General features: G+C 44.2%; 162 protein-coding genes, 2 tRNA genes, 2 other RNA genes, 4 pseudogenes and 1 other annotated feature. Of the genes and pseudogenes, 19 read left to right on the forward strand and 151 right to left on the reverse strand.

What is annotated here, in order from left to right; genetic code table 11:
• Positions 1-54: 54 nt before the first annotated feature.
• From M72_RS13325 to M72_RS13335, 3 genes are all read right to left on the reverse strand, one after another.
• On the reverse strand, positions 55-831 hold the full coding sequence (locus tag M72_RS13325; protein ID WP_055068571.1) for a hypothetical protein: 777 nt from the start codon (positions 829-831) through the stop codon (positions 55-57).
• Positions 818-1,357, reverse strand: a complete 540-nt coding sequence (locus M72_RS13330; RefSeq protein ID WP_005348545.1) for an RNA polymerase sigma factor — start codon at positions 1,355-1,357, stop codon at positions 818-820. Before M72_RS13330 ends, M72_RS13325 begins: the two co-directional genes overlap by 14 nt.
• Before the next feature lie 76 nt (positions 1,358-1,433).
• Positions 1,434-2,159 (reverse strand): M15 family metallopeptidase, encoded by a 726-nt coding sequence (locus M72_RS13335; protein ID WP_055068572.1) that lies wholly within the window; start codon positions 2,157-2,159, stop codon positions 1,434-1,436.
• A gap of 117 nt (positions 2,160-2,276) precedes the next feature.
• Between M72_RS13335 and mobQ the strand changes: the two are divergent.
• Positions 2,277-4,004: pseudogene (gene mobQ, locus M72_RS13340) on the forward strand (MobQ family relaxase).
• 131 nt (positions 4,005-4,135) lie between these two features.
• Here mobQ and M72_RS13345 read toward each other — a convergent pair.
• The 9 genes and pseudogenes from M72_RS13345 to pcrA all read right to left on the reverse strand — a co-directional run bounded on the left by M72_RS13345 (position 4,136) and on the right by pcrA (position 13,883).
• Positions 4,136-5,602, reverse strand: coding sequence for a caspase family protein (locus tag M72_RS13345; protein ID WP_006859000.1), 1,467 nt, complete (start codon positions 5,600-5,602; stop codon positions 4,136-4,138).
• A 168-nt stretch (positions 5,603-5,770) separates the two neighbouring features.
• Positions 5,771-5,839 (reverse strand): annotated as a pseudogene (locus M72_RS18275) (TnpV protein); the annotation flags it as partial.
• Positions 5,840-5,883: 44 nt separating this feature from the next.
• Positions 5,884-6,501 (reverse strand): GNAT family N-acetyltransferase, encoded by a 618-nt coding sequence (locus M72_RS13350; RefSeq protein WP_206541834.1) that lies wholly within the window; start codon positions 6,499-6,501, stop codon positions 5,884-5,886.
• The gene (locus M72_RS13355; protein ID WP_055068575.1) at positions 6,476-7,483 is read right to left on the reverse strand and encodes a phosphotransferase; all 1,008 of its coding nucleotides are present in this window, start codon (positions 7,481-7,483) and stop codon (positions 6,476-6,478) included. Before M72_RS13355 ends, M72_RS13350 begins: the two co-directional genes overlap by 26 nt.
• Positions 7,484-7,521: 38 nt before the next feature.
• Entirely contained in the window at positions 7,522-8,319 is a 798-nt protein-coding gene (locus M72_RS13360; RefSeq protein WP_055068576.1) for an APH(3') family aminoglycoside O-phosphotransferase, read from the reverse strand.
• Between the two features lie 17 nt (positions 8,320-8,336).
• A complete protein-coding gene (locus M72_RS13365) occupies positions 8,337-9,092 on the reverse strand; it encodes an endonuclease/exonuclease/phosphatase family protein (RefSeq protein WP_055068577.1) in 756 nt (251 codons plus the stop codon).
• A gap of 157 nt (positions 9,093-9,249) precedes the next feature.
• Positions 9,250-11,022 carry a 23S rRNA (uracil(1939)-C(5))-methyltransferase RlmD gene (gene rlmD / locus M72_RS13370; protein WP_055068578.1) on the reverse strand — a complete coding sequence of 591 codons (1,773 nt, stop codon included), beginning with the start codon at positions 11,020-11,022 and terminating at the stop codon, positions 9,250-9,252.
• A 145-nt stretch (positions 11,023-11,167) separates the two neighbouring features.
• Positions 11,168-11,485, reverse strand: coding sequence for a hypothetical protein (locus M72_RS13375; RefSeq protein ID WP_022046011.1), 318 nt, complete (start codon positions 11,483-11,485; stop codon positions 11,168-11,170).
• Between the two features lie 94 nt (positions 11,486-11,579).
• Positions 11,580-13,883: a DNA helicase PcrA gene (gene pcrA / locus M72_RS13380; RefSeq protein ID WP_022046010.1), complete on the reverse strand. Its 2,304-nt coding sequence runs from the start codon at positions 13,881-13,883 to the stop codon at positions 11,580-11,582.
• Positions 13,884-14,041: 158 nt separating this feature from the next.
• Between pcrA and M72_RS13385 the strand changes: the two genes are divergently transcribed.
• Positions 14,042-14,692 carry a DUF1836 domain-containing protein gene (locus M72_RS13385; protein WP_022046009.1) on the forward strand — a complete coding sequence of 217 codons (651 nt, stop codon included), beginning with the start codon at positions 14,042-14,044 and terminating at the stop codon, positions 14,690-14,692.
• A gap of 58 nt (positions 14,693-14,750) precedes the next feature.
• On the opposite strand, the gene M72_RS13390 is transcribed toward M72_RS13385, so the two are convergent.
• Entirely contained in the window at positions 14,751-15,056 is a 306-nt protein-coding gene (locus tag M72_RS13390; protein WP_022046008.1) for a YerC/YecD family TrpR-related protein, read from the reverse strand.
• Between the two features lie 147 nt (positions 15,057-15,203).
• On the opposite strand from M72_RS13390, the gene M72_RS13395 reads away from it, so the two are divergent.
• The gene (locus M72_RS13395; RefSeq protein ID WP_022046007.1) at positions 15,204-16,097 is read left to right on the forward strand and encodes a CPBP family intramembrane glutamic endopeptidase; all 894 of its coding nucleotides are present in this window, start codon (positions 15,204-15,206) and stop codon (positions 16,095-16,097) included.
• Here the strand turns inward: M72_RS13395 and M72_RS13400 are convergent.
• Positions 16,051-16,494, reverse strand: coding sequence for a hypothetical protein (locus M72_RS13400; protein ID WP_055068579.1), 444 nt, complete (start codon positions 16,492-16,494; stop codon positions 16,051-16,053). The genes M72_RS13395 and M72_RS13400 overlap by 47 nt on opposite strands.
• Positions 16,495-16,614: 120 nt before the next feature.
• Between M72_RS13400 and asnA the strand changes: the two genes are divergently transcribed.
• Positions 16,615-17,625, forward strand: a complete 1,011-nt coding sequence (gene asnA, locus M72_RS13405; RefSeq protein ID WP_022046005.1) for an aspartate--ammonia ligase — start codon at positions 16,615-16,617, stop codon at positions 17,623-17,625.
• Between the two features lie 101 nt (positions 17,626-17,726).
• On the opposite strand, the gene M72_RS13410 is transcribed toward asnA, so the two are convergent.
• From M72_RS13410 to M72_RS13430, 5 genes are all read right to left on the reverse strand, one after another.
• Positions 17,727-18,446, reverse strand: coding sequence for a response regulator transcription factor (locus M72_RS13410; RefSeq protein WP_055068580.1), 720 nt, complete (start codon positions 18,444-18,446; stop codon positions 17,727-17,729).
• Positions 18,443-19,504 (reverse strand): sensor histidine kinase, encoded by a 1,062-nt coding sequence (locus tag M72_RS13415; RefSeq protein WP_055068581.1) that lies wholly within the window; start codon positions 19,502-19,504, stop codon positions 18,443-18,445. The genes M72_RS13410 and M72_RS13415 overlap by 4 nt, the downstream gene beginning before the upstream one ends.
• An 87-nt stretch (positions 19,505-19,591) precedes the next feature.
• Positions 19,592-21,502: an NAD(+) synthase gene (locus tag M72_RS13420; protein ID WP_055068582.1), complete on the reverse strand. Its 1,911-nt coding sequence runs from the start codon at positions 21,500-21,502 to the stop codon at positions 19,592-19,594.
• A complete protein-coding gene (hslO, locus tag M72_RS13425; RefSeq protein ID WP_055068583.1) occupies positions 21,499-22,368 on the reverse strand; it encodes an Hsp33 family molecular chaperone HslO in 870 nt (289 codons plus the stop codon). Before hslO ends, M72_RS13420 begins: the two co-directional genes overlap by 4 nt.
• 14 nt (positions 22,369-22,382) lie before the next feature.
• A complete protein-coding gene (locus tag M72_RS13430; RefSeq protein WP_055068584.1) occupies positions 22,383-23,123 on the reverse strand; it encodes a class I SAM-dependent DNA methyltransferase in 741 nt (246 codons plus the stop codon).
• Positions 23,124-23,313: 190 nt separating this feature from the next.
• Here M72_RS13430 and M72_RS13435 point away from each other — a divergent pair, with 190 nt between their 5' ends.
• Positions 23,314-24,285 (forward strand): DUF6709 family protein, encoded by a 972-nt coding sequence (locus M72_RS13435; protein ID WP_243242746.1) that lies wholly within the window; start codon positions 23,314-23,316, stop codon positions 24,283-24,285.
• On the opposite strand, the gene M72_RS13440 is transcribed toward M72_RS13435, so the two are convergent.
• Genes M72_RS13440 through M72_RS13450 form a run of 3 tightly spaced genes read right to left on the reverse strand, consistent with a single transcriptional unit; the run spans position 24,282 to position 29,412 of the window.
• Positions 24,282-26,978, reverse strand: coding sequence for an ATP-binding response regulator (locus M72_RS13440; protein WP_055068586.1), 2,697 nt, complete (start codon positions 26,976-26,978; stop codon positions 24,282-24,284). The genes M72_RS13435 and M72_RS13440 overlap by 4 nt on opposite strands.
• Positions 26,979-26,985: 7 nt before the next feature.
• Positions 26,986-28,425, reverse strand: coding sequence for an HD domain-containing phosphohydrolase (locus M72_RS13445; protein ID WP_055068587.1), 1,440 nt, complete (start codon positions 28,423-28,425; stop codon positions 26,986-26,988).
• Between the two features lie 24 nt (positions 28,426-28,449).
• Positions 28,450-29,412 (reverse strand): MraY family glycosyltransferase, encoded by a 963-nt coding sequence (locus M72_RS13450; protein ID WP_055068588.1) that lies wholly within the window; start codon positions 29,410-29,412, stop codon positions 28,450-28,452.
• A gap of 160 nt (positions 29,413-29,572) precedes the next feature.
• Here M72_RS13450 and M72_RS13455 point away from each other — a divergent pair, with 160 nt between their 5' ends.
• On the forward strand, positions 29,573-30,544 hold the full coding sequence (locus M72_RS13455) for an aldolase catalytic domain-containing protein (protein WP_022045995.1): 972 nt from the start codon (positions 29,573-29,575) through the stop codon (positions 30,542-30,544).
• A gap of 63 nt (positions 30,545-30,607) precedes the next feature.
• On the opposite strand, the gene fliB is transcribed toward M72_RS13455, so the two are convergent.
• The 11 genes from fliB to hisC all read right to left on the reverse strand — a co-directional run bounded on the left by fliB (position 30,608) and on the right by hisC (position 41,257).
• On the reverse strand, positions 30,608-31,777 hold the full coding sequence (gene fliB / locus M72_RS13460; RefSeq protein ID WP_055068589.1) for a flagellin lysine-N-methylase: 1,170 nt from the start codon (positions 31,775-31,777) through the stop codon (positions 30,608-30,610).
• On the reverse strand, positions 31,774-32,094 hold the full coding sequence (locus M72_RS13465; protein ID WP_022045993.1) for a hypothetical protein: 321 nt from the start codon (positions 32,092-32,094) through the stop codon (positions 31,774-31,776). The genes fliB and M72_RS13465 overlap by 4 nt, the downstream gene beginning before the upstream one ends.
• 24 nt (positions 32,095-32,118) lie before the next feature.
• Positions 32,119-32,640: an anaerobic ribonucleoside-triphosphate reductase activating protein gene (nrdG, locus tag M72_RS13470; protein ID WP_022045992.1), complete on the reverse strand. Its 522-nt coding sequence runs from the start codon at positions 32,638-32,640 to the stop codon at positions 32,119-32,121.
• Between the two features lie 3 nt (positions 32,641-32,643).
• Positions 32,644-33,492 (reverse strand): cohesin domain-containing protein, encoded by an 849-nt coding sequence (locus M72_RS13475; protein ID WP_055068590.1) that lies wholly within the window; start codon positions 33,490-33,492, stop codon positions 32,644-32,646.
• Between the two features lie 8 nt (positions 33,493-33,500).
• A complete protein-coding gene (locus M72_RS13480) occupies positions 33,501-34,379 on the reverse strand; it encodes a class B sortase (protein WP_022045990.1) in 879 nt (292 codons plus the stop codon).
• A gap of 3 nt (positions 34,380-34,382) precedes the next feature.
• Positions 34,383-36,569, reverse strand: a complete 2,187-nt coding sequence (gene nrdD, locus M72_RS13485; protein WP_055068591.1) for an anaerobic ribonucleoside-triphosphate reductase — start codon at positions 36,567-36,569, stop codon at positions 34,383-34,385.
• A 239-nt stretch (positions 36,570-36,808) separates the two neighbouring features.
• Positions 36,809-37,738, reverse strand: coding sequence for an alpha/beta hydrolase (locus M72_RS13490; RefSeq protein WP_022045988.1), 930 nt, complete (start codon positions 37,736-37,738; stop codon positions 36,809-36,811).
• Positions 37,735-38,400: a DUF6320 domain-containing protein gene (locus M72_RS13495; RefSeq protein WP_055068592.1), complete on the reverse strand. Its 666-nt coding sequence runs from the start codon at positions 38,398-38,400 to the stop codon at positions 37,735-37,737. Before M72_RS13495 ends, M72_RS13490 begins: the two co-directional genes overlap by 4 nt.
• The gene (locus M72_RS13500) at positions 38,393-39,691 is read right to left on the reverse strand and encodes a hypothetical protein (protein ID WP_055068593.1); all 1,299 of its coding nucleotides are present in this window, start codon (positions 39,689-39,691) and stop codon (positions 38,393-38,395) included. Before M72_RS13500 ends, M72_RS13495 begins: the two co-directional genes overlap by 8 nt.
• A 19-nt stretch (positions 39,692-39,710) precedes the next feature.
• Positions 39,711-40,181, reverse strand: a complete 471-nt coding sequence (locus M72_RS13505; protein WP_022045985.1) for a COG2426 family protein — start codon at positions 40,179-40,181, stop codon at positions 39,711-39,713.
• A 14-nt stretch (positions 40,182-40,195) separates the two neighbouring features.
• Positions 40,196-41,257 (reverse strand): histidinol-phosphate transaminase, encoded by a 1,062-nt coding sequence (gene hisC / locus M72_RS13510; RefSeq protein WP_055068594.1) that lies wholly within the window; start codon positions 41,255-41,257, stop codon positions 40,196-40,198.
• A gap of 201 nt (positions 41,258-41,458) precedes the next feature.
• Between hisC and M72_RS13515 the strand changes: the two genes are divergently transcribed.
• Positions 41,459-42,823, forward strand: a complete 1,365-nt coding sequence (locus tag M72_RS13515; RefSeq protein WP_055068595.1) for an MATE family efflux transporter — start codon at positions 41,459-41,461, stop codon at positions 42,821-42,823.
• A 517-nt stretch (positions 42,824-43,340) separates the two neighbouring features.
• Here M72_RS13515 and galT read toward each other — a convergent pair.
• The 17 genes from galT to secG form a co-directional block, all read right to left on the reverse strand.
• Positions 43,341-44,870: a UDP-glucose--hexose-1-phosphate uridylyltransferase gene (gene galT / locus M72_RS13520; protein ID WP_055068675.1), complete on the reverse strand. Its 1,530-nt coding sequence runs from the start codon at positions 44,868-44,870 to the stop codon at positions 43,341-43,343.
• Between the two features lie 80 nt (positions 44,871-44,950).
• Positions 44,951-46,120: a galactokinase gene (locus M72_RS13525; protein WP_022045981.1), complete on the reverse strand. Its 1,170-nt coding sequence runs from the start codon at positions 46,118-46,120 to the stop codon at positions 44,951-44,953.
• 149 nt (positions 46,121-46,269) lie between these two features.
• Positions 46,270-47,379, reverse strand: a complete 1,110-nt coding sequence (locus M72_RS13530; protein ID WP_055068596.1) for a glycoside hydrolase family 53 protein — start codon at positions 47,377-47,379, stop codon at positions 46,270-46,272.
• A 25-nt stretch (positions 47,380-47,404) separates the two neighbouring features.
• The gene (locus M72_RS13535) at positions 47,405-48,343 is read right to left on the reverse strand and encodes an AraC family transcriptional regulator (protein ID WP_055068597.1); all 939 of its coding nucleotides are present in this window, start codon (positions 48,341-48,343) and stop codon (positions 47,405-47,407) included.
• 69 nt (positions 48,344-48,412) lie between these two features.
• Positions 48,413-48,631 carry a hypothetical protein gene (locus tag M72_RS13540; RefSeq protein WP_022045978.1) on the reverse strand — a complete coding sequence of 73 codons (219 nt, stop codon included), beginning with the start codon at positions 48,629-48,631 and terminating at the stop codon, positions 48,413-48,415.
• Positions 48,604-50,457, reverse strand: coding sequence for a hypothetical protein (locus M72_RS13545; protein WP_055068598.1), 1,854 nt, complete (start codon positions 50,455-50,457; stop codon positions 48,604-48,606). Before M72_RS13545 ends, M72_RS13540 begins: the two co-directional genes overlap by 28 nt.
• Positions 50,458-50,851: 394 nt before the next feature.
• The gene (locus M72_RS13555) at positions 50,852-52,033 is read right to left on the reverse strand and encodes a phosphoribosylaminoimidazolecarboxamide formyltransferase (protein ID WP_055068600.1); all 1,182 of its coding nucleotides are present in this window, start codon (positions 52,031-52,033) and stop codon (positions 50,852-50,854) included.
• Between the two features lie 38 nt (positions 52,034-52,071).
• The gene (locus tag M72_RS13560) at positions 52,072-52,785 is read right to left on the reverse strand and encodes an IMP cyclohydrolase (RefSeq protein WP_022045975.1); all 714 of its coding nucleotides are present in this window, start codon (positions 52,783-52,785) and stop codon (positions 52,072-52,074) included.
• A 64-nt stretch (positions 52,786-52,849) separates the two neighbouring features.
• Entirely contained in the window at positions 52,850-52,996 is a 147-nt protein-coding gene (locus M72_RS18320; protein ID WP_155177269.1) for a hypothetical protein, read from the reverse strand.
• Between the two features lie 174 nt (positions 52,997-53,170).
• Positions 53,171-54,184, reverse strand: coding sequence for a DnaJ C-terminal domain-containing protein (locus tag M72_RS13565; protein ID WP_055068601.1), 1,014 nt, complete (start codon positions 54,182-54,184; stop codon positions 53,171-53,173).
• A gap of 254 nt (positions 54,185-54,438) precedes the next feature.
• On the reverse strand, positions 54,439-55,059 hold the full coding sequence (locus tag M72_RS13570) for a methylated-DNA--[protein]-cysteine S-methyltransferase (protein WP_022045973.1): 621 nt from the start codon (positions 55,057-55,059) through the stop codon (positions 54,439-54,441).
• A gap of 31 nt (positions 55,060-55,090) precedes the next feature.
• Positions 55,091-55,771, reverse strand: a complete 681-nt coding sequence (locus M72_RS13575; protein ID WP_022045972.1) for a 3'-5' exonuclease — start codon at positions 55,769-55,771, stop codon at positions 55,091-55,093.
• Positions 55,772-55,790: 19 nt separating this feature from the next.
• Positions 55,791-56,339: a hypothetical protein gene (locus M72_RS13580; RefSeq protein WP_022045971.1), complete on the reverse strand. Its 549-nt coding sequence runs from the start codon at positions 56,337-56,339 to the stop codon at positions 55,791-55,793.
• Between the two features lie 244 nt (positions 56,340-56,583).
• Positions 56,584-56,923: a transfer-messenger RNA gene (ssrA, locus tag M72_RS16555) on the reverse strand.
• 23 nt (positions 56,924-56,946) lie between these two features.
• A complete protein-coding gene (gene smpB / locus M72_RS13585) occupies positions 56,947-57,414 on the reverse strand; it encodes an SsrA-binding protein SmpB (RefSeq protein ID WP_022045970.1) in 468 nt (155 codons plus the stop codon).
• Positions 57,415-57,513: 99 nt separating this feature from the next.
• On the reverse strand, positions 57,514-59,646 hold the full coding sequence (gene rnr, locus M72_RS13590) for a ribonuclease R (protein WP_055068602.1): 2,133 nt from the start codon (positions 59,644-59,646) through the stop codon (positions 57,514-57,516).
• A gap of 61 nt (positions 59,647-59,707) precedes the next feature.
• A complete protein-coding gene (gene secG / locus M72_RS13595) occupies positions 59,708-59,947 on the reverse strand; it encodes a preprotein translocase subunit SecG (protein ID WP_022045968.1) in 240 nt (79 codons plus the stop codon).
• Between the two features lie 226 nt (positions 59,948-60,173).
• Between secG and M72_RS13600 the strand changes: the two genes are divergently transcribed.
• The gene (locus tag M72_RS13600) at positions 60,174-60,500 is read left to right on the forward strand and encodes a transglutaminase-like domain-containing protein (protein WP_082413925.1); all 327 of its coding nucleotides are present in this window, start codon (positions 60,174-60,176) and stop codon (positions 60,498-60,500) included.
• Positions 60,501-60,550: 50 nt separating this feature from the next.
• The gene (locus tag M72_RS13605) at positions 60,551-61,132 is read left to right on the forward strand and encodes a type II secretion system F family protein (RefSeq protein WP_055068604.1); all 582 of its coding nucleotides are present in this window, start codon (positions 60,551-60,553) and stop codon (positions 61,130-61,132) included.
• Here M72_RS13605 and eno read toward each other — a convergent pair.
• The 9 genes from eno to gap all read right to left on the reverse strand — a co-directional run bounded on the left by eno (position 61,127) and on the right by gap (position 72,940).
• Positions 61,127-62,497, reverse strand: coding sequence for a phosphopyruvate hydratase (eno, locus tag M72_RS13610; RefSeq protein ID WP_055068605.1), 1,371 nt, complete (start codon positions 62,495-62,497; stop codon positions 61,127-61,129). The genes M72_RS13605 and eno overlap by 6 nt on opposite strands.
• 130 nt (positions 62,498-62,627) lie before the next feature.
• Positions 62,628-64,079 carry an adenylosuccinate lyase gene (purB, locus tag M72_RS13615; protein WP_022045964.1) on the reverse strand — a complete coding sequence of 484 codons (1,452 nt, stop codon included), beginning with the start codon at positions 64,077-64,079 and terminating at the stop codon, positions 62,628-62,630.
• A gap of 36 nt (positions 64,080-64,115) precedes the next feature.
• Positions 64,116-65,588: an amidophosphoribosyltransferase gene (gene purF / locus M72_RS13620; protein ID WP_055068606.1), complete on the reverse strand. Its 1,473-nt coding sequence runs from the start codon at positions 65,586-65,588 to the stop codon at positions 64,116-64,118.
• Between the two features lie 15 nt (positions 65,589-65,603).
• Positions 65,604-66,494, reverse strand: a complete 891-nt coding sequence (locus tag M72_RS13625; protein ID WP_261291840.1) for a phosphoribosylaminoimidazolesuccinocarboxamide synthase — start codon at positions 66,492-66,494, stop codon at positions 65,604-65,606.
• A 4-nt stretch (positions 66,495-66,498) separates the two neighbouring features.
• Entirely contained in the window at positions 66,499-68,040 is a 1,542-nt protein-coding gene (gpmI, locus tag M72_RS13630) for a 2,3-bisphosphoglycerate-independent phosphoglycerate mutase (RefSeq protein WP_055068607.1), read from the reverse strand.
• A 103-nt stretch (positions 68,041-68,143) separates the two neighbouring features.
• Positions 68,144-69,655 carry a CapA family protein gene (locus tag M72_RS13635; protein WP_055068608.1) on the reverse strand — a complete coding sequence of 504 codons (1,512 nt, stop codon included), beginning with the start codon at positions 69,653-69,655 and terminating at the stop codon, positions 68,144-68,146.
• 69 nt (positions 69,656-69,724) lie between these two features.
• A complete protein-coding gene (gene tpiA / locus M72_RS13640; RefSeq protein WP_022045959.1) occupies positions 69,725-70,471 on the reverse strand; it encodes a triose-phosphate isomerase in 747 nt (248 codons plus the stop codon).
• Positions 70,472-70,512: 41 nt separating this feature from the next.
• Entirely contained in the window at positions 70,513-71,736 is a 1,224-nt protein-coding gene (locus M72_RS13645) for a phosphoglycerate kinase (RefSeq protein ID WP_022045958.1), read from the reverse strand.
• A 187-nt stretch (positions 71,737-71,923) separates the two neighbouring features.
• Positions 71,924-72,940 carry a type I glyceraldehyde-3-phosphate dehydrogenase gene (gene gap / locus M72_RS13650; protein ID WP_055068609.1) on the reverse strand — a complete coding sequence of 339 codons (1,017 nt, stop codon included), beginning with the start codon at positions 72,938-72,940 and terminating at the stop codon, positions 71,924-71,926.
• Between the two features lie 210 nt (positions 72,941-73,150).
• Between gap and M72_RS13655 the strand changes: the two genes are divergently transcribed.
• Positions 73,151-73,957, forward strand: coding sequence for a histidinol-phosphatase HisJ family protein (locus M72_RS13655; protein ID WP_055068610.1), 807 nt, complete (start codon positions 73,151-73,153; stop codon positions 73,955-73,957).
• A gap of 248 nt (positions 73,958-74,205) precedes the next feature.
• On the opposite strand, the gene M72_RS13660 is transcribed toward M72_RS13655, so the two are convergent.
• From M72_RS13660 to M72_RS13750, 19 genes are all read right to left on the reverse strand, one after another.
• A complete protein-coding gene (locus M72_RS13660) occupies positions 74,206-75,735 on the reverse strand; it encodes a Na+/H+ antiporter NhaC family protein (RefSeq protein ID WP_022045955.1) in 1,530 nt (509 codons plus the stop codon).
• Positions 75,736-75,775: 40 nt separating this feature from the next.
• Positions 75,776-77,494 carry a HAMP domain-containing methyl-accepting chemotaxis protein gene (locus tag M72_RS13665; RefSeq protein WP_055068611.1) on the reverse strand — a complete coding sequence of 573 codons (1,719 nt, stop codon included), beginning with the start codon at positions 77,492-77,494 and terminating at the stop codon, positions 75,776-75,778.
• A gap of 25 nt (positions 77,495-77,519) precedes the next feature.
• On the reverse strand, positions 77,520-78,611 hold the full coding sequence (locus M72_RS13670; RefSeq protein ID WP_055068612.1) for an iron-containing alcohol dehydrogenase family protein: 1,092 nt from the start codon (positions 78,609-78,611) through the stop codon (positions 77,520-77,522).
• Positions 78,612-78,623: 12 nt separating this feature from the next.
• The gene (locus M72_RS13675; RefSeq protein ID WP_022044983.1) at positions 78,624-79,064 is read right to left on the reverse strand and encodes a GatB/YqeY domain-containing protein; all 441 of its coding nucleotides are present in this window, start codon (positions 79,062-79,064) and stop codon (positions 78,624-78,626) included.
• Positions 79,065-79,150: 86 nt separating this feature from the next.
• On the reverse strand, positions 79,151-80,545 hold the full coding sequence (locus M72_RS13680) for an alanine/glycine:cation symporter family protein (RefSeq protein WP_055068613.1): 1,395 nt from the start codon (positions 80,543-80,545) through the stop codon (positions 79,151-79,153).
• A 124-nt stretch (positions 80,546-80,669) separates the two neighbouring features.
• A complete protein-coding gene (locus M72_RS13685) occupies positions 80,670-80,963 on the reverse strand; it encodes a response regulator (protein ID WP_243248658.1) in 294 nt (97 codons plus the stop codon).
• Positions 80,920-82,029: a nitrogenase component 1 gene (locus M72_RS13690; protein ID WP_055068615.1), complete on the reverse strand. Its 1,110-nt coding sequence runs from the start codon at positions 82,027-82,029 to the stop codon at positions 80,920-80,922. The genes M72_RS13685 and M72_RS13690 overlap by 44 nt, the downstream gene beginning before the upstream one ends.
• Positions 82,026-83,363, reverse strand: a complete 1,338-nt coding sequence (locus M72_RS13695) for a nitrogenase component 1 (RefSeq protein ID WP_055068616.1) — start codon at positions 83,361-83,363, stop codon at positions 82,026-82,028. The genes M72_RS13690 and M72_RS13695 overlap by 4 nt, the downstream gene beginning before the upstream one ends.
• Positions 83,363-84,172, reverse strand: coding sequence for a nitrogenase iron protein NifH (locus M72_RS13700; protein ID WP_055068617.1), 810 nt, complete (start codon positions 84,170-84,172; stop codon positions 83,363-83,365). Before M72_RS13700 ends, M72_RS13695 begins: the two co-directional genes overlap by 1 nt.
• Entirely contained in the window at positions 84,169-84,444 is a 276-nt protein-coding gene (locus tag M72_RS13705) for a TM1266 family iron-only hydrogenase system putative regulator (protein WP_022044989.1), read from the reverse strand. The genes M72_RS13700 and M72_RS13705 overlap by 4 nt, the downstream gene beginning before the upstream one ends.
• A gap of 16 nt (positions 84,445-84,460) precedes the next feature.
• Positions 84,461-85,468, reverse strand: coding sequence for a hydrogenase expression/formation protein HypE (gene hypE / locus M72_RS13710; protein WP_055068618.1), 1,008 nt, complete (start codon positions 85,466-85,468; stop codon positions 84,461-84,463).
• Between the two features lie 19 nt (positions 85,469-85,487).
• On the reverse strand, positions 85,488-86,516 hold the full coding sequence (hypD, locus tag M72_RS13715) for a hydrogenase formation protein HypD (RefSeq protein ID WP_022044991.1): 1,029 nt from the start codon (positions 86,514-86,516) through the stop codon (positions 85,488-85,490).
• Positions 86,516-86,725: a HypC/HybG/HupF family hydrogenase formation chaperone gene (locus M72_RS13720; protein ID WP_055068619.1), complete on the reverse strand. Its 210-nt coding sequence runs from the start codon at positions 86,723-86,725 to the stop codon at positions 86,516-86,518. Before M72_RS13720 ends, hypD begins: the two co-directional genes overlap by 1 nt.
• A gap of 12 nt (positions 86,726-86,737) precedes the next feature.
• Positions 86,738-89,053 carry a carbamoyltransferase HypF gene (gene hypF / locus M72_RS13725; protein ID WP_055068676.1) on the reverse strand — a complete coding sequence of 772 codons (2,316 nt, stop codon included), beginning with the start codon at positions 89,051-89,053 and terminating at the stop codon, positions 86,738-86,740.
• Positions 89,054-89,130: 77 nt separating this feature from the next.
• Positions 89,131-90,177 carry a nitrogenase component 1 gene (locus M72_RS13730; protein WP_055068620.1) on the reverse strand — a complete coding sequence of 349 codons (1,047 nt, stop codon included), beginning with the start codon at positions 90,175-90,177 and terminating at the stop codon, positions 89,131-89,133.
• A 4-nt stretch (positions 90,178-90,181) separates the two neighbouring features.
• Complete coding sequence (locus tag M72_RS13735) at positions 90,182-91,462, reverse strand: nitrogenase component 1 (RefSeq protein WP_055068621.1); 1,281 nt, start codon at positions 91,460-91,462, stop codon at positions 90,182-90,184.
• Positions 91,459-92,220: a nucleotide-binding protein gene (locus M72_RS13740; RefSeq protein WP_055068622.1), complete on the reverse strand. Its 762-nt coding sequence runs from the start codon at positions 92,218-92,220 to the stop codon at positions 91,459-91,461. The genes M72_RS13735 and M72_RS13740 overlap by 4 nt, the downstream gene beginning before the upstream one ends.
• A 274-nt stretch (positions 92,221-92,494) precedes the next feature.
• Positions 92,495-92,974 (reverse strand): hypothetical protein, encoded by a 480-nt coding sequence (locus M72_RS13745; RefSeq protein WP_055068623.1) that lies wholly within the window; start codon positions 92,972-92,974, stop codon positions 92,495-92,497.
• A gap of 278 nt (positions 92,975-93,252) precedes the next feature.
• Entirely contained in the window at positions 93,253-94,032 is a 780-nt protein-coding gene (locus M72_RS13750) for an RsiV family protein (RefSeq protein WP_055068624.1), read from the reverse strand.
• 192 nt (positions 94,033-94,224) lie between these two features.
• On the opposite strand from M72_RS13750, the gene M72_RS13760 reads away from it, so the two are divergent.
• On the forward strand, positions 94,225-95,616 hold the full coding sequence (locus M72_RS13760) for an MATE family efflux transporter (RefSeq protein WP_055068626.1): 1,392 nt from the start codon (positions 94,225-94,227) through the stop codon (positions 95,614-95,616).
• 101 nt (positions 95,617-95,717) lie between these two features.
• Here the strand turns inward: M72_RS13760 and thrS are convergent, their stop codons facing one another.
• From thrS to M72_RS18135, 15 genes and pseudogenes are all read right to left on the reverse strand, one after another.
• Positions 95,718-97,496, reverse strand: coding sequence for a threonine--tRNA ligase (gene thrS, locus M72_RS13765; RefSeq protein WP_055068627.1), 1,779 nt, complete (start codon positions 97,494-97,496; stop codon positions 95,718-95,720).
• A 63-nt stretch (positions 97,497-97,559) separates the two neighbouring features.
• Positions 97,560-97,751: a binding site (T-box leader), on the reverse strand.
• A 53-nt stretch (positions 97,752-97,804) separates the two neighbouring features.
• The gene (locus M72_RS13770; protein ID WP_055068628.1) at positions 97,805-98,689 is read right to left on the reverse strand and encodes a hypothetical protein; all 885 of its coding nucleotides are present in this window, start codon (positions 98,687-98,689) and stop codon (positions 97,805-97,807) included.
• 75 nt (positions 98,690-98,764) lie between these two features.
• Positions 98,765-101,107: a ferrous iron transport protein B gene (gene feoB / locus M72_RS13775; RefSeq protein ID WP_022045001.1), complete on the reverse strand. Its 2,343-nt coding sequence runs from the start codon at positions 101,105-101,107 to the stop codon at positions 98,765-98,767.
• Between the two features lie 114 nt (positions 101,108-101,221).
• On the reverse strand, positions 101,222-104,356 hold the full coding sequence (locus M72_RS13780; RefSeq protein WP_055068677.1) for a 3'-5' exonuclease: 3,135 nt from the start codon (positions 104,354-104,356) through the stop codon (positions 101,222-101,224).
• A gap of 35 nt (positions 104,357-104,391) precedes the next feature.
• On the reverse strand, positions 104,392-104,580 hold the full coding sequence (locus M72_RS16945) for a hypothetical protein (RefSeq protein ID WP_138347576.1): 189 nt from the start codon (positions 104,578-104,580) through the stop codon (positions 104,392-104,394).
• A complete protein-coding gene (locus M72_RS13785; protein WP_176694793.1) occupies positions 104,570-105,193 on the reverse strand; it encodes a serine hydrolase domain-containing protein in 624 nt (207 codons plus the stop codon). The genes M72_RS16945 and M72_RS13785 overlap by 11 nt, the downstream gene beginning before the upstream one ends.
• Positions 105,194-105,938: 745 nt before the next feature.
• Positions 105,939-106,082 carry a hypothetical protein gene (locus tag M72_RS17990; protein WP_176694794.1) on the reverse strand — a complete coding sequence of 48 codons (144 nt, stop codon included), beginning with the start codon at positions 106,080-106,082 and terminating at the stop codon, positions 105,939-105,941.
• Positions 106,016-106,174 (reverse strand): annotated as a pseudogene (locus M72_RS18280) (hypothetical protein); the annotation flags it as partial. The pseudogene M72_RS18280 and the gene M72_RS17990, both read right to left, overlap by 67 nt.
• A 118-nt stretch (positions 106,175-106,292) precedes the next feature.
• Positions 106,293-107,189, reverse strand: a complete 897-nt coding sequence (locus M72_RS13790; protein ID WP_055068630.1) for a LysR family transcriptional regulator — start codon at positions 107,187-107,189, stop codon at positions 106,293-106,295.
• Positions 107,190-107,201: 12 nt separating this feature from the next.
• Entirely contained in the window at positions 107,202-108,803 is a 1,602-nt protein-coding gene (locus tag M72_RS13795; RefSeq protein ID WP_055068631.1) for a spermidine synthase, read from the reverse strand.
• Between the two features lie 14 nt (positions 108,804-108,817).
• Entirely contained in the window at positions 108,818-109,375 is a 558-nt protein-coding gene (locus tag M72_RS13800) for a DUF6033 family protein (RefSeq protein ID WP_055068632.1), read from the reverse strand.
• Positions 109,366-109,500: a hypothetical protein gene (locus M72_RS17740; RefSeq protein WP_261291838.1), complete on the reverse strand. Its 135-nt coding sequence runs from the start codon at positions 109,498-109,500 to the stop codon at positions 109,366-109,368. The genes M72_RS13800 and M72_RS17740 overlap by 10 nt, the downstream gene beginning before the upstream one ends.
• A gap of 235 nt (positions 109,501-109,735) precedes the next feature.
• Complete coding sequence (locus tag M72_RS13805; protein WP_055068633.1) at positions 109,736-110,014, reverse strand: DUF5688 family protein; 279 nt, start codon at positions 110,012-110,014, stop codon at positions 109,736-109,738.
• A gap of 1 nt (position 110,015) precedes the next feature.
• Entirely contained in the window at positions 110,016-110,189 is a 174-nt protein-coding gene (locus M72_RS17245) for a hypothetical protein (protein ID WP_156337585.1), read from the reverse strand.
• A 276-nt stretch (positions 110,190-110,465) separates the two neighbouring features.
• A complete protein-coding gene (locus M72_RS18135; protein ID WP_242853350.1) occupies positions 110,466-110,615 on the reverse strand; it encodes a transposon-encoded TnpW family protein in 150 nt (49 codons plus the stop codon).
• Between the two features lie 224 nt (positions 110,616-110,839).
• Between M72_RS18135 and M72_RS13810 the strand changes: the two genes are divergently transcribed.
• The 3 genes from M72_RS13810 to M72_RS13820 all read left to right on the forward strand — a co-directional run bounded on the left by M72_RS13810 (position 110,840) and on the right by M72_RS13820 (position 113,758).
• Positions 110,840-111,505, forward strand: a complete 666-nt coding sequence (locus M72_RS13810) for a hypothetical protein (protein ID WP_055068634.1) — start codon at positions 110,840-110,842, stop codon at positions 111,503-111,505.
• 213 nt (positions 111,506-111,718) lie between these two features.
• The gene (locus tag M72_RS13815; protein ID WP_055068635.1) at positions 111,719-112,627 is read left to right on the forward strand and encodes a hypothetical protein; all 909 of its coding nucleotides are present in this window, start codon (positions 111,719-111,721) and stop codon (positions 112,625-112,627) included.
• Positions 112,628-112,657: 30 nt separating this feature from the next.
• Entirely contained in the window at positions 112,658-113,758 is a 1,101-nt protein-coding gene (locus tag M72_RS13820; RefSeq protein WP_055068636.1) for a PDDEXK nuclease domain-containing protein, read from the forward strand.
• A gap of 59 nt (positions 113,759-113,817) precedes the next feature.
• On the opposite strand, the gene M72_RS13825 is transcribed toward M72_RS13820, so the two are convergent.
• From M72_RS13825 to M72_RS13835, 4 genes are all read right to left on the reverse strand, one after another.
• Positions 113,818-114,168, reverse strand: a complete 351-nt coding sequence (locus tag M72_RS13825) for a TnpV protein (RefSeq protein WP_055068637.1) — start codon at positions 114,166-114,168, stop codon at positions 113,818-113,820.
• A gap of 250 nt (positions 114,169-114,418) precedes the next feature.
• Complete coding sequence (locus M72_RS18140) at positions 114,419-114,514, reverse strand: hypothetical protein (RefSeq protein WP_334291990.1); 96 nt, start codon at positions 114,512-114,514, stop codon at positions 114,419-114,421.
• 130 nt (positions 114,515-114,644) lie between these two features.
• The gene (locus M72_RS13830; RefSeq protein ID WP_055068638.1) at positions 114,645-114,974 is read right to left on the reverse strand and encodes a carboxymuconolactone decarboxylase family protein; all 330 of its coding nucleotides are present in this window, start codon (positions 114,972-114,974) and stop codon (positions 114,645-114,647) included.
• Between the two features lie 3 nt (positions 114,975-114,977).
• The gene (locus tag M72_RS13835) at positions 114,978-115,427 is read right to left on the reverse strand and encodes a cupin domain-containing protein (protein WP_055068639.1); all 450 of its coding nucleotides are present in this window, start codon (positions 115,425-115,427) and stop codon (positions 114,978-114,980) included.
• 124 nt (positions 115,428-115,551) lie between these two features.
• Here M72_RS13835 and M72_RS13840 point away from each other — a divergent pair, with 124 nt between their 5' ends.
• Entirely contained in the window at positions 115,552-116,448 is an 897-nt protein-coding gene (locus M72_RS13840; protein ID WP_055068640.1) for a LysR family transcriptional regulator, read from the forward strand.
• A gap of 139 nt (positions 116,449-116,587) precedes the next feature.
• Entirely contained in the window at positions 116,588-118,192 is a 1,605-nt protein-coding gene (pckA, locus tag M72_RS13845; protein WP_055068641.1) for a phosphoenolpyruvate carboxykinase (ATP), read from the forward strand.
• Positions 118,193-118,299: 107 nt separating this feature from the next.
• On the opposite strand, the gene M72_RS13850 is transcribed toward pckA, so the two are convergent.
• The 19 genes from M72_RS13850 to M72_RS13940 all read right to left on the reverse strand — a co-directional run bounded on the left by M72_RS13850 (position 118,300) and on the right by M72_RS13940 (position 138,705).
• Complete coding sequence (locus M72_RS13850) at positions 118,300-118,647, reverse strand: P-II family nitrogen regulator (protein WP_022045760.1); 348 nt, start codon at positions 118,645-118,647, stop codon at positions 118,300-118,302.
• 107 nt (positions 118,648-118,754) lie between these two features.
• On the reverse strand, positions 118,755-119,999 hold the full coding sequence (locus M72_RS13855; RefSeq protein ID WP_055068642.1) for an ammonium transporter: 1,245 nt from the start codon (positions 119,997-119,999) through the stop codon (positions 118,755-118,757).
• Positions 120,000-120,189: 190 nt separating this feature from the next.
• A complete protein-coding gene (locus M72_RS13860) occupies positions 120,190-120,837 on the reverse strand; it encodes a thiamine diphosphokinase (protein WP_022045762.1) in 648 nt (215 codons plus the stop codon).
• A 3-nt stretch (positions 120,838-120,840) separates the two neighbouring features.
• Positions 120,841-121,500, reverse strand: coding sequence for a ribulose-phosphate 3-epimerase (rpe, locus tag M72_RS13865; RefSeq protein ID WP_055068643.1), 660 nt, complete (start codon positions 121,498-121,500; stop codon positions 120,841-120,843).
• 9 nt (positions 121,501-121,509) lie between these two features.
• Positions 121,510-122,388 (reverse strand): ribosome small subunit-dependent GTPase A, encoded by an 879-nt coding sequence (gene rsgA / locus M72_RS13870; RefSeq protein ID WP_022045764.1) that lies wholly within the window; start codon positions 122,386-122,388, stop codon positions 121,510-121,512.
• A gap of 7 nt (positions 122,389-122,395) precedes the next feature.
• Entirely contained in the window at positions 122,396-124,501 is a 2,106-nt protein-coding gene (gene pknB, locus M72_RS13875) for a Stk1 family PASTA domain-containing Ser/Thr kinase (protein ID WP_022045765.1), read from the reverse strand.
• 12 nt (positions 124,502-124,513) lie between these two features.
• On the reverse strand, positions 124,514-125,242 hold the full coding sequence (locus M72_RS13880; RefSeq protein ID WP_022045766.1) for a Stp1/IreP family PP2C-type Ser/Thr phosphatase: 729 nt from the start codon (positions 125,240-125,242) through the stop codon (positions 124,514-124,516).
• A 76-nt stretch (positions 125,243-125,318) separates the two neighbouring features.
• Complete coding sequence (rlmN, locus tag M72_RS13885; RefSeq protein WP_022045767.1) at positions 125,319-126,368, reverse strand: dual-specificity RNA methyltransferase RlmN; 1,050 nt, start codon at positions 126,366-126,368, stop codon at positions 125,319-125,321.
• Positions 126,369-126,372: 4 nt separating this feature from the next.
• A complete protein-coding gene (gene rsmB / locus M72_RS13890; RefSeq protein WP_055068644.1) occupies positions 126,373-127,656 on the reverse strand; it encodes a 16S rRNA (cytosine(967)-C(5))-methyltransferase RsmB in 1,284 nt (427 codons plus the stop codon).
• Positions 127,646-128,350 (reverse strand): zinc metallopeptidase, encoded by a 705-nt coding sequence (locus M72_RS13895; protein WP_022045769.1) that lies wholly within the window; start codon positions 128,348-128,350, stop codon positions 127,646-127,648. Before M72_RS13895 ends, rsmB begins: the two co-directional genes overlap by 11 nt.
• Positions 128,351-128,365: 15 nt before the next feature.
• Positions 128,366-129,298, reverse strand: a complete 933-nt coding sequence (gene fmt / locus M72_RS13900) for a methionyl-tRNA formyltransferase (protein ID WP_055068645.1) — start codon at positions 129,296-129,298, stop codon at positions 128,366-128,368.
• Position 129,299: 1 nt separating this feature from the next.
• Complete coding sequence (gene def, locus M72_RS13905; protein WP_022045771.1) at positions 129,300-129,785, reverse strand: peptide deformylase; 486 nt, start codon at positions 129,783-129,785, stop codon at positions 129,300-129,302.
• Between the two features lie 9 nt (positions 129,786-129,794).
• The gene (priA, locus tag M72_RS13910) at positions 129,795-132,026 is read right to left on the reverse strand and encodes a replication restart helicase PriA (RefSeq protein ID WP_055068646.1); all 2,232 of its coding nucleotides are present in this window, start codon (positions 132,024-132,026) and stop codon (positions 129,795-129,797) included.
• Positions 132,027-132,028: 2 nt separating this feature from the next.
• Positions 132,029-133,534, reverse strand: coding sequence for a uroporphyrinogen-III C-methyltransferase (gene cobA, locus M72_RS13915; RefSeq protein WP_070103642.1), 1,506 nt, complete (start codon positions 133,532-133,534; stop codon positions 132,029-132,031).
• 130 nt (positions 133,535-133,664) lie between these two features.
• A complete protein-coding gene (gene hemC / locus M72_RS13920; protein WP_055068647.1) occupies positions 133,665-134,549 on the reverse strand; it encodes a hydroxymethylbilane synthase in 885 nt (294 codons plus the stop codon).
• A gap of 11 nt (positions 134,550-134,560) precedes the next feature.
• Positions 134,561-135,811 carry a glutamyl-tRNA reductase gene (gene hemA, locus M72_RS13925; protein WP_055068648.1) on the reverse strand — a complete coding sequence of 417 codons (1,251 nt, stop codon included), beginning with the start codon at positions 135,809-135,811 and terminating at the stop codon, positions 134,561-134,563.
• Positions 135,808-137,082, reverse strand: a complete 1,275-nt coding sequence (gene hemL / locus M72_RS13930) for a glutamate-1-semialdehyde 2,1-aminomutase (RefSeq protein ID WP_055068649.1) — start codon at positions 137,080-137,082, stop codon at positions 135,808-135,810. The genes hemA and hemL overlap by 4 nt, the downstream gene beginning before the upstream one ends.
• A 1-nt stretch (position 137,083) precedes the next feature.
• Positions 137,084-138,055, reverse strand: coding sequence for a porphobilinogen synthase (gene hemB, locus M72_RS13935; protein ID WP_022045777.1), 972 nt, complete (start codon positions 138,053-138,055; stop codon positions 137,084-137,086).
• Positions 138,056-138,075: 20 nt separating this feature from the next.
• Positions 138,076-138,705: a precorrin-2 dehydrogenase/sirohydrochlorin ferrochelatase family protein gene (locus M72_RS13940; protein WP_055068650.1), complete on the reverse strand. Its 630-nt coding sequence runs from the start codon at positions 138,703-138,705 to the stop codon at positions 138,076-138,078.
• A gap of 99 nt (positions 138,706-138,804) precedes the next feature.
• Here M72_RS13940 and M72_RS13945 point away from each other — a divergent pair, with 99 nt between their 5' ends.
• The gene (locus M72_RS13945; RefSeq protein WP_055068651.1) at positions 138,805-139,209 is read left to right on the forward strand and encodes a putative ABC transporter permease; all 405 of its coding nucleotides are present in this window, start codon (positions 138,805-138,807) and stop codon (positions 139,207-139,209) included.
• Between the two features lie 13 nt (positions 139,210-139,222).
• On the opposite strand, the gene M72_RS13950 is transcribed toward M72_RS13945, so the two are convergent.
• From M72_RS13950 to M72_RS14010, 14 genes are all read right to left on the reverse strand, one after another.
• Positions 139,223-139,675 (reverse strand): aspartate carbamoyltransferase regulatory subunit, encoded by a 453-nt coding sequence (locus M72_RS13950; protein WP_022045780.1) that lies wholly within the window; start codon positions 139,673-139,675, stop codon positions 139,223-139,225.
• A gap of 2 nt (positions 139,676-139,677) precedes the next feature.
• On the reverse strand, positions 139,678-140,598 hold the full coding sequence (pyrB, locus tag M72_RS13955; protein WP_055068652.1) for an aspartate carbamoyltransferase: 921 nt from the start codon (positions 140,596-140,598) through the stop codon (positions 139,678-139,680).
• An 86-nt stretch (positions 140,599-140,684) separates the two neighbouring features.
• Positions 140,685-141,377, reverse strand: coding sequence for a DnaJ domain-containing protein (locus M72_RS13960; RefSeq protein WP_022045782.1), 693 nt, complete (start codon positions 141,375-141,377; stop codon positions 140,685-140,687).
• Positions 141,374-142,213 carry a DUF5685 family protein gene (locus tag M72_RS13965; RefSeq protein WP_055068653.1) on the reverse strand — a complete coding sequence of 280 codons (840 nt, stop codon included), beginning with the start codon at positions 142,211-142,213 and terminating at the stop codon, positions 141,374-141,376. The genes M72_RS13960 and M72_RS13965 overlap by 4 nt, the downstream gene beginning before the upstream one ends.
• Before the next feature lie 12 nt (positions 142,214-142,225).
• Positions 142,226-142,621, reverse strand: coding sequence for a hypothetical protein (locus tag M72_RS13970; RefSeq protein WP_022045784.1), 396 nt, complete (start codon positions 142,619-142,621; stop codon positions 142,226-142,228).
• A 201-nt stretch (positions 142,622-142,822) separates the two neighbouring features.
• Positions 142,823-143,190: RNase P RNA component class A (gene rnpB / locus M72_RS14125), an RNA gene on the reverse strand.
• 65 nt (positions 143,191-143,255) lie between these two features.
• Complete coding sequence (locus M72_RS13975; protein ID WP_082413927.1) at positions 143,256-144,920, reverse strand: nucleoside kinase; 1,665 nt, start codon at positions 144,918-144,920, stop codon at positions 143,256-143,258.
• On the reverse strand, positions 144,907-145,650 hold the full coding sequence (locus M72_RS13980) for a tRNA (adenine(22)-N(1))-methyltransferase (RefSeq protein WP_261291839.1): 744 nt from the start codon (positions 145,648-145,650) through the stop codon (positions 144,907-144,909). The genes M72_RS13975 and M72_RS13980 overlap by 14 nt, the downstream gene beginning before the upstream one ends.
• 1 nt (position 145,651) lies before the next feature.
• Positions 145,652-146,911 (reverse strand): RNA polymerase sigma factor RpoD, encoded by a 1,260-nt coding sequence (gene rpoD, locus M72_RS13985; protein WP_022045787.1) that lies wholly within the window; start codon positions 146,909-146,911, stop codon positions 145,652-145,654.
• A gap of 37 nt (positions 146,912-146,948) precedes the next feature.
• Entirely contained in the window at positions 146,949-148,733 is a 1,785-nt protein-coding gene (dnaG, locus tag M72_RS13990; RefSeq protein ID WP_055068655.1) for a DNA primase, read from the reverse strand.
• Between the two features lie 19 nt (positions 148,734-148,752).
• Positions 148,753-149,766: a deoxyguanosinetriphosphate triphosphohydrolase gene (locus M72_RS13995; protein WP_055068681.1), complete on the reverse strand. Its 1,014-nt coding sequence runs from the start codon at positions 149,764-149,766 to the stop codon at positions 148,753-148,755.
• 98 nt (positions 149,767-149,864) lie between these two features.
• Positions 149,865-151,370, reverse strand: coding sequence for a hypothetical protein (locus M72_RS14000; RefSeq protein ID WP_055068656.1), 1,506 nt, complete (start codon positions 151,368-151,370; stop codon positions 149,865-149,867).
• Positions 151,367-152,674: an MATE family efflux transporter gene (locus M72_RS14005; RefSeq protein ID WP_055068682.1), complete on the reverse strand. Its 1,308-nt coding sequence runs from the start codon at positions 152,672-152,674 to the stop codon at positions 151,367-151,369. The genes M72_RS14000 and M72_RS14005 overlap by 4 nt, the downstream gene beginning before the upstream one ends.
• Before the next feature lie 160 nt (positions 152,675-152,834).
• Positions 152,835-152,919, reverse strand: a tRNA-Leu gene (locus M72_RS14010).
• A gap of 156 nt (positions 152,920-153,075) precedes the next feature.
• On the opposite strand from M72_RS14010, the gene M72_RS14015 reads away from it, so the two are divergent.
• Positions 153,076-153,159, forward strand: a tRNA-Leu gene (locus M72_RS14015).
• Between the two features lie 68 nt (positions 153,160-153,227).
• Here the strand turns inward: M72_RS14015 and M72_RS14020 are convergent.
• The 8 genes from M72_RS14020 to M72_RS14055 form a co-directional block, all read right to left on the reverse strand.
• Positions 153,228-153,821 (reverse strand): hypothetical protein, encoded by a 594-nt coding sequence (locus M72_RS14020; protein ID WP_141652752.1) that lies wholly within the window; start codon positions 153,819-153,821, stop codon positions 153,228-153,230.
• 84 nt (positions 153,822-153,905) lie between these two features.
• Complete coding sequence (locus tag M72_RS14025; RefSeq protein ID WP_055068658.1) at positions 153,906-154,103, reverse strand: hypothetical protein; 198 nt, start codon at positions 154,101-154,103, stop codon at positions 153,906-153,908.
• 99 nt (positions 154,104-154,202) lie between these two features.
• The gene (locus tag M72_RS14030) at positions 154,203-155,057 is read right to left on the reverse strand and encodes a CPBP family intramembrane glutamic endopeptidase (protein ID WP_055068659.1); all 855 of its coding nucleotides are present in this window, start codon (positions 155,055-155,057) and stop codon (positions 154,203-154,205) included.
• A gap of 15 nt (positions 155,058-155,072) precedes the next feature.
• Positions 155,073-157,175 carry an ABC transporter permease gene (locus tag M72_RS14035; protein ID WP_055068660.1) on the reverse strand — a complete coding sequence of 701 codons (2,103 nt, stop codon included), beginning with the start codon at positions 157,173-157,175 and terminating at the stop codon, positions 155,073-155,075.
• Positions 157,165-157,932 (reverse strand): ABC transporter ATP-binding protein, encoded by a 768-nt coding sequence (locus M72_RS14040; protein ID WP_055068661.1) that lies wholly within the window; start codon positions 157,930-157,932, stop codon positions 157,165-157,167. The genes M72_RS14035 and M72_RS14040 overlap by 11 nt, the downstream gene beginning before the upstream one ends.
• A 147-nt stretch (positions 157,933-158,079) precedes the next feature.
• The gene (locus tag M72_RS14045) at positions 158,080-159,099 is read right to left on the reverse strand and encodes a sensor histidine kinase (protein WP_055068662.1); all 1,020 of its coding nucleotides are present in this window, start codon (positions 159,097-159,099) and stop codon (positions 158,080-158,082) included.
• Positions 159,096-159,758 (reverse strand): response regulator transcription factor, encoded by a 663-nt coding sequence (locus M72_RS14050; RefSeq protein WP_055068663.1) that lies wholly within the window; start codon positions 159,756-159,758, stop codon positions 159,096-159,098. Before M72_RS14050 ends, M72_RS14045 begins: the two co-directional genes overlap by 4 nt.
• Positions 159,733-160,146, reverse strand: coding sequence for a DapH/DapD/GlmU-related protein (locus M72_RS14055; protein ID WP_330378272.1), 414 nt, complete (start codon positions 160,144-160,146; stop codon positions 159,733-159,735). Before M72_RS14055 ends, M72_RS14050 begins: the two co-directional genes overlap by 26 nt.
• A 98-nt stretch (positions 160,147-160,244) precedes the next feature.
• Here M72_RS14055 and M72_RS14060 point away from each other — a divergent pair, with 98 nt between their 5' ends.
• Positions 160,245-160,508, forward strand: a complete 264-nt coding sequence (locus M72_RS14060) for a type II toxin-antitoxin system RelB/DinJ family antitoxin (RefSeq protein WP_226948328.1) — start codon at positions 160,245-160,247, stop codon at positions 160,506-160,508.
• Positions 160,509-160,545: 37 nt separating this feature from the next.
• Here M72_RS14060 and M72_RS14065 read toward each other — a convergent pair whose 3' ends face one another.
• The 13 genes and pseudogenes from M72_RS14065 to M72_RS14120 all read right to left on the reverse strand — a co-directional run.
• The gene (locus tag M72_RS14065) at positions 160,546-161,082 is read right to left on the reverse strand and encodes an RNA 2'-phosphotransferase (RefSeq protein ID WP_022045809.1); all 537 of its coding nucleotides are present in this window, start codon (positions 161,080-161,082) and stop codon (positions 160,546-160,548) included.
• 221 nt (positions 161,083-161,303) lie between these two features.
• A pseudogene (locus M72_RS14070) lies at positions 161,304-161,585 on the reverse strand (cytidylate kinase-like family protein); the annotation flags it as partial.
• Entirely contained in the window at positions 161,552-162,916 is a 1,365-nt protein-coding gene (locus M72_RS14075; RefSeq protein ID WP_055068665.1) for an MATE family efflux transporter, read from the reverse strand. The gene M72_RS14075 and the pseudogene M72_RS14070, both read right to left, overlap by 34 nt.
• A 233-nt stretch (positions 162,917-163,149) precedes the next feature.
• Positions 163,150-163,359, reverse strand: a complete 210-nt coding sequence (locus M72_RS14080; protein WP_055068666.1) for a hypothetical protein — start codon at positions 163,357-163,359, stop codon at positions 163,150-163,152.
• An 81-nt stretch (positions 163,360-163,440) separates the two neighbouring features.
• On the reverse strand, positions 163,441-164,037 hold the full coding sequence (locus M72_RS14085; RefSeq protein ID WP_055068667.1) for a hypothetical protein: 597 nt from the start codon (positions 164,035-164,037) through the stop codon (positions 163,441-163,443).
• A gap of 159 nt (positions 164,038-164,196) precedes the next feature.
• Positions 164,197-164,694, reverse strand: a complete 498-nt coding sequence (locus M72_RS14090) for an aminotransferase class I/II-fold pyridoxal phosphate-dependent enzyme (RefSeq protein ID WP_055068668.1) — start codon at positions 164,692-164,694, stop codon at positions 164,197-164,199.
• A gap of 527 nt (positions 164,695-165,221) precedes the next feature.
• Positions 165,222-165,863: an ABC transporter ATP-binding protein gene (locus tag M72_RS14095; protein ID WP_055068669.1), complete on the reverse strand. Its 642-nt coding sequence runs from the start codon at positions 165,861-165,863 to the stop codon at positions 165,222-165,224.
• Between the two features lie 32 nt (positions 165,864-165,895).
• On the reverse strand, positions 165,896-166,717 hold the full coding sequence (locus tag M72_RS14100; protein ID WP_055068670.1) for a hypothetical protein: 822 nt from the start codon (positions 166,715-166,717) through the stop codon (positions 165,896-165,898).
• A complete protein-coding gene (locus M72_RS14105) occupies positions 166,710-167,471 on the reverse strand; it encodes a hypothetical protein (protein ID WP_055068671.1) in 762 nt (253 codons plus the stop codon). The genes M72_RS14100 and M72_RS14105 overlap by 8 nt, the downstream gene beginning before the upstream one ends.
• 12 nt (positions 167,472-167,483) lie before the next feature.
• A complete protein-coding gene (locus M72_RS14110) occupies positions 167,484-168,677 on the reverse strand; it encodes a DUF6034 family protein (protein ID WP_055068672.1) in 1,194 nt (397 codons plus the stop codon).
• A gap of 60 nt (positions 168,678-168,737) precedes the next feature.
• Complete coding sequence (locus M72_RS14115) at positions 168,738-169,127, reverse strand: hypothetical protein (protein ID WP_141652753.1); 390 nt, start codon at positions 169,125-169,127, stop codon at positions 168,738-168,740.
• 57 nt (positions 169,128-169,184) lie between these two features.
• On the reverse strand, positions 169,185-169,337 hold the full coding sequence (locus M72_RS16570) for a cyclic lactone autoinducer peptide (protein ID WP_082413929.1): 153 nt from the start codon (positions 169,335-169,337) through the stop codon (positions 169,185-169,187).
• Positions 169,338-169,888: 551 nt separating this feature from the next.
• The coding region (locus M72_RS14120) for an IS110 family RNA-guided transposase (protein ID WP_055068674.1) at positions 169,889-170,908 on the reverse strand (1,020 nt) is incomplete at its 5' end.

The following is a 170,908-nucleotide window of genomic DNA, read 5'->3' on the forward strand; positions in this document are numbered from 1 at the left end:
AGGTCTATTAAAGTTACCCTTTTTCTGAAAAACATATCGAAATCTTTTCAAAAATCATCTTGACATATCACCAGATTGCTCCAAAATTTTTTCATCAAATAGCAATGACTTCTGAACACAAAAAATAAAATATACAAAAGTCAATATCAGCATAGCCACCCATACCGGAGTTACAATTTTCTGATAAATAACATCATTTGCAACAATCATCATCCATAAACCAACCCATACCAGACAAGAAAGCACTGCTATATATTCTGATTTTTCCCATCTGCTGTACAATACACGAAAACATATACAACATGAAACATTTACCGGAAGCAAAAAATTAACCACCAAATCACTTAACGAGAGTATTGTTGTTTGATATGTAATTGCCAAAAACACCATAATGATCACCAGATCCACTACTCCAAACATTAACATTCTTGCTGTACAAATCTGACGCAGTGTGTAATAAGACGCCTGCTCAATTTCAATCGCACCATTTCTTCTGTTTTTCCAAATTTCCGGGACAATCAGAACCACAAATATTGTGGCAGATATTCCCATAATCCTCATCATATCTTTTATGTCTGACGTATAATTACTCAACCATATCCATAGATACATAAGAACACAACCTTGTAAAATCCACCATCTTTTTTTTATGAATTTTGTCTGCTCATACAAAAATTCAAAATAAGATGTTCTATGCGATTGTTTCGATAAAACCGACTCTGACAAAATATTCTGACATGCTTTTACTGTTTTGTTCTCTGCTTCAGCCCTTACATACTTTTCTTCAATCTCCTCTTTATATTCCTTTATTTGTTGTTTATAATTCTTCATCTTTTTTCACCTCCAACTCTTTCATTAAAAGTTCTTTTGCTCTTCCGATTCGATATTTTACAAGAGAAAGTTTGATATGAAGTAATTCTGCAATTTCTCTTTGCTTCAATTCCTGAAAAAAATATAAAACTGCCGTTTCTCTAATTTCTTCCGGTAACTTTCTCACTGCCTGTTCAATAGTTAATCGGACTCCTAGCTCTTCTACATGATTTTTACTACAGTCCTCTGATTTTAGCAGTTCCTCTGATGGAATATCTTTTTTCTTTTTGTAATAATTTTTAACTGTATTTCCGGCAATTGTATAAAGATAATTCTTAACTTTTCCATATTCTTTATATCTATATAAATTGGAAAAGAAACGTGTAAACACTTCTTGTGTCAAATCCTCTGCCTCATAGGGATCATTGATATGTAGCAAACAATATTGATATATACTTGAGTAATATTTTTTGACCAGTTTTTCACACGCATCTTCATCTCCTGCTCTTGCTAGATGTACTAACAAAGAATCAGTTTTGTATTCCATTCGCAAATTTGCCTCCCTCTGTTTTCTAAATAATATAACAATCCTACTATAAAAAAAGTTAGATTTTCTTTTGTTTTTATTTATATTTTTCTAAATATTCTTCCAAACATAAATTTTCTTCTTTCATTATTTTAGCGACAGTCGTTCCAACATAACGGTAATGCCATGGTTCATTACTAATTCCTGTTATATCCGTTTTATCTTCCGGGTAACGTTTTACAAACCCATATTTATATGCATTTTCGTCTAACCATTGATATACTTTTTCAGAAGAACATTTGTCGGTATCCGCATTAATATCAACACTCAGTCCTAATTGGTGTTCGCTTGTATCGGGAATTGCAACATATTTCTCGGCTCTTTTTTTTGCTTCTTTCGCAGAATATCCTTGTTTTTCATATTCATTGATTTTCTCGTCCATAATTTTTTGTTGTTCTTCTGTTGTTCGATATCCTTCTCTAACAAACAGTGCCAGCCCCTCAGCTCTTGCATCATTAAACATTTGTTGTAATTCTGGATAAATCCGTGAATCTACTTTTTTACCATTCGATAATTCTGTCAATTCTACTTGATAATTATTTGGAATATAATGATTTCGATTGACCAAAATAAGATTCCATTCACCCGAAGTGTCTGCAAAGGACTTTTCTGACTGCAAAATTTTCGGTAATGTTAATTCTCCAACCTGCACATCGATTTTTATTGTTCTCCACATTACAACGGTTATTATGATAGTCATTAAAAGAATGAATACTCGTAAAATATTCTTTCTTCTACGATTGCTGTATCTTCTTTTGTTCATTTTCTCTCCCACACTTTCATTATCAAAATATTTCTACTTTTAATATAATTAACAACCAAAACGACAAAAGAGTTAGTATCTAAACTTATTTATCAATAAAAAGTTTATTTTTTCTCAATTCCAGCTCAATTTCCCCTCAATACCTTTTTCCTCCGATTTTCGTATGCTTATCCCACAGCAGAGCAGTCTGCTGTTGCTGCTTCTGCTTATATGAGCTGTAGCCGCATGTACAATGATTATGACGGCATCCAGCATGACTATACCAGAAAGCAGGGGCTGATCTATCAGGAGGTGATGCTTCCTCCAATGGCTCCATTGGAATGGAATGACCGGGAACAACTCTGGAATGCTGTGGAAGAAAACGAAAAGACCAAAGACAGCCGACTTGCAAGAGAATTTGTTGTCGCACTCCCCGTTGAGTTGGATAAAGACAGCAATATTTCTCTTCTTCAAGATTTTATTAAAAAGAATTTTGTAGATATGGGGATGTGTGCTGATTTTGCCATTCACGATACAGATGGTCACAATCCCCATGCACACATTCTTCTTACTGTCCGACCATTAAATGAAAATGGAACATGGCAGTATAAAACTGAAAAAGAATATCTCTGTATCAAAGATGGGGAAGAAAAAGGATTTACTGCTTCTGAATTTAAAACTGTTCAAAAGCAGGGATGGGAAAAGCAGTACCGCTATAAAGTCGGTAAAAAGAAAGAATATCTGACTCCATCTTCCGCACAGGAAAAAGGATATGAACGGATTGATAAGCACCCCAAGAGCAGCCGATATGGCAGACAGAATCCTATTTTCGAACGATGGAACAGTGATGAACAACTTTGTATCTGGCGGGCAAACTGGGCAGATGCCGTAAATGAAATGCTTGCACGTAATCAGATAAATGCTACCATTGATCACCGTAGCTTTGCAGATCAGGGAATCACCGAACAGCCAACCATCCATGAAGGCTACATTGCCCAGAATATGGAAAAGAAAGGCATGATAGCAGACCGCTGTGAAATCAACCGTCAGATTCGTGCAGATAACAAAATGCTCCGGGAATTAAAAGCCCAGGTAACAAAACTGGCACAGGCTGTAGAAAAATCTATTCCAATAATAGCAGAAACATTGGAAGCAATCCGCAATCACATGATTTTTACACAATATCATTTGCTCCACAATGAGATGCAAAAAGAAGTGATCCATGACTGGATGAATCATTTTAATCCAATACTGAATAAATACAACACCGTTAAAAAGAAACTCAAAGCTAAAGTTACAGAGCGGAAAGAACTGAATGTGAAAAAAGAGAAAGCCAGTATTTTTAATCCCATCCAGCATATAAAATTGAATCAGCAGCTTACCACTGTTACCGAAGAAATTGAAGAACTGAAATCAAGAAAAGAGCAGCTAATCTTCCAGGCAGAATGCTCTACCGATAAAGATATGACGAATCTATCCAAGAAATACGACCAGATGAATAACAATCTTGATATCCTGGATTCTCAGGACATCTCGCTCAAAAAACAGCTTGAAAAAGATGCCGCCGCTTTCCAGGAAGAAAAATTTCGTCCTGAACCAGAACAATACACCGAATTGCTGGATACCAGAATCCAGATACGTCCTGATTTCCGGGATAAGCTGATCGAGCAGCTCAAAGGTACTTTTGGTAAATATTATGACTATCACCGTCGTGATATTGCCGCCAATGAGGTAGATTATCTCAATGTGGAAGATCCTGATGTTTTTTCCCATCGTGCCTAGGAACTTGAATATCAGAGGAAACAGGAGATGCGGCGAAATCAGCCTGCCAGAGCTAAGAAAAGGTCATATGATATGGAATTATAATCATCATCGAGTAGATAATATGCTCTTACAACTCTCTTGTTTAAAAGGCGTATGGATTTAAAAATTCCATACGCCCAATTCACTTTAACCAGTTACAATCTGCCATGTTTTCTTGTATAAAACCACATTCATTATAATGCTGAGATTCTTTGTTGCATATCAATAACTTGAACTTTACTATTTTTAAGAACTAATCCATACGAAAAATGAATCGTATTTCCTCCCACTGGTTCAAATTTAACATATTGTCCACATATATTTCTATTACGTTCACCAAATATTTTCTTTATCTTTTCTGGCAATACACTATATATCGGACATGACACATCTATAGTATAAAATCCATTTTTCATAGGATTACCTCTGTCACTAAACCATTCACTTATTGAAATTCTATTACCTGCTACAGATTTACATTGAGCTGTATATTCTTTGCCACGTAATGTAAACATTAATGGGGTTTCCTCTGGAATATTAGAAGATACTTGAAATCTTATCTTTCCATCATTCATTTTCCAGCTCAATGAAGCTTCAATCTTCAATTCCTTTCCATTAATAGGTTGTTTAGGTTCTAATTCCTCGGGCAATGGCAATAAATCTCCCATCTCAACGTAATGATTTTTATAATACCATCTACCATATTTCTGTATAAATCCCCATGATGACAAATAATTGCTGTTTAACTGATCTATAGTAGCATCCGAAAACTGAAATCCTCTTTTTGAATAATCTACTCTTGAATATGCACGCAAAATTTTAATAATTGGTATATGATATTTATTATAGGCATCTATATATGGCAAACATTCAATATCATAAATATTATCCGAAGCATTCTCATAAGATTTTCGACGAGCACATATGAATTCATATATTTTCTCATCAGTAACCTGTTCATTGACTGGTTGTGGCGTAACAGAAAAATAAAAGTCTCCCACTAACGAAGAATATTCCCATGAAAGCTGTTCTTCTCCGTATTGGCTAATTGATATTTCTGACACTTTATTTCTAACAAATTTAAACATTTCTTCAATTTTCAAATTTGGAATAAGCATAGCATCTTTTAAAACTTGTGTATATAATCCATTACTACATTGTCCATCAAATGCACTACAGTCAGCGCTTGTAGAATAAGCAATCATAGTACCTTTAGGTGGATTATTAAATGGCGCAAAGCCTGTTAAAAATCCCCTCCCCATAGCAAAAGGATTATCTCGACATGCATCCAATATACATATTAATGTTTTTCCCTTATATGAAGATGCACCTTCTAACAGCGAATTTAAACAATAACAAGAGACCATTGTCTTGCTTTTATCACTTAACTTTAAATCAATAGGAACGATAAAATTTTTACCGTCGATTTGCATACCATGCCCTGCATAAAAAAATACCCCTACAGCATATTCATCTAATGCCTGTAAAAAATCATTAACAGATTTTTGAATATCTATTAAATTTGCATCCATTATTTTTGTAACATCAAAATTTAATTTATTCAAAATACTAGCAATATCGTCAGCATCATTCTTAGGATTATTCAATTTTCCTACATTTGAATAATCAGAATTACCGATTACTAATGCAATTCTATCCATTATTCTCACCTCTGAAATTATCTTACGTTTTATTTCATAATTAAAAATTTTAAATTCATTTCTTAATATAAATTTTAATCTGTTATTTTGATCATACCACCTTCTTAGCCCATTTTCTATATAAACTCTTACAAACACTGAAAAGCTCCCGAAGGAGCTTTCCACGCTTTAAATATACACTAATTCTTTCAACACAATCTCTTCTGCAGCATTCCGGACATTATTTACCGCTCTAACCCTATAGGTTTATAATGAAAAATGGTTGCTAACATTTACTCCTTTTACTGAACAGCTGTATTTTTTAACCTCTTATATGCTTCAGAATTCATAACTTCCTTCAATATTTCCATAGCATCCTCATATTCATTCACAGCATGTCCATAACTATCTTCTTGCGTAATATTAAAGCCAAAATCATTGTATAATTTTATGGCTTGATATGATTCAGGTTGCGTATGTAAGTACACTGCTTGATTTCCATATTTCTGCTCAAAATATTTTAATACATATGTAATCAACATACGAGCGCATCCCCTATTTCTATGCGTTGGAACAACTGCAAGCCAATGAAGTACCGGAACAATTCTTTTTCCTTTATTTGAAAACCATGCACAACATGTACCAATACACGCTTCTTCAACGTTATCTTTGAGGAAAAAGCATCTTTCATCAATTTCACTACTATCATACAAAAAAGTTTTTTCAAAATAATCAGCAATATCAGCATCTGAATAACCTTCAAATTGTCCTGCCGCTTTCTGTATCTCAATCCAGACAGATTTCATTCCCGGCTTGTACTTTACTATAGAAAAACATTCTTCTGCTTCAGAAAAAGCATTTCTGTTTATACTGTCACACCTCATGATAATGCTTTTATAGGGTATACTTTTCTCTAACAAATTCATCTAACCATACCTTAAGTTGTTCTATTTGATTCTCATATTTTTTTAATTCATAAATCGTTCCTTGGGTTTGCTGGATTCCTTCTTCTTGGTCATTTATACCGCTACCTTCCATTCCCAGCGCCCTCTTTAGATTATATTCCAGCCACCCAAGCATTCCATCAAAGCTACAACTCAATATAACATCCCAATTTACATTGTATATGTTATTGTTTTCTGTATATGCTTGCATCAAAGCATCAAACTTAGCTTTACCATATTTACCCGTTTCATCAGAGATCCAGTAATTTAGTACCTCAATCAATTCCTGAAAGGGATTAACATATCCGGCCGCTTCCCAATCAATAATGTATGGTGCATCATTTTTCCACATAACATTTTTAGGATCTAAATCCCGGTGACTAATCACTTGATTTTGAGATGCTTCATACAAACCAGTGACTACATTCCTATCCCATCGCATGATATCTGCAATATTTTCTTGTAATACTTCAAGGGCCTCTGAATTACAAAGTTTTGCTTTCTCCATAAACAGATTCCAATCATATGCTTCTCTAATATCACGATTCTCAACCATGGCATCAATCTTTACCTGAGTTGCGTGAATCTTACCTAACACTCGGCCAATCTGCTCACAATGATATTCTGATATATCCGGAGCAAAAATGGATTTTCCATCCAACCAATCAAATACTACAAAGAAAGAGCCATCCATCTCAATAATATTTTTTCCCTGAAATGTTTTAGCCGCAATAAGAGGAATAACATTTGCCAACGCATTTGATACCAATTCTGAATGAATCATATTAGTTAATGCCTCTGGTCTTTTCATGATGTCAGGGTTTAACAATTTTATAGCATATTCTCCTTGGTCTGTACTCACATGGTACATTTTATGCATCAAACCACCTGTTACTAACTTGGGTTCTTCTATTATTTTGCCTAAAGCATATTTTATACATAATTCAGTTATCTTCATAAATTCGTCTCCGTAACCAATTTGGGTTATATTCGAAATCAAAACAACTCATCCAACAAAATATAATACCTGAACTTGTCATAATCCATATCCAGTTCCAATTCCTCTAATAACATTTGATGTGTAAAATCAAAATATTTCTTTCCTCCGTTGTAATGTCCTGCAAAATTGTGATTCAAACTTCTTAACGCAATGGCAATATCCTGCCATCTATCTGCAGGTCCCATTTTGCCAAGATCGATAAATCCACTAATCCTATTGTTTTCAACAAACACATTTGGTAAGCAGAAATCTCCATGAGTAAAAACAATATCTTCTTTGGGGCGATTTACCTCCAGCCAACATATTAATTCTTCCGGATCTCTGAATCCGCCTTCTCCAAATGTTTCAGTTTCAACATTTTCCATATCAACAAGATTATTTTCTACATTCCATCTGGCCTGTTTCAATCGTTCCTCCAACCTGCTGGTTCGAAATGGACATTTCGTTACATCAACTTTCCATAACGTTCTTAAGCCTTCTGCAACACATCTGATTAACTGTTTGGGATTATTTAGATATTCTTCATCACATAGCATTTTTCCTGTTATTCGTGTCATTAGCGTATACGCTGTTCCATCTTCCACGTAATATACCGGAATACCAGGAACCGGAACCTGTCCATCCAGCCATGCAACAATATCTTTCTCATTTTTAGTTTCCTCAGATTCAGCTTGTATCTTTAATACATAATCTGGATAAATCAGCACTTCCGAATCAGACATTCCCACATTATTGCTATATGAAGATTGATTTCCGACTATTTCTAATATTTTGTCTGGAATTTTTCTATTCATCTTATACTCCCTTACAATCAAATAAAATAAAGATCCGCATACACTCCATAATGATCACTCGCAGCATATCCACTTTTTTCTGAAATAGTTCTCCCAAATGTCTCACATTTTTCTAATATAGGAAGATCCATCGGATATGTGTTTCTAACTAATATCCTGTCATATCGTCTACTTACTTCTATTGATTTTAATCCTTTCCATCTGGGATTAGATTTTATATCAAGTGTATTATCAGTCGCTATATTATGGCGTTCTGCATATGCCTCAGCTAAATCGTACCAATTTTTTCCGCAATCACGTCCTTTTAAGGTCAGTTCCCCTAATAAAAACTGGTTTACACCCGATCTTTCTGAACAATTAAAATCACCTAAAAAAATTACATAGTCAGATGAAATACCTTCAATCTTTTCCATTACATTTAAAACAACCAATTCTCGATTTACTGCACTATCCCAAGGTAAATGAGTATTAATTAAAAGTAAAGTCTTATTCTGAATTTCTATCTTAGCAAATATACAATTTTGATCATATTCAAAACTCTTAATTGAATACCTACTTAGAATACTTAATCCTTCTTCCTCGTTTGCATGTTCATGAAACACAGCAAATTGATACCTACATCTTTCCACTAAATCCTGATGCGCTGCTTTGTTAGGTACTTCTTGTAAGCAAATAATATCCGCACTGATTTTAATTATTTCTTCTATCAATTGCTGTTTTCGTTCTGGCATACCTATTGCGGAATTCCATATGTTATAAGTCGCTATTCTCACTATTATCCCTCCGACATATCATATACAATATCAGAAATCTATTCCTACTCTAATACACACTCGCTATCTAGAGACTTTATCATCTCTAAACAGCCTTTTTTACTCCTTTACAACAAAAGACACTCTATACAAAACAAAATGTAGATATTTCTCTTTTTTATTTCATCTGAAAATACCTCAACGCATCCTCAATCGCCTTTTCCTTATCCTTCGGACACTGTGGTTGAATCTCATCTTCTGATTTCGGTTTATTATAGTTCTCCCTCTCAATAATGCCGCACTTCTTCTTAACCTGTGCAATATAGAGATTCGTCACCTTCATCCCGTCATTATGCTCAGCCACATATTTCTTAATTTCCTCATATGTAGCCTTGCTCTCAGCAGAAGTAATATCCATCTCATCCATATCTACAGTCACATTCACATGATGCTTCGCTTCATGAAGTTTGGACAAAAGGCATACCGTTTCCACATGCACGGTATTCGGAAACATATCCACGCACTGCACCTTATCCACGACATACCCCCGCGCCAGCAGCACCTCCAGATCCCGCGCCAGACTCGTCGGCTTACACGAAATATAAATCATATGATCCACACCATAATTGATAATCTTTTCCAGCGCCTTCGGATGAATACCATCCCTTGGCGGATCAAGCACAATATAATCCGGCCGTTCCTCAATCGTATCGAGCACCTTTAAGACGTCACCCGCCAAAAATTCACAGTTGTCCAGATGATTGAGTGCCGCATTCTCTTTTGCCGCCTCTACCGCTTCCTCAATGATCTCCACGCCCACAACTTTTTTGCAGACCGGAGCGAGCATCTGTGCGATCGTACCGGTACCGCTGTACAGATCATAAACGGTCTTGTCTGCCAGCATGTCCGGATTATCCCCGAGGATAAATTCGCGGGCTGTGGAATAAAGCACTTCTGCTCCGAGAGAGTTTGTCTGGAAAAAAGAAAACGGTGAAATCTGAAAACGCAGTCCCAACAGCTCCTCATAAAAATAATCCTGTCCGAAAAGTACTTCCGTTCCTTCGTTTTTTACGACATCCGCCACGCTGTCATTTTTTGTGTGGAGTACTCCTTTTAAGGTTCCTTCCAGGGAAAGTGCCAGAAGTACATCTTTCCATCCGGCTAAAAGCTGCTTTTCTTTTTCTTCGTTTACCGTTCCGGCATGTGGACATCTGCCCTGCTTTTCCAGCAATGCAGCCTCTATCTTTGCACGCTCGTCCGGCTCCTGCTCCTGTACATTTCTCCAATCCTGCGTCGTAGTGATCAGATCAACTAAAATCTCTCCGGTCTTTACTGCCTTTCGCACAAGAAGATGGCGCAGATACCCGGTATGACGCAGTCTGTGATAGAAGAAGATTTCCTGCTCCCTGAAATAAGCGAGCGTTGCCATGAGAATCGCACGGAAATCGCCATCCACGATCCGGCAGTCCTCTACCGTTACAATATCGTAAAAACTGCCGCGCTTGTGCATTCCAAGTGCCAGCGGTCCGTCCTTGTATTCATCTCCAAATGAAAATTCCATTTTGTTACGGTAAGCAAGCACACGCGGACTGTGTCTGATTGGCAGAAACTCATAAGCACAGGCATCCCCGATCGCCTGCTCTATCATGCCGCGTACCTGTGTCTCCTTGATCTTTAACTGTTCTTCATAAGGCAGACTCTGATACGTACATCCTCCGCACTGTCCGAAATGCCGGCAGGTATCTGCGGTCTCCCGTGGCGATTTCTTCACGGTTTCCAGAAGCCGTCCTTCCGCTTTTCCTTTTCGTACCTTATTTACTGCAAAGGAAACACGCTGTCCCGGAATGGTATTCTTGACGATGACGCGTTCTCCCTCGTCTGTCATCACAATCCCTTTGTTCGGGAATTCTACGGTTGTTACGTTTCCTTCTGCAATCTGCCCTTTTTTCATTCTTTTACTCCTCATGCATCATTCTGAATCTTATTTTCTTACAGAAAAAGGGACTACACAACTGCAGTCCCTTCTTTCTTCGTTCGGTTTTCTTTTTCTGCGCACCGCTCAAACTGCCTGAAAGTTCTCACGCTTCCGACAATGATTAATCCTCTGTCTTGTCTGCGGAAGCATCCTTAGACTCTGCAGCCGGCTCATCATCCTCATCCTCGAAGAAGTCATTGTCGAACTCATCTTCAAAATCGTCCTCAAAATCATCCAGATAATCCGGTGTAAAGAAACGATAAATTCCATAGATTGCTGCTGCAACTGCGACAACGATTCCAATCACGGCGAATACAATCACGAATTTGGAAGGTTTCTTCTCCTCTTCTTCCTGTCTCTTCAAAAACTTATTAAGCTTTGCTGCATCCAAAACATCCCCCACTTTGGTAGATGCTAAAATATCTTCTACTTTACTCATGATGGCACTTCTCCTTCCTGCATTTTTAATTACATCCATTATAGCATATCTTTCCCTGTTTTCCTATGAAAAATTTGTGTTTATAAAAAATTTATCATATCTTTTTTAATTTTGCAAAGCTTGCAAACATCTTCTTTGTTCCGACTTTGTCGAAATCTACGGTCACTTCATAGTCCCTGCCCCCGGAAACAATTGCCATGACTTCTCCATCGCCAAATTTGATGTGGCGGACACGATCTCCCACCTGATAGGACAATGCTCCACCCGCGGAACCAAAATCACGCTGGTTTTCCACCTTTGTATATACCGGTTTTGTGGCTTTTGAGGAACGGAAGGTCGATCCATATCCCTCTCCCACTTCTTTTCCATATCCGCTTCCACCATAACTCGGCACCGTCCGGAATGCCTTACGCGCCTTCTGAAATGTGGACTGTTCGATGGGTTCTTCCTTTGTCTTTGGCTCATAAATCTTTCCGGAAAGAAGTTCCGGCGGAATTTCCCTGACAAAACGGGATACTTTTCCATACTGTGTCTGCCCCCGCACCATGCGCACACGCGCGGAAGTGATTGTCAGATTTTTCTTTGCACGGGTAATTCCCACATATGCCAGACGCCGTTCTTCCTCGATCTCGGCCTGGGAGTTATCACTCGTAATAGACATATAACTCGGAAACAGTCCGTCCTCAAGTCCTGCCAGATAGACATTCGGAAATTCAAGTCCTTTCGCACTATGTAAAGTCATAAGTACCACATAGTCACTGTTTTCGTCAAAACTGTCAATATCCGCAACCAGAGCGACATTTTCCAGAAAGCCGTTTAAGGTCGGAGCTTCTTCCCCCTCCGCATAATCCACAGCTTTGCTGATCAATTCGTCAATATTTTCGATTCTTGCCTCTGCCTCATCCGTTCCCTCTGCTTCGAGTTCTCTGACATAACCGGTCGTTTCAATAACTTCCTGCAGCAGATCTGTCACGGAAAGCAGCTTTGCCTTTGCTTTCATAGACTGGATAAACAACACAAACGGCCGGATCTTTGCTGCCGCTTTGCCCAGCCCCGGTACCTGTTCTGCCACACAGAGCGCATCATAAAAACTGATCTCCTGCTCCTGGGCATACAATGCCACTTTGTTGATCGATGCCGCACCAATTCCACGTTTTGGGATATTGATGATACGCCGCACCGCCAGATCATCCTGCCCATTGTCGATGGTCTTTAAATATGCCAGCAGATCCTTCACTTCCTTACGGGCGTAGAAATTTACGCCGCCAAAAATTTTATATGGAATATTTGCTGTAATAAAACGTTCCTCAAAGAGACGGGACTGTGCATTGGTACGATAGAGAATGGCACAGTCTTTATACTGATACTCTCCTTTGCGTACCCGCCGGGCAATATCCCTTGCCACAAAATCCGCTTCCTCTGCCGCCGTATCCAGCTGCTCAAAGGTGATCTTGTCCCCGGCTCCATTGTCCGTCCACAGACGTTTTTCCTTTCGCCCCTGATTGTTGGCAATCACAGCATTGGCTGCATCCAGAATATTTTGCGTGCTCCGGTAATTCTGCTCCAGTTTGATCACTGTGGCATCCGGAAAATGATGTTCAAAATTCAGAATATTGTAGATATTCGCTCCCCGGAACTTATAGATAGACTGATCATCATCACCTACAACACAAAGATTCTGGTATTTTAAAGCCAGCAGACGGATCAGTTCAAACTGTGCGGTATTGGTATCCTGATACTCATCCACCATAATATAGCGGAAACGATCCTGATACGAGGCAAGCACCTCTTTGTCCAGTTTGAACAGTTCCACGGTTTTCATGATCAGATCATCAAAATCCAATGCATTATTCTGCTTTAACGCCTGCTGATATTCCCGATAAACCTGGGCCTGTTTCCGTTTCACATAATCGCCTGCCGCGCGCGTCTCAAATTCGATCGGATCGATCAGCTCATCTTTTGCGGAGGAAATAGCAGAAAGAAACATTTTCTCTTTGTACATTTTCGTATCGATTTCCAGACGTTTGCAGATATCCTTCATCAGAGTCTTCTGATCATCGGAATCGTAGATGGTAAAATTGGTCCCAAACCCCAGCCTGTCAATATATCTGCGCAAAATACGCACACAGGTGGAATGGAATGTGCACACCCAGATACTTTCCGAACCATATCCCACCATCTGGTCAATACGCTCCCGCATCTCCCCTGCCGCTTTATTGGTAAACGTGATTGCCATGATATTGTAGGGATTAACCCCGCATTCCTCAATCAGATATGCCGTACGATGTGTCAGTACTCTGGTTTTTCCGGACCCGGCACCTGCCAGAATCAGAAGCGGTCCGTCGGTTGCCATCACAGCCTGCCGCTGTGGTTCGTTCAGTGCATCTAATAAGCTCATATCGTTTCTCCGTCTCTTTCCATAATTCATTATTCGTGTGTCTCATTATATCATAGATAGTCCGAATAGAACATACATTCTTTTGTTTTTTGAAAAAAGCATGAAAATGCCTTGTCATCTAGTTTTTATTACTATATAATGTGATATGAGGTGAAAATATGGACAACGAAGTAAAAGAATTTCTTGCTGCACTGCAGAAGAAACTGGTTTCAATCGATTACATCAAAACGGAAGACATTCCAAATATCGGTTTATATATGGATCAGGTCACGACCTTTATGGACGAGCAGTTAGAAGCCTGCAAACGCTATGAAGATGATAAAATTCTGACCAAAACAATGATCAACAATTATGCCAAAAACAATCTGCTCCCTGCCCCGGAGAAGAAAAAATATTCCAAGGAGCATGTGCTGACCCTGTTATTCATTTACTATTTTAAGAATCTGCTCAGCATCAACGACATCCAGTCCCTGTTAAATCCCCTGACGGAACATTATTTTGGCAACAAAGCCGGATTTAATATGGAAGATGTCTATAACGAGGTTTTTAATTTAGAGAGCACCGAGTCCGAGAAATTATTAAAAGATCTCGGAAAAAAATATGCACTCTCCCGTGAGACGTTCCGGAAATTTCCGGAAAATGATCAGGAATTTCTGCAGAATTTCAGTTTTATCTGTCTGCTCAGCTACGACGTATACATCAAAAAGATGATTATCGAAAGTGTTATCGACAATATCAACAGTCAAAACAGTAAAACAAATAAAAAAGAGAATTCCAAAAAGGAATCCTCCAAAAAAGACACCGTTTAATCCAAACGGATGATTGTATTTTCAGGCACAGATGCAGATACGCATCCGTGCCTTTTTTCTATTCCTGTTCCGGATGTTTCTGTGACAGACGGCTGAATACCATCTCATATCCGTCATTTCCATAGTTCAAAGAACGATTGACACGGCTGATCGTCGCTGTAGACGCCCCCGTCTTTTCCGCAATATCAAGGTATGTCTTCTGATCCCGCAGCATTCCCGCCACTTCAAATCGCTGTGATAAAGAAAGCAATTCATTGACCGTACACACATCCTCAAAAAATGTATAACATTCCTCTCTGTTCTGCAGACATAAAATTGCATCAAACAGATGATCTACTGCCTCTGTTTTAAGTTTCTTGCTCATTATGCTCCCTCTTTCCTTCCAAAAATCATGTCTGTATTTTATCATATTAAAGTTTTAAAGTAAACAGATTTCTTGCATTACCCCATTGTTATGCTATAATGTTTAGTACAGTTTACCAAACACGAAAACGAATGGAGAATCTATGATATGAAAAAGATCGGTTATTTTTTTTCCGGCTTTCTGCCAATTTTAACAACAACAGCTGCACAGATACTGGCCTCTTTTTTTATGTTCGGAATCGCAGCTCTGTTTCTGTGTCCGGCCTCCCAGAGCACAGGCTTTGATGCCGATACCATCGAAACACTTCTGACCAATACGGAGTTTAATGCATGCATCATGCTGATTTATACCGTAACCTGCATCGTATTCATGGGAATATGGTATTATCGCTCCTGTGGGGGCAATTATCTTCCAAAACCATCCCTCACGTTTCATCCTCTGCAGTTTTTATCCATCATTCTTCTGATTCCCGGCATGCAGTTCTTTTCCGGTTATCTGACTTCTGCGGTATCTCTTCTTTTCCCGAACTGGCTCAGCCAGTACGAAAAACTCATGGAAACCGCAGGCTTAGACTCCGACATCGGACTGTTCATGTTTATCTATGCCGTAATTCTCGGTCCTGTCTGTGAAGAACTAGTTTTCCGCGGCGTCACCATGCGTCTGGTCCGACGGGCACTTCCGTTCTGGGCTGCCAACCTGATGCAGGCGGTTCTCTTCGGAATCTTTCACATGAACTGGATTCAGGGAATTTATGCATTTGTTCTCGGTCTTGTACTGGGATGGATCTGTGAAAAAGGAGGAAGCATCTATTTCTCAATGTTCTTCCACATCCTGTTCAACTTCTGGGGAACCATCATCGGACCGCTACTGAACAATCTCAAAGAAACGGATCTTCTGGGAATTATCATCTTTCTCTTTACGATTGTTTCTCTCGTTTTGGGCTTTTCCTTATTCCGCCTGGGAACGAAATGGCGCGATCAGAAAGCGGCGCGCCTTATGGCTGCCCCTGATCATGATGATCATTTCGAAGCAGCTGAATGATCCGGTACTCATAAAACACGGTGATCACAAGGATAGCGGCAATCACCAGCAGACTGTACGCGTCCTTGAGTTCGATCCCGATCACATCTCCCACACACGGAACCATCAGACCGATGATAAACACCAGTTTTACCAGCCGGATCATCCGGATGGAATATTTACGCACCTTTCCCACACACACCTCTTTCGGAAGCCGGTTTATTTTTTCCGGCTGACAGCTTACCAGGCTGAGTCCCACATAGATCAGAACAACTCCTGCAATGTTACAGATAAATTTATATGGCGCAACTTTATAGACAATCCCATAATAGATCTGCAGTCCGATATAGACAATTCCAAGGATCATTCCTATCGCCTCCGCAAAAATTGCCGGAACGGTTAAATCTTCTTTTTTCATCTGCTTTTCTCCATTTCATTCTGTAAAATCATATCCTAATTCTAACACCTTTTTGACTTGAATTCCATAGTTCATGTGCTATAATGAAACACAGAGTAACAATATAACAAAGGAGATCTCATGGAAAATCTTATTTTACCAAAACAATACAAATCAGAACTGAATCTTCATGACACACAGCTTGCCATCAAGACAGTCAAAGATTTCTTTCAGGCACTGCTGGCGCAGAGACTGCATCTGACACGTGTTTCTGCTCCTCTTTTTGTAGACCCGGCAACCGGTCTTAATGATAACTTAAACGGTTATGAGCGCCCGGTTACTTTCGGTATTAAGGAGCAGGACGATAAAAATGCCGAAGTTGTCCATTCTCTCGCAAAATGGAAACGTTACGCCCTGAAAAAATACGGATTTCAGGTCGGAGAAGGCATCTACACGGATATGAATGCCATCCGCCGCGATGAAAGTACGGACAACATTCATTCTATTTTCGTAGATCAGTGGGACTGGGAAAAAATCATTCATAAAGAAGACCGTAATCTGGACTATTTAAAAGAGACCGTTCGTACCGTATATAAGTGTCTTCGCAAAACAGAACAGTATATGGCCATCCAGTATGATTACATTGATCTGATCCTTCCAAAGGAAATTTTCTTTATCACCTCCCAGGAACTGGAGGATCTGTTCCCGGACAACACACCGAAGGAACGTGAGTATTATATTACCAAGGCAAAAGGTGCTGTATGTATCATGCAGATCGGTGACACCTTAGAGTCCGGCGAACCGCACGACGGACGTGCTCCGGATTACGATGACTGGGCTTTAAATGCAGATATTCTTGTTTATTATCCGGTTCTTGATATTGCACTGGAATTATCTTCGATGGGTATCCGTGTAGACAAAACTGCACTGATTTCCCAGCTTGACAAAGCCGGCTGTCCGGAACGCAAGGATCTGCCATTCCAGAAATCCATCATCGATGGAACACTTCCTTATACCATCGGCGGAGGAATTGGTCAGTCCCGTATCTGTATGTTCTTCCTTCGCAAAGCTCATATCGGCGAAGTGCAGAGTTCTCTCTGGCCGGAAGAAACAATTGCAGCCTGCGAGGAACATGGTATTCAGCTCTTATAATTTATTTTACATAATAAAATAAACAAAGCAAAAAATCAAAGAGGAAAAACGAAAAAAACGTTTTTCCTCTTTTTGTATTATCTATCTCCTCTAAATTACAACTATAAGGTTTCCTCATCCGCCTCGCACATGCGATACCCTACGCCCAGTTCATTTACAATATAATTTTTTTCTCCCGGTCTGGCTCCCAGCTTCTTACGGATATTTACCATATTGACCTGCAGTTTTTTGATGCTGCCCTCATCGTTATACCCCCAGATCTCTTTGATAATGGCTGAGTATGTCATAACCTTTCCCGCATGTTCCGACAATGCTGCAATGATATTGTACTCTGTCTGTGTCAGCTTCACTTCTTTTTTATGCAAGAAAACTCTTCTTGCATCGTAATCAATGGTCAGACCGGAGGCCTTAAATTTTCCACCCGGAAACATTCCGTTTTGCATGCGATGTGTTGTCATGCGGAGCGTAGAACGTATCCGCGCAAGAAATTCATTGGAGCCAAATGGTTTTGTAACATAATCATTGGCTCCCATATCCAAAGCCTCCACTTTATCTTTTTCATCTGACCTGGCAGAAAGCACAATCACCGGCGTCAGGGAATCTTTCCGTAACCGCTTTAAAAAAGTCATTCCGTCCTGATCCGGAAGTCCCAGATCTAAAACAACGAGATCCGGTCTGTGAGAAGCATACATCATCATTCCGTCTTCGCAGGAATATGCCGATAATGTCTGATATCCGTTTGCCTCCAGAAGTGTAGCCACCAGATTGTTAATATGTTCATCATCCTCAATAATTAAAATCTTATATTTATTTCCGTTCATGCCTGTTCCTTCTCCTCCATATCCAGATAAAACCGGAAAAGTGCACCTCCATTTTTCTTATTTTCTGCCTTGATCTTTCCACCGTGCGCTTTGATAATTGTTGCGCACACTGCCAGTCCTATTCCTGCATTGCTCCGTTTGCAATCGGAAGATACCTCATATACCTCATGACTCCCGTAAAAAACGGATTTTAATTTTTCTTCCGGAATTCCACATCCATCATCCTGTACTTCAAATACGGCTTTGTCCGCCACAAGAAATACCTTCAGTCCCAGGTGCACCATTCCCTTTGCATGCTGCACCGCGTTTTCTAAAATATTGATCAACACCTGCTGGATCAGGATGGCATCCATGGGAATTACCACAAATTCATCTGGAATATCAATTTCAACCTCCTGATCCGGATATCTTTTATGAAACTTTAAAATCACCGAATCAATCAGCTCATCCAAAACCGTAGGTGTCTTAATGATTTTTACTTTTCCACTGTCAAGTTTTGTGATCGAAAGCAGGTTCTCAACCATCCGGAAAAGCCACTGTGCATCCTGCTGGATGTCCTGCAGCATCTTTGTCCGCTGTTCCTTCGTAAAATCATTATCCGGATCAAGCAGCGCCGAGCTGGAGCCATAGATCGTGGTAAGCGGAGTCCGAAGATCATGGGAAACCGCACGGAATATGTCTGCACGAATTTTTTCTTTTTCTCTCTCTGCTTCGAGAATTTTATTATACTTTATTTTGGTGGTAAACCCACAGGTAATCAAAGCCATCAGTATAATGATCACTGCCGATGCCATATTCTCCGGTATGGAAAAATTAAAGTGAAAAAATGGAAATGTGAAAGCAAAATTCACTTCAAGAACGCTGAGAATTGCAGCTGCCACACCATACAGATACCCCGGTGTGATCACAGAAGTCAGAAAGACTCCAAAAATAGATACTGCCGGGATCAGCGCATTTTCCACAGTACTGTTTTGTATCCACAAACAGACCATAAAACACACCAGCTGAATCCCGACGGTAATGGCTATATCTCTTATGATATACAATGTTTTTTTCATCCGAATCTTCTTTCTCCTTATCTCTTGCATCCATATGTTTCATTATAGCATAATGGCGGTTAAGATTCGAATAAAAAATGTATTTTTCTAAGAAAGCGTATTCAGTTCCTCCATCCACAATGTTGCACATGCATCACTCGGCATACGCAGATCTCCTCTCGGAGAAACAGCAACAGATCCGACTTTCGGGCCGTCCGGAAGGCAGGAACGTTTAAACTGCTGCGCAAAAAATCTGCGGCAGAACGTTTTCAGCCATTTTAAAATAAATGCAGCTTCATAGGTTCCAGCAAATGCGATTTTTGCCAGACGGTAAATTTTTGCAGGGGAGAATCCCTGACGCAGCATGTAATACAGGAAGAAATCATGCAGTTCATACGGTCCTACCAGATCCTCGGTCTTCTGTGAAATTTTTCCGTCTTCCGGTGGCAGAAGTTCCGGAGAAACCGGTGTATCCAATACATCATACAGTGTATCGGAAAGCTGCTTGTCCTCACAGGTATCCGCATAATAACGCACCAGATGCCGGACCAGTGTCTTTGGCACAGAAGCATTCACGGCATACATGGACATATGATCTCCGTTGTACGTTGCCCACCCCAGTGCAAGTTCCGACAGATCTCCGGTTCCGATCACAAGCGCATTTTTTTTGTTCGCAATGTCCATCAGAATCTGCGTGCGTTCCCGCGCCTGGGAATTTTCATATGTCACATCATGCACCGAAGGGTCCTGTCCGATATCCGAAAAATGCACATTTACCGCCTGACAGATATCCACTTCCACAAATTCTGCCCCAAGGCTTTGAATCAGTTTGACAGCATTGTCATATGTGCGGTCGGTTGTCCCGAATCCCGGCATGGTGACGGCCGTAATTCCCTTATGATCCCGCCCGCACAGATCAAAGGCACGCACGGTCACCAGCAGTGCCAGCGTCGAATCCAGTCCTCCGGAAATACCTACCACAGCATTGGCTCCGGTATGTTCCAGACGTTTTTTTAGTCCCATTGCCTGAATCATCAGAATTTCATCACAACGCTTTTCCCTGTTCTGTCTGTCTGTTGGCACAAACGGTGCCGGATCAATCAACCGCGTCAGTTTTGTTTCTTCTATTTTTAAAGAGAACAGAATCTCGGTATGTGTCTGATCCTCAGTGACAAAAGTTGTCATTCTGCGGCGCTGTGCACAGAGACGTTCCACATCAATCTCCGAATACAGGATGCCATGTCCAAAACGCTTGGATTCCGCAAGAATCTGTCCGTTTTCCGCAATGATGTTGTGCCCGGAGAACACCAGATCCTGTGTAGACTCTCCCTCTCCCGCTGACGCATAAATATATGCCGCAAGAAGACGTGCAGACTGGCCACTTACCAGTTCCCTGCGGTAACTGTCTTTGCCGGTCAGTTCATTCGAAGCCGACAAATTCACCAGAACAGACGCCCCCGCCAGTGCATGGGAGATACTCGGCGGATTCGGTGTCCACAGATCCTCACACAGTTCCACACCGATTCTGAGTTTCGGCATCTGCTCACAGACAAAAAGCAGATCCCGGTCCGCAGGAACACAGCTTCCGTCCGGCAGAACCACCTCTGTCGCAAGCTCTGCTCCGGATACGAAATGTCTCGCCTCATAAAATTCATTGTAATTCGGCAGATAACTCTTCGGTACAAGTCCAAGCACTTCTCCATGGGAAAACACTGCCGCCACATTGTATAATTTTCCAAGGATTTCAAAGGGAAGTCCCACGAAAAAAATGGCGTCCAGTGAAGCACTCTCTTTTACTAATTTCATCAGCGCATCCTTTGCGCCCTGCAGCAGACGTTCCTGCAAAAACAGATCCTGACAGGTATAGCCGGTCAGACAAAGTTCCGGAAAAACTACAATCTTTGCTCCCTGCCGGGTACTTTCTTTCATCATATCCAGAATCAGTTCTGCATTGTATTTTGTATCTGCCACTTTAATTTTCGGTGTGACTGCAGCTGCTTTTACAAATCCCTGTCTCACTTTCTCAACTCCTTTAATTCCTCTACGGAAAATTCATATGCCTTGTTACAGAACTGGCACTTTACCTCGATGCTCTCCCCATCATTGATGATGTCATCGAGATCTTTTTTGCTGAGCGTTGAAAGTGCACGCGATACCCGCTCCTTAGAACAGTCACAGACAAATGCTGCCGGAATTTTGTCGGTGATTTCCAACCCGAAATCTCCGAGAATTTCTTCGAGAATTCCTTCCGGTGTCAATCCTCGCTCCAGCATCATAGTCACAGAATCGATCTCTGCAATACGCTTTTCCAGTTTTTCAATGATCTCGTCACTCGTAAACGGCATAAGCTGAATAATAAATCCGCCGGCCTGACGCACCGTGTTGTTTTTGTTCATCAGCACACCCAATCCTACCGCAGACGGAATCTGCTCGGAAGTTGCAAAATAATAGGTTAAATCTTCTGCAATCTCTCCTGTCTGCAGCTGACACTGTCCCACATATGGCTCTTTTAGTCCCATATCTTTGATGACGCTCAAAATACCGAGATCCAGCGCGCCCCCTACATTTAAATGTCCGTCTTTGTTTGGCGGAAGTTCCACAATCGGATTATTGACAAATCCCTTGACATGTCCATTGGCGTCCGCAGTAACGGTAAGTCCCCTGGCCGGACCGCTGCACTGAATCTGCAGGGTCAGAAGATCCTTTTCCCCTTTTAACATTGTTCCCATCATCGCACCGCCGGACAACAGACGTCCCAGGGCTGCCGTCATGATCGGGGACGTATTGTGATCCTGTCTGGCGGTCTCCACCAGATCCCTCGATGTAATTGCAAATGCCCGGATTGCGGCACCTGCTGCGGTTGCTCTAACAATATAATCTGCCATGTATCATTTCTCCTTTATTCTTTTCTTGTAACAAATGTGATACGCTCACTGTCGGCTTTGACCCCGGCGTCGGTGTAATCATCATACATTCCTTCACAGACCAGTCCCGCCTGCTGCAGAAAATCCACTATCTGTTCCACCTTATAATTTCTCTGATAGTGTGTTTCCGCATATCGGCGGTACAGCTCTCCCGCTTCCGGGATAAACAGTGTCAGGTCATATTCATTGATTCTGGTCTCTTCGTCATAATAATTTTCCCAGATAAAACTTCCTTCCTGCCTGCTCTCCGCAAATGTGTGATCTCCAAGAAGCTGTTCGTATTTATAGGCGGTATTCATATCAAAGATAAATACTCCACCGCTTTCCAGACAGGCGGCAACCCGCCGGAATGCATCGGAAAGTTCCTGTGGCTCAAGCACATAATTGACACAGTCACAGGTACAGCAGACTGCCCGCACACATCCATCCAGTTCGAGTGTCTGCATCTCCTGCAGCAGATAAAGAATCGGCGGATCTGTCTGCTTTTCCATGGCTTTCTGCAGCATATCCACAGAAACATCCACACCGGTCATATCATACCCACAGGCAGCCAGTCTCCGGGTCAGTTCTCCGGTTCCGCATCCCAGATCCAGCACCGGTCCGTCTGCAATTCCATGCTTTTTTAATGTCTCACAAATATATGCACACCATTCATCATAGGGCACATTATCCATAAACAGGTCGTAAACCTGCGCAAAACTCGTATACGCGTCCATTCTTTTCCTCCTGCTTTGTATCATAGTTTAGCAAGTTTTTATGGCAAAAGCAAGGTTGATTATTCTTCCCGAAACCTTTATACTGAATGCATAAGTTGAAATACAGAAAGGATTTTCCATGCCTGACAACTACGAACATTATATTTCCAAAAATATTCAGGCCTTCTATCGCAGAAGACTTTTTTCTCCAATGATATATCTGGTTTTGCTTGCAGTTCTCTGGATCGTATTTCCACTGGGTGCCATGCTGCGGCCTGCACAGCTTTCCGACAATACCAAAATTGCGGACGCCTACAAGAACCATCACCGTTATGTACGCATGACCTTCACAGATCTGAAATTCAGCGGATATACCTGTGAAACCTATGGACAGACCCGCGGATATTATTATTACACCACACAGAAAAATAATTGCAGCATCATTCTCCTTACCCCGCATACATGTGAGGAAGGACTCCCTACGATCGACCGTCTGACCGTCACCGGCCGGATCGTCAAAGGAAAAGAATCTTATCTGGCACTTTTGTCCCAGCTTTCCTCTGACCTGAACTGGACCGAAACCGGTATCCGCAATCAGCTGTCTTCGTATTATTTCAGTGAGCCTGACTATCATTTAACCACGACGCGCATTTTATTCTTCGCGTATTTCGGTTCCATGATTTATACCGTCCTGTATCTTCTGATCTGTATGGTCTATATCCGGTTCCCGGTGCTTTCCCCACCGTGCCAGAACCTGATCGTCTTCGGACATCCGGGTCAGATTCTCGCCGAGGCCGAGGAAGAACTTGCAACACTTCCACAGCTGGCAACGGAGGATATGTTTATTACCGAACATTATTTTATCATGACATCACCATATGGAAATGCCATTGTGCCTATTCAGGAGATTCTGTGGATCTATAAACATTCGACGCTCCACAAAATGCTCTGGTATCATTTCAGCATCTCTTATACCATGCATATTACCGCAAACAAACATATGTATGTAAACTGTCCGAAAAATACCAAATCCGATATTGACGGTATTATGGATTACCTGGCAGAAGCCAATCACAACATTCTGGTAGGTTTCAATGAAGAAAACCGCCTGAAAGTCCAGGCGGTTCAGGGAAAACCTTTCCATATTGAAAAATTCTATGCGTTATTGCGCCGCCGTGTCTAAAACATACAGGCTTTGCTTCCGATTTCATAATCCAGATTTTCATAGGCTTCCCTTACCACGGGAAGCCTTTCTTTTTCTTCCGGCGGTAATTCATGTTCAGAAAGTATCTTTATATTCTCCTCAATCTGTGCAATATCATAGGTATCAAATCCATACTTTAACCCTTTCCAGCACAGTCGTCGCTGCTCTTCATCCATCATGGGGAGTTTTCCCTGCCGAAGTATGTGACCACTCTCCGGTAAATCTTTGGTCTCCTGTTTTATTTCTTTCACCGTCCCCCGCAGCTGCTCTAAGAAGATATGCAGATTCCGGTTTATAAAGGCACGGTTTTCGGTCTTTGCCGCCATCTCCATAATTTCTGCCTGCTGGGCAATCTCCTCTTTTCCAATCTGGCGGCTGATCCCTTTGATTCCATGAACTTTTGTCTGAAACATATGCAGATCCCGCTGGACATATTCCGGAAGTTTCGGAAGTAAACCCTCCACCTCTTTCCAATAAGATTCCAGCGTACGGATATCCGTAGCGTTCCTCTGCCCTGTGGCTTTCGCCTTCTTTGACGCATCGACCGGATTCGGAAGTTCCCTGTATCTTACCGGAATTCCGGTTTCTAAAACCTGCCTCATCCGCTGCAGCCGGATCGGTTTCGGCATAAAATCGGTAAATCCATGCCGGATGGAACGGCTTCTCACTTCGTCAGAAATATCCGCTGTCATAAGAACAAGCGGTGCATGACTGTATCTTTGTATCTGATCCGCCGTCTCAAATCCGGACATTCCCGGCATCATCTGATCCAGAATGATCATCTGGTATTCCCGTTCTTTTACCATCTGTACAGCTTCTTCTCCTGACACCGCCAGATCCAGTATAAACTTCCATGGAGCCGCAAGTTCCTGAAAAATCACCCTGTTTGCTTCCATATCATCCACCAGAAGGACACGTGCCCGCGGATAAACCCAGTTCGGCTGTATTTCTTCAACCTGCGGATCACTCTGTTCTTTTAAAATTTCCTGTCCGATGTTTCCCGGCTCTGATATCTCAGTCGGAACCTGTTTCTGATAAAATCCAAAAGATACGCGTGTCCCTTTTCCCGGATCACTCTCTGCTCTTACCCAGCCATGCATCATTTCTACGAGCTGTCTGACAATTGACAGACCCAGGCCAAAGCCCTCTACCCCCATATCCTCGGAAAACGAGACATATTCCGCAAATACCTGTGCAAGTTTTTCCTTTGTCATTCCCACACCGGTATCTTCCACACAGCCGTCAAACCATACCTGTCCTTCTTCCATTTTACAGTGAAGCGACAGCGTGATCGTTCCCTGTTCCGTAAACTTGCAGGCATTCGATAAAATATTCTGAAAAATCTGTGCCACACGTAAATAGTCCCCGCTTACCTGCTGCGGAAACCGGTCCAGAAACTTCACGGTAAATACAATATCTTTTTCCCGGATATTTAACAGACAAAAACGGGCCTGTTCCTCGATCATCTCATAAAAATTGTATGTTTTGTCTTTGAGCGTCAACATTCCTGCTTCCAGCTTCGAATATGCAAGGATCGTATCCACCTGTTCAAGCAGATTATTTCCCGCGACACGGATATATTCAAGAATGTTTTTGCTCTCATCCGGAAGATTCTGCCTTTTTAAAATATCCGAACCTCCGATAATCGCATGCAGCGGACTGCGCAGATCATGACTGACCGCTGCCAGAAAACGGCTTTTTAAAAACGACTGTTCTTCCGCTTTCTTTTTCAGATCCTCCATCAGAACCGTTTCCTTCTTTTGCTGTGTGATGTCGAGCAGAGTAAGAATATATCCTCTCACCACATTTTCACTGCAGACCGGATGCAGCTGACACCTGCAATAACTTTCTTTCCACTGAACCACATAATCCTGATCCGGGTCTTTGCTCCAACGCATCATTTTGGTATAAAAAGGGTACTCCTGCGGATCGTCCGTCAGTTCCCGCACAATTTCCGGAAACCATCGTCTGGCACTGGCATTGGCATCCCGGTAACGCATTCTGTTGTCAAACAAAAACGTAGGAATATCACTGATATTATAAAAGTTTTCCCGGATAATGTTCGTCACATTGGATAACCTGCCCGTCATCATCAGATAAAAGACAATCAGACAGGAAATTTCAAAAGCTCCCGGCACCAGAAATTCTTCCGCTTTCGGCGTAACTGCGCGAAACAACATTGCAACTCCCGGAAGTGCCATGCCAAGATACAACATATCATTTACATGTCCCTCCCAGACAGAAACCTCGCTTTTCACTCTCACATAAGTAGCCAGCCCCAGAAGAATTCCCGTATAACAAAGCAGCGCAATCCGAAACGCATCCTGATACGTCTCGCGCTGCGCAGCACGTATAATCAACATGGAATTAAACAGCACCAGACTGCAGAACAAAATCACTTCCGTCCTGAGTTTCAGCTGGAATTTCATAAAATCACCCACATAATGAATCATAAGATACAGCATGTGAATGGCCAGTAAATCTGTCAGTATACGAAGTGTCTTTGCCTCTCCCGTAACATAATAGGTAATGCGATAAAAACTGTTCAATGCAATCAGCCCTAAAACCAACGGCAGCAGCCGGTGTTCCCTTGCGTGAAACCCGCTGCTGACATAACTTTGTAATACAAACAGTGTAAAAAAAAGACAGATCAGATGGAAAACCAGTCCCATATCCGTTTTACCTCCAACCACTAAATATCCGCTCTACTTCGGATTTGATATAAATGGCTTTATATGGCCGCACAATATATCCTGCCGCATGCAGTCTCCGACAGGTCATTACCGTATGCGCATCACACATGGCCGTGACAAACAGAACCGGTATCCTGCCCCCTGTGAGCTTGTTTGCTCTCATGGTAGTCTCGATTCCGTTCATTTCCGGCATATCAACATCCATAATGATCAGATCCGGAAACTCATTGTGTTCCAGATAATGCAATGCCTGTTTTCCGCATTTACAGAGAATGACGGTATACTCATCCTCGAGAATTCCACGCATGGCATCCAGATTAGTCTTCATATCATCTACGATCATGATTTTTTTTCTGGCAGTTTCCTGAACCATCTTCTTTCTTCCCGGCTCTTCCGAATCTGGAGAAACCGTATCAAGATATTCCGGTGGAAGAATCGTAACATTTAAGTTTTTATTTTCCATCAGATCCAGTTTGGTTCCATCCGGCATATTCAGAACCGGACGCAGATTATGCGGTCCCTTGTTTTCATAGATCAGTCCCTTACGTCCGTCCGACAGGTTTACCTCCGTCCCTCTCGGAAACAGTGGGACACGTTCCATAAACACTTCCACAACGTTTTTGTCAAACATGATGCCACAGGCTCCCATGAGATACTCTACCGCCTCATAAGGGGAATATGGTTTCTTATACGGACGTCTCGATGTCAGTGCGTCGTATACATCCGCCACATGTACAATTCTTACGGAGAGTGACTGTTCATCTCCCATCAGCCCCTGTGGGTATCCGCTTCCATCTACATTTTCATGATGAAGAAGTACCGTCTGCTTGATATGCGCCGAAATATTCCAGCGCTTCGAAAGCAGCTGGTACGAACGGGTCGAATGGGTCTTCATCAGCTGGTATTCATCCGGTGTCAGCCTGCCCGGTTTGTTTAGTATTTCCTTTGGAATGGCAAGCTTTCCCAGATCATGCAAAAGAGCCGCTGTAACCAGATAATTCAGATCGCGTTCACTCATTCCCATCCCCATACCGATCACACAGCAGAGCACAGCAACATTCACCGAATGTGCATATGTGTAATCATCGTATGAGCGCAGATCCGTCATATCCAGACACACATTTTCCCTGGACAAAAGATTCTCCACAATCTGTTGTGCAATCTCGGCACAACGGTCAATATCATTCTCCTGCACACATTTAAACCCTTCCTGGCGCAGTTTTTCCGGTATTGTTGCTTCGATGTAGATATCTTTCGACTGTTCATCCTCGATATAGATACCGCTAAATCCGTATTCGTTTAGTTTATTGATATAGGAAGCCGTCAGTTCACAGCCGCTTCCCACCATGGTACGTCCCATGGAATCATATAAATCATACGCAAGACACATTCCCGGTCTGGCATCTTCAATGGAAACAAAACGCATAAAGCCTCCAATTATAACTACAACTTAAATCATAACCAGATAAATTGCTGCAAGTGAAATTACAATCTGAATGATAGCAAAGCGAAATACCACCTGGGCATTGGACCACCCACCCTTTTTTCTTACATGGTCGTGAATCGGTGTGATGGTATTCTTTAGAATATGTATCTTTAAAAACCGAAGCAGTGAAACCTTTACCAGACCAAGACCACCGTCTGCGATAAGTACCGCAGCAACCAGCAGGTACATAAACGGGCTGTGCATCTTCAATACCGCAATGGCAATAAAAATACCCATTGCACGTGATCCGGCATCTCCCATAAGAAGCTTGCTCGGTGTTGCGTTATACCACAGATATCCCAGCAGACATACCGCAAACAGTAAAATACAGTAATTGAAAGAATCATTGACTTTTAAAATATTGTCAAGAACAAACACACTCATCAACGTGATAATGGTCAATGTTCCCGACAATCCATCCACACCATCCGAACAGTTGGTAACATTGATGGAAACCCACACCAGAATAACGGTCAGAATGGCAAATACAACCGGTGGAATCACGATGGTCGTTCCCGTAATGGCAATGGTGATCTCACTGGAATTGTAATGCAGATAGGAAATGGCTACAACGACTGCCACTGCCAGATCCAGAATTCCCTTTAAATACTCTCCCCATGGTTTTTCTGCGGCATCATCAAAGAATCCGGTGAACATTTCGATGACGATCAGCACCAGATAAATGATAATTTCCTTATTCATTTTGCCAAACAACAATGCGGAAACAACAAAAGTCAACACAAAAATAATACCCGCACCTCTTGGTTTTCCTGCGGAAAGAGCTCCATCATGTGCATACTGTCTTCCCATGTCCTTCGGCAGATATCCGTTTAATTTTGCAATTGCAATACAGGTCGCTGCAAAAGCAAATAAAACACCGATAAAAGCAACCAGTGCGTGTTCATATGTTCCTAATAAGTATATCATTTTATCCTCCTTCGGGCTTTCACCCAATTTAATTATATTAGGAGACAGGAAAAAAGTAAAGTTTTTGCTTGCATTTTTATCGAATTGTGTTATTATATACTCACACGCGTCAAAGCGTTAAAGTGTAAAAGATTCAAAGAACCACAAGGAGGAAACAAAAATGGCTCAAAAAGGAGACTTAATGACAGCACGTTCCGATATTCGTGTATTGGACGCAACCATTCGTGACGGAGGACTCGTAAACAACTTTATGTTCTCCGATGACTTTATCAACGCACTCTACCGCACCAATGTAAAGGCCGGCGTTGACTATATGGAGTTTGGTTATAAAGCTTCCAAGGAGCTGTTTGACGTAAATAAATTCGGCAAGTGGAAGTTCTGTGATGAGGAATCCATCCGTGAGATCGTTGGTGACAACAACTCCGATATGAAGATTTCCGTCATGGCAGATGTCGGACGCTGCGATTACAAAAAAGATATCATTGACAAAAAAGACAGTGTAATTGACATGGTTCGTGTGGCAACTTACGTGCACCAGATGCCTGCTGCAATCGAAATGATTGAAGATGCCAAGGCAAAGGGCTACGAGGTAACCTGTAATATCATGGCAATCTCCAATGCCAAAGAATCCGATATTGACCAGGCACTTGAAATGGTCGGTCAAAGCAGCGCCGATGGCATTTATATCGTGGACAGTTACGGTGCTCTTTACCCGGAACAGATCCGTGCGATTGCAGATAAATACACCGAACTTGGAGAAAAATACGGCAAATACATCGGTATGCATGCACACAATAACCAGCAGCTTGCCTTTGCCAACACGATCGAAGCACTCTCCCACGGTGTCAGTCTTTTAGATGCTACCATGATGTCCATGGGGCGGGGTGCCGGAAACTGTGCCATGGAACTGCTTCTGAGTTTTCTGAAAAATCCGAAATACAATGTATTCCCGGTACTCCGGTTCTTAGAAGACTATATGCTGCCGCTCAAAGAAACCGGTGCCGTATGGGGATATGATATTCCGTATCTGCTGACCGGACGTCTGAACCAGCATCCATCTGCTGCCATTGATTTTTGCAAGGACAACCGCAAGGATTACGCAGATTTCTATACCGATCTGTTAGACAAATAAAGCATAATACAAAACAGGCATCCGGGGTTCGCCAGATGCCTGTTTTATCTCTGTTATAAACGTTTAAATCTGTCTGCAAAGTGCATCCACTTTCGCAATTTCTTCCATCATACACATTTCTTTCAGATCCTGTGCATTTCCTTCGGAATGTTCCACTTCCTTTGAGAAAATACGCGCTACATCAATACGGTCAGACATTGTGAATTTGCCACCGTTTCTGTAAAAACGTGCCGCATCCATATCTCGTACCACAAGGGTTGCCATCACGATCATTTTGGCATAGGATAAAATATCATAATCATATATCGAATTCATCAGATAACGATACACAAAATAAACCAGAAGATGTTCATAGCCAAGTTCCGAATAATCCGATGATCGCATATATTCTGTCAGAAATGCCTCATAGGTATCTTTGTGATACAGCTTTTCGAATTCTTCCTTGGTGTGAACCCATTCCTCATCCAGCTCTTCCATATCGGCAAAAACCGCAAAACGTTCCTCAAAATCTTCATAAGAAAGTGCACGAACCGGCTTCTCTTTTCCCTCAATATTTTTCTGCTCCCACTCCCGAAGTTCATGACCGGCATCTTCGTATCTCCAGTCTGCCAGTACCGACATATCCTCTTTTGCCTGTGCATAATTGATCACGGTCTGTACACGGTCACACCACGCCAGAAACTCTCTCATGCGCTCCGGAATATTATGGGTACGATTCTGCAGAATATTCACCGACTCCTGCTGCACCCATTCCATGAATGCAACATATGCCGGATCGTCCTCACCGTCATCGCAATTTCCGGGCAGCTCTATATCCACCAGCTTTTCCGGTTCTGTCCGCTCAAACAGAATCCGTCCGACTTCCTCGCAGGAAAGACTCAGTGCTTTCTGCTCCACATCTCCGTAAATCAGGGAAAAACGCGGATATTCTGTACACACTTCACACAGAGCCTCTTCCCCAAGTGCTGTATAAAGATCACAGAGATTATGGTCATTGAGCATGGCACAGCGTTTCTTCCCTTTCAGCTTAAAACGGTATCCACCGCCATCATCATCCGGATCGGCCTCATACATACTTTCTTTGAGTCTTTTGCCAAATTTACCTTCCACACTGTTGTAATATGCATAGGAATCCTCATCAATGTCAATTTCCCAGCCTGCACAGCAACTGTCCTTGCAGCGGGATGCAATGCAGGAAAATTTCTCATAATATTCCGGAACCCGTAAAATCACGATGCCTGCCTCTCTTTCTCTTCTTTTTCTGCCATGTACTCTTTCTCCATAGTTTCCCAGTCCGGATCCTGTGTGCCTTTAAAGTGATTATAGGCTATATAGCCAATGCACCAGATCAATCCTGCCATCGTTGTTGAAAAAAGTATTTTGACAACACATACCGCAAGCAGTGTGATATTCAGGTCCCCTGCCAGAAAAGAAACTGCCAGAGTATGAAGCGGAAGCACAAGCATCTTCCACAACCCGTAATATGCTGCTGCAATCACACCGATTGTATAACAGACAAATCCCAACAATGCATTAATATGCTTTTTCATATGTATCCATCCTCGTTTTCATAACTATTCCATCAACTTAACTATTTTGCCACTTTCCATGGTTTTTTTCAAGTCAAGAATGCGCTGATTGACCGATCCCCGGAACTTGAGCGTAATATCCTTCTGTTCCTCAATAAATGGACCGTCCACCAGTACATCGATCAGGGAAAGCAGGTCATCCGTGTCTTTCGTATGTTTTCTGCCTCCCAAAATCAGGTCTTTATCATATATATATCCGGTAAATGCCCAGACATTCTTATCCGGATACAAACTTTTTACTTTTTTCATAAAAGGAAGAAGAGCCTCCTGATTTTCTTCCTCAAACGGCTCTCCTCCCAACAGGGTCATTCCCTCTATATACTCCGGTTTCAGTGAATCAAGCACCTTTTGCTGTACCTGCTCATCGAAACATTCTCCATAGGTAAAATCCCATGTCTGTGGCTGAAAACAGCCCTTACACGCATTGCGGCATCCGGATACAAACAGTACCGTCCGACAGCCAAGACCGTTTGCGATGTCACAATACTTAATTCCTGCATAATTCATAATTTACTCTTTCTTTTTATTCAGAAAACGGATGCAGCCTGCAGCTACCAGTAAAAAGACAATTACTGCTGCTCCAAATACCATCCGCAGATCGACCGCACCGGTCTTTGGTGTTGCATCTGTCCGGTTCCCGTTTTTTGATGTATTTCCACTGTTATTCTTTTTGTTCGATGAAGTTTTGTGTGTATTCCCACTGCTGCGCTGGGAATCCTGCGTATCGTCTGTATCATCGTACGAATCGGTATCGTCCGTATCGTCTGTATCATCTGTATCATCTGTATACTCTGTGTCATCCTGACTGTCCGACTGACTCTGGGAAGTGCTCTGGGACTGTGACTGGCTCTGTGTCTGTCCTGCAGAAGCATCCACAACCGTTGTAACCGTAACCGGATTGTAACTTGCATCCGTCACTTCACGCACTGTCAGGGTAACCGGCATCGTTGTATATGCATTTTTCGCCTTAAAGGTAACCGTGGCAATGGTTTCATTCTGGGAATAAGTCTTATTTAAAATTGCCGAAAGATTAAGTGCCTGCTGATTATTTTCCGTAACCGGGGAAACCAGCTCAATATTTCCCGAATCCGAAGAAATCGTATTTGCCCATGTGGTTCCTACATATTCCAGATCAGAATCGTCATATGCCAGTCTTGCTGCAAATGTCGAAAGTCCCGGATTATTGCTTCCGACCAGACGTACCGTTACCGTATCTCCGGCTTTTGCATCATTGGTTGTTCCAACCGTCAGATTCATCTGGCTGTTCGCCGCCATAACCGGCTGCGGAACGGCTGCAAAAAGCAACGCCAGCGCACATCCCATCATCAGTATCGTTTTCATCATCCCTAATTTTTTCATCTTCTGCCCTATATCCTTTTTGCTATGACTACGAGTCTCCCATTGTTTACCGTGTATTCACAGGTAGAGAGCATGATTGTGGTATCTCCATAGATAAGATGCTCCCCTGTATCATACACACGGTTCTCTTCCACAAAATCCAGCAGATTCTGAAACTCTTTCCGGTTTTTATAATTCCGAAACCAGTAATAACGGAATCCGGATTCGTCTTTTTCCTTTACATGTGTCTTTACCACCGCAACAATCTGATATTGTCCAGTTTCATAAATCGTATCAAAAGTAATCACCGGATGCTTTTTGTAAAATTTCTTATCCAGATAGGCATCCAGATCTCCAAACTGGCTTCCATCACTTACGTTGTGCCCAAAGATCACAATATTCTGATCCATCGGATCAATGCTGGCATCTGCGGAAACAAACGGGTTTCCCTTATTATCATCTTTTCCTTCAAAATTGTGTTTCAGATAATATTCCCCGCCTGTATGATCCTGCATCACCGGATAATCGATTGGTGTCCCGTCAACTTTGATCCATCCAACCAGATCCGGATACATACTATATAATATATCATATTGGTCTAAGATTGCAAGCTGGTCCGTCTTTTCTGTCTCACGATTTTTCATTTGCTGCTTTTCTTTGCGGATATATTCCAAAACCGCTTCCTTTTTTGCCTCTTTGATCTGAAAATAATTCAATGCAAGTAACAGAACAACCGCCATGGCCAGGAAAGAAAAGGCGATGCGTCTGCATACCTTTTCCACCATCGGCCGATGGCGGTTTCTGCCACTCGGCCCGATGGGTTTTTCTTTCTCTTCCCGGGGTTGTGGATCTTCTACCTCATGGTGTTCATACAAATGGGCATATTGTTTCCGTTTGTTTTCTTCCATGTTTTATAAATGTAATACTCTTTCTTTGATTTCCTGTGTACGTCCCTGATTCCAGAACTGTGTTCCGATATACCCGCACGTACGACGTGCAACACTCATCTTATCCTGATCACGGTTTCCGCAGTTCGGACACTCCCAGACGAGTTTTCCGCTGTCCTTTTCCTCAACAATTTTGATCTCACCGTCATAGCCACATTCCATACAGTAATCACTCTTCGTGTTGAGCTCCGCGTACATAATATTATCGTAAATGTATTTCATGACGGCAATCACGGCATCAATATTATCCTGCATATTTGGTACTTCCACATAGCTGATTGCACCACCCGGAGACAGCTTCTGGAACTGTGACTCAAACTTCAGTTTATCAAAAGCATTGATATTTTCCGTCACATGCACATGATAACTGTTCGTAATATAATTTTTATCTGTTACGCCCTCTATGATACCGAAACGCTTCTGCAGACACTTTGCAAATTTATAGGTGGTGGATTCCAGCGGCGTACCGTACAGACTGAAATCCATATTTTCCTTTTCTTTCCACTCTGCACAGGCATCATTCAGACGCTGCATGACACGCAGTGCAAATGGTGTTCCGGTCTCCGGCTCCGTATGGGAAACACCTGTCATATAACGGGTACACTCGCACAATCCCGCATATCCCAAAGAGATGGTGGAATAACCGCCAAATAAAAGTTTGTCGATCGTCTCTCCCTTTTTCAGACGGGCAAGCGCTCCGTTCTGCCACAGAATCGGAGCCACATCACTCGGTGTGCCAAGAAGTCTCTTATGTCTGCACATCAGTGCCCGGTAGCACAGTTTTAGACGCTCATCGAGAATCTTCCAGAATTTTTTCTCATCTTTTCCGGAAGAACATGCCACATCCACCAGATTGATCGTCACAACTCCCTGGTTAAAACGTCCGTAATATTTCGGTTTTCCGGTTTCCGGGTCAATATACGGAGTAAGAAAACTGCGGCATCCCATACATGGATAGCAGTGTCCTTCCCCGTTCTTGTCCACTTTCAGTTCTTTCATCTTCTTTTCGGAAATATAATCCGGAACCATGCGCTTTGCCGTACACTGTGCAGCCATGCGTGTCAGATAAAAATACTTGGAATCCTCATGGATATTATCTTCTTCGAGTACATAAATCAGTTTCGGGAAAGCCGGGGTAATAAATACTCCTTTTTCGTTCTTTACTCCCTTGATTCTCTGATGCAGCATCTCCTCAATGATCGCTGCCAGGTCATCTCTGGTCTGTCCCTCCGGTACTTCGTCGAGATACATAAACACCGTGATAAACGGAGCCTGACCGTTTGTGGTCATAAGCGTGATCACCTGATACTGGATCATCTGCACACCACGGTTGATCTCTTCTCTTACACGCATCTCTGCTACTTTATTGATTTTCTCCTCATCCAGATCCAGCCCGATCTTTTCAAACTCTGTCCGGACCTGTATCCGGAATTTTTCACGGCTCACCTGTACGAACGGTGCCAGATGGGACAGTGAAATACTCTGTCCTCCATACTGCGAACTTGCAATCTGCGCAATCGCCTGTGTTGCTATATTGCAGGCCGTGGAAAAACTTCTCGGACGGTCAATTCCGGTCTCGCTGATTACAGTACCATTCTGCAGCATGTCCTCTAAGTTCACCAGACAGCAGTTATGCATGTGCTGCGCAAAATAATCTGCATCATGGAAATGAATCAGTCCTTTTTCATGTGCTTCCACAATATCTTCTGGCAACAGGAATCTCTTCGTGATATCCTTGCTGACTTCTCCCGCCATATAATCTCTCTGTACACTGTTTACAGTAGGATTTTTATTGGAATTTTCCTGTTTTACTTCCTCATTGTTACACTCTAAGAGGGACAGAATCTGTTCATCAGTAGAATTGGATTTACGCACAAGTGCTCTCTTATAACGGTATGTAATATAATTACGGGCAACCGTAAATGCATGCTGGTTCATCAGCTGGTTCTCTACCATATCCTGGATTTCCTCCACGCTGGCAGACCGTTTCATGTTTTCACATGCCACTTCCACATTATCGGCAATCTCCTGAATCTGCTCATCGCTGAGTTTTTCATAATCGATTACCGATGCATTCGCTTTCTGTACAGCCGCAACGATCTTATTCGAATCAAAAAATACCTCGACTCCGCTTCTCTTAATAATTTTCATGTTCCATCTTCCTCTCAAAGTCTATCTTTATAAACGATTGTTTACACAAAATATAAGATATAGAAATTACTCCCTATATCTTGTATATTTTCATTAACAAATACAAGACTACACTACATCTTGTGTTATTGTCAACCCACATTTCTACATCATGTGGAGGCTTACTCCATGGAAATGTAGACGTATCTAGGCGTTTATGCAATATGTGAAAAAATTCCGCGCCATTTTTGTAATAATTTTTACAGTCTGCTGTCCGTGCGCAGCACATCAATGAATTTGCCGGCTTCTGCCCATGCCTTCTTTGATTCCGGAATATTCAGATATGCCATCTGGAACACATGAAACATCCCTTCATAAACAGACAGGCGCACTTTTACCCCCTGCTCCCTTGCCTTTGCCGCTACCGAAACCGAATCACTCAGAAGCATCTCAATCGATCCAACCTGTATGAGCATTGGCGGAAATCCCCGGAAATCCCCAAACAGCGGAGAAATATACGGGTCCATCCGGTCATGTTCCCCCGGATAATCATTCTGGTAAATCAGACTCTCCTTCGTATTTCCAAACAGTGGATCTTTCTCATAATTGGTCTCATAAGACTCCCCGCTGGCCGTCAGATCCGTCCACGGAGACATGGCTATGATTCCTCCCGGTACCGGCATATTATGATCCCGCAAATACATACAGAGTGCCATCGCCAGTCCACCGCCTGCCGAATCTCCGGCAAGGATAATCTGTTCTCCATAATATCCCTTGGAAAGCAGCCAGCGGTATGATGCCAATGCATCTTCAAGTGCTGCCGGATATGGATTCTCCGGGGCCACACGATAATCCGGAGTAAGCACATTGCATCCATGGCTCAGCTCGTTATATAATCCTGCAAACACATAATACGCATTGCGCACAGCTCCCGTATAACCACCGCCGTGTAACTGCAGAATCACGTAATCCGTGTTTGGATTTTCCTTTAACGACAAAAGTTTCATCGTAAAATGATCCATATTGATTCCTGTCAGGTTAAACATTGCCGGTGGAATCCATGGCGGCTCTATCATCCGCTTGCGCAGCTCTCCGCTCTTTATTTTTTTTCCGATTTTCAAATCATTGGTAAAATGTGACAGCATTTCTGCCACCACACGTCCTTTTACACTCGCTTCGCTTTCTATCATATATGAAATCTCCGTTTCAGTTCGGTTCGTGCACGCTGATCACCAAGAATCAGTGTTCCAAGGAATAAAAATACCGATACCCCGAGGGACCCCCATGCCAGATATGGAAAATGAATGATTCTCATCTGCAGTAATACCACCGGTACAATGCTCAGCAATATCGTCAGCAGTTCCGACATCATATAACTCTGCCAGTTTCTCCGGTTTATCAGAATCAGGATAAACAACGCCAGATCAATGGCAATGATTCCCCCCGGAAACACATAGTCTAACGACCAGCGCCGGTATCCGGTCAGATAATCAATTCCAAGAAGCATTACAATGGCAAGAAGTACCAGACAGACGGTTTTGGCCAGATATCCGGATTTTCCCAGAATCGCCATGCGAAGCACCACATTTCCATATAAAAGAATGATACCAATTACAAGGCTCCATGCCACTTCCCTGTCCACCTGGAAATTGATGGCAATCAGCAGACACTCCGCCACAATGGAGATAAACAGTACCAGATTCTCCACAAACCGGAATTTACGCGCCGTTGCAATGGCATCCGGATACCGGCTCTCTCCCGGTATCCCGTCCGACTCCAGCACATGTTTACAGAGCGGACAGCGGTCCGTATCGTCCAATATGACAATATTACATTTTTTGCATTTATTCATAATATACTCCGTTCGTCTCCATCTCCACATCCACACCATCCGCCGCAATCTTGCGGAAAAATGCCTTCTGTACCAGAGCCTCGGAAAAGATGGAACTGAATGTAAATACCAGCGTATCCTGGTAAGAACAGATCGTTCCTTTCAGATACTGCCCTTTTGACATGGCTATAAAAGCCGAAAAACCTTCTATATAGGGCTGGTAAATATCTTTGATCTTGATATTACCGATGTTTGTGATCGTTGTCGTATTTGCCACTGCGGATTTTTCATATACGATACGCATGGCAATATTTTTCAAAAATAACGGCACCGGACGCATAAGCAGGTTCCTCTGATTGGATACACTGTAAGAAAACAGATCCTCTAAATGTTCCTTATTGATCTGGGAGTGCAGGCTGCTTTGTATGCATGCAAGTACTTCCTCAAACGTATAGGACTCTTTCTGTGGACGGAATTCTGCAGATACCATAACAAAAAAGTTTTTTGTCGTATCCGAATCAAAATACGGCCGCAGATTGACTGGCACTGCGATTCGGATCGGTTTTTTCCCCGGCATCCCGTGTAACAGTTCTTTATACACACTCCATACAAAGACTGCAACAAAATATTCATTCAAAGATGCATGATAGCCATGTGCTACCTTTTTCAGCTGTGAGACCGGCATCCGCCCATGCATGACACCAAATTCTCCGGCCGGAAGTTTATCTTCTTTGATCAGATATGCTTTTTCTTTATTAAATCCGCTTGGCTTGCTGCTGCGGTAATTGCGGACAAAGCTGTCCTCCCTGCTGAGAGAGGTATCTCCGCTCAGTTTGTTTCCTTCTTTTTCCGCCAGTTCCGGATGCACCAGACGCAGATACTGATACGTCAGCTCCCGGAGGAAATTAATGCCTCCCATGCCATCGGTCAGTACATGAAACACTTCCAGATTGATTCTTGACTTATAATAGGTCACACGGAACAGATAATTGCGGTTTTTGTTCTGCCGGATAAACCGGCATGGAAACATCGCCTCTTCCGTGACTTTCGGCGCCTTTTTTCCGTTCTCTTCAAAATAATACCAGAATACGCCTGTGCGCATCCGAAGATTAAACCCATCGAATTTCGGCAGAATCATGTCCAGCGCCTGCTGCAGAAATTCCACCTGAACCTCTTCTTTTAAGGTCACACTGATCCGGTACACGTTTGTCATACTCTCCCCCGCAATGGACGGGAAAAGATGTGCTGTATTATCAAGCTTATCCCAGCGCACCTGACGCGGAATCGTCTTGGTTTTTTTCTTGTCTTTCATTGATTAATTACTTCCTTGGTTATTTCAAAAACATGCCGAATCCTGCCACACTGAGCACCATCATAATAATTCCTGCAAGCAGAACCCCGAGCATGACGGCGATAATTGTTGATTTAAAATCCATGTCCAGAATACTGGCCGCCAGTGTTCCTGTCCATGCACCGGTTCCCGGAAGCGGAATTCCTACAAACAGGAGCAGTGCGATAAACAGCCCCCGGCCTGCTTTTTCCTGTAATTTCTTTCCGCCCTTTTCTCCCTTCTCCAGACACCAGGAAAAAAACTTTCCAATCACCGGTTTATCCGCTCCCCATACCAGAACTTTCCGTGCAAACAGATAAATCACCGGCACCGGCAGCATATTTCCGATAATTGCCACAATATAAGAAGAAAGTACCGGCAGCTGCAGTCCCTGCGAAATAATAATGGAACCGCGCAGTTCCACCAGTGGTACCATGGAAACCAAAAATACCCACAAGTATTTTGTCAACATAAAAAATCCTCGCTTTATTTATTTAAATATTTTTTCAGAAAATCGATCAGTTTATGCATCTGCTCATCCGTACCGATTGTGATACGCAGATATTCGTTGATCCGTGCCGGCTTGCCAAAATGCCGCACATAAATATCGTTTTTCTTCAGTGCTTCAAACAGTTCCACACCGGAAACATCCGGATGCATGGCAAAAATAAAGTTGCTTTTGGAATCACCAAATACGAACCCGAGTGCCCGAAGCTGCTCTTTGGTCCACTCTCTTGTCTTTATGATTTTCTCTGTCGTCTGCTCAAAATATGCCCGGTCACGGATAGATGCCGTTCCCAAAGCAATGGTGATACGATCCATCGTGTATGAATTGAAGGAATACTTCACATCATTTAAATATTTAATCAGTGTCGGATTACTGATGGCAAAGCCAATCCTCGACCCCGCCAGAGAACGTGACTTGGAAAATGTCTGTACCACAATTACATTATCGTATTTATCAATCAGAGGCAGGGCACTCTCTCCTCCAAAGTCAATATATGCCTCATCCACGATCACAATCACATCCGGATTTGCCTGAACGATCTCCTCAATGGCAGATACCGGAAGAAGTTCCCCGGTCGGCGCATTCGGATTTGGGAATACAATTCCACCATTTTCACATTTATAGTCTGAAGGATTCAGGCGGAATGCATCATCCAGCGGAATCTGTGTATACGGAATGCGAAGCATTTCTGCCCACACGTCATAAAAGGAATAGGTAATATCCGGAAACAGAATCGGCTTCTTTGAATTAAAGAAGGTCATAAACAGCATTGCAAGCACATCATCCGACCCGACACCGACAAAGACCTGCGAAGGGTCTACCTGATAGAATTGTGCAATCCCATCCACCAGATCCGTCACAACCGGATCCGGATACAGCCGCAGATCATCCGTATGAAAATGTGCCAATGCTTCCTTTACCCCCGGTGCCGGCGGATATGGATTTTCATTGGTATTTAACTTGATGATCTGTGATTTCTTTGGCTGCTCTCCCGGTGTATAGGGAACAACCTTACGTATATTTTTTTCCCAGTTTTTCAACTTTAATCTCCTTTATATGTACAATATTACAGTCACTTACCACTCTACCGCATTCTTCCTCAAATGTAAAGAATTGACGCGGCAAAAAAAACGCAAAAAAAATGAAATTTCAGCATTTTTTCCTCTTGTAGTTTTACACAATCGTGATAAAATATCCTAGCATTTGCAGTTTTGTTTAAAATATAAAAGGAGTAAATCATTATGGCAAGAAGTACAACAAAAGAATTGACCAGCGGTTCCCCTATGAAACTGATTCTCGGTTTCGCCGTACCGCTTCTGTTCGGTATGCTGTTTCAACAGTTTTACAGTCTCATGGACACCATCATCGTCGGCCGCTATCTCGGCGTAACGGCACTTGCTGCAGTTGGGGCAACCGGAAGTATCAATTTTCTGATCATAGGATTCTGTCAGGGAATCTGCAACGGTTTCGGTCTGCCGGTTGCCCAGCGGTTCGGTGCGCGCGACTATGACGGTGTGCGCAAATATGTCGGTAATTCCGCCATTCTGTCGGTTCTCATCGGCGGTGTTCTCACGGCACTGACCGTCATTTTCTGTCGGCAGATTCTGGTGCTGATGCAGACACCTTCCGATATTATCGACCTGTCCTACAATTATATTGTTGTTATTTTTGCCGGCATACCAGCCACCATCCTTTATAATATACTCTCCTCCTACCTGCGTTCTCTGGGGGACTCCATCACGCCGGTCATTTTTCTGATCGTTGCGGCTGTCTTAAATATCGGACTGGATCTGTTCTTTATCATCTGTCTGCACTGGGGAGTTTTTGGTGCCGCATTTGCTACCGTTTTATCGCAGGCGGTTTCCGGTGTGCTGTGTCTTTTCGTGATCATCCGGAAATTTGACATTCTGCACCTGAAGCGCTCCGACTGGGTACTGGATGCTTCCTATGTAAGAAATCTTCTGATTATGGGACTTCCTATGGGTCTGCAGTATTCCATTACCGCCATCGGAAGCGTCATTCTGCAGACTGCTGTCAACACCTTAGGTTCAGGCGCCGTGGCAGCCATGACGGCCGGCAGCCGTATTTCGATGTTTATGGTGTGCCCGTTTGACGCACTCGGTTCTACCATGGCAACTTACGGTGGACAAAACGTGGGTGCCGGAAAATATGATCGTCTGGCAAGCGGTATGAAATCCGCCATCATTCTTGCCGCAGTATACTCCGCAGCAATCCTTGTTGTCATCATTTTCCTTGCACGTCCACTGATCTATCTGTTTATAGCTCCTTCGGACAGTGCCAATATCACACAGGTTGTCGCACAGGCCAGACAATTTCTGATCACCAACACCTGCTTTTATATGCTTCTGTCGCTGGTCAATATTGTTCGTTTTCTTATCCAGGGAATGGGCTTTTCCGGCTTTGCTGTATTTGCCGGTGTATTTGAGATGATTGCCCGCGCATTGATCGGTCTGATCTTTGTACCGATCTTCGGATTTACGGCTGCATGTTTTGCCAGTCCGCTGGCATGGCTGTTTGCGGATTGTTTCCTGCTTCCGGCGTTCTTCCACTGTCGGAAGAAGCTTATGCGGAGGGTTTGCCAATAAATAACAAGTATAAATATAAATTTTCTCGATACGACGGGATCTATTGATAAAAAAATAGTGATTAAGGTGACACATTTCCTTATTTTCAATGCCTAAAATAAAGGAATGTCACCTGCAAGAGAAAAATTGCTTCTTCAGATACCGATTTTTTGAAAAAATGGTACCTAAAGAAGCAATTTTTGTTCCATAGAGACTTTGTGGTATCTAAATGTTACATTTTAAGTGTATAGATACCATAACGGTATCTTTTATGCAAATTTTCTTTGTATAGATACCAGCACATTTTCCAAATTATCTTTTCTCCAACCAACAGGAAGAAGGCGTATATTTCTTTCGGAAGAACAAATTTGCAACTTGCTCTGGCACTCACTGAATAAAGATAATTGCATAAAATGAAAACCCTTACACAAAGAACCTGAAATCAATGCCAGAGCTGCTTTGCAAATTTTTCTGTAGAAAGAGAATATACGCTTTCTTCCGTCACATTGAGAAAACTTATATCTGCCAGAGAACGCAATTAAACAGCTGCAATAAAACGTTCGAACGCCTTACGTCCCTCCGGTGTACATTTATACACGCCGGCATCCTGCAGCACTTCATTGAACACCAGACCGATTTCCTCATGCAGAATATCCATCACATTGTCTTTTGTGATCTTATCATACTTCGGAAGGAAACCTTCTGCCCATTCTGCATGGGAAGCAAGTGTTTCTGTTGCACGTAAGTCTGTACCATTTACCAGTGCATCGGCAAGCTCTGCCATCTCATCTTTCAGGCGGGCAGGCAGTACCGCAAGTCCCATAACCTCGATGAGACCGATGTTCTCTTTTTTGATATGATGCAGTTTTGCATGTGGATGATAAACACCCAGAGGATGCTCCCCGGTCGTGATGTTGTTGCGCAGTACCAGATCCAGTTCAAAATCATCTCCACGTCTGCGTGCAATCGGTGTGATCGTATTGTGTGGCTCTCCGTCTGTCTCGGCATAGATGAATGCATCCTCATCGGTATAGCCTCTCCAGGTTAAGAGAATCTTGTCTGCCAGTTCAATCAGACGCTCCTTGTCCGGTCCGCTGATACGGATGACAGACATCGGCCATTTCACGATTCCTGCTTTCACATCGGAAAATCCCTCAAACTGAAGTTCTTTTTCAATCGGTGCTTTTGCCATGGCAAATGTATAATGTCCACCCTGGAAATGATCATGACTTAAGATGGAACCTCCAACGATCGGCAGGTCTGCATTGGAACCCACAAAATAATGTGGAAACTGTGTCACAAAATCCAGAAGTTTTCCAAACGTTGCACGCTCGATTTTCATTGGCGTATGCTTGGAATTGAACACGATGCAGTGCTCATTGTAATATACATATGGAGAATACTGGAAAAACCAGTCACTGTTGTTAATCGTCAGTGGAATGATGCGGTGGTTCTGGCGTGCCGGATGGTTGACACGTCCTGCATATCCCTCATTTTCCTTACAGAGCTGGCACTTCGGATACGCGCTCTGCTTTGCATTTTTTGCTGCCGCAATAGCTTTTGGATCTTTCTCCGGTTTGGACAGATTGATGGTGATATCCAGTGTTCCAAACTCGGTGTCGGTTGTCCACTTGCGGTCTTTTTTGATACGCTGTCTTCTGATATAATTGCTGTCACAGCTTAATTTGTAAAAATAATCCGTTGCGGCAAGCGGTGAGGTATGCTCATACAGATCACGGAACGTCTTGCGGACACTGCTTGGTTCCGGTACCAGACATCCCATAATTTTTGTATCAAACAAATCTTTGTATACAATACTGTTTTCTGCCATGAGACCATTCTCATATGCATAATCCATCATTTCTGCAAGGATTCCCTCAAGTTTTCCTTCTGCCTCTTCCTGTGTCCATACCGGAAGATTTTCCACCTTTTCAAATACCGCATCCTCGATTTCGTCTACCTGAAAAAGCTCCAGCAGGCGGTTAATGGTATATACTTTGTCCTCCGGATCTACCAGTCCGGTGCTCAGACCATATTTTACTAACTCTAAAATGTTCTCCTGAATCATCTCGTACTCCTTTTTATAAAGCCTGTCGGCAAATGCGGTTCCAATCAGTTCCGCACACATTTACCCTATGTAATACGTTCTTAAATCAGACGGCTTGGGCCATCTCCGATGGAAACCACATAAAATTCCGGTGTCTTTCCGACTTTTTCCTCATATGCCTTTGTCAGCTTCTCCTTGAATTCGTCCACGGATGCATCCTTTACGATACTGACCGTGCATCCACCGAATCCGCCTCCGGTGATACGGGAACCGATCACACCAGGAATCTTCCATGCTTCATCCACAAGTACATCCACTTCCGGACAGGAGGTCTCATAATCGTCACGCAGGGAAACATGGGAAGCATTCATAAGTTTTCCGAATGTTTCAATATCGTTTTCCTTCAGAGCCCTGACTGCTGCGATTGTACGCTGATTCTCGTAAACCGCATGTTTGCCTCTCTTTCTGGCAACTTCATCCTTAATGGCTCCCTTGTACTGCTCAAACTGCTCATCCGTCAGATCTCCAAGCGTTTTGATATCCACAACGGTCTGCAGATCCTTCAGTGCCTGTGCACTCTCATTTCTGCGGTCATTGTATGCGGAAGTAACCAGGCTGTGTTTTACCATACTGTTGGTGACGACAATTTTTGCCCCGTCAAGTACGATTGGTGCATATTCAAAAGAAAGATCCGAAGTATCAAGGAAAATTGCATTGTCCTTTTTACCCATGGCAGATGCAAACTGATCCATAATTCCACAGTTGCAGCCATTGTAATTGTTCTCGGAATACTGTCCGATCAGAGCCAGATCCTGATTGGTCACATCAAAACCATACAGATCCTTTAACATATATCCGGTAACCACTTCTAAGGATGCGGAAGAAGAAAGTCCGGAACCGTTTGGAATATTTCCGAATAATGCAATATCCAGACCGGTTTCCAGTTTCATGCCACGTCCTTCAAATGCCCACATAACACCCATCGGATAGTTGGTCCACAATCCATCCGGGTCCGGAGTAAATGCATCCAGAGAACTTTCGATCACACCCAGCTCATCGAAGTTCATGGAATAAAAACACAGTTTCCGGTCGGTTCTCTTTCTTGCTGCCATGTATGTTCCAATAGTAAGTGCACATGGAAATACGTGTCCGCCATTGTAATCGGTATGCTCACCGATCAGATTCACACGTCCCGGTGCAAAATATACTCTGATGTCCCCCTCATCGCCAAAGATCTCTTTAAACTTTGCTAATACATCATTCTGAATCATTGTTCTCTCCCTTTCTGCATGTTCATCCGCTGCTTGGTGCAACGGTTCGTTTTCTTGATAATTCCATTATACATAAAGGGGAATTCTTTGCAATATGCTTTGCGCAACTTGCAACATTCCCCTTCCTTCATGCAACATTTTTACATATCTTATTTTCTAAAATCACGAATCACTTCCAGTGCCGGAAGGACATTTCCATCGTAGTCAAACAATGCCTGATTTGCCCACTCATTGCCACATGGTCCCGGATCATTCATATACTTTAAGGATGCCGGCGTTGCCCAGCCGCTTCCGTGTACCGGAATCCATGCAGGCTCCCACCAGAAAAATCCCAGACCTTTGTTGTCACGCACATGTGCCACGCGGTTTAAGAAGTCCTTCGTAAAATCTGCCTGTCCCTGTACCGTCATCGGATACTCGATCTTTGCCACAAGTTCCGGCTTTGTCGCATATCCCTTTCGCTCACTGTCCTTTAGTTTCTCATACGGCTTGTAATCTTCCATGGTATATCCCATAGAAACCTCTGCCACGATCAGTTCCTTCCCGTAACGGGCTGCCATATCGTTCATGTTGTCTTCAAGCATCTGCAGGGTGCCATGCCAGAACGGGTAATAGGAAAGTCCGATATAATCAAAATCTTCCCCACGCTCCATATAATGATCAAACCAGTCGCGGTACATCTCATTGTTTCCACCGTTGTCGAGATGAATCATCAGCGGGATCTCCGGCTTAACGGCACGGCATGCCCGGATACCGGAACTGATAAATCTTGCAATATTGTCATAATTCGGCTTTAATCCCTCCGGCCAGAGCAGTCCGTTGGTCACTTCGTTGCCCACCTGGATCATTGTCACATTGACACCGGCTTCCAGTACTTTGCGCAGAGAATCCTCGGTAAACTCATAAACTGCCTGTTCCAGCTGGTCCGCATCAAAATCTTTCCACGCCTTTGGCTTAATCTGTTTTCCCGGATCTGCCCAGAAATCACTGTAATGAAAATTTAATAATACGCCGAATCCCGCATCGGATACTTTCTTTCCGATGGCAATTGTCTCTGCCAGATCATTGCATCCGGCACCGTACGGTTCACCGGTTTCGGAATACGGGTCATTCCACAGACGCAGACGGATTGTGTCCACATCATAATCTCTCATGATGTCTAAAATATCCCGCTCTTTTCCATGGTCATAATATTTTGCCCCACAGCGCTCTAACTCAAGCAATGTGGAAAGGTCCATTCCTTTAATAAATCTGCTCATCTTTTCTCCTTTTCTTCGAAAACGTTTACCATCCCTTTAATGCGTTAATATGAAAGTTCTGTAATTTCCGCTCATACCGCTGTGGATTGATCTTCCACTGGTATGGCGACGTATTAAAAAATTTTTTAAAATTCCGGTTAAAGGTGGAAGTTGTGGAAAATCCTGCCTTTCTGGCAACCTCATCCATTGAATCATTGCCATGCTTCATCTGTTCACACGCGTATTGTACACGCACCAGATTCACATAATCCATCGGCAGCATATGCACATATTCTTCAAACACTTTCCGGAAAGATGTCTCACTCATCCCACAGACCTGCGCAAGGGTGCACACTTTTACCTCTTCCTGATAATGGTCATTGACAAACGTGAGTGCATCTGCGATCTGCCGCATTGTTCCGCTTCCTGCCGCCTCAAGTCTCGTCTGTGTCTGTACTTCATTCAGACGAAACATCTCATACACCAGCGCATGCAGATAACTTGTGATCACCTGACGATAATACGGACTCTGCTTTTTTTCTTCCCGGATGATGGCATTGACGATCTCTGCAATCTCCGGATACTCGCTTCCATGCAGCAAATGTGCCGATCTGCGTACCAGTTCAATGGCCTCATTTTTTTGTGCGATCCGGTCGCCATACAGTTCCTCCATGACATGGTTGACATCCACATATAAAAATTCCCAGGAATTCCGAACCATTCCATTACTGATCGTTGTATGTGGAATATTCGGAGGAATCAGAGTGACAGAATTTGTCTGGTAGGTATACGTGTGTTCATTTATAATAAGCTCCCCTTCGCCTTTTCTGCAAATTCCAATCTCCATAAGGTTATGGAAATGCAGATAAAAATTGTCATGTCCGTATACCCGGTTCCACTCCTCTCCCAACAAAGCAAGTACCGGTTCTCCCTGTGGAATTTCATAAAAACGCAGTTCCACGGTTTCTTTTTGTTTTCGTCCCATAGGCATATTATACTCCCTGAAAGTTATACCCTGATATTAAAAACGTGCGGCAGCTGCCGCACGTTCTTTTTAGTCGAAATCAAACTTATCGAATCTCTTATGCATTGCCCCATAACGGAATCGAACCATCTCATTTTTCGCTAAAACGTCTTCCTCCGTACCTCTGTACTGGCAGCGGATACAACTGTAAATCTTTGTATCTTTATTGTAGAACATATCGATGTCGAGGTCTCTCATAAAGCAGGACGGACATCTGTAATTTAATTTGCCTTTTCCAAGTTGAGCCATGTTGCAAATACCTCCTTGTCTGTAATAGTCTTCTTATATCCAAGTTTAAACATTGGTGAGAATGCATATCCTTCCTCAATGTATCCTTCTGCGTCTGTAGAAGAAGCAGTCAGGGAAACTTTGGTGTCGATTGGAGGCACTACAGCGCTGACTGCGGTTGCTCCTGCCAGGACTTCACTGCGGCACTTGTATGCATAGTGAATGGTCTTTTCATCTGCACCTTCGCATTTTAATACGACAGATGTCATATCTTCCGGATACTCTGTGGTTCCGTAGCATGCTACCATGTACTCATCAATGGTAACCTCGGCATCAGGATCACTCATCTCGAGAATATTTCTTTCGATCTTGATCTTAGAAGAACCTTCCTCAAAATATTCCTTTGTCTGTAATTTTACTGTCAGTCCGTTAAACTCGATGGTTACCGGGTCCAGTGTCAGGATTCTGGTATTGCCTTCCTGTGAGAAATGTGCATGTGTCGGGCAGAGGCACAGATCTACTTCCTCACCCTTGTAGCAGAGCTTCGCACTTCTGACTGTTCCTTCTCCTGCGTAATGTGTAAAGTATCCGGCACGGTACTTCTCCTGAATCAGGAATGGATAAGAAGCATCCTGTACATGAGGTGTTCCGATACCAACCGGCCAGTTTAATTTTGCAACATATGGACGAAGGTCAACAATCGCACCACCCTGATCCATATTAACACAGGCTCTCATAAACGGATCGCAATACCAGAACAGCTGCTTGTCAGATCCGTATAAAATATCTCTCCAAAGGGCACATTCCGGCTCTGTATAACGTTTCTCGTCGGTAATGCCTTTCTTCTTTCTGTAGTGATCTGCGAACTCGGACATGGTCATATCTACCAGCTTGCCCTCTTTCTTCAAATCTCCGTAATACTTACATCCGTCACTGTATGACTTTAACAGCAGATCATATGGAGCCTCCCAGCGGCCCATCTTGTTCATCCAGCCTGGTCCGACGAACATCATGTTGTAAGCATATCCATTGTTGTATTTTTCCAGATCACGATACTGATCGATCAGGTTATACAGATACGGATACTCCCAGGTCTTTGTATCATAAATCATACCGCGAAGCACGTTCTGTGGATGTGTACCGAAGTTTGATCCGTTTCCGTCATAACATGCAATCAGATCACGGGAAAGGTGTGGGATAGCTACGATTCCACTGTCCTCTGCCTGATTTGCTGCCGGCGCATGTGTATTCTGCTTGGATGGAATCCATGGTGCCCATGGGCCGCCATCGAAAAGTGTATACCAGGAGTTGTTACAGGTATGATATGCTTTCGGGCCTTCCTCCCAGCAGGTAGCTACCGCACACTTCACAGACGGGTAAGCTTCCTTCACATAATTGATCAGTTCTGCATCCATATAGTAGGAACCGGTTGACTCCGGATAAAAGCCGAAACGATCATGGAATTTCTCGAACACATCATTAACGATTGCCTTCTTGTCTTCCATGGAAAACATCCAGATACAGAAATCTTTTGTCTTATATTTCTCACGGAACTCTTCGCAAGGCAGTCCCAAAAGGGAAAGTGCGATTTCATCTCCATAGACTTCATGATCATGTTTTGCGATCTCAACCGCTTCATCGTTAAACAAAGAAGCGTATGTCATCTGAATGGTAACTTTCAGGCCATTCTCATGTGCCAGTCTCTGCTGTGTCTTGAAAATATCGAGAGACTCTGTAAGTAAAGCCTTATCTCCGATATCCTCTTCCTTTCCCTGTCCGGTCACGGTTGCAGAATACTCTGGAACCATCTCCGGGCGATGGATGATGTTTACAATAAATTTGTCCATCTCGTTCTCCCTCCGCTAGATGTATTTTATTTCTGGACTGCGCTTTTGCGCAATCGGTTGTTCTATGGTTCTAGTATAACAAGAGAGTCCCACAGTGTCAATGTATAATTTTGATATATTTCGCTTTCTTTTTTGCACACTTTTCACAATTCCAAGCATATTCTTTTTTATTTGCGCAATCGGTTGTTTCATGTAATTTTCAATATTTTTCGTATTTTTTAGTATATTTTTCATGCATATAGAACCCACATTTTGCGCAAATTCATTTATTTTTCATCATCCAAACACAAAAACAGCCATTTGGATATTTCCAAATGGCTGTTTTTGTGTTTGGATTTTAGAGTTTATGATCCTACGAACAGATTCCGCATGTCCGTATCCTGTCCCTTTGAAATTAGTGATGGAATAAACGGATTCCAGTAAAGCTCATAACCATACCGTATTTATTACATGTCTCGATCACATTGTCATCACGTACCGATCCGCCCGGCTCTGCCACATACTTTACGCCGCTTTTGTGTGCGCGCTCAATATTGTCGCCAAATGGGAAGAATGCATCCGATCCCAATGCCACATCGGTATTTTTATCCAGCCATGCACGCTTCTCTTCTGCGGTAAATACCGCCGGTTTTACCTTAAAAATCTTCTCCCATGCACCATCTGCAAGGACATCCATATAATCCTCACCCATGTACAGATCAATGGCATTGTCACGGTCCGCACGCTTGATACCGTCAACAAACTGCAGTCCTAAAACCTGTGGAGACTGGCGCAGCCACCAGTTATCTGCCTTCGAACCAGCCAGACGGGTACAATGGATACGGGACTGCTGTCCTGCCCCGATACCGATTGCCTGTCCGCCCTTGACATAACATACAGAGTTAGACTGTGTATACTTTAAAGTGATCATGGAAATTGCCAGATCAATCTTTGCCTGCTCCGGCAGTTCTTTGTTTTCTGTCACGATGTTGTCAAAGAAATCATCTCCGATATGAAGTTCATTTCTTCCCTGCTCGAATGTGATACCAAATACATCCTTATGCTCGATCGGAGCCGGCTCGTATGCCGGATCAATCTCGATTACACAGTAATTGCCCTTCTTTTTCTGCTTTAAAATTTCCAAAGCTTCCTCAGTATATCCCGGAGCAATCACACCATCGGAAACCTCGCGCTTGATGACCTTTGCTGTTGCTGCATCACAGATGTCTGACAGGGAAATAAAATCTCCGAATGAAGACATACGGTCTGCACCTCTGGCACGGATATAAGCATTTGCAAGCGGTGTAAACTCAATATCCATATCATCAACCCAATAAATTTTCTTTTCCACGTCAGACAGTGGAAGTCCTACCGCTGCACCAGCCGGGGAAACATGTTTGAAAGAAGTTGCTGCCGGAAGTCCGGTTGCCTTCTTTAATTCCTTTACCAGCTGCCATCCATTAAAAGCATCCAGAAAATTGATATATCCGGCTCTTCCGCAGAGCACCTTAATCGGCAGATCTTTGCCATCTGCCATATAGATTCTGGCCGGTTTCTGATTTGGGTTACATCCGTATTTTAATTCATATTCCTGCATGATTTTCTCCTTTTTCAACAATCCGCTCTTATTTATTTTTATTTATTCTTGTTTACAATTCTTGACTCATAGTTTCCGGTCTCAATGTCAATAAAACGTACAAACAGGGAAACTTTATTATCCTCATTTAAATTCTCCCATACCATTTTCGTAAACGTATCGATATCTCCATCAATATCAACCCAGGTTGGTTCACCCTCGAAACTTGGCAGTGGATTTCCGTCTCCCATATAAGTATGGATAAAATGTCCCTCTCCTGCAACCGGGTTGCTGTATGCAAACGTGTAACGGTTGCATGCATCCGGATTTCCGTTGTTGCTCTTTAAGATAGACATCGCATAATTGAACTCACCCTTATCAATGTGCATGATACCGGAAATACGTGGAGTATAATTTGGTGCGTCCGGCTCAAATTCTCTGGTGCGCAGCGCCTGCTCAAATGTCTGCTGCTTATCCATCAGCTCATAAATCGTATCGGTCTGATCTCCGTTTGTCACAATCGTCTTGTTGCCAAGTACTCGAACCGGTGCGTAAATGATCAGGCTCGGATCTTCCAGCTTTGACGGATCAAATGCCTGTGTACGGATACCTTCGCCATCCTCTACAAATACACGATTACGGCTGTTTGCGCTTCTTCCCATAATAAAATAAGCAGTTACCGCCTTCTTTCCATCCTTAGAACGTCCGATCACAATACCACGTCCCGGATATGTTGTTGCGCCTAATTCTTTACTGAGTGCTACCTTCTGCATTTGTTTCTCCTTTCGCAAATACGCCTAAAATAAATAAAAACCGACACATCCGGGAACCCACATTTCAATCAAATACATATTTCATGTATTTCCCTGCAATGTGCGGTGCCCAGACGGTCGGCCCCTGCGGTGCTTCTCTGAAGCATCGCCTTATCTGCGGTACATCTGTGATGTATCGCCCTATCTGCGGTGCAATTTTTGGATCTGTCACCTTTATATCTCTTGTTATACTCCACGTGGTTCTTCCACTTATCCGTCAGTCATATAACTAAATTTATTTAAGCATGGAAAGTTCCTCTTGTCAAGGGATCTTCTGTTATTTCATCGTTACTATTCACTCACATGTTACTGTTCACAGGTTACCCTGCGAACAGTAACTTCGCATTCAGCTGCATGCCCGTGCATATTCCTGTAATTTTTCTTTTGCAGTCTGCGACAAATGTGTCGGAACCTCTATCTGCACCTGGGCATATTCATCTCCGTGAACTGTCGGATTATTCATAGCTGCTACGCCCTTTCCTTTCAATCGGATTTTTGCCCCAGACTGTGTACCCGGTTTAATCTTACAGACAACATCTCCATACAACGTATGGATCTTTATCTCTCCTCCGAGCACAGCTGTTGTATACGGAATTTTCACCGTCGTATAAACATCCTGGCCTTTTCGCTCGTAACCAGATTTTTCTCCGACTTTGACTTTGATCAGCAGATCTCCGTCCTTTCCATTGTACCCTTTCTGTCCTTTCCCTTTCAGACGCACAGACTGCCCGTTTGCAATGCCTGCCGGAATATGCACTTCAAAGTTCTGGCTCTTTCCGTCACTGGAAGAAAGCGTAAACCTTTTATCACAGCCAAATACCGCTTCTTCAAAGCTGATCGGTACTTCCGTCTCGATATTTTGCCCTCTTTCCTCATGTACTCCGCCAAAACCACTGCCAAATTCTCCGGTACTTCCAAATCCGCTTCTTCCGCCAAAACCTCCGGTTCCGTGGAATCCACCTTTTTTTCCAAACAATTTGTCAAGAATATCATCCATATCGGAAGAACCATCAAAATGGAACTCCTGATATCCGCTGCCTGGTTCTCCGGAAGAATACGACTGATAAAATCCTCCATTTCCAAATGGATTCCCGTACTGTGCCTGTTTCATCTTCTCCGGATCAAAACCTGCCTCCAGCGAAATCGGACCATACTCATCATACAACTTCCGCTTCTTCGGATCTCCCAACACTTCGTAAGCTTCCGTTACTTCCTGAAAAATCTTTTCCGCATTTGGATTTCCTTTATTCATATCCGGATGATATTTTTTGGCAAGTTTTCGATATGCCTTTTTAATCGTTGCTTCGTCTGCATTTTTATCTATTCCCAAAACTTCGTAAAAATCTCTTTTTGCTGCCATAATTATCACCTCACCAATCACAAAAACAGGAACTGCTTTCTAAAATGCACTTCCTGTCATTCCATCTCAGTCAGAGCATTTTCCACTAAGACGTACTTATATCTTTGCTTCAGTTTTGTTATAGCATTGTTTTTAGCACTCGTCAAGCACGTCTGCTAACAATTTTCTTAATTTTTTCTAAATTGGTGATTCACGGCATGGTCTGAGGCTTTTGATTTTTGCAAGAGGAACGGAACACGCAGCAAAACAACGACTTATATACCATAGATTTTTAAATCAACACGTCCATCGACAACTGCAATTCCATCCGCCTGCAATAGCCTTGCCTGCGCACCTTCTCCACCAAACGCAAATTCTCCAGCTAATTCTCCCTTTGCGTTCACCACACGATAACAGGGAATCTTCTCCGGATCCGGATTTTTATGCAATGCATTTCCCACGGCGCGTGCCATCTTTTTATTTCCGGCCATCTCCGCAACCTGTCCATATGTTGCCACTTTTCCGCGCGGAATTTTTTTAACCGCTTCATAAATCCGTCTGGTCGGACTGTCCGTAACCAGATCATAGCTTTCCGCAATCATACGCTGGATTTCCTGCTCCGGAACGGTACCATCCAGAATAATGGTATTCCAATGATCTTTATTCTGATGCCATCCCGGAATGACAGATGCGTAGGTACTTCTCCAGAAATCACGCCACTGCGGATCCGCTTTCACATTTAAATTAATGTATCCTTCCCTCTCATAGGTCCATAAAAACACCTTTTTGCTTCCTTCTACCCTCACAAGCTGCCAGTTATTATCATGAAACGGTGCCTCCTGATAGGTTTTCGGAAAAGACAATGCATATGCCAGCGCCTCTTCCCTTGTTTTCATACACTCCTCCTTACGGTTTTTCCGTCATATATCATATATTTTCTGTATATCTGCATGTCGGAAATCCCATACATCCCCAAAACTCTCCGAACCTTCCGTTCCTTTTTTTCAGTGGCTGCCCACACACCGGACAATTTTTTATTTCAATATTCCGCCCGGTAGTACCATCCAGCTCCTTTGCCAGCTTTTCAAAAATCTGCTGGTTCATTCGGCAATCGTTTAATGCACGGTGAGCCCCGGCTGTGGAAATCCCGTAATATTGTGCCAGATCCCCCAGACGATGATGCGAAAGTTCCGGCAGACAGAGCCGTGCCAATTTCAGTGTGTCAATGTAATCGTTGGTTAGTGTCTGACCGAAATACCGTTCACAATCACGATACAAAAATTTCATATCAAAACGATTGATATTATGTCCTGCCAGCACATCATCTCCGATAAAAGCAAGAAATTGCTGCAATACGGAATCAAACATTGGTGCAAACGCCACCATATCATCCGTGATATGATTTACTGCACTTGCCGCGCTGGGAATCGGTCTGCCCGGATTCACAAGCTGACTGAACTCTTCTGTAACAACGCCGTTTTTTACTTTGACAGCCGAAATTTCAATAACCTCGTCATATTTACTCGAAGTACCGGTTGTCTCAAGATCATAGAGTACATAATCCGGCACATACTGATTAATCAATTTCCCTTTTGTATTTCCTAACATCTTTTGTTCCTTTGCCTTTTTAGGATTGTTTCAGGAAAAAACGCAGACTTCCAATCCGAAGTACCGCTCCCTGGGAAGCCGCACCGTTTTCAAAGTTTCTTGCAATTGTTTCCTTTTCCACGCTTAATGTCTTTACAATGTAAAATTCCTTCTTTGCCGCCGTCGGTGCATTGTGCATAAATTGCATCACTTCCTGCAGGTTTCCAGATCCGGCATAATCCTCGCCGAGCACCGTATGGGCATCCTTTTCCTGAAACACATGCGGAATGACCGAATCAATCGCTTTATCGTAATCCGCATTTCCCACATCGATCCGGATGCGCGCCAGACAGCTTCCGTCCCCCGGCTGTTCCACCTGATAATCCAAAAGCTGCAACTGCCCCCACTTCTGATTCACTGCCTCCTGCCATTTTGGAAGGAACTGACCTTTCTGCGCATTCAAAACACTGACAATCATGGAAATTTTTTGTTTATCCGAAAGCTTCATAAGCATACCCAGTCCCGGAATCTTCGGAAGTTTTACCTGATCAATATTTAATTCTGTAATATCTGCTACCAGTCGAAACATTTCTTCTCCTTCATCTTTGGTTATTTTCTATGCTATCATGCTATCACTTTTTTCGTAATTTTTCCACTAAAATAACACTCACAATATTATGCTATAATTTCATTTGGCACCGCCAAACCGGATTCACCAGAAAAGTCAGATCAATACCGTTTTGATGATGATATACAAGTATGTATTTATGATAATCTTGTAATCAATATCACGGAATTATTAAAATAAAAAGGTGCTTATTTAAGCACCTTTTTAGTGGACTAGACGGGAGTCGAACCCGTGTCCAAAAACCAATTCCCTGTCCTTCTACGAGTGTAGTTTATTCTTTGACATTCCCTCCGCCACACGAAAACAAACATCCTTGTGGTTTTAGTAGCTTCATGATACGCCCACAGGTGCAAAGCTTAGCCTGCGTCGTTTCTCACAGAGTCGAAGCCTGGATCCTAAAGTGTGAGTGCCCTAGGTCAGACTGCTGCCATTAGGCAGCGTATGCTAAATTATCTTCAGCGTTTAATTTTAATTGTGGAATTTAACGTATCCCGTACGACTCGCTTCTCCAGCTGCATGATCCCTGTCGAAACCATTACTAGCCCTTGCAATGTTTTTTGCGAAACACCTATCCAAGATTCCGCACTTTGAAATCCCGTTCGGCTTCCCGCCGCTGGTCTTTTTTGGCAATGTCCTGACGCTTATCGTAAAGCTTCTTTCCTTTTGCCAGAGCAACCTGCACTTTTACAAGACTTCCTTTGAAGTATACTTCCACTGGAACAATCGTGTATCCTTTCTGCGCGATCTTACCGACCATCTTCTGAATCTCTTTCTTGTGCATCAGAAGCTTGCGCGGCCGGAGCGGATCTTTGTTGAAAATATTTCCCTTTTCATATGGGCTGATATGCATACCATAGAGGATCACCTCCCCATTTTCAATATGGATAAAGGATTCCTTGATGCTGCACTTGCCCATGCGCATGGACTTTACTTCGGTTCCAGCAAGAGCGATACCGGCTTCAAAAGTCTCTTCGAGAAAATAATCGTGATAGACTTTTTTATTGTTGGCTATTAACTTCTTCGGTTGTTTCGCCATCCCGGCTCCCTCCTTTTTGTTCTGTAAACTCAGTGTATATGATTTTCCTGCAAAATGCAATAAACTGCTGCTTTTATTTTGAAAATTTTAAGAATTCCATCAATTTTCGTCAGAATCTGCGAGTGTAAAATCAATCGTCCGCATGATCCGGTCACAGTTATCCACCGTCACACGCACCTGCTGCCCCAGTTTAAACCTGCGGTTCGTTGCTTCTCCCACCAGTTCATAAGTTTCTTCATAATACTGATAAAAATCATCGGTGAGGGAAGTCACACGTACCAGACCCTCCACAGTATTTTCCAGCTCCACGAAAAATCCGTACTCTGCGACTCCGGAAATAACACCGGCAAAGGTTTCTCCGATATGGTTTTCCATATACTGCACTTTTTTCAGCTTAATTGTCTCCCGCTCGGCCTCATCTGCACGCCGTTCCATCTCACTGGCATGCTTTGCAACCTCCGGCAGTATCTGCGTATAGTGGCCAATGCGCTTTTCGCCCAGACGTCCCCGCAGACTGTCCTTGATAATCCGGTGGATCTGCAGATCCGGATACCGGCGGATCGGCGAAGTAAAATGGCAGTAACAATCCGCTGCCAGACCAAAATGCCCGGTATTTTCCACCGTATAGCGTGCCTGCTTCATCGAGCGAAGGGTCAGACGGCTGATCAGCGGTTCCTCCGAAGTTCCGTCGATTTTTTCCAGCAGCTTCTGCAGTTCTTTCGGATGCACCTCATCACTTCCTATGTGGAGAGAGTACCCGAAATTATTGATAAACGTGGATAGTTTCTGTATTTTTTCCGAATCTGGCTGCTCATGCGTACGATAGACAAACGGAAGTTCTCTCCAGTAATATTCGGCTGCCACCGTCTCGTTTGCAGCAAGCATAAAATCCTCGATCAGTTTCGTTGCCACATTGCGGTCATACGGACGGATATCTACCGGATTTCCATTCTTATCCAGAATCACCTTTGTTTCCGGAAAATCAAAGTCGATGGAACCACGTTTCATACGTTTTTTACGAAGAATTGCTGCCAGTTCTGCCATCTTTTCAAACATCGGAACCAGTGGCTCATATTCCGCCATCACCTCCGGATCATGGTCTGCCAGAATTTTTTTCACATTGGTATACGTCATACGCCGGTCCACGCAGATAACTGACTCTGTGATTGTGTGATCGATAATTTCGCCCTTAGGATTGACCGTCATGATGCAGCTGAGTGCCAGCCTCTCTTCCCCCTGGTTAAGGGAACAGATTCCGTTTGACAGGGCATGCGGCAGCATCGGAATCACCCGGTCCACCAGATATACAGAAGTTCCTCTCTTCAACGCTTCCGTGTCAAGAGCACTGTGCTCCTGCACATAATTGGACACATCCGCAATATGCACACCCAGAATATAATTTTCATGGTCCATGGTAAGTGACACCGCATCATCCAGATCCTTGGCATCTTCGCCATCGATGGTCACCATCTGCCAGTCGCGCAGATCCATGCGCCCTGCCATATCCGCTTCCGATACCGGCTTTGCCACATGCTCTACCTGCGTCATGACCTTCGGATCAAATTCCACCGGAAGACCGTACGCGCGCACAATAGAAAGGATATCCACCCCCGGATCATTGATATGCCCGAGAATCTCCACCACTTTTCCTTCCGGATTCTTTCCCTTTTTCCCGTACTGTGTGATTTCAACAACGACTTTATGACCGTTTACAGCTCCTTTCGAACGCTCCAGCGGAATAAAAATATCCGAACCAAACTTTGGATTATCCGGCACTGCAAAGCCAAAATTTTTATTCAGCTGATACGTGCACACCACCTGCTTCATGCCCCGTTCAAGCACATGCAGCACCTTTCCCTCCCTGCGGCGTCCGGTCACTGCCGGTGATACGGAAATCTCTACCGTATCCATATGCATCGCACCATTGGTCTCGGATTCCGGAATAAAGATATCTTCCTTTTCCCCCTCCACGCTGACAAATCCGAATCCTTTCGGATGTGCCTGGAACGTGCCTGTGATCTTTTTCTCTTCGGATTTGCTGAACTTTCCTCTCTTTGAACAGACAATGCGCCCTTCTGTCATCAGTTCATTTAATATCTGTTCCAGCTGTGGGCGCTGATCCTTCTTCACTCCGAGGACGATCGCCAGTTCCTTGATTTTCATCGGAACATACATATCATCACACATAAAGTCATATATCATTTTTTTCCGCTGTTCATACTTTGCGTCCATACCCAGATCTTCTCCTTATATAATGAAAAAAGCTGCCGATGTAATCGACAGCTTCCGGTTTCTACCAGATTCCCAAATTCAGAACCATTGCAATGACAAGGAACAGAATCACAAAAATTCTTGTAAGCTTTACAAGCATTCCTTCCATGGAACGTCCCTTATTTTTGCCCCAGTAAGTATCTGCTGCTCCGGCGATCGCGCCAAGACCTGCAGATTTACCCTCCTGCATTAAGATAATCACTGTAATTACAATACTCAGTATAATAAATACAATAGTTAAAATCGTATTTAAAACGGTCACGATTTCCACCTCCTAATTCTAAACTCACGACTAATTAATTATATCATAAAAGAAAAGTCTTTTCAACATTTTTTTATATTTCACAATTTTCCTTTTCATTTCCACTTTATAATATAACACAGATAATATAGAACTTACTGTATCATTAGGAGTATACCATGAAATCCTGTCAAATGTACAGATTTATTCCGATTATATTACTGTGTGTTTGTCTGTTCACTGGTGGATGTTCCCAAAGTACGTGAACTTCACCGCCGATTCCCTCCCTGTGGCCAAGGCCGAAGAACTTGCAGACGGTGCTTCCAGCGATCTGGACATCATCAGCAGTGTATATAATTATATCATTACACATTTTACCTATGATTATTCCAAAGCTTCCAGTGTAACAAGCGGATATCTTCCCGATACCGATGAGGTTTTCACCGCTGAGAAAGGAATCTGTTTTGATTACGCTGCAGTCATGGCCTTTCTGATGATCGCCGTGATTCTGGTTCTGATGCAAAAGTCGTACCTGTTTTTTCCAAAGTTTATGCCGAACTCGGAAGCGAGCTGACCGGGACCGCACGGACGCTTCTGCACATCAGTACCATTCTCAATCATTATATGCTTGGATTTATCATTGCCTTTCTGGTATTGCTTATCATCTGTATGATTTTATATCACACCGATCTCGGGCGCGTATTGTTCCTCGGACAGAAACTTGCCATGACGGTTGCCTCAGGACGCGTTGCAAACTGCCTGTATCTGGTTCTCTCCAGCGGACTCGACAGTAATATCGGTCTTACCCTGGCACGCGAACTTGTCAATAATCCGCATATGCAGGCACTTATCGACAAATGTCACGAGAATATCCGCCACGGGGAATCATTCGACAAAGCACTGCTGCTGTCCGGCATCTTTTCCCAGATGTACGCCAGCTGGATTGTAATCGGTTCCCGGACCGGCGAAATGGAAAGCATTGTTTCCCAGCGGGAGATCAATACCGATACCGCAAGCTATCTGACGGCACTTCGTGCTGCATTGCGCCAGATCAACGGTATTATCTACACTTCTGCCGCAGAAAATATGATCGCCATGGACAGTAGCATCTTACAGCTTTATAAAGACGGACGAATCGACAAACACACCGCCATCTCGGAAGCGGTCAATCCGGAGATCATGTCCAAACGTCTGAATCTCTTATAATGTTTCACTGATCCGCAGAAGCTGGTTATACTTGGCAGTGCGCTCTCCTCTGCACGGAGCGCCTGTCTTGATCCAGCCGGCATTTACTGCCACCGCGAGATCTGCAATAAAAGAATCTTCCGTTTCTCCAGAACGATGTGAAATAATTGCCTTATAGCCGTTCTTCTGTGCCAGTTCAATCGCATCCATGGCTTCCGTAAGCGTTCCGATCTGATTGACCTTAATCAGCACAGCATTTGCCACCTTAAGATCCATTCCGCACCGGATTCGTTTCACATTCGTGACAAACAGATCATCTCCCACCAGCATCACCTGTTCTTTCATGCGCTTTGTCAATTCCTGCCAGCCTTCCCAGTCGTCTTCATCCAGACCGTCCTCAATAGAAATCAGCGGATATTCCGTGGTAAGTTCTTCATACAACGAAATCATTTCCTGTGCACTGCGCAGGATTTCTTTTTTTTCGGTGGTTTCCTGCGTTTTCACATGTGCGTCAGATGTATAAGCACCGCCCTGCGTGTCCGGACGCCGCAGATTGACATCCACCTCTGCATGTGTCTGCGCTTCTCCCGGAAAATGATACATTCCGTCTTCCTCACTGTACAGCTCGGATGCTGCCGCATCCATGGCAAATGCAACATCGCTGCCCACCTTATATCCGGCTTCCTCCACGGCACGCTGCAGACATGCAAACACTTCTCCCGCATTGGAAAAATCCGGTGCAAATCCGCCTTCATCCCCCACTGCCGTCAGTTTGCCTTCTTTCTGCAAAATTTTTTTCAGAAAATGATAAATTTCCGCACCCATCCGGAGTGCATCCGGAAACGACTCGGCTCCGACCGGTACAATCATAAATTCCTGAAAATCCAGGTAATTCTTTGCGTGCGCTCCGCCATTTATGACATTCATCATCGGCATCGGCCATTTTTTTGCATTCGGTCCTCCCAGATAACGGTACAACGGCATATCCAGTGCTGCCGCTGCGCAGCGCGCACAGGCTAAAGAAACACCAAGTAAAGCATTGGCCCCCAGATTTCCTTTGTTGTCTGTCCCATCCAGTTCCACAAGTTTGCGGTCAATCTGTACCTGTTCCAGCACATTCATTCCCAACAGCTCCTTGCGGATCTTTGTGTTGATGTGATCCACAACGCGCTGTACTCCAAGCCCAAAATAACGTTCCTGTCCATCCCGCAGCTCAATCGCCTCAAATCTTCCGGTACTGGCTCCGGATGGCACAGATTCCCTGCCCGTAGTCTTCTTTCCCGTTGTCTCTGTCTGCGCGGTCACTTCCACCTCAACCGTAGGATTTCCTCTTGAATCCAGAATTTCCCTTCCATGAATTTCAATAATTTTGATCATCAGACCCATTCCTGTTGTCCTCCTTTTTTCATTATTGTGTGAAAAAGAAAGAAATTTATTCAAATCCAAAGAAAAAGAAAGACCTCCCATGTTATGGGAGGTCTCTTAGCATAACCGACCGGTCTGTTTATAGGTTCATTTATACGTTAATTTCTGCAGTAACGCCGAGTTCCTCTTTGTGTGCATCCAGCACTGGACGAACCACATCACGCAGGAATACTTCCACCTGACGCGGTGCACGACCCACATACAGCTCCGGTTTTAAGTTTGCCTCGATCTGTTCTTTTGTCAGACCAAAAGCCGGATCTGCTGCAATCAGATCTACCAGATTGTTATCCTTACCCTCTTCCTTGACGGTCTTTCCTGCCTGCATGGACAGCTGACGGATTTTCTCGTGCAGTTCCTGACGGTTTCCACCCTCTTTTACGGCATCCATCATAATATTTTCGGTTGCCATGAATGGAATCTCTGCCATAAAGTGCTTGTAAATTACCTTCGGATATACCACCAGGCCATCTACAACATTTAAGCACAGATCCAGGATACCATCGATTGCAAGGAATCCTTCCGGAACCGACAGACGCTTGTTGGCAGAATCATCAAGTGTACGTTCAAACCACTGTGTTGCAGAAGTAATGGCCGGATTTAATGCATCTACCATCACATAGCGGGACAGGGAAGCGATACGCTCACTCCGCATCGGGTTGCGCTTGTATGCCATCGCAGAAGATCCGATCTGGTTCTTTTCAAATGGCTCCTCTACTTCTTTTAAATGCTGCAGAAGACGGATATCGTTAGACATCTTATGCGCACTGGCAGCAATCCCTGCTAAAACATTTAAAACACGGGTATCCACTTTACGGGAATAGGTCTGTCCGGAAACCGGATAGCAGGACTTAAATCCCATTTTCTCTGCGATCATCGGATCAATCTTATCGATCGTCTCCTGATCCCCGTCAAAAAGTTCCAGGAAACTTGCCTGTGTACCGGTCGTTCCTTTCGATCCGAGCAGTTTTAACGTACTCTGTACATACTCCAGATCCTCCAGATCCATCAGAAACTCCTGTGTCCAGAGTGTTGCACGCTTTCCGACTGTTGTCGGCTGTGCCGGCTGGAAATGCGTAAATGCAAGGGTCGGCTGATCCTTATATTTTTCTGCAAAATTGGACAGCTCCGCAATCACGCTGACCAGTTTTTTATGTACGAGCTTTAATGCCTCATTCATAATGATGATGTCTGTATTATCTCCGACATAGCAGGAAGTAGCCCCCAGATGAATGATACCGGCTGCCTTCGGGCACTGCTGTCCATAAGCATACACATGACTCATGACATCATGACGCACCAGTTTTTCACGTGCAACTGCTACATCATAATTAATATCATTGACATGTTCTTTCATCTCATCAATCATATCCTGTGTGATGACCGGCTTTCCATTCTCGGAAAGTCCGAGTTCCATCTCTGTCTCAGCCAGTGCGATCCAGAGTTTTCTCCATGTGGAAAACTTCATATCCTGGGAAAAAATGTACTGCATTTCCTTGCTGGCATAACGCTCGGAAAGAGGGCTTGTATATCTGTCTGTGCTCATGTTCTTCTCCTTTTATTTGAATACATTGGTAACAACTTATCGGCTCATCTTGCGCTCAAGATCAATCTCTTTGTCATAATACTCTCCGCGAATGTCCTGTTTCGGCGGTTCCATCGGGTATTTGCCCGTAAAACAGCCGGTACAGATCGGAAGTCCTTCCGCCATTTCTTTCAGACGGTCGATTCCGAGATAACCAAGGGAATCTGCTCCGATAATCTGGCAGATCTCTTCAATCGTACGGTTGTAGGCAATCAACTGCTCACGCGCCGGAATATCGGTTCCGAAATAACAAGGCCATAAAAATGGCGGAGAACTGATGCGTACATGCACCTCGGTTGCTCCTGCATCCCTTAACATGCGCACAATACGATCCGATGTCGTACCTCTTACAATCGAATCATCGATCATAATGACACGTTTCCCTGCCACTGCCTCACGCAGCACATTCAGCTTCACCTGTACGCTGGATTCCCTGCTGCTCTGCTTTGGCTTGATAAACGTACGTCCCACATAGCTGTTCTTGACAAAGGCTGTACCATACGGAATCCCGGATGCCAGAGAATAGCCAAGTGCTGCAGCATTTCCGGACTCCGGCACACCTGTCACCAGATCTGCCTCTACCGGGGAATCCTGTGCCAGAAACTTTCCGGCCTTGATCCGGCTTGCATATACACTCACCCCGTCAATATGACTGTCCGGTCTTGCAAAATAGATGTACTCAAAAATACAGCGTGCTTCCTTTTCTTTCGGAAGTGCCATGGTCATATCGGACTCAATACCTTTTTCCGGAGAAATGGTCACAACTTCTCCCGGCAGCACATCACGCACAAATGTTGCACCAATGGTGTCAAGTGCACAGGTTTCCGATGTGATAATATAAGAATTGTCACGCTTTCCGATACAAAGCGGCTTAAAGCCGTATGGGTCACGCGCCCCGATCAATTTACGCGGACTTGTCACAACCAGTGCGTAAGCTCCCTTAAGACGCTGGCACGCACGGCGCACAGCTTCTTCTGCTGACTGGGAATTCAACCGTTCCCTCGCAATATAGTAGGCAATCACCTCAGAATCAATGGTGGTCTGGAAAATTGCTCCCGTATATTCCAGCTCCTTACGAAGCTGCGGTGCATTGATCAGATTGCCATTGTGGGCAAGTGCCAATGTACCTTTGACATAATTTAACACGAGTGGCTGGGCATTTTCACGGGTAGAAGAACCGGCCGTTGAGTAACGTACATGTCCGACTCCGATGTCCCCCTTCATCTGCTCAAGATTTTCCGGTGCGAACACTTCATTTACAAGTCCCATTCCCTTGTAGGAAAGGACCTTGCCCTTAGGACCGCTGGTATCGCTGACTGCAATACCGCAGCTCTCCTGGCCACGGTGCTGCAGGGCAAACAGTCCATAATATATTGTCGATGCTACATCTGCACCGTCAAAATCATACATTCCGAAGACGCCACACTCCTCATGAAGTGTATCCGCATCATAACTGTTATTCTGAATCATTGTGATCTCCTATATCTATCTTGTAAAAGGCTTACCTGTCAGAAGCTCATATGCTTCTTTGTACTTATCAACGGTCTTTGTAACAACTTCTTCCGGAAGAAGGAAATCATTGTCCGGATTTGCCTTGAGCCAGTCTCTGACATACTGCTTGTCGAAAGAAGGCTGTCCCTGTCCCGGCTTGTACCCTTCCAGTGGCCAGAATCTGGAGCTGTCCGGTGTAAGCATCTCATCACCGAGAACGACTTTACCGTTCTCGTCCAGACCGAACTCAAACTTGGTATCTGCAATGATAATTCCTTTGGAAAGTGCATACTCTGCACATTTCTTGTAGAGAGCGATGGTGCAATCCTTGATCTGTGTTGCGTAATCAAGTCCTTTTCCAGGATAAATTTTCTCCAACACATCTACAGACTGCTCGAAGGAAATATTCTCATCATGATCGCCCAGATCGGCCTTGGTACTCGGTGTATAAATCGGCTCCGGAAGCTTATCAGACTCTACCAGTCCTTCTGGAAGCTTAATGCCACACACCGTGCCGTTTTCTTTGTAGCTTGCCCAGCCGCTTCCTGTGATATAGCCACGAACGATACACTCGATTGGGAGCATCTCAAGCTTCTTGCACATCATGCTGTTTCCGTCAAAACGCTCCTGTTGGAAAAATTCCGGCATATCCCTGACATCTACAGAAATCATATGATTCGGAACAACATCCTTTGTAAAATCAAACCAGAACTTTGACATCTGGGTCAGAATTGCGCCCTTGTCCGTAATCCTGTTCTTTAAAATGTTGTCAAATGCGGAAATACGGTCAGTAGCTACAATGATCAGGCTGTCTCCGTTATCATAGACTTCTCTTACTTTTCCTTCTTTGAATGGTTTAAATTCCTTCATTTTCGCTCTCCTTATTCTTTTATTTTTCGATTAACAAACTCTTTCCGGTCATCTCTTTCGGCTGCTCTAATCCCATAATCTGAAGCAGGGTCGGGGCAATATCTGCCAGGCATCCGCCCTCACGCAGTGTATACTTCGGATCCGCATTTACGAGAATAAACGGTACCGGATTGGTTGTATGGGCAGTATGTGGCTCACCTGTTTCGTAGTCAATCATTTTCTCTGCATTTCCGTGATCTGCACAGATAAACAGAACACCATCCATATCCTTCACCGCCTGGACTGCATCTCCTACCAGTCCGTCCACACGCTCGACTGCCTTGATGGCTGCCGGAATCACACCGGTGTGTCCGACCATATCCGGGTTTGCAAAGTTGATAACGATCACATCATACTTGTCTGACTTAATAGCCTCAACAAGATCCATACCAACCTCCGGAGCACTCATTTCCGGCTTCAGATCATATGTTGCAACATCCTTCGGGGAATTTACCAGCAGACGTGCCTCATCAACGTTTGGCTCTTCCACTCCGCCATTAAAGAAGAATGTAACATGTGCATACTTCTCTGTCTCGGCCAGACGAAGCTGTGTCTTTCCGCACTTTGCCAGGTACTCACCGAATGTATTTACAATATGCTCTTTTTCAAATGCGATCAGCTTGTTCGGGATCGTCTCATCATAGTCCTTAAAGCAGACAAATGTTGTCTTAATGAACGGACGGTCAAATCCGGTAAACTTGTCATCACAGAATGCACGTGTCATTTCACGGGCACGGTCCGGACGGAAGTTAAAGAAGATCACGGAATCATTCTCTTTTACAACAGAGACCGGTTTTCCATTCTCTGTAATTACGGTAGGAAGTACGAACTCGTCTGTTACATCCTTTGCATAGGAATCTTCCATTGCCTTAACCGCATCTTCTGCCTGTACGCCCTCACCCTTTGTCAGGGAATCATAGGCTTTCTGTACACGATCCCAGTTATTATCACGATCCATTGCATAGTAACGTCCGGATAAAGAAGCAATCTTTCCAACACCGATCTCTTTCATCTTCTTTTCCAGTTCTTCGATAAATTCTTTTCCGGATGCAGGAGGTGTATCACGTCCGTCTAAGAATGCATGAACATATACCTTGCTCAGTCCCTGCTTCTTTGCCATCTCAAGCAGTCCGTAAAGATGTGTAATATGACTGTGCACACCACCATCGGAAAGAAGTCCCCACAGATGCAGGTCCGAATCATTTTTCTTACAATTATCCATGGCTGCAAGCAGTGCCTTATTCTTAAAAAAGTCACCGTCTTCGATTGCCTTGGTAATTCTGGTCAGATCCTGGTAAATAATGCGACCGGCACCGATATTCATATGTCCAACCTCAGAGTTACCCATCTGTCCGTCCGGAAGTCCTACTGCCAGACCGGAAGCCTGTCCTTTTACAAAAGGACATTCCTTCATTAATTTATCCATCACCGGGGTATTTGCCAGCGCAATGGCATTTCCCTCTGTACGGTCATTCAGACCATAACCGTCAAGAACCATTAAAACAACAGGTTTTTTGCTCATAATTCATCCTCTCTTTCCATTGTAACAATCCTATACTATGGTACTTCATTATTGTTACACAAACACTTATTATATTACATAATTTGAACGGGATTGCAAGTGTTCACTGCAAATTTCCCACGATATCTATCGATTTTAAATCCAGATCCACATCATCAAAATACTGTCCATAACGCCTTCCGGACGTATAGGCATAAGGAGAAACTCCCGGTTTTTCGACATTTTTATACGGATAAAAGAATCCGTCCTCATCAATTCCCACATGATTGGAGATGTCTGCCAGATAATGATAAAATGCTTTGATCTGTTTTTTTTCTGTCAGAATCGAAGGCGTAAGCGAATCCTGTATGCACGGAATCATCCGCAATTTCAGACTGCCGGAATCATCAATCTGAATCTGTGCAATCGTTGTGTAAAGTTTTCCGGTAGAAAACCAGAAATTTCCCACGCTGTATGCCACCGGCACATTTTTTATAAACTCAACGCCCTGCAGACGGTGCGGATGTCCACCAATCACGGCGTCTGCACCAGCTTTTACACAAAGGTCTGCAATCTCTGTCTGATCCTGCCCATAATGGATCTTTCCTTCTGTTCCCCAGTGAACATACGCGATCACATAATCACTGTTCTTCTTCGCACGCTTCAGTTCTTTCTTCCATACCTCTTCCTGCTGGGTCTTTAATACTCCCGGTTTCTCCTTCTGGGCTTTCTGTGTAAAATGATAAAACCTTTCGATTTCCGTTGCAGATACAATCGCAATCTTTCGTCCACCTGTGACCACATAACGCACAGCGCTTGCCTCTGTCAGATTTCTGCCACCACCACTGTACGAAATTCCCGCTGCATGCAATGCATCCAGCGTATCTAAAAATCCCTGCTCACCATAATCAAACACATGATTATTTGCCACAGAGACCATATCTATTCCCAGTGTGCGCAGGAATCCGGCATCTTTGGGATCTGCCCGAAAACAGTATGCTTTGCCAACCTGCCTCTGTCCCCGTGTTGTATAAGCAAACTCATTGTTTGCCATCGTAAAATCTGCCGAAATCAGTTCCTTTTTTACTTCATCGGAAAAATAATCCGCCATGTGATTCTTTGCCGTCTTCCCCGTACACCAATTCTCATCCAGACAGATATCCCCGACAAAATCCAGACGGATGCATGCCGGATCGGATGCTTCTTTCCAGATCACATCCTCATACGAATATGACATATACTGTTGCTGCCTGCAATACATAAGCCACAGAACATGCATACTGTTTCTGGTAAACCGATACCACAGATCCGGGTCCTGATTTCCGTTTTCCAGCTGTGTATACAGACTCTGCAGCACCCCGCTCCCATACTTCGTTTCAATCCATCCCATAAAGGCTTCATCCACCGGATATTTCTGAAAAAACTTTCCGGAGGCAGTCCTTAAAATCTGGTTTTCCAGATCCTGTACTTCCGGCTCGGTTTCCTGTGATTTCTCCGTGACCTGGGAGGTTTTTTCCTCATATTCAGTTTGTACTTCCTTAGTCTCTTTCAGCGGCTGTGTATTTTGGATGATGCCATGTGTCAAAGCAAAAATAAACAACAAGAGAACGACACATTCCAGACATTTTTTCTTCATGTGTAAAATTTCAAAGGCTATTCACCTGAAATTCAGATGAATAGCCCTATAACCATACAAAATCAGATTCTAGTAGTTTACAATCTTACCGAAATCAGCTTTCAGGGATGCTCCGCCAACCAGACCACCATCGATGTCCGGCTTTGCGAACAGCTCTGCTGCATTTCCTGCATTTACAGATCCGCCGTACTGGATACGAACAGAATCAGCAGTAGCCTGATCATAGATTTCAGCTACACATGCACGAATTGCGCCACAGACTTCCTGTGCCTGATCGGATGTAGCAGTCTTGCCTGTTCCGATTGCCCAGATTGGCTCATAAGCGATTACCATGTTTGCAACGTCTGCTGCTGCAACGCCTGCAAGATCAGATTTGATCTGAAGTCTGATCCAGTCAAGTGTTACACCCATCTCTCTCTGCTCTAAAGTCTCTCCACAGCAAAGGATTGGAGTAAGTCCTGCCTCGATTGCCTTCTTAACCTTCTTATTTAAGAGAACATCATCCTCTTTGAAGTAGTCACGTCTCTCGGAATGTCCGATTACAACGTACTTAACACCAGCGTCTACCAGCATCTCTGCGGAGATCTCACCTGTGTATGCACCCTTCTCTTCGAAGTACATGTTCTCGGCACCAACCTGTACGTTGGTTCCTTTCACAGCCTCTACAACCGGTACGATATCGATTGCAGGTACACAGTAAACAACATCTACGCTGTCAGATACTACTAATGGCTTTAACTCTTCTACTAACTTTACAGCCTGGCTTGGAGTCATGTTCATTTTCCAGTTGCCGGCTACGATTTTCTTTCTTGCCATGATTTTTATTTCTCCTAATCTGTAAATAATTTAACTGTCTTTTATTTATCGTCTGCTGCTACTACGCCTGGCAGTTCCTTACCCTCTAAGAATTCAAGGGAAGCTCCACCACCGGTAGAAATATGGCTCATCTTATCAGCATAACCCATCTGGTTAACAGCTGCAGCGGAATCTCCACCACCGATGATTGTTGTTGCATCGGTCTCTGCAAGAGCCTTAGCTACTGCAAGTGTACCAGCTGCAAGTGTCGGGTTCTCGAATACACCCATCGGTCCGTTCCATACTACAGTCTTAGCTGTCTTAACAGCATCTGCAAACATCTCTGCGGACTTAGGTCCGATATCGCATCCCTCACGGTCTGCCGGCATAGCTGTGATATCACATACTTCTGTCTCTACAGGTCCGTCGATTGGATCCGGGAAATCCTTGATGGTAACAGCATCTACAGGAAGAAGGATCTTCTTGCCCATCTTCTCAGCCTTAGCCATCATTTCCTTACAGTAATCAAGCTTCTCATCATCGCAGAGAGAAAGTCCGATCTCATATCCCTGAGCCTTGATGAATGTGTAAGCCATACCACCACCGATGATAAGAGTATCACACTTCTCAAGCAGGTTGTTAATAACGTTGAGTTTGTCTGCTACCTTAGCACCACCGAGGATTGCTACGAATGGACGTACCGGATTCTCAACAGCATTTCCTAAGAAGGCGATCTCCTTCTCCATCAGGTAACCAACAACATTCTGTCCACCCTTTGCAGTGATGAACTTTGTAACACCGGCTACAGAAGCGTGTGCTCTGTGGGAGGAACCGAATGCATCACATACATAGATGTCTGCAAGATCAGCAAGTTCCTTAGAGAACTGCTCACCGTTCTTTGTCTCCTCAGCGCCACGAAAACGGGTATTCTGAAGTAATACAACTTCTCCCTCTTTCATTTCCTCAACAGCCTTTGTAGCTGCCTCGCCTGTTACGTTGTAATCAGATACGAAGTTTACTTTCTGTCCGAGAAGCTCCTCAAGTCTCTTGGCAACCGGTGCAAGGGACTCTCCTTCGTTTGGTCCGTTCTTTACTTTTCCAAGATGGGAGCAAAGGATTACCTTTCCACCATCGTTTAATAACTTCTTAATTGTAGGAAGAGCAGCTTTGATACGGGTATCATCTGTGATTTCGCCAGCTTTCAGTGGTACATTGAAGTCACATCTTACAAGGACTCTCTTGCCCTTTGCGTTGATATCATCAACTGTTTTCTTATTTAATGCCATGTTTTTATTCTCCGTTCTGCCTTTTTGGCAATTTTAAACCCGAAGAAAAGGAAATGACTTTCCAGCCGGTTGTTTCATACTCCGCAGCTGCATAAAACAGCGGAACCCTTTCCTTTTCTTCTTATTTGTCATAATGAAAAAAGGTCCGGCCCTACAGGCCGGACCCTTTCACATAAACTAAGATAGATTATGCTAACTCAGAGAAGTACTTGATTGTACGAACCATCTGAGATGTGTAGCTGTTCTCGTTATCATACCAAGAAACAACCTGAACCTCATACAGATCATCACCGATTGGGTTAACCATTGTCTGAGTAGCATCGAATAAAGAACCGAATCTCATACCAACGATATCAGAAGATACGATCTCGTCCTCATTGTATCCGAAGGACTCATTAGCTGCTGCCTTCATAGCTGCGTTGATGTCTTCCTTAGTAACGCCAGCCTTCTTAACAACTGCTGTAAGAATTGTAGTAGATCCTGTAGGGGTTGGTACACGCTGTGCAGATCCGATTAACTTTCCGTTCAGCTCTGGGATTACAAGACCGATAGCCTTTGCAGCACCTGTGCTGTTTGGAACGATATTAACTGCAGCTGCACGGGATCTTCTTAAATCACCCTTACGCTGTGGTCCATCAAGAGTCATCTGATCACCAGTGTAAGCATGGATTGTTACCATGATACCAGACTGGATTGGAGCAAACTTGTTAAGAGCATCTGCCATTGGAGCTAAGCAGTTTGTTGTACAAGAAGCTGCAGAAATGATTGTGTCAGTTGCCTTTAATGTCTCGTGGTTTGTATTGTAAACGATTGTAGGAAGGTCGTTTCCTGCTGGTGCAGAGATAACTACCTTACGAGCTCCGGCATTGATATGAGCCTGAGCCTTCTCCTTGCTTGTATAGAATCCAGAGCACTCTAATACAACGTCAACCTTTAACTCACCCCATGGGCAATTGTTTGCATCTGGGAAAGCGTAGATCTTGATTTCCTTACCACATACTGTGATAGAATCATCGCTTGCAGAAACTTCATCTGCATGCTCGTACTTACCCTGTGAGCTATCATACTTTAATAAGTGTGCTAACATCTTTGGGCTTGTTAAGTCGTTGATTGCTACTACTTCGTATCCTTCTGCTCCGAACATCTGTCTGAAAGCAAGACGACCGATACGGCCGAATCCGTTGATTGCTACTCTTACTGCCATTCTTAATTCCTCCTAGAATTGTAAATAAATAGTCTCATGGGACTTGCGTCCCAAGCTTCCTTTATTTTACCCAATTATTTCCGAAAGTTCAAGTCTTTTCTCCGTCTTTGTTAATTTTTTCACTAAAGGTATCTATTTCCCCTGAAATATAGTATAATCTTACGAAAAGACTTTTTCCAAAATCAACCACACAGAAAAAAGGAGGCTCTTATGCTTTGGGATACACATATGCACACGCATCACAGCGGAGACAGTGACGCATTGATGCCTGACATGATCCAGGCCGCTGTACGGCAGAACCTGGATGGCATCTGTTTTACCGATCATTTTGATTATGATTACCCGGATGATCCCAATCTATTTCTTCTGGATTTTGATTCCTATATAAAAGAAGTCCGCAGTTTTCAGGACACCTGCCATGACCGTCTTTCCATTCGTCTTGGAATCGAAGTCGGTCTGCAGCCCCACATCACGGAAATCAACCGCAAAGCGGTGACCGGACATCCGTTTGATTTTGTCATCGGTTCCTCCCACGTTGTTCACGGAATCGATCCCTATTACCCGAAATACTATGAAGGACGCTCCGAAAAAACTGCTTACCGCGAGTACTTCGAATCCATTCTGGAAAACCTGAACACCTATTCCGACTTCGATGTATACGGTCATCTCGATTATGTTGTCCGCTACGGTCCGGACCGCAACCGTTTCTATACATATGAGGCCTATGCCGATATCATTGATGAGATTCTGCGTAAACTCATTTCCATGGGAAAAGGGATCGAAGTCAACACGGCAGGATTCAAATACGGGCTGGGACATCCAAACCCGACCGAAGCTGTTCTTTTACGCTATCACGAACTCGGGGGAGAGATTCTGACACTCGGAGCCGATGCCCATGCGCCGGAGCACGTTGCATATGCGTTTGACCGTCTTCCTCAGATTCTGCGGCATGCAGGCTTCCGGTACTTTACGGTCTTTACCGGCAGAAAGCCGGACTTCCTTCCGCTTCCGGAATAGCGAAAATAAAGGATTAATTCCAAAAATTTCAAAATAGGTATTGCAAAATCCGAATAACACGGTATAATGTAAGTATTGAATGGTGTTATTTAAATATAGCATGCACGTACGCAAATGAGTATGTAGTTCAATTTTATTAAACAATTATCTAATTAACTACTCAGTTACTCAATTTCCTTTAAGTAACTAAGAAGGAGCAGGTTTCCTCGCCTGCTCCTTTCTTTGTTTTTGGGCTTCTGTCCTGATTCTTATATACCTGCTGTCTTTTCGCGGTTGCTCCCCGACCTCTTTTTTATAAAGGTAAGAACAGCAAGCAGGAGCATGAGGCTGATGCCAAGTGCTACCCACCAGATCTGTACCAGTCCTGCAATGATATAGCCAATGATACATACCACAGCAACAACCGCTGCATACTGCATCTGCGTTGTCACATGGTTGATATGGTTACTCTGCGCGCCGGCCGAAGACATAACCGTTGTATCCGAAATCGGTGAAATATGATCCCCGCAGACGGCACCTGCCAGCACTGCGGAAACCGCAATGATCATCATTTCCAGATGATCTGCCCCCGGAAACATGGCAATTGCAATCGGAACAAGAATCGCAAATGTTCCCCAGCTTGTTCCGGTAGAAAACGCAAGGAACACTGCAACAACAAACAAAACAGCCGGAAGGAACAGGCTTGCAGAAGCACTCGTTCCTACGATGGATTCCACAAATGTACCAATCTGCAGAGCATCTCCCATTCCCTTTAAGGTCCAGGCAAATATCAGTATTCCGATCGCCGGGATCATCAGCTTAAAGCCTTCCACAAAACTCTCCATGAATCCTTTAAACGTAACCACCTTTCGCGGAAGATACAAAAACAGCATGACAAAGACCGTGACCATGGTTGCAAAAATCAGGCTGGTCTCCGCATCACATCCTGCAAATGCACTGACCACATCGGTCGCACCGCCCAGAAATCCGGTATAGATCATGGCACCAATTGCAGAACCGATCAGAACAATCACCGGAAGAAGCAGATCAATCACTTTTCCGTTGGAAGAAATATCTTCTTCCTTAACCTTTTCAAACTCTTCCCCGCCGCTGGTAAACAGATCTCCTTTTGCAGCATTCTCCTCATGTTTTTTCATGAGTCCGAAATCAAAACCTGCAATAATCACAAAAAATACCATGACAATCGTCAGAATCGCATAGAGATTGTACGGAATTGTTCGCAGAAACAGCTGAAATCCCGTAATCCCGGCATCTTTCGGAACATACGAATTGACGGCTGCCGCCCAGCTGGAAATCGGCGCAATGATGCAGACCGGCGCAGCGGTCGCATCAATGATATATGCCAGTTTTGCGCGGGATACTTTGTAGCGGTCAGTTACCGGACGCATCACAGATCCGACGGTCAGACAATTGAAATAATCATCCACAAAAATCAGCATTCCAAGTCCTGTGGTTGCCAGCATTGCGCTCTTTTTTGACCTGATCTTGCTGCCGGCCCATCTTCCATAAGCAGCTGAGCCTCCTGATTTTGACATCAATACAATAATCATTCCAAGCAGCACATCAAAAATCAGAATATTCAGATTCATGCTGTCTTTCATAATCGAAAACAGGGCATTGAATGCATTCCACGGATGAAATCCGGTATATAACAGTGCTCCGACCGCCACTCCAATAAACAGGGAACTGTATACTTCCTTGGTGACAAGTGCCAGTATGATTGCCAGAAGAGGCGGCACCAGTGACCACCATGTTCCGATAAAAATCGACGTATCCATTTTCCAGATTATTCCTCTCTTATGCCTTTATTTTGTATCACTATTTTAACTTAAACTGCTGCACCAGATCATTCAGAGAAGCAGACTCTGCAGAAAGCTCCTGACTGGTTGCGGAAGATTCCTCTGCGATTGCCGCGTTGCTCTGTACAACCTCGGATATCTGGTTTACACCGGACTCTGCCTGCTTGATCTGCTCTGCCTGTGTCTCGGAAAGCTGTGCCAGTTCCTGGGATTTCTTTGCCACTTCATTGATTCCCTCTACAAGAGAAATAATCGTCTGGAAAGTCACATCAACTGCCTGATTGCCGTTTTCGATTTCCTGAATAGAGTTCATAATCAGCTCACGGGTATTGACTGCAGACTGTGCACTCTCATCCGCAAGTTTTCCGATCTGGGATGCAACTACGGCAAAGCCCTTGCCGGCTTCTCCTGCACGTGCAGCCTCAATGGATGCGTTCAGGGCAAGCAGGTTCGTCTGCTCCGCGATCTCCTCGATCTGTCCGATGATTGTCTCAATCTGCTTGGACATATCGCTGATTCTCTTCATTGCTTCGGTAACTGCATTCATTTCCTTCTGTGTCTTATCTGCTTCCTGTGCATATTTTACAGATAATTCGTAAGAAGCCTGTGCACTCTCATGTGTGTGCTCAACCCCTTCTGTGATATTGGCAAAGGATGCCAGAAGTTCTTCCACTGCACCTGCCTGATCGGTAGATCCCTCTGCCAGTGTCTGTGATCCCTCTGCCAGATTGGTAGAACCTGCAGATACCTGGGAAGCAGCCTCCTCAATCCGGTGCATCGTCTCATTCATATCGGTGTTCATGACATGGATTGCATCATTCATTGCCGCAAACTCACCCATATATTTCTCCGGAATTTTGGAAACACCGGTATAATCATTGTGAGCCATCAGATCCATACGGTGGTTGACATCCTGAATAACAGCGGCCAGATTCTTTGCCATCTCGCGCGCAACAATTACCATCTCGGAAATTTCATCCTCTGATGTCATCTCCGGGAATTCGCTGGAGAGATCCCCCTTTGCAAATGTATCAAAACGGGCACCCAGCTGATCCAAAGGATCAACAATATTCTGTGCAAGCACTCTGCCGATCCGGCGGGCTACAAAAATTGCAAGTGCAATAACCGCAATAATTGCAATAAGTGTGATCAATTCTACCATTGTAAGAATTTTCTCTAACTTATCTCCATGCTCGGTATTTGCATCCATCAGTTTCACCATATCCTGATAAATCTCCTCATAGACCGGTGCCACCTGATCCTGTGCCATCTGCTGTGCTTCATGGCGCGCATCAATATCCTGTGTATTCTTTCCTTTTTCCAGTACTGCATCACAGATTTCATAATATTCCGTCAGTTTTTCTGTGATGCTGCTATAGATTTTCTCCTCATCCGAAGATGAAACCGTATTTTTTACCTCTTTGGTGTACTGCTGGCAGGATTCTTTCTTCTTCTCATAATTTTCTGCGCAGCTGTTCACAAGGTTTTCATCCTGATATCCGATCGCAGCACGCAGATAACTTCTCGTATCGGCAAACGTAATCATCATCTTGCCGATATCACCCTGTGAAAAACCATAATTTTTCAATGCATAATTATAGCGGTTGCTGACCACAATTCCGGATACGGCTCCCACAACACCGGAAATGCTAACAATCAGGGCCACCATCACAATTGCAGAAGAAATTCGTTCTTTTAATCTCTTCTTATTTAACTTTTCAATCAACTTTTGTATCATATAAGTTTCCTCCTCAAACGGGTTCTCATTTGTTTAGATATTTTTTCAGAATTTCTTCCGTCATCTCAAACGGATAGTTCTTTAACTTGGCAGGATTCTGCAACAGTTTCTGCACATCCTCCTCCCACAGTTCCTCCGGGATCTGTGGTTTGCCCAGCAGCTTGTCCAGATAGGCGATAAATTCAGCCCGGTTCTCAAATCCAAGCAGCTCAAGCACCTCTGCCACCCGCTTCTGATTATTGTAAAAACGCAAAAATCCCGGCAGGAAAAATCCGACTGCCTTTCCATGCGGAATGCCAAGCTCATATGTGACCGGATAACTTAATCCGTGCGGAATACTGGTACCGGTATGTGCAATCGCCATACCTGCCACAACCGATGCATGCATGAATGTTTCGTATCCTTCATCCGGAATCTTAATCCCGGAAGAAAGCAGGTATTCCTTTGCACTGCCCCAGATCCGAAGACCTTCCGCTGAATATATCCGGTTATATGCATTTGCATTAGTATTCAGATATGACTCAATCAGATGTGCCAGCGCATCCACACAGGTGCTGACCATATTCTCATAAGAAGAAGTCTTTAAATATCCGGCATCCACAAATGCCAGATCCGCAAACCATTTGTGTGCTATTGACTGCTTGGTATGTAAGTCGTGCCGTGTCAGAATCGCATAAGGCGTCACTTCCGATCCCGTACCGGATGTGGTCGGGACTGCTGCAACCGGATAGCCCTGCATCAGCTCCGGATGATAAAGACGCTCCTCTGCATGATCGATTGCCGATGGATTCGCTGCCAGAAGCGAAATCGCCTTGGACGCATCCATCGGAGAACCGCCTCCCACAGCCACAAAGAAATCCACCTGTTCTTTTACTGCAATGCCCGCTGCCACAGCCACGGTCTCCACAGAAGGATTCTCTTCGATCTCATCAAAAATCACATAGGTCTGCCCGTTTGCCTGCAATGCCTGTTCAACTGCTGCAAGCGAACCATTGATGCGGCTGGAATGTTTTCCCGTCACAATCATGGCTCTGCTTCCTAATGCTTTTAACTCTGCACCGTTTTCCGAAACACAACCGCTGCCAAAAAATACCTTCGTCGGCATATACAATCTCATGTTTCTTCTCCTTTATGCGTTGCACATCTCTGTAACAACTTCATTGATCACCTTTCCGTCTGCCTTTCCTTTCAGCTCCGGCATAATCGTCTTCATGATCTGTCCCTTGTTCTTCGTTGCAATCACATCTGCAAACTTTTCCTTAACAATCGCAGTCACTTCCTCTTTCGAAAGCATCTTCGGTGCATATTCTTTCATAATGTCATAACGTTTTCTGTACTCCTCCAGCAAATCGGTACGGTCTGCCGGGCAGGAATCGATCTGTTCCTGAACGGTCTTTAATTCCTTCATGATTGTGGCATTGACCATATCCTCCGGAATGTCATCTCTGCATCCGGCATCAATGGCATTTTTCTTCACTGCCGAAACCAGAGACGAAATTGCATCCTTCCGTTCCTTGTCGCGCGCTTTCATCGCTGCCATCATATCTTTGCGTAGCTGTTCCATCTGCATAATTTCCTAACCTCCATGTCTATAAAATTCAGATAACTACATTATACTACGCTTCGGGCTGATAGCAAAGAATAACCTTACATTTTTTAATTATATTTATGAATTTTTTTCTGAAACTCCCGAATATCCTTTGCAATTTCACCACTGAGCAGGAGCATACAGATCAGATTCGGGATTGCCATCAGCGCATTGGCAATATCCGAGAAACTCCATACCAGATTCAGTGTCTGTGTACATCCGAAATACACAACAAAGGAAAAAACAAGGCGGTATACCATATTAAACCGGTGCGTTCCCAGCAGATATTCAAATGCTTTTTCCCCGTGATACTCCCAGCCGAGTATTGTAGAAAACGCAAACAATGTAATCCCGATTGTCACAAGCCAGCCCCCGGCCGATCCCAGAACCGTCTCAAATGCCGCAATTGTAACATCCGAACCGGTCAGCATATTCCCGGCAGCATCGGTCATGCCAAGGACACCGGAAGAGGCAATCGCAAGTCCTGTAATCGTACAGACAACAATCGTATCCCAGAAGGTTCCCGTCATATTGATATATCCCTGACGCACCGGGTTATCCGTCGTTGCAGCCGCTGCCGTAATTGCCGCAGATCCCATACCGGCTTCGTTGGAAAATACACCTCTTGCCACACCATAACGCATTGCATTCATCATGGAAGCGACAATCGTTCCGCACAGACCGCCGCCTACCGCTTTTACCGAAAATGCCATCTGAAAAATCATCAAAATGCCTGCCGGCAGATTCGAAATATTTCCGATAATGACAATAACGCCACAGATCACATAAAAAATCGCCATCAGCGGAACGACCACCGAAGAAACCTTTGAAATGGATTTGATACCGCCGACAATGATCAGCAGGGCAAGCACCGTAATCACAATTCCGGTCAGATGGGTCGGCACATGAAATGTCGTATGTAATGCACCGGAAATCGAATTTCCCTGTGTCATATTGCCGATTCCAAACGAAGCAATCACAGCAAAGAGTGCAAATAACCACGCAAGAACCGCTCCAAATCTTTTATTCTTCAGTGCCTTTTTCATCGTGTACATCGGGCCGCCGCTCATCTCCCCTTTGGCATTGATCTCACGGTATTTGATCGCCAGCATACATTCACTGAACTTCGACGTCAGACCAAATGCAGCAGAGATCCACATCCAGACCAAAGCTCCCGGGCCACCGGAAACCATCGCCGTCGCAACCCCCACAATGTTGCCCGTTCCGATTGTGGCGGCAAGTGCTGTGGTCAGTGCCGAAAACGGAGACACATCGCCCTCGCCACGGCTTTTCGTCCGCGCCTCTTTGCTTAACGTACTTTTGAGTGCATAACCGAGATTTCTCCATGTCAGAAACCGCGTGCGGATCGTAAGGAAAATTCCGGTCCCCACAAGCAGAATCAGCATGACCGGTCCCCAGACAAAATCGTCAATTGCTGTAATCACATCATTTAACTTTTCCATAACCTCATCCCTCCTGTTTTCGAATAAAAAAAGGGGCAGTGTCTGAACAACATCGCCCTTTGTTTTTTATATCCTATGAAATTTGTCTTTATATTATACTTCCGAAAGGAATCTGTCAACTGGTTTATGCAGCAACGTCCACTTCGTCATCCTTCTGACGCAGAATCCTTGCCGTTTCCATCCCATTCTTTCCCGGCATCTGGATATCCAAAAAGAGCATATCCGGCTTACAACCACTTGCAATCAGTTCATCACCCGATAAATATGTTTCTATCACTGCATCCGGTAATAATTTCTTTATTTTTTCTTCTAATATCAAGCCTATAGATTTTTCATCATCGCAGATTGCAAATTGCATCCTAACAATAGTATTCTCAAAAATATATTCTCCCCGAAAATGCCACATGCGGTAATTCATAAAAAATACTGTCCCCCGGACAGATCGGACGATACAGAGGATCTGCCACAATGATCCCTGCACTTTTAAGTGCCTCTTCCATCGCTTCCTCTCCAAGCACCATTTTATCTTTTTCACCGAGCAAATCCGCACATTCCTTTAACGGACACAGGACGCGGGCGGCACGACCATATCTTTTTTCAATCCCTGCTGCTAATGATCCCATAGTGACAGGTTCTCCGACCAGCGTAATATCTGCCTCCTGCTGCATGCGGTTCTGCAAATATACAACCGCCGGCTCTGCCTGCCGTGTGGCTGCACGCTCCAGTGCATTTGAAATATCTTCTGCCAGCCAATCGTTTGGTGTTCCGATCACATATGGTATTTTGTACTTCTCCCAGAGTATCTTTGCCACACGGAGTCCTACTGCCGAAACAACCAGATTAACGTCTGCCTCCGCTGATCTTTGCAACGTTTTCAAATCATCGCCCATCGCCCACACAGACATAACCTGCCATCCGTATTTCTGCAGATTCTCTTTTAAGGTTTCTGCATTTTTCTGTGGTCCGAAATCAAGTGGTGTCACACCTAACAGATTTACCGTGCGCGAAGAGGGATCTCTATTCTCCTGCCTGTCCGGTTCTCTGACAAACCGCTTTGCGATTTCTTCGAGTGCAATGCCCGCTCCATACACATAATCATTCATCCCGTTCGTCGGCACGGAAAATGCCGGAATTCCGGTTTCTGTCTCAATCACACGCGCAATTGCAGGAAAATCCGTACCATTCATAAATGGAATAGGCGAACCTGCCAGCGCGATAAATTTGGGATGCAGTTCACGGGCTGCATACTCGATATCATCAATAAATTTTCTGTCATTTCCCATGATCGCGTCAATTTCTGTAAGTCCCGAGATAAAAATAAGACTGTCCTGATCGTACCAGCGGATTTCATCATGCGTATTGTAAGTAGAGTTGCATCCGGAAGGATCATGCATAACTGTCATTCCGCCAAGTTCATACAGTGCAGAACAGACCCCTGACACATCGGCCGTATAAACCGGTATCATTCGATAAGATTGTCTCATAGACAGCACTCACACCCCCATCCTTTTTGTACAACAAGTTTTTCTGTATCCTTTTCATTGAGATATGCATCCATCATCAGCTCTGCGGTTCTTCGAATACCGTCAAATCCATACAGACCTTCTCCCTGTACCAGATTGACAAAGTGACGGCTTCGGCCAAAATAGGCCGCTTTCTGTCCGATTGCCAGCACTTCCCCGCTTGCACCTCTTGGCAGTACACGCATCTTCACCTGAATCGTTGCGATCAGCTCAAGTTCCGGTGCATGCTCCTGCAGCCAGAAAAAATCTGCTTTTTCTTCCGGACTGATACTGTCCAGATAAACAGCTTTCACACAAAAGCCATGTGTCAGAAGCAGTTTTGCCAGTCCAAGTGGTCTTGGATGATACAGATAATCCAGAGTGACCGGCATATCCCCGATCAGATTTTTTGCTTTTGCCAGAGCCTCCTCACAGGACTCCTGCTCGCGGGCCAGCTCATCTTCTGTCAGTTCCGGCAGTCCGAGTGCATCGGTCAGCTGCTTTAACTGCTTTCTGATCTCATCATAGTCAAAACTGCCGGGCAGATACAGAGATTTTCGTCCCAGGCGGCCTGCCTGTGCCTCCATCCCGTATTTTCCAGCCGGATAGCAGTCGATAAACAGGCATCCCCTGCTCATATCCAACAGTTCCTGCCAGGTTTTACATCCGGGCAGTTCCAGCACCTTATAATCATATCGTTTTAACAGACGCTTAATATCACTGTTCTCATCCAGAACAAAATCACTGCCAAAGACAGATACTGTTTTAGCGTCCGGCTCACAGCCCAAAAGAGGATCATACATTGCTTTCCGCAGCTTCTGGTCCGGTGTCAGTCCATGTTTTTGCATAATCGGGTCCATATAACAGCGGATAAAGCAGATGTCAGGAAAACGATGCTCCAGTTCCCTGTAAATATAGTTCAGATTACTTCCCACAAAATGATGCAGACAAACGGTAAAAAGCAGAACCGCCTCAGGATGGTCCTTCCGTTTATTCAACACATCCGTCACACCCTCGATGGTAATATCCTCCAGATTGCCGCTTAGCAGATTCTGCTCCTCCACAAGAACAAAAGAAAAACGGTCTGCTGCATTCATTTCTGCCGCAGTCAGTACAACACCACGCATACAGTTATCCGCACAGACATAGATCTGGATAGATTCCGGAACCTGCATTCCCGTATGCACAATATTCCAGTTGCCATGCACCGGCGAATTATACTCCAGTGCCGAAACAAATGGTGTTGGAAATGAGGCATCTTTTATTTTTACCACAGCATCTTTCGAATCAACGGTTTCACCCACACGACGTAACATTACGCTTCCTCCTGTATATATCCGGACCTTACCTTATCGCTTTTCGCTTCCAGAATGCCACCGCATATGCGATACATCTGCATGGCAAGCGCACGGTATTCGTCTGCCATTTCACCTGTTGGATAACACTCCATCAATGTTTTTTTCTGCTCCTCTGCCAGTGCCACCTGCCCGCTGTGTGATAGTGTACCAATAACAGCTGTGTGAAAATCGTCTGCCAGTTCTGCCACTTTTTCCTCTTCCCGCGGGACATCCCTGCGATTTAAAATGAGTCCGCCAAGCCCGGCATATCCACGGTTTTTAAAATTTTCCACTGCCATGGCAATATTTGCAGCTGCATGAATTGCCATATTTTCCCCGGAGGTAATAATAAATATTTTGTCCGCATAACCGCCCCGCATCGGCATGGAAAATCCACCGCATACCACATCTCCGAGTACATCATATAAAACCACATCCGGTTTGTATACATCATATGCGCCAAGCTCTTTTAACTTTTCCAGTGCCGTGATGATACCACGGCCGGCACAGCCAAGTCCCGGTGTCGGTCCACCGGCCTCCACACAGATAACACCGTTATACCCAATGCGTATCATATCCTCCAGCTGCAACGCCTGCTTTTTCTCATTATATAAGTCGAGCACGGCCGGCACAGCCTCTCCATGACGGAGCAATATGGTAGAATCTGCTTTCGGATCGCATCCGATCTGCATCACCTTAAGCCCCATTTCTGCCAATGCAGCCGCTACATTTGAAACGGTAGTGGATTTTCCGATTCCGCCTTTTCCATATACTGCTATCCTGATCAATCCTGTGTTCCCCCTTCTGCCGGAGTAATGACATTCGAATATGCAGTCTTTGCGAATACACCTTTTAAATGTCCGATTTTTCCGGAAAGTGCACTGATCGTGTCCTGTGGTGCATCAATGACAATGCTTATGATGCTGATTCCTTTTGCGCGGTATGGTATGCCCATTCTGCCTACAATGTACTGACGTGCTTCATGAAGAAGGATATTTAATTCTTCAATGGCATCCTCCTGTTCTACAATAATTGAAATAACTGCCACTCTGGTTTCCATGCCCTGACTCCTCCTGTTAACAGATTCTTGGTAAAAGCTCTCCCCCCGGCTGTGGAAGCAGTGCCTGTGTGCCGATTTCCGTCTCCATTATAACTCTTCCCGGTTCCTCTGCGATCACTTCACCAATAATAGCTGCATCTGCGGAATATGGACATTTTTTCAATGTTTCTACAATGCCCTCTGCCTCTTCCTTTGGTGCCATGATGACAAGTCTTCCTTCGCATGCCAGATATAAAGGCTCAAGTCCAAGCATCCCGCAGACTCCTTTTACTTCCGGCCGTACCGGAACAGCCTCTGCATTTAAACGGATGCCTACGCTGCTCTGACCTGCGATCTCATACAGGACTGTTCCGACGCCGCCTCTGGTCGCATCACGTATCACATGCAGGTTGTGTGTGGTATCCATGACTGCCTTTACGGTCTTCCACAAAGGTGCACAGTCACTGGTCACATCCGCATCGATGCCAAAATCTTCCCGCTCTAACAGGATCGTACATCCGTGCCGTCCGATATCACCGGTTACGATGATTGCATCTCCGGGCTTTGCCAGTTCTCCGCCGACGGTCACTCCTTCTTCGATCTCCCCCATTCCGGTCGTGGTGATAAAAATTCCATCCACCTGTCCTTTTCCGGCAACCTTTGTATCTCCCGATACAATATGTACCCCGGCCTCTTTTGCTGTTTTTTCCATGGCAGCTGCGATTTCTTCGAGTTTGTCCATTGGAAATCCCTCTTCAATTACAAAAGCGCAGGTAAGATAAAGCGGTTTTGCACCCATACAGGCAAGATCATTTACCGTTCCGCAGATAGACAGTTTGCCGATATTTCCCCCCGGAAAAAATGCCGGAGATACAATAAACCCATCTGTAGATACTGCCATTCTTCCTGCCGGCGGAACTAATACCGCTGCATCATCTGCCGTCAGATCATTGTTTGCAAAATGTGCCTTAAACACCTGATCAATCAATTCGGATGTCTGCTTTCCACCGGCACCATGTGCCATCGTTACTGTTTTATTTTCCATGATGTTTTTTCCTTCTTTCTTATGAATACTGATAATATGCAGAGCAGGCTCCCTCACCGGACACCATGCAGGCGCCGATCGGATGCTGCGGTGTACAGCCTTTTCCGAATACTTTACAATCGGATGGTTTGCATTTCCCCTGAAGTACATCGCCACAGCGGCAGGCCGGATTTGGTTTTCCTTCAATTTTCGGCATCTGATATTTGAGACGTGCATCGAACTCCTGCCACTCCTGTCTTAATTTCATGCCGGATTTCGGAATAACACCCAGCCCTCTCCATTCGCAGTCACAGGCTTCCATCATCTCATCTACAAGCAGCTGTGCCTCCCTGCTTCCATCCTGTGTCACCACTCGCGGATAGCAGTTTACAAAAAATGGCTTTCCTTCCTGGAATTTTACCAGCGCAACCGCCAGTGCTGTCATCAGTTCTTTTGCCGTAAATCCTGCCACAACACCGCTGACCCCTTCTTCGGTCAGAGCTTCGCAAAGACGTGTTCCCGTAATGGCATTGACATGTCCCGGATATAAAAATACATCTGCACTGTCCTTTAGTGCCTCATACGCCTGAGGCATGGTTTTGTTTGCCACCAATATAGAGTAATTATCCAGTCCATCTTCTCTTGCCGCCTTTACGGAAAGACATCCTGCCGGTGTCGTTGTCTCAAATCCGACCGACAGAAATGTCACCTGCTCATCCGGATGTTCTCCGGCATATTTTTCGGCATCTGCCGGAGAATACACAACATGGATTTTCGCTCCCTGTTCTCTGGCTCCCGCAAGGCTCATATTGGTTCCCGGCACTCGCACCAGATCACCAAATGTACAGATTGTAACTCCTTTTTCCAATGCCAGATAAATAGCTTCATCTATAAAACTAACCGGTGTTACACATACCGGACATCCCGGTCCGGAAATCAATTCTACCTGTTTTGGCAGCAGTTTACGGATTCCCAGCCGGAAAATCTCATGTGTGTGCGTACCGCACACTTCCATGATACGCACATCCGGGCCATCATAATTTTCAATGATCTCTCTGGCTGTTTTCATTATAAAAATTCCTCCATGAGCTGCTCGGTTTCACTGTCGTCCTCATCGGTGATTTTTGCAATTGCTACACCTGCATGCACCATAACATAATCTCCCGGCTCCAGATCTTCCAGAAGCTGGGAAGAAACCTCTCTTTTGGCACCACCTGCATCAATGACCGCCGTGCCATTACTGATTTTTACTACCTTAGCTGATAAACCTACACACATCTTTTTATCCTCCTATTTCTGTAATTGATACATCCCATATGCTGCCTGTCCGATTGCAATTCCTCCGTCATTCGGCGGAATCATACGGTGCCGCAGCACTTCGAATCCTTCCTGTAACAGTCGTTCTTCTGTCAGACGCAGCAGTAACCGGTTTTGGAATACGCCACCGCTTAAGGCAACTTTATCCCTGCCACTGCTTTCTTTTGCTTTGATACAGGCAGCTGTAATCATTTCTGCCAGTACCTGATGAAACCGATATGCCAGCATCCCGGTGTCTTCGCCCCGCATTTTTGCTTCTGTAATCTGCTGCACCAACATCTGTGTATTTAAAACGAAACGCTCTTTTGTTTCATGTAGCAGTATATCCTTATTTTCCTTTTGCTCCTGTGAGATATTTGAGAGGTTCTGCTGCTCGTATGCCTCTGCTGCAAACTGCAATGCCGTCGATGCTTCCCCTTCAAATCCTGACCTGCGCCTGATCCCGAGTATCGCACTGACGGCATCAAAAAGCCGTCCTGCACTGGTTGAAGCCACCGCATTAATCTTCCGGTCTGCCATGGTGAACTGTACCCTGCTTTCCTGTTCGCTGCAAAGACCCAGTGTTTCCATGATCTCCCATGCCCTTTTGCGATCTTTCGTATATCCGTAAATCATAGAGACCGCAATACGCCAGCCCTCTTTTGCAGAAGCATCGCCCCCCATCTGTAAAAACGGGGTAATACTTCCGAATCTTGTAAAATTCCCATAATCCGCCAGCAGGATCTCTCCGCCCCAGATCGTGCCGTCCGTTCCATATCCGGTTCCGTCAAAAGCGACTCCGATGACCGGATCATGACAGTCATTTTCTGTCATACACGATAATATGTGTGCATAATGATGCTGCACTCTTATCACCGGATATCCAAGTTCTTCCGCTACAACCGTAGAATTGTATTTTGGGTGCAGATCACAGACCACAGCCTGTGGCTTTACTTCCAGCAATGTCTGAAACCGGTGTATTGTCTCCTGCAATGCCTTTACCGTTCTTAAGTCCTCCAGATCTCCCACATATGGTGACGGATAAAACCTGTTGTCCACACCTATGCAAAAGGTATTTTTCAATTCCCCGCCAACCGCGAGCACCTGTCCTTTCCAGTCTGCTTTTGTCATAAACGGCAGCGGTGCATAGCCTCTGGAACGCCGGATCATGTACGGTTCATTTCTGTAAAAATCCATCACCGTATCATCTGCCCGTATCCTGATTTTGCGGTTATGTGACAGCATCGCATCACACAAATGGGATAATTCGGCAACAGCTTCCTCATCCTCACGACAGATCGGTGCACCGGAAGTATTTCCACTGGTCATCACCAGAAGATCCGGCATCTCGATACCATCATCATACTGAAAAATCAATAACTGCACCGGTGCATATGGAAGCATCACACCAACTTTTGGATTGTTCGGTGCCACCGAAGATGCCAGCCCGCCATCGCTTCGTCTGTCCAGTAACAGAATCGGTTTCTGATGTCCGGTAAGAATCGCCTCCTGCTCCGGCGTCACCACACATTCCCGTTTTACAACCGATTCATCTTTTGCCATAACTGCAAAGGGCTTGGCCGGGCGGTTTTTTAATGTTCTAAGACGGCAGACCACTTCTTCATTTGTAGCATCACAGCACAGATGAAACCCTCCAATTCCCTTGATTGCTACAATTTTGCCTTCACGAATAAGCCGGCGTGTATATGTAATTGCGGCACGTCCCCGCTCGGGTCTGCCGATCAGATACACCTGTGGTCCACATTGGTTGCAGCACACCGGCTGCGCGTCATACCGCCTGGTTTTCTCATCCGTGTATTCTTTTGCACAGTCCGGGCACATCGGAAACTCTTTCATACTTGTGCGTTCCCTGTCATACGGCAGAGCATCCAGAATCGTAAGCCTTGGTCCACAGCAGGTGCAGTTGATAAACGGATGCAGATACCGTCTGTCTTTCGGGTCAAACATTTCTGCCTTGCACTCATCGCAGATTGCAATATCCGGGGAAATAAAGATTTCCCCTTTTGTTTTTTCACTTTCGATAATGTCAAAATGTTCAAACTGTTCTGTTGTATCTGCGGTGATATTCTCTGTATTTATCTTCAAAACAGCCGCACGCTTCGGTGGATGTTCTTTCAGACTGTTTAAAAATCCTTCGATCTGTTCTTTTGTCCCCTGTGCATAAATTTCCACATAGGGTCCTTTATTGCAAACAGTTCCGTAAATTCCATGGTTTGTCGCATGGCGGCTTACCGTTGGCCGGAAACCAACACCCTGAACGATACCGTATACCCGGATGCGCCAGGTCATCTCATTCTTATACACACTTTTCTCCAATCGTACACTCCCTTATTGCGGGTCACATCTTACAAGACAACCGGCAACTGTTATCTCATCTCTGCAAGATGCCCCGATACCGCAAAATGTATCGTATCCACAAAGATTCCGTCAAATTCCGGTGTCATACGCTTCATACATGGATCAGCGTAAATCACATCATATTCCATGTTTTCCACCAGCCTTATATAATCTTCTTCATCCCGCAGATGCAGATCTGTGTCACTGCAAAGCTCTGGCTTTATCATAAACCAGCTTGCAACTGTCACCTTTGCATCCTTTGCTTTTTTTTGTATCTCTTCCCGGATTGCAGATCCGATCACCTGCTGCTGTACAATAAGTACCTTTTTCCCATGATAATCCATATCGTAAACCAGTTCATCCACCAGCGGATAGCCTGTCTCGTACGGTGTTCCATATGTTCGTTCCAGATATTTCGCTGCCTCTAAAGCGGCCGGCGATACCACGATATTTTTTTCCACATTGGAAACCGATTTTACATCATCAAGTCCATTTCCCATTCCAAAGCAGACAGCAGTTTTTCCTTCTGCCGCAAAATGCTCCCGGATACGGTCTGCTGCACGCAGATCACTGATATCCTGTGGTGTCATGCCAAGTATCCCGATTCTGCCCAAAATCACGTCTTCTTTTTCACCTGCAAATACCAAAAACAGTTCCTTCCAGGCTTTTTCTTCCCCCTTGTCATACAATTCCATTCCATCCGTATCCACAGTCAGAATCGGCAGATCCACTTTTTTCTCCGTCATACGCTTTAAGGCATGGTAATCCGTTCCGATAACGGCCGGAACCGGCGTCCCGATAATTGCTGCAAACTTTGCATCCAGTTTTGTCACTGCATCTGCAAGCTTTGCCACCAGCCTGTCATCACGGCCGAGAATTGCATCCATATCGCGAAGCCCTGCACTAAACAGTGCGCTTTTGCTCTCAAACCACCGCGGCTCATCAAATCCACAGATATTTCCGGTACAACCACCGGCATCGCAAATGACGATAATACCGCCAAATTCATATAATACAGACACCGCACCTGACTGATCCGGTGCAAATGGTGTCAGATATTTTCTCAGTCCTCTCATTGTGTTATACCTCCGCCAATGCCTCAAACAGTCTGCGCACACCGGCATAACCGTATGGCTGCCGTTCTTCATTCCAGAGCACATTGGAACATTCTTTATGATAATAGCCGGCATCTTTTCCTATGGTCATATTGACGCCGGACTGACTTTTGTCATAATACAGCATGGTCGGTTCCAGATTGGAAAAAACTTTCGTATCCGGACTGATTTTTGCCAGTTGTTTTACATAGACAAAGTTTTCACCGGATAATGTTCCATAAATCTCCGACACACGAAATCCATAGTGTACCAATGCAAGTGCCAGTTCGAACGGATCTCCGTTCATCCATTCTCCGACGGCAAAGACTGCATCCGGATGTATTTCCCGGAATTTTTCTACCGCCTCCTCTGCTGCCTTACGCGGTATTTCATCCTCAAATTCCACACCCAGTGCAGCGGCAAAAGCACGATATTGACTGGCAATTTTATCGATCTGATATAATCTGCGCAGCTCGATATATGGAATTTTCAGCCGGTCATGAAAATCCTCTGCCGCAAAGCGCGCTTCCGGATGCAGTACCAGATTAAAATTTGCTTCCGACATGGTCTGATACTGTGCATAATCCTTGCACCTGGAAATCTCATGGATTGTTTTTACTCCTGCCCCATGAAGCAGATCATACAGCTCACAGTCATCCGTAAGCGGTGAAAAATATCCCAGTAAATTCACCACGTTTCCTTTTTTCTTTTTCGGTTCCAGCAACGAATAAACGGACTGCCGCACATGCACCATCGGTGGTTTTCTGCCCTCTCTGGTCAGTGCATACATATAACATGGCCTTACCGGAACCCCTGCATATTCCTCTGCCTTGTGACAGACACGCTCCATATCCGTGCCAAGCAGCGCATCCACACAGGTAATACATATCATCACAACAGACGGCTTTTTCTTAAGTCCTTCGCATATTTCCGCTACTGCCTTAGGGATCTTTTTCAGGTGCCTTCCGGTCACAATATCCGTCTCATCCATCAACAGATAATAAAAACGGTCCTGATAGGCCCGCATCGAACTAAGCACCGAGGTATTGCGGCCACAGCATCCCGGAGACACGATCAACATAACAGAATCCGGAACCGCCAGACCTGCACGTTTGACACCAAATCCTTCTGCTCCCGGAGAATTGAATGCCAGCGTTGCAGGGGAACTGTAGATCAGATGTGTATGGGAAATAAGCTGTCTGGGAATGTTATTTTTTCCAAGCTCATCCAGCTCTTTTACCGTACAAAAATATGCTTCCTGTCTCATGCGTTTTCCTCTTCTTTCCATAACAATGTGGCAAGATCAAAGAAACATCTGCTGATTTCAGAGGCCGGATCTCCTTCGATCACAGTCTTTCCCTGCTCTTCCCAGTGAATAATTTCATTACTTCGCGGCACTTCTCCCACAATCGGCACCCCGATCTTTTCTGAAAATGCCTGTACTTTTTCTTTCTCATTTTCCACATTTCTGTGATTTAACACGATGCCAAATACCCGGGCATAACTGCGATCCTCAAAATTTCTGACTGCACTGGAAATATTGTTGGCAGCATACAGTGCCATTTTTTCACCGGATGTAACGATCAGAACCTTATCCGCATATCCCTCACGAATCGGTGCTGCAAATCCACCGCACACAACATCACCTAATACATCATACAAAACCACATCGGGTTTATAATGTTCGAATAGTTCCATATCTTCAAGAAGCTGAAAAGTCGCAATAATTCCACGCCCCGCACAGCCAAGTCCCGGTGTCGGTCCGCCCGTCTCAATGCAGAGGATTCCTCCATAGCCTTCCTTTGAAATCTGCGCCAGCTCATCCGGCTCCTCGTCCTCTTCCCTCATATAATTCATTACCGGACGAAGTGGCTCACCACCAAGTAAATTAATGGTGGAATCCGCTTTCGGATCGCATCCGATCTGAATGACACGTTTTCCCATATTTGCAAAAGCTGCTGCAAGATTGGAAGTCACTGTGGATTTTCCAATACCGCCCTTTCCGTATACTGCTACCTTTAACATGCTATCCTCCTGTTATTTTCAACGCAAAAAACCATCTTTCGGGCAATCTGTCAGAAAGATGGTTCTGTAAATCCTTATTTCTTAACTATTCCTGCTCGGATCATCCTTGCCGTCAGAGTTTTTATTCATTTATATTAAAATTGTTCAACACAATTACCGTCGTATCTTTTTCACCAAATGCTCTGCAGATGAATGAATCAGATGCCGTAATTTTCCCAATCATTTTATCAGCTGTTATACAAATTAGTCAACACGAACTGCATGCTTCAATCCCCTACACCTGCATATCCACATGATCTCCCCGTGCCTTTATCCCGTCGGTTACCTTTAAATCCTTCTGGTACGGATTTGATTCATTGTAGTATTTGATCTGCGTATTGGTCACTCCGCCTGACACATACGACCTCCCGCACTCCGGACAGATCGAAGTATGAATCTGCACAGATGCCGAAATCACCCTGCCATTTTCCTCGGATGCCTTGCTGTAGGCATTGGATACATGCTGCCCCTCATGTGCACGGACTGCCGATGATGCAGCCTGCGGGGAAACATGCGCGGCACTCTTAAACGATACATTTGCTTCATCTGATCCGTCGACATATTTACGGTTTTTACAGGTCTGGCATTCCTTCTGTTTCCCGTTTTCATCTACGCTTCCGATGCCATTTTCTTTTCCTGTGACATTCTTTGTATCACTGTCTGAAATTCCATAACCATATAAATATGATGAACTTCCTACTCCCGTTATATCCATGGCAGACTCCTTTCTGTTTTAAAACATCCTGTTTTATAAATGTAAGACTTCTTCTAATGTGGTAAACAATGCATCGATGGTCATCGGTTTTGAAATATAACCGTCCATTCCGGAATCAAATGCTTTTGTCCTGTTTTTCATAGGTATACTCTCACGTCATTTTATTTTCTACAGACAGTATACCATAAAAATCAGAAATTGCATCCTCTTCCTTTGCACCAAATAGAAAAAATGACTCTGTGGGATTTGCCCACAGAGCCATTTTTTCTATATGCCTTTTATTTCAGATATCCGTTTGTAACCATATCTACAATCTCACCCGTCGGAATGGAAAATTCGACCATTCCCATATATCCCGGTGCTACTTCATACTTGTCAAATACAAGGGTAAGTTCTCCCTTCTCATTGACATAGAAATTCGTCTTATTGCTGATGGACTTGAAATTGAACTTATTGTTTTCATCGTCCACAAAATAGGTAACATCTGCATTCTCTTTCATCTGTGCCCGCATCTGTTCTTTGATATTGTCGGAAATCCGGTCAATATAGCCGCTTCCTTTTTTGAACAGATTTTTCAGAGTGATTTGTTTTCCGGATTTTTTATCCACACTGAAAATCTTTGCATAACTCTGGGAGCCGCCCATAGCAATTACCGTATCAATCCGCAGGCAAAACAGCTTGTCGTTGTCGGTTACAACCTTATATCCGGAAGTAAGGCTCTCATTTCCCTTCTCTCCCTTCTTTATGGCTGCCACATCTTTTTTATAATCTTTGATAAATTTATTCTGATAACTGGATATTGCAGCATTCAGTTTTTCACTTTCGCTTTTCATAACTTTTCCGTCTGTACCTGTAATTTTCACTTTCGGAATCTTTACACTGGCTTCCATCTGTTTGCCCTTCTGGTTGTTGGTATACTTCTTTGCCAGCGATACTTTATAAACCGGCAGACTTGTTTTTGCCTGTGTAACCACCGTTCCTGCTCCCATTGTCACCAGCATTGCCGCAGCAGCTACTGCAATACCTGTCTTTTTTAATACACTACTCAGTTTACTCATTTTATTTTCCTCCTTTTTTGTTTCTATCTATTAGACCATTCATCACACATAAAAGTTTCAGAAATACAAAAATTTCCATTTTATTTTTCTGCTGCCCGGCTTCATTGAAAAAAAACAGGAAAAAAGCTATAATAATATAAGTTTGCCATATAAAAGCAAATACAGATATTAACATAAGAAAGGGCGAAACATATGACTTCAGAACAACAAAATCCACTTGCCGTGGACAAAATTTCTTCGCTGATTCTGCGCTTTTCCGTACCGAGCATTATCGCCATGCTTGTCAGTGCGGTATACAACATTGCAGACCAGCTTTTTATCGGAAATGCGGTCGGCACACTCGGCAATGCCGCTACCAACATTGCATTCCCACTTGCCATGATGTGCACAGGACTTGGACTTCTGTTTGGAATCGGCGGTGCGGCAAGCTTCAACCTTCACATGGGTGCCGGCAAAAAAGAAAAAGCTCCCTATTTTGTCGGAAACGCCATCACAATGCTTCTTACCGTTGGCATCCTTCTTTTTGCCATAACCGAATTATTTTTGAATCCTCTGCTGGTCGGATTTGGTTCCCCTGCAGATGTTCTCCCGCTTGCCCGGCAATACGTCCGTGTGACGGCGATCGGTTTTCCTTTTTTAATTCTTACGATCGGAAGCGGACACTTAATCCGTGCAGACGGCAGCCCAAAGATGGCGATGTTTGTAAACATTTCCGGCGCCGTCATCAACATTGTATTGGATGCCGTGTTTGTTCTGGGATTCCACTGGGGCATGTACGGTGCTGCAGCGGCAACCGTGATCGGTCAGGTCATCTCTGCGATTATTGCGGTCTGCTATCTGTCACACTACCGCACAGTAACCCTGCACTCCAAGCATTTCCGGCCGAATGCTTCCCATCTGGCACAGATCTGCTCACTTGGCATGGCTTCTGCCATCAACCAGGTTGCCATGATGATCGTGCAGATTACGATGAACAACCTGCTAAAACATTACGGTGCACAGTCCGTTTACGGAGAGTCAATTCCGATTGCCTGTTCCGGAATTGTCATGAAAGTCAACCAGCTTTACTTTTCCGTGATTATCGGCCTGTCACAGGGCAGCCAGCCGATCCAGAGTTTTAACTACGGTGCAAAACAGTACAACCGGGTAAAGGAATCGTATCGTCTGGCGATTACGGTCGGTGCCATTGTATCCATTGTATCCTTTCTGCTGTTTCAGATTTTTCCGCGACAGATCCTCGGTCTGTTTGGCAGCGGAAGCAAAGAATATTTTGATTTCGGTGTAAACTATTTCCGGATTTTCCTGCTGTTTACATGGCTTAATTTTATGCAGCCGATTTCCTCGACGTTTTTCAGTTCGATCGGAAAAGCATATAAGGGAACGTTTCTTTCTCTGACAAGACAGATTTTATTCCTGCTTCCTCTGCTTTTGCTTTTCCCGCGTTTCTGGGGAATTAAGGGAATTCTTTATGCGAGTCCGGTTGCGGATGTGTTATCTTTTGCAGTTGGACTGGCAATGGTTATACATGAATTCCAGTTGATCCGGAAGTTGGAAGTTTCTGAACAGAATACAACGACTTTCTAACATGAAAGTAAAAATATATTTTCCTGCAAAAAAGCGCGCAGCAAAAGGGGGGCACCACTTTTTGCTGCGCGCATTTTTTACTGTTTCAAATCGGCTTTTATTTATTTTTCAGCCCCGATATGAGTTCTCAGCTTATTTTTGATCTCATTCTCAAGCTTCTCCACAAACTCATCCAGTGGAAGAACTGTGGTATCTTTTTCTCCATGCAGACGGAAGGATACGGTTCTGTCTTCTTTCTCATTGAAGCCGACAACCAGAAGATACGGCACCTTCTGCACCTGTCCTTCACGCATACGATAGCCAAGCTTCTCGGATCTGTCATCGAGTTCTACACGGACATCCTTTGCCTCTAATGCATCGCAGATTTCCTTTGCATAAGCAGTCAGTTCCTCGTTGTCTGTCTTAACCGGCATCACACGAACCTGAACCGGAGCCAGCCATGTCGGCAGATTTCCCTTGGTCTCCTCAAGAATATATGCCATGAAACGATCGAGGGAACCAAGGATTGCACGATGCAGAACAACCGGTGTCTTCTTCTCACCATCACGGTCTACATAAGACAGATTGAATTTTGCCGGGAGACAGAAATCAAGCTGGCAGGTAGAAAGTGTGATCTCATTGCCGACTGCAGGCTGTACGTTTACATCCAGCTTTGGTCCATAGAAAGCAGCCTCTCCAATTTCCTCTGTATAATCAATTTTCAGATCATTCAATACCGTGCGGAGTGCATCCTCTGCCTTGTTCCACATAGCATCATCATCATGATACTTTTCTTTGTTTGCCGGATCACGCAGAGACAGTACACAACGGTAATTGGTAATTCCGAAATCCTTGTAGGTACTAAAAATCAAGTCTACAACCTTGGTAAACTCATCCTCAATCTGCTCCGGTGTTACAAACAGATGCGCATCGTTCTGACAAAAATGTCTGCCTCGCTCGATACCCTTTAACGTTCCGCTGGATTCGTAACGGAAATCATGTGCGATCTCACCGATACGGATCGGCAGATCCTTATAGGAATGTCTTCTGTTTGCATAGATCATCATATGATGCGGGCAGTTCATCGGACGAAGAACGAAAGACTCTCCCTCCATCTCCATTGGTGGGAACATGTTTTCTTTGTAGTGATCCCAGTGACCGGATGTCTTGTACAGATTTACGGTACCGACACAAGGAGTCATAACATGCAGATAGCCCAGCTTTCTTTCCTTGTTCTTGATATAATTCTCCAGCTCCTGCCAGATCACATATCCCTTCGGAAGGAACATCGGAAGTCCACGGCCAACCAGATCATCAACCATAAACAGGTTCATGTCCTTTCCGATTTTTCTGTGATCTCTTTCCTTTGCTTCCTCTAAAAGCTTAAGGTGTGCCTCCAGCTCCTCTGCGGTCGGGAAACATACACCATAAATTCTCTGCAGCACTTTGTTTTTGCTGTCACCTTTCCAGTATGCACCAGAGTGACGGATCAGCTTGAAGTTTCTGCAAAGTTTTACATTGTCTACGTGCGGTCCACGGCACAGATCCGTAAAATCGCCCTGATCATATACGGTAATATTTCCATCTTCCAGATCGGAGATCAGATCCAGTTTATACTCATCATTCTGGAACATTTCCATAGCCTCTGCCTTAGAAACTTCACGTCGCATGATTTTCTTTCCGGATTTTGCAATCTTTTTCATCTCTTTTTCGATCTTTTCGATATCCTCATCACGGATTACATCTTCCCCAAGATCTACATCATAGTAAAATCCCTCTGCAACAACCGGTCCAACCCAGAATTTTGCCTGTGGGTACAGATGCTTGATTGCCTGTGCCATCAGATGTGCACAGGAATGATTCAGTGTTTTTAATTCTTCATTTTCCTTAAAGTTTACCATTTTACGTTAACTCTCCTTCTTTTGGTATGGAAATAAAAAAGCACCCCGGATATGCATGACATATCTAAGGGTGCTTTATACACGGTTCCACCTTAATTCTTTTACTCTTTGGCTTATAACGCAGCTACACGGTGACGCTTCTTTCGCGCACAGCTCAGGAGTGGTCTTCATGAAATCTTTCCATAAACGGCTCACACCATCTACCGTTCTCTCTGTATGTTTCAATTTCACTACTTGTTCCGTCAATGCTTTTTCTATTCTTATGCATTGTACCACGTTCTGATTTCTAATACAATAGGGTAATTTTGCTAATCTGCTTTTTCATCCATATAAGTAATTTTCAGATCGAACGACCATGGAATATCGGAAAGATACTGTTCCTTATAATAATTGTTTCCGTTTGTTATTTTTTTCCGGAAGCGGAAGGAATCCGGCGTAAAAATTACAAGCAGATATGTATTTCCTTTCTTTAAGCGATACGTATTTTTTTCAGATTCCATACTGTATCTGGAAATACTGTCTTTTTTCTTCTGCAGTTCCCTCTGGATAGCGCTTGTATACCCTGCCGAATTTTTTATTGCACGCTTCGCACTTCTCGTAAGTTTTTTCGATGCGTTGACATCATACCATACTTTGCCATAACCACTTGCAAAAGTTCTGGAAAGAAACTGATAGTAGGTACTGTTCCATGGGTCATAAATCTCATACCCGCTTTTTAACTCTTTTGGCAGAAACATGAGATAATTGTTATCATTATAGATCACTTCATTCTTGGATTTTCCCTTAAAATCACTTTCCGTAAACTGGTATTTACCGCTCTTTCTACATTGAAATTTTACAAACGAGACATTTTCACCAACACCATCATCATCCACATAACTGGTATTTGCTTTTCCGGTCATACCGGACACATTAATGACGTTCCTGCCCTCATACAATGCCGGGACCTGCTGCATCGTGTAATTATACACACTTTTTGAAATCAGTTTTCTCTCATAGGCGCTTGTCTCCAGCTGTCTGTAAGTCAGCTTGTCCGCATTGGACTTGTTTACCAGATTTCCCGTCATCAATGCTGTTACCGAATGTACCATTGCTGCATCTGTGTGCTCCATTTCCATTGGTGTCACAGCAATTACTGCCAGAATCACAGCCAGAACAAAACAAACCCTCTTTTTCCACATTTGTCTGAGCATAAATAAATAATCCTTTTTTGTTATTATTTTATTCTATCTTTCCGATTCCTTCAAGTACTTTCTGCTCTATTTTCATTATCTCATAAATAAAACCATCAGCCACCTTACCGCAAATGCTGCCACCCAGGCGATCATACACTGCCAGATCACCATGCCAACTGCCCATTTTCGTCCAAGTTCCCGGCGAATGGAAGCAATTGCTGCAATACACGGCGTGTACAACAGACTAAATACCAGAAGTGAAGCTGCCGCTACCGGTGTCAATGCATCCTTTACTGCTCCTCCAAATAAAATTTCCAGAGTTGAGATCACGCTCTCCTTTGCCATAACGCCGCTGATCAATGAAGTACAGATCCTCCAGTCTCCCAGTCCAAGCGGTGCAAAAATTGGAACCAGGCAGTTTGAAATCATCGCAAGAATACTGTCTTTAGAATCCGCCACCAGATTAAAATGCAAATCAAATTTCTGTAAGAACCAGATACAGATCGTTGCTACAAAAATAACGGTAAATGCTTTCTGCAGGAAATCTTTTGCTTTCTCCCACAAAAGCTGCATAACATTTTTCAGCCCCGGCAGACGATAATTTGGCAGCTCCATGACAAACGGAACCGCATCTCCACGGAACAGTGTTTTCCGATACAACAACGCAACCAGGATCCCAATCACAATTCCGGTCAGATACAAAGCACACATCACGAGTGCTCCATACTCCGGGAAAAATGCGCTGGTAAAAAATGCATAAATCGGCAGTTTTGCCGAACAGCTCATAAACGGAGTCAGCAAAATCGTCATCTTCCGGTCTCTCTCACTCGGCAGCGTGCGGGTCGACATCACCGCCGGAACTGTACATCCAAATCCGATGAGCATCGGTACAATGCTTCGTCCGGAAAGTCCGATTTTTCGCAGAAGTTTATCCATAAAAAATGCAACTCGCGCAATGTAACCACTGTCTTCCATCAATGACAGAAAGAAAAATAATGTTACGATAATTGGCAGGAAACTCAGTACACTTCCGACTCCGGCAAAAATACCGTCAATGATCAGTCCGTGAAGCACTTCATTGACTCCCGCTGCCGTCAGCGCACGGTCTGTCACATTAGACAGTGCGTCAATCCCCATGGCAAGCAGGTTCTGTAAAAAAGCGCCGATCACATGGAACGTAAGGAAGAACACCAACAGCATAATACCGATAAAACATGGAATTGCTGTATATTTTCCGGTCAGAATCCGATCAATTTTCTCACTGCGGATGCGCTCCCGGCTTGCCTTCGGCTTTACTACCGTTTTCTCGCACACCTTTTCGATGAAATTAAAACGCATATCCGCAATCGCCGCACTGCGATCGAGCCCACGCTCTTTTTCCATCTGTACAATCAGATGTTCAATTGCTTCGTGCTCATTCTCGTCCAGTTCCAGTTTCTGCAGAATCAGATGATCCCCTTCAATGATCTTAGAAGCTGCAAAACGCAGAGGAATTCCCGCATGCTCTGCGTGATCCTCGATCAGATGGCTGACTGCATGAATACAGCGGTGCACGGCTCCACCAAACTCATTTTCACTACAGAAATCCTGTCGTCCCGGCCGCTCCTGATATTTTGCGATATGCAGTGCATGCCTTACCAGTTCATCCACTCCCTCATTTTTTGCAGCAGAAATCGGGACCACCGGCACACCCAGCATCGCTTCCATCCCGTTTACATCCACCGATCCTGAATTTCCGGTCATCTCATCCATCATATTGAGTGCCACAACCATCGGGATATCCATTTCCAGCAGCTGCATCGTCAGATACAGATTCCGCTCGATATTGGTTGCATCAATAATATTGATGATCGCCTTTGGTTTATCCTCCAGCACAAAATTTCTTGAAACAATCTCCTCACTGCTGTAAGGGGACATCGAATAGATTCCCGGCAGATCTGTCACCAAAGTGTCTGGGTATCCTTTGATCGGTCCATCCTTGCGGTCAACCGTAACCCCCGGAAAGTTTCCGATATGCTGGTTTGAACCGGTCAGCTGGTTAAACAGCGTCGTCTTTCCACAATTCTGATTTCCCACCAGCGCATATGTAAGCCTCGTCTTTTCCGGCAAAGGGTTTCCATCCCCTTTTACATGATACTTTCCTTCTTCGCCCAGTCCCGGATGAACCGACTGATTAATGTTTCTGGCTCCTTCATGCTTTCTGGTACGGGAAGAAATCTGCTCAATTGTAATCTGATCTGCATCTGCCAACCGAAGAGTCAGCTCATACCCATGGATCTGCAGTTCCATCGGGTCGCCCATTGGAGCAAACTTAATCACCGTCACTTCCGCTCCCGGAATCACTCCCATATCCAGGAAATGCTGGCGTAACGCACCCTCACCGCCTACGGTTTTAATGACTGCACTTTTCCCGATTTCCAATTCTTTTAATGTCATATTGTCTTATCCTTTGCATTCTTTCTTTTGTGTTATTGATAATTTTTCTTAATTATACACGTAAATTACTAAAAGAGAAAGTTTTTCAATAAGAAAATATGGAAAAGAACAAGTCTATAAAGTTAGTTTTTTGTACATGGAAATTGTTTCTTCATTCGTCTCCCCGTAAATAAAATAATAGTCGATCTGATCCTCGCCCAGTGTACTAATGTAAGGCCCATAGGTTTTGATATTACAGAGCAAAACGGTTTCTTTAGCCGCTATCCCAAGCCCATACCCCTTCCCGGATAAAACAAGAGGCATCCGCATAGGCTTTCCTCCAAAAGAAATATACTTTGCCTTTGCACGCAGCACGAGCAGATCCGTAGAAAGAATTCCCTTTGCATTAATCTTTTCCGAAGAATCCCATTCAAAAAATTCCCAGGTCTGCTGATCCATAATCAGGCGCGGTTCCACGGAGCGTTCCTTTAACAGTACCGTCCCATCTGCTGTTTCAAATTGTATGGCACCTGTTTTTTTATCAATCACAGCACTGACTTTTTCCGTGGAAACTTTTAATGCCGTCTTTGACTCTCTGACACTCCACGAAAAAACATCCGTTGCCTCCGGTTTCCAGTAGGTATCCTTGATTTCTGTCGTCACACCTTTGACGAAACTTACCCTTATCACCTCGGGTGTCATCGGTGTCAGCCGAAGAATTCCTGCCATACTTGCAATGTCTATATGCTTTTTCGTTTTTTTGGCCCATTTCACCGTATAATTCATGCGGGAATGTCCACGTACCGGTAGCAACCGGTTATCCGGCAGATCCCCAAATGCATAAGGAGACGGATTGATCTGCGCAATCTCCGGGGCCTTCGACACCTTTGAAACCGGATGGATGACAGATTTCTCTTTCTCGGGTACTGACTTCTCCGAACCCGGATGGATGACAGGTTTCTCTTTCTTGGGTACTGACTTCTCTGAAACCGGATGGATGTCAGGTTCCTCTTCCTTCGGTGCAGACACCTCGATCCGTTCCGGACCGATATAACTTCGCGCATTGCGTTCCTTATCCGCCTCCGTCCGTCGCTGCTGCTCTATTTCTTTTTGCGTAAAGGTTTTCTTTTCATATTCCTTTGCCTTGGTCAGTGTTTCTGCTGCAAACACTTTCTGCTTTTTCTCTTTTGAAACCGGATCTGTCAGAATTCTGCTCAGATTTCCGTGATACAACACCACAAGCTCATGCAGCGCGCGGGTTGCCGCAACATACAAAAGTTTCACATGTCCGTTATCTGCCGGATATTTTTTCTGCGTCGGATCATACAAAAGAACCGCATCAAACTCCAGTCCTTTCGTGTAGGCAACCGAAAGCACCATAACACCGTCTCCAAATTCCGTAGTCCCCGGGTTACAGTCCACAATCTCCATATAAGATTTCAACTGTTCCGCCAGCTCTGCTGCCTCTTTTTCCTCACGACAGATCACCGCAATCGTTTCATATCCATCTTGCTGCCACTTCCGGATCGTGTGTACCGTCTCTTCTAAAAGCGCTGTTGCATCCGGCTGTTTCTCCACCCGCACGGCTGCTCCATGCCGGATAATCGGTTCCACCGGATACACAGCAAAATCTCCATGCCGCAAAATATCATTTGCAAATTCGGAAATTTCCACCGTATTCCGGTAACTTTTCCGCAACAGCCCAAACGCATCATACGTGCCGGTCAGCACCAGTTTCCGCAATTCCTCCCAGTCATTTAGCCCATACCGGAAATGTATGTTCTGGGAGGTATCCCCCATGATCGTGTATGTGCATCCCCGCAGACAATAGTGCAGACAGCAATATGCCATCATTCCAAAATCCTGTGCCTCATCGATGACCACATGACTGGCCTCCCGCACCGGATCAGTTTCCTTGATCCGCTTGTAAATATAGGCAAGCGCTGCAAGATCGTATACATCAAAAGAAGTTTCTGGTATATCTACTTCTTTCCCGGCAACTGCCTGCACCTGTAAGAATTCCCGGTAAAAATCGTAAATAGATGTCTTCCATTTTCCATCTCCAAAAAAAGAAGCATATTTCTTATCCAGTGCCTTTTTTACTTTTGCCGGATAGGATATTTGTTTTCCCAGAACTTCGTTTTCGTATTTGGAATATAAAACCTCGTTGAGCATAAGAATTTTGCTCTGCATGGAAAGATCCGGATGTTCCCGCAGATAAGTATTGATCAGCACATGCCCGACCAGAAGTGTCTTTGTGTTTTCCAGATAAACTTCCTCGTGTGAAATTTCCCTCTGTTCATAAGCTGCACAATATAATTCCAGATCATGAAACCACTCACGTTTTCCTTTCTGCGCATTCTTTTCATCATCTTTTTCCAGGAGGTGAAAACGATATTTCCGTTCATCCCAATCCTCATACAACAGGCGGATGAACAGCTGTTCCATCGTCATCTGTCGGATGCCATACACATCCAGTTCCGGCAATACCCCCGTAATGTAATTCAAGAGTATCCGGTTGCTCCCTATAATATAGAAATCTTCCGGCCGGAAATCATCGCTGTAATTGTATAAAATATAGGAAATACGGTGCATGGCGACGGTTGTCTTTCCCGAACCGGCTACACCCTGTACAATGATATTGGTCTTTGGCGAACGCCGGATAATCAGATTCTGTTCTTTCTGAATCGTTGCAATGATCTCACTGAGCACCGCCTTCTTGTTTTTCGCCAGATACTTTGTCAGAAGTTCATCATTTGCCACCACATCGGAATCAAAAAAATCTTTCAGATGATCATTTTCAATCTCATACGTGCGTTTCCGTTTCAGGTCAATCGTAAAGGTTCCCTCCGAACTGACGGTATACTGACATGACCCCAGACCACTCTCATAATATACCGATGCAATCGGTGCTCTCCAGTCCAATACGACCGGTTCCGAGTTATTTTTTGCAATTCCCACTCTTCCGATATAGTAAGACTCGTCCCCTTTTACATTCGGATCTTTGAAATCAATTCGTCCAAAATACGGTTTCCTGCGCGCTTTCTCATAACGCACCAGATCATACTCATTTTCCTTCAGACGCGCGGTTGCATTATTCCACAACGCCAGGCCTTCCTTATCCTGTGCCTCATACACGTCCAGCAAGTCTTCCAGATCCTCGTTCACTTTCCGGATATCTGCTCTGGCGCGTTCAAGATTTTGCTGTGCAATCCCGATAATCTCCTGCAGTTTTTGCTCTTCGGCCTCCCGCGTCAGTCCCGGAAGCATGTTTTTCTGTTCCAAATGTATTACCCTCCTGTAATTTACAGAATGTTTGAAAGACACAGGTTTCGCAACCGGCGTGTCAGGGAAAACGTGCCCGCATCTTTTTTCTGTGCTCCCATAAGGATCGTGATATCCTGTTCCGGCAGATTTGCAAAATATGCGCCCAGCCAGCCATCCCAGCCATATTCTCCCTTTACACAGATTCCCTGCTGCAATTCAGGTGCCACACATCTCCGCATAAAATTTGCATAGGTATACCCTTCCAGTCCGATCCACTGCTGCATTGCCTGCTGCTGGTTTGCCGACATACTGCCAGCTTGTCCCAGGTGCAAATACCAGTGGACATGCCGCAATTCTTTCTGCCATTTTCTGTGTGCTCACCGGGTGATCACTTTCCAGACGCGCACACGCTTCCTCAAACACTTTTGTGACTGCACGTCCACCCATGGTCTGTTCCTCCGGATATACCAGCCCGGAAGTCATCGCCAAAAGATCATGCATCAGTATTGGTCTCTCCGGTGTATACAATTTTCCGTCTCGCTCCACTTTCTGGTGTGCAAATGCCGGAAGGATATCCGCTACCGGCTCGTACAGATCAAGCATTCCTCTTTCCATCAGAATCATTGCCGCCACTGCTGTAATCGGTTTTGTCATGGAATATAACCGGAAAATAGTATTCCGTTCGATTGGTTTTTCCGCTTCCCGGTCCGCCATTCCAGCCTGTGCATAGACCAGTTCTTCATTTCCTTTTGTTATGAGAAGATTAGCACCCATGACTTCGCCGGAGGCGATGGAATGTAATATCAGATCTGTAGCCTGTTGCGTTAATTTTTTCAACATTTTTTCTCCCTGTTTCATCCCGTTTTTCACTATTTATAAAATTTTACTCTTAATTCGTAGAATGTGCAATTTATTTTACTTTAAAATTAAAAAGAAACGGTCACCATACTTTCAACTTTAAAAATACAGTGACCGTTCTACTCGGTTTCGTTATTCAATTTTTTATTCCTTTCTTTTGTAATTTAATTCTTCCAGCTCACAAATGCTTCCACCTGTTTAGAAAATTAGTGATATGTATACTCTATATTGAATAATAATCTGAAGTATGCTCTCTCGCTTTTTATAGAATGAACTTCTTCCGTACATCCTACCCTCAAATTACCTTCCGTGGTATCTTTCCGCAGTATCTTCATCTGTAAAATGTCTGTACATATCCATTGCCTTCCATCGTCTCTGTTATCCTCTACTAATAACTTTAAGAATTATTCTCATCCATTTGAAAAGGCTTTTCCTGCTGAAAACTATCAGACACTACCACACTTACCATGAAGTTTTGGATTTTACTTATCGTCCCATTGGACTGTACCTCCTCTTCTCATTCAATTCCTGCTTACTCCAAGCTTCTCTTTATTTCCAATTGGCTTCCCAACCGCTTGGTTCGATTGGAAGTCTTGTGTAATTAGGTCTTGTTTGTTTTGTTGACTGTATATTACCATATGTGTTTTGTATTGTCAACTATTTTGCTTAAAATTTTTATTTTTTCTCTTTATTTTTTATCTATCCTTAAATTGTGTATGTTTTATATTCAAATATATATTTTTAACTGAAAGTTTAAAATGCAAAAAACACGGCAAAAATCCTGATAATACAGTCCCATCTTCTTTAAGGTTTCATCGATTCCCGCCATTGCCTGCTCATATGTCTTGTGCTCTGCTGCAACTTTAGACACAACAAATAAGTCTTCTCTCGGGATTCCACAGGTGCGGACCCTTCCCCGACACCGCGCTCATTAAAATAACTCTGCGCCGTATCAATTGCACGGTATCCAACTTTAAGCGCATCGAGTACGCATCTTTCACATTCTTCCTTTGTAACCTGATAAGAAGTCTCGTTTTGTTATGCAGTATAAACCTTTAGGTTTGCGCTTATACACACATCCTTATTTGATCTGCCGGATAGCCTTTATCAATCGCTTGACCTTATCCGACGGGGTTTTCGAGTGAAGTATTCCAAACGGCATGGTGTAATCCCATTCCACCGGAATAATTTTGATCAACGGATGAACACTTTCCCAGCTTTTGAACGCAAGAAGAACCTCATTCTTATTCTCATTCTCACACCAGTTAAACGCTTCCACATTATACAGATCAAAATCTACGATGTTGATTTCCGGATGATTCCTGATCATATCATCTCTTAACCGATCTCCGTAATAACTCCAGCCTCTTTGCATGAGCATGAAATTTTCTCCCGCCAGATCATCCAATGTAATCTTTTTCTTTTCCGCCAGCCTATGATGAATCGATACCGCTACACAAAACGGTTCTCTTGAGATCTCAGTGCCGTCGCATCCTCTGAGTTTTAACATTGTTTCATCAAATATTCCGGCTACAACATCGATATTCTGCCCCAGATTTGCCAATATCTCTCTTGCATTCTCCAAGGTGTTTTCAAATGTGATCAGCTTAAACTTTATATCTGGATATAGATTCTGGATCTGTGGCCACAGATCCACAAATACCTGTGGCGGCGTCATCGGCGAGATTCCGACGCGTATCACATCGTCCGATACCTGCATTGCCTCTTTCGCCCGCTGCACCGACTCCTTGCAATACCCGATGATATATTTTGCGTCATTGTAGATCGACTGTCCGGCTTCCGTTACCACAAGCCCTCTGTGCGTCCTGTCAAAAAGCTTCATACCAAGACTTGCCTCAAGCGAATTGATCTGTTTGATGACCGCCGGAGCCGATATATACAACTGTTCCGCTGCCTTGCTGAAACTTCCCGCCTCAACAACGCACAAAAACGTATCCAACTGCGGATTATACATCATGTCCGTTTCCTCCTACAATGAATTTAACACTCCCTGGATTCCGTCACGCTCGTAGATTCCCTTATAATAGGCAACTTCCTCCTCGATCAGCTGATCGATCACCTGCATGCCGAGAAGTTCCACCGGAGCTTTATCATCCGTCAAAATATAATCGCCTTTTCCGTATGGAGTGCTATCCGCGTATACCGTCTCCATCATGTTTCTTAAATCAGCATTTGTGATCTGCTTTGTATTTGCCTGCAGATTCTCCATGATCGACGGATTGTTCGATGCAAAAAGCTCGCGGTTCGTCGTATTCGCCACATCAACCGTATACTCCGCGTCAAACACCTGACCGATCGTATCGGAGAGATACTGATTGATGTTGCCATCTCCGCTGCCGCGCATGTTCATATTTACGACCATCACGCCGTCCTCGTTCAGATGATCCTTAACCAGTGTAAAAAATTCAACGGATGACATCTGGAAAGGAATCGTGATATCCTGATAGGCATCCACCATGATCACATCGTATTTCTTATCCATCGCATTCAGATAAGCTCTGCCGTCATAGGTCGTGACCGGCACATCCTCGGAGAGTGAGAAATACTTGCGCGAAAGCTGCGTGATCTTCTCATCGATCTCCACACCTTCCACGTTCATATCCCCGAGATACTTCCGGCACTGTGTCGCATACGTTCCCGTTCCCATTCCAAGGATCAGCACATCCATATCCGATGGATTCTTATCCGCCAGCATGAGCGGTGCCGCCATCGCGTAATCATAATACATGCCTGTCAGCCTGTCCTGCTTCATATAGACCGACTGCACACCAAAAAGCACGTTGGTCGACAGTCTTACCGACGTGTCATCTTCCGATACCTGCAGATAATTGTAGACCGATTCACCCTCATAGGTGAGATTCTTCTCCCAGAATGCAAACGAATCCGAGTAACCAAGACCGCAGCACAGTGCAAAGATTACCACCGATACGATCACTTTCTTTTTGCCTGCGCGGACATTGACAAAATACACGATTGCCAGAACCAGTAGAATTCCCGAGAAGATCAGAAACGTGATAGACGTTCCGACCGCCGGAATCGTCACGAAGGTCGGCACAAACGTACCGATGATACTTCCGATCGTGTTGAATGCCCCGAGTGTACCGACTGTCTTACCGTTATCATCCAGACTGTCCACCGCATATTTTACAAGCGACGGTGTCACGGTTCCCAGTAAGAAAAGAGGAAATACAAAGATGACCATACATGCTGCAAACGCTGCAATGATCAAAAAATTATTGCTCACCGTAAAAATCAAAAGTGCCGAGATTCCGAGCACGATATATTTGCCCACCACCGGAATCAGAGCGATCCAGATCGCAGCGATCAGGATTCTCGTGTACAAGCGGTCCGGATTCGGCGACTTGTCCGCACTTCTTCCTCCGTAAATATTGCCGAGCGCCATCGCGATCATGATGGTTCCGATAATGATCGTCCAGACGATCTGCGACGAACTGAAATACGGTGCCAACAGACGGCTCGCTCCCAACTCTACTGCCATAACGGACATTCCCGCAAAAAACTCCGTCAGATACAAAAATAACTTATTCTTTAAAATTACGGTCTGTTTCATATTGCCTCCCTACTTTAAGCTGTTACGTTTATATTACAACTTAAAGTAGGGTCCAAGTCAATACTTTTCTTTTCGAGACGCTTCTGGGCTTCTTTCTTCTCTTTGATGCGTTTTTGCTTATGCATCTCTAAGATCTTTTTCTCCCACGTATCTCTCTTGTCCTTGTCCAGCTTCGTTTTTTCGCGCGACTCATCCCCGTTATCGTCTTCCGTGATCGCCCAGCCGCTCACACTGCCATCCGCATTGATGATCGTTCCTGCCGCTTTCACATGGGAACCGGCAGGCGCCCAGTCCATGGCGCCGCTTGAGATCAATTTTGCACAATCATAGATCAAAGCCTCATACTCGATCCGCTTGTCCGGATTATTCTGCATCTGTGCCAGAATAATCGGTGCGATCTGAATATTATTCGTACCTTTCTGCGAAAAAGCCTGCGTGTTTGTCGAGAAGTTCACGCCCGGGTAGCGATCCAAGAGTCCATTTAATGTCGCGGATTCTCCACTGTCCGCTTTCACTTTTGCATAACTTAGAGCTGCTTCCGACACCCAACTGTTTCCAACTTTTACTGCCATGTTTTCCCTCCTGTTATACTCTTACTGAATGTACGAATATTCGTATCATACACATCTGCGACACTTTCCTGCATCTGTGCCTTTTTTCGTGCTGCCTCCCGCTGCGCCTTCATCAGTTCCTTCATTCTCTTCCTGCATATTCTTTAACATCACTCTGTCCTCCTGTTCTTTACTGAACCAATCATAACGCTGATTCTTTAGAATTACTGTGGTGTTAATAAACAGAGATATACTCTTTATTTTAGTGATACTGTTGCATGTGCACAACCAATTTCATACTGTCCGTTTTTGTGTATGCGCTTACAAGATCATGTACGAAAAATAAGGAAGGGTGCAGTCTGTACACCCTTCCATGCAGTTTCAAATCATACAAAGCCTGTTCATTTCTCTCTCATACCGAAACGGATGATCCGACAGAATTTCATCTGCTGGAACTTCTTCCCGATTGACACTATAAACCATTTCCTGTAGCACCTGTTCATCCAGCCATGTCTTTTCTGACATGACAATTGTTTCATGTATACTACACGGTATAATGATATGATTTTCACCTGCCATGTCTGCAATAATTTTGAGAAGTCCATCATAACAGATCACACCTGCACCATTTATTCTAAAGATATTTGTCAATATCAACATGTCATCCACGCCTTCCCTGTACCGCAATCACTGGTTTTATTGAAGCCCCATCATGTACCACCAGACCCCGATAAGTATATCCATTATTCTTTTTAATCTCTTTTATCTCTATCGGGCAACCTAATTTCTTTTCCACTGCATTTTTCAACTTTTCCAAGTATTCCTCATATCTCATAGCGTCCTAACCTCCATATCTTAATTAGCAGGGAGATTATAACGCTCGGGGTCTGGGGTTCAATAGGCAAAGTGCCGGATTCTTCACTACCTATACAAATAAAAAAAGACCAACGATCCATCTTCTGAATCGTTGGTCAAATGTTGTGTCAAACTTGTGTCAACGCTATGTCTCCAAACGCTGAAACCCTTGGTATTACTAGGTCTACTCGCAAACGTATGGCATCATAGCCAAGGTTCAAGGGAGCCTTGCCATCCACGTACCATTCCTTATTTTTCAACGAATCTTGTCCGAAAAGGTATCTGTACTGTTTTCACTCGTTAATACCCTGATTTTGTAAACTATCCCACCAATCCTGCGATAAAAAAATCCAGCTTCACATGAGCCGGACTTTCTATTGCCATTATTTAGTTTTTCTGCCTCCATAATCAATCCTTGCCTTTCTCTCTGATAAAATTTATAATTGTTTCATGCTTCCGCTTCGTGTAACCGAAGCTTTTGTTTATCCATACTTCATAGCCTTTTTGCTCCTTTCTGTAATTGCTTTAGTGATAAAAAGAATTACTCTCTTCACTAATAGGAGAAATACGGCTACAAAATCGGAAGTGTTTTGAAATTATTTTTGAAAAAATTTTTAAGGACTGATTAAATTGCCAAAATATGAGGAACTAAAAGCTTTCCGCAAACAAAACTTAATACCGGAATACAACGATTCTTCCAGTGAGAAAACTATGCTGCACAGGGAAGCCCGTGCATTGGCAATCAGCCGTCTTGAAGAAAGTGCACGAACCGAGGAAGAATTCGCAAATGTTATATCGTGGTGGGATAAACTTGATGACAACAGGGAACGCAGAGAGCGGTACCATGAAATCGGACGCTCTGAAGTACCGCTTGAATGGCACGCCTCTGATTATATCCTGCCCGGTAATGCCAACTATGATATGGTGCTGTGGCAGCAGATACTTGCCGGCGATTTTATTGATTATATCTTTGATGAGCCGGATTACATCCATGAGCTTGTACGCAGTCAGGATTTATGCCTGATATTAAAGAATATGAAGGAACACCAGAAACAGCTTTTGTACTATGTGGTTGTCCGTTCATATTCCACACTCCAATACGCTGAGTTGAACGGAAAGACTGACCGCAATGTGCGTGGTGTGAGGGAAACTGCCATAAAGCAGATAAGAAAGAAATATAAGACTGCTCTTGAAACAAGGCTGCTTCATCTGCCTTGGACACTTACATTGGACGAAAAATATTTTCTTGAAAACGGGGTAAGAACTAAAGACGAAAAGAATTCTGAAAAACAGTGACTATGCTGCCTGAAATAAATAACAGGGTAATATGATACTTTTAATGTTTTGTCAAAAGAAAATTGCGTTGAAATTTCAGAATGATAACCCTTGACCTATAATGTGTAATCGAATAGAATTGTTAATAGATTACAGTTTCTTTATATAGAAGTTATACGAATTGAATTTCAGACGATTGCTCTGATTCCAGTGAAATCAGATTGGAGGCTTTTCATGAAAAATCTATTTGAACATACCAGTTCCCCATGGATACGGTACAGCAGTTATGAATACCGTACCGCCGAGGATGGGACTTTATATATTGTAGTATCTGCGGATGCCAAACCAGAAATGTATAATCCTATGAAAGATGCAGAATCACTTGTACTGGATGCTGTCAATATCGGTTTGCAGGTCATGCATAAAGCACCAGAAGATGAACTGAAAAGTATGGTTCTTCGTTTCATCAATTCCTACGGATTTTTAGGCTTTATGACTGCACTTCCGACAACTGCGGAATTTATCACCTATGAATCTGTATATCTTCCAAAAAACCATTTTATTAAAGAAGAATCTCTATCAACAGAAAGTTATCTCGATTATTTTTATCCATTTGATAAGATGGATTTTCACAAAAAAGGGGTAGAATCAAGTTGGTCGGTATCCGACAAGGATGGCATTGCAATCGCACTTGCAACGGGAAAGAATCCACAGGCTGTTACGATGAGTTTTCAGAAGGAATATGCAGAACGCTATGACTGGCTGGTGAAAGAATTTTCCGACTGGGCGTTTACCTTTACTACAAGCTTCTTATATTATTTGGACTATGACCGTCTGGACGAACAGACAAAAAACCTGTATCGTCAGGGTATGTCTGCATTTGGCGGCATATCCCCGACTTACCATATCGCATTAGCGGAAACTACCCCGGTTATCGTATGGAACTTCCATTCCCTGCTCGTCATGATCCAGATGTGCTTCTCTTTTATGCTTACGGATTCTGACTGCGATATGAAACTGTGTAAGCACTGTGGCAGGGCATTTATCGCAAGCCGTAAGGGAAATGAGTTCTGCTCTCCGAAATGCAAGAATCAGTATAATGTCTATAAAACAAGGGCTAAGAAAAATAAAACAGATGAATAATGAATAAATGACATATCTGGAGGAAATACTATGGACAATATGATTAGAATTGATAAAGATTATGTCGAATGGCTGAAACATGTTAAAAAAAGATTTAAAAATACACAAATAAAAGCATCTATCAAGGTTAATGACGAGTTGCTTAGGTTCTACTGGTCAATCGGCAAGGATATCGTTAACATGCAGGCTGAAAGCAAATGGGGCGGTGCTTTTTTTGAAACTTTAAGTGAAGATTTAAAAAAGATGTTCCCAGGTGCAAAAGGATTTTCAACCACTAATTTGAGATACATGAAAAGATACTACAATTTATTTGGTGAAATTCTGCCCCAACTTGGGGCAGAATTACCGGAGGCTACAAATCTGCCTCAAGTTGGGGCAGAAATATATGCCATTCCATGGGGACATATAAAATTAATTGTTGATAAATGCAAAGATGAACCCGAAAAAGCAATGTTCTTCGTTGATGAAGTAATAAAGAATAACTGGTCAAGAGCTGTTCTTCTAAACTTCCTTGACACTAATCTATATGAACGCCAAGGCAAGGCAATAAGTAATTTTCAAACAACACTACCGGCTTACACCGGTGATTTAGCTCAGGAAATAACAAAAGATCCTTACAATTTTGATTTTATTGCTTTAAATCGTGACTATAACGAAAAAGAATTAAAAGATGCCCTGACCGAAAAGGTTATGAATCTTTTAATTGAAATGGGAAAAGGGTTCGCCTTTGTCGGTCGAGAATACCCTTTACCTATAGAAGGCACAGAGGAATATATTGATTTGTTATTCTACCATCTAAACCTACATTGTTATGTCGTAGTAGAGGTCAAAATAAAAGAATTCAAATCTCGTGATATTGGTCAGATAGGTACTTATATAAACATTGTTGACGATATTGTCAAAATGGATTCCGATGGAAAAACTATTGGCTTGATCATCTGCAAAGAAAAAAATAATGTATTAGCCAAATATGCTGTTAACAGTTCCAACGAACCAATAGCAATTTCAGCATACGAATTATCGAATTTCTTACCAGAAAATCTTGCAACATTACTGCCTTCAACGGATGAGCTGGAATCTCGATTACTGCTAGATGAAGCAGTCAATGAGAATGATAATAACAACCAATAGCTCCATTCTCGTATATATGGTAAGACAAAGCAGGAACCATGACGATTCCTGCTTTATTCTTATCTATAAATCAGATCATGCAACACTACTTCCTCTGCTCTGCTCCGGATGTTATTCATCTTCCGCACCCATCCAAGCTGATCTACTGACTTCAAATGCTCCGTCACACCTTCACGCTCAGCCATTCTTACCGTAAGCATATCCATCATGTCATTGCATTCCATATCTACTTCTTCCAGATGTTTCCACAATTTTTCCGTAAGAACCAGATGTGTATACATGGCATGATGATTTTCAAACAAATACCTCTGTCGCATTCTGCCATATTTGCCAATCTGATAATTGCTTCCATCTTCCAATTCCAAATCTGGAATCAATACATCGCCTTCCCAATGATATGTTAACTCCATACGCTGCTCCTTCCTTTGTGCTAAATGTTTACAGTTTCAGTTAAAAGAGTATCACCTTCTTAATACACCATCTGCAATCTATCATTCACCACAAATGAGCCAGCCGCCTATGTTGTGTTATATCCGCGAACAATGAGCCAAGCTGACACGCTGGCGTGTCAATTTGGCGAATGTCGCGAGAGTCAAATGCTTGCATTTGACTAGCAGATGGAGGTTTCCGCTAAAAACACTGTTTTGGGAAATCTGACATCTACACTTCACAACATATCACTTCATTGCCGTACGCCTGCGCCGTATCAATCATGCGATAACCAATTTTTACGGCTTCTCTTACCGCTTCTGCCACTTTGCTATCATCGATAAACCAGGTACCGAGTCCTAATTTGGGGATTTTAATTCCGTTTTTCCAGTGTATATGTATTTTCTAACATGTTTTTCTTCCTTTCAATGTATATTTTATATTTATTTATACTTCCCTATTTTTCCTCATTCCATACTTCTTTTGCCATGCGGAACACTGCCCATGCTTTCGGCCATCCGCAATAAAACGCTGCATGTGTAACGATCTCTGCTATTTCCTCTTTGGTAATACCATTTGCCTTTGCACTCTGCAGATGATATTTGAATGATTCATCGGTAAGTCCCTGTGCCATCAGTGCCACAACCGTCACAAGGGAACGGTCACGCAGGGAAAGCTGTTCTTCTCTGCTCCACACTTCACCAAAAAGCACATCATCATTCAATTCTGCAAACTTTGGTGCAAACTCTCCCAACTGTGTTCTTCCTGCTGTCTGTTTTACTGCCATAATTTAAAACCTCTCTATTTTAGCACTGTTATATTGCTCATCCGTTACCGGCTCACACCACTCATTGCTGCAGTTTTCTCCCGGACATTCCACCGCAATATGACTGAACCAGGAATCTGCTGCCGCTCCGTGATAATGCTTTACACCCGGTTTAATATATACCACATCCCCCGGATGCAGAATCTGCGGCTCTTTGCCCCACTCCTGATATACACCCTCGCCGGCGGTACAGACAAGGATCTGTCCACCACCTTTGTCTGCGTGATGAATATGCCAGTTATTCCGGCATCCCGGCTCAAATGTGACATTTGCCATAAAAACCGGACATTCTTTCGGATCGGTCAACGGATTCAAAAAGGAATCTCCGACAAAATACTGCGCATATGCATCATTCGGTGCTCCGATTCCAAAGGCATCTGCCTGTTCAAATGCTGCTCTTTCTTCGTACTTCATACTTTTAAATCTCCCTTATTCTTTTCTTAGTTGTATTTTAACCGCGCTTTTCTTGACGTAGAAGAATCGATATTATAATATCGTATTAACTTATAAGCAATACATATGAGGAGGTATTTTCCATATGTTCAATCATTTACTCACTGTTTTTGTCTGTGCCGCTGACTGCGGAAGTTTTAACAAAGCAGCGGAAAAACTTTATCTGTCCGCACCTTCTGTCATGAAACAGGTAAACGCATTGGAAAAACAGCTGGACATGAAACTGTTTCACCGCACTAACCAGGGACTGCATCTGACCCCCGCCGGTCAGGTGATCTACCGCCATGCCAAATACCTTTTTTCTTATTCCCGGAATGCCATCGCGGAAGCCCGTGCCGCTGCCAGCCTTTCTGAAAAAACGTTTTGTATCGGAAGTTCGCTTCTCAATCCGTGCAAACCTTTTATGGATCTGTGGTACAAAGTAAATGCTTCGTTTCCGGGTTACCGGCTGCACATTGTTCCTTTTGAGGACGACCATCAGGGCATTCTTACCGAAATTTCCTCCCTGGGCAAAAAATTTGATTTTCTCATCGGAGTCTGTGACTCTGCGCTCTGGCTGGACCGCTGTAACTTTCTGCCTCTCGGCACTTATCAGCACTGCATTTCTATGTCGCGTGAACACCGGCTGGCGTCAAAAAAACGCCTGCGCATCGAAGATCTCTATGGAGAAACACTTATGATGGTAAAACAAGGCGATTCCGATACCGTCGATGCAATCCGCGCCGAGATTTTGAAGCATCCACAGATTCACATTGCAGATGCTCCGCAGTTTTACGATATTGAGGTATTTAACCAGTGTGAACAGTCCCAGAACCTCATGGTCACAATTGAATGCTGGAAAGATGTCCATCCGGCTCTTGTAACACTCCCTGTTGACTGGGACCACCCGATCCCTTACGGAATTCTCTATGCCAAAGAACCGGATGCCGATGTAACACACTTCATTGAAACCGTGAAAAAAGTACAGGAAAAAAACATGTGACCAAATTCCCCCAAAATTTCAAAAACGGGAAAATTTCATACAAATTTTATTGATTTTATTGGGTAATTATGTATAATACTAAATTAGGGAAAAAGGAATTTTTTCTTACTATACTATAAAGAAAGAGGTTTAAATCAAGATGGCAGAAATCAATTTAAGCAAGTATGGTATCACCGGTACCACAGAAATCGTTCACAACCCTTCTTATGAGAAATTATTCGAAGAAGAGACAAAAGCTGGCCTTGAAGGATATGAAGTTGGTCAGGAGACAGAGCTTGGTGCAGTTAACGTAATGACTGGTATCTACACCGGACGTTCTCCAAAAGACAAATATATCGTTATGGACAATAACTCAAAGGACACTGTATGGTGGACATCTGATGAGTACAAGAACGACAACCACCCAATGACAGAGGACACATGGGCAGTTGTTAAGGATATTGCAAAGAAAGAGCTCTGCAACAAGAGACTTTTCGTTGTAGATGCATTCTGTGGTGCAAACAAAGACACCCGTATGGCTATCCGTTTCATCGTAGAGGTAGCTTGGCAGGCACATTTCGTAACAAACATGTTCATCAAGCCTTCCGCTGAAGAACTTGAGAATTTCGAGCCTGATTTCGTAGTATACAATGCTTCTAAGGCTAAAGTTGCAAACTACAAAGAGTTAGGATTAAACTCTGAGACATGTGTAGCTTTCAACATCACAAGCAAAGAGCAGGTTATCATCAATACATGGTACGGCGGAGAAATGAAGAAAGGTATGTTCTCTATGATGAACTACTTCCTTCCACTCAAGGGTATGGCTTCTATGCACTGCTCCGCAAACACAGATTTAGATGGCAAGAATACAGCAATCTTCTTCGGTCTGTCTGGAACAGGAAAGACTACACTTTCTACAGATCCTAAGCGTCTCCTGATCGGTGATGATGAGCACGGCTGGGATGACAACGGCGTTTTCAACTTTGAAGGTGGATGCTATGCTAAGGTTATCAACCTGGATAAGGATTCTGAGCCAGATATCTACAACGCAATCAGAAGAGATGCTCTTCTTGAGAACGTAACTGTAGATGCAAACGGCAAGATCGATTTCGCAGACAAGAGCGTTACCGAGAACACTCGTGTTTCTTACCCAATCGATCATATCAAGAATATCGTACGTCCAATCTCTTCTGCTCCAGCAGCAAAGAACGTAATCTTCCTGTCAGCAGATGCTTTCGGAGTACTTCCTCCAGTATCTATTCTGACTCCAGAGCAGACACAGTACTACTTCCTTTCCGGATTTACTGCAAAGCTTGCTGGTACAGAGCGTGGAATTACTGAGCCTACACCTACATTCTCTGCTTGCTTCGGACAGGCATTCCTTGAGTTACATCCTACAAAGTATGCTGAGGAACTCGTTAAGAAGATGCAGAAGAGCGGCGCTAAGGCTTACCTCGTAAATACCGGATGGAACGGATCCGGAAAGCGTATCTCTATCAAAGATACCCGTGGAATCATCGATGCAATCTTAAACGGAGATATCAACAACGTTCCTACTAAGAAGATTCCTTACTTCGATTTCGAAGTACCAACCGAATTAAACGGTGTAGATACAGGAATTCTTGATCCTCGTGATACTTATGCTGATGCTTCTGAGTGGGAGACAAAGGCTAAGGATCTTGCAGCAAGATTCATCAAGAACTTCTCCAAGTATGAAGGAAATGCAGCTGGTAAGGCACTGGTTTCTGCTGGTCCTCAGTTATAATTTCCCTGTATCAGGTAAATTCGATATGCAAAAAGAGCATCCCATGTGGATGCTCTTTTTATTGTTTACCAAAACCAAAACTCAATGCTGTAGATTCTGTTAAAAATCTAATTTAAGGCGTCAGCCCCGCTCTCTCTGGTACGGATCTTTGTAGCAGTACGGATCTCATAGCTGAAAATCTTTCCATCCCCGACTTCTCCGGTAAATGCAGCCTTCTGAATGGCATCAATGGTCGCTTTCTCCCATTCCTCGGACGATACCACAATCTCAAACTTAATCTTCGGCTGCATCATAACATCTACTTCTGTACCACGCACTCTCTTTTTATATCCCCTCTGTGCACCGCATCCCATCACTTGTGATACGGTGATACCATTCACATCAATCGCGTTTAATGCTTCCTTTACATCCTCAAAAACTTCTTCCCGGACGATTGCTTCCACTTTTATCATCATAAGCTTCTTTTTTCTCCTTATACATGATTATTTTATACTACCAGATTTATCTCTGTCTCGAAATAACTGACGGATCCATTATAACATACGAGGTCTGTTTCTGGGACTTATGAATCCAGACCATTAAATGTCGGATACGCACTCTCTCCATGCTGCGAAATATCCAGACCAACTTTTTCTGCTTTTTCATCTACACGAAGCTCCGTAAACAATCTTACAATGCCAAGGCAGACCAGTGTACCGACAATCGCCACGGCAACTGTCACAACAATTCCAATAATCTGTGCAACAAATAAACGGTAATTTCCAAAAAACAGTCCATCCCAGCGGGCGACCGGATTGATAGAATGTTTTGCAAACAATCCGGTTGCAATTCCTCCCCAGACTCCTCCGATGCCATGGCAGCCAAATGCATCGAGTGCATCATCAATCTTTAATTTTCCTTTCAACAGGGAAATGGTACCACAGCAGATCGGGCTGACCAGTGCTCCAATGATAATTGCCGACCAGATCGGAACAAATCCAGCTCCCGGTGTAATTGCAACCAATCCAACAACCAGACCGGTAGAGGCACCTACCAGGGTAGGCTTTCCATCCTTGATCACATCAATAAACATCCAGGACATCATGGCGCTTGCACTGGCAAGTGCAGTTGTCATAAATGCATGTGCTGCCAGTCCGTTTGCTGCCAATGCACTTCCTGCGTTAAATCCAAACCATCCAAACCATAAAATAAATGCTCCGAGTGCTACAAACGGAATGTTATGTACCCGGTATGCCGTCTGTTCATATCCTCTTCGCCTGCCAAGGATAATGGAAAATACCAGTGCACTGACACCGGAACTGATATGTACCACATTTCCTCCGGCAAAATCAACCGATCCGATCTCTGCAAGAAATCCTCCCTGTCCCCATACCATGTGCGCCATTGGGTAGTATACAATGACGGACCAGAACATAATAAATAAAAACAATGCCTTAAATTTTACACGACCCACAAGGGAACCCGTGATCAAAGCCGGCGTAATCATGGCAAACATCATCTGAAATGCAATATAAACCAGATGCGGTATCGTCGACGCATATGGACCTGCTTCATTCATTTTAATTCCATGCAATCCAAACCACCGGAAATCTCCAATAATTCCTGCATGATTTCCACCAAAAGACAGTGAATATCCAAACAATACCCACATGACAACCGACAATCCCATAATCGCTGCGCATGCCATCATGGTGCTGACGACATTCTTTCTTCGCACCAGTCCTCCATAGAAAAAGGCTAATCCAGGTGTCATAAAAAACACCAGAGCTGAACATATCAGCATAAATCCCGTATCCCCTGCGTTCATCTAATCTTCCTCCATTCTTTTATACTTTTAAACGCAAAAAAGGCGTCAAAAGAATTCTCTTTTGACACCTTCGTCGTAATAATCATAGCAGACTTATTACTCCAATGCAAGCATTTTTCCATAATATTTGCTATTTTTTATGGTACAAATTACTTCTTTCGTACCATTTTTCCGTCATTTCATAAAATCTTCAATCTTTTGATTCAATTACAATAAGTTGTCCGGAAGATAAAGAAATTGACGCTTCATCTGAAACAATTTCATTGCTGATTCCGAGAGAATTAAATCCTCCCATCGTATAATCCGTAAGCGGATACTTTAATCCACGCAGGGTAACACCACTTACTTTTTCAGAAAATGGAATCAAAGAAACATACTTTCCATACTGCTCCGCTTTCCGGATCGTCAACGGCTGATTAATCATGCGGATACGATTATGTTCATCGACCAGGCTGATCTTTATCTGTTCCTCCAGACCAATACCAAGCAGACTGATATTGCCCAGTACATGATCAATTCTGGTACCGGTTGCACCAATGACCACAATCTCCATTGCACCTCTGCGAATGGCCTCCCGGATCGCATATTCCGTGTCGGTATCATCCTTTTCCGGATTCAGCATGCACACCTCGATCTGCTCTTTGTCATGAAAATATTCAAGGGTATCCGGATTTACCGAATCAAAATCCCCCACTATGATATCCGGCAGAATATGATCCCGATACAATGCTTCCATTCCCGCATCTGCCGCTAATATGACATCAAATCCTCCATTTTTTACAATCCAGGTTAAAAAACCTTCCTTCACTTCTCCCCCGGAAACAATTAAATACTTCATCTTCTACCCCTGCCTTTGCAACTTTTCCAGAAATGCTTCCACATTCTTTTCGATCTCTCCCTTGAAAACCGCAGAACCTGCCACAATTATGTTGGCTCCTGCATCCATGGCTTCTTCCACATTTTCCAGATTAATTCCCCCATCTACTTCAATATCGGTCTTACATCCGGACTGCTTCACAAGATTTCTCGCTTCACACACTTTATCTAACGTATACGGAATCAGTTTCTGTCCTCCGAATCCCGGATTAACGGTCATGATAAGAAGCATGTCCACCTTCGGAAGAATATATCGGACAGTTTCCAGCGGAGTGGCCGGATTTAATGCCACACCGGCCAGAACTCCCTTTTCCCTGATTGCCTCCACTGTGCGGTCAAGATGCCTGCATGCTTCTGCATGGACCGTAATAATATCCGCTCCCGCGTCAACAAAATCATCTATATAGCGAATCGGTTCCTCAATCATCAGATGGACATCAAAAATCCGATCGGTACATTTACGAATGGAACGAATGATCGGAAATGCAAACGAAATACTCGGAACAAACATTCCATCCATAACATCGATGTGTACATATTCCGCACCTGCCTGATCCAGCAACCGAATCTGTTCTCCCAGATTAGCAAAATCTGCCGATAAAATTGACGGTGATAAACAGTTCATTGATTCCTCCTAATACTTGCGCATATTCTTCATTTCCTGATAAAGCTGCACGTAATTGTCATACCTCACCTGCGATATTTTTCCTTCTGCAAGTGCAGTCTTAACGCCACAATCCGGCTCTCCGATGTGACTGCATCCGATAAATCTGCATCCAGGCTCAAAACGCACGAACTCCGGATAACATGTCCACAGATCCTCTTTGGAAAATCCGGGCAGATCCATAGAACTAAACCCCGGAGTATCCATAATATAGGTGTTTTCCGCAATTGGTATAATCTGCGAATGGCGTGTCGTATGTTTTCCCCGCTCAATCTTGTCACTGATTCCTCCGGTCTGCATCTGCACCGCATCCTGCAGATCATTGATCAGCGAAGATTTTCCTACTCCGGACGGTCCTGCCACTGCCGTCATCTTTCCCTGCAACACAGATTTGAGTTTTTCCACATTTTCCTGTGTCTTTGCACTTGTAAAGAGCAGCTCATACCCCGCCAGTTCATAAATTTTTCGTAATACTTCTCTTTGTTCTTCCGTCACCAGATCGCATTTGTTAAAGCAGATCGTAACCGGAACTTTCTGATATTCCATCATACACAAAAAGCGATCCAGCAGATTAAAATTCGGGTCCGGTTTTGCAGCCGCGAAAATTACGAGTGCCATATCGATATTTGCCACTGCGGGGCGGATCAGTTCCCTGGTACGTGGAAGAATTTTTTCTACATTTCCAATCTTTTTTTCTTCATCCAGTACAACGATTTCCACATCATCACCCACGAGAGGTTTGATCTTCTGATTACGGAAAATTCCTTTTGCCTTACATTCATAAATTCCGGTTTCTGCCACGTGAACGTAGTAGAAACCGGAAATTCCTTTTACAATCTTTCCCTTCATATATTACCTACTGTTTTGAAAAGCTGACAGAATGTGTTTCTGTCTTTGTAGACGTATCGGAAAGACCTTCATCATCTATTTCTTCAATGCTCCAGGTAATCGTCACTTTACCGGACTCACATGCCATATCGGATGCCCCGATCGTAAGAGAACCATCGACATCACTGGTTCCGCTTGCATAGGTCGTGCCATCACTTCCCGTCAGTGTATAAGTTGCACTGACTGCTCCTTCCGGTGCTGCATATGACTTTGAGAATTTATAGCTGTAATTTATCTCTTCCGGTCCCTTGCTTACCGTAATCGTTACCGTTGTATCTGCCGGCACAATCTTGCCGGATGCTACACTCTGTGAAATTACCTGACCTGCTTTGACAGAATCACTGTATTCTTCTTTCACTGCAACTTTTAAGCCAGCCTTCTGCAAAGCCGCCTGTGCATCTTTCTTGGAGTGACCCTGAACAGATGGCACCGTACTAGACTTCTTTCCCTGACTGATCACAATCGTAACCGTACTTCCCTCCTGTGCATTTCCGCCTCTCGGGCTCTGGGAAACAACCTTTCCTGCATCTACGGAATCATCATATTTGTATGTTTTGGACACTTTAAATCCGGCAGCCGAAAGGGTAGAAGAAGCATCTTTTTCCAGTTTTCCAACTACATTTGGAACCGGAACATCGTTCTGCTCACTCTGACTCTCCGAATCTGTGAAATCCACATTTTCGGTTCCGGCAACAATTACATTGATTGTCGTTCCGGCAGATACTTCAGAACCACCAACCGGGTCCTGATTCAGAACGGTTCCTTCCGGCTGATCCGACTTCTGCTCCTGAATAACAAACATATACAGCCCCTGTGCTTCCAGTTCAGACTGTGCCTCCTCCTGTAACTTTCCGCATACATTCTGTACCATGACAGGCTGTTCACTTTCTGTCTGTGTCTGTGTCTGCGTCTGTGTCTGCGTCTGCGTTTCTGTATTCTTTGATGAATTACTGCCAAAACGGAATAAGCCAAAGAAACTTCCCACAAGGTAAATAATCACTGCAAGGATTACAACAAACACCACAATTCCCATGATGGTCATTGCCTTATCCATCTTCGGACTGAGTCCTTCGTTTTCGTCCTCATCCTCATCGTCCTCATCCTCATCCGGATCATAGGAAGATTCCAGCTTGGAAGCGTGCCTGTCTTCTTTTGGCTCCACCCCGTGTTCTTTGATCTGCTTTAATTCTTCCCCACTGATGACCTTGGTCTTTCCATTGTCCACAAGCGGAGCAATCACAACAAAATCCTCATCCGGATGTACCAGCGATCTGCGCAGGTCCGCCAGCAGATCTCCAATGGTCTGGTAACGGCGGTCCGCATTCTTCTGTGTACATTTTAAGATAATCTTCTCCATGCTGATCGGCAGATTCTTTGCATAAACACTTGGAGGTGTCATCTCTTCCTGCAGATGCTGAATAGCGACTGCAACCGTTGTATCTCCGTCAAAAGGTACACGTCCGGTTACCATTTCATACATAACAATACCCAGAGAATAAATATCGCTTCTTCCGTCTACAAACCCGTTTCTCGCCTGCTCCGGAGAAGAATAATGAACCGATCCCATCACATCCGAGCTGACGGTATTGGAAGATGCGGCTCTGGCAATACCAAAGTCCATGACCTTGACTTTTCCCTCTGTGGAGATCATGATATTCTGCGGTTTGATATCCCGATGGATGATCTGTTTGTTGTGGGCAGCTTCAATACCTCTTGCTACCTGAATGGCAATACTGACGGCTTCCTTAAAGGATAACTGTCCTTTCTTTTCAATGTATGTCTTAAGTGTGATTCCCTCAACATATTCCATGACGATATAATGAAGCCCCTCTTCGCTTCCTACATCATAGATATTTACAATATTTGGATGCTCCAGCCCTGCTGCTGACTGTGCCTCCGTGCGAAATTTTGCTACAAATCCACGATCTTCCGAAAATTCCGGTTTTAATACTTTTATTGCCACAAAACGGCCAAGCACATGATCCTTTGCTTTATAAACATCGGACATTCCGCCTGCACCAATCTTACTTACGATTTCATAGCGATCTGCTAAATACGTCCCAACTGTTAACATTCTTTCACCTCATCAAGAAAATGGTTCTATAATCATTACTGTAATATTGTCTTTTCCACCGTTGTCATTTGCAGTTTTTACAAGAAGTCCGGCGCGTTCCTCAATGGAAGCATCCCGCAGAATAATACTGCAGATTTCTTCGTCTTCCACCATATTCGTGAGTCCGTCCGTACAGATTAAGATGTGGTCATCTTTCTTTAATTCCACTTCAAAAAAATCTGCCTCTACTTCTTCCCCTGCACCGACTGCGCGGGTGATAATATTTTTGTCCGGGTGCTCACGTGCTTCCTTTGCACCTACTTCACCGATCCTGACCATCTCTGCCACAAGAGAATGATCCCTCGTGATCTGCCGGATGCCATCCGTACCGATGATATACAGTCTGCTGTCTCCGACATTTGCAACATAAAGCCGTCCGTCAATAATGGTGGCTGCAACAAGTGTCGTCCCCATACCTTTTTTCGCTTCATCTTCTGCAGCTTCTGTGATCAGAAGTCTGTTTGCAGTTGTTATTGCCTCTTTTAAAATTGTAACTGGTTCTTCTCCCGAACTCCGGGACACGGATGCAACGATGCGCTGCGTTGTGTAACGCGATGCGTAATCTCCTGCCTTGTGTCCCCCCATGCCATCTGCAACAATGTACAGATTCGGGAGATTCCCAACGGGTTCATCCGACGCGAAAAAATAATCCTGATTCATTTCACGAAGAATGCCTGTATCCGTTATGGAATACGTCTTCATCCGCTTTATCCTTTCTCAATTACATGTAATATACATACTCTTCCATCATCTGTCTATCTTAGCACATGACTTTTCGTTATGCAAGTCTCTGATTCTCTTTGTACTTGCGCCTTAATTGTCCGCAGGCACCATCAATATCACGCCCCATCTCACGGCGTACTGTCACCGTTAAACCACTCCGTTCCAGTTTCTCCTTAAAAGCTTCGATGACATGTGCATTTGACTGCACATAATCCCGCTCCCTGATCGGATTCACCGGAATCAGATTTACATGACAGTTCATCCCGTGGATCAGTTCCGTCAGTTCTTTTGCATCTTCTTTTGTATCATTGACACCACCTACCAGACTGTACTCAAACGTCACACGTCTGCCGGTCTGTTCAAAATAATACCTGCAGGCATCAATTACTTCATGAATGTCATATTTGTTCGCCACCGGCATCAGCTCCAGACGTTTTTTCTGGTTGGAAGCATGTAAAGATAATGCCAGCGTAATCGCAAGTTTTTTATCCGCCAGTTCCCGCATCCGCGGAACAATTCCGCAGGTGGAAACAGTCAGGTTTCTCTGGCTGATGTGAAGTCCGTTCTCATCCGTCAGCAAAGTGATAAATTTTACCAGATTATCAAAATTATCCATCGGTTCCCCGGTGCCCATGACAACAACATTCGAAATCCGCTCTCCGATATCCTTACCAATCTGATAGATCTGATCCAGCATTTCCGCCGGTGCAAGTCCTCTCACCAGTCCGTCCAGTGTTGATGCACAGAACCGGCATCCCATCCGACAGCCGACCTGTGAAGAAATACATACGGAATTTCCGTGCTTATATTTCATCAGCACACTCTCAATGACATTTCCGTCTTCCAGTAAAAACAGATATTTGCGGGTTCCATCCAGTTTTGAAATCTGTACCTGTTCTTTTCTGAGTGTGATGATCCTGCAGGTCTCATCCAGTCTCTCCCGCAAGGTTTTGGAAAGATTCGTCATCTCCTCAAAGCTTTCCACCTGCCGCACATGCAACCACTCATATACCTGCTTTGCACGAAACGCTTTCTCCCCCATATCGGAAAAAAAGGTTTTTAATTCTTCCAGATCCATGGACTTAATATCTGTCTTTTCACTCATCCTCTTATTTACTCCTTACCAGCTTTGCAAGAAAAAATCCGTCACTTCCGGCTTCTCCCGGGAAAATCTGTCTCTGGAATTCCAGGGAAAATTCCGGATGTTCTTTTAAAAACCATGCGGTGTTATCCTCATTTTCTGACCGGTGGATCGTACAGGTACTGTACACAAGTGTCCCGCCCGGTCTGACATAATCCCATACAACAGAAAGAATCTGTCTTTGCAGTTTTGCAAGCTCTGCCGCCTTTTCTTTGGTCATCTTATAACGGATATCCGTCTTCTTTCCCATAACGCCAAGTCCGGAACACGGCAGATCACAGACTAAGACGTCCGCTTTCTGATGGGAATCCGGATCATCCACCGTTGCATCCATCTGTACCGCTTTCATATTTGACAATCCATGTCTGGCTATGTTCTCCCGGATCAGATCCACCTTATATTCTGTCAGATCCCTTGCCTCTACCATACCACTTCCCTGAAGCAGTTCTGCCATATGGGTACTCTTTCCTCCCGGTGCCGCACACACATCAATCACATAATCATTCTTTTTCGGTGCCGCAGTTTCCGCAACCAGCATGGAGCTGACATCCTGTACATAAAACAGCCCTTCTTTAAAACTTTTCAGTCCCGCCAGATAATCCAGCCCGGATATTTCAAAAGCATACGGCAGTTCCGGAACCGCATGTACTGTCACCCCTTCTGATTTAAGTTTGTTTACGAGTTCTTCCGGTGTCACAGCGGAAAGATTGGTACGGATCGTCAGCCGGTTTTCTGCGGTAAGTCCCTCCAGAATCTGACGGGTCTTTTCCTCTCCATAATTTTCGGTCCATATGTCCACGATCCATTCCGGCATCGAATATGTAACGCTCAGATTCGGGAAGCGAACTTCTCTCCATCCTCTTGCCACACTACGCAGCACACCGTTGACAAATCCGCTCAGGCCAGAAAACCCACGCTTTCTCGCAAGCTTTACCGCCTCGTTGCACACTGCGGAATCCGGCACACTGTCCATATACATAATCTGATAAACGCTCATGCGCATAAGATTGCGGATGAGCGGTTTCATTTTCTTTACTCTGGTTTTGGAAAACTGATCGATCACATAGTCCAGTGTCAGCTGTCTTTCCAGCGTTCCTTCCATCAGGCGCGTCAGAAAAGCGCGTTCCTGTTTTCCCAGATACTGATATTTATCGAGCACATCGCGGAGGACCAGATGACTGTACTGTCCCTCCTCATTGACCGCCAGAAGCATTTCCAGCACCAGTGCTCTCTCATTGACCTTAGTCGTCACGACTTCTTCCTCCAAACAGTAAAACGATTCGAAGCAGCTGCAGAATCGCAGCTGCTGCACTTGCCACATACGTGAGTGCTGCTGCTGTAAGAACTTTTCTTGTGTAATGGAGTTCCTGATCTCCCAGGATTCCCTGTTCCCTCAGCTGAACCATCGCACGACGCGAAGCATCAAACTCAACCGGAAGCGTAATCAGCTGGAATAACACAGCAAACGAAAACAGCAGAATTCCGATATTGATAAGCATCATGGAGGAACGGCTGTTTATGATCACACCAAGAATGATCACCGGCCATGCAAGCATGGAACCAAAGTTTGCAATCGGCACAAATGCGGTACGCAGCCGAAGCGGCACATATCCTCTGGCATGCTGGATCGCATGTCCGCATTCATGTGCTGCCACCCCCACAGCTGCAACCGAAGTCTGATTGCAGACACTGTCGGAAAGATTGAGTGTCTTATTGGCAGGATTGTAATGATCGGTCAGATTTCCCGATACATGCTGCACCCGCACATCATAGATTCCTGCTGCGTGCAAAATCCGCTCTGCCGCCTGTGCTCCCGTCATTCCTGACATACTGCGGTATGCGGAATATTTGTTGAACGTTGTCTTTACCCGTGCAGATGCAATCATACAGATCACTGCACCGATAACAACCAATATATAGGTACTGTCCCAATAAATGTATGGCATAAATCTACCTCCGTCTTACTGCTGTAAAAAAGATCCCTCTGCAACCGGATAGCCACGCAGAAATGATCCTGCATCCATCCGTTTCTTACCGGCAAGCTGTACTTCCAAAAGTTCCAGTCCACCCTCTCCGGTCTGTACCACCATCGTATTTTTTCCAACTTTACAGATACAACCCGGTGCATAAGCGCCATCTGTCTCCACCACCCGGGCTTTCCAGATCTTAAACGCTTTATTATCCAGATGGGTATAGGCACTCGGCCATGGATTTAATCCACGGATCAGGCGCTCAATCTCCACCGCCGGCTTTTTCCAGTCAATATCTCCCAGCTCCTTGGAAATCATCTTTGTGTGGGTACTCGCCTCATTGTCCTGCGGTGTAAAGGTCGCCGTTTTGTTTTCCAGCATCTGCATGGTTTCCACACACAGCTCGGCGCCGACTGCCGCCAGCTTGTCAAACAGACTTCCACCTGTCTCATCTTCTGCAATGCGCACCTGTTTTTTGGCAATGATATCTCCGGTATCCAGTCCGACATCCATGCGCATAATCGTAACTCCCGTGATCTCATCTCCATTGATGACCGCCCACTGGATCGGTGCGGCACCACGATATTTTGGAAGCAGGGATGCATGTACATTAATGCATCCGTATTTCGGAAGATCGAGAATACTCTTTGGAAGAATCTGCCCGAAAGCCGCCACTATGATGATATCCGGCGCAAACTTTTTCAAATATTCCACACTTGCATCTTCCCGGATTTTTACCGGCTGGAATACTTCCAGTCCATGGGAAACCGCACATTCCTTTACCGGTGGAAACTGCATGGTATTCCCGCGTCCCTTTGGTTTGTCCGGCTGTGTAACCACAAGCATAACCTCGTGTCCGGCTTCTATGATCTTTTCCAATGTATTCACCGCAAAATCCGGTGTTCCCATAAAAATTACTTTCATATTATTCCTCTTCCGGCTCCTCATAATTCACATCATGAAGTCCGCCTTCTACTTTTTCTGTATACATATGTCCATCCAGATGATCCAGTTCATGGCAAATGCAGCGTGCCATCAGACCTTCGCCTTCTACTTCCCACTCATTCATGTCCAGATCATAAAATTTTGCTTTTACATGGTTCGGACGTGTAACCTGACCTGCTTTTCCCGGAAGACTTAAGCATCCTTCATCTCCGGTCTGCTCTCCGTCAGACTCGATAATTTCCGGGTTGATCATAATAAACGGTCCCTGTCCGTCCCCGATATCAATGACTACCATACGTTTTAAAATTCCAACCTGCGGTGCCGCAAGACCTACACCGTTTGCCTCATACATGGTCTCCAGCATATCTTCCGCCAGAGTACGGATGCGATCCGTCACCTCCGGAATCGGTCTGCATACTTTTGTCAGTACGGGATCTCCCTGAATTCGAATTGTTCTAAGTGCCATAATTACCTCCTAAAAACCACTTGTTGGGTTAAAATCAAACTGTACAGACACATTGGAAAATGTGCTGTTATTTTTTATTTTTCGTTCCACCAGATCCTTACATGCCACCAGCGTCGCATATTCCGGCGCCTTCATGTAAATGACCTTTCGGTAAACATCACTGATTTTTGCAATGGATGCATCTGCCGGTCCTACCAGCATAATATTTTTTCCTTTCTGTGATATCACGCGATGCAGAAATTCTGCCAGATCCCTGGCTGCAGCTGTCGTCACCTGCGGATCGGTTCCCGTACAATGAATCAGAAACAGCTGCCACACCGGCGGATAGGCAAGCATTCTCCGATAGGCAATCTCCTGCTTATAAAATGCATCGTAATCCTGTTCCTTTGCGGTCTGGATTGCAAAATGATCCGGATCATACGTCTGGATTACCGCCTGTCCCGGTTCCTTTCCCCGCCCGGCACGTCCCACCGCCTGGGTCAGCAGCTGAAACGTCCGCTCCGATGCATGAAAATCCGGAACATGCAGAGACATATCTGCGGCAAGTACTCCTACCAGCGTCACATTCGGAAAATCATGCCCTTTGACAATCATCTGTGTGCCGATCAGGATATCTGCCTCCTGATTGGCAAATGCATGCAGAATCTTCTCATAAGCATCCTTGGTCCGTGTGGTATCAAAATCCATACGCATCACACGTGCCTGTGGAAATCTCTGCTGCACCAGCATCTCAATCTTCTGCGTGCCCGCCTTGAATCCGCCTAAATATTTACTGCCGCAGGATGGACAGATCTTTGGCAATGGCTGCTCATATCCGCAATAATGACAGACCATCCGGCCTCCCGCATGCTGGCTCAGCGAAACATCACAATGAGGACATTGTATCACATATCCGCAGGCTCTGCATGAAATAAATCCGGAAATTCCTCTCCGATTTAAAAACAGCATGATCTGCTGACGTTTTTTTAACCGGTCTTCCATCAGTTCCTGCAATCTCTCCGAAAAGATGGAACGGTTTCCTGCCCGAAGTTCTCTGCGCAGATCTACGACCTCGCAATCCGGCAGCGGTTTCTTCTCCACACGCTCAGACAACGTCAGAAGCTGATATTTTCCCTGCATTGCCTGATAATAACTGTCCACTGAAGGAGTGGCAGAACCAAGAAGTACCGATGCATCATTCATGCGCGCCCTCTCGATTGCAACATCCCTGGCATGATACCGCGGTGCCGTCTCACTTTTATAAGACGTTTCATGTTCCTCATCTATAATAATAAGCCCTAAATGCGGAAATGGTGTGAACAACGCAGACCTGGGTCCGATCATAATATCAATATCCCCCGCCTTGGCACGTTCAAACTGATCAAAGCGCTCTCCCTGGGAAAGTTTGGAATTCATAATTGATACCCGGTCTCCAAACCGGTTATAAAACCGCATCACGGTCTGATAGGTGAGTGCAATCTCCGGGATCAGGACAATTGCCTGCCGTCCCTGTGCCACCGTATGCGCAATCAGTTCCATATAAACTTCTGTTTTTCCGCTTCCGGTTACCCCCCTGAGCAGATACGTTTTATGAATTCCAGCATCCAGATCCGAACATACTGTGTCCACAACACGCTGCTGATTTTCATTCAGTGTCAGATGATATCCCTTCTGATCCAGATGTGACACAGGATTGCGAAACTGTCTGCTGCTCTCCACCTTAAGAATCTGCTGCTGTGCCATACCCCGGATCACTGCTGCTGATATATTCAGTTTTCCGGTGACAAGCGAATAATCCAGTACGGATTCCTGTATCAGTTCCCGCAGCAGCCTTGCTTTCGCCGTATAGTGTTTCTGTTCAAAGAGTGCCAGTTTCTGCTGCGCCTCTGTCTTCGGAATCAGTAATACAATCTCCCGCTTCTGTACTTCTTTCGTCTGCCTGCGGATCGGGAGTACGGTCTTTAGTGCCTGATTCATGGTGGAACCGTAATTCTTCCGCATCCATCCGGCCAGTGCAATGAGCTGGGATTCCATTGCCACGCTTCCCTCATGTACCGAAATAATGGGGCGAATCCGTCTGGGATCAAATTCGGCATCCTCCGTCAGTTCAATGACATACCCTGTCAGTTTACGATTTCCAAATGGAATATCCACCTGTACACCAACCTGTATTTCCTCCTGCAGATTTTCCGGGATGCTGTATTGAAAAGTTTTATCCAGTTTTTCTACCGATATATCTACAATAATATTTGCATACTTCATACTTATTCTTTTCTCAAAACACAGTTGACCAGGCCCTCATAGGTATTTACAGCAGCCTCAATCACCGGAGAAACGCCAAGTTCTCCCAGTGCTGCACTGCATTTCGGCCCAATCGAATAAATATCCGTAACGGATGCCAGTGTTTCTCTCTCCTGTGGCTTTAAACTGCCAAGCATCCGCTCCGCCGAAGACGCACAGGTAAAAAAGATCGCATCGTATACATCCTTGTCCACTGGCACCTCCATCGGACAAGGTACATTTTCGTATACATTGAGCCGTCCGCAATCACAGAAAGAAAGCAGTGTATCCACAAGGTTATCCTTTGCATTTTTTGCGGTAGGATACCAGATTACTGCCCGCTTAAACGGATCTCCGCGAAATTCCTGATCCAGATATTCCTTTAATTCCTGTGCCAGATTCGTACTGTTGGAATGTTCCGGCATAAAGTCTGCACAAATTCCATACTCCCGCAGTTTTTCTGCCGTCTTTTGTCCAATCACTGCACATCTGGTATGGAAAAGTGCCCGTGCATCCAGCCCCGATGCAAATACATTTTTCATAAAATAATCCACACCATTGGCACTTGTAAACAATAATACGTCCACATGCGCCAGTTCCTGTGCGGTATACACTGCCGGCACACCGACAATCTCACCTGTCATACACTCACTGGTATATGCCCCCTTTGCCCGGAGCATGGCGGCCAGACGTGAAGGTTTTGGACCAATTTTTGCAACCAGATAATGTTTCCCCCACAGCGGCTTCTCTTCAAAAAAATGCAGCTGGCGGCGAAGTGCAACCACATCCCCAACAATGATCAGTGCCGGAGAGGTCAGTTTCGCCTCTTCCACACGATCTGCCAGATTCTCCAGCGTACCCTCACAAATCTCCTGCGCTTCTGTCGTAGCATGGGAAATCACAGCTGCCGGTGTCTGCCGGTTTCTTCCTGCCTGCATCAGTCCATCCACAATCTGTCTTACTCTCGAAAGTCCCATGAGAAAAATCAGAGTTTCTTTTGAATCTGACATCGTTGTAAAATCAGGTTCTGACAGATCCTCTCCGTTTTTTTGGTGTCCGGTGATCACCCGAAAGCTTGTGGCAACACCACGGTGTGTGACCGGAATTCCTGCATAAGCAGGTCCTGCAATGGCAGAAGTCACCCCCGGAACAACGGTATAGGAGATTCCATGTTCCCGCAGATAAAGGCCTTCTTCTCCTCCACGCCCGAAAACAAAGACATCTCCCCCTTTTAAACGAACAACGCAATGATATTCTTTTGCCTTCTCGACCAGCAGTTCATTGATCTGTTCCTGCGGAAGCGTATGATGCCGGTCCGCTTTTCCTACATAAATACGCTCACAGTCCATTCCTGCATACCCCAATAATTCCGGAGACGAAAGTCTGTCATAAATAATACAGTCTGCTTTTTTTATCAATTCCAGTCCCTTGACTGTGACAAGTCCCGGATCTCCCGGACCTGCACCGACCAGATATACCATAGATGCCATTCTTTTTTCCTTTCCCTGTCAGCACTGCTGCTTTTTAATAAATGCTGAAAATTCATTTTCCGGCATTGGTTTTGCAAATAAAAATCTATCTTATTATACCACTTCTGCGGTATTGCCCGCAACCGAACCCCTATCGGGTACACCCGGTTTCCCGCAATGCACGCTGTGCCGCTTCCTGCGGTGTCTCTCCGAAAACCTTACATTTCTTTATACTGCTTCCATCCGCACTTCCGACCATTCCAAGCAATTGCATCCTTCCATCGGGCAATTTGCAGGCATATGCTCCGATCGGCATATGGCAGTCCCCCCCGGTTCCCTTCAAAAACAGCCGCTCGGCACATGTAATCTCCTCCGTCACGATATCTGAAAGTGCATTCACCTGCCCGGACAATTCTTTGTCGCCTTCCCGCAATTCCAGTGCCAGCGTCCCCTGTGCCGCTGCCGGTATCATCTGTTCCGGCTCAAAATACTGCGTGATCAAAGAAGTTCTCCCCAGCCGGTGCAGTCCCGCCGCCGCGAGTACAATTCCGTCCAGTTGTTCTTCCTGCATCTTTTTTATTCTGGTATCGACATTTCCGCGTATTCCCGTAATGCGCAGATCCTTTCGAAGCTGCAGAAGCTGAAATGCCCTTCTTCGGCTTCCGGTGCCGATCACAGCATGCTGTGGAAGTTCCTCCAGTGAAACAGCTTCCCGCAAAATCAATACATCCCTCGGATCTTCCCGTTTCCATGCATGTGCAAACACAAGTCCGGACGGCTGTTCGGCCGGCATATCTTTCATACTGTGTACTGCAAGGCTGATCGTTCCATCCAGCAGTTCCTGTTCAATTTCCCGCACAAAAAGTCCTTTATCCCCCATCTGGTCTAACGCTTTTTTCTGTTCCCGGTCGCCTTTTGTGGATATAATTTTCAGTTCGTAACTGTTTTGTGGATAATGTTTCTGCAGGCGGTTTTTTACATACTCTGCCTGCGCCAATGCCAGTTTTGATCCTCTCGTTCCAATGATCACATTCATTCTTTTTCTCCCTACTCCCGGATTTCGGTATCAAACTGAAATAAATCCTGCAATACCTTTTTATACTGTTCCTGCTGCTCTTTGGATTCCGTCTGTTTAAGCTCCAAGATCGGCTCCCGGATCAGACGCTTTAATGATGCCTTTAAAATCTTTTTTACAATTTTCTGATCCCTCGTACTCAGATCCAGTTTGCGGTTTAGATATGCATAACTGTCCTCTACAATTTCCGTACAGCGCTGCTGCAACGAAGCGATCGTCTCATCGACACCGGTCGTTGCCAGCCATTCCCTGGTTTCCCCAATGGCTTCCTCTATCATACGCTGACCTTTTTGCACCAGTTCTTCCCGCTGCTTCCGGTTCGTCTCTACAATTTCATTTAAACTGTCAAGATTAATCAGAAATGCCTGGGGATTTCGTCCAATCGCCGTCTCCACATCCCGCGGAGATGCCAGGTCCAAAATTGCAGTCGGATGTAACAACTGTATGTCTTTTTCCCGGATAATATGATGCGGGGAGGCTGTAGCGGAAACTACCAGCTCACACTCCTTCATTGCTTCATACCGCTTTTCAAACGGAATGATGGTAAGTGTGGGAAACTCATGCAGGAGATTTCCGGCATGTGAAAATGTCCGGCTGCAGACTGTTACATGAGAGGCCCCGTATTCATACAGATAACGCAGAGCCAGCGTTGCCGTATGTCCGCTTCCCACAACCAGTGCTTTTTTCCCTGCAATTCCAAACGTTTCCTGCAGCTGGCGGATTCCCACATAGCTGACCGAAAGCGGCCGTTCACTGATTCTTAACTTTGTCTTTATCTTTTTTGCACAGGTGACCGCATCCTGTACCACACGGTTTAACTCTTTCCCGGTACTTCCAACCGTCCGTGATAATTCAAATGCATCCCTGACCTGTCCTAAAATCTGGTCCTCTCCCAGCACCATGGACTCCAGTCCCGCAGTCACCCGGAACAGATAGGAAATGGCATCCATTTCCTCCCGTTGTTTGAGATATTCCGAAAAATCTACTCCCGGAAACATCTCTTCATACAAGGTGCGAATCACGCCAAGCGGCTGTGCAATCTCTTCCGGTGCAAAAAAATAGACTTCGCTGCGATTGCAGGTCGAAAGCACAAAACATTGTTCAATTCCTGCTTTCCCAGCTTTCTGCAGAAAATCAATTTTCTGATTATCGGTAAAGGACACCCTGTCACGGATGTCCTGATCTGCATGTTTATAATCAATTCCTATATATCCAAATTTCATTCTGCAAAGTACTCCTGCATCACATGGATGGTCTTTTGTATATCTGCATCGGTATGCGCATCGGACACAAACATGGATTCAAACTGTGACGGTGCCACATAAATTCCATGATCAAGCATAAACCCAAAATAATCGGCATATGCTTTGGTATCCGCGGTTGTCGCAGAATCGTAATCTGTCACATCTTCGCCGGTGAAGAAAATACTCATCAGAGAGCCGATCTGATTGACATGCACACGGTTTCCTGCGGCATGGCGCACCGCATCCGCCAGCATCGCTGTATTTTCCTGCAGCCGCATATAAATATCCGTATCTGCCTCCAGAATACGAAGTGTGGCAAGCCCTGCAGCCGTAGCAATCGGATTGCCGGAAAGTGTTCCTGCCTGATAAACCGGACCGTCCGGGGAAACCATACGCATGATATCCTCTCTTCCACCATACGCGCCGACCGGCATACCTCCACCAATAATCTTTCCAAACGTGGACAAATCCGGCGTAATATGAAAATACTCCTGTGCTCCGCCCAGTGCCAGACGAAAGCCGGTGATGACCTCGTCAAAGATGAAAAGTGCCCCGTAATGTTTTGTGATCTCACGCAAAAACTCCAGGAATCCGTCTGCCGGCGGAACAACGCCCATATTTGCAGCCACCGGTTCCACGATGATTGCTGCGATCTCATCCGGATAAGCCTCAAACAGTGCCTTGACGCTGTCCGGGGAATTGTATTCTGCAACCAGTGTATGTCTGGTAAAATCTGCCGGAACACCCGCACTGTCCGGAACAGATGTTGTCAATGCCGCAGATCCTGCTTTTACCAGAAGTCCGTCCGAATGACCGTGATAACATCCACGGAATTTGATGATCTTGTCACGCTTCGTATATCCCCGCGCAACACGGATGGCACTCATCGTTGCCTCTGTTCCGGAGCTTACCAGACGGCTGACTTCCATGGATGGCACCAGCTGTGCCAGAAGTTCTGCCATCTCCACTTCCCGCTCTGTCGGGGCGCCAAACGTAAGACCTTCCTCACATGCAGCCTTTACCTTTTCGATGACACGTGAATCGGCATGCCCCAGAATCCCGGGTCCCCAGGAACATACATAGTCGATCATTTCATTTCCATCCACATCGGTAATATGGGAACCTTTTGCACTCTGAATAAAACGCGGCGTACGCCCTACAGCCTGGTACGCACGTACCGGGCTGTTCACGCCTCCCGGAAGCCGGAGTTTTGCTCTCATATAAAGTAATTCTGATGTCTGGTCTGTCATGTTATACTTCCCCTTTCTGTATCCATTCTGCCACGTCGAGTGCATGATAGGTAATGATCATGTCTGCTCCTGCACGTTTCATCCCGATCAGATTTTCCATCACGATCTTTTTCTCATCGATCCATCCGTTTGCCGCCGCTGCTTTTACCATGGAATATTCCCCGCTCACGTTATAGGCAACGATCGGAATATTATAATTTCTGCGGATCTCCGTAATGATATCCATATATGCCATTGCCGGTTTGGCGATAATCAGATCTGCTCCCTCTGCAATATCCTCTTCCACTTCCCGCATGGCTTCACGCCCGTTTGCAGGGTCCATCTGATAAGTTTTCCGGTCCCCGAATCCCGGCGCAGAATGTGCCGCATCACGAAACGGTCCGTAATATCCGGATGCAAATTTTGCGGAATATGCCATAATCGGTGTATAGGTAAATCCGGCCGCATCAAGTGCCTGACGGATCGCCCCTACACGCTTGTCCATCATATCGCTCGGCGCAATGATATCTGCCCCCGCACGCGCATAGCTGACCGCCGTCTGTGCCAGAAGCGGCAGTGTCTCATCATTTAAAATAATTCCATCTCTGATCAGGCCACAATGTCCATGCGAAGTATACTCACAGAGACATACATCTGCTATCACAAGCAGATCCGGGTAATCCTTTTTGATCCGGCGGATCGCGGTCTGTACAATGCCGTGCTCATCATAAGCCCCGCTCCCCACTTCATCCTTATGTTCCGGAATTCCAAAAATCAGAATTGCCGGAATCTGCAATGCTTTCACACGGTCTAACTCTTCGTTCATGCGGTCAACGGAATACTGGCAGATGCCCGGCATGGATTCCACCGGCTGTACGATATTTTCCCCTTCCATAACAAAAAGCGGGTAGATCAGTTCCTCTGTCCTCACGTGATTTTCCCTGACCATACTTCGCATAACAGCAGTCTGTCTTAATCTTCTTGTTCGATCCATTCCCTTGTTCCTCTTTTCTTTTACTCTTTCATACGCTTTTCCTGTATAAGAATCTGTTCCAGTTCTTCCGGTAACAGTGAAGTTTTTTTCTCTGCAAGCAGCCTGGCAAGAATGGTCTGATATACCTGTCTGCGCAGTTTTTCTGTTTCTATCCGCGTTTTTACCACCGGACGGATACTTCCCATATAATCGTTAATCTGTCCCAGTTCTTCCGTCAGAATTTCTTTCAGAGATTCTTTTAAATACTGTGTGAGCACCGGACTGTTTCCCGCACTGGAAAAAGCCCCCACCAGATCCCGGTGTTTCAGATAGGACGGAAAAATAAAACTGCAGTCCTCCTGCTGATCCACGGCATTGACCGGAATATGCTTTTTTTGTGCCATCCGGGCAATCCTGTGATTTTCTGTGACATCATCAGTAGCTGCCACAACCAGAACACATTCCTTCAGATCCTCCGGTTCAAAGGTACGTTCCTTTACACATACATTTCCTGTAAGCTGCAGAATCTGCGGGTCAATCTGTGGTGCCACCACCGTAATCTGCGCCCCGAAATCCAGAAGCACCCGGACTTTGCGCAATGCCACAGTTCCTCCGCCTGCCACCAGACATTTCTTTTTTTCGATATCTATAAACATTGGAAAATAAGCCATAATACCCTTATCTTATAATTGTTTTGTATTTTTTTCAAGTATATCTGCTGGATAATCGCATATCCTACATGCATAGTATTTTTTGCGGGAGGTCTTTTCATGAACTGGAAAACATTTTTTATCTGTGGTCTGACCGGATGGTGCATGGAAATCCTGTTCACCTCGCTGGGCGGACTGCTGCGGGGAGATCTGCTTTTAAACGGACACACATCCATCTGGATGTTTCCGATCTACGGACTTGCAGCAGTCATCGGACCTCTTTCCGTGCGCCTGCGCCACTGGCCTGTGCTTCTGCGCGGCTGTTTTTACGGTGCCGGCATCATGCTCGTTGAATTTATCAGTGGCAGTTTTCTTAGGCTTTTCTCTCTATGTCCCTGGGATTACAGCAAAACCCCCTACAATATTTCCGGTCTTGTCCGCCTCGATTATTTTCCTGTATGGTTCACCGCCGGGCTGATCTTTGAATATATTCTTTCCCAAAAAAAGAAGCACATCCTCTCGTGATGTGCCCCTTTTCTTACATTACTTTTATCTGACGCCGGTTCGGATTGGTATATTTTTCCTCGCAATACTTGCAGCGGTACACTTCTTTTTCCTCATCTGCCAGAATAAAGATCTGATCCAGTTCCTGCTCGATCGATGTCACGCAACGTGGATTTTTGCACTTGATGACATTTTTGACCTGCTTCGGAAGCTTCAGTTCCTTTTTCTCTACGATCCGGTCACCCTTAATCACGTTTACCGTAATATTATGATCGATAAAACCGAGAATATCCAGATCCAGCGCTTCAATCGGACATTCCACTTTGATAATATCTTTCTTGCCCATTTTATTACTTTTTGCATTCTTGATAATGGCAACGGAACAATCCAGCTTGTCCAGCTTCAGATCATGATAAATCTGAAGACTCATTCCCGCCTGGATATGATCCAGTACAAAGCCCTCGTGAATTCCACTAATATTCAGCATCTTTACTCCACCTCGATTCCCAGTAATGTCAGGATCAGTGCCATACGGACGTATACACCATTCTGTACCTGTGTAAAATAAGCCGCACGCGGATCATCATCCACTTCAACGGAAATTTCATTGACACGAGGCAGTGGATGCAGCACGATCATGTCATCCTTCGCAAGTTCCATCTTTTCTTTGGTCAGAATGTAGAAATCTTTCAGACGGATATAATCTTCTTCGTTGAAGAAACGTTCTCTCTGTACTCTTGTCATATAAAGAACATCCAGCTGGCTCATGGCATCTTCTAAACGCTCCACTTCCTCAAACTCCACATGGTTTGCCTGAAGTACATCCTCCCGGATGTAATCCGGAATCTTTAACTCTTCCGGGGAAATCAGGATAAATTTCACGTTTTCATAACGGATCAGTGCATTGATCAGGGAATGAACGGTTCGTCCGAATTTCAGATCCCCGCACAGACCAATCGTAATATTCCCCAGTCTTCCTTTCAGGGAACGAATAGTCATAAGATCAGTTAACGTCTGGGTTGGATGCTGATGTCCACCGTCGCCTGCATTGATTACAGGGATACGGGACTTCTGGGATGCAACGAGTGCCGCGCCTTCTTTCGGATGCCGCATTGCACAGATATCTGCATAACAGGAAATAACTCGAATCGTATCAGAAATGCTCTCGCCTTTGGATGCCGATGAAGAATCAGCACTCGCGAAACCTAAAACAGAACCACCGAGGTTTAACATGGCAGCTTCGAAACTTAATCGTGTTCTTGTGCTCGGTTCATAAAAACAGGTTGCCAATTTTTTGCCATCACAGGCATGTGCATATTTCTTTGGATGCTTCTCAATGTCGCTCGCCAGATCCAACAGCTGATCCAGTTCCTCTACGGAGAAGTCTAAAGGACTCATTAAATGCCGCATTTTTATCCTCCTTCAGCTTAACGCATTTTTACTATCATATAATAAACTGCGGCTATTTTCAAGGCTAATATAGCAGCTATATAAAATTAACATGGGCGACAGCAGAAACACAATGCCTGCGCACACAGCAGACTCATGCAGAAATTGCTGTAATTTCCATAAGGACGCTCATACTCGCTCCCCATATTGGTATACCAGGTTCCGCCATATTCAAGATGCTGCTGGAACTGCCGGTACTCCATATTGCTCGGCTCAAGTTCCACCGCACGGCGGATATGCTCAATCGCCGTTGCACTGTTTCCCACGCCTTCATTTGCCACCGCACTGTAATAGTACCACTGTCCGGCACGCTCGGAAAATGGAATCGAACTTAACACATTGAGTGCTTCCGGATAACACTGATTCTGAATATAATTAAGTGCCGCCTGTAATTTTGGAGAAGTCGCACGGCTCTGGGAACGGTAGGTTCCATTTCCATAATAATACTGTCCGCTGAACCCTCCAAACGGCCCCTGTCCATAGCTTCCTGTGCCTGCCGATCTGCCATCTGCAGAGCCTGCACCATAACTGTAGCTTCCGGAAGTTCCCTGCTGTTTTTCCTTCATAATCAGATCATAGGCCTGCTGCACCTGTTTGAAACGTTCTTCCGCCTGATCTTTGTTCGGATTGTTGACATTTGCATCCGGATGATACTTCCGGCTCAATGTACGGTATGCTTTCTTTATCTCTTCATCCGAAGCGCTACGGCTGACGCCGAGCACCTGATATGGATCTGTCATGATTTCTTCCTCTTTTTCTTCAACTGAATGTATTCATACTTGGACCATACACCGGAATACAGAATATTCCGCAGAATATCCGCGTGAAGCAGAATCGGCAGGCGTTCAAAAGACTTCGCGCATTCCGAAATCATGCTGGTCATCATCAGACGGCACAACGTCTCATACTCCTGCTCATCTTCTGTATCCAGATACCGGAGCGGGTTGTAACTGTCTTTTTTTTCATCTTTATCCCGGTCCTCGTAGGCATCCATCAGGTAGATAAATTTGCCCAGATAAAATCCAAGTGTTTTCAATTCATCATACCACTCGTCCTGCTTCCATGCAAATATTTCTCCGAGCATCTCGCCTGTCAGCCCTGCCACAAGATCAATATTCGTCTGTTTTTCCGCCTCATAAGTTGCCAGTTTCTCCATATACTGCTCAATGGCATTAGTCTGCCGCGGATAATTTATTTTGATCCGCTGATAATCTTTCTCAAACATTGAGGCAATGGTTTTCTTCGTGTAATTATGGTCATCTTTCCAGTCATCCACCAGATTGTAATATGCCAGAAGAACGTTCATCTGTGCCGCATAACTCTGAATATCGTTTTCCCGCAGCTGCCGTTTTTTCATCGGATGCATCATACAGGTAAATTCACCAGTCTGCGTGTCCGGCTCATACAGACCGGTCAGCAGAACGACCAGAAATGTCATATCATAATTCAAAAGTGCCTGTCCTTTTTTTCCACAGAACTCTTTTAATTTCCGGCAAAGCCCACAATAATACGACTGATATATTTTTTTATTTTCTTCCGACAGCTGTGCGCCGTTTACATTGATATATCCGAACATACTGCCTCCGATTTAGGTTCTGCGAATAAATTTTTCCCTGCATTTCGGGCAGGTAATCTCTATCTTTCCATGTCCCCTCGGCACACGGACTTCCTGTTTACACATCGGGCACTTGAAAAAGCGGTAATCCCTTGCCTGTCCCATGCGTTTTTTAAACCGGTTCCACGATACGGTGCGGTTATAACGGAAATTCAAATACTTCTGGTTTTCTTCATAACGTTTGGATGTATTTCTTGAAAATACCCGGAAATACATATAAATCATTAAAATCAGCGCTACAAAGGAAAACAGGCCAATGCGTGTAAACATACCGACAAGCAAAAGAATCAGAACAAGCCAGGACTGCATCCGTGCCAGTTCATCCATGCCATTTCTTCCCTGCATAAAACGATACAATTTGTCTCTCATACAATTCCTCTTTTCTGTGTTTCGTCGATATTTTTCGTGTCTTATATTAGTTATATATCATGGGAAATCATATCGTCAAGCAACGTATTTTCTTTTCATACACTTTTCATAAAGTGTTTAGAAATCCGGGAAATTTATAATGGTATAGACGTGAAAAATGAAAATTTCCAAAGAATACTGCTGATATTTACGGAAAACATCTTAAGAAGAAGGACGATAAGCCGGGTTATGTCGTTGGGTGATCATCTATCTAGTACGATTGTTGCCAACCGTCTCAAGCGACCTACCTAAAGCTGGCGGGCCACGTCAGCGCTTTGTTTCGGTCTTGCTTCGAATGGGGTTTACATGTGCCCTCTCTGTTACCAGCGAGGCGGTAGTCTCTTACACTGCCATTCCACCCTTACTATAGAGGTGCATCTGTGATGCATCTCTTATAGCGGTATATTTCTGTTGCACTTTCCTTAGAGTTTCCTCCACCGGCCGTTAACCGGCATCCTGCCCTGTGAAGCCCGGACTTTCCTCACCTGCGGTCTTTCGACACCTGCAGCCGCGATCACCTGTCCTCCATCTTAAGATGCTTTTCCACTATAACACAGTTTCCAGTAAGGTTCAAGCCGTAAAGTTTACCGTGTTTTTATACATTAAAACAACTTCCTCCGACAAATTCCCGCACCAGAGAACTCTGTGCAATTCCTTCCGTCGGAAGCGGCAGAAAATAGTCCAAAAACTTAAGCAGACGCTTCGCTTCCAGATATTCTGCACTGTCACGCGGAATCTGAAACAGAAGCGGTTCCGCATATACTTTAAGCACCGCAACCTCATACAGTAACGCGGAATTAAACATGACATCCGCACTGTCCTGAAACGGGAAAATATTTTTTTCTTCTCCCCTTCGCACAGATTTCCACATCGCAATCGTCTCCTGTGCCGTCGTTCCACGGGTTCTGGCATCTCTCACGATCCGGCGTAACAGACGGCAGTCCGTCGTGGACAGCGGATTGTGTTCATCAATATTCAACTGTGTCAGCGCAGAAATATAAATCTTAAATTTACTTTCTGCGGGAAGTGTATACGACAGCTTATCGTTCAGACCATGAATTCCCTCTATGACAAGAATATCATTTTCTTTAAGCTGCAGGGTCCTGCCACGGTATTCCCTCTTTCCCGTCTTGAAATTGAAAGAAGGCATATCTACTTTCTCCCCTGCCAGAAGCCGGGTCATATCTTCATTAAACTGTCTGACATCCAGTGCCTCCAGACATTCAAAATCAAGATTTCCGTCTGCATCCCTCGGACACCGCTCCCTGTCATCATAATAATCATCCAAACTGATCGGATGCGGTTTTCTTCCCTTTGCCAGAAGCTGAATCGACAGGCGGTTGGAAAATGTCGTCTTTCCGGAAGAAGACGGGCCTGCGATCATGACAAATTTAATTCCTTTTTTTGCTGCAATCTGTGCTGCCAGGGAACCGATCCGTTCCTCCATCAGCGCTTCCTGAAGCAGAATAATCTGTTCGCCCCTGCCGGATGCAATTGCATCATTGAGCGCGCCGATCGTTCCAACGTCCAGCATACGGCTCCAGCTGCGTGATTCTTTTAATGTGTGGTACAGTTTATTGGAGGTATGAAGCGGTTCCACTTCATCTCCCTTTTTATTTGGGAACAAAAGAACAAATCCGTCTTCATATAACTCCAGATCAAACACTCCGAGATATCCCGTGGATGGAACCATATAACCGTAATAATAGTCCTGATGTCCGTCCAGCTCATAAATATTGACACGCGAACTTCTGCGATAATGTAAAAGCCGCTCTTTGTCCTTCATTCCCTTATCATGAAACAGCTGTTCCGCATCTTCTGTTTTTACACTGCATTTCTTGATCGGTAAATCGGCCTCTACCAAACGCTGCATCTCTGCACGCAGTGCCTGCACGGCTGCTGCATCATTTGCAGTTCCATGCAGTTCACAGTAATAACTTTCTCCCAGAGAATAATATACCCTGATTTTTACCTGATCCTTCCACAGATTTTCTACCGCCTTCTGCAATAAAAGCGTCATACTTCTGCGATAGGTGCGTTTGCCGTCCCTGTCCGTCATCGTCAGAAACGAAATTTTACCGGGTGCCTTCACCACTTTTGAAAGTTCCCGCAGTTTTCCATCTACACATGCCAGTACAATCCTGTCACTGTAATTTTTCTGATATTGTTTTGCAATCTGTTCCAGTTTTGTCTGCTCCGGAATCAGAACCAGTTCGGTTTTCTCCGGCGCAGTCTCCAATGTGATCTCAAATTCCTGCACTTTTTATCGCCCCCAAAATCGTATACGCAGATTCATTCTGCTGTAATTTTTCCTGCACTTCTGCAATACGTCGTATGATCTGTTCCGATTCTTTCTGTGCTTCAAGCGTCTGCAGAATCTGTGTCAGCTGTCCATGCTGACGCACCAGAAACCGGCGCAGTACCGGATTTCCGTTTCTCAGAAGAAGCGGTCCGTAAATATCACAGACTGCTATTGTCTGATCGTTCAACCGGTTCCACGTTTCATCCTGCTCCGTTTTTACGGCACGCATCATCGGATAATATTTTCCTTCTTCACAGACCATATCTTCATCTTCAATTTTATACTGATGCTGGCGCAGATATTCCCGGACCTTATGTATTTCAGACTGTGGCTGCAAAATCAGTTCTTTCGCTGTACTGCAGACGGATTCCCCTTCCGTCAGAATATGCAGAATCAGTTCTCCACCCATTCCTGCAATCAGAATGGAATCCGCTTCATTTGGAAGCAGTGCCTCTGCCCCGTCCGAAAGTCTGGTCTGTATATATTCCTCCAGCCTGGCTGCCCGGATATGTTCCTGTGCCCGGGCAAGCGGTCCCTCATTAATATCCATTGCAATGGCTCCCTTTATTTTCTGCCTCTGTACCAGTGCAATCGGCACATACGCATGGTCTGTTCCGATATCCGCAAGGATACCGCCGGTTGTAACCATGGAAGCCACTGCTTTCATTCTCCTCGATAATTTCATCATGTTACTCTAAATAATCCTTTAACTTACGACTTCTGCTGGGATGGCGAAGCTTACGGAGCGCTTTTGCCTCAATCTGACGGATTCGTTCTCTGGTTACATTGAACTCTTTTCCGACTTCCTCAAGGGTTCTCGCCCTTCCATCCTCCAGACCAAAGCGAAGCGTCAGCACTTTCTGCTCCCGCTCGGTCAGTGTTCCGAGTACCTCTTCCAGCTGTTCCTTAAGCAGCGTAAAAGTTGCAGCATCTGCCGGTACCGGTACATTATCATCTTTAATAAAATCTCCCAGATGGGAATCTTCCTCTTCTCCGATTGGTGTTTCCAAAGATACCGGTTCCTGTGAAATCTTTAAGATTTCCCGCACACGTTCCACCGGCATCTTCATCTCTTCCGCGATTTCTTCCGGCGTAGGTTCCCGCCCGAGTTCCTGCAGCAGCTGTCTGCTGACACGAATGAGCTTGTTGATCGTTTCCACCATGTGCACCGGAATACGGATGGTTCTTGCCTGATCCGCAATTGCACGGGTAATTGCCTGCCGGATCCACCATGTTGCATAAGTGGAGAACTTATATCCTTTGCGGTAATCAAATTTTTCTACCGCCTTGATCAGTCCCAAATTTCCTTCCTGAATCAGGTCTAAAAACAGCATGCCCCTGCCCACATAGCGCTTGGCAATGCTGACTACCAGACGAAGATTTGCCTCCGCCAGACGTTTTTTGGCATCTGATCCACGGTCGACATCCAGTTGCAATGCTTTGATCTCCGCTTGTATTTCTTCTTTTTCCTGTTCATCACCGGTTTCTGCCAGACGCTCTTTGAGCAGTGGAATTTTTTCAACTGCCACACTTCCGGCCTCCATCTTCTGTGCCAGCTCAATTTCTTCGTCTGCAGACAGCAGCGGCACTTTGCCGATTTCCTTTAAGTACATGCGTACCGGATCCTCGACACTTACGCCCTCCGGAACCGAAAGATCAATCTTTTCTACTTCTACCTCGTCTTCGTCATCCAGAATGATATCATCATCCTCATCATCCCCGTCACTGATCCTGAGGACATCTACTTTATTTGCTTCCAGGAAATCCAGAACCTTCTCCATCTTTTCTTCGTCAAGATTCATATCCCTGAAAAAATCGCTGATCTCCTGATACTCCAGAATGTTCCGTTTCTTTTTTCCCAGTTCCAGCAGACTTTTCAGTTTTTCTCTGAACTTTGCCTTTGTTTCTTCCGTTTCCACTGCTGCATTCTCTTCTTTTTTCTTTGCCATGTCGTTTCGTCCTCTCAGGTTACTTTCTATTTTGTCCCTAATCAATAGAAATATGCGTTTTCTTCAGCTTCTCCAATTCCTTCTGTTCATTGATCAGCTGCATAACGACCGTCAGATCATTCGGATCTGACTGCCGGCTTCGAACATCAATACTGTTTTCCTTGATTCTCTCAATTGTTTCCTTTAATGCTTTTTCTTTGTCCTGTTTTGTCTCTACTTCATGAATTTTTGCATTAAAAAGCCCCGCAATTTCTTTTTGTTCTTCCTCCTCCTGAAACCGGCTGATAATCTTTGCCGGATTCACCTGTCCGCTCTCCCCATACTGGGTGAACAGCTCCTGTGCCGCTTTGCGATACAGCGGTTCCGTGAAATCTTCCTCCGTGATCCATCCTTTGATGCTGTCAAAAAGCCGCGTATCCTCGATCAGCCAGGTCAGAAGCAGCTTCTGTGACTGTTTCATGCCATCTTCTTTCTTTTTTTCATGGATACCGCTCTTTAACGGAGCCGCCTTTGTAATCCCGCTCCCTGCCATTGCCAGATTATTCACAAGCTTCCGCAGATCCTCAAAGCCAATCCTGTACTTATCAGCGACCGCCTGGATATAATTGTTGCGCTCAAGCTCCTCCGGAAAGGCTAAAAGCCGCCGCGCCGTCTCATTATAAAATGCCGTCTTGGACTCCGGATCATTCATATCATAATTCTGCTCCAGCATACGGATTTCAAACAGAAAACTGTTTTCCGCCTGATCAATCCTCTTCTGATATTCTTCGGCCCCAAGTGCTTTGATAAATTCATCCGGATCTTTGTACGGCTGCATGTTTATGACTTTCGTGATAATTCCAACTTCTTTTAAAATCGGAATTGCACGGAGTGCCGCCTTTACCCCAGCCCCATCACTGTCATATGTCAGATACACTTCTTTGGTGTAGCGTTTCAGCAGACTGGCATGTCCACTGGTAAGCGATGTACCAAGAGAGGCCACCGCATTGTCAAAGCCTGCCTGGTGCAGTGCAATGACATCCATATATCCCTCACATAAAAGCAGCTGCGGTTTTCTGGTTGTCCTTGCAATATTTAATCCATACAGATTCCGGCTCTTGTCAAAAATCTTCGTCTCCGGCGAATTCAAATACTTCGGTTCCCCTTCGCCCATGACACGCCCTCCAAATCCGATCACCCGGTTATGTACATCCATGATCGGAAACATGGCACGATTCCAGAATTTGTCATGGCCTCCGCGCACCTCATCGATGGAGACAAGCCCCGACTCTTTCAGCAGCGCATCGTCATATCCCACATGTCTTAAATAGCGATAGAGATCATCGCTGTACTGATCCGAATAGCCCAGGCCAAATTTGCGCATCGTTTCATCCGACAGCTCCCGCTTACGGAAATACGCATATGCTTTTTCCCCTCTCGGGCTGCGCAAAAGTTTATAAAAATACTTTGCGGCTTCTTTGTTAATCTCCAGCAGCTTCGTGCGCTTGTCCGCCTCACGTTTCTGTGCACCTGTCATCTCCTGCTTGGGAAGTTCAATTCCCGCACGATCGGCAAGTACCTGCATCGCTTCGGTAAAAGTATAATTCTCATACTGCATCAGAAATGTAAAAACATTGCCTCCCGCTCCACATCCAAAGCAGTAATACATCTGTTTATTCGGAGAAACGGAAAATGATCCCGTCTTCTCATTATGAAAGGGGCATAACCCAAAATATGTACTTCCTTTTTTCTGCAGACGCACATACCCGCCGATCACATCCACAATGTCATTGCGGGAACGTACCTCCTCAATCAGATCATCTGAAAAATACGGCGTGGAAATCCCCTCCTTTCTCTAGTCATCAATATCCATCCACTTTCCATGCCTGCGGCATAAAATTTTCTTTAAATTTGGTAATCGCATACTTATCTGTCATACCGGAAATATAGTCACAGACGATGCGCCCTTTGTCTTCACCCTCATCCAGCATTTTTAATAACTTTGCCGGCAGCTGCTCGATATGGTCCATATAAAAATAATACATCTGTTCCAGCATGGCCTTAGCTTTTACTTCCTCGCCTTTTGCGACCGGATTCCGGTATACATGTTCAAACATGAACAAGCGCAGATCCCGCAGCGCCTCCGCGGTCTCATCCGACATAATGATATCGTTTCTTCCCATACTGTTGCTGATGATATCGTGGATCAGGTGATCCAGGCGCTCTCTCGTGGTAAATCCCAGCGTACGACGCAGTTCCACGGGAATATCTTCCTCATCCAGAATCATTGCACGGATCGCATCGTCAATATCGGAATTGACATATGCAATCTTATCGGACAGGCGCACAATCTTTCCTTCCAGCGTGTGCGGAATCGTCCGTGTCTGATGGTTTAAAATTCCATCCCGGACCTCCCAGGTCAGATTCAGTCCTTCTCCGTCTTTTTCCAGTTTTTCTACAATACGTACGCTCTGTTCGTTGTGGCGGAACCCGCCTTCATACACCTGATTCAGCAGAAATTCTCCTGCATGTCCAAACGGTGTATGCCCCAGATCATGCCCCAGTGCTATCGCCTCAACCAGATCTTCATTCAGCCGGAGCGCCTTCGCAATGGTTCTCGCATTCTGCGATACTTCAAGCGTATGTGTCAGCCGCGTCCGGTAATGATCTCCCATCGGTGTGAGAAAAACCTGCGTCTTACTTTTCAGTCTCCGGAAAGACTTACTGTGCAGGATACGGTCACGGTCCCTCTGAAAGACCGGACGAATATCACACTGCGGTTCCTCCCTGTCTCTGCCCTTTGAATTTATGGACAGACAGGCGTACGGACTTAAAGTATCTGCTTCTATCTGTTCTATTCTTTCCCGAATTGTCATATTCTGCTCATTTCTGCGGCACAAACCGCCAAAATCCTTACAATATTTCAAACAACTCTACATATTATATATTCTGCGTGAATTCCTGATTTCCTTTTTTATTTTGCATTTCCTCCGAGTACTTTCCGCAGCTGTTGCAGACAGATACCCGTAATCTGATTTTCGTAGCTTCCAAAATAAAATTTGTTATCTTTCACCAGAATACATCCGACCCAGTCTCCATCCACGGGATCTTCCTCCAGCGCCTGCTCCATGTTCTGATATCCCCGAAGTGTAAAATAGGCATCATAATCCGAAAAATCCGCTGTGCGGTAAGTCACATCCGGAAACTGCATCCTAAGCCCCTGTATCAGATCCGCCGGACATGCCACATAGCCTGTCGGTTCGTGCGAATATGCCGATTCTAAAGCCCAATCTTCATCCCAGAGAAGAAACACATCATCCGTTTCCCATGTCTTATCTGTTTCCACCGATGCCACCGGTGCATATGTTCCTCCATCGGTTCCGGCTGTCTGTACGAGATTTGTTTTTCCGGTCGGATCGGTATACAGAAGATTTGCAATCGCAAGCTGATAAAACCGACTGTCGCAGCGCTCTCCACGCTCTGCCAGATAGCCCTGGGCAATTCCGTTTTTCTCCAGATCCGCTTCCTCATTTACCGATACATAAACCACATCTCCATATTCCATCGGTCCCATCCGCGTATCCTCAGTCAGAAATTCCGCAACCTTCGTATAATCCCCTGCGGTATCTTTTGGCATCAGAAGTACTATCACGACAACAATGACTATCGCCGCAATACTGCAGCCAACCGTCACAATCTTTCTGATCATCCGGTGTCTGCGCGATTCTTCTTCCCCGGCGGATGCCGGTATTCCATCTATATTTTTAACCGCATACTGTCTGGATGCATAGCTAAATACAAATGCACCGATGACAAGAATAAAAACAACCATTGCCAACAGACAGGTGATTTCCTGCCAGGTCCGCATCCGGCCGCAAAGCAGCAGATGATCGATCAGACATGTTGCTCCGCCTGATGATTTCTGTTCAAATTTCAAACGACAGACGCCGTTATTTCCAAGACATACCAGTGCAAACACCGCACCATCAACCAGTGCATAGCGAATCCACCGCACCTTTTCCCGGATTACAGCAAGCGGAAACAGTGAAAGCACAAACGCAAACATGATCATCCCCGCAAAAAAATATGCCCATTTTTCCAAAAGCGATGTGTTCCACATCTGCCGTACATATTCCACTGCGGAAGCTCCATTGATATTTCCCCAGCCGGTGACCCGGGAGATCAGAAACGCAATTCTTAAAATTCCCCATAAAACCAGATAACCAGCAGCATATTTCCACAACAGCCGTCCTGTGATCTGACGATCTGACAATTCCTGCTGCATCCCTCCGTTTCCCATTCCCGCACGGGTCCGTATCCGGAAAAATACCAGCGTAAATGCAACAAACGCAGGAAATCCACCCATACTTCCGACAAACCCATTGATAAAAAGCATCACCGTAAATGCCAATATGGCGGAAACCAAAAGACGCATCGGATCTGCATCCATCGTTTCAGGTTCTTTCTTATCATACTTCATGCCATAGCCTCCTTTTTGCGATCCTTAAGAAGCGCCCATGCCGTAATTCCTGCCGTCAGTGCTTCCGCAGCCATAAACGACAGCCAGACACCACGGATTCCAAATATACGTGACAATATCACGGAACACACCGCAATAGCTACAAATCCTCTGCAAACCGAGGCCGTAAATGCCTCTTTTGCATGCTCCGATGCACTCAGATACCCGGTTCCGATAATATTGAAACCGGCAAACAAAAATCCGATCACATAAAGCCGCATTCCTGTAAATGCATATTCCGCCATCTTTACCGAATGTTCACTGTTAAACAAGGCTACCATCGGGTCTGTAAATCCCCAGACAAGCGAAATAATCAAAAGACTGAAAACAACGCCCGTAGCCAGTCCCAGATGCAGAATCTTTTTAACCGCACGTTCATTCCCTTCTCCGTAATAACGGCTGACCAGTGGCTGGGCTCCCTGGGAAATCCCGTTAAAAATACAGGTAAATATGAGTGCAAAGTTGGCAATCACGCCATAGGCAGCCACTCCTACATTTCCGGCAAGCCCTAAAATCAGGTAATTAAAAAGCGTTGTTGTCACTCCGGAAGAAAATTCTCCCACAAATGCCGGCACCCCCAGCTGGCAGGATGCTGTAAGCATCCGTACCGATGGTCTGGTCTTTGCAAACTGTACCGTATTTTTCTTCTGACAAAAATGAATACTGCAGATTAATATGCTGACGATCGGAGAGGCTGCTGTGGCAAGTGCTGCTCCTGCCAGTCCCATCCCCATTGGAAACATAAACACATAGTCAAGGACAACATTGGAAAAACTTCCCATCATCGTTCCAATCATGGCGAGGGTCGGAGCATTGTCGTTGCGGACAAACGCAGAAAACACATAATTCATCATAAAAAACGGTGTAAATAATAAGAAAATCCTCGTATATGTGCGGCCCAGCTGCGTGATCCCGGCATCCGCCCCCATCATATGCATCACCGTATCCGGAGAAAAAATGCCAGACAGGACAAATGGAATGCTGATTATGAGGATACACAAAATCGCATTTGCAAAATATTTCTTTGCACTGTCATCTTCCTGTGCTTTTAATATCGTATACCGGGTTGCCGATCCTACCCCAATCATCGATCCTATGGCAAAAATCAGGTTATATACCGGCAACACCAGATTCAATACGGTAATCCCGTCCGTTCCCGCTGCCTGCGAGATAAAGAATGTATCCACGATAATATAGCAGGAAATCCCCAACATTCCACAGATATTCTGGGAAACATATTTTATAAACTGTTTTTGAATATTCATATTTATATAGTTATCCTTTTTGTTGTGTGCATCAGCATGCTTCATTATACATTGTCACCAGGCGGAGCCTGATGACCTGCGCATGCATCAGCATGCTTCATTATACCATATTTTATATAACAAAAAAGCCTTGATCTCTCAAGGCTTTCTCACATCTTAGTGCGGAAGATGGGACTTGAACCCACACGATCGCAATGATCACAAGATCCTTAGTCTTGCTCGTCTGCCAGTTCCGACACTTCCGCATGTCTTAGCGACTTGTTTATAATAGCAAACTCTCCCTCATATGTCAATGGTAATTTTTAATTTTTTTAAATTTTTTCTTTTATTGCAACAAAATAAAAAAAATTAAAATTATCTATTGACATATTGCTCAGATTCCTATAGAATAGCATTTGTTCGCAGGAGTGGCGGAATTGGCAGACGCGCAGGCTTCAGGTGCCTGTGGTAGCAATATCGTGTGGGTTCAAGTCCCATCTCCTGCATCGAAAAAGGATTCATCCAGACGGATGAATCCTTTTTGTTTATCTATAGTTTTTAAACCATCCTATGACTATGACTCCGTTTCCCCAGCCGCTGCCTCCATGACAGATTCCACCGACACCACTTCCGGTCCGGCTGTAAATGCTTCCTCTGCATCGGCTGCTTCCATCGGATCCTCATGCTCTTTCTTTTCCTCATCTTCCCAGAGCGAATCATACTTTTTGCGTTTTTCCAACCGCGCCATCATTCCGGCGTTTTTCGCCATAATATAGAGATCCTTATCATATTCCATCAGTTTCTTCTCATCCTGCATCGGCACCTGATCTCCATGCATCAGGCGTCTTGCCACGGTCATGATCTTTCCCATTTCCTCCCCATAATCTTTTGCGGCCTCGCCCTGCTGCTTTGCCACAACACTGTTAAACTTACCTTCCCATTGCGCCATAAGCTGATTTACATAATTCTGATACTCGTCCTGTTTCTCCGCAACCGCATTATATTTCAGTTCCAGTGTAGCAGCTTCATCCGCATACCGTGTTTTTCCATCCGGCGTACTTTCCATCCGCTCCTTTAACTCTTCCCGCTGCTTCGACAGTTTGAATTTCTGCTCGTTATATGATTTCAGAACAGAACTGTAAATTCCCCTTGCCTCTCCTGTTTTCATAATATTGCCTCCGTGAAATGCATCCATCCATTGTTTCCTTACATTTCATATATCGGACTATTCACGCGATTCTTTATTTATATTCTACTCTTCCCGCCATTCTTTTAGTGCAGCAGAAAGCTTTCTGTCAATATCTATTCTGGTTGCTTCACACGCATCAGGGTATTCTTTTGCCGCTCTGAATATAAAGGGCAGCACAAATTTAAGTCCTACCGGCAAAGCCATACGAAGCAAAGATTCCGGCAGTACAAAATGCGTTCCATGTTCATACACAAACGGCATATAAGCAAGGGGCTTTCCCTTCCAGGAGAGTGTTGAAGCACCCGGAACCGGCCATTCCCTGCATCCATCTTTTTACTGTCTTATACATATATACCTCAACTATTCTTTTTTGTAAATGATATCACATAATTCTTTATTTCCGAAAAAAGCCACACCAGTAACTATGATGTACCCCACCAGCGAAATAACAGACGCTTCCATGCCAAATTCACCGCCCGTCACCGCAAATGATTTTGCATCAAGAACATAAGTCATGACAGAGAATTGATCCGCTTTTTGTCCAATTGCCAGTCCCCCACCGATCATTACAATATTCCAGATGGCATGCACGATTCCACTGTTCCAGACAGAACCACTCTCGATTGCAATCATTGAAAACATAATTCCCGCCATCGTGCCTGCAACAAGAACCTGCAAACAGCTTCCGATGGAAAAATCCATTCCCAGAATATGAACCATGCCAAACAGCACCGATGGAACAATAACCGCCACCTTACGATTCCATTTTTTCCTTAAAAGATTTAAAATAACGCCCCGAAATACCATTTCTTCGACAAATCCAGCCGCGATTCCGGTAAACATAATTCCGGCACTTAATGTACGAAATATCTGCTTTCCATTCATATGCGAGGAAACATACGCACCATGAAAGAACAAAAGATAACTTCCTTTTACCAGAAGTGGCAACAGAATAGCAATTAAAATCCATTTTCTTTTAATATGAAATACGGGCATTCCAAAATCAGAAATAGGTAACCTGATCACTTTCTCAATATATATCTTTAAAATAACATAAGTCAGTCCGACATAAAAAATTCCTGCAATGATATTACATATTCCATCCGGAATCTTTATCAGGTTCAATGCACTTGCGGCAAGCTGTGCTGCAAGTTGTGCAATGATGAGAATAACTATAGCCGCAACCGAACCGCCAATTACTTTTTTGGTACTCATTTTTCTATTTTCCTCCTATCCCTGCTCTTCCACATTCCGACAGAATCCAATATAGGTAATGATAAAATACACCAGATAAATTCCGAAAAACAATGCCGAAGAAATCAGAAAATAAGTTGCCGGTGCCGCCTGAACCCCCGTATAAAAATCAAACTTGCCACCGGTATATACACAGACCAGTCCACTGATTGCAAGCGCCACACACGCCGGACAGAGATAATAACCGACAAGCTGCTTGAAAATCATCCGGCGGATTTCTCTTCTGCTGTAACCAATCTGCGAGAGAACCCGATAACGGAATTTGTATTTTACGGAGTCGCTGAGTTGCTGCACAGAAAGTACTGTCAGTGCCACGCATAAAAATACCAGACCAATATAAAAAAGCGGAAACATCAGCGAAGATAACATATATTTCACTTCCGGAATCAGATTGTCGCGCACAAGATTTTTTGCTGTATAGGTTACAATCGTATCCGAACCCGAGCAGGAATTTCCAAGCGCTTCTCCATCCCAGTCATCCGAAGCTGCTTCCGTCATGGCGTGCCCATTCACGCTGATCTTATCCGGATCTTCTTCCAAATGATCGAGCCGGTTCTCCAGATCTACGGGCGCCTTGTCTTTGATATCCGCCACCAGTTCTGCATAATAGGGATGCATCTGCGCAAGGGCAGCATCTGGAACGATAATGATATAATCCCCACCGTTATGACCGTTCTGCGAAAATCCCTCCGTGTGATAGCCCGCAAAGGATAATTTACCGTCCGTACCCTGGATGTTTATCTGACCGGAAAAATCACCGATCTGATTCAGGACGCGGTCTTTGATATGGATAGCATACTGATCTTCTTTTAACTGCACTTCCGAAAGTCCGATCATGGTACGGAGCCGGTTGTAATCAGAGAGCCCCATATAGGTATCGTAATTGCAGTATGCAAGTTCTTCATTTTTATTGATCTTCTTCCAGTCCGGTGTGCCGTCTGTGTTCAGATACTTTGTTCCAAATTCTTTCAGGTGCGTGTACAGATATGCATTGACCTGATTCGTTTCGTTCTCATAAACCTTATAAGTAAAAATTTCCTTTATGGTTGTCTCCTGTTTCAGCAGAGCAATTTCCTGCTTAAAATCATCCTTCGCATTGCTGCTGTATACCTGCACATCAAACGGAAATTTGCTCACAAGCACCTCATTCTGGAAATGATTAAACATAAATGCCACCGAACTTCCGAGTATCGCCAGAGTAAACAGTGCCGTCAGTGTTCCCATGGTAAACCGCAGTGTCCGGATCTTAGAAGAAAACTGCCGGAGCAGAAACAGCGCATCCCCACGGTAAATAGCCGCTCCCTTTTTTCTGACATAACAGGCGATCCACGCCGCAATGCCTGTGTAAAAAAGATAAATCGTCAACACCAGTCCAATAAGAAAAGCGATTACAACTCCGGTATCCCATGCTTTAAAACAAAACAGAAACACACCGAATACGACGAGAAACAGCACAGATAACGGAAGGAACCATCTCTTTGCCTTTTCATGCGTTTCTTTGATTTCCTCATTCTGTCTCTGACTTTCCATCAGATCATGGATATTCATTTTGCGGAATTTTTTTCGGCTTCGAAACAGCGCCAGCAGATAACAGCCCAGATAACATGCAGCCGTCATCAAAATACAGTTTCGGTTCCATTCCAGATGCAGTTTGTAATCCAGCTGCACCATGCTGTAAAAAATGGACAGAAGGATCTGCTGAAAAAGCAGACCCAGTCCCATTCCTACAAGAAATGCGCCCGCTCCAAGCAGCAGATTTTCCGTAAAATAAAGCCTTGCAATCTCTTTTTTCTTTACCCCGACCAGAAGATAAATTCCAAACTCACGGCTTCGCTTTTCCAGTACAAACCGCACCATATAATTGATCAGCCACGCAATGATCGGCACGATAAATGCTGTCGCAAGTCCCGTCATCACACTCATCATGGCATCCATCTGAAACAGATTCTGCACATCTTTGGAAAACAAAAGCGTATGAAACGAAAACATGAGTGCAGTCACAACCGCCATCGTCATAAAATACACCACATAGTCTTTTGCCATGCGCTTTACATTTCGAAGAGCAAGTTTACACATCATGGGAACGTTCACCTCCCGTCAGTGTCATCACATCGAGTATTTCATTTAAAAACGCCCGGCGCTCTTTTTCCCCACGCACCAGTTCATGAAAAATCCGTCCGTCTTTCAGAAACAGAATACGGCTGCAATAACTTGCGGAAAAAGCATCGTGTGTCACCATCAGAATGGTTGCGCCCATGTTTTGGTTCATATCTGTAAATGTCTCTAACAGGGTCTGCGCCGACAAGGAATCCAGCGCCCCTGTCGGCTCATCTGCCAGAAGAAGTGTGGGATGATTTGCAAGTGCACGGGCACATGCGCACCGCTGCTTTTGTCCGCCGGACACCTGATACGGATATTTATCCTTAACCTCCTCGATTCCCAGAATGCGAAGCAGCTCCCTGCACCGTTTCTGAATCTCCTTTTTGCCGCGCCGATGCAGCGTCATAACGAGCATAATATTCTCTTCCAGTGTGAGTGTATCCAGCAGATTGTATTCCTGAAAGATAAACCCAAGCTGTTTTTTGCGGAATTCCGAAAGCTGTTCTTCCCCCAGTTCTGTGATATCGGTATCTCCATAATAAATATGTCCCGCTGTCACCCGGTCAATGGTTGACAACAGATTTAAAAGCGTTGTCTTTCCGGAACCGGAAGCTCCCATCACACCGATAAACTCCCCCTGCTGCACGGCAAAGCTGACACGGTCCACCGCTTTTGTCACCTGATCCCCGTTTCCATAATATTTCTCCACATCGCTTACGCGTATGATTTCCTGCATCTTCTGACACTCCTTTCCCTCGCTTGTAAATAAAAGGCATAGTAAAGAATATCATTTTTTCTTCACTATGCCTACTTTAACACGGGATCTGTCCGCTTTGTATGGAGTTACCTTTCCTGAATCTTACAGTTTTGAAAGATAAACGTGTTATGTCTCCCTGTAACCGGTAAGATAATCACTCACCGGAAACATAAGTATGATCTCTGTTCCCTTTCCTTCCGCAGATTCTGCCCGGATTTCTATATTTAACTTGTCACAGAGTTTACGGCACAGATACAGTCCCATTCCGGTCGAACGCTCCCGGTTTCTTCCGTTCGTTCCCGTAAACCCTTTTTCAAAAATCCGTGGGATTTCTTCCTTTGGAATCCCGATACCGTCATCTTTTACCCTCAAAAGAACACCTCTTTTTGTTTTTTTAGTAACAATCTGAATGTGAGTACCCTCACTTCTTCCGTATTTTACGCTGTTTTGAATGAGCTGGTTTAAAATAAAAGCGATCCATTTCTTATCGCTGTATACCGTATCGGGGCAGGCAACTTCCGCCTTTACATGGCTCTGGATCAGATAATATTTGTTCTGCAAAAGCACCTGTTGTGCCACTTCCTGCAGATTGGATTCCGCGATCATGTAGTCTTTGTATACCGCATCCATACGCGCATAGTACAGTGCCATATCCACATAATTCTCAACCTTGCGGTTTTCCACAAGGAGATAGCGGCTCCTCTCATCCCGGTTATTTTCACAGTTTAACGCAATCGCCGTGATCGGTGCCTTGATCTCATGCACCCAGCTTTCAATGTACTCCCGGTAATCCTTTTGGTTTTGTTCCATCTGGTGTATCCGCTCGATTACCGATTTGTTGGATTTGCGGATCAGTTCCCGGTACTTGCGATCTTCCAGCCCAAACGATTCCGGCATCAGTTCTCCAAGAAGATAACGCCTGTCCAGCTGATCCGTAAGCTGCTCTAATTTTCTGAAATAGCTTCTGCGTGAAAAAAACTGAAGGAAAAGCCATCCTGCCAGTATTACACCGTAACACACCAGTATAATCACACATTTATCCATGGAATAGCCGGTCAGCCGCAAAAAGATAACAAGCCCTGCCATACATACCATATGTAAAAGCAGCAACAACACTTTGTCTTTCAGATATTCTGTCAGTTTCATATGCGATAGCCCATCCCTCTTTTTGTCTCAATAAAGTCGCATACACCAATTTCTGCAAGTTTTGCGCGCAGGCGTGTGATATTTACACTGAGGGCATTATCATCAATAAAGACCTGCTGATCCCACAGGTATTCCACCAGTTCGATTCTTGGCACGATCTCTCCCTGATGCAAAAACAGGTAATGCAGGATTTTCAATTCATTTTTCGACAGATCCACCTGCTGCTCCTGACACTTCACACAGCCACGGACAACATCAAGTTCCACACCTTTACAGGTCATCTTCTCTGTTACGTCTGCTTTTTTCGCCCGTTTTAATACGGCCGCGATATGCGCCAGAAGTAACGGCGGCTGAAACGGCTTTGTGATATAATCATCACCGCCTTGCAGCATTCCGCTTAATTCATCCATTGAATCCGTCCTGCTGGTCAGGAAAATAATCGGAACATCCGACGTTTTCCTGACACTTTTACAGATCTCAAATCCGGATTGCTGCGGCAGATTTACATCAAGCAGAATCAGATCCGGCTCCATTTGCAGAATGTCCTCTACCACGTGATGAAATTCTGTCAGTACCGTGACCTGATACAGTGCATTTTCTAACAGCAGCTTTAATTCCTGACGGATGGCTGCATCATCTTCTATGATTAAAATGTTCATGATTTTCCTCAAAAATTGGATATTTTTTCTTATCGGATTCGGTTATTTTACGGATTACCTTACAGGGATTACCGGCCGCGATCACACCATCCGGAATATTTTTATTCACAACACTTCCGGCACCAATGATGGTATTGTTTCCGATTGTCACGCCCGGCAGCACGAATACATTCGTTCCAATCCAGACATTGTCTCCTACTGTGATTGGCAAAGCAATTTCCAGCCCCTGCCCTCTCTGTTCGCTGTCTATTGCGTGTCCTGCTGTCGAAAATACACAATTCCATGTTTTACTTAAATACTCTGACATTTCCGAGATTGTACTTTCATGCAAATGCAAATATAATTCAAGCAGATCCTTTAATTCATTTTCATAAATTTCTCTAACCAATATAGTTCCTCCACATATTTCACTTTGATATTTTAAATGATAACATCTTTGCTTAACTGTTTCTACCTGCACTTTTTACAAAAATCGACCAGCGCTCCATATGGTCTTTAAAAAATCAATTTGATAATTTATGTAAAGAATTTGGTATGAACGCTTCCACCGCATTTAATATTTTTGCGCGGGCAGTTGTCAGAGAACGTAAAATTCCATTTGAAATTTGTGCATCCACCAGCGTTTCTTTAGAGGACGGACGCTCTGCTTTTAATGCCCTGCGTCATTCCGCAGAACAAAACAATCTGCAGGATTTATCCTTAAATGACATTAACACAGAAATACAATTTGCACGCAACAATAAAGCCTAAGCAAGGAGACACTCAAAATGGTCAATCGGAATTACTCTTATTCCATTTTAATCAAATACTCTTTCGGCACCTCTTTTGTAAGCCAGACTCCGTTTACCGATAAGAAAAACGCATAACCTGCCCTTTCCATCTTTCCAGCAGCCACTTTGTAAATCACCGGCTTTCCATGCCTGCTTCCAACCTTGACTGCCGTATCTTCATCCCCTGATAAATGGACATATAACCGACTCTTTGGAATCAGACCGGTCTTATCAATCGATGCAACATACTTCTCCCCGGTTCCATGATAAAGAAACTCCGGCGGTATGGCTTTTTTTAATTCAACATCTACGGGTATGGAATGTCCCTGGTTTGCCCTTATGAACGTCTTATCTTCATTAAATGAATATCTTTGTTTATTATCTGTTTGTACAATTTTTTCGAGCATTTCCATGTCAAACGGCCTTGTCTTTGAAATGCTTTCTATTAACTCTGATACATTCGCCCAGCCGTGTTCATCCAGCGAAATTCCTATTGTATCCGGTTTATATCTGAGTACCAGACTTAAAAATTTACTTGTATCTGTTAATCCCATACATAGTTTCTCCTTAAAATAGAATTTAATGGTACACTACAAAGATTAGCATACTGACTTACAGATGTCTGTCCAATACAATAAACAGCATTTTTCTCGGCACCATTTCTTTGTTCAAATTTCTCTTTTGTTGTAACAATTGTAAGAAAGAAAAAAGCAGCAACGAGATTCAAAACAACGATGAGAAAATCGTTGCAAAAGCAATGTAATCATATTTATATGTAATTCTTTGCCATACCCCACTTCTGATCCGTATAAAATCGATAATTTGTCATACGCCTTTTATCAATATCCGCCATCATTTTTTCTGCTTCCTCCTCGGTAACATTGTACAGTTTACAGATACGCGCTACCTTTTCCGGCATATCCCCATGTATAAAAACATTCAGCACATTATCTTTGTCTTTTAAGATAAAATCCGCATTCCGTCCTATGATCACACAGCTTTCCTTTTCCGCAATCTCCAAAATCACTTTTCTCTGCGCTTCATACACCATATTCTCTTTAAAAATACATAGCCGGCCAGACACGCGATAAACTCTGTGATCGGGAACGCCCACCAGATCAGCGAAACTCCCATCTGTCCATTTCGGACGAAAATAGAGAAAATGCCTGCCAACGGTAATATAATTACAAGCTGTCTGAGCAGCGAAATCACAAGCGACTCGATGCCTCCGTCCAATGCCTGATAAATTCCCTGATATGCGACATTGACTCCTGCAAAAAGAAAGCTGATAGAAATAATCCGCATTGCTCCGATAAAATATTCTCTTGACAGCCCTGCGTTAAATAAAGTTGCAAATGCACCCGGGAAAATTTCCGTGATCAGCACACCGAGGATCATAAGTGCAATCGTATAAATCAGCCCGTATTTGATTCCATCCTTGATACGCTTTTTGCTTCCCATTCCATAAGAAAAAGCGATGATCGGTGTGATCGCATCACGCAGACCAAATGCAAGGAACAACACAAACTGCTGCACTTTATAAAACAATCCATATGCAGTCTGTGCCGACGGGCTGAACTTTAGGATCAGGTTCATCACATATACCATGATCGACATCAATGCCTGTGCAATGATCGCCGGAAGTCCGATCGAATAAATTTCTTTTATTATCCCGCCCTCCGGTCTCATGTATTTTGTTCCATGTGCAAACTCTTTATTTAATTTCATATGGAAAATAAAGAGTAATACTGCCGATGCTACCTGTCCGATTACCGTCGCATACGCAGCACCTTCTACTCCCATTTCAGGAACAGGTCCAATACCATAAATCATAATTGGATCAAGAATAATATTTACTACTGCCCCCACAACCTGACCGATTGTAGAATAAAGTGAACGCCCGGTTGCCTGTAATAACTTTTCAAACAGGGAAAAGAAGATAATTCCAAACGAAATCACGCAGCATATTCGAAGATAACCTGTTCCCATTGCAATTACTTCCGGATCAACCGTCTGCGATGAAATATAGGCTTTCACTCCGAAAATTCCAAACAACAGACATACCGCATAAATAATTACTCCAAGAAATAAACTGTTTCCCGCAACTTTTGCTGCTTTTTTGCTGTTTCCCTGTCCAAGTGTCCTCGCAAGAAGTGCATTCGTCCCCACACCGGTTCCGATTCCTACTGCAACCATGAGCATCTGCACCGGAAATACCAGCGTAAGTGCATTTAATGCGGCTTCGCTTCCCTCCTTCATGTTTCCGACAAAGGCACTGTCCACAATATTGTAGACCGCCTGTAATGCCATTGACAAGATCATCGGTATTCCCATCTGCACCATGAGCTTATTGACCGGCATCTCCTTCATCCTGTTACTTTCTGCCATCTTAACTGAATCCTCCTTTTTCTGCATAAAAAAAGCATGTACTTATCTCACAAGCTGGACTTACGCTGATAAGCTACACACTTTTTCATGGCATCATAAAAATAAAAACGAGCAGCAAAACTGGATTTACGCTCGTTTGCTACTCGTTTGAAAATCATTATATTTCTCTTTTTCTAAAAAGTCAAACTAAACTTTCTTGTAAAAAATACATAGGATGCTATTTCCATACTCACTTACACGAAAAGCCCGAATACTCTATTCTTTTTCGCATGTGCATCCAACTCCGCCTGTGTTGTAATCCCTTTTTCAATAGCCCGCGCCTTAATTGCAGGTGGATAATTGTAAAGCTGGTATTTTGCTCCCTGGATTCTAAATAAAACGAGCATAAACGCTGTATAAAGCAGACTGTACACGATTGCTTCTACTGTAATCCTGATTACCATAGTTACGTCTCTCCTTTCAGGTTAGTTATTTCTAACTGTTATTTTAGCACAATTTTTACCAACTTGAAAGTCCATTTACTCTTATTCCGACTCCATCTCCCCAGTCGCTGCCTCCATAACCGATTCCACCGACACAACCTCCGGTCCGGCTGCAAATGCTTCCTCTGCATCAGCTGCTTCCATTGGATCCTCACGCTCTTTCTTTTCCTCATCATCCCAAAGCGACTTATACTTTTTGCGTTTTTCCAACCGCGCCATCATTCCGGCATTTTTTGCCATCATGTACAGATCCTTATCAAATTCCATCAGCTTTTTCTCATCCTGTGCTGGCACAATGTCTCCATGCATGATGCGTCTGGCTACCGTCATGATTTTTCCCATTTCCTCACTGTAGTCTTTCGCAGCCTCGTCCTGCTGCTTTGCCGCAACACTGTTAAACTTGCTTTCCCACTGCTCCATAAGCTGATCTACATAATCCTGATATTCATCCTGTTTTTCTGCAACGGCATTATATTGCAAATCCAGAGTGGCTGCCTCATCGGCATACAACGTTTTACCGTCCGGTGTGCTTTCCATCCGTTCCTTTAGCTCATTTCGCTGCTTTGACAGTTTGAATTTCTGCTGATTGTATGATTTCAGAACAGAACTGTAGATTCCTCTTGCCTCTCCTACTTTCATAATGTCTCCTCCGTGAAATATATCCATTGTTTCCCTTATATTTCATATATCGGATAAATCACATGATTTTTTAATTCACTTTCAATTTCATCTTAATATATTCGCTGACCGCACATAGACCAGCTTTCAGGATTTCGGCATCACAGGCATATCCAATCCTCATGCTGTGCGACTGTTCAAAACAGTCCCCTGGCGTGACAAAAGCACCTGTCTGCTTGTACATTTCTTCACAAAACGTATAAGAATCAATGGGCAGATCATTTTTGTTTCCGGTGTTGCCAGACGGCGAATCTCCTCAATATCAGGAAGATACCCATTTTCCTTTTTAAGATCAATCAACTGCACATCTGCACCATAGGATTCCGGAATAGAATACAATTGTTGATAGGTCGGTCTGATGCTAATGACTCTCTCTCCCGGCGAAATGAGAGAATAAAACACATGATGATTGGCACCCGTAGCACCATGCGTGGGGATAATCTCATCCAATTTAATAGTTTTATAAAGCTTGCAGACTCCTGCTTTAAATTCAGGATTTCCCTCAATGTTACCATAAGTTAATCTTTGTTTACAAAAATCTTCTAAGAATTTATTCTTATCTTCACTATAAAATCTCCTTTCTTTCCCAATTGCCACCAAAAAGAAAAAAGTATCCAAGGCATCGCCTTATAGCACATTTTTAATGCGCTGTACCTACGGCGGTGTCCTGAACACCTTTCATTTAATCGCTGCCCGGTGGCAACGATAAGTGTTATATTTAATTCATATTTATTTTATGTTGTAAACTACATTTTGTCAACAGCGCATCACTATCACCGCCTACTCGGGAGTTTGACAGTTGAATAATAGAAAAAGTACTTGCAGGCCTTATAAAACCTGCTTTTTTTGCGTCAAATTTTATGTTTTTATATATGTTATTTTCTGTTATTGTATTGTATAATAAGAAGGTGTTGCATATGCATCTTCATATATCAAAATCCAAAAATGCAGAGTCCTTTTATATCTGCAAAGGGAAGGAATAAATTACTATACTTCAAAACAACGGCAAAAATCGCTGAACCCCAGTAAAATCAATGGATACAGCGATTTTTTCTTCTAATAACTGTCAAAGACAGGAATATATTCTTGTATGATTGCACAGTCAATAAGCATTATATAATAATTCCCTGCTTGGTTTTTTTGTTTTAATGAACTTTCGTTATTGCTCCGGCATCCATCTCGTACACCTCATCACAGAGAATTTCTATATCCAGTGGATTATGACTCGCTACGAGGATGGTTGTCCCTTCTTCTTTTAATTGAACCAGAAGCTTCCGCATATCCTCCACGCCATGTTTATCCAGACCGTTCATCGGCTCATCCAAAATGAGGATGTCCGGACTTTCCATAATTGCCTGTGCAATTCCAAGTCGCTGACGCATGCCGAGGGAAAATTTCCCCACCTTCTTCTTATCTTCCGGATCAAGCCCCACGAGCCGGATGCTCTCTTTTATCTTCTCATCTGTGATTTTCTTCTGCAGACGCGCAAGAAGCTTCAGGTTCTGAAAGCCTGAATAATCCCGCAGAAAACCCGGATGTTCAATAATAATTCCAATTCCCTGTGGGATATCCACATCCTTCCCCACCTGTTTGCCACGAACCAGGATTTTCCCCGCATCCGGCAGGACAAAACCACAGATGCTTTTAAAAAGAACTGTCTTGCCGCTTCCGTTCCTTCCGATGATTCCATATATTTTTCCGGGTGTGACAGAAAGGCTCACATGGTCCAGAACCGTCTGTTCCCCGAACCTTTTTACGACATCCTGTATTTCTATCAAATTTTCCATTCTCTAAATCCTCTCTGCCTTCAGCAAATGTTCTATAAGCCTGACTCAATAGCGTCAAGTGTGTATGTCTTCGATTTTTTCATAATGATAAATCCGGTCACCAGAATAATTGCGATTTCAACCGCAAGAATATACCACAGCGGAACTGCATCATCGCTCCTTAAATAAGCATAGGTGGTCGTCCAGTGCAGTGGTGACAGAACTCTGAGCTTAGGCAGCCTCACCACATCAATCATATTGGAAAAAACAATCCAGCCAATGGCCACTGCTGATCCATATATTCTGCTCCCAAGCATGTTTCCAAGAAAGACAACAAGACCAAGCAGCGTACCCACAAGTACATTCAGTCCGTAGGTAATCAGACAGGCAGCAAGTGGCGTATAGGCTTCCACGATTTCCTTGTGCATCACCACTCCGGCCAGTCCGTTATTTTCTGCACACATCCGGATAATACCGCCCCAGTCCGTAGAAAATCCGACCTGCGGAATGAGTACCAGAACTGTCGTCAGTGCAGTCCACAGAAAATATACCAGATTCGCGGCAACAATGTAGGCAAGCTGTCCGGCAAACCAGCGCAGCCGCCCTGTCCTCACCAGAACAAACATCTGCTGGTCATCCATAAACGGGGCATTACAAAACAATAAAACCACCCCAAAATAAAAAAGCATCCGCGTTATTCCGTCATCCATCTGAAAAGCGAAAAAATATGGTGTCACCGCTAGTCCCACATCCTGCGCATACTGCCTTAAATAATCTTCCCGGATAAATGTGAAAACCAAAACGGACAAAAAGACGATGAATACCCGGTAGCTGCTTTTCCACTTTCTGAAATTGTTACACATACTCCTAAGCATTTTCCATCCTCCTTATAATCTGCCTTGCCGCAATCTTCCACAAAACAAAGTAGATACAGCCTGTATACGCCAGAGCATAAAGCATCTGCCAGATTCCTCCCCCCAGAAATTCCGCATTGCCAAAGTATACCCATGCCGGCAGAATTGGTCCCAGCTCCAGCGGAGCATATTTATTGGACAGGCAGATGACCATGTAATAAATAAGAATGGGCATTGCCGTCCCGACAAATATATTGGGAATACATGCCGTCACCGTCATCGCCAATCCTGCGAGAACCGCACCCAGCAGGGACAGTAGCAGAGCATTCCAGATATTCTGGATAAAGTAAGCATGATTCTGCGAAAACATAGCATAAAACGAGCCTTTTATCGGCCAAAGCGTAAAAATCATGAGCAGTTCATACAATGCCATACCGCCAAGCATGCTTGCACAGCCGCCAAGGGCTGCAGAAAAAAGATGCCCCCTGATATACTTTTTTGCATCACCTCTTACGACTGCGTATCTGGTAAAACCACTGTTACAGTCCTCACAGTAACTGAGACCTCCGCCAATCACGCAGAGCAGATAAAACAGGATAATGAACCCGGAACTGGATACGACGGAAAAAGCATCCTGCAGATTCGCAGAATCCCCGTCTGAGCGGATAAAAGCAATTCCGCTCATATACAGTGTCAGTGCCATTCCAAGTGTGCAGATATATATTTTTCGATTCTGAAACATGCGAAGTACATTTGTTGTAAAATACCGGTTCATATTTCTCCCCCCTCATTTGGTCTGCAGAACTTCACCTGTATAGGCATCATAAATAGCTATATATTTCTCTTCGGAATCATAATTCACCTCACCATAGTGAGTGACTGTCTGCGAATAATAACATGCCCATACCGGACACATATGGTACAATTCCGTTTCTTTATCGTAAACCGGCAGATATTCCAGCGAAACCTCCGACAGCTTCATTTCACCGGTTTCCTCCTTTGACTTCATCATCTCTACCTGTTTTTCTATAATGTCCGCCGGACGAAGAATCTCCTGTTCGGTTCCCATTTTCTCCAGCTCATACGTTGGTGCAGACTGAAAATATGCAATTCCATCCCTGTCTACACTTACTTCACACACGCTTGAACGGAAAGTGGTATCGTTTGTAAGTTTTCCATCCCCCGGATCATATCTAAGACCCGGAATGCCAAAGTAATCCTGATAAAGAAATATCGCATACGAGAAATTCCTATTTTCTTCTTCCTCCGGTGTGTGATTGTCGAATTTATCAAGATCCAGCCATGATATTCTCTTATTCTTTTCATCCAGTGTATAGCAGTCCACTGTATCACTGACCTGAATTCCCATTTTTTCTGCATAATCCACTGCCAGCTGTTCACTCTCTTTTATCGAACCGAACGCCAGCTCTCTGCCGGTTTTGTACAGTTCTCTGTTGTCTCCCTTATAATCTCCGCAGAAGTCTGACTGATTTAAGGAAACATACCCGCGTTCAGTTGAATAACTAAATCTGTCCGGTAAAACATAAACATTGTCCTCATGATTTGAAATCTCTACATAATAAATTTTTTCCCCTTCACTGTTCCTGTAACACTCTACATCCTTCTCCTCATATTTCCACCCTGCTTCGTTCATCATTTTCTGAATCAGCTCATGTGCCTCTTCTTCTGATTCTGTATAATTTTTTTCTGTCGCATACCAGTCGGAAAGCTTCCATTCCGAAAGCCCCCATAACCGGACATCTGCATCTACCATTAACAGATCATCCACCTGACAGGTCAGATGATCTGGAATTTTCTCAACATCATCTGTATCAAACTCTGTAAGCTCCTGTTTGGCGACCCCCTCCATCTGATTCTGGTGCTCTGTGCCATTCTGCTCGGGAAACTCCGTTGGCGCACAGGCTGTCAGAACAAGACAGGCACTTGTCAGCATAATAACTGCACAATTTTTTCTTCCCATCTTTCTTTCCCCCTCCAATAAGCAGATGCGCCAAATGCCGCATCTGCTTATCATAACTTCTTATGGTTCCCAAGTTCCTCCTACTGAAACCGTAATTCCACCGTTTGATGAAGGATTATAACCATATAAACTTACATTTTCATCTTTTTTTACCGTTTTATTGTAAATAACTGTACACGTTCCTAAGCCTCTTTGTTCAGTATACTCCGCTGTAAATCCCTTATCTGCTACATGTGTACGGTACTTAATTGAGGCAGACGGATAATTCATTTCCGTAACATGCACAGATGCATAGGCTGTACTTCCAGTTTTTGCTTTATAGGCTGTATTTTGAACATTTTCCGGCATGAGACCAAATGAATATCCATAGGTTGCTGCCATAACGCTTGTTGTTGAAAACATGGTTAACACTAACCCTAAGCAAAGTGCTTTTTTTAATTTGTTTTTCATTGTTATTTCCTCCTGTAAAGTACGTTTTTCCACAAAAATTTTTACCAATTTCATTCTTTACTTCTTTTCATGTTTTATCAAATAGATTTTCCTCAGTCCTTCCGGCTCCTTAGTCTGATAATTATACCAATCTGAGCTTTCAGATACGGATGCAATTGCCACTGTTTTTACAAGTGACGCAAATACCTCTGCAAATTTCTTACCTTTCATCTGACATCCTTCCTATTCTGTCAAGCCTAAATCTATTGATTTTACTGGCTTTGACGATATTTATTTACCTCAAAACAAGAGCCGGGAGTGATGGATATCGTAGTATCTTGTACCGAATAGCTGATTAATGGGTACACTTCTTAAAGCATCCCTGTTGTTTGCTTTATAAAGGCTATTTTCCCTCTGATCAACTATGATGATGAACCTTCCGTGTCTAAGGGGATCATATCCCAACTTCCTTCGTTCCACCTACCATACACTGAGTGCCAGCCAAGCTCCTAGACGGGGTCATGCCCCATGGAAAATACCGTTGCCGGCTACAGCTCTTGTTTTTCTGTTTGATTGTTACTGACCTGCGTTCAACTGTCATGATACTGATTTACTCAGTGGACGCTACACCACTACAGCCTTCCGTTGGTCTTTGTGCTGATGTAGTGCATTTCACACTCCCATCTGATTTACGGGTTTCTTTTCCAGAACCCTGTCCAGTCTCCAATGCCTTCCATCAGCCACTCGACAGAGTTCTGGAGTTACTTCTTTTATTTTATTTGCTATGCTGCCATTGGTGCCTGTGAAGCCGTTGGTCGTTTAATATCTTTCAACAGTTTCTGCGGGTCATAAGTTGTCCCTGTCTTTAGGATCGTGTAACTCACCCTCAGTATCTTGCAGGCTATCACAACCAGTGACTGCATCTTTTTCAGCGGATTGTTGGTTCGTGTTGTATAGTACTCATGTAGCTGCTTAAATTCATCTGCATGCGACACCGCCGATTTTGCCGCTTGGAACAGCCAATACCGGAGTCTCTTGCGTCCTCTGTGGCTGATTTTCGTCTGTCCTTTATGCTTGCCTGAACTGCATGCCACCAGCCCCATCCCGCTTAGCTTCTGGATTTCCTTCACATCATCAAATCTGCTGATATCTCCCATTTCTGCCAGTATTCCAGCCAGTATGTTTTCACCTACACCTCTGATTTCAAGTATGTTTTCTGCGTAAGGTATTTCCCTGCATTTTTCATGTAAAGTACTTTCAATCACAGCAAGCTGCTCATCCAGCTTCAGGATCTGTTCTGCATACCATTTCACTGTCTCACGCCCTGCATCTGTTCCATCCGTTAATCCCACACTTTTCTCTGCATAGCTCACGATTTCATTGGCTCTGCTGTAACCGCGTCCTCTCAGTTTTTCATTGTGCCAGATATTTTTTATGCCTTCTGCTCCCAGTGCTGTGATATCCGATGGGATAGCTGATACTTTCAGTACTTCCAAAGTAAATGCCCCATCTATTTTTCCAAATGCGTCCATGTATTCTGGAAAATAGATTTTTAATTCCCTGTGAAGGCGGTTGATATTTCTTATCCTGTCTTCGGTAAGCTGATCCCTGAACATGGAGAGTCTTCTCATGTCCGCGTAAACTTTTTCTGGAAGATAAGGCATTCCGTAGTTTCCATCTTTCACAAGGTTCGCAATCAGTTTTGGATCTTTTCTGTCATCCTTGAGCTGGCTATTGTCTTCTATTTCTTTACTCTGCTTTACAGCATATGGATTTACCTGGACAACGCTGATTCCGTTAGA

The organism is Roseburia faecis, assembly GCF_001406815.1.
Taxonomy (GTDB): Bacteria; Bacillota; Clostridia; order Lachnospirales; family Lachnospiraceae; genus Roseburia; species Roseburia faecis.

Excerpts from the sequence above, each read along its gene's own strand:
- M72_RS13325 (WP_055068571.1), bottom strand. The coding sequence starts at position 831 with ATGAAGAATTATAAACAACAAATAAAGGAATATAAAGAGGAGATTGAA.
- M72_RS13330 (WP_005348545.1), bottom strand. The coding sequence starts at position 1,357 with ATGGAATACAAAACTGATTCTTTGTTAGTACATCTAGCAAGAGCAGGA.
- M72_RS13335 (WP_055068572.1), bottom strand. The coding sequence starts at position 2,159 with ATGAACAAAAGAAGATACAGCAATCGTAGAAGAAAGAATATTTTACGA.
- M72_RS13345 (WP_006859000.1), bottom strand. The coding sequence starts at position 5,602 with ATGGATAGAATTGCATTAGTAATCGGTAATTCTGATTATTCAAATGTA.
- M72_RS13355 (WP_055068575.1), bottom strand. The coding sequence starts at position 7,483 with ATGAAGATAACTGAATTATGTATAAAATATGCTTTAGGCAAAATAATA.
- M72_RS13360 (WP_055068576.1), bottom strand. The coding sequence starts at position 8,319 with ATGAATAGAAAAATTCCAGACAAAATATTAGAAATAGTCGGAAATCAA.
- rlmD (WP_055068578.1), bottom strand. The coding sequence starts at position 11,022 with ATGAAAAAAGGGCAGATTGCAGAAGGAAACGTAACAACCGTAGAATTC.
- M72_RS13375 (WP_022046011.1), bottom strand. The coding sequence starts at position 11,485 with ATGAGTAAAGTAGAAGATATTTTAGCATCTACCAAAGTGGGGGATGTT.
- pcrA (WP_022046010.1), bottom strand. The coding sequence starts at position 13,883 with ATGAGCTTATTAGATGCACTGAACGAACCACAGCGGCAGGCTGTGATG.
- M72_RS13385 (WP_022046009.1), top strand. The coding sequence starts at position 14,042 with ATGGACAACGAAGTAAAAGAATTTCTTGCTGCACTGCAGAAGAAACTG.
- M72_RS13390 (WP_022046008.1), bottom strand. The coding sequence starts at position 15,056 with ATGAGCAAGAAACTTAAAACAGAGGCAGTAGATCATCTGTTTGATGCA.
- M72_RS13395 (WP_022046007.1), top strand. The coding sequence starts at position 15,204 with ATGAAAAAGATCGGTTATTTTTTTTCCGGCTTTCTGCCAATTTTAACA.
- M72_RS13400 (WP_055068579.1), bottom strand. The coding sequence starts at position 16,494 with ATGAAAAAAGAAGATTTAACCGTTCCGGCAATTTTTGCGGAGGCGATA.
- asnA (WP_022046005.1), top strand. The coding sequence starts at position 16,615 with ATGGAAAATCTTATTTTACCAAAACAATACAAATCAGAACTGAATCTT.
- M72_RS13410 (WP_055068580.1), bottom strand. The coding sequence starts at position 18,446 with ATGAACGGAAATAAATATAAGATTTTAATTATTGAGGATGATGAACAT.
- M72_RS13415 (WP_055068581.1), bottom strand. The coding sequence starts at position 19,504 with ATGAAAAAAACATTGTATATCATAAGAGATATAGCCATTACCGTCGGG.
- hslO (WP_055068583.1), bottom strand. The coding sequence starts at position 22,368 with ATGGCAGATTATATTGTTAGAGCAACCGCAGCAGGTGCCGCAATCCGG.
- M72_RS13430 (WP_055068584.1), bottom strand. The coding sequence starts at position 23,123 with ATGGACGCGTATACGAGTTTTGCGCAGGTTTACGACCTGTTTATGGAT.
- M72_RS13435 (WP_243242746.1), top strand. The coding sequence starts at position 23,314 with ATGATATATCTGGTTTTGCTTGCAGTTCTCTGGATCGTATTTCCACTG.
- M72_RS13440 (WP_055068586.1), bottom strand. The coding sequence starts at position 26,978 with ATGGGACTGGTTTTCCATCTGATCTGTCTTTTTTTTACACTGTTTGTA.
- M72_RS13445 (WP_055068587.1), bottom strand. The coding sequence starts at position 28,425 with ATGCGTTTTGTTTCCATTGAAGATGCCAGACCGGGAATGTGTCTTGCG.
- M72_RS13450 (WP_055068588.1), bottom strand. The coding sequence starts at position 29,412 with ATGATATACTTATTAGGAACATATGAACACGCACTGGTTGCTTTTATC.
- M72_RS13455 (WP_022045995.1), top strand. The coding sequence starts at position 29,573 with ATGGCTCAAAAAGGAGACTTAATGACAGCACGTTCCGATATTCGTGTA.
- M72_RS13465 (WP_022045993.1), bottom strand. The coding sequence starts at position 32,094 with ATGAAAAAGCATATTAATGCATTGTTGGGATTTGTCTGTTATACAATC.
- nrdG (WP_022045992.1), bottom strand. The coding sequence starts at position 32,640 with ATGAATTATGCAGGAATTAAGTATTGTGACATCGCAAACGGTCTTGGC.
- M72_RS13475 (WP_055068590.1), bottom strand. The coding sequence starts at position 33,492 with ATGAAAAAATTAGGGATGATGAAAACGATACTGATGATGGGATGTGCG.
- M72_RS13480 (WP_022045990.1), bottom strand. The coding sequence starts at position 34,379 with ATGGAAGAAAACAAACGGAAACAATATGCCCATTTGTATGAACACCAT.
- nrdD (WP_055068591.1), bottom strand. The coding sequence starts at position 36,569 with ATGAAAATTATTAAGAGAAGCGGAGTCGAGGTATTTTTTGATTCGAAT.
- M72_RS13490 (WP_022045988.1), bottom strand. The coding sequence starts at position 37,738 with ATGATAGAAAGCGAAGCGAGTGTAAAAGGACGTGTGGTGGCAGAAATG.
- M72_RS13495 (WP_055068592.1), bottom strand. The coding sequence starts at position 38,400 with ATGAATAAATGCAAAAAATGTAATATTGTCATATTGGACGATACGGAC.
- M72_RS13500 (WP_055068593.1), bottom strand. The coding sequence starts at position 39,691 with ATGAAAGACAAGAAAAAAACCAAGACGATTCCGCGTCAGGTGCGCTGG.
- M72_RS13505 (WP_022045985.1), bottom strand. The coding sequence starts at position 40,181 with ATGTTGACAAAATACTTGTGGGTATTTTTGGTTTCCATGGTACCACTG.
- M72_RS13515 (WP_055068595.1), top strand. The coding sequence starts at position 41,459 with ATGGCAAGAAGTACAACAAAAGAATTGACCAGCGGTTCCCCTATGAAA.
- galT (WP_055068675.1), bottom strand. The coding sequence starts at position 44,870 with ATGATTCAGGAGAACATTTTAGAGTTAGTAAAATATGGTCTGAGCACC.
- M72_RS13525 (WP_022045981.1), bottom strand. The coding sequence starts at position 46,120 with ATGATTCAGAATGATGTATTAGCAAAGTTTAAAGAGATCTTTGGCGAT.
- M72_RS13530 (WP_055068596.1), bottom strand. The coding sequence starts at position 47,379 with ATGAGCAGATTTATTAAAGGAATGGACCTTTCCACATTGCTTGAGTTA.
- M72_RS13535 (WP_055068597.1), bottom strand. The coding sequence starts at position 48,343 with ATGGGACGAAAACAAAAAGAAACCGTGGAACTGCGTTTTTATGAAATT.
- M72_RS13540 (WP_022045978.1), bottom strand. The coding sequence starts at position 48,631 with ATGGCTCAACTTGGAAAAGGCAAATTAAATTACAGATGTCCGTCCTGC.
- M72_RS13545 (WP_055068598.1), bottom strand. The coding sequence starts at position 50,457 with ATGGACAAATTTATTGTAAACATCATCCATCGCCCGGAGATGGTTCCA.
- M72_RS13555 (WP_055068600.1), bottom strand. The coding sequence starts at position 52,033 with ATGCAGGAATATGAATTAAAATACGGATGTAACCCAAATCAGAAACCG.
- M72_RS13560 (WP_022045975.1), bottom strand. The coding sequence starts at position 52,785 with ATGCAGAAGGTAGCACTCAGTAAAGAATTAGGCGCAACAACATATCCG.
- M72_RS13565 (WP_055068601.1), bottom strand. The coding sequence starts at position 54,184 with ATGGCAGCAAAAAGAGATTTTTACGAAGTTTTGGGAATAGATAAAAAT.
- M72_RS13570 (WP_022045973.1), bottom strand. The coding sequence starts at position 55,059 with ATGAAAACAAGGGAAGAGGCGCTGGCATATGCATTGTCTTTTCCGAAA.
- M72_RS13575 (WP_022045972.1), bottom strand. The coding sequence starts at position 55,771 with ATGTTAGGAAATACAAAAGGGAAATTGATTAATCAGTATGTGCCGGAT.
- M72_RS13580 (WP_022045971.1), bottom strand. The coding sequence starts at position 56,339 with ATGTTTCGACTGGTAGCAGATATTACAGAATTAAATATTGATCAGGTA.
- smpB (WP_022045970.1), bottom strand. The coding sequence starts at position 57,414 with ATGGCGAAACAACCGAAGAAGTTAATAGCCAACAATAAAAAAGTCTAT.
- rnr (WP_055068602.1), bottom strand. The coding sequence starts at position 59,646 with ATGGACGCAAAGTATGAACAGCGGAAAAAAATGATATATGACTTTATG.
- M72_RS13600 (WP_082413925.1), top strand. The coding sequence starts at position 60,174 with ATGTTCCCAAAGTACGTGAACTTCACCGCCGATTCCCTCCCTGTGGCC.
- M72_RS13605 (WP_055068604.1), top strand. The coding sequence starts at position 60,551 with ATGCTTGGATTTATCATTGCCTTTCTGGTATTGCTTATCATCTGTATG.
- eno (WP_055068605.1), bottom strand. The coding sequence starts at position 62,497 with ATGGGTCTGATGATCAAAATTATTGAAATTCATGGAAGGGAAATTCTG.
- purB (WP_022045964.1), bottom strand. The coding sequence starts at position 64,079 with ATGAGCACAGACAGATATACAAGCCCTCTTTCCGAGCGTTATGCCAGC.
- purF (WP_055068606.1), bottom strand. The coding sequence starts at position 65,588 with ATGATTCAGAATAACAGTTATGATGCGGATACACTTCATGAGGAGTGT.
- gpmI (WP_055068607.1), bottom strand. The coding sequence starts at position 68,040 with ATGAGCAAAAAACCTGTTGTTTTAATGGTTCTTGACGGTTATGGTCTG.
- M72_RS13635 (WP_055068608.1), bottom strand. The coding sequence starts at position 69,655 with ATGAAGAAAAAATGTCTGGAATGTGTCGTTCTCTTGTTGTTTATTTTT.
- tpiA (WP_022045959.1), bottom strand. The coding sequence starts at position 70,471 with ATGGCAAGAAAGAAAATCGTAGCCGGCAACTGGAAAATGAACATGACT.
- M72_RS13645 (WP_022045958.1), bottom strand. The coding sequence starts at position 71,736 with ATGGCATTAAATAAGAAAACAGTTGATGATATCAACGCAAAGGGCAAG.
- gap (WP_055068609.1), bottom strand. The coding sequence starts at position 72,940 with ATGGCAGTAAGAGTAGCAATCAACGGATTCGGCCGTATCGGTCGTCTT.
- M72_RS13655 (WP_055068610.1), top strand. The coding sequence starts at position 73,151 with ATGCTTTGGGATACACATATGCACACGCATCACAGCGGAGACAGTGAC.
- M72_RS13660 (WP_022045955.1), bottom strand. The coding sequence starts at position 75,735 with ATGGATACGTCGATTTTTATCGGAACATGGTGGTCACTGGTGCCGCCT.
- M72_RS13665 (WP_055068611.1), bottom strand. The coding sequence starts at position 77,494 with ATGATACAAAAGTTGATTGAAAAGTTAAATAAGAAGAGATTAAAAGAA.
- M72_RS13670 (WP_055068612.1), bottom strand. The coding sequence starts at position 78,611 with ATGAGATTGTATATGCCGACGAAGGTATTTTTTGGCAGCGGTTGTGTT.
- M72_RS13675 (WP_022044983.1), bottom strand. The coding sequence starts at position 79,064 with ATGCAGATGGAACAGCTACGCAAAGATATGATGGCAGCGATGAAAGCG.
- M72_RS13680 (WP_055068613.1), bottom strand. The coding sequence starts at position 80,545 with ATGGAAAAGTTAAATGATGTGATTACAGCAATTGACGATTTTGTCTGG.
- M72_RS13685 (WP_243248658.1), bottom strand. The coding sequence starts at position 80,963 with ATGAATTACCGCATGTGGCATTTTCGGGGAGAATATATTTTTGAGAAT.
- M72_RS13690 (WP_055068615.1), bottom strand. The coding sequence starts at position 82,029 with ATGAGACAATCTTATCGAATGATACCGGTTTATACGGCCGATGTGTCA.
- M72_RS13695 (WP_055068616.1), bottom strand. The coding sequence starts at position 83,363 with ATGTTACGTCGTGTGGGTGAAACCGTTGATTCGAAAGATGCTGTGGTA.
- M72_RS13705 (WP_022044989.1), bottom strand. The coding sequence starts at position 84,444 with ATGGAAACCAGAGTGGCAGTTATTTCAATTATTGTAGAACAGGAGGAT.
- hypE (WP_055068618.1), bottom strand. The coding sequence starts at position 85,468 with ATGGAAAATAAAACAGTAACGATGGCACATGGTGCCGGTGGAAAGCAG.
- hypD (WP_022044991.1), bottom strand. The coding sequence starts at position 86,516 with ATGAAAACAGCCAGAGAGATCATTGAAAATTATGATGGCCCGGATGTG.
- M72_RS13720 (WP_055068619.1), bottom strand. The coding sequence starts at position 86,725 with ATGTGTGTAGGTTTATCAGCTAAGGTAGTAAAAATCAGTAATGGCACG.
- hypF (WP_055068676.1), bottom strand. The coding sequence starts at position 89,053 with ATGACCTGGCGCATCCGGGTATACGGTATCGTTCAGGGTGTTGGTTTC.
- M72_RS13730 (WP_055068620.1), bottom strand. The coding sequence starts at position 90,177 with ATGAGAGGACTGAGAAAATATCTGACACCATTTGCACCGGATCAGTCA.
- M72_RS13735 (WP_055068621.1), bottom strand. The coding sequence starts at position 91,462 with ATGAGACAGGAAGCATATTTTTGTACGGTAAAAGAGCTGGATGAGCTT.
- M72_RS13740 (WP_055068622.1), bottom strand. The coding sequence starts at position 92,220 with ATGTTAAAGGTAGCAGTATACGGAAAGGGCGGTATTGGAAAATCCACA.
- M72_RS13745 (WP_055068623.1), bottom strand. The coding sequence starts at position 92,974 with ATGGATATAACGGGAGTAGGAAGTTCATCATATTTATATGGTTATGGA.
- M72_RS13750 (WP_055068624.1), bottom strand. The coding sequence starts at position 94,032 with ATGAGTAAACTGAGTAGTGTATTAAAAAAGACAGGTATTGCAGTAGCT.
- M72_RS13760 (WP_055068626.1), top strand. The coding sequence starts at position 94,225 with ATGACTTCAGAACAACAAAATCCACTTGCCGTGGACAAAATTTCTTCG.
- thrS (WP_055068627.1), bottom strand. The coding sequence starts at position 97,496 with ATGGTAAACTTTAAGGAAAATGAAGAATTAAAAACACTGAATCATTCC.
- M72_RS13770 (WP_055068628.1), bottom strand. The coding sequence starts at position 98,689 with ATGCTCAGACAAATGTGGAAAAAGAGGGTTTGTTTTGTTCTGGCTGTG.
- feoB (WP_022045001.1), bottom strand. The coding sequence starts at position 101,107 with ATGACATTAAAAGAATTGGAAATCGGGAAAAGTGCAGTCATTAAAACC.
- M72_RS13780 (WP_055068677.1), bottom strand. The coding sequence starts at position 104,356 with ATGCTTCCGGGACTGACGCGGGAGGCCGAAGAGCAAAAACTGCAGGAG.
- M72_RS13785 (WP_176694793.1), bottom strand. The coding sequence starts at position 105,193 with ATGTTGAAAAAATTAACGCAACAGGCTACAGATCTGATATTACATTCC.
- M72_RS13790 (WP_055068630.1), bottom strand. The coding sequence starts at position 107,189 with ATGATGTATAATCCGCAGTTGGATACGTTTTTGTGCGTTGTTGAGGCG.
- M72_RS13795 (WP_055068631.1), bottom strand. The coding sequence starts at position 108,803 with ATGAAACAGACCGTAATTTTAAAGAATAAGTTATTTTTGTATCTGACG.
- M72_RS13800 (WP_055068632.1), bottom strand. The coding sequence starts at position 109,375 with ATGGCAGTAAAAGTTGGAAACAGTTGGGTGTCGGAAGCAGCTCTAAGT.
- M72_RS17740 (WP_261291838.1), bottom strand. The coding sequence starts at position 109,500 with ATGAAGGAACTGATGAAGGCGCAGCGGGAGGCAGCACGAAAAAAGGCA.
- M72_RS13805 (WP_055068633.1), bottom strand. The coding sequence starts at position 110,014 with ATGTTGATATTGACAAATATCTTTAGAATAAATGGTGCAGGTGTGATC.
- M72_RS17245 (WP_156337585.1), bottom strand. The coding sequence starts at position 110,189 with ATGAGATATGAGGAATACTTGGAAAAGTTGAAAAATGCAGTGGAAAAG.
- M72_RS18135 (WP_242853350.1), bottom strand. The coding sequence starts at position 110,615 with ATGGAGGCAGAAAAACTAAATAATGGCAATAGAAAGTCCGGCTCATGT.
- M72_RS13815 (WP_055068635.1), top strand. The coding sequence starts at position 111,719 with ATGAAAAATCTATTTGAACATACCAGTTCCCCATGGATACGGTACAGC.
- M72_RS13820 (WP_055068636.1), top strand. The coding sequence starts at position 112,658 with ATGGACAATATGATTAGAATTGATAAAGATTATGTCGAATGGCTGAAA.
- M72_RS13825 (WP_055068637.1), bottom strand. The coding sequence starts at position 114,168 with ATGGAGTTAACATATCATTGGGAAGGCGATGTATTGATTCCAGATTTG.
- M72_RS13830 (WP_055068638.1), bottom strand. The coding sequence starts at position 114,974 with ATGGCAGTAAAACAGACAGCAGGAAGAACACAGTTGGGAGAGTTTGCA.
- M72_RS13835 (WP_055068639.1), bottom strand. The coding sequence starts at position 115,427 with ATGAAGTACGAAGAAAGAGCAGCATTTGAACAGGCAGATGCCTTTGGA.
- M72_RS13840 (WP_055068640.1), top strand. The coding sequence starts at position 115,552 with ATGTTCAATCATTTACTCACTGTTTTTGTCTGTGCCGCTGACTGCGGA.
- pckA (WP_055068641.1), top strand. The coding sequence starts at position 116,588 with ATGGCAGAAATCAATTTAAGCAAGTATGGTATCACCGGTACCACAGAA.
- M72_RS13850 (WP_022045760.1), bottom strand. The coding sequence starts at position 118,647 with ATGATGATAAAAGTGGAAGCAATCGTCCGGGAAGAAGTTTTTGAGGAT.
- M72_RS13855 (WP_055068642.1), bottom strand. The coding sequence starts at position 119,999 with ATGAACGCAGGGGATACGGGATTTATGCTGATATGTTCAGCTCTGGTG.
- M72_RS13860 (WP_022045762.1), bottom strand. The coding sequence starts at position 120,837 with ATGAAGTATTTAATTGTTTCCGGGGGAGAAGTGAAGGAAGGTTTTTTA.
- rpe (WP_055068643.1), bottom strand. The coding sequence starts at position 121,500 with ATGAACTGTTTATCACCGTCAATTTTATCGGCAGATTTTGCTAATCTG.
- rsgA (WP_022045764.1), bottom strand. The coding sequence starts at position 122,388 with ATGAAGGGAAAGATTGTAAAAGGAATTTCCGGTTTCTACTACGTTCAC.
- pknB (WP_022045765.1), bottom strand. The coding sequence starts at position 124,501 with ATGTTAACAGTTGGGACGTATTTAGCAGATCGCTATGAAATCGTAAGT.
- M72_RS13880 (WP_022045766.1), bottom strand. The coding sequence starts at position 125,242 with ATGAAGACGTATTCCATAACGGATACAGGCATTCTTCGTGAAATGAAT.
- rlmN (WP_022045767.1), bottom strand. The coding sequence starts at position 126,368 with ATGAGTGAAAAGACAGATATTAAGTCCATGGATCTGGAAGAATTAAAA.
- M72_RS13895 (WP_022045769.1), bottom strand. The coding sequence starts at position 128,350 with ATGCCATACATTTATTGGGACAGTACCTATATATTGGTTGTTATCGGT.
- fmt (WP_055068645.1), bottom strand. The coding sequence starts at position 129,298 with ATGAAAGTAATTTTTATGGGAACACCGGATTTTGCGGTGAATACATTG.
- def (WP_022045771.1), bottom strand. The coding sequence starts at position 129,785 with ATGGCACTTAGAACAATTCGAATTCAGGGAGATCCCGTACTGACAAAA.
- priA (WP_055068646.1), bottom strand. The coding sequence starts at position 132,026 with ATGAAGTATGCAAATATTATTGTAGATATATCGGTAGAAAAACTGGAT.
- cobA (WP_070103642.1), bottom strand. The coding sequence starts at position 133,534 with ATGGCATCTATGGTATATCTGGTCGGTGCAGGTCCGGGAGATCCGGGA.
- hemC (WP_055068647.1), bottom strand. The coding sequence starts at position 134,549 with ATGAATGTGATCATTGGAACGAGAGGATCAAAACTGGCATTGGCGCAG.
- hemA (WP_055068648.1), bottom strand. The coding sequence starts at position 135,811 with ATGAAATTTGGATATATAGGAATTGATTATAAACATGCAGATCAGGAC.
- hemL (WP_055068649.1), bottom strand. The coding sequence starts at position 137,082 with ATGACAGACCAGACATCAGAATTACTTTATATGAGAGCAAAACTCCGG.
- hemB (WP_022045777.1), bottom strand. The coding sequence starts at position 138,055 with ATGGATCGAACAAGAAGATTAAGACAGACTGCTGTTATGCGAAGTATG.
- M72_RS13940 (WP_055068650.1), bottom strand. The coding sequence starts at position 138,705 with ATGGCTTATTTTCCAATGTTTATAGATATCGAAAAAAAGAAATGTCTG.
- M72_RS13945 (WP_055068651.1), top strand. The coding sequence starts at position 138,805 with ATGAACTGGAAAACATTTTTTATCTGTGGTCTGACCGGATGGTGCATG.
- M72_RS13950 (WP_022045780.1), bottom strand. The coding sequence starts at position 139,675 with ATGCTGAATATTAGTGGAATTCACGAGGGCTTTGTACTGGATCATATC.
- pyrB (WP_055068652.1), bottom strand. The coding sequence starts at position 140,598 with ATGCGGCATTTAATGAGTCCTTTAGACTTCTCCGTAGAGGAACTGGAT.
- M72_RS13960 (WP_022045782.1), bottom strand. The coding sequence starts at position 141,377 with ATGACAGATCCATATCAGGTGCTCGGCGTCAGCCGTAGCGCTTCGGAT.
- M72_RS13965 (WP_055068653.1), bottom strand. The coding sequence starts at position 142,213 with ATGTTCGGATATATCAATGTAAACGGCGCACAGCTGTCGGAAGAAAAT.
- M72_RS13970 (WP_022045784.1), bottom strand. The coding sequence starts at position 142,621 with ATGAGAGACAAATTGTATCGTTTTATGCAGGGAAGAAATGGCATGGAT.
- M72_RS13980 (WP_261291839.1), bottom strand. The coding sequence starts at position 145,650 with ATGATGAAATTATCGAGGAGAATGAAAGCAGTGGCTTCCATGGTTACA.
- rpoD (WP_022045787.1), bottom strand. The coding sequence starts at position 146,911 with ATGGCAAAGAAAAAAGAAGAGAATGCAGCAGTGGAAACGGAAGAAACA.
- M72_RS13995 (WP_055068681.1), bottom strand. The coding sequence starts at position 149,766 with ATGACAATTCGGGAAAGAATAGAACAGATAGAAGCAGATACTTTAAGT.
- M72_RS14000 (WP_055068656.1), bottom strand. The coding sequence starts at position 151,370 with ATGAAGTATGATAAGAAAGAACCTGAAACGATGGATGCAGATCCGATG.
- M72_RS14005 (WP_055068682.1), bottom strand. The coding sequence starts at position 152,674 with ATGAATATTCAAAAACAGTTTATAAAATATGTTTCCCAGAATATCTGT.
- M72_RS14020 (WP_141652752.1), bottom strand. The coding sequence starts at position 153,821 with ATGAAAACAGGAGAGGCAAGGGGAATTTACAGTTCTGTTCTGAAATCA.
- M72_RS14025 (WP_055068658.1), bottom strand. The coding sequence starts at position 154,103 with ATGCCGTTTGTGTATGAACATGGAACGCATTTTGTACTGCCGGAATCT.
- M72_RS14030 (WP_055068659.1), bottom strand. The coding sequence starts at position 155,057 with ATGAGTACCAAAAAAGTAATTGGCGGTTCGGTTGCGGCTATAGTTATT.
- M72_RS14035 (WP_055068660.1), bottom strand. The coding sequence starts at position 157,175 with ATGATGTGTAAACTTGCTCTTCGAAATGTAAAGCGCATGGCAAAAGAC.
- M72_RS14040 (WP_055068661.1), bottom strand. The coding sequence starts at position 157,932 with ATGCAGGAAATCATACGCGTAAGCGATGTGGAGAAATATTATGGAAAC.
- M72_RS14045 (WP_055068662.1), bottom strand. The coding sequence starts at position 159,099 with ATGAAACTGACAGAATATCTGAAAGACAAAGTGTTGTTGCTGCTTTTA.
- M72_RS14050 (WP_055068663.1), bottom strand. The coding sequence starts at position 159,758 with ATGAACATTTTAATCATAGAAGATGATGCAGCCATCCGTCAGGAATTA.
- M72_RS14065 (WP_022045809.1), bottom strand. The coding sequence starts at position 161,082 with ATGGGATTAACAGATACAAGTAAATTTTTAAGTCTGGTACTCAGATAT.
- M72_RS14075 (WP_055068665.1), bottom strand. The coding sequence starts at position 162,916 with ATGGCAGAAAGTAACAGGATGAAGGAGATGCCGGTCAATAAGCTCATG.
- M72_RS14080 (WP_055068666.1), bottom strand. The coding sequence starts at position 163,359 with ATGGTAATCAGGATTACAGTAGAAGCAATCGTGTACAGTCTGCTTTAT.
- M72_RS14085 (WP_055068667.1), bottom strand. The coding sequence starts at position 164,037 with ATGAAAGTAGGAGAGGCAAGAGGAATCTACAGTTCTGTTCTGAAATCA.
- M72_RS14095 (WP_055068669.1), bottom strand. The coding sequence starts at position 165,863 with ATGGAAAATTTGATAGAAATACAGGATGTCGTAAAAAGGTTCGGGGAA.
- M72_RS14100 (WP_055068670.1), bottom strand. The coding sequence starts at position 166,717 with ATGCTTAGGAGTATGTGTAACAATTTCAGAAAGTGGAAAAGCAGCTAC.
- M72_RS14105 (WP_055068671.1), bottom strand. The coding sequence starts at position 167,471 with ATGAACCGGTATTTTACAACAAATGTACTTCGCATGTTTCAGAATCGA.
- M72_RS14110 (WP_055068672.1), bottom strand. The coding sequence starts at position 168,677 with ATGGGAAGAAAAAATTGTGCAGTTATTATGCTGACAAGTGCCTGTCTT.
- M72_RS14115 (WP_141652753.1), bottom strand. The coding sequence starts at position 169,127 with ATGAAAAACAAATTAAAAAAAGCACTTTGCTTAGGGTTAGTGTTAACC.
- M72_RS16570 (WP_082413929.1), bottom strand. The coding sequence starts at position 169,337 with ATGAAAGGTAAGAAATTTGCAGAGGTATTTGCGTCACTTGTAAAAACA.